General features: G+C 71.8%; 193 protein-coding genes, 3 rRNA genes and 2 pseudogenes (2 of these 198 cut by a window edge). 99 read left to right on the forward strand and 99 right to left on the reverse strand.

Annotated elements, in window-relative coordinates; translation table 11 throughout:
- Together BJY16_RS20005 and BJY16_RS20010 are read right to left on the reverse strand one after the other, a co-directional pair.
- Positions 1-254: the 5' end (the start) of a potassium channel family protein gene (locus BJY16_RS20005; RefSeq protein WP_203759075.1), read on the reverse strand. 1531 nt of this gene lie to the left of the window's left edge; 254 of the gene's 1785 nt are visible here — the first part of the coding sequence; the start codon lies at positions 252-254; its stop codon lies off the left edge, out of view.
- Between the two features lie 9 nt (positions 255-263).
- Complete coding sequence (locus BJY16_RS20010) at positions 264-650, reverse strand: DUF6394 family protein (RefSeq protein ID WP_185041115.1); 387 nt, start codon at positions 648-650, stop codon at positions 264-266.
- A gap of 201 nt (positions 651-851) precedes the next feature.
- On the opposite strand from BJY16_RS20010, the gene BJY16_RS20015 reads away from it, so the two are divergent.
- Entirely contained in the window at positions 852-1877 is a 1026-nt protein-coding gene (locus tag BJY16_RS20015; RefSeq protein WP_185041116.1) for a GGDEF domain-containing protein, read from the forward strand.
- Between the two features lie 23 nt (positions 1878-1900).
- On the opposite strand, the gene BJY16_RS20020 is transcribed toward BJY16_RS20015, so the two are convergent.
- Positions 1901-2857 carry an NAD(P)-dependent alcohol dehydrogenase gene (locus BJY16_RS20020; RefSeq protein ID WP_185041117.1) on the reverse strand — a complete coding sequence of 319 codons (957 nt, stop codon included), beginning with the start codon at positions 2855-2857 and terminating at the stop codon, positions 1901-1903.
- A gap of 119 nt (positions 2858-2976) precedes the next feature.
- On the opposite strand from BJY16_RS20020, the gene BJY16_RS20025 reads away from it, so the two are divergent.
- From BJY16_RS20025 to BJY16_RS20035, 3 genes are all read left to right on the forward strand, one after another.
- Positions 2977-4317 (forward strand): TIGR04013 family B12-binding domain/radical SAM domain-containing protein, encoded by a 1341-nt coding sequence (locus BJY16_RS20025; protein WP_185041118.1) that lies wholly within the window; start codon positions 2977-2979, stop codon positions 4315-4317.
- 134 nt (positions 4318-4451) lie between these two features.
- A complete protein-coding gene (locus BJY16_RS48465; protein WP_185041119.1) occupies positions 4452-5162 on the forward strand; it encodes a MerR family transcriptional regulator in 711 nt (236 codons plus the stop codon).
- Between the two features lie 302 nt (positions 5163-5464).
- Positions 5465-6121 (forward strand): DUF3152 domain-containing protein, encoded by a 657-nt coding sequence (locus BJY16_RS20035; protein ID WP_203759076.1) that lies wholly within the window; start codon positions 5465-5467, stop codon positions 6119-6121.
- A gap of 264 nt (positions 6122-6385) precedes the next feature.
- Here the strand turns inward: BJY16_RS20035 and BJY16_RS20040 are convergent, their stop codons facing one another.
- Entirely contained in the window at positions 6386-8665 is a 2280-nt protein-coding gene (locus tag BJY16_RS20040; protein ID WP_185041121.1) for a DedA family protein, read from the reverse strand.
- Positions 8666-8785: 120 nt separating this feature from the next.
- Between BJY16_RS20040 and BJY16_RS20045 the strand changes: the two genes are divergently transcribed.
- Positions 8786-9529 (forward strand): hypothetical protein, encoded by a 744-nt coding sequence (locus tag BJY16_RS20045; RefSeq protein WP_185041122.1) that lies wholly within the window; start codon positions 8786-8788, stop codon positions 9527-9529.
- 67 nt (positions 9530-9596) lie between these two features.
- Here BJY16_RS20045 and BJY16_RS20050 read toward each other — a convergent pair whose 3' ends face one another.
- Positions 9597-10766: a 4-hydroxybenzoate 3-monooxygenase gene (locus tag BJY16_RS20050; RefSeq protein WP_185041123.1), complete on the reverse strand. Its 1170-nt coding sequence runs from the start codon at positions 10764-10766 to the stop codon at positions 9597-9599.
- Between the two features lie 41 nt (positions 10767-10807).
- Positions 10808-11548: an IclR family transcriptional regulator gene (locus BJY16_RS20055; RefSeq protein ID WP_185041124.1), complete on the reverse strand. Its 741-nt coding sequence runs from the start codon at positions 11546-11548 to the stop codon at positions 10808-10810.
- A gap of 69 nt (positions 11549-11617) precedes the next feature.
- On the opposite strand from BJY16_RS20055, the gene pcaH reads away from it, so the two are divergent.
- Genes pcaH through pcaDC form a run of 4 tightly spaced genes read left to right on the forward strand, consistent with a single transcriptional unit; the run spans position 11618 to position 15247 of the window.
- Positions 11618-12358, forward strand: coding sequence for a protocatechuate 3,4-dioxygenase subunit beta (gene pcaH, locus BJY16_RS20060; RefSeq protein WP_185041125.1), 741 nt, complete (start codon positions 11618-11620; stop codon positions 12356-12358).
- On the forward strand, positions 12355-12921 hold the full coding sequence (gene pcaG, locus BJY16_RS20065) for a protocatechuate 3,4-dioxygenase subunit alpha (RefSeq protein ID WP_185041126.1): 567 nt from the start codon (positions 12355-12357) through the stop codon (positions 12919-12921). Before pcaH ends, pcaG begins: the two co-directional genes overlap by 4 nt.
- Complete coding sequence (locus tag BJY16_RS20070; RefSeq protein ID WP_185041127.1) at positions 12918-14132, forward strand: lyase family protein; 1215 nt, start codon at positions 12918-12920, stop codon at positions 14130-14132. Before pcaG ends, BJY16_RS20070 begins: the two co-directional genes overlap by 4 nt.
- Positions 14126-15247: a bifunctional 3-oxoadipate enol-lactonase/4-carboxymuconolactone decarboxylase PcaDC gene (gene pcaDC, locus BJY16_RS49115; RefSeq protein ID WP_185041128.1), complete on the forward strand. Its 1122-nt coding sequence runs from the start codon at positions 14126-14128 to the stop codon at positions 15245-15247. Before BJY16_RS20070 ends, pcaDC begins: the two co-directional genes overlap by 7 nt.
- 517 nt (positions 15248-15764) lie before the next feature.
- On the opposite strand, the gene BJY16_RS20080 is transcribed toward pcaDC, so the two are convergent.
- Together BJY16_RS20080 and BJY16_RS20085 are read right to left on the reverse strand one after the other, a co-directional pair.
- Entirely contained in the window at positions 15765-16397 is a 633-nt protein-coding gene (locus BJY16_RS20080; RefSeq protein ID WP_185041129.1) for a DUF3159 domain-containing protein, read from the reverse strand.
- Positions 16398-16617: 220 nt separating this feature from the next.
- A complete protein-coding gene (locus BJY16_RS20085; protein WP_185041130.1) occupies positions 16618-17697 on the reverse strand; it encodes a lytic polysaccharide monooxygenase auxiliary activity family 9 protein in 1080 nt (359 codons plus the stop codon).
- A gap of 206 nt (positions 17698-17903) precedes the next feature.
- Here BJY16_RS20085 and BJY16_RS20090 point away from each other — a divergent pair, with 206 nt between their 5' ends.
- A complete protein-coding gene (locus BJY16_RS20090) occupies positions 17904-18464 on the forward strand; it encodes a DUF2087 domain-containing protein (protein WP_185041131.1) in 561 nt (186 codons plus the stop codon).
- 24 nt (positions 18465-18488) lie between these two features.
- Here the strand turns inward: BJY16_RS20090 and BJY16_RS20095 are convergent, their stop codons facing one another.
- The 4 genes from BJY16_RS20095 to BJY16_RS20110 all read right to left on the reverse strand — a co-directional run bounded on the left by BJY16_RS20095 (position 18489) and on the right by BJY16_RS20110 (position 23723).
- Positions 18489-19064: a hypothetical protein gene (locus BJY16_RS20095; protein WP_185041132.1), complete on the reverse strand. Its 576-nt coding sequence runs from the start codon at positions 19062-19064 to the stop codon at positions 18489-18491.
- Positions 19061-21301 (reverse strand): hypothetical protein, encoded by a 2241-nt coding sequence (locus BJY16_RS20100; RefSeq protein ID WP_221502004.1) that lies wholly within the window; start codon positions 21299-21301, stop codon positions 19061-19063. The genes BJY16_RS20095 and BJY16_RS20100 overlap by 4 nt, the downstream gene beginning before the upstream one ends.
- Positions 21302-21478: 177 nt before the next feature.
- Positions 21479-22678: an MFS transporter gene (locus BJY16_RS20105; protein ID WP_185041133.1), complete on the reverse strand. Its 1200-nt coding sequence runs from the start codon at positions 22676-22678 to the stop codon at positions 21479-21481.
- Positions 22679-22790: 112 nt separating this feature from the next.
- Positions 22791-23723, reverse strand: a complete 933-nt coding sequence (locus BJY16_RS20110; RefSeq protein ID WP_185041134.1) for a LysR family transcriptional regulator — start codon at positions 23721-23723, stop codon at positions 22791-22793.
- A 110-nt stretch (positions 23724-23833) separates the two neighbouring features.
- Here BJY16_RS20110 and BJY16_RS20115 point away from each other — a divergent pair, with 110 nt between their 5' ends.
- Genes BJY16_RS20115 through BJY16_RS20135 form a run of 5 tightly spaced genes read left to right on the forward strand, consistent with a single transcriptional unit; the run spans position 23834 to position 28948 of the window.
- Complete coding sequence (locus BJY16_RS20115; RefSeq protein WP_185041135.1) at positions 23834-24964, forward strand: FAD-dependent monooxygenase; 1131 nt, start codon at positions 23834-23836, stop codon at positions 24962-24964.
- 16 nt (positions 24965-24980) lie between these two features.
- Positions 24981-25922 (forward strand): VOC family protein, encoded by a 942-nt coding sequence (locus BJY16_RS20120; RefSeq protein ID WP_185041136.1) that lies wholly within the window; start codon positions 24981-24983, stop codon positions 25920-25922.
- A 2-nt stretch (positions 25923-25924) separates the two neighbouring features.
- The gene (locus BJY16_RS20125) at positions 25925-26842 is read left to right on the forward strand and encodes a fumarylacetoacetate hydrolase family protein (protein ID WP_185041137.1); all 918 of its coding nucleotides are present in this window, start codon (positions 25925-25927) and stop codon (positions 26840-26842) included.
- A 7-nt stretch (positions 26843-26849) separates the two neighbouring features.
- Positions 26850-27986 carry an alpha/beta hydrolase family protein gene (locus BJY16_RS20130; protein ID WP_185041138.1) on the forward strand — a complete coding sequence of 379 codons (1137 nt, stop codon included), beginning with the start codon at positions 26850-26852 and terminating at the stop codon, positions 27984-27986.
- Positions 27983-28948: a cyclase family protein gene (locus BJY16_RS20135; protein WP_185041139.1), complete on the forward strand. Its 966-nt coding sequence runs from the start codon at positions 27983-27985 to the stop codon at positions 28946-28948. Before BJY16_RS20130 ends, BJY16_RS20135 begins: the two co-directional genes overlap by 4 nt.
- Before the next feature lie 6 nt (positions 28949-28954).
- Here the strand turns inward: BJY16_RS20135 and BJY16_RS20140 are convergent, their stop codons facing one another.
- The 3 genes from BJY16_RS20140 to BJY16_RS20150 form a co-directional block, all read right to left on the reverse strand.
- Positions 28955-30781 (reverse strand): caspase, EACC1-associated type, encoded by a 1827-nt coding sequence (locus tag BJY16_RS20140; protein WP_185041140.1) that lies wholly within the window; start codon positions 30779-30781, stop codon positions 28955-28957.
- Position 30782: 1 nt separating this feature from the next.
- A complete protein-coding gene (locus BJY16_RS20145; RefSeq protein ID WP_185041141.1) occupies positions 30783-31163 on the reverse strand; it encodes an effector-associated constant component EACC1 in 381 nt (126 codons plus the stop codon).
- A gap of 84 nt (positions 31164-31247) precedes the next feature.
- The gene (locus BJY16_RS20150; RefSeq protein WP_185041142.1) at positions 31248-31559 is read right to left on the reverse strand and encodes a DUF3817 domain-containing protein; all 312 of its coding nucleotides are present in this window, start codon (positions 31557-31559) and stop codon (positions 31248-31250) included.
- A gap of 119 nt (positions 31560-31678) precedes the next feature.
- Between BJY16_RS20150 and BJY16_RS20155 the strand changes: the two genes are divergently transcribed.
- Both BJY16_RS20155 and BJY16_RS20160 read left to right on the forward strand, forming a co-directional pair.
- The gene (locus BJY16_RS20155; protein WP_185041143.1) at positions 31679-32227 is read left to right on the forward strand and encodes a hemerythrin domain-containing protein; all 549 of its coding nucleotides are present in this window, start codon (positions 31679-31681) and stop codon (positions 32225-32227) included.
- Positions 32228-32335: 108 nt separating this feature from the next.
- Complete coding sequence (locus BJY16_RS20160) at positions 32336-32524, forward strand: hypothetical protein (RefSeq protein WP_239177570.1); 189 nt, start codon at positions 32336-32338, stop codon at positions 32522-32524.
- Here BJY16_RS20160 and BJY16_RS20165 read toward each other — a convergent pair.
- Positions 32490-33278: an SAM-dependent methyltransferase gene (locus tag BJY16_RS20165; protein WP_185041144.1), complete on the reverse strand. Its 789-nt coding sequence runs from the start codon at positions 33276-33278 to the stop codon at positions 32490-32492. The genes BJY16_RS20160 and BJY16_RS20165 overlap by 35 nt on opposite strands.
- Before the next feature lie 65 nt (positions 33279-33343).
- Here BJY16_RS20165 and BJY16_RS20170 point away from each other — a divergent pair, with 65 nt between their 5' ends.
- Together BJY16_RS20170 and BJY16_RS20175 are read left to right on the forward strand one after the other, a co-directional pair.
- Complete coding sequence (locus BJY16_RS20170) at positions 33344-35653, forward strand: PAS domain S-box protein (protein ID WP_307835809.1); 2310 nt, start codon at positions 33344-33346, stop codon at positions 35651-35653.
- Positions 35654-35689: 36 nt separating this feature from the next.
- Positions 35690-37723, forward strand: coding sequence for a glycoside hydrolase family 15 protein (locus BJY16_RS20175; protein ID WP_185041145.1), 2034 nt, complete (start codon positions 35690-35692; stop codon positions 37721-37723).
- Here the strand turns inward: BJY16_RS20175 and BJY16_RS20180 are convergent.
- Both BJY16_RS20180 and BJY16_RS20185 read right to left on the reverse strand, forming a co-directional pair.
- Positions 37687-38310 carry an excalibur calcium-binding domain-containing protein gene (locus tag BJY16_RS20180; RefSeq protein WP_203759078.1) on the reverse strand — a complete coding sequence of 208 codons (624 nt, stop codon included), beginning with the start codon at positions 38308-38310 and terminating at the stop codon, positions 37687-37689. The two genes, BJY16_RS20175 and BJY16_RS20180, sit on opposite strands and share 37 nt — an antisense overlap.
- A gap of 591 nt (positions 38311-38901) precedes the next feature.
- Positions 38902-39429: a hypothetical protein gene (locus BJY16_RS20185; RefSeq protein ID WP_239177572.1), complete on the reverse strand. Its 528-nt coding sequence runs from the start codon at positions 39427-39429 to the stop codon at positions 38902-38904.
- A gap of 105 nt (positions 39430-39534) precedes the next feature.
- On the opposite strand from BJY16_RS20185, the gene BJY16_RS20190 reads away from it, so the two are divergent.
- The 8 genes from BJY16_RS20190 to BJY16_RS20225 all read left to right on the forward strand — a co-directional run bounded on the left by BJY16_RS20190 (position 39535) and on the right by BJY16_RS20225 (position 47844).
- On the forward strand, positions 39535-40317 hold the full coding sequence (locus tag BJY16_RS20190) for an SAM-dependent methyltransferase (RefSeq protein WP_185041146.1): 783 nt from the start codon (positions 39535-39537) through the stop codon (positions 40315-40317).
- A gap of 103 nt (positions 40318-40420) precedes the next feature.
- Positions 40421-41410: a malate dehydrogenase gene (locus tag BJY16_RS20195; RefSeq protein WP_185041147.1), complete on the forward strand. Its 990-nt coding sequence runs from the start codon at positions 40421-40423 to the stop codon at positions 41408-41410.
- A gap of 212 nt (positions 41411-41622) precedes the next feature.
- On the forward strand, positions 41623-42633 hold the full coding sequence (locus BJY16_RS20200) for a sporulation protein (protein ID WP_185041148.1): 1011 nt from the start codon (positions 41623-41625) through the stop codon (positions 42631-42633).
- Positions 42634-42967: 334 nt separating this feature from the next.
- Positions 42968-43984 (forward strand): ABC transporter substrate-binding protein, encoded by a 1017-nt coding sequence (locus tag BJY16_RS20205; protein WP_185041149.1) that lies wholly within the window; start codon positions 42968-42970, stop codon positions 43982-43984.
- On the forward strand, positions 43981-44769 hold the full coding sequence (locus BJY16_RS20210; RefSeq protein ID WP_185041150.1) for an ABC transporter ATP-binding protein: 789 nt from the start codon (positions 43981-43983) through the stop codon (positions 44767-44769). The genes BJY16_RS20205 and BJY16_RS20210 overlap by 4 nt, the downstream gene beginning before the upstream one ends.
- The gene (locus tag BJY16_RS20215) at positions 44762-45592 is read left to right on the forward strand and encodes an ABC transporter permease (protein WP_185041151.1); all 831 of its coding nucleotides are present in this window, start codon (positions 44762-44764) and stop codon (positions 45590-45592) included. Before BJY16_RS20210 ends, BJY16_RS20215 begins: the two co-directional genes overlap by 8 nt.
- 15 nt (positions 45593-45607) lie before the next feature.
- Positions 45608-46504, forward strand: coding sequence for a TauD/TfdA dioxygenase family protein (locus BJY16_RS20220; RefSeq protein WP_185041152.1), 897 nt, complete (start codon positions 45608-45610; stop codon positions 46502-46504).
- Complete coding sequence (locus BJY16_RS20225) at positions 46504-47844, forward strand: LLM class flavin-dependent oxidoreductase (RefSeq protein ID WP_185041153.1); 1341 nt, start codon at positions 46504-46506, stop codon at positions 47842-47844. Before BJY16_RS20220 ends, BJY16_RS20225 begins: the two co-directional genes overlap by 1 nt.
- Before the next feature lie 24 nt (positions 47845-47868).
- On the opposite strand, the gene BJY16_RS20230 is transcribed toward BJY16_RS20225, so the two are convergent.
- Entirely contained in the window at positions 47869-48516 is a 648-nt protein-coding gene (locus BJY16_RS20230; protein ID WP_185041154.1) for a hypothetical protein, read from the reverse strand.
- A 495-nt stretch (positions 48517-49011) separates the two neighbouring features.
- Between BJY16_RS20230 and BJY16_RS20235 the strand changes: the two genes are divergently transcribed.
- The 3 genes from BJY16_RS20235 (at position 49012) to rrf (ending at position 54165) form a co-directional block, all read left to right on the forward strand.
- Positions 49012-50526: ribosomal RNA gene (locus tag BJY16_RS20235) — 16S ribosomal RNA — on the forward strand.
- A gap of 344 nt (positions 50527-50870) precedes the next feature.
- Positions 50871-53944: ribosomal RNA gene (locus BJY16_RS20240) — 23S ribosomal RNA — on the forward strand.
- A 104-nt stretch (positions 53945-54048) separates the two neighbouring features.
- Positions 54049-54165 (forward strand): 5S ribosomal RNA (rrf, locus tag BJY16_RS20245).
- The 16S, 23S and 5S rRNA genes sit together here, the layout of an rRNA operon.
- A 490-nt stretch (positions 54166-54655) precedes the next feature.
- Here rrf and BJY16_RS20250 read toward each other — a convergent pair.
- Positions 54656-55249 (reverse strand): nucleotidyltransferase domain-containing protein, encoded by a 594-nt coding sequence (locus BJY16_RS20250; RefSeq protein ID WP_185041155.1) that lies wholly within the window; start codon positions 55247-55249, stop codon positions 54656-54658.
- A gap of 418 nt (positions 55250-55667) precedes the next feature.
- On the opposite strand from BJY16_RS20250, the gene BJY16_RS20255 reads away from it, so the two are divergent.
- The gene (locus BJY16_RS20255) at positions 55668-56105 is read left to right on the forward strand and encodes a CBS domain-containing protein (protein WP_185041156.1); all 438 of its coding nucleotides are present in this window, start codon (positions 55668-55670) and stop codon (positions 56103-56105) included.
- 1441 nt (positions 56106-57546) lie between these two features.
- On the opposite strand, the gene BJY16_RS20260 is transcribed toward BJY16_RS20255, so the two are convergent.
- The 3 genes from BJY16_RS20260 to BJY16_RS20270 form a co-directional block, all read right to left on the reverse strand.
- Complete coding sequence (locus BJY16_RS20260) at positions 57547-58086, reverse strand: hypothetical protein (RefSeq protein WP_185041157.1); 540 nt, start codon at positions 58084-58086, stop codon at positions 57547-57549.
- Between the two features lie 53 nt (positions 58087-58139).
- Complete coding sequence (locus tag BJY16_RS20265; RefSeq protein WP_185041158.1) at positions 58140-59168, reverse strand: M4 family metallopeptidase; 1029 nt, start codon at positions 59166-59168, stop codon at positions 58140-58142.
- A gap of 337 nt (positions 59169-59505) precedes the next feature.
- Positions 59506-60426, reverse strand: a complete 921-nt coding sequence (locus tag BJY16_RS20270; RefSeq protein ID WP_185041159.1) for a siderophore-interacting protein — start codon at positions 60424-60426, stop codon at positions 59506-59508.
- A 141-nt stretch (positions 60427-60567) separates the two neighbouring features.
- Between BJY16_RS20270 and BJY16_RS20275 the strand changes: the two genes are divergently transcribed.
- Positions 60568-61023 carry a response regulator gene (locus tag BJY16_RS20275; protein ID WP_185041160.1) on the forward strand — a complete coding sequence of 152 codons (456 nt, stop codon included), beginning with the start codon at positions 60568-60570 and terminating at the stop codon, positions 61021-61023.
- A gap of 94 nt (positions 61024-61117) precedes the next feature.
- Here BJY16_RS20275 and BJY16_RS20280 read toward each other — a convergent pair whose 3' ends face one another.
- On the reverse strand, positions 61118-62785 hold the full coding sequence (locus BJY16_RS20280; RefSeq protein WP_185041161.1) for a methyl-accepting chemotaxis protein: 1668 nt from the start codon (positions 62783-62785) through the stop codon (positions 61118-61120).
- A gap of 50 nt (positions 62786-62835) precedes the next feature.
- Positions 62836-63498 carry a hypothetical protein gene (locus BJY16_RS20285; protein WP_185041162.1) on the reverse strand — a complete coding sequence of 221 codons (663 nt, stop codon included), beginning with the start codon at positions 63496-63498 and terminating at the stop codon, positions 62836-62838.
- A 153-nt stretch (positions 63499-63651) separates the two neighbouring features.
- Between BJY16_RS20285 and BJY16_RS20290 the strand changes: the two genes are divergently transcribed.
- A complete protein-coding gene (locus tag BJY16_RS20290) occupies positions 63652-65151 on the forward strand; it encodes a PP2C family protein-serine/threonine phosphatase (RefSeq protein WP_185041163.1) in 1500 nt (499 codons plus the stop codon).
- 9 nt (positions 65152-65160) lie between these two features.
- Here the strand turns inward: BJY16_RS20290 and BJY16_RS20295 are convergent, their stop codons facing one another.
- From BJY16_RS20295 to BJY16_RS20310, 4 genes are all read right to left on the reverse strand, one after another.
- Complete coding sequence (locus tag BJY16_RS20295) at positions 65161-65550, reverse strand: ATP-binding protein (protein WP_185041164.1); 390 nt, start codon at positions 65548-65550, stop codon at positions 65161-65163.
- Positions 65543-65884, reverse strand: a complete 342-nt coding sequence (locus tag BJY16_RS20300; protein ID WP_185041165.1) for an STAS domain-containing protein — start codon at positions 65882-65884, stop codon at positions 65543-65545. The genes BJY16_RS20295 and BJY16_RS20300 overlap by 8 nt, the downstream gene beginning before the upstream one ends.
- 141 nt (positions 65885-66025) lie before the next feature.
- Complete coding sequence (glnII, locus tag BJY16_RS20305; protein ID WP_185041166.1) at positions 66026-67033, reverse strand: glutamine synthetase; 1008 nt, start codon at positions 67031-67033, stop codon at positions 66026-66028.
- 139 nt (positions 67034-67172) lie between these two features.
- Positions 67173-68039 (reverse strand): LysR family transcriptional regulator, encoded by an 867-nt coding sequence (locus BJY16_RS20310; protein WP_239177989.1) that lies wholly within the window; start codon positions 68037-68039, stop codon positions 67173-67175.
- Positions 68040-68138: 99 nt separating this feature from the next.
- Here BJY16_RS20310 and BJY16_RS20315 point away from each other — a divergent pair, with 99 nt between their 5' ends.
- Positions 68139-68816, forward strand: a complete 678-nt coding sequence (locus BJY16_RS20315; RefSeq protein WP_185041168.1) for a type 1 glutamine amidotransferase domain-containing protein — start codon at positions 68139-68141, stop codon at positions 68814-68816.
- 88 nt (positions 68817-68904) lie between these two features.
- Entirely contained in the window at positions 68905-69780 is an 876-nt protein-coding gene (locus tag BJY16_RS48470; RefSeq protein ID WP_185041169.1) for a universal stress protein, read from the forward strand.
- A gap of 4 nt (positions 69781-69784) precedes the next feature.
- On the opposite strand, the gene BJY16_RS20325 is transcribed toward BJY16_RS48470, so the two are convergent.
- On the reverse strand, positions 69785-70915 hold the full coding sequence (locus BJY16_RS20325; protein ID WP_185041170.1) for an FAD-dependent oxidoreductase: 1131 nt from the start codon (positions 70913-70915) through the stop codon (positions 69785-69787).
- Positions 70916-71009: 94 nt separating this feature from the next.
- Between BJY16_RS20325 and BJY16_RS20330 the strand changes: the two genes are divergently transcribed.
- A complete protein-coding gene (locus BJY16_RS20330; RefSeq protein WP_185041171.1) occupies positions 71010-71573 on the forward strand; it encodes a TetR/AcrR family transcriptional regulator in 564 nt (187 codons plus the stop codon).
- Between the two features lie 32 nt (positions 71574-71605).
- Here BJY16_RS20330 and BJY16_RS20335 read toward each other — a convergent pair whose 3' ends face one another.
- From BJY16_RS20335 to rho, 3 genes and pseudogenes are all read right to left on the reverse strand, one after another.
- Positions 71606-72487, reverse strand: coding sequence for a Sco1979 family transcriptional regulator (locus tag BJY16_RS20335; RefSeq protein WP_185041172.1), 882 nt, complete (start codon positions 72485-72487; stop codon positions 71606-71608).
- A gap of 30 nt (positions 72488-72517) precedes the next feature.
- Positions 72518-73315 (reverse strand): SAM-dependent methyltransferase, encoded by a 798-nt coding sequence (locus BJY16_RS20340; protein WP_185041173.1) that lies wholly within the window; start codon positions 73313-73315, stop codon positions 72518-72520.
- An 83-nt stretch (positions 73316-73398) separates the two neighbouring features.
- Positions 73399-74514: pseudogene (rho, locus tag BJY16_RS20345) on the reverse strand (transcription termination factor Rho); the annotation flags it as partial.
- Positions 74515-74735: 221 nt separating this feature from the next.
- Between rho and BJY16_RS20350 the strand changes: the two are divergent.
- A pseudogene (locus tag BJY16_RS20350) lies at positions 74736-74949 on the forward strand (helix-turn-helix domain-containing protein); the annotation flags it as partial.
- A 206-nt stretch (positions 74950-75155) separates the two neighbouring features.
- Here BJY16_RS20350 and BJY16_RS20355 read toward each other — a convergent pair.
- The gene (locus BJY16_RS20355; RefSeq protein ID WP_185041175.1) at positions 75156-76016 is read right to left on the reverse strand and encodes a L,D-transpeptidase; all 861 of its coding nucleotides are present in this window, start codon (positions 76014-76016) and stop codon (positions 75156-75158) included.
- Positions 76017-76099: 83 nt separating this feature from the next.
- On the opposite strand from BJY16_RS20355, the gene BJY16_RS20360 reads away from it, so the two are divergent.
- Together BJY16_RS20360 and BJY16_RS20365 are read left to right on the forward strand one after the other, a co-directional pair.
- On the forward strand, positions 76100-77107 hold the full coding sequence (locus BJY16_RS20360) for an LLM class flavin-dependent oxidoreductase (protein ID WP_185041176.1): 1008 nt from the start codon (positions 76100-76102) through the stop codon (positions 77105-77107).
- A gap of 73 nt (positions 77108-77180) precedes the next feature.
- Entirely contained in the window at positions 77181-77819 is a 639-nt protein-coding gene (locus BJY16_RS20365; RefSeq protein ID WP_185041177.1) for a nucleoside/nucleotide kinase family protein, read from the forward strand.
- On the opposite strand, the gene BJY16_RS20370 is transcribed toward BJY16_RS20365, so the two are convergent.
- Positions 77803-78462 carry a 2'-5' RNA ligase family protein gene (locus BJY16_RS20370; protein WP_185041178.1) on the reverse strand — a complete coding sequence of 220 codons (660 nt, stop codon included), beginning with the start codon at positions 78460-78462 and terminating at the stop codon, positions 77803-77805. The two genes, BJY16_RS20365 and BJY16_RS20370, sit on opposite strands and share 17 nt — an antisense overlap.
- Positions 78459-79142, reverse strand: a complete 684-nt coding sequence (locus BJY16_RS20375) for an HAD family hydrolase (RefSeq protein WP_185041179.1) — start codon at positions 79140-79142, stop codon at positions 78459-78461. The genes BJY16_RS20370 and BJY16_RS20375 overlap by 4 nt, the downstream gene beginning before the upstream one ends.
- A gap of 114 nt (positions 79143-79256) precedes the next feature.
- Here BJY16_RS20375 and BJY16_RS20380 point away from each other — a divergent pair, with 114 nt between their 5' ends.
- A complete protein-coding gene (locus BJY16_RS20380) occupies positions 79257-79985 on the forward strand; it encodes a class I SAM-dependent methyltransferase (RefSeq protein ID WP_185041180.1) in 729 nt (242 codons plus the stop codon).
- Here the strand turns inward: BJY16_RS20380 and BJY16_RS20385 are convergent.
- Genes BJY16_RS20385 through BJY16_RS20395 form a run of 3 tightly spaced genes read right to left on the reverse strand, consistent with a single transcriptional unit; the run spans position 79943 to position 82392 of the window.
- Positions 79943-80848 (reverse strand): PfkB family carbohydrate kinase, encoded by a 906-nt coding sequence (locus BJY16_RS20385; RefSeq protein WP_185041181.1) that lies wholly within the window; start codon positions 80846-80848, stop codon positions 79943-79945. The two genes, BJY16_RS20380 and BJY16_RS20385, sit on opposite strands and share 43 nt — an antisense overlap.
- Positions 80841-81725, reverse strand: coding sequence for a hypothetical protein (locus BJY16_RS20390; RefSeq protein ID WP_185041182.1), 885 nt, complete (start codon positions 81723-81725; stop codon positions 80841-80843). The genes BJY16_RS20385 and BJY16_RS20390 overlap by 8 nt, the downstream gene beginning before the upstream one ends.
- Before the next feature lie 28 nt (positions 81726-81753).
- Positions 81754-82392: a TetR/AcrR family transcriptional regulator gene (locus tag BJY16_RS20395; RefSeq protein ID WP_185041183.1), complete on the reverse strand. Its 639-nt coding sequence runs from the start codon at positions 82390-82392 to the stop codon at positions 81754-81756.
- A gap of 88 nt (positions 82393-82480) precedes the next feature.
- Between BJY16_RS20395 and BJY16_RS20400 the strand changes: the two genes are divergently transcribed.
- Genes BJY16_RS20400 through BJY16_RS20410 form a run of 3 tightly spaced genes read left to right on the forward strand, consistent with a single transcriptional unit; the run spans position 82481 to position 85569 of the window.
- On the forward strand, positions 82481-83629 hold the full coding sequence (locus BJY16_RS20400; protein WP_185041184.1) for an acyl-CoA dehydrogenase family protein: 1149 nt from the start codon (positions 82481-82483) through the stop codon (positions 83627-83629).
- A 19-nt stretch (positions 83630-83648) separates the two neighbouring features.
- Positions 83649-84398 carry a 3-oxoacyl-ACP reductase FabG gene (gene fabG, locus BJY16_RS20405; protein WP_185041185.1) on the forward strand — a complete coding sequence of 250 codons (750 nt, stop codon included), beginning with the start codon at positions 83649-83651 and terminating at the stop codon, positions 84396-84398.
- 13 nt (positions 84399-84411) lie between these two features.
- Entirely contained in the window at positions 84412-85569 is a 1158-nt protein-coding gene (locus BJY16_RS20410; protein ID WP_185041186.1) for an acyl-CoA dehydrogenase family protein, read from the forward strand.
- Between the two features lie 238 nt (positions 85570-85807).
- Here the strand turns inward: BJY16_RS20410 and BJY16_RS20415 are convergent, their stop codons facing one another.
- A complete protein-coding gene (locus tag BJY16_RS20415; RefSeq protein WP_185041187.1) occupies positions 85808-86371 on the reverse strand; it encodes a CG0192-related protein in 564 nt (187 codons plus the stop codon).
- 289 nt (positions 86372-86660) lie between these two features.
- Here BJY16_RS20415 and BJY16_RS20420 point away from each other — a divergent pair, with 289 nt between their 5' ends.
- On the forward strand, positions 86661-87368 hold the full coding sequence (locus tag BJY16_RS20420) for a polysaccharide deacetylase family protein (RefSeq protein WP_239177988.1): 708 nt from the start codon (positions 86661-86663) through the stop codon (positions 87366-87368).
- Positions 87369-87559: 191 nt separating this feature from the next.
- Positions 87560-90850: a S8 family serine peptidase gene (locus BJY16_RS20425; protein ID WP_185041189.1), complete on the forward strand. Its 3291-nt coding sequence runs from the start codon at positions 87560-87562 to the stop codon at positions 90848-90850.
- On the opposite strand, the gene BJY16_RS20430 is transcribed toward BJY16_RS20425, so the two are convergent.
- Positions 90840-92204 carry an FAD-dependent oxidoreductase gene (locus BJY16_RS20430; RefSeq protein WP_185041190.1) on the reverse strand — a complete coding sequence of 455 codons (1365 nt, stop codon included), beginning with the start codon at positions 92202-92204 and terminating at the stop codon, positions 90840-90842. The genes BJY16_RS20425 and BJY16_RS20430 overlap by 11 nt on opposite strands.
- A 124-nt stretch (positions 92205-92328) precedes the next feature.
- Here BJY16_RS20430 and BJY16_RS20435 point away from each other — a divergent pair, with 124 nt between their 5' ends.
- The 6 genes from BJY16_RS20435 (at position 92329) to yicI (ending at position 102058) form a co-directional block, all read left to right on the forward strand.
- Complete coding sequence (locus tag BJY16_RS20435) at positions 92329-95235, forward strand: glycoside hydrolase family 3 protein (RefSeq protein ID WP_185041191.1); 2907 nt, start codon at positions 92329-92331, stop codon at positions 95233-95235.
- Positions 95236-95523: 288 nt separating this feature from the next.
- Positions 95524-96540 carry a LacI family DNA-binding transcriptional regulator gene (locus BJY16_RS20440; RefSeq protein ID WP_185041192.1) on the forward strand — a complete coding sequence of 339 codons (1017 nt, stop codon included), beginning with the start codon at positions 95524-95526 and terminating at the stop codon, positions 96538-96540.
- A gap of 123 nt (positions 96541-96663) precedes the next feature.
- Positions 96664-97971, forward strand: a complete 1308-nt coding sequence (locus tag BJY16_RS20445; RefSeq protein ID WP_185041193.1) for an extracellular solute-binding protein — start codon at positions 96664-96666, stop codon at positions 97969-97971.
- 58 nt (positions 97972-98029) lie between these two features.
- Positions 98030-98911 carry a carbohydrate ABC transporter permease gene (locus BJY16_RS20450; protein ID WP_185041194.1) on the forward strand — a complete coding sequence of 294 codons (882 nt, stop codon included), beginning with the start codon at positions 98030-98032 and terminating at the stop codon, positions 98909-98911.
- Between the two features lie 6 nt (positions 98912-98917).
- Entirely contained in the window at positions 98918-99799 is an 882-nt protein-coding gene (locus BJY16_RS20455) for a carbohydrate ABC transporter permease (RefSeq protein ID WP_185041195.1), read from the forward strand.
- Positions 99800-99808: 9 nt separating this feature from the next.
- Positions 99809-102058, forward strand: a complete 2250-nt coding sequence (gene yicI, locus BJY16_RS20460; RefSeq protein ID WP_185041196.1) for an alpha-xylosidase — start codon at positions 99809-99811, stop codon at positions 102056-102058.
- 38 nt (positions 102059-102096) lie between these two features.
- Here yicI and BJY16_RS20465 read toward each other — a convergent pair whose 3' ends face one another.
- Entirely contained in the window at positions 102097-105192 is a 3096-nt protein-coding gene (locus BJY16_RS20465; protein ID WP_185041197.1) for an NACHT domain-containing protein, read from the reverse strand.
- A 72-nt stretch (positions 105193-105264) separates the two neighbouring features.
- On the reverse strand, positions 105265-108315 hold the full coding sequence (locus BJY16_RS20470) for an NACHT domain-containing protein (RefSeq protein WP_185041198.1): 3051 nt from the start codon (positions 108313-108315) through the stop codon (positions 105265-105267).
- Between the two features lie 104 nt (positions 108316-108419).
- Here BJY16_RS20470 and BJY16_RS20475 point away from each other — a divergent pair, with 104 nt between their 5' ends.
- Positions 108420-109091 (forward strand): enoyl-CoA hydratase-related protein, encoded by a 672-nt coding sequence (locus BJY16_RS20475; RefSeq protein WP_185041199.1) that lies wholly within the window; start codon positions 108420-108422, stop codon positions 109089-109091.
- 7 nt (positions 109092-109098) lie between these two features.
- On the opposite strand, the gene BJY16_RS20480 is transcribed toward BJY16_RS20475, so the two are convergent.
- On the reverse strand, positions 109099-110223 hold the full coding sequence (locus tag BJY16_RS20480; RefSeq protein ID WP_185041200.1) for an FAD-dependent monooxygenase: 1125 nt from the start codon (positions 110221-110223) through the stop codon (positions 109099-109101).
- A 241-nt stretch (positions 110224-110464) separates the two neighbouring features.
- Here BJY16_RS20480 and BJY16_RS20485 point away from each other — a divergent pair, with 241 nt between their 5' ends.
- Both BJY16_RS20485 and BJY16_RS20490 read left to right on the forward strand, forming a co-directional pair.
- Positions 110465-112855 carry a phosphoketolase family protein gene (locus BJY16_RS20485; RefSeq protein ID WP_185041201.1) on the forward strand — a complete coding sequence of 797 codons (2391 nt, stop codon included), beginning with the start codon at positions 110465-110467 and terminating at the stop codon, positions 112853-112855.
- Positions 112856-113044: 189 nt separating this feature from the next.
- Positions 113045-113437, forward strand: coding sequence for a peptidoglycan-binding domain-containing protein (locus BJY16_RS20490; protein WP_239177987.1), 393 nt, complete (start codon positions 113045-113047; stop codon positions 113435-113437).
- 23 nt (positions 113438-113460) lie between these two features.
- On the opposite strand, the gene BJY16_RS20495 is transcribed toward BJY16_RS20490, so the two are convergent.
- The 6 genes from BJY16_RS20495 to BJY16_RS20520 all read right to left on the reverse strand — a co-directional run bounded on the left by BJY16_RS20495 (position 113461) and on the right by BJY16_RS20520 (position 119163).
- Positions 113461-114228, reverse strand: coding sequence for an energy-coupling factor ABC transporter ATP-binding protein (locus tag BJY16_RS20495; RefSeq protein ID WP_373873487.1), 768 nt, complete (start codon positions 114226-114228; stop codon positions 113461-113463).
- Between the two features lie 5 nt (positions 114229-114233).
- The gene (cbiQ, locus tag BJY16_RS20500) at positions 114234-114986 is read right to left on the reverse strand and encodes a cobalt ECF transporter T component CbiQ (RefSeq protein ID WP_185041204.1); all 753 of its coding nucleotides are present in this window, start codon (positions 114984-114986) and stop codon (positions 114234-114236) included.
- Between the two features lies 1 nt (position 114987).
- Positions 114988-115332, reverse strand: a complete 345-nt coding sequence (locus BJY16_RS20505) for a PDGLE domain-containing protein (protein ID WP_185041205.1) — start codon at positions 115330-115332, stop codon at positions 114988-114990.
- Entirely contained in the window at positions 115329-116024 is a 696-nt protein-coding gene (locus BJY16_RS20510; RefSeq protein ID WP_185041206.1) for an energy-coupling factor ABC transporter permease, read from the reverse strand. Before BJY16_RS20510 ends, BJY16_RS20505 begins: the two co-directional genes overlap by 4 nt.
- A 327-nt stretch (positions 116025-116351) precedes the next feature.
- On the reverse strand, positions 116352-117317 hold the full coding sequence (locus BJY16_RS20515; protein ID WP_185041207.1) for an Acg family FMN-binding oxidoreductase: 966 nt from the start codon (positions 117315-117317) through the stop codon (positions 116352-116354).
- A gap of 220 nt (positions 117318-117537) precedes the next feature.
- Entirely contained in the window at positions 117538-119163 is a 1626-nt protein-coding gene (locus BJY16_RS20520) for a GAF domain-containing sensor histidine kinase (protein ID WP_239177990.1), read from the reverse strand.
- 162 nt (positions 119164-119325) lie between these two features.
- On the opposite strand from BJY16_RS20520, the gene BJY16_RS20525 reads away from it, so the two are divergent.
- Together BJY16_RS20525 and BJY16_RS20530 are read left to right on the forward strand one after the other, a co-directional pair.
- The gene (locus BJY16_RS20525; protein WP_185041209.1) at positions 119326-119958 is read left to right on the forward strand and encodes a response regulator; all 633 of its coding nucleotides are present in this window, start codon (positions 119326-119328) and stop codon (positions 119956-119958) included.
- Positions 119959-120056: 98 nt separating this feature from the next.
- The gene (locus BJY16_RS20530) at positions 120057-120410 is read left to right on the forward strand and encodes a hypothetical protein (protein ID WP_185041210.1); all 354 of its coding nucleotides are present in this window, start codon (positions 120057-120059) and stop codon (positions 120408-120410) included.
- On the opposite strand, the gene BJY16_RS20535 is transcribed toward BJY16_RS20530, so the two are convergent.
- Positions 120407-122344 carry a hybrid sensor histidine kinase/response regulator gene (locus BJY16_RS20535; protein WP_185041211.1) on the reverse strand — a complete coding sequence of 646 codons (1938 nt, stop codon included), beginning with the start codon at positions 122342-122344 and terminating at the stop codon, positions 120407-120409. The two genes, BJY16_RS20530 and BJY16_RS20535, sit on opposite strands and share 4 nt — an antisense overlap.
- 213 nt (positions 122345-122557) lie before the next feature.
- On the opposite strand from BJY16_RS20535, the gene BJY16_RS20540 reads away from it, so the two are divergent.
- The gene (locus BJY16_RS20540) at positions 122558-122983 is read left to right on the forward strand and encodes an ATP-binding protein (protein ID WP_185041212.1); all 426 of its coding nucleotides are present in this window, start codon (positions 122558-122560) and stop codon (positions 122981-122983) included.
- Positions 122980-123282 carry an STAS domain-containing protein gene (locus BJY16_RS20545; protein ID WP_185041213.1) on the forward strand — a complete coding sequence of 101 codons (303 nt, stop codon included), beginning with the start codon at positions 122980-122982 and terminating at the stop codon, positions 123280-123282. The genes BJY16_RS20540 and BJY16_RS20545 overlap by 4 nt, the downstream gene beginning before the upstream one ends.
- Positions 123283-123472: 190 nt before the next feature.
- Here BJY16_RS20545 and BJY16_RS20550 read toward each other — a convergent pair whose 3' ends face one another.
- Positions 123473-125077: a methyl-accepting chemotaxis protein gene (locus BJY16_RS20550; RefSeq protein ID WP_185041214.1), complete on the reverse strand. Its 1605-nt coding sequence runs from the start codon at positions 125075-125077 to the stop codon at positions 123473-123475.
- 4 nt (positions 125078-125081) lie between these two features.
- Positions 125082-126266 carry an ATP-binding protein gene (locus tag BJY16_RS20555; RefSeq protein ID WP_185041215.1) on the reverse strand — a complete coding sequence of 395 codons (1185 nt, stop codon included), beginning with the start codon at positions 126264-126266 and terminating at the stop codon, positions 125082-125084.
- 160 nt (positions 126267-126426) lie between these two features.
- On the opposite strand from BJY16_RS20555, the gene BJY16_RS20560 reads away from it, so the two are divergent.
- On the forward strand, positions 126427-127629 hold the full coding sequence (locus tag BJY16_RS20560; protein WP_185041216.1) for a response regulator: 1203 nt from the start codon (positions 126427-126429) through the stop codon (positions 127627-127629).
- Here the strand turns inward: BJY16_RS20560 and BJY16_RS20565 are convergent.
- The 7 genes from BJY16_RS20565 to BJY16_RS20595 all read right to left on the reverse strand — a co-directional run bounded on the left by BJY16_RS20565 (position 127620) and on the right by BJY16_RS20595 (position 135406).
- Positions 127620-128030 (reverse strand): Hpt domain-containing protein, encoded by a 411-nt coding sequence (locus BJY16_RS20565; protein WP_185041217.1) that lies wholly within the window; start codon positions 128028-128030, stop codon positions 127620-127622. The two genes, BJY16_RS20560 and BJY16_RS20565, sit on opposite strands and share 10 nt — an antisense overlap.
- 126 nt (positions 128031-128156) lie before the next feature.
- Positions 128157-129374, reverse strand: a complete 1218-nt coding sequence (locus BJY16_RS20570) for an IS110 family RNA-guided transposase (protein WP_311775284.1) — start codon at positions 129372-129374, stop codon at positions 128157-128159.
- A gap of 333 nt (positions 129375-129707) precedes the next feature.
- The gene (gene rhaI, locus BJY16_RS20575; protein WP_185041218.1) at positions 129708-130862 is read right to left on the reverse strand and encodes an L-rhamnose isomerase; all 1155 of its coding nucleotides are present in this window, start codon (positions 130860-130862) and stop codon (positions 129708-129710) included.
- Positions 130859-131902 (reverse strand): ABC transporter permease, encoded by a 1044-nt coding sequence (locus BJY16_RS20580; protein ID WP_185041219.1) that lies wholly within the window; start codon positions 131900-131902, stop codon positions 130859-130861. The genes rhaI and BJY16_RS20580 overlap by 4 nt, the downstream gene beginning before the upstream one ends.
- Positions 131899-132882, reverse strand: coding sequence for an ABC transporter permease (locus BJY16_RS20585; RefSeq protein WP_239178036.1), 984 nt, complete (start codon positions 132880-132882; stop codon positions 131899-131901). The genes BJY16_RS20580 and BJY16_RS20585 overlap by 4 nt, the downstream gene beginning before the upstream one ends.
- Positions 132879-134378: a sugar ABC transporter ATP-binding protein gene (locus BJY16_RS20590; protein WP_185041220.1), complete on the reverse strand. Its 1500-nt coding sequence runs from the start codon at positions 134376-134378 to the stop codon at positions 132879-132881. Before BJY16_RS20590 ends, BJY16_RS20585 begins: the two co-directional genes overlap by 4 nt.
- Complete coding sequence (locus tag BJY16_RS20595; RefSeq protein WP_185041221.1) at positions 134378-135406, reverse strand: autoinducer 2 ABC transporter substrate-binding protein; 1029 nt, start codon at positions 135404-135406, stop codon at positions 134378-134380. The genes BJY16_RS20590 and BJY16_RS20595 overlap by 1 nt, the downstream gene beginning before the upstream one ends.
- Before the next feature lie 955 nt (positions 135407-136361).
- Here BJY16_RS20595 and BJY16_RS20600 point away from each other — a divergent pair.
- The gene (locus tag BJY16_RS20600) at positions 136362-136781 is read left to right on the forward strand and encodes a phage holin family protein (protein ID WP_185041222.1); all 420 of its coding nucleotides are present in this window, start codon (positions 136362-136364) and stop codon (positions 136779-136781) included.
- Here BJY16_RS20600 and BJY16_RS20605 read toward each other — a convergent pair.
- On the reverse strand, positions 136747-137229 hold the full coding sequence (locus tag BJY16_RS20605; RefSeq protein WP_185041223.1) for a hypothetical protein: 483 nt from the start codon (positions 137227-137229) through the stop codon (positions 136747-136749). The two genes, BJY16_RS20600 and BJY16_RS20605, sit on opposite strands and share 35 nt — an antisense overlap.
- 433 nt (positions 137230-137662) lie before the next feature.
- Between BJY16_RS20605 and BJY16_RS20610 the strand changes: the two genes are divergently transcribed.
- Positions 137663-139108 (forward strand): DUF3618 domain-containing protein, encoded by a 1446-nt coding sequence (locus BJY16_RS20610; protein ID WP_185041224.1) that lies wholly within the window; start codon positions 137663-137665, stop codon positions 139106-139108.
- Positions 139109-139358: 250 nt separating this feature from the next.
- Here the strand turns inward: BJY16_RS20610 and BJY16_RS20615 are convergent, their stop codons facing one another.
- Positions 139359-140126, reverse strand: coding sequence for an inositol monophosphatase family protein (locus tag BJY16_RS20615; RefSeq protein WP_185041225.1), 768 nt, complete (start codon positions 140124-140126; stop codon positions 139359-139361).
- 79 nt (positions 140127-140205) lie between these two features.
- Here BJY16_RS20615 and BJY16_RS20620 point away from each other — a divergent pair, with 79 nt between their 5' ends.
- Positions 140206-142095 carry a serine/threonine-protein kinase gene (locus tag BJY16_RS20620; RefSeq protein WP_239178035.1) on the forward strand — a complete coding sequence of 630 codons (1890 nt, stop codon included), beginning with the start codon at positions 140206-140208 and terminating at the stop codon, positions 142093-142095.
- On the opposite strand, the gene BJY16_RS20625 is transcribed toward BJY16_RS20620, so the two are convergent.
- Positions 142096-142662 (reverse strand): Uma2 family endonuclease, encoded by a 567-nt coding sequence (locus tag BJY16_RS20625; RefSeq protein WP_185041226.1) that lies wholly within the window; start codon positions 142660-142662, stop codon positions 142096-142098.
- Positions 142663-142743: 81 nt separating this feature from the next.
- Positions 142744-144072, reverse strand: a complete 1329-nt coding sequence (locus BJY16_RS20630; protein WP_185041227.1) for an aminotransferase class I/II-fold pyridoxal phosphate-dependent enzyme — start codon at positions 144070-144072, stop codon at positions 142744-142746.
- A 59-nt stretch (positions 144073-144131) separates the two neighbouring features.
- Here BJY16_RS20630 and BJY16_RS20635 point away from each other — a divergent pair, with 59 nt between their 5' ends.
- The 8 genes from BJY16_RS20635 (at position 144132) to BJY16_RS20670 (ending at position 154226) form a co-directional block, all read left to right on the forward strand.
- Entirely contained in the window at positions 144132-145616 is a 1485-nt protein-coding gene (locus tag BJY16_RS20635; protein WP_185041228.1) for a CoA-acylating methylmalonate-semialdehyde dehydrogenase, read from the forward strand.
- Positions 145617-145627: 11 nt separating this feature from the next.
- Positions 145628-146962, forward strand: coding sequence for an aspartate aminotransferase family protein (locus tag BJY16_RS20640; RefSeq protein WP_185041229.1), 1335 nt, complete (start codon positions 145628-145630; stop codon positions 146960-146962).
- Between the two features lie 131 nt (positions 146963-147093).
- Entirely contained in the window at positions 147094-148530 is a 1437-nt protein-coding gene (locus BJY16_RS20645) for an aminobutyraldehyde dehydrogenase (protein WP_203759385.1), read from the forward strand.
- A gap of 44 nt (positions 148531-148574) precedes the next feature.
- Positions 148575-149729 carry an ABC transporter ATP-binding protein gene (locus BJY16_RS20650; RefSeq protein WP_185041231.1) on the forward strand — a complete coding sequence of 385 codons (1155 nt, stop codon included), beginning with the start codon at positions 148575-148577 and terminating at the stop codon, positions 149727-149729.
- A 41-nt stretch (positions 149730-149770) separates the two neighbouring features.
- Positions 149771-150982: a polyamine ABC transporter substrate-binding protein gene (locus BJY16_RS20655; RefSeq protein WP_239178034.1), complete on the forward strand. Its 1212-nt coding sequence runs from the start codon at positions 149771-149773 to the stop codon at positions 150980-150982.
- A 7-nt stretch (positions 150983-150989) separates the two neighbouring features.
- Positions 150990-151853 (forward strand): ABC transporter permease, encoded by an 864-nt coding sequence (locus BJY16_RS20660; protein ID WP_185041233.1) that lies wholly within the window; start codon positions 150990-150992, stop codon positions 151851-151853.
- Positions 151850-152692 carry an ABC transporter permease gene (locus BJY16_RS20665; RefSeq protein WP_185041234.1) on the forward strand — a complete coding sequence of 281 codons (843 nt, stop codon included), beginning with the start codon at positions 151850-151852 and terminating at the stop codon, positions 152690-152692. Before BJY16_RS20660 ends, BJY16_RS20665 begins: the two co-directional genes overlap by 4 nt.
- A gap of 151 nt (positions 152693-152843) precedes the next feature.
- Positions 152844-154226 carry an aspartate aminotransferase family protein gene (locus BJY16_RS20670; RefSeq protein WP_185041235.1) on the forward strand — a complete coding sequence of 461 codons (1383 nt, stop codon included), beginning with the start codon at positions 152844-152846 and terminating at the stop codon, positions 154224-154226.
- A gap of 48 nt (positions 154227-154274) precedes the next feature.
- Here BJY16_RS20670 and BJY16_RS20675 read toward each other — a convergent pair whose 3' ends face one another.
- The 3 genes from BJY16_RS20675 to BJY16_RS20685 all read right to left on the reverse strand — a co-directional run bounded on the left by BJY16_RS20675 (position 154275) and on the right by BJY16_RS20685 (position 157486).
- Positions 154275-154685: a MerR family transcriptional regulator gene (locus BJY16_RS20675; RefSeq protein ID WP_185041236.1), complete on the reverse strand. Its 411-nt coding sequence runs from the start codon at positions 154683-154685 to the stop codon at positions 154275-154277.
- Positions 154686-154781: 96 nt separating this feature from the next.
- The gene (locus BJY16_RS20680) at positions 154782-155504 is read right to left on the reverse strand and encodes an alpha/beta fold hydrolase (RefSeq protein ID WP_239178033.1); all 723 of its coding nucleotides are present in this window, start codon (positions 155502-155504) and stop codon (positions 154782-154784) included.
- A 68-nt stretch (positions 155505-155572) separates the two neighbouring features.
- A complete protein-coding gene (locus BJY16_RS20685; protein ID WP_185041237.1) occupies positions 155573-157486 on the reverse strand; it encodes a glycoside hydrolase family 3 protein in 1914 nt (637 codons plus the stop codon).
- Positions 157487-157658: 172 nt separating this feature from the next.
- Between BJY16_RS20685 and BJY16_RS20690 the strand changes: the two genes are divergently transcribed.
- Both BJY16_RS20690 and BJY16_RS20695 read left to right on the forward strand, forming a co-directional pair.
- Positions 157659-158042, forward strand: coding sequence for a response regulator (locus BJY16_RS20690; protein ID WP_185041238.1), 384 nt, complete (start codon positions 157659-157661; stop codon positions 158040-158042).
- 69 nt (positions 158043-158111) lie between these two features.
- Positions 158112-159722, forward strand: a complete 1611-nt coding sequence (locus tag BJY16_RS20695) for a sensor histidine kinase (protein WP_185041239.1) — start codon at positions 158112-158114, stop codon at positions 159720-159722.
- Positions 159723-160571: 849 nt separating this feature from the next.
- On the opposite strand, the gene BJY16_RS20700 is transcribed toward BJY16_RS20695, so the two are convergent.
- From BJY16_RS20700 to BJY16_RS20725, 6 genes are all read right to left on the reverse strand, one after another.
- On the reverse strand, positions 160572-161804 hold the full coding sequence (locus tag BJY16_RS20700; protein ID WP_185041240.1) for an NAD(P)/FAD-dependent oxidoreductase: 1233 nt from the start codon (positions 161802-161804) through the stop codon (positions 160572-160574).
- A gap of 3 nt (positions 161805-161807) precedes the next feature.
- Positions 161808-162263, reverse strand: a complete 456-nt coding sequence (locus BJY16_RS20705) for an Lrp/AsnC family transcriptional regulator (RefSeq protein WP_185041241.1) — start codon at positions 162261-162263, stop codon at positions 161808-161810.
- A gap of 33 nt (positions 162264-162296) precedes the next feature.
- Positions 162297-163556, reverse strand: coding sequence for a 4-aminobutyrate--2-oxoglutarate transaminase (gabT, locus tag BJY16_RS20710; protein WP_221502008.1), 1260 nt, complete (start codon positions 163554-163556; stop codon positions 162297-162299).
- Positions 163556-164992: a gamma-aminobutyraldehyde dehydrogenase gene (locus BJY16_RS20715; protein WP_185041243.1), complete on the reverse strand. Its 1437-nt coding sequence runs from the start codon at positions 164990-164992 to the stop codon at positions 163556-163558. Before BJY16_RS20715 ends, gabT begins: the two co-directional genes overlap by 1 nt.
- A gap of 91 nt (positions 164993-165083) precedes the next feature.
- Positions 165084-166289 (reverse strand): PP2C family protein-serine/threonine phosphatase, encoded by a 1206-nt coding sequence (locus tag BJY16_RS20720; RefSeq protein ID WP_185041244.1) that lies wholly within the window; start codon positions 166287-166289, stop codon positions 165084-165086.
- Between the two features lie 46 nt (positions 166290-166335).
- The gene (locus BJY16_RS20725; protein WP_239178032.1) at positions 166336-168708 is read right to left on the reverse strand and encodes a glycoside hydrolase family 3 N-terminal domain-containing protein; all 2373 of its coding nucleotides are present in this window, start codon (positions 168706-168708) and stop codon (positions 166336-166338) included.
- A gap of 270 nt (positions 168709-168978) precedes the next feature.
- Here BJY16_RS20725 and BJY16_RS20730 point away from each other — a divergent pair, with 270 nt between their 5' ends.
- From BJY16_RS20730 to BJY16_RS20740, 3 genes are all read left to right on the forward strand, one after another.
- On the forward strand, positions 168979-170304 hold the full coding sequence (locus BJY16_RS20730; protein ID WP_239178031.1) for an extracellular solute-binding protein: 1326 nt from the start codon (positions 168979-168981) through the stop codon (positions 170302-170304).
- 74 nt (positions 170305-170378) lie between these two features.
- A complete protein-coding gene (locus tag BJY16_RS20735) occupies positions 170379-171227 on the forward strand; it encodes a carbohydrate ABC transporter permease (protein ID WP_239178030.1) in 849 nt (282 codons plus the stop codon).
- 1 nt (position 171228) lies between these two features.
- Complete coding sequence (locus BJY16_RS20740; protein WP_185041246.1) at positions 171229-172128, forward strand: carbohydrate ABC transporter permease; 900 nt, start codon at positions 171229-171231, stop codon at positions 172126-172128.
- Here the strand turns inward: BJY16_RS20740 and BJY16_RS20745 are convergent.
- A complete protein-coding gene (locus tag BJY16_RS20745) occupies positions 172093-173052 on the reverse strand; it encodes a LacI family DNA-binding transcriptional regulator (protein WP_311775318.1) in 960 nt (319 codons plus the stop codon). The genes BJY16_RS20740 and BJY16_RS20745 overlap by 36 nt on opposite strands.
- Here BJY16_RS20745 and BJY16_RS20750 point away from each other — a divergent pair.
- Positions 173045-173458, forward strand: a complete 414-nt coding sequence (locus BJY16_RS20750; RefSeq protein ID WP_311775319.1) for an LLM class flavin-dependent oxidoreductase — start codon at positions 173045-173047, stop codon at positions 173456-173458. The genes BJY16_RS20745 and BJY16_RS20750 overlap by 8 nt on opposite strands.
- Before the next feature lie 21 nt (positions 173459-173479).
- Here the strand turns inward: BJY16_RS20750 and BJY16_RS20755 are convergent, their stop codons facing one another.
- Positions 173480-173854 (reverse strand): DUF427 domain-containing protein, encoded by a 375-nt coding sequence (locus BJY16_RS20755; protein ID WP_185041247.1) that lies wholly within the window; start codon positions 173852-173854, stop codon positions 173480-173482.
- A 214-nt stretch (positions 173855-174068) separates the two neighbouring features.
- On the opposite strand from BJY16_RS20755, the gene BJY16_RS20760 reads away from it, so the two are divergent.
- A complete protein-coding gene (locus tag BJY16_RS20760) occupies positions 174069-174530 on the forward strand; it encodes an aminoacyl-tRNA deacylase (protein WP_185041248.1) in 462 nt (153 codons plus the stop codon).
- Between the two features lie 322 nt (positions 174531-174852).
- Here BJY16_RS20760 and BJY16_RS20765 read toward each other — a convergent pair whose 3' ends face one another.
- Complete coding sequence (locus tag BJY16_RS20765; RefSeq protein ID WP_185041249.1) at positions 174853-175716, reverse strand: SDR family oxidoreductase; 864 nt, start codon at positions 175714-175716, stop codon at positions 174853-174855.
- Between the two features lie 93 nt (positions 175717-175809).
- Between BJY16_RS20765 and BJY16_RS20770 the strand changes: the two genes are divergently transcribed.
- The 4 genes from BJY16_RS20770 (at position 175810) to BJY16_RS20785 (ending at position 179425) form a co-directional block, all read left to right on the forward strand.
- The gene (locus BJY16_RS20770; protein WP_185041250.1) at positions 175810-176202 is read left to right on the forward strand and encodes a winged helix-turn-helix transcriptional regulator; all 393 of its coding nucleotides are present in this window, start codon (positions 175810-175812) and stop codon (positions 176200-176202) included.
- Positions 176203-176211: 9 nt separating this feature from the next.
- Positions 176212-176556 (forward strand): UBP-type zinc finger domain-containing protein, encoded by a 345-nt coding sequence (locus BJY16_RS48475; protein WP_185041251.1) that lies wholly within the window; start codon positions 176212-176214, stop codon positions 176554-176556.
- Positions 176557-176732: 176 nt separating this feature from the next.
- Positions 176733-178292: a methyl-accepting chemotaxis protein gene (locus BJY16_RS20780; RefSeq protein ID WP_185041252.1), complete on the forward strand. Its 1560-nt coding sequence runs from the start codon at positions 176733-176735 to the stop codon at positions 178290-178292.
- Between the two features lie 92 nt (positions 178293-178384).
- On the forward strand, positions 178385-179425 hold the full coding sequence (locus BJY16_RS20785) for a GGDEF domain-containing protein (protein ID WP_185041253.1): 1041 nt from the start codon (positions 178385-178387) through the stop codon (positions 179423-179425).
- Between the two features lie 126 nt (positions 179426-179551).
- On the opposite strand, the gene BJY16_RS20790 is transcribed toward BJY16_RS20785, so the two are convergent.
- Genes BJY16_RS20790 through BJY16_RS20805 form a run of 4 tightly spaced genes read right to left on the reverse strand, consistent with a single transcriptional unit; the run spans position 179552 to position 185049 of the window.
- A complete protein-coding gene (locus BJY16_RS20790; RefSeq protein ID WP_185041254.1) occupies positions 179552-180634 on the reverse strand; it encodes a CaiB/BaiF CoA transferase family protein in 1083 nt (360 codons plus the stop codon).
- On the reverse strand, positions 180631-182616 hold the full coding sequence (locus BJY16_RS20795; protein WP_221502878.1) for a 3-hydroxyacyl-CoA dehydrogenase NAD-binding domain-containing protein: 1986 nt from the start codon (positions 182614-182616) through the stop codon (positions 180631-180633). Before BJY16_RS20795 ends, BJY16_RS20790 begins: the two co-directional genes overlap by 4 nt.
- Positions 182617-182657: 41 nt before the next feature.
- Positions 182658-183887, reverse strand: a complete 1230-nt coding sequence (locus tag BJY16_RS20800) for an acetyl-CoA C-acetyltransferase (RefSeq protein WP_185041256.1) — start codon at positions 183885-183887, stop codon at positions 182658-182660.
- Positions 183877-185049 (reverse strand): acyl-CoA dehydrogenase family protein, encoded by a 1173-nt coding sequence (locus BJY16_RS20805; RefSeq protein WP_185041257.1) that lies wholly within the window; start codon positions 185047-185049, stop codon positions 183877-183879. Before BJY16_RS20805 ends, BJY16_RS20800 begins: the two co-directional genes overlap by 11 nt.
- A gap of 346 nt (positions 185050-185395) precedes the next feature.
- On the opposite strand from BJY16_RS20805, the gene BJY16_RS20810 reads away from it, so the two are divergent.
- The gene (locus BJY16_RS20810) at positions 185396-185992 is read left to right on the forward strand and encodes a TetR/AcrR family transcriptional regulator (protein ID WP_239177869.1); all 597 of its coding nucleotides are present in this window, start codon (positions 185396-185398) and stop codon (positions 185990-185992) included.
- 517 nt (positions 185993-186509) lie between these two features.
- On the opposite strand, the gene BJY16_RS20815 is transcribed toward BJY16_RS20810, so the two are convergent.
- The 3 genes from BJY16_RS20815 to BJY16_RS47280 form a co-directional block, all read right to left on the reverse strand.
- The gene (locus BJY16_RS20815) at positions 186510-187994 is read right to left on the reverse strand and encodes an AF_0692 family protein (protein WP_185041258.1); all 1485 of its coding nucleotides are present in this window, start codon (positions 187992-187994) and stop codon (positions 186510-186512) included.
- A 99-nt stretch (positions 187995-188093) separates the two neighbouring features.
- On the reverse strand, positions 188094-188759 hold the full coding sequence (locus tag BJY16_RS20820; protein WP_185041259.1) for a response regulator: 666 nt from the start codon (positions 188757-188759) through the stop codon (positions 188094-188096).
- Between the two features lie 61 nt (positions 188760-188820).
- On the reverse strand, positions 188821-190095 hold the full coding sequence (locus BJY16_RS47280) for a sensor histidine kinase (protein WP_239177868.1): 1275 nt from the start codon (positions 190093-190095) through the stop codon (positions 188821-188823).
- 394 nt (positions 190096-190489) lie between these two features.
- On the opposite strand from BJY16_RS47280, the gene BJY16_RS20830 reads away from it, so the two are divergent.
- Positions 190490-192376 (forward strand): propionyl-CoA synthetase, encoded by a 1887-nt coding sequence (locus BJY16_RS20830; protein WP_185041260.1) that lies wholly within the window; start codon positions 190490-190492, stop codon positions 192374-192376.
- Here the strand turns inward: BJY16_RS20830 and BJY16_RS20835 are convergent.
- Positions 192368-194167, reverse strand: coding sequence for a sulfatase-like hydrolase/transferase (locus tag BJY16_RS20835; protein ID WP_307835976.1), 1800 nt, complete (start codon positions 194165-194167; stop codon positions 192368-192370). The genes BJY16_RS20830 and BJY16_RS20835 overlap by 9 nt on opposite strands.
- A gap of 109 nt (positions 194168-194276) precedes the next feature.
- On the opposite strand from BJY16_RS20835, the gene BJY16_RS20840 reads away from it, so the two are divergent.
- The 3 genes from BJY16_RS20840 to BJY16_RS20850 are packed head-to-tail and all read left to right on the forward strand — an operon-like array spanning position 194277 to position 197529.
- Positions 194277-195551 carry an LLM class flavin-dependent oxidoreductase gene (locus BJY16_RS20840; protein WP_185041262.1) on the forward strand — a complete coding sequence of 425 codons (1275 nt, stop codon included), beginning with the start codon at positions 194277-194279 and terminating at the stop codon, positions 195549-195551.
- A 2-nt stretch (positions 195552-195553) separates the two neighbouring features.
- The gene (locus tag BJY16_RS20845; protein ID WP_185041263.1) at positions 195554-196651 is read left to right on the forward strand and encodes an LLM class flavin-dependent oxidoreductase; all 1098 of its coding nucleotides are present in this window, start codon (positions 195554-195556) and stop codon (positions 196649-196651) included.
- Positions 196651-197529 carry an LLM class flavin-dependent oxidoreductase gene (locus BJY16_RS20850; RefSeq protein WP_221502010.1) on the forward strand — a complete coding sequence of 293 codons (879 nt, stop codon included), beginning with the start codon at positions 196651-196653 and terminating at the stop codon, positions 197527-197529. Before BJY16_RS20845 ends, BJY16_RS20850 begins: the two co-directional genes overlap by 1 nt.
- A gap of 7 nt (positions 197530-197536) precedes the next feature.
- Here BJY16_RS20850 and BJY16_RS20855 read toward each other — a convergent pair whose 3' ends face one another.
- Positions 197537-198478: an NADP-dependent oxidoreductase gene (locus tag BJY16_RS20855; RefSeq protein WP_185041265.1), complete on the reverse strand. Its 942-nt coding sequence runs from the start codon at positions 198476-198478 to the stop codon at positions 197537-197539.
- Between the two features lie 86 nt (positions 198479-198564).
- On the opposite strand from BJY16_RS20855, the gene BJY16_RS20860 reads away from it, so the two are divergent.
- Positions 198565-198924, forward strand: coding sequence for a winged helix-turn-helix transcriptional regulator (locus BJY16_RS20860; RefSeq protein ID WP_185041266.1), 360 nt, complete (start codon positions 198565-198567; stop codon positions 198922-198924).
- Positions 198925-199007: 83 nt separating this feature from the next.
- Here BJY16_RS20860 and BJY16_RS20865 read toward each other — a convergent pair whose 3' ends face one another.
- A complete protein-coding gene (locus BJY16_RS20865; protein WP_185041267.1) occupies positions 199008-200426 on the reverse strand; it encodes a glycoside hydrolase family 43 protein in 1419 nt (472 codons plus the stop codon).
- Positions 200427-200440: 14 nt separating this feature from the next.
- Entirely contained in the window at positions 200441-201379 is a 939-nt protein-coding gene (locus BJY16_RS20870) for an aldo/keto reductase (RefSeq protein ID WP_203759186.1), read from the reverse strand.
- Between the two features lie 78 nt (positions 201380-201457).
- Between BJY16_RS20870 and BJY16_RS20875 the strand changes: the two genes are divergently transcribed.
- The 4 genes from BJY16_RS20875 (at position 201458) to BJY16_RS20890 (ending at position 205101) form a co-directional block, all read left to right on the forward strand.
- Positions 201458-202342: a LysR family transcriptional regulator gene (locus BJY16_RS20875; RefSeq protein ID WP_239177867.1), complete on the forward strand. Its 885-nt coding sequence runs from the start codon at positions 201458-201460 to the stop codon at positions 202340-202342.
- Positions 202343-202459: 117 nt separating this feature from the next.
- Positions 202460-203314, forward strand: a complete 855-nt coding sequence (locus tag BJY16_RS20880; RefSeq protein WP_185041270.1) for an ABC transporter permease — start codon at positions 202460-202462, stop codon at positions 203312-203314.
- A gap of 10 nt (positions 203315-203324) precedes the next feature.
- Positions 203325-204344: a taurine ABC transporter substrate-binding protein gene (locus BJY16_RS20885; RefSeq protein ID WP_185041271.1), complete on the forward strand. Its 1020-nt coding sequence runs from the start codon at positions 203325-203327 to the stop codon at positions 204342-204344.
- Positions 204331-205101: an ABC transporter ATP-binding protein gene (locus BJY16_RS20890; RefSeq protein WP_185041272.1), complete on the forward strand. Its 771-nt coding sequence runs from the start codon at positions 204331-204333 to the stop codon at positions 205099-205101. The genes BJY16_RS20885 and BJY16_RS20890 overlap by 14 nt, the downstream gene beginning before the upstream one ends.
- A gap of 266 nt (positions 205102-205367) precedes the next feature.
- Here BJY16_RS20890 and BJY16_RS20895 read toward each other — a convergent pair whose 3' ends face one another.
- The 4 genes from BJY16_RS20895 to BJY16_RS20910 form a co-directional block, all read right to left on the reverse strand.
- The gene (locus BJY16_RS20895; protein ID WP_185041273.1) at positions 205368-207665 is read right to left on the reverse strand and encodes a putative bifunctional diguanylate cyclase/phosphodiesterase; all 2298 of its coding nucleotides are present in this window, start codon (positions 207663-207665) and stop codon (positions 205368-205370) included.
- A gap of 143 nt (positions 207666-207808) precedes the next feature.
- Positions 207809-209488, reverse strand: coding sequence for a glycoside hydrolase family 13 protein (locus tag BJY16_RS20900; RefSeq protein ID WP_185041274.1), 1680 nt, complete (start codon positions 209486-209488; stop codon positions 207809-207811).
- A gap of 82 nt (positions 209489-209570) precedes the next feature.
- Positions 209571-210650, reverse strand: coding sequence for a LacI family DNA-binding transcriptional regulator (locus BJY16_RS20905; protein ID WP_185041275.1), 1080 nt, complete (start codon positions 210648-210650; stop codon positions 209571-209573).
- 74 nt (positions 210651-210724) lie between these two features.
- Positions 210725-212608 carry a glycoside hydrolase family 15 protein gene (locus BJY16_RS20910; protein ID WP_185041276.1) on the reverse strand — a complete coding sequence of 628 codons (1884 nt, stop codon included), beginning with the start codon at positions 212606-212608 and terminating at the stop codon, positions 210725-210727.
- Positions 212609-212716: 108 nt separating this feature from the next.
- On the opposite strand from BJY16_RS20910, the gene BJY16_RS20915 reads away from it, so the two are divergent.
- Positions 212717-212890 carry a CsbD family protein gene (locus tag BJY16_RS20915; protein WP_185041277.1) on the forward strand — a complete coding sequence of 58 codons (174 nt, stop codon included), beginning with the start codon at positions 212717-212719 and terminating at the stop codon, positions 212888-212890.
- A 45-nt stretch (positions 212891-212935) separates the two neighbouring features.
- On the opposite strand, the gene BJY16_RS20920 is transcribed toward BJY16_RS20915, so the two are convergent.
- Positions 212936-214159, reverse strand: a complete 1224-nt coding sequence (locus BJY16_RS20920) for a sulfite oxidase (RefSeq protein ID WP_185041278.1) — start codon at positions 214157-214159, stop codon at positions 212936-212938.
- 47 nt (positions 214160-214206) lie between these two features.
- On the opposite strand from BJY16_RS20920, the gene BJY16_RS20925 reads away from it, so the two are divergent.
- Positions 214207-215352, forward strand: coding sequence for an LLM class flavin-dependent oxidoreductase (locus BJY16_RS20925; protein ID WP_185041279.1), 1146 nt, complete (start codon positions 214207-214209; stop codon positions 215350-215352).
- Here the strand turns inward: BJY16_RS20925 and BJY16_RS20930 are convergent, their stop codons facing one another.
- The gene (locus BJY16_RS20930) at positions 215353-217356 is read right to left on the reverse strand and encodes an MMPL family transporter (protein ID WP_185041280.1); all 2004 of its coding nucleotides are present in this window, start codon (positions 217354-217356) and stop codon (positions 215353-215355) included. It lies immediately after the preceding gene.
- 128 nt (positions 217357-217484) lie between these two features.
- Here BJY16_RS20930 and BJY16_RS20935 point away from each other — a divergent pair, with 128 nt between their 5' ends.
- Positions 217485-218117 carry a MarR family winged helix-turn-helix transcriptional regulator gene (locus BJY16_RS20935; protein ID WP_373873480.1) on the forward strand — a complete coding sequence of 211 codons (633 nt, stop codon included), beginning with the start codon at positions 217485-217487 and terminating at the stop codon, positions 218115-218117.
- Between the two features lie 309 nt (positions 218118-218426).
- Complete coding sequence (locus BJY16_RS20940) at positions 218427-219281, forward strand: tetratricopeptide repeat protein (protein WP_185041281.1); 855 nt, start codon at positions 218427-218429, stop codon at positions 219279-219281.
- 638 nt (positions 219282-219919) lie between these two features.
- Here the strand turns inward: BJY16_RS20940 and BJY16_RS20945 are convergent.
- Positions 219920-220324, reverse strand: coding sequence for a MarR family winged helix-turn-helix transcriptional regulator (locus BJY16_RS20945; protein ID WP_239177865.1), 405 nt, complete (start codon positions 220322-220324; stop codon positions 219920-219922).
- A 165-nt stretch (positions 220325-220489) separates the two neighbouring features.
- Between BJY16_RS20945 and BJY16_RS20950 the strand changes: the two genes are divergently transcribed.
- A complete protein-coding gene (locus BJY16_RS20950) occupies positions 220490-222196 on the forward strand; it encodes an ABC transporter ATP-binding protein (protein ID WP_185041282.1) in 1707 nt (568 codons plus the stop codon).
- A 34-nt stretch (positions 222197-222230) separates the two neighbouring features.
- Here the strand turns inward: BJY16_RS20950 and BJY16_RS20955 are convergent, their stop codons facing one another.
- Positions 222231-223010 (reverse strand): class I SAM-dependent methyltransferase, encoded by a 780-nt coding sequence (locus BJY16_RS20955; protein WP_185041283.1) that lies wholly within the window; start codon positions 223008-223010, stop codon positions 222231-222233.
- Positions 223007-224113 (reverse strand): citrate synthase 2, encoded by a 1107-nt coding sequence (locus tag BJY16_RS20960; RefSeq protein ID WP_185041284.1) that lies wholly within the window; start codon positions 224111-224113, stop codon positions 223007-223009. The genes BJY16_RS20955 and BJY16_RS20960 overlap by 4 nt, the downstream gene beginning before the upstream one ends.
- Positions 224114-224180: 67 nt before the next feature.
- On the opposite strand from BJY16_RS20960, the gene BJY16_RS20965 reads away from it, so the two are divergent.
- The 3 genes from BJY16_RS20965 (at position 224181) to BJY16_RS20975 (ending at position 227397) form a co-directional block, all read left to right on the forward strand.
- Positions 224181-225371 carry a citrate synthase family protein gene (locus BJY16_RS20965; RefSeq protein ID WP_185041285.1) on the forward strand — a complete coding sequence of 397 codons (1191 nt, stop codon included), beginning with the start codon at positions 224181-224183 and terminating at the stop codon, positions 225369-225371.
- A gap of 102 nt (positions 225372-225473) precedes the next feature.
- The gene (locus BJY16_RS20970; protein WP_185041286.1) at positions 225474-226124 is read left to right on the forward strand and encodes a hypothetical protein; all 651 of its coding nucleotides are present in this window, start codon (positions 225474-225476) and stop codon (positions 226122-226124) included.
- Between the two features lie 10 nt (positions 226125-226134).
- Positions 226135-227397, forward strand: coding sequence for an alpha-amylase family protein (locus BJY16_RS20975; protein ID WP_185041287.1), 1263 nt, complete (start codon positions 226135-226137; stop codon positions 227395-227397).
- A 186-nt stretch (positions 227398-227583) separates the two neighbouring features.
- Here the strand turns inward: BJY16_RS20975 and BJY16_RS20980 are convergent, their stop codons facing one another.
- The 3 genes from BJY16_RS20980 to BJY16_RS20990 all read right to left on the reverse strand — a co-directional run.
- Complete coding sequence (locus tag BJY16_RS20980) at positions 227584-228222, reverse strand: nitroreductase family protein (protein ID WP_185041288.1); 639 nt, start codon at positions 228220-228222, stop codon at positions 227584-227586.
- A 183-nt stretch (positions 228223-228405) separates the two neighbouring features.
- The gene (locus tag BJY16_RS20985; protein WP_185041289.1) at positions 228406-228945 is read right to left on the reverse strand and encodes a hypothetical protein; all 540 of its coding nucleotides are present in this window, start codon (positions 228943-228945) and stop codon (positions 228406-228408) included.
- 157 nt (positions 228946-229102) lie between these two features.
- Positions 229103-229533, reverse strand: the 3' portion of a protein-coding gene (locus BJY16_RS20990) for an alpha/beta fold hydrolase (RefSeq protein ID WP_185041290.1). The gene runs 409 nt beyond the window's last position; only the last 431 of its 840 coding nucleotides appear in the window; its start codon lies beyond the right edge, outside the window; it ends in the stop codon at positions 229103-229105.

Genomic DNA, 229533 nt, shown 5'->3' on the forward strand with positions numbered 1-229533 from the left:
ATGAAGTAGAACGCGTCGAAGAAGCCCATCCGGGCCGGCTGCCCGGCGTCGTCCTGGCCGGGAATCAGCGTCAGGCCCAGCACGCTGACCGCGAAGATCGTGATCAGGACGATCAGCGGTGCCCGCATCCGGCGCAGGATCAGGAAGACCGTCGGCGGACCCTGGACGGCGACGGCGATCCGCGTCCAGCGGCGCGCCTCGCGCGGTCGCTCCTCGTCACGGCCGGGCAGCCACCACCGTTTCGGTCCGGGCACGGCTGCCGCTCAGCGCCGCTGGAAGGAGACGGTCTCGATGACCAGCAGCACGACCGAGACGATGTTGGCCAGCAGGGCGCCGCCGGACAGCGACACCACGGCGGCCATCGACTCGCCGTTCAGCCCGCCCGCCGAGACCTGTGTCGCCCAGGTCCAGGCCAGGGTGGCGGCGATCAACTGCAGGTCGGCCACCAGGCTGGTGGCCAGGTGCACCGCGCCGATCTGCGTGCGGTCGCCGAACTTCAGCACGGTGGCGATCAGGTTCACCACGACGGCGGCGAACAGCTCGTACTCGTTGTGCAGCTTCGGATCGGCGAGGTCACCGATGAAGAAACCGAAGTTCAGCGTCGCCGCGAGCAGCACGAAGAACCCGAAGATCACTTTTTCCAGACTCATCAGCACCCCCGGCCGTCAGTGTGCCGCATTACCCCGACGGGCACCCGTCAAGCTTCGCGCCCGCGCCGAGGTCCGCTTCGGCGAGCGGGGAACGCAGCCCCAGCGCTCTTTCGCCGCACCGGATCGGCAACCGCGGGATGGTGTCCTCATTCGGTGCGGAATCTATGGCGAGCAGACCGGGCAGCGCAGGCGTGGTGCCGCATGAAGAGTGTCCGGCACCTTGTGGATCGGACCCGGGCGAGCGATCCGGCGGTCCTGAGCGGCTGCACGGTCGGCCTGCTGTTCGTCTTCGGCGGCGTCTTCACGTTCTTCACGCTGCTCTTCCCGACGCCGCCGGGCTTCCACCCGGTCGCCGTGATCTCCCTGGCCACCTTCGCGGTGATCTTCGGCCTGGTGGCGCTGACCCTGCCGTGGGCCCGGATCCCGCGGCTGGTCCGCCTCGCGATCGGGCCGGGCGCCATGGCCGTCATCGCGGCGCACAACATCGCGGCGGGGCTCGACGCCTTCCGCTACGGCATGCTGTTCTTCCTGGTCTTCATCTGGCTCGGCCTGTGCGAGCCGCGGGGAACCAGCGTGCTGATGAGCCCGTTCATCCTGGCCGCGTACCTGCTCCCGCTGCTCGGCCACGGCGCGTCCTCGTCGGCACTGTCCTCGACCAGCTATGCCGTCCCGCTCTACCTCGCGGTCGGTGAGGTGCTCGCGTGGCGGAGCGCCGGCCTGCGCCAGGTCCAGGAGCGCCTGCAGCATCTGGCGACCCATGACCCACTGACCGACCTGCCGAACCGGGCCATGTTCGGGCGGGCGCTCGACCGGGCCCGCGTCGACCACAGCACGATCTCCGTGCTGTTTCTGGACCTGGACGGGTTCAAGCAGATCAACGACCGGTTCGGCCACGCGGCCGGGGACGACGTCCTGCTGGGCGTGGCCGGCGTCCTGCGGGGCCTGGCCCGGACCGGGTCGAGTGACCTGCCGTGCCGGCTGGCCGGGGACGAGTTCGTGATGCTCCTGCCGAATACCGAGCTGGCCGACGCCCGGCCGGTCGCGGACCGCGTGGTGGCCCGGCTGGCCGCCCTCACCGGCCCGGACGGCAACCCGCTGCGGGGCAGCGTCGGCGTCGCCGGCGGCCGGGCCACCGAGTCCGAGCAGATCCTGGCGGCCGCGGACCAGGCGATGTACGCGGCCAAGCGCGCCGGAACCGGCCCGGTGACGGTCGCCTGCGCGGCCTGACCGCGGATGCGGCTCGTCGATGGTCAGAAGCTTGCCTGGACGACGACCTTGCCCACGGCGTGCCCCTCACCCACCCGGGCCAGCGCCTCGGGCGTCCGCTCAAGCGGAAACGTGCGGTCGATGTGAATGTCGAGCTCGCCGCCGGCGCAGAGCTCGGCCACCGGGCCGAAGTGCCGCGGGCCCTCCTTGACGGCGAGCACGCCCAGCCGGCGACCGGTGAGCCGGCCGGCGACCGTGCCGGCCGTCAGCACGCGCAGCAGCGTCGACACCGAACCGCCGACGCATCGGTAGCGGCCGCCGGGCGCCAGCGCCCGGCGGTAGGCGAACACCGAGCGGTGGGCGACCAGGTCGAGGATCAGATCGTACGGCCCGGTGCGGGTGAAGTCGGTGTGGCGGTAATCGAGCACCTGGTCGGCGCCGAGCGACCGCATGAAGTCCAGCTTGCCGGCGTTGTCGACGCCGGTGACGTGCGCGCCGAGCCGTTTGGCGAGCGGGATCGCGAATGACCCGGAGCCGCCGCCCGCGCCGTTGATCAGGACTCGGCGCCCAGTCGCGGCTCCGGCGGTGCCCTGCCAGGCGATCGCTCCGGCCTGCGGGATTGCCGACGCCTGCGCGAAGGACAGCGCCGCGGGCTTCGCCGCCAGCGCCGGTTCCGGAACGATCGCGTACTCGGCGAAACCACCCTTGGCCTGCAGGTTGTCGCCGTACACCGGATCGCCGGGGCAAAACTGGGTGACGTCCGGCCCGACGGCCTCGACCCAGCCGGCGATGTCGGAGCCCAGGATGCGGCGTGCCGGAGCGCGCAGCCCGCCGACGCGCGCGTACAGCGGCGTGCCGTGCAGGCACTCCCAGTCGCTCAGATTGATCGACGTTGCCGCGACCTTGACGAGGACCCGGCCGGCGCCGGGGACCGGCACGGGGACTTCCTCGAGCCGGAGCACGGCGGGCGGCCCGTACCGGTCGTACACCATTGCTCGCATCCGCGGACGTCCCACCTCTCGGTTGTTAGCACGCCGGGACAAGCGGCAGCCCGCACGCCGCCTTCGGCCACACCGGACCACGCTCGGGACCGCGACGCCCGGGCTGGCAAAATCGGCGCATGAGTGCTCCTGAGCTGGTCCTCGTGCTGCGGTACCGCAAGGCGGTGACCTACGGCTTCCACGCGCTGCTGGGCGCCTTGGGGGAGCACGAGACCCGCACCCGCTACGAGGTGCGCTTCGGCGAGACCGTGCAGGAGACCGCTCGGCACATTCGCGAGGCGGGCGATGTCCGTACGCTAGTCCTCTGGTCTTTTTATTCTCCTGACGCCGCTGCTCTGGCGGATGAGCTGAAACAGATCAGGGCGCTGGCCGACGGGCCGCGTGTCACGCATCTGGCCGGGGGAGTGCACGCGACGGCCGAGCCGGTGCAGACGCTGGATGCCGGGTGGGACATGGCGGCGATCGGGGAGGGCGAGTCGACGCTGCTCAGCCTGGTCGACGCGAAGGGCGACCCGGCCGGGATCACCGGACTGGCCTATCGGGACGCGACCGGCAAACTGATCAGGACGGGTAAGGCAAAGCAGCGGCCCCTCGACGACTTCCCGGGCTTCGCACTGAAATGGGACCGGTTCAACGCCCTCGAAATCACCCGTGGCTGCATTTACGCCTGTCGATTCTGTCAGACGCCGTTCATGTTCTCGGCGCGGTTCCGGCACCGCAGTCTGGCGAACGTGCGCTGGCACGTCGACCAGATGCGGGCGCGAGGGCTGCGCGACGTCCGATTCATCACGCCGACCGCGCTGAGCTACGGCACCCAGACCGACGAGCCGGACCTGGCCGCGGTCGAGGAACTGCTGGCCAGCTGCCGGGAGGGGATCGGGCCGAACGGGCGGGTGTTCTTCGGATCGTTCCCCAGCGAGATCCGGCCCGAGCACGTCAGCCGGGAGGCGTTGCGGCTGGTCAAGAAGTACTGCGACAACAACAACATCATCGTGGGGGCGCAGTCCGGGTCGGACCGGGTGCTCGACGCGGCCAAGCGCGGCCACGGGGTCGAGGAGGTCAAGCGGGCGGCCCGGCTCGGGATCGAGGAAGGGTTCCGGATCAACGTCGACATGATCTTCGGGATGCCGGGGGAGGGCGAGCAGGACGTGGCCGACTCCTTGAAGCTGGCCCGGGAGCTGGCCGAGCTCGGTGCGCGGATCCACGCGCACACGTTCATGCCGCTGCCCGGGACGCCGTGGCGGGACGCGCCGGCCGGGGACGTCGACCCGGAGACGATCCGCGAGGTGGACCGGTTGTCGCAGCGTGGAGCGCTCTACGGGCACTGGCAGAAGCAGCGGGATCACGCGGCTCGGCTGGCCGCGGCGGCGGAGGCCTATCCGCGGCCCGGCCGGAGCCGGACGCTGCTGCCCACCGTGCCGCCCCGGGCGGCGGCCGATGAGGGCTGCTCGACCTGCTGATCGGCCCGCTGGTCGACGGGCTGGTCGGTCTGCTGGTCGACGGGCTGGTCGGTCTGCTGGTCGGCCCCGTGAATTGACCACTGAGGGAAAAGCGGGCTTGACCCTCGGGCGACCGGAGGGCCGATGCTCGTGGAGTGACGCACATCAGCATCGGCGCGTTCGGCGCCGCCACCGGCCTGTCCATCGCCGCCCTTCGCCACTATGACGAGGTCGGCCTGCTCAAACCCGCCGATGTGGACCCGTCCACCGGCTACCGCCGCTATGCCCCGGCCCAGGTCGACCAGGCCCGGCTGATCTGCGGGCTTCGTGCGCTGGATCTGCCGATCGACCAGATCCGGGCCGTTCTCGGCCGGCCGGCTGACATCAAGGAGGCCCTCGACACCCACCGGGAGCGTCTGGTCGACCAGATCCGGGAGCTGACCCAGCGGGTCCGGGCGGTCGACGAGTTCCTCGAGCGCGGCTCCTCGGTGCCGGCCTTCCAGGACGTGCGCCCGGTGCAGATCAGCATCCGGGTCCGCGACATCGAGGCCGCGGCCGCCTTCTACGCCCGGGCGTTCGACGCCGTGCACCAGCCGGAGATCGCCTCGCTCCGGTTCGGCAGCTATCGCAGCGACCGCTTCTTCCTGATCACCCTGGTCGAGGGTGGATCCGGGTCGGCGCGTCTCGGTCTGCTGGTCGACGCGGTGGACCGGGCACACGCGCAGGCCCTGGCGGCCGGCGCCGAGGAGATCAGCCCGCCCACCGACTACGCGTGGAAACCGCGCACCTCCGCCGTCCGCGACCCGGATGGAAACCTGATCGAGCTCTACCAGGGATGGGGGCCGGCCGATGCGGTGGCGGCATGACATGGGCCACGTCCGCCGTCGTGATGCAACCGTGATCGTCCCGGAAGCGTCAAACGAACGTGAGAGCTACGCGATCAAGGCGTCCTGCCGAGCCGGGCCTCGTCCGTTCCGGCCCCCGGCATCGGCGGGGACGGCGGCGTGCGGCGCCGGTCAAGCAGTGGTCGCCCGGTTGGCCGGCCCTGACCGCCGCCCTGCTGCTGACCGGTTGCGGCACAGCCGTGCTGACCCAGGCGGCACAGGGGCAGGCGCCGCAGGCACGGGCTCCGCAAGCATCGACTCCGCGGGCGACCGGCAAGCCGGCGGTGCCACCCGTCCCGGCGGAGGTGACGTCGGCGCCACCGGCACGGATCAGCTATCCGGCGGCCGGCGACGGGAGATTCGCGGTCGCCTCGGGGGAGACCGCGGCCCCGGCCGGCAAGAAGGGTGCGCTGTTGCGCTACCAGGTCGCCGTGGAGCGCGACATCCACGGTGTCTCCGCTGACGAGTTCGCCGGCACGGTGACCGGGACGCTGCGGGATCCGCGCAGTTGGACCGCGGGCGGTGAGTGGCGGCTCCAGCGGGTGGGGCCGGGGGCGCACGCCGACTTCGTGGTGCGCCTGGTGACTCCGAAGACCCGGGATGCGATCTGCGCCGGGGCGAAGGACGGGTACACGTCCTGTCGTACCGGGGACAAGGTGGTGATCAACGTGGCCCGCTGGGTCAAGGGCGTCCCCGACTACGGCGCTGGCCTGGACACCTATCGGCAATACGTGATCAACCACGAGGTCGGTCACCGGCTCCACCAGGCGCACGAGCTGTGCCCGGCCGAGGGGGACCCGGCTCCGGTCATGCAGCAGCAGACGCTCGGCCTGCACGGCTGCGTCCCCAACGCCTGGCCGTTCCTCAACGGCGACCGGTATCGGGGCCGGATCGGCGCCTACGACGACAAGGTCCCACCCCGCGACAAAGGAAACCTGTAGGAGCGATTTCCAGTACGCCCACGGAGCATCCGTCCGCACCCGTGAGTCCCGCCCGTACCCGTCCGCGCGGCGCCCGGCCGGGCTCGGGTTGTGCCGCGGTTGTGGCCTTGTGCGGCTGGCTCTGAGGGGTGCTTCGAGGGCGCTGAGACAACCGTGAGAGCCAGCCGCGCCCCTCCGGCTGGTTCTCACGGTCCCAGTGGCAGGCGGTGGCGGGAGTTGCGGGGAGGTTCGGGCGGCCGGATGTGGGCGGCTCGGCTTCTGGGGTCAGGCCGGGGCGGGGGCGAGTTCGGGAGTGGGGTTCGCGGCGGCGGGGGCGGTGGGGGTGGGGGCGGGGGTGGTTCGGGAGGACCAGATGGCGGCGTTGAGGGCGGCCCAGGCGGCGCCCAGGAGGACGGCGGCGACGGTTTCGCTCAGGCGGCCCCAGCCCAGGTAGACCCAGCAGCCGGCGCCGGTGACGATGACGACTGAGGCCGAGGTCCAGACGGTGACCTGCCACTTCCAGGGCAGGCCGTGGGAGAGCAGCCAGGCGAGGAGACCGAGGGCTGCGGCGGTCTGCACGGTGGCGGCGGCGGACATGTCGGCCAGGGCGGCGGCTGCGGCGTCCAGCGGCACCGGCCCGTCGAATTCCACGGGCGAGGGGAAGACCAAGTGGTCTGTGGCCCGCCAGCCGGAGTGCGGGATGACGGCGAGTGCGGTCTCCAGGACCACGGCGGGGAGGACTGGGCCGGCCACCTTGAACAGACCGGACCAGAGGCCGTGGCGCTTCCAGGCTTCGAGTCCGCTGCGCAGCCAGGCGCCCAGCCGGTGAACTGCCGCGCGGGAGTTGGTCCCGGTGCGCTGTTCGGTGCGGGTGGGGGTGTCCGGCGCGGGGTGGGAAGTGGTGCGGCCCGGGTTCTGAGGTGCCGGTTGGGGAGTGGTGCCCGCCGGGTGAGGCGTGGGGTGGGAAGCGGCGTGGGCCGGGTTGTGAGGTGCCGGCTGGGGAGTGGTGCCCGCCGGGGTGTGAGGTGCTGGCTGGGGAGTGGTGCCCGCCGGGGTGTGAGGTGCGGGGTGGGAAGCGGCGTGGGCCGGGTTGTGAGGTGCGGGGTGGGGGGTGGTGCTGGCCGGGGTGTGAGGTGCGGGGTGGGGGGTGGTGCTGGCCGGGGTGTGAGGTGCGGGGTGGGGGGTGGTGCGGGTCGGGGCTTGGGGTGTGGGGCGGGGACTGCGGCAGAGGGCGGGTGGGCGGTGGGGCCACCACAGGCGGACGAGAGCCACGGCGACGGCCAGGGTCAAGGGGATTCTGGGGGACAGTGACGTGGCGGTGGAGAGGGCGAAGAGGTAGCCGTCGGAGGTCCACTGGGAGCGGGACCAGGTGGCGAGGGCTTCGTCGGCGGCGGCCAGGCCGCTGAAGCGGACCACCGGGGGGATGACTTCGATCAGGAGCAGGGCGAGGGCGGTGAGCAGGGACAGGCTGACGGCGGCGGTGACGGCGGGGTGCCAGCGGGCGGCGAAACCCTGGATCGGGGACGTGCGGTGCGGTGGGCGTACCGGGAAGGGGTGTCTTCCGAGCCAGCGGCCCGCGAGGATCAGGCCGGCGACGATCAGGGTGAGGGTGGTCAAGGCGCCGGCGGCTCGCCCGGCGCGGGCGGCCAAAACCTGGTAGCTGGCGCCGGCCAGGTAGCTCGCGCCGACCATCCAGACCGCCCAGAGCGTGGCCGATGGGGTGTGCCAGGCGGCGAAGCGGCGGTAGGGCACGCCGTTGCGGCCGGCCAGCCGGGGCATCAGCGTGCGGGCGCCGACCACCCACTGTCCGAGGAAGATCGCCCGGCCGCCGTAGCGGACGAAGAGGCGCTCGGCTCGGGCCCAGTGCTTGGCGAGCTTGCCGGACCGTGGCCGCTCGGCTCCCGCCGACGATGCGCCGGTGGAGGAAGAGGTGCGGGCGGAGGTGGCGCCGCCAAAGTGCGGGGCGCTGGTGTTGGAGGCGGTGGTGCGGTCCGCGCCCGCGGTGCTGGCGGTGGTGCGGTCCGGAGCCGAGATGCTGGCGGTGGTGCGGTCCGGAGCCGCGGTGCTGGCGGTGGTGCGGTCCGGAGCCGAGATGCTGGCGGTGGTGCGGTCCGGAGCCGCGGTGCTGGCGGTGGTGCGGTTGGGGGCCGCGGTGCTGGCGGTGCAGGCGGTGGTGCGGTCGGGCAGTGAGGCTCCAGTGCCGGCGGTGTCGGCGGTGGTGCGGTCGGGCAGTGCGGCTCCGGTGCCGGCGGGGATTGTGGTGGTGGTGCCGGCTGGGGCGGTGGCTTCGGTGGGAGCGGAGTTCGCCGGCGTTCTTCGTGCGGTGCGGGCGGCTTGGTGGTAGCCGAGGGTGCCGCCCAGGACGGCGGCGGCTGTCGCTACCACGAGGGACGGGATCACGTCGACCACGCCGGCGTTGGCCAGCAGGCCCAGGGCGATCAGGCCGGTCGCGGACGGGAGGAGCACGCCGGCGATCAGTGCTGCCTCGCCGGCCACCAGGGCCGCTACCACCGCGTACACCAACACCGGCGGGAGGCCGCCGAGCCAGTCGCCGAGCCATCCCACCGGTGTTCCCCCGTTCGCAGCCGTGCAAGTCGATTGTTGAGACTTGGGCCGGCGCGGGATATCCGTGATGCTCCTTAGGGATCCACGGATTTCTACCGGAGGGGAACCCGCATGCATCCGATGCTGCAACGCCTGGACGAGCTCGCCGCCCACCTGGCCACCCGGGAGGACACCGTCGCGGTGCTCGGGCTGGGGTCGGCCGGCGCTCAGCGGGGCCGCCTCGACGACCACTCCGACCTGGACTTCTTCCTGATCGTCGAGGAGGGGGCGACCGGGCGGTACGCCGAGGCGACGGACTGGCTGGCGGCTCCCTGCCCGGTGGTCTACAGCTTCGCGAACGAGCGGCACGGCCGGAAGGCGCTCTACGCGGACGGCATCTTCGTCGAGTACGCCGTCTTCACCGTCGCCGAGCTGCGCCGGGTCGCGTTCCGCGGGGCCCGGGTGGTGTGGCGCCGCGCCGACGCCCCGCCCGGCCTGACCGAGTCGGACGTCCCGGAGCCGCGTCCGCCCTTCGACACCGTGGAGTTCCACCTCAACGAGGCGCTCACCAACCTGTACGTCGGCCTGCACCGTGAGCTGCGCGGCGAGCACCTGAGCGCGGCCCGGTTCATCCAGGGGCACGCCGTTGACCGGGTGATCGCGCTGCTGCGCCTGAGCGAGGGGGAACCGCCGTACCGTGACCTCTTCGATCCGAGCCGGCGCGTCGAGCGGACCTATCCGCCGCAGCTGCTGCCGCTGGCCGAGATGGTCCCGGGCTATCGCGGCAACGCGGCGGCGGCCCGGGCGATCCTGGACTGGCTCGGGGCGCGCTTTCCGATCCCGGCGCCGCTCGGTGCCCGGATCGAGGAACTGCTCAGCAAGTAGAAAGCGGACGCAGTATCGAGAAGGGGGCTGCGCGGCGGAAACAGGCGAGTGAGCAGGCGCCTCCAGGTCAGTAGTTGATCGGCAGGCCGGCGTAGTTCTCGGCGAGGCCGGTCGCGCCGGCCTCGTTGGACGCCACCCAGCGCAACTGGGAGAGTTGCAGCTCGGCGTCGAACGGGTCGCCGGAGGTGTGCAGCATCGTGGTCATCCACCAGGAGAAGTGGGTGCACCGCCAGACCCGGCGCTGCGCGGCGTCCGAATAGGCGTCGGCGAGCCGCGTGTCGTTCTCCCGGAACCGGGCGACCAGCGCCTTGCCGAGCAGCGCGACGTCGGCGATCGCCAGGTTCAGCCCCTTCGCGCCGGTCGGCGGGACGATGTGCGCGGCGTCGCCGGCCAGGAAGAGGTTGCCGTGCCGCATCGGGGTCTGCACGTAGCTGCGCATCGGCAGCACGCTCTTGTCGGTGATCGGGCCGGGGGTGAGCTTCCAGCCGTTCTGCCCGTGGCCGAGGCGGGTGGCCAGCTCGTCCCAGATCCGGTCGTCGGACCACGATGCCGGGTCGGTGCCGTTGGGCACCTGCAGGTAGAGGCGGCTGACCGTGGCGGAGCGCATCGAGTGCAGGGCGAAGCCGTTCGGATGCCAGGCGTAGATCAGCTCATCGGTGGACGGCGCGACGTCGGCGAGGATGCCGAACCAGGAGTAGGGGTAGACCTTCTCGAACGTCTGGGCGGCCGGAACCGCGGCGCGGGACGGGCCGAAGGAGCCGTCACAGCCGGCGATCACCAAGGCGTCCAGTCGTGCACTCTCGCCGCTTTTATCGGTATAGGTGACGTAAGGAGAGGATGACTCAATGTCGTGGAGAGCAACATCGGCCACCTCGTAGTGGATCTCCTGACCCCCCGCCCGCCGCGCGGCGATCAAATCCTTCTGCACCTCCGTCTGCCCGTAGACCCAGACCGACCGCCCGGTCAGGTTCACGAAGTCCAGGTGCTGCCGCACCCCCGGCCACTGCAGGTAGATGCCCCGGTGCTCGTCCCCCTCGGCGCGCAGCCGCCCGCCCAGCCCCACCGACTCGAGCAGCTCGACGCTGGAGTGCTCCAGGATGCCGGCCCGGATCCGGGCCGCGACGTAGTCCTCCGAGCGGGTCTCCAGGACCACGGAGTCGACGCCGCCCTGGGCGAGCAGATGGGAGAGAAGCAGGCCCGCCGGGCCCGCGCCGATGATGGCGACCTGGGTACGCATGCCCCTCACCCTTCAGCGCCGGACGGCCCCCGGGCAAGGGGCTATTTCCACTGGACGGAAGCCAGCGTACGGGTGATCCCGTGCGCCGCCACCTGCAACGCGGCCACCATCCGGGGCAGTTGGCGGCGCAGATCCGGCACCACGATGCCGAGCGCGGCCACCACGTCGTCCCCGTTGCGCACCGGCACCGCCACCGAGCAGGCGCCCAGGCTCATCTCCTCGCCGGTGGTCGCGTACCCCTCGGCGCGGACCCGGCGCAGCTGGTCGAGCAGCCGGGCCGGCTGGGTGACGGTGTACGCGGTCACCCGGGTCAGCCGCTGCAGCGCCGCCCCCAGCACGTCGTCCGGCGCGTACGCGAGCAGCACCTTCCCCACCCCGGTGGCGTGCAGCGGCAGCCGGGACCCGATCTTGCTGACCACCGGCACCGAGACGTGCCCGGCCAGCCGGTCGATGTAGAGCACCTCCAGTCCGTCCCGGACTGCCAGGTGCACGGTGGCCAGCGTGGCGCCGTACAGGTCGTGCAGGAACGGGCTGGCCGCGGTGCGCAGCTCGCTCTGCACCGGGGCGAGCAGCCCGAGCTGCCAGATCCGGCGGCCGATCACGTACTCGCCGTTCGGCTCGCGGGCCAGGGCGCCCCACCGCTGCAACTCGCCGGCCAGCCGGTGCGCGGTGGCGAGCGGGGTGCCGGAGCGCCGGGCCAGGTCGCTGAGCCGGAGGCTGCGATGGTCCGCGTCGAACGCCCCGAGCAGGTCCAGCGCACGGGCCGTCACGCTCTTCGTCATCGGTGCTCTTTCCGCTCAGTGGAAGTCGAGTATCGCCGTGGAGGGCTCCGACCGCCTAGCGTCCGGGTGGTGAACAGCCAGGCTGACATCGACCAGGAGATCGCGGCGGCGGCCCAGCAACCGGGCGGTCCGCAGCCGAGGATCGACTATCCGCCGTACCGCAGCAGCGTCCTGCGGCACCCCAAGCAGCCCCTCCAGCTGATCGACCCGGAGTCGGTCGAGCTGTGGGCGCCCGCCTTCGGTCACCGGGACGTGGCCGACGACGAGGCCGACCTGACCATCCAGCACGCCGGGACCCCGCTCGGCGAGCGCATCGTGGTGACCGGCCGGGTGCTCGACGGCGACGGCCGGCCGGTGGCGCACCAGTTGGTCGAGGTGTGGCAGGCGAACGCCGCGGGACGGTACCGCCACCAGCGGGACCAGCACCCGGCGCCGCACGACCCGAACTTCACCGGGGTCGGCCGGTGCCTGACCGACGCGGACGGGACGTACCGGTTCCAGACCATCAAGCCGGGCCCCTACCCGTGGCGGAACCACCTGAACGCGTGGCGGCCCGCGCACATCCACTTCTCGCTCTTCGGGACCGATTTCACCCAGCGCCTGGTGACTCAGATGTACTTCCCCGGCGACCCGCTCTTCCGCTACGACCCGATCTACCAGTCGATCACCGACCCGAAGTCCCGGGAGCTGCTGATCGCCCAGTACGACCACGACCTCACCACCCCGGAGTGGAACACCGGATACCGTTGGGACATAGTGCTCACCGGCACCCACCGCACTCCCCTCGACACCGAGGACGACAACTCATGAGCGCCGCGGTCCCCGGCCAGACGGTCGGCCCCTTCTTCCACCTGGGTCTCGAGTTCCCGCAGATGAACGAGCTGGTCCCGCCGGGCAACCCGCGCGCGGTCCGGCTGCACGGCCGGGTCACCGACGGCGCCGGCGACCCGGTGCCGGACGCGGTGATCGAGATCTGGCAGGCCGACCCGCGCGGGCACGTCGTGCGCCAGGCGGGTTCGCTGCGCCGGGACGGCTGGACCTTCACCGGCTGGGGCCGGGCCGCCACCGACCCGGACGGCTACTACCAGTTCACCACGGTGGAGCCGGGAGCGACCGGGCCGGGTCGGGCGCCGTTCGTCGCAGTGACCGTTTTCGCCCGCGGGCTGCTGGACCGGCTGTTCACCCGGGCCTATCTGCCGGACGACGCCGCGGCGCTGGCCGCCGACCCGCTGCTGGCCGCGCTCGGCGAGGAGCGCCGGGCCACCCTGCTCACCCGGCGGGTGGACCAGGGCCTGGTCTTCGACATCCGGCTGCAGGGCGAGGGCGAGACGGTGTTCCTGACCTATCCCCGGCTGCGGGACGCCTGGGCGTGAGCGACCTGCTCTGGCCCGGCGACCACCGGGCCGGTGACCTGTTCACCGACGCGGCCGTGGTGGCGGCCATGGTCCGCGTCGAGTCGGCCTGGCTGGCCGCCCTGGTCGAGCTGGGCGTCGCCGACATCGAGGTGCCCGACCTCGCCCCGCTGGCCGGGCCGGACGATCTCGGGTACCTGGCGGAGGCCGCCGAGTCCGGCGGCAACCCGCTGATCCCGCTGCTGAACCGGCTCAAGTGCCGGCTCCGGGGCCGCAACACCGCCGCCGCGGGCTGGCTGCACAAGGGGCTGACCAGCCAGGACGTCATCGACACGGCGATCGTGCTGTGCCTGCGCGACGCGGTCGCCCGGATCCGCGCGGACCTGCTGGTCCAGGTCGGCGCGCTGTCCCGGCTGGCCGGCGAGCACCGGGAGACCCGAATGGCCGGCCGGACCCTGACCCAGCACGCCGTCCCGATCACCTTCGGGCTGAAGGCGGCCGGCTGGCTGACCGGCGTGCTGGACGCCCGGGACCAGCTCACCGCGGCCGGCACGATGCCGATCCAGATCGGCGGGGCGGCCGGCAGCCTGGCCGCGCCGACCGCGCTCACCGGCGACCCGGGCCGCGCCCGGGACCTCGTCGCGGCCGCCGCCGAGCGGCTCGGCCTGCCCGCCCGGGAGCCGTGGCACACCAGCCGCGCTCCGCTGACCCGGGTCGCCGACGCGTTCGTGACCTGCACCGACGCCTGGGGCAAGATCGCGAACGACGTGCTGGTCGGTTCCCGGCCGGAGGTGCACGAGCTGATCGAGGGCACGGCCGAGGGCAAGGGCGGCTCGTCGGCCATGCCGAACAAGCAGAACCCGGTGCACGCCGTCCTGATCAAGCGGGCCGCGATCGCCGGTCCGCCGCTGGCCGCCCTGGTGCACGCCGGCGCGGCGGCCGCGGTCGACGAGCGGCCGGACGGCGGCTGGCACGTCGAGTGGGCCACCCTGCGCACCCTGGCCCGGCGGACCGTGGTGGCCGGCGCGCAGACCGCCGAGCTGCTCACCGGGCTCCGGGTGGACACCGGCAAGATGCTGGCCACGCTGCACGACGCCCGCCCGGAGATCGACGCCGAGCAGCAGTCGGTGATGCCGGGCGCGTCACCCGACCAGCCCTACCTGGGCGCCACCGACGAGATCATCGACGCGGTGCTGGCCCGGGCCGCCTCGGGGAAAGGAACCTCTTGCTGACCGCGACCGTCCTGATCGACGCCCCGGACCGCCCCCTGCTGCTGCTCGGCTCGTCGGTCGGCACCTCGGCCGAGACCCTGTGGGCCCGGTGCGCGGACCGGCTCTACGGCCGCTACCACGTGGTCGGCTTCGACCTGCCCGGGCACGGCCGCAGCGCCCCGGCCCCCGGCCCGTTCACCATCGCCGACCTGGCCCGCGAGGTGCTCGCGCTCGCCGACGAGCTGCGACCCGCGGAGAGCTTCCGGTACGCCGGCGACTCGATCGGCGGCGCGATCGGCCTGCAACTGCTCCTCGACGCCCCGGAACGGGTCACCGCCGCGGCCCTGCTCTGCACCGGCGCCAAGATCGGCGAGCCGGCCGGGTGGCACGAGCGCGCCGCGCTGGTCCGCGCCCAGGGCACCGCGGCGGTGGTGCCCGGGTCGATCGAGCGCTGGTTCGGCGCCGGCTTCCCGGAGGCCGGCCGCGAGCCGCTGCTCGGCGCGCTGCGCGCCACCGACGACGAGAGCTACGCGCGCTGCTGCGAGGCGCTGGCCGGGTTCGACGTCCGGGACCGGCTCGCCGAGATCGCCACGCCGGTCCTCGCGGTCGCCGGCGGCCAGGACAAACCCACCCCGCCGGAGGGTCTGCGGCTGATCGCCGACACGGTGCTGCACGGCCGCCTGGTGGTCCTCGACGAGGTCGCCCACCTGGCCCCGGCCGAGTCCCCGGAGGTGGTGGCGTTCCTGCTGGACCAGCACTTCGAGGAGGTCCGCTCGGCCGGCATCACGGTCCGCCGCGAGGTGCTCGGCGCCGCCCACGTGGACCGCGCGACCGCCGCGACCACCGCGTTCACCCGCGACTTCCAGGACTTGATCACCCGCTACGCCTGGGGCGAGATCTGGACCCGCCCCGGCCTGGACCGCCGCAGCCGCTCGATGGTCACGCTGACCGCCCTGGTCGCCCTCGGCCACCACGAGGAACTCGCCATGCACGTCCGCGCCGCCCGCACCAACGGCCTGACCGCCGACGAGATCAAAGAAGTGCTCCTGCAGACCGCCGTCTACTGCGGAGTCCCCGCCGCCAACACCGCCTTCCGCATCGCCCAGCGAGTCCTCGCCGACATCCAGGATTTCTGACGCCCAGGGACCGCTGAGACGCGCGAGGCGGTCCGCTGCCTACGGCTCGTCATTTTCCGGTACGACTCGGAGCCCCGTGACAGTCGGCTCGCGAGGCCCGGCCCCCGCACGACCGCTGCGCGTGTCGTGCGGACCCGCCGCCCCGCACGGTAGCCGCGGGCGCCGCGGGGCGTGCGAAGCAGCGACCCGGGCGTTGAAGCGGTGGCCCGGGTCACCGTGACCAGCAGCGGACCCGCATGACACGCGTGGCGGTCCGGAGCGGCGGCGGCCTCGCGAGCCGACTGCCACGGGACGCCGAGTCGTACCGAAAAATGGCGATCCGCAGGGAAAGCGACCGGAACTGGTCAGGCGGGTTGGCGGCGGACCGCGACGGAAGCGGACCGAGCGCGGTCGAGCGGCGTGGCCAGCGGTCAAGCGGGGTGTGGCGGACCGCGACGGAAGCGGACCGAGTGTGGTCAGCGGTCAGCTGGGTTGTGGTGGACCGCGACAGGAGCGGGTCGAGCGGCGTGGTCAGCGGTCAGGCGGGCTGGTCGAGGGGGTGGCGGAGGCCGGGATGGCCGGCCGGCAGGGTGCGCTGGATGACCCACCAGCTGGCCGCGAGGCAGGCGGCGACCAGCGGCCAGCTCAGCACGACGCGGGCGGCGGCCAGCGCGCCCGCCTGGCCGGCGGCGTAGAGCGGCAGGAAGACCGCCACCCGCACGACATATTGCAGGACCCAGACCCAGCTGGCCCGGGAGTACGCCTTGAGCAGTTCCGGGTCGCGGCGCCAGCGGGTGCGCTGGCCGAGCACCGCGCCGACCACCACGCCGAGCAGCGGCCAGCGGATCACGATGCTGAGCGTCCAGGCCAGCACGCTCGCGCCGTTGCTCAGCAGCTGGAGCAGGAAGAAGTCCTCGGCCTTGCCGGTGCGCAGGGCGATCAGCGCGGCCACGCAGACGCCGAGCAGGCCGATCAGGACGGCGCGCGGTTTGTCGCCGCGGCGCAGTCGCCAGCCGACCACGCCGAGGGCGGCGAGCAGCGCGCTGGCGACCCCGGCACCGATGGAGTGGAAGGCGAGCCAGCCGGCCAGGAAGCCGGCAGCCGGCCATGACGCGTCCAGGGCGGCGCGCCGCCCGTTCAGCAATTCCGACAGCGATTCCGGCTGCGCCATCTTCACCCGCCTGGTAGAGGTTAGGCGAGCCTAACCCAGGCGTCGGACGAGAGGTGGGACGGGGAGCGAGGTGGGGCTGCCTCGTTCCCCGTCCATGGTGTTGCAGCACGACGTGAGGTTCACGCGGGGGATTGCTGCTCCTCCATTCCGGATCAAAGGTTCTCTGGGAGCGCTCCCAGTTCATCGCACTGTAGCAACTATTGCGCGCCCCGGGGAGGGTCTAGACGGCCGAACAGGTGACCGTCGGGGTGCTCGGCGTTCCGGTGGCGATGAAGCCGAACGTCGCCGATCCGCCCGCGCCGAGCGCGCCGTTGTAGGTCGCGTTCGACGCCTGGATCTGATTGCCGCTGGTCAGCACGGTCGCGTTCCACGACTGCTGGACGGTCGGCGCGGCGCCGTAGCCGAGCGTCACCGCCCAGCCCTTGATCGCGGCGGAGCCGGCCTTCACGGTCACCGACGCCTGGTAGGCGCCGGACCACTGCGACGACACGGCGACCGTGGCGCTGCAGCCGCCGGACGGAGCGGGTGACGACGGCGTGGGGGAGGACGGTGTCGGAGAGGACGGCGTCGGGGAGGAGGGTGTCGGGGACGACGGGCCCGGGTCCACCACGCCGCCGAAATTCACGTCGCTGCAGAAGTAGTAGGACTGGTCCAGGTGGCTGGCCTGCCAGATGGTGTAGACCAGGGCCCGCCCGGACCGCCCGGGCACGCTCACCGGGATGTCCATCTGCACCCCGTTGCTGAGCTGCTGCGTCCACTGTGCCGCCGGCGTGTTCGGCACCTCCTTGACCAGCTCCAGATCCGACCACTTCAACGCCTGGGTGACCGGGTTGTAGGACGGCTTGGAGACGTACACCCGGATGTAGTCGGCGCCGTGCCGCGCCCCGTCGAACAGGTTCAGCGTGAACGAGTTGGCGATGCTGGTCGCCTTCCAGTCGCCGACCGTGTCCATCGCGGCGTAGCGGCCGTTCTGCGTCTTCCCGGCGCTGCACAGCTGCCCGTCCGGGATGGCGGCCTGGTGGTTGCCGGCCACGCCCTCGCGGAACAGGCCGTTCCAGTTCCACATCGCCTGCGGGTCGGCCTGCCAGGCCTGGTAACACATCGGGTCCTGGGTGGCCATCTCCGGCGCCTGGAACTTGTCACCCCACCGCTGGTAGCAACCGTAGTTGCGGGAGGCGGGACCGACGACGTTGCCGTGCGCCGCGGCCGGCGAGGCCGGTGCGACGAGGACGGCCAGAGCCGCGGTCAGGGCCGCCACCAGGGCGGCGAGCAGGAATTTTTTCGGTACGACGTGAGTCATGCGAACTCAGCACTCCTGAGCTGAGGGCCGTCGGTGGCGACGGCCGGGCTGCGGGGGATGTCGGAGGCTGCCCAGGCCTCCGCGGTGCCCGCGTGGGTGCTCACGTACGGTGCTGTGGCGCCCAGCGTGCCCGGGTGATCGAGAGAAGTCAATCCGTCCGGGGAAATTCGGATGCCCGGCGACCGGCACGTTCGTAGGTTGTGGGGATGTCCGCCGAAGCGGCCCGCGCCGCCGAACTCCTGACCCAGCTGTCCAACCCCGCCCGCCTGCGCGCCTTCGCCGAGCTGGTGCGCCGCGGGAGCGAGGGCTCGTCCCTCGCTGAGATGGCCTTCCACCTGGACATCTCCAAACCGGAGGCGGGTGAGGCGCTGGGCCGGCTGGCCGGGCTGGGGCTGGCCAGCGGCAGTGGTGACGGGTATTACCGGGCCAAGCCGGAGGTGCTGCGCGAGGTGGCCCAGGCGCTCACCAAGACCCTGCCCATCGCCCCGCTGCTGACGGAGTATCCGCAGCTCAAAGGCTATTTCGCGCACGGCCGCCTGGACAGCCTGCCGCCGACCATGAGCGAGCGGTACCAGCAGATCGCCGAGCTGCTGGCCCGGTTCCTGGCGGTCGACGGGGTGCTCACCGAGGACGAGGTGAACCAGCGGCTCGCGGCGGTCACCGACGACGTGGCAGCGGTCCGCCGGATGCTGGTCGACACCGGCTGGCTGGACCGGGACCGGGCCGGCGCGTCGTACGGCGCCGGCCGGGTCTACGTGGCGTCCTGACCACCGGAGCGGGACGGGCCGGCTTCATCGCAGCGGGATCGGCCGGCTGAACCGGATCTCGGCGGGCATGTCCACCGCGCCCTCCCGGCGCGCCACCTGCTGACCGGCCAGCTCCAGGGTGCCGGCGCACTCCCAGGTGCCGGCCCGGAGCGCGGTGAGCGCGCCGTCGGCCACCACGGCGACCAGGCCGCGCAGCTGGAACTCGAGCAGCGCGCGCATCCCGACGGTGGCGACCGGCAGGTCGGCCAGGTGCACCTCGACGGCCGGCCGGTAGTCCACCGACGCGGTGTGCGAGGCCATCTCGACCAGCTCCCGGCCGCCCGGGTTGGCCAGGCTCTTCGCGGCCGCGTCGGTCAGCGCGGTGTACCGGTTCCAGCCCTCGTCGAGCAGGTCGGTCACGCCCATCTCGAGGATCCCGTCGGCCACCTTGCCGACCTCGGCGAGCACGGCGTCCTTGCCGGCCGCCGGCATCCGGCCGAGACCGTCACGGATCTCGCCGGCGGCCGCGCCGCTGCGGACGGCTTTGGTCATCGCGGCGACCGCGTCGCCCGGGCTGTCGAAGAACAGGGCCCGGACCGACGGGCCCCCGGTCTCGGTCATGGTGGCTCCTCGGGAGTGCGGACAGCGGGCGGTGGCCGCCGGACGATCAGCCGGATCAGCCGGCGCGGGGCGGTGTCCGGGTCGGCCAGGGCCACCGGCACCGGTCCGGCCGGCGGCACGGCGAGCACGGCGACCCCGTCCGGCAGCCGGGTGTCGTCGCCGCCCGGCGTGCGGCGCAACCGGTCGGACAGTCGGCGCAGCAGCGCCCGGCCGCCGATCAGGACGACGCCGAAAGCCGCGACCGCGCCGACCCGCCAGGCCACGCCCAGGGCCTTCTGCCACCACGACCGCGGCTCGTCGTCGCCGGCCAGCACGCCGATGCTGGTCCGGCCGTCGGCGGTCGCGGTGCCGGCGTCCCCGGCGTAGCTGACCTGCCAGAGCAGGGTCGCGGTGCCGGGCGGCGCCCGGTCCGGGACCACCACGTCGGTGATCCAGCCCTCGGCGGTGCTGGTGCACGCGGCCAGCACCCCGCCGGGCGCGATGCCGGCGTTGCACCCGGTGATCGCCGGCCCGCCGGCGTAGGACCGGTGGGTGACCCGGACGTGTTCGCCGGGCCGCACCGAAGCCGGCTCGACCGCCGCGCCGAACTGCGGCACCACCGGATCGCCGCCGAGCACCCGGTAGGCGATGGTGCCCTGGCCGGGGCCGGTGGCCGAATCGACGTCCCAGAGCAGCGGCAGGTCGCCCGGGTCGGCGTCGTCCGGGACGGTCAGCGTGGCGGTCCACCGGCCGCCGTTCACGTCGCAGGGCTGGGCTCGGGTCCCGCCGAAGCCGGCCCGGCAGCCGGTGATGGTGGTCGCCGGGGTGACCGCGGTGACGGTGAGGCGTACCGGCCGGCCGGGCCGGGCCGCCTCCGGGCTGGTGCGCGCCACGAACTCCGGGGCCGGTGCGTCGGTGGTCGTGGTCGGGAGCGGGATCGGTGCGTCGGTGGTCGTGGTCGGGAGCGGGGTCGGTGTCTCTCGCGACGGCCGGGGGGTGGGCGGTGACGTGGGTGAGGCGAGCACCTCGAAGGGCAGGTCGCCGTTGTCCGGGGCGGGCTTCCCGGCCTTGTTCACCGCGGCGACGCCCCAGCGCAGCAGGGTCGCGCCGGGCGAGGCGCCCTCCGGCACGTGGGTGCGGATCAGCCACCGTTCCTCGGTGGCCTGGCCCTTGTCGCCGTCGTCGTTCGGGAAGAACGCGAGGCAGCCGACGATGGTGAGATCCGGCTCGGCCGGTTCGATGGTCAGCGTGACCTCCTGACCCGGGTAGCCGCTGCCGGGTTGCGAGGTCACGGTGAAGCGCACCGGGATCGCGACCACCTCGACGGTGAGGGTGCCGCCGTCGTCGCCCGGCTCCTCGTGCGGCCGGGCGCTCCGGTAGGTCAGGGTCCACGGGATCGACAGGACGCTGCCGACCGGCGCGTCCGGTGGGACCATCACCATCGCGGTGTGCGCGGCGCTGCAGGGCGCCTCGCCGTGATAGGTGATGCCGCAGGTGTCGATGTCGACGCCGGTGGTGCCGCTGCGGAAGGTGACGACCAGCGGCAGGCCCGGCTGCGCGGTCGAGGGCGACACGTCGAAGGCCGGAGGTGGGAAGGGCACCCAGACCGTCAGCGAGCTGCGTTTCTGATCGATCGGCTGTCCGTCGGGTCCTTCCAGGGTCACGAACCATGTCACGGTCCGCTCCTCGCCGCGCGGGAGGTCCTCCGGCACCACGACGCGGATCGCCTTCGAGGTGGCCGGCTCCTTGTCGCATCCGCCGGTGACCTTGGCGATGGTGGCCCAGCAGGTGCCGATCCGGGCGTCGCCACCGGAGATCGAGAAGGTGACGTCGAGTGGCTGTCCCGGCGTCACCACCTCGGGATCGGCCGTCACCTCGAGTCGCAGGACGGCGAACGGAACGACGTCGGTCTCCGATTCGTGGTTCTCGTAGAACGCCTCCCAGTGGAGTTCGCCGCGCTCCGGAACCTCGAGCTCGACCGTGAACGGGGCTTTGTCGGGACATTTCTCCTTGTCCTGCCCGTCGAAATAGACGACGCAGCCGGTCAGCTCCCAGGGGTCCGCGGCCTTGCCGCCGTCGGGGTCCGCGACGTCGATGCCGCCGCGGCCGGAGACCGTGACGGTGATCGAGCGGCCGGGCAACGCCTGATCGGGCGTCGCCCGGGCGTCGGAGTGCGGCGCCCGCGGGGCGACCGCGACCGGACCGGCCGGCTCCCGCTGGGTGACCGCGGCCGGCGCGCATCCGAGAAGAACCACCACGCAGGCCAACCAGCGTGTGGCGAAGGCCCTCACCCTCGCCACACTGGGCCTCGCGGCCCGGCCGGTCAGTCATGTCATGGACAGCTCGGCGGCCGGCGGCGTGCTGATGGTGCGCAGCCGGACCCGGCCGCATCGCCGGTCCGCCCGACGGTGCCCGGCCGGACCCGGGCCGCGTCCTCAGTCCGCGGTGACGTTCAGCGCGGCGGCCGAGCGCGGGACGATCCACAGCGTCGCGGCGGCCAGCACCGCGGTCGCCACGCCGAGCACCCCGAGGGCCGGGCGCAGGCCGCCGACGCCGGCGCTCAGCCCGTTGATCAGCACCGGGGAGAGGAACTCGCCGACGAACAGGGTGCCGGTCCACAGGCCGGTGCCCCGGCCGCGCTCGGAGAAGCTGAGACTGTTGGTCGCCCAGGTGAGCAGTGTGGGCAGCAGCAGGCCGGTGCCGGCGCCGGTCAGCACCGCGCCGGCGGTGATCACCGGGACCGCGTCGGTGGCCGCGATGACCAGGAAGCCGAGGGCGGCCAGTCCGAACGCGACCGGCAGCAGCTGGCGCGGGGTGCGGGCGGAGAGCTTGGCGAACGAGCCGGCCGCGACCGCGGTGGCGAGCGACATCAGCGCGCTCAGCGCCCCGATCGTCGCGGTCTCGGTGACCCCGGCCTCGTCCAGCACGAAGGACAGCTCGACGATCAGCGCGTAGAAGACGATGCCACCGGCCAGGGTGACCAGGCACGGGGTGCGCAGCCGCCGCCAGGGCAGCGACGGCAGCTCCGGCTTCGCCCCGGCCGGCCGGTCGGCGGCGACCGGCTGCCAGATCAGCAGCGCCATCGGGACGGCCAGCACCAGCGCCACGGTGTAGAGCCAGAACGGGGCCCGCCAGCCGGACGCGCCGATCGCGCCGCCCAGCCCCAGGAAGACCGTTGCGGAGACCGAGGCGAGCAGCGTCTGCAGGCCGAGGTAGCGGCTGCGCCGCCGGCCCGACCAGTAGTCCGCGATCAGCGTGGTGCAGCAGGTCATGATCGCCGCCTCGCAGAGTCCGACCAGGACCCGGGAGCCGATGATGGCCGGCAGCGAGTCCAGGTGGAGCGGGGCGGTGCCGCTGATCGCGTACCCGATCAGCGCGGCGATCAGAAGTCGCTTGCGGTCCAGCGCGTCCACGACGAACCCGGCGAACGGCGCGGTCAGCCCGATCACCAGGGCCGGCACCGTGAGCACGATCGGGACCAGCACGTCGGCGCCGGCGACCCCGGCGAAGTGGTCGGTCATCTGCGGCAGGACCGGCGCGATCAGCACCGCGCCGAGGACCGACAGGCAGCTGCCGGCGAGTAGCAGGACCAGCTGACCGGCGCCGGCGCGGCGCAGGGTGGCGGCTTCGGGCATGGGGAGCCTTCCGGAGGAGGAGGCGCCAGGGAGTTCGGGTCACATCCGGCGGTGCTGAACTATGGTCAGACTTCGCCCCATCACGGAAGCCCGGATCCGCTGATGACCGGTATCAGCGAGGCTGATGGCGCAGCGTGGCCGCGGCGGTCACGATCAGCTCGCGGAACCAGGTGTGCGCCGGGTCGGTGCGGTACATCGGGTTCCACCAGAACGCCTCGGCCACCGGGACCACGTCGAACGGGCAGTCGAAGATCCGCACCCCGGCGACCGGGCCGAGCAGCCGGGCCAGCCGCTCCTGGATCAGCGCGATCCGCCGGGTGCCGGCGACCAGGAACGGCATCTGCACGAAACCGTCCACCGCGGCGTCCACCCGCGCCTCGATGCCGAGCATCCGCAGCTGCCGGGCGGCCGGGGCGAACGCGGTCGGCCGGTCCACATACATCACCCAGGGCAGCGCGCTCAGGTGCTCCAGGGTCAGCGCGTCGCCGACCTCGGGGTGATCGGCGGACACGATGCAGACCCAGCGGTCCTCGAACAGGTCCAGATAGGGCAGGTCGGTGACGAAGCCGTGCGGCACGATCAGGCCGTCCGCGGCGCGGAGGGTGGCCTCGGCGTGATCCACCGCGTACGGCGAGGTCTGCTCCAGCCGTAACCGGACGCCGGGCGCCAGCCGGGCGATCTCCCGGGCCACCAGCGGTCCCAGGACGGTCGCCGCGTAGTCCGAGATGACCAGGGTGAACTCGCGGTCGAGCCGGGACGGGTCGAACTCCGCGGTGGCGTCGAAGACCCGGCGCACCCCGGCCAGGGCCGGCCCGGTCAGCACCGCGACCCGGGCGGCGAGCGGGGTCAGCTCGTACCGGTTGCCGACCCGGGTGAGCAGCGGATCGCCGAAGTGCCGGCGCAGCCGGGCGAGCGCGCCGCTGACCGCCGGCTGGCTCACCCCGAGGTGCTCCGAGGTGCGGGTCACGTTCCGCTCGCGGAGCAGCGCGTCCAGCGTGACCAGCAGATTGAGATCGAGGTTGGCCAGCACCCGGTCCACCGCCATGCCGCCACTATAAGCCTGGCCGATGGCTGGCATCACCAAGTCGAGCTTCCGTAATAACGCCGGCTCACGCGACAGTGGTCGCAGTCACACGAAACGGGAGGGAAACCGCCGTGCCAGCAGTTCGTAACGTTCTGGTCGTCGGGGGCGGCGCCGCCGGTGCCGCCGCCGCGATCCTGCTCGCCGAGGGTGGCGTCGCGGTCGACCTCATCGACCTGAAACCCGACGTCGCCGCGCTCGGCTCCGGGATCACGCTGCAGGGCAACGCGCTGCGGGTGCTGCGGCGGCTCGGCGTCTGGGACCGGATCCGCACCGAGGGCTACCCGTTCGACACCCTCGGGCTGCGCGCCCCGGACCCGGCCGGCACGCTGATCGCCGAGCTCACCGACATCCGCACCGGCGGCCCGGACCTGCCGGCCACGCTCGGCATGTACCGCCCGACGTTCGCCGGGATCCTGATCAAGCGGGCGGCGGAGGTCGGCGTAGCGGTCCGCTTCGGGACGCAGCCGAGCGCGCTGGCGCAGGACGGCGATGCCGTCACGGTGACCTTCGAGCACGGTCGGACGAGACGGTACGACCTGGTCATCGGCGCCGACGGCCTGCGTTCCTGGACCCGCCGCGCGATCGGCATCGACGGCGAGCCGCAGCCGGTGGGCATGGGCATCTGGCGCACCTTCACCCGCCGTCCGGCATCGATCACCCGGACCGACCTGTTCTACGGCGGTCCCGCCTACCTCGCCGGGTACTGCCCGACCGGGCCGGACAGCATCTACGCCTACCTGGTGGAGCAGGCGCAGGACCGGTTCAGCCTCACCCCCGACGAGGCTCTCACCACGATGCGCGAGCTGTCCCGGGCGTACCACGGGCCGTGGGACGAGATCCGCGAGCAGCTGACCGACCCGAGCCGGGTCAACTACACCGCGTTCGAGAGCCACGTGCTGGACGGGCCGTGGCACCGGGACCGGGTCGTGGTGATCGGCGACGCCGCGCACAGCTGCCCGCCGACCCTGGCCCAGGGCGCCGCCCAGGCCCTGGAGGACGCGTCCGTGCTCGCCGAACTGCTGCTGCGCGACAACGCGGTCACCGACGACCTGTGGACCGAGTTCACCGCGCGCCGCCTGCCGCGCGCCACGGAGGTCGTCGAGGCCTCCCTGCAACTGTGCCGCTGGCTGCTGGCCCACGAGCGCGGCGACGTCCCCGGGCTGATGGCCCGGATCTCGCACCTCGTCGCCGAGCCCGCCTGATCCTCCGGAGAGAGACATGACCGACGAACGACTGATCACCCACCTGCGGCACGTCGACCTGGCGGTGCCGGACTACGACAGGCAGCTCGCGTTCTACACCGAGATGTGGGGCCTGGACGCGGAGACCACCGACGAGGGCATCGCGTTCCTGGCCGCGGCCGGCTCGCCGGAACAGTACTCGGTGCGGCTGCGCAAGGCCGCCGAGAAGCGGCTCGACCTGATCGCCTTCGGCGCCGCGAACCGGGCCGACGTGACCGCGCTGGCCGAGCGGCTCGGCCGGGCCGGGGTCAAGCTGGTCAGCGAGCCGGACACGCTGCCGACCCCGGGCGGCGGGTACGGCTTCCGCTTCTTCGACCTGGACGGCCGTACCGTCGAAGTGTCCTGTGACGTCGAGGTCCGCAAGCACCGGAAACTCGAGGAGGGCGAGTCGGTCCCGGTCAAGCTGTCGCACGTGGTGATCAACTCGCCGAACCCGGAGGCGACCGTCGCCTTCTACAACGACCACCTGAACTTCGCGCTCTCCGACACCCTGATGCACCCGCGGATGGGCTCGATGATGTGGTTCCTGCGCACCAACAAGTGGCACCACAGCCTGGCGATCGCCCGCGGCCCGCACGTGTCGCTGCACCACGCGTCGTTCGAGATGCGCGGCGTCGACGAGTACATGCGCGGCACCGGCCGGCTGCTGCGCGGCGGCGTGGAGAAGGTCTGGGGGCCGGGCCGGCACATGGCCGGGAACAACACCTTCAGCTACTTCCTCGACCCGCACGGCAACACCATCGAGTACACCACCGAGCTGGAGGAACTCGACGAGGACACCTGGCACCCGCACCTGTACGACTTCTCCGACCCGATGGTCAGCGACCAGTGGGGGACGGCGAACCCGATGAACGAGTTCGTCGCCAAGCAGTCGTTCAACGACGTGGACCGCGGCATCTTCGTCGCGCCGCCGGTCTGAGCATGAAGATCGCCACTTATCGCGAGGGATCCGGCATGAGGTCGGGTGTGGTCCGGGGCGAGATGATCTTTCCGTTCCTGGGCGGCGTCGATGTGCTGCACGTGATCCAGAACGGTCCGGCCGGAGTCGCCGAGACCGGCGTCCCGCTGGCCGAGGTGCGCCTGGTGGCGCCCCTGCGGCCCGCTTCGGTACGGGACTTCGTCGCCTTCGAGGAGCACGTCGAGGGGGTCCGGCGCAGCGTCGACGGCTCCGCCGGGGTGCCCGAGGCCTGGTACGACGCGCCGACCTTCTACTTCACCAACCCGCACGCGATCTACGGGCCGGGCGACGACATCCCGTTCCCGGCGGCGTCGGTGGCCCGCGACTTCGAGCTGGAGGTCGCCGCGATCGCCGGCCCCGGCGGGACCGTCTTCGGGTACACGATCTTCAACGACTTCTCGGCGCGGGACCTGCAGAGCCGGGAGATGAAGGTCGGCCTGGGGCCGGCCAAGGGCAAGGACTTCGCGTCGAGCCTCGGGCCGTGGATCGTCACGGCGGACGAGCTGGAGCCGTACCAGAAGGACGGTTTTCTCGATCTCTGGTGCTCGGCGTCGGTGAACGGTGTCGAGGTGGGGCGCGACCTGCTCAGCAACATGGGCTGGACGTTCGAGACGATGCTCGCCTACGCCGCGCGGGACAGCGTGGTGCGGCCCGGCGACGTGCTCGGGTCGGGGACCGTGGGCAACGGTGGCTGCCTGGCCGAGCTGTGGGGCCGCACCGGGTCACTGACGCCGCCCCCGTTGCGGGACGGCGACGAGGTGACGTTGACCGTCGAGGGCATCGGCAGCCTCACCAATCGCATCATCTCCGGACCTGACGGCGGCGCGTTGCCGCCGGTCCGCCGCCGCGACGCGGCGAAAGCCCGCGCAGAAAGGCAGTGAACCCCCGATGTTCGAGTACTTCCCCGGCAACTACGTCTGGAACCTGGGCGTGGTCGCCACCCTGAACAGCGGCGGCCTGATCGACGAGGTCGACCGCGCCTGCCGCCCGATCCGCGAGCTGGGCGCGCGGGGCGCCGACGTCGGGACCAAGGAGTTCATGGCCTCCTGGGCGGCGGTCGCCGAGGATCTGGCCACCCAGGCGGCCGCCGACGAGGCGGCCGGCCACCGGCGCACCGCCGGGCAGAAGTACCTGCGCGCCACCAACTACCTGGCCCAGGCCGAGCGGATGCAGAGCGCCAAGCAGCCGGACCGCAACGTCTTCTACCGCCGCTGCCTGGAGTTGCAGCAGAAGGCGTTCGACCTGATCGACCCGGCGACCACCCGGGTGGCGATCCCGTTCGAGGGGGCGCTGCTCCCGGCGTACTTCAAGAAGGCGGGCGAGCACGCCCCGGTGATCATCATGTTCAACGGGCTGGACTCGACCAAGGAGCACATGTACTCCTCGGGCTTCCCGCAGGAGATGGCCGCCCGCGGCATCTCCACGCTGATGGTGGACACGCCGGGCAGCGGCGAGGCGCTCCGGCTGCTCGGCCTGACCAGCCGGGTCGAGTCCGAGGACTGGGCCCGGGCCTGCGTCGACTACCTGCTGACCCGGGACGACGTGGTGACCGACAAGATCGGCCTGGTCGGCTGGTCGCTGGGCGGCTACTACGCGCCGCGGGCCGCCGCCTTCGAGAAGCGGCTCGCGCTCTGCGTGGCCTGGGGCGCCAACCACGACTGGGGCGCGGTGCAGAAGCGCCGGCTGGAGCGCGAGGGGGAGAACCCGGTCCCGCACTACTGGGACCACGTGCTCTGGGTGTGGGGCGAGACCGACCTGGACACCTTCATCAGACGAGCGGAGGCGGTGAACCTCAACGGCGTGGTCGACAAGATCACCGTGCCGTTCCTGGTCGCGCACGGCGAGAACGACCGGCAGATCCCGCTGAAGTACGCGCACGACTCCTACCAGCAGGCGGTCAACGCGCCGCGCCGGGACCTGCGGATCTTCACGGCCGCCGAGGGCGGGGCCGAGCACATCGGGCTCGACCACTTCGCGCACGTGCAGACCTTCATCGCCGACTGGATCACGGACGTGCTCGGATGATCGACCGGACGGATCCGGAGAGGGCGATCGCCGCGGCCGCGCAACGGTGCTCCAACTGGGGGCGCTGGGGTGCGGAGGACGTACAGGGAACCATGAACTTCCTGACCCCGGCGCACCGCGCGCGGGCGGCGGCCCTGGTCCGCCGCGGGGTCTCCTTCTCGCTGGCGCAGTCCTTCGACGCGAACGGACCGCAGAAGGGCTGGCGGCGGCGCACCAACCCGGTGCACACGATGCTGGACACCGGCACCGACGCGGTCGCCGGCGTGCAGGGCTTCCCGCACGGGATCGGCGGCGCCGACGACGTCATCGCGATGCCGCTGCAGTGCTCGACCCAGTGGGACGGGCTCGGCCACATCTTCGACCACGGCCACGCCTGGAACGGGCGCCCGGCGGACCGGGTGGTGACCAGCCTCGGCGACGGCGTCACCGGCATCCAGACGGTGGCCTCGGTGATCGCCGGGCGCGGCGTGCTGCTCGACGTCGGGCGCGCGCTCGGCACCGACGGCGAGCTGCCCGATGGCTTCGCCATCACCGAGGAGCACCTGCTGGCCACGATCGCCGCTCAGGGCGCGACGTCCGCGGTCGGTCAGGGAGACCTCGTTCTGGTACGGACGGGGCAGCTCTCCCGGGTGCGCCGGGACGGGTGGGGCGACTATGCCGGTGGCGCCGCCCCGGGGTTGTCGTTCACGACCGCGGACTGGCTGCACCGCACCGAGATCGCCGCGATCGCCACCGACACCTGGGGCTTCGAGGTCCGGCCCAACGAGTTCGACGACGCGTTCCAGCCGCTGCACCAGGTGGCGATCCCGCACATCGGCCTCTTCCTGGGCGAGATGTGGGATCCGGACGAGCTGGCCGCGGACTGCGCGGCGGACGGCGTCTACGAGTTCTGGCTGACCGCCGCGCCGCTCCCGATCACCGGCGCGGTCGGCAGCCCGGTCAACCCGATCGCGGTCAAATGACCGTGCTCAGGCGTCGTCGTCGTCGAGGTCCCGGCCCAGCCGGGCCTCGACCGCCTGCGGCTCATAGGTCTCCTCCATGATCCGCAGATAGATCTCGTTCGGGGTGGGCACGTAGCGGAATCGCCGGGCCGGGAACATGCCCTGATAGATCGTCATCGTCCCCCAGTTGCCCAGCTGCCCCAGGGCCGACTGGCGGAACCTGAGGTCGGTGGCCCGCAGCAGTGGGACCGCGGTGACCCGGCGGCGCAGCAGGCCCCGGACCAGCATGATCCGTTTGTTGGTGAGTACCACCCGGGCGAACGGCCAGTTGAGCTGCTGGCGGAGCCCGAGGACGGCGATCGCGATCAGCAGCCACATCAGCACGGTGGCGCGCGGCACACCGTGCACGGCAGGCGGGATGTCGAACGGCACCCAGTCCGGCAGCGGGCGGGCGAGCAGGGCCTCGGTCTCCGCCTTCTTGACGTGGGCGAGCAGGGCGCCGGCGGCCGCCACGCCGGTGAGAGCGATCGCTCGGAACAGGTAGATCTTGTGACGCCGCCACTCGCCGCGGTAGCGCTCGGTCGGGAACAGGTAGCGGGCGACGAGCGTGGTCGGCTCGTCCTCGAGCGGCAGGACGCGGCGCGGACCGAAGACGCCTTGCGGGTCGGCGGCGTTCCGCAGGTCGGCGAACTCCTCGAAGTCGATCTCCGGAGCCTCGTCCCGGCCGTCGCCGCCCGGATCACGTCGCTGCCAGGGCGGCGGCGGGGGATCGTCGAACAGGAAGTCGTCGTCGAACGCCGGGCCCGGCTCCGGCCCGGGCTCCGGCGCCCCGGTCGCCCCGCTCGGCTTCGGGCGAGGTTTCGGCAGCAGGGTGCCGGCCAGCGCGGCCAGCTCCCGGTCGACCCCGTCCACCTGGGCGCGCAGCGCCCGGCGGGCCGCCGCGGCGATCCCCGGGTGCTCATCGGTGACCAGGCGGCCGAGCATGGTCAGCGCGCTGCGCTGGATCTCCGGATCCTCGTCCGCCAGCAGCGCCACGATCCGGGACACCCGCTGCGAGCCCGGCTCGACGCCGACCGGGTTGCGGGCCAGCAGCAGCGCGGTCCCCTCGGCGGCCTTGATGGCCAGCTGTGGGTGCTGGCGGCCGGGCTGATGGCGGACCGTCCGGTAGGCGTACCGGTAGGCGTCCTCGACGCTGATCAGGCCGGTGCTCGCGGTGTCCGCCCGGCCGGTGACGATCCCCTCGACCAGGGCGGAGGTGAAGACCGAGCCGTCGATCGCGTCGCTCTCGATCCGCCGCTGCCGGGCCGACTCGGCCCGCCGGGACGCGGTCAGGATGAACCGGCCGGTCGGCAGGGCGGCCAGCATGTCCGGGTCGGTGTCGATCAGCACGCCGCCGGCCGGGCCCTTGTCGTAGGCGCCGCTGTTGCAGCAGTCCAGGATCACCACCTGGCGGTTGCACTCCGCGTCGTCGGACAGGGTGCGCAGGTACTTGGCCGACACCGAGCTGGACGGCAACAGGTCGAGATCGGTGTCCCGGGTGGCGAAGTACAGCCGGCCGTTGCCGTCCTTCACCCCGTGGCCGGAGAAGTAGATCAGCAGGAAGTCGTCCTGGTCGCCGGCGCTGAACACCTCGTCCAGCGCGCGGCTCACCTCGGCGGAGGTGGCGTCGCGCAGGGTGCTGACGGCGAACCCGCAGATGTCCGGGTCGCCGAGCATCGCCACCATCCGCTCCAGGTCGTGCGCCGGGGCGACCAGATCGATCAGCTCGTCGCTGTCGTACACCCCGTTGGCGATTACCAGCGCGCGCCGGCGCAGCGGCGGCAGCGGCGGGGACGGGACACGGGCGCCGTCCATCTCAGCTCCCGCGATGCCGATCGAGGAAGGCGTCGATGATCTTCTCCTGCTGCGCCGCGGTGGCGTTGTCCAGGATCAGCTCGTCGTCGCCGAGCCGGACCCGGATCGGATTGCGGGCCCGGCGCGCCCACTCGGCGGCCAGCCGGAGCAGGTCCACCAGCACCGGCATCGACGTGGTGGCGACGCCGACCCACTCCGCCACCGCCCCGGCATCCTTGCCGGGCAACTCGGCGGCGACCGGCGCGGCCGGCACGTCGAACGGCCGCAGCTCGCCCCGGAACCGGTCGGCGATGTCGCCGCGCAGCTCGCGGAGCAGGTCCTCGGCGCGGGCCGGGTCGCCGACCGCGGCGAACTGGAACAGCACTGCCGCATCACTGGTCACCCCGATGATCGTAGGGCGGAACCGGGCGGATGCCGATGATGATCAATGGCCGGCCCGGAACGGGTGGGCCGAACGGGCAGTGGGTCAGACGGTGACGGCGGCCGGCTCGGTGGACCGGCGGCGGGCCACCCAGCGCTCGAAGATCAGGGTGGTGAGCGGCGGGACCGACGCGGCCAGGGCGAACCCGGTGCGCCAGAACGACCAGCGCTCGGCGCGGGCGACCCACAGGGTGGCGGCCAGGTAGGCGACGAAGAGCGCGCCGTGCAGCCGGCCGAACAGCCACACCCCCGCGTCCGTGGTGTGCGAGACGTGCTTCAGATACATCCCCACCAGCAGACCGGTCCAGGAGAACGCCTCGGCGACCGCGGTCACCCGGAACACTCGGAACGCTTGCACCCGCCACCCCTTCGTTGTGGATCGAAAGCCGCACGGTATCCGGCCGATGTTGAGTGTTTCCTGGCAGACGGGGTATTTCCCGGCTCGCAACGTCAGCCTGACCAGGACGAGGGGGTCCCGTGCCGGACATCGTGGAGATCATCAAGGAGCAGCACCAGAAGGTCGACGAGCTGCTGGAGAAGGCCGCGTCGTCGGAGAACGACCAGCTGGCGATCCTCCAGGAGGTGGCGCGGATGCTGCTGCCGCACTCCGAGGCGGAGGAGGACTTCGTCTATCCGGCCATCCGCGCCAAGGCCGCCGAGACCGGCGACGAGGTGCGCGACGGGGTCGAGGAGCACCACCAGATCGAGGAGATGCTGCAGAACCTGCTCAACGGCAGCCCGGACGACCCGGGCTGGGACGGCACCCTCGCCGCGATCACCGGCGAGCTGCGGCACCACGTCGAGGAGGAGGAGCAGGACCTGCTGCCGGTCCTCGCCGACAAGCTGAGCGACGCCGAGCGCGAGGAGATGGGCCGCCGGTTCATCGAGGCGACCACCGGCGCGCTGCCCCAGCAGGACCACCCCACCACCCGCGAGGAGCTCTACGAGAAGGCCAAGGAGCAGCACATCCCGGGCCGCTCCAAGATGACCAAGGACGAGCTGGCGAAGGCGGTCAGCGAGGCGTGACGGCCTGCGTCCGGACGCCGATCCGCCGATACTGGTGGGGTGTCTGATCTTCTTCCGGCGCGGATGCGGCCGTGCCGTCGCTGCGGACATCCGACCCGGGTGGATCGGATGGTGCAGGGGTACGGCCGCAACTGCGCCGCCGCGCTCGGGCTGATCGGCGGCACGGTGGACACTGGCCACCGCGGCCCGGACCTGTTCGACCTGATGGAGCTGGAGCCGGAGGACGAGTGCGACGGCGGCGACCGCCCGGCCGACCTGGACCTCAGTCCCGGGCGATCCCGACGCCGGCCAGGGTGAGCAACCGGGCCGGGTCGCGGACCACCGGCTCCGCCGGGTCCGGGCGCCACTCCGGGCCGTAGACCAGCCCCGGCTCGACCAGCTCCCAGCCCTCGAAGAGACCCGCCACCTGCTCCCGGCTGCGCAGCGCCAGCGGTGTCCCGGTGCGGTTGTAGAGGTCGGCGACCCGCTCCACCGCGTGCGGGTCGGTGCCGCTGCTGGTGGCGTGCGAGATCGCCAGCAGGCTGCCCGGCGCGACCGCCGCCCGGTAGCCGCGCAGCGCCGCGGTCAGCCCGGGACTGTCCGGGGTGAAGTGCAGCACCGCGACCATCAGCACGGCGACCGGCCGGGACAGGTCCAGCACCTCCCGCAGCGGGTGCCCGGCCAGCACCGTCTCCGGGTCGCGCAGGTCGCCGCGGACCACCACGGCGTGCGGGTTCCCGGCGAGCAGGTCCTGGGCGTAGAGCACCGCGGTCGGATCGATGTCGACGTAGGCGATCCGGGCGGCCGGGTCGATCTGCTGCGCCACCTCGTGCACGTTGCCCTCGGTCGGGATGCCGGAGCCGAGGTCGAGGAACTGGTCGATGCCGAGGGACAGCGCGTACCGCACCGCGCGGTGCAGGAACGCGCGGTTCGCCCGGGCGATCCGCGGCAGGTCGGGCACCAGCTCGACGGCACGGGTGGCGACCACCCGGTCAGCGGCGAAGTTGTGCCGGCCGCCGAGGAAGGCGTCGTAGACGCGGGCCGCGCTGGGCCGGTTCGGGTCGATTCCCATAATCCACTTTTTACCCACTCAAACCGAAAAATCTGTGATTATCGTAGTTTGGGGGTGGAAGGGACGTGGTGGAGTCAGCTGACGCGCTGCCCGCGCTCTTGATTGACACCGCCCCGGACGCGGTCATCGTCTGCACCGCCGACGGCGCCATCACGATGGCCAACCGCCGGGCCCACGAGATGTTCGGCTACCCGCCCGGCGAGCTGGTCGGCCGACCCGTCGACTCGCTGGTGCCCGCCGAGGTCCGCGACAAACATCCCGGCCACCGCCGCCGCTACCTCTCCGGCGAGCATCCGCCGCTGCGCCGGTTGCCGCTGCGCGGGCTGCGCCGGGACGGTTCGGTCTTCGCCGTGGAGATCTCGCTCTCCGCGGTCCAGGCCGGCGACGGGCGGACGTACGTCACCTCGGTCCTGCGCGACGACACCGCGCAGCGCGAAGCGGCCCGGACCCGCGCCCTCCTCGCGTCCGTGGTCCAGTCGTCGCACGACGCGATCGTCACCACCGACCTCGACGGCCGGGTGCTGTCCTGGAACCACGGCGCCGAGCTGCTCTACGGGTTCAGCGCCGCGGACATGGTCGGCCAGCCGATCGACAAGATCATCCCGGCCGACCGGCAGGCTGACGAGGAGCAGATCCGCACGCTGATCCGGCTCGGCGGCCGGGTGGACCGCTACCGGGCCGCCCGGCTCACCGCGAGCGGCCAGGTGATCTCGGTCAACACGCTGATCTCCCCGCTGGTCGACGAGCGCGGCACGATGTTCGGCACCACCACCACGACCCGGGACATCACCGAGCGCGAGCGCGCCGAGGCCCGGGTCCAGGCGATCCTGGACGCCGCGCCGGACGCGCTGCTCGGCGTCGACGAGACCGGCTCGGTGGTGCTGGTCAACGCGGAGGCCGAGCGGCTGTTCGGGCATCCCCGGCACGACCTGATCCACACCGCGGCGGCCCGGCTGCTGCCGGACGGGCTGCCCCCGGTCTCCGCGGTGCTGCGCACCGGCGGCGGCTACACCCCGCTGGACACCGAGCGCGCCGAGGCCGGCGAGCAGCGCTGGGCCAAGCGACGGGCGATCCGCAGCGACGGCGCCGAACTGCCGGTGGACATCGCGTGCAGCGCGCTGCACACCGAGACCGGGGTGCTCGTGGTGGCCGCGGTCCGGGACATCACCGACCGGCTGGCCGCCGAGGCGGAGCGGCGCCGGCTGCGCGAGGAGACCGGCCGGCAGAAGCTGGAGGCCCGGATGCAGCAGGCGCAGCGCCTGGAGAGCCTGGGGCAGCTGGCCGGCGGCATCGCGCACGACTTCAACAACCTGCTCGCGGTGATCCTCAACTACGCGGCGTTCATCATCGAGGACGCGGCCGGCAGCGCCCCGGCCGCCGACGCCGAGCAGATCGCCCGGGCCGCCCGGCGCGGCAGCGACCTCACCCACCAGCTGCTCGCCTTCGCCCGGCGGGAGGTGATCCGGCCGCGGCCGCTGGACCTGAACACGGTGGTCACCGAGGTCCACCAGATGCTGGAACGGTCCCTCGGCGAGCACATCACCCTGACGGTACGCACCACCGCCGCCCTGCCCGCGGTGATGGCCGACCCCGGCCAGCTGGAGCAGGTGCTGGTCAACCTGGCGGTGAACGCCCGGGACGCGATGCCGACCGGCGGCCGGCTCACCATCGACACCGCCGAGGTCCGGGTCGACGAGGAGCACTCGGCCGCCCGGGCCGGCCTCAGTCCCGGCCGCTACCTGCGCCTGCGGATCTCGGACACCGGCACCGGGATGCCCAAGGAGGTGATCGACAAGGCGTTCGAGCCGTTCTTCACCACCAAGCCGAGCGGGCAGGGCACCGGGCTCGGGCTGGCCACCGTCTACGGCATCGTCACCCAGGCCGGCGGCACCGTGCAGATCTACTCCGAGCCGGGGATCGGCACTACCTTCACCATCCTGCTGCCGGTCACCGACGTGCGGGCGCAGGAGGCGGCCGTCGAGGAGTCGGTGGCCGGGCTGGCCGGGCACGGGGCGACCGTGCTGGTCGCCGAGGACGAGGACGCGCTGCGCGAGGTGACCAGCCGGATCCTGCGGCGCGGCGGGTACACCGTGCTGGCCGCGAACGGGGGCGAGGAGGCGCTGCGGCTGGCCGCCGAGAACCGGGTCGACGTGCTGCTCACCGACGTGATCATGCCGGGCATGCTGGGCAAGGACCTGGCGGACGCGATCACCACCCGGTACCCGCGGACCAGGGTGCTGTTCATGTCCGGTTACGCCCAGCCGGTGCTGACCAACCACGGGACCCTGGCGGCCGACGTGCACCTGCTGGAGAAGCCGTTCACCAGCGCCGAGTTGATGCGCGCTTTGCACGATGAGCTGCAAGCGAAACCGTGACGATTCATCGACGGTTGTCGGGGTAAGGGCGGGCGCATGGCGTACCGGAGAATCGGCCGCGGCCTGGCGGCGGCCCTGCTTGCCCTGCCCCCGCTGGCCGTCGCCGCCGCCGGCCCCGCCGTCGCCGCCGCCGATCCGGCCGCGGCTGACCAGTACCTTCCGGCGGACAAGACCGGCCTGGTGACCTCGGCCGGCACCGCCAGCAAGGTCTGGGCCACCGTGCAGAAGTCCGGTGGCCTCGGCGAGATCTTCTACCCCGACCTGGGGACGCCGAGCGTGCGCGCGCTGAGCTTCGTGGTCGCCGGCCCCTCCTCGGTCGAGACCAGGCTCGCCGACACGCGCAGCCTGAGCTTCACGCAGCGGCTGTCCGGCCGGTCCGGCCCATGGCAGATCCTGCTTCGGTACGCCACCGACCCGAACCGGGCGACGGTCCTCGTCGACGTGGAGTTCCGCGCGCCGAAGGGCTACCAGCTCCAGGTGGTCTACGACCCGGCGCTGGGCAACAGCCGGGGCGGCGACACCGGCAGCGTCGAGGGCGACGCCTTGCTGGCCGTGGACGGCGACGTGGCCAGCGCCCTGGTGGCGTCCCCGGGATTCCGCTCGGCCTCCAGCAGCGCCCCCGGCGACCTGGTGCAGACCGGCCGGCTCAGCGGCCGGCACACGACGCTCGCGCTCGCCTTCGGCCCGTCCACCGGCGCCGCCCTGGCCGACGCGCGGGCCGGTCTGCGGCGCGGCTTCGACCCGATCGCCCGGGACTACGCGTCCGGCTGGCACCGCTACCTGGCCGGCCTGAAGCGGCCGCCGGCGGTCGCCGACCGCACCCTCTGGCAGGTGTCCGCGATGGTCCTGGCGGCCAGCGAGGACAAGACGCACCGGGGCGCCTACGTGGCCGCGCCGGGCTCGCCGTGGGCGTTCGGGCGCGACGACCCGTCCGGGCCGTACCACCTGGTCTGGGCCCGCGACCTCTACCAGATCGGGACCGGGCTGCTGGCCGCCGGCGACCGGGCCGGGGCGGACCGGGCGCTCGACTACCTGTTCACCGTGCAGCAGAAGCCGGACGGGTCGTTCCCGCAGAACTCCCGGCTGGACGGCACCCCGGTCTGGGACGGCCTGCAGCTGGACGAGGTGGGGCTGCCCATCGTGCTCGCCTACCAGCTGGGCCGCACCGACCCGGCGACCTGGGCGCACGTCCGGCGGGCCGCCGACTTCCTGATCGGCTTCGAGCAGGACGGCAACCGGGCGCCGTGGAGCCCGCAGGACCGGTGGGAGAACCAGTCCGGGTACTCGCCGGCCACCATCGCGGCGGAGATCGCCGGGCTGGTCTGCGCCGCGTCGATCGCCGAGGCCAACCGGGACGCCGCGGCGGCCGCGCGCTACCTGGCGGTGGCCGACCGGTGGCGGGCCGCGGTCAAGGACTGGACGGTGACCAGCACCGGGCCGTACTCGGCGAAGCCGTACTTCCTGCGGCTGACCAAGGACGGCGAGCCGGACCGGGGCACCACCTACGACATCGGCGACAGCGGGCCGTCCGGGGTCGACCAGCGGAAGGTGGTCGACCCGGGCTTCCTGGAGCTGGTCCGGCTCGGCGTGCTGCCGGCCGCCGACCCGGTCTTCCGGGACTCGCTGCGGGTGGTCGACGAGCAGCTGGCCGCCGGGCCGTTCTGGCACCGGGCGTCCTTCGACGGGTACGGCGAGAAGGCCGACGGCAGCCAGTGGGACTATCCGCTGCCGGCCGACTCGCTGATCACCCGCGGCCGGGCCTGGCCGCTGCTGAACGGCGAACGCGGCGAGTACCTGCTGGCCGCCGGCTCACCGCGGGCGGCCCGGGCGCAGCTGGCCGTGCTGGCGAGCGCGGCCGGACCCAGCCGGATGCTGCCCGAGCAGGTGTGGGACCAGTTCCCGCCGTACCGCCCGCTGGGCACGCCGAGCACCTCGGCGACGCCGCTGGCCTGGACGCACGCGCAGTACCTGCGGCTCGCCGCGGACCTGGCCGCCGGCCGGGTGGTGGAGCAGCCGGCGGCCGTCGCGGAGCGTTACTCGCAGACCTCGCCGTCTTTGTCCCGGTCCTGATACCAGGCGTACTCGGGGTCGACACCCTCGCGGTACGGCCCGTACCCGTTGGCGTTCGCCTCGGCGCAGGTCCGGAACCGCGGATCGGTGCCCCCGCCACCGGTGTCGCCGCCCTCGTCCCCGGTGTCGTCGTCGGCCGGCTCGTCGTCGTCCGCCTCGCAGGCGACGCCGTCACCGTCCCGGTCCAGCGCCTTGCGGAAGCCGGGCTGGCCCTTGCGGATCTCGTCCAGCCCGGCGGCCGCGACCGCGTCGCAGTTCGCGTAGTAGACCGGCTTCGTGGTGGTCGGCTTCGGGGACGGCTTGGTGGTCCGCGGGGCGGCCGGGGCGGCCTTGGTGGTGGGGCTGGTGCCGGCCGCGCCGGTGGTCGGCGCCGCGGCCACCGGGTCGGTCGCCGGGGCGGTCGAGGCGTTGCCGGCGGCCTGCTGGGCGGCCGCGGTACCGCCCGGCTTGGCCGGCGTGTCCGGGCTGTCCGGGGCGAAGACCGCCACCCCGCACAGGCAGAGCCCGAGGGCGGCGATCACGCCCAGGGTGACCTTGTGCCAGGGCTTCCACTTCGAGGGCGGCTTGCCGACCGGCGGGTAGGGCATGGTCGGCGGATACTGCGGCGTCGTCCCCGGCGGCGCTCCGGGCGGCGTCCCGAAACCCGGCGGCGGTCCGGGCGGCGTGCCGTGACCCGGCGGCGCTCCGGGCGGCGTCCCGAACCCCGGTGGCGGTCCGAAGCCCGGGACCGGGGCGGTCGGCGGCCCGTAACCCCCGGCCGGCTGCGGCGCTCCGTGGCCCGCGGCCGGCTCCGGCGGCGGTCCGAACGGCGGCCCCGGCTCCGACGGGCGCGACCAGGGATCCTGTGGCGGTGGCAGACTCACAGCGAGAGCTTTGTGGCCGAAACCGAACATCGCCACCCGCTGATCGGATCGTCCCTGCCGATCGTGTTGACCCACTACCTGTCCGAACGGGCGAATCCGTCCGCGTAGTCCCGCGGCCCGGCCGGGAGGCCACCCTCCGGGCGGGCGGTGACGGTCCAGCGGCGGTAGGAGACGTCCATGAGGTGGTAGGAGACATCCGGGAGGCGCCAGGAGACGCCCGCGAGGCGGCGGGAGGGGAACAGCGCCAGGTGGCCGCGAGGGCGGAAAGCAAGGCGGCGAGCGGCGGGAGGAGGCGCGGGCCGGCGCGCGGCGGGGCTACCGGGCGTACCGGAAATCCGGGGTCAGCGGCCCGGAGCAGGCCGCAGCCGTGGGCCTGTCGTCCTGCGCGGCCGAGCTGAGCAGCCCGGCGCAGCCGCACACCGCGAGCACCGCCGTCACGATCAGCAACAGCACGGTCAGCACCAGCCCGGGATACTTCTGCGGCGGCGGCCCGAGCGCCCCGCGCAGGAAGGCCAGCAGCGGCGCCCGGTATTCCAGCTCGGCGGTCTTGCCGGGCAGCGCCAGCACGGTGGTCTCCGCGGCGCCCAGCCGGGACGGCAGCAGGTAGGGCACGTGCACGTGGACGTGGTGCTCACCGAGCGCGACCGGGGTGGTCACCCGCCCCCAGGTGGCCGGCACGTCGCGGCCGTCGATCTCCAGGACCGGGGTGAAGAGCCCGAGCAGGAACGCCAGGGGCGCGTAGCGCAGGGTGACCGCGATGGTCGCGCCGCCGTCCCCGCGCGCCGGGTCGAGCGGCGGGAAGCCGGGGGAGAAGGGCCGGTAGGGCGGCGCCAGAATGGCCACGCTGCACCTTTCTGTGAGTCCGCCGATGCAGGATATGCCCGGGCGGCCGATGCGGAAAACTGTCGATGTCCACAATGGAGGTGATCCGGTTAGGATGACCATGTGATGAGCGATCAGGTGGATCCGCACACCGTGTCACCGGCCCGCCGCTGGAACTACTGGCTCGGCGGCAAGGACCACTTCCAGGTCGATCGTGACTCCGGCGACCAGATCGCGGCGGCCTATCCCGCGGTGCGGACCACCGCCCGGGAGGGGCGCGCCTTCCACCGGCGCGCGGTGCGGTTCCTGGCCGAGGAGGCCGGCATCCGCCAGTTCCTCGACATCGGCACCGGCCTGCCCGCGCCGGACAACACGCACGAGGTGGCCCAGGCGGTCGCCCCGGACGCCCGGGTGGTCTATGTCGACAACGATCCGATGGTGCTGGCGCACGCCCGGGCCCTGATGATCGGCGGCGCGACCACGTATGTGGACGCCGACCTGCGCGACCCCGGCCGGATCCTGGCCGCCCCGGAGGTGCGCGAGCTGCTCGACCTGGACCAGCCGATCGCCATCCTGCTGATCTCGGTGCTGCACTTCCTGACCGACGACGACCGGGCCCGCGCCGTGGTCAAGGAGCTGCTGGCCGCCGCGCCGCCGGGCAGCTACCTGGTCGCCACGCACGCGACGATGGATTTCGTCAGCGCCCAGCACGCCGCGGTGTACCGGCAGATGTATCAGGCCGGCCAGGTCGACGCGCTGGCCCGCGACCGGGAGGCGGTCGCCGGTTTCTTCGACGGGCTGGCGCTGGCCGAGCCGGGCCTGGTCGCGGCCTGCGACTGGCGCCCCGAGCAGGCCGATCGGCCGTCCCCGGCCGAGGTGGCGCTCTACGCGGGAGTCGCCCGGAAGTGACGCGTGAGGTCACATCCATCGGCATCCGCGTCATCGTCCCGTAACGCGAGGGATAGAGTCCGGATCGGGTGCCGATATGCCTCAACCTCGGGAGATAGAACTCATGACTAAGACACCGGTCACCGTCACCGTGACGGGCGCAGCCGGCCAGATCGGCTACGCGCTGCTGTTCCGCATCGCCTCCGGTCACCTGCTCGGCGCGGACGTACCGGTCCGGCTGCGCCTGCTGGAGATCCCGGCCGCCACCAAGGCCGCTCAGGGCACCGCGATGGAGCTCGACGACTGCGCGTTCCCGCTGCTCGCCGGCGTCGACGTGTTCGACGACCCGAAGGCCGCCTTCGACGGCGTCAACGTGGCGCTGCTGGTCGGCGCCCGCCCGCGGACCAAGGGCATGGAGCGCGGCGACCTGCTCGAGGCGAACGGTGGCATCTTCGGCCCGCAGGGCGCCGCGATCAACGCGGGCGCCGCCTCCGACGTGCGTGTCCTGGTGGTCGGCAACCCGGCCAACACCAACGCGCTGATCGCCCAGCAGCACGCGCCGGACGTCCCGGCCGACCGGTTCACCGCGATGACCCGGCTCGACCACAACCGCGCGCTGGCACAGCTCGCGGCCAAGCTGCAGGTGCCGGTCGCCGAGCTGCGCAAGGTCACCATCTGGGGCAACCACTCCGCCACGCAGTACCCGGACGTCTTCCACGCCGAGGCCGCCGGCCGCCCGGTCAAGGACCTGGTCGACCAGGCCTGGCTCGCCGACGAGTTCATCCCGCGGGTCGCCAAGCGCGGCGCCGAGATCATCGAGGTCCGCGGCGCGTCCTCGGCCGCCTCGGCCGCGTCCGCCGCGATCGACCACGTGCACACCTGGGTGAACGGGACCGCCGAGGGCGACTGGACCTCGGCCGCGATCGTCTCGGACGGCTCCTACGGCGTGCCGGCCGGCCTGATCTCGTCGTTCCCGGTCACCTCGAAGGGTGGCAAGTGGGAGATCGTCCAGGGCCTGGAGATCAGCGAGTTCTCCCGTGCCCGGATCGACGCCTCGGTCGCCGAGCTCCAGGAGGAGCGGGCCGCCGTGCAGGGCCTCGGTCTCATCAAGTAATCACTTCACGATCAAGGGCGGCTTTCCGTACGCGGTGAGCCGCCCTTCTCGTGCCCGGCGACCGCCTCGTCCGGGTGACCCGACCGGTGCCGGCGGCTCCCCGACCTTGCACGATGGTCGTAGGCTGCCCTGCAAGATCGGCTGTTCTTCACAGCCACCGTTCAGGCGGTCTTGTTAGTTTTCCGAGGACCTTACGAACCACAGGAGAGATCGTGGTCTTCAAGAAGTTGCTGGGCGCCATGGGTGTTGGCGGTCCGAGTGTCGACACCGTGCTGAGCAACCCGAGCACCTATCCGGGAGCTCCGCTGACCGGTCAGGTCAACCTGACCGGCGGCACTCAGGAAGCGGACATCGAGCACATCACGCTGGCCCTGGTCACCCGGATGGAGGTGGAGGGCGGCGGCGGTGACTACTCGACCACCGGTGACTTCTTCCGGGTCACCGTGGCCGGGCGCACCCGTCTGCACCCGGGGCAGCAGCTGTCCATCCCGTTCCGGATCGACATGCCGTGGGAGACCCCGGTGACCACGGCGTACGGGCAGCAGCTGCGCGGCATGGTGATGGGCGTGCGCACCGAGGTGTCCATCGCCCGGGCCCTGGACAAGGGTGACCTCGACCCGGTCTACGTGCACCCGCTGCCGATCCAGCAGAAGATCCTCGACGCCTTCGGCCAGCTGGGCTTCCGCTTCAAGTCCGCCGACCTGGAGTACGGGCAGATCTACGGCGTCCACCAGACCCTCCCGTTCTACCAGGAGATCGAGTACTGGCCCGCCCCGCAGTACGCGCACGCGGTCAACGAGGTCGAGCTGACCTTCGTGACCAGCCCGCACCAGGTCGAGGTGGTGCTGGAGTTCGACAAGCGCGGCGGCATGTTCTCCAGCGGTCACGACACCTACGGGCGCTACACGGTGTCGCACCACGACGCGGACACCACCGACTGGCGGTCCGTGGTCGACGGCTGGGTCCGCCAGGCGGTCGACCGGCACAAGGCCCGCCCGGGTTACGGCGCTCCCGGCCACGGCGCCTACGGCGCGCCGGGCTACCCGCCGCCCCCGCCGCCCGGTTACGGGCACGGCCCCTCGCACCACGGGCACTACCGGCACGGCCACCACGGCAGCGGCCTGGGCGGCGCCGCCCTCGGCGCGGTGGGTGGCCTGGCCGCCGGCTACTTCGTCGGTGAGGCGGTCGAGGAGGTCTTCGAGGACTTCGGTGGCGAGGACTGACCTGCGGTTTCTCTGAGAGGGCGGGAGCGCACGACGCGCTCCCGCCCTTTTTCTCGCTCCGATATCCCACTCACCCTATGGGAAATGTATGTGACCTGGGTCACAAAGGCGCTGACGCGGCGTCGCCGACCGTTTACGTTCCTAGGCATGAGCCGAAGCAAGTGCCTCACCCGGCGCCGCTTCGTCGACTACCTCCGGGTGTGCACCTGCGCCTGTTGAGTGTGTGACGGCGGAGCAGCCGCTGTAGTCGTACGCGAAATGTGCCTTTCTCTTTTCCGCTCTCTTTTCCGGCGGCATTCGACGAATGCCGTCCGATGACCCCTGAGGAGCATTCATGACCACCCGCCGAATCGCGCTGGCCGGACTGCTCAGCGGCGCGCTGCTGACCGTCGCCGGACTTTCCGCATGCGGTGACAGCGGCGCCGCGGCCGCCGACAAACAGGTCAAGGAATTGCGATATCAAGGCAGCGTGGGCGCGGTGACGCTGCCCGAGCTGGCCGCCGACCTGGGCTACCTGAACGACGTGACGCTCAAGTGGATCGGCAACACCACCAGCGGCCCGCAGGACATCCAGGCGGCCACCACCGGCGACACCGACTTCGGCGGCGCGTTCAACGGCGCGATCGTCAAGCTCAAGGCCAACGGCGCGCCGATCAAGGCGGTGATCGGCTACTACGGCGTCGACAAGGACACCTTCAACGGCTACTACGTGCTCGACGGCAGCCCGATCAAGAGCGCTCGCGACCTGATCGGCAAGAAGATCGGCGTGAACACGCTCGGCGCGCACCACGAAGCGGTGATCAAGACCTACCTGACCCGGAACGGGCTGACCGACGACGAGATCAAGCAGGTCGAGCTGGTCGTGGTGCCGCCGGTGAATACCGAGCAGTCGCTGCGGCAGAAGCAGCTCGACGCCGGCACGCTCGGCGGCACGCTGCGCGACAAGGCGCTCGAGCGGGGCGGCATCCACCCGCTCTTCACCGACTTCGAGCTGCTCGGCCAGTTCACCGCGGGCAGCTACATCTTCCGCGAGGACTTCATCAAGAAGAACCCGGACACCGTGAAGACCTTCGTCACCGGCGTCGGCAAGGCCATCGAGTGGGCCCGCACCACGCCGCGGGACCAGGTCGTCGCCAAGTTCCAGGAGATCGTCAAGAAGCGCGGACGCAGCGAGGACACCTCGGCGTTGCAGTACTGGAAGAGCTCCGGCGTGGCCGGCACGGGCGGCGTCATCGCCGAGAAGGAGTTCCAGACCTGGATCGACTGGCTGGACCGGGCCGGCGAGCTGAAGAAGGACGTCAAGGCCACCGACATCTACACCAACGAGTACAACGCGAGCGCCGCGTCATGATCGTCTTCGAGAACGTCGGCAAGGTCTTCGAGGCCCGGGGTACCAAGGTCACCGCTCTCCAGGAGATCAACCTGACCGTGGAGACGGGCGAGTTCCTGGTCATCGTCGGGCCCAGCGGCTGCGGCAAGTCCACCCTCCTCGACCTGCTCGGCGGCCTCGCCGAGCCGTCCACCGGCCGGATCCTGATCGACGGGAAACCGGTCACCGGGCCGGGCCTGGACCGCGGCGTGGTCTTCCAGCAGTACGCGCTGCTCCCGTGGCGTACCGCGCAGGGCAACGTCGAGTTCGGCCTGGAGGCCAAGAACGTGCCCCGCAAGGAGCGTGCCGCCCGGGCCCGGGAGTACCTCGACCTGGTCGGCCTGGCCGGCTTCCACGACCGCTACCCGCACGAGCTCTCCGGCGGCATGAAGCAGCGCGTCGCGATCGCCCGCAGCCTCGCCTTCGACCCGGACGTGCTGCTGATGGACGAGCCGTTCGCGGCGCTCGACGCGCAGACCCGGGACGGGCTGCAGGACGAGCTGCTGCGGATCTGGGAGAAGACCGGCAAGACCGTCGTCTTCATCACGCACGGCATCGAGGAGGCGGTCTATCTCGGACAGCGGGTGGCGGTGATGACCTCCCGGCCCGGCCGGATCAAGCAGGTGGTGGGCATCCCGCGCCTGGAGCAGTCCGACGACGTCCGGTCCGACCCGCAGTTCGCGCACTACCGGCACGAGATCTGGAGCCTGCTGCGCGACGAGGTCAGTAAGGCCCGCACCCTGGAACTGGAGGCCTCCCGTGTCTAGCTCCGCCCTGCTCGAGCCGGCCGTGGCGACCCTCGCGCCGCAGCCGGCGGCCGCCCGCCGCCGCCCCCTCCGATTCGCCGGGACCATCCTGACCAGGTCGATCGCGATCATCGCGCTCGCCGCCGTCTGGGAGGTCCTGCCCCGGCTGGGCGTGGTCGACGCGACCTTCCTGCCGCCGCTCTCCGAGGTCCTGACGGCCTGGTGGGAGCTGGTCAAGTCGGGCGAACTGCTGGAGCACGCCCAGGCCAGCCTGACCCGATCGCTGGCCGGGTTCGGTCTCGCGATCGTCATCGCCATCCCGCTCGGCCTGCTGATCGGCTGGTACCAACCGGTCGCCAACCTGCTCAGCCCGCTCCTGGAGGTCTTCCGGAACACGGCGGCGCTGGCCATCCTCCCGGTCTTCGTGCTGATCCTCGGTCTCGGCGAGACCTCCAAGATCGCGATCATCCTGTACGCGTGCGCCTGGCCGATCCTGCTCAACACGGTGAGCGGCGTCCGTACCGTCGACCCGCTGCTGATCAAGTCGGCCCGCTCGCTCGGACTCGGCCCGCTGCGCCTGTTCCAGAAGGTCATCCTGCCCGCGGCGGTGCCCACCATCTTCACCGGCATCCGGCTCGCCGGGGCGTACTCGATCCTGATTCTGATCGCGGCCGAGATGGTCGGCGCCAAAGCCGGACTCGGCTACCTCATCAATTACGCCCAGTACAACTTCGCGGTCCCCGACATGTACGCCGGAATCATCACCATCTCCGCCATCGGCCTGATCGTCAACCAGCTCCTGATCGTCACCGAGCGCCGCTTCTCGACCTGGCGCACCAACTAGTAATCGGAGGTTCCCATGAGTATCGACATCACGCGGATCGGTGGCCGGATCGGCGCTTCGGTGGCCGGCGTCGACCTCTCCCGTCCCCTGGACGACGTGGTCGCCAAGGAGATCCACGAGGCCCTGGTCGAGCACAAGGTGCTGGTCTTCCGCGGCCAGCACCTGGACGACGAGCAGCACCAGCGGTTCGCCTCGATCTTCGGTGAGCTGACCCTGGCGCACCCGACCGTCCCGTCCGTCGACGGCCAGGCCAACGTGCTGGAGGTGGCCGGCGGCGAGGGCGCCCGGGCGAACGCCTGGCACACCGACGTCACCTTCGTGGTCGCCCCGCCGAAGGCCACCACCCTGCGCAGCCTGGTCATCCCGCCGTACGGCGGCGACACCCTGTTCTCCAACACCGCGGCCGCCTACGCCGACCTGCCGGAGCACCTGCGGCTGCTGGCCGACCGCGCCTGGGCCGAGCACTCCAACGAGTACGACTACGCCGAGCACCCGCAGTTCCGCTCGGCCGAGGTGGAGGAGTACCACAAGGTCTTCGTCTCCACCCGCTACCGCACCGCGCACCCGGTGGTCCGGGTCAACCCGGACTCCGGCCAGCCGAACCTGTTCATCGGCAACTTCGTCACCGGCATCCTCGGCCTGTCCAAGACCGAGTCGCGAGACATCCTGCGCCTGCTCCAGCACTACGTGACCCGCCCGGAGAACACCCTGCGGCACAAGTGGCAGGTCGGCGACATCGTCGTCTGGGACAACCGCAGCACCCAGCACTACGCCGCCGACGACTACGGCGACCTGGCCCGCAAGCTGCACCGGGTCACCGTCGCCGGGGACGTCCCGGTCAGCCTGGACGGCACCAAGAGCTACATCCTCGAGGGCGACGAGGCCACCCACTACACCCCGCAGGTGCAGTGATGACCCGTCTGCTGCACCTCAACGCCTTCGTGATGAGCGTCGGGCATCACGAAGCCGCCTGGCGCCTGCCGGAGAGCGACCCCTACGCCGACCTCGACGTCGAGCACTTCAAGAACATCGCCCGGATCGCCGAGCGCGGCAAGCTGGACTCGCTGTTCCTGGCCGACGGCCCGGTGCTCTGGGACCAGGTCGGGCGGCGCCCCTCCGGCGTCCTGGAGCCGACCCTGCTGCTCACCGCGCTGGCCGGGGCCACCTCCCGGATCGGGCTGATCGCCACCGCCTCGACCACCTACAACGAGCCGTACAACCTGGCCCGCCGGTTCGCCTCGCTGGACATCATCAGCGGCGGCCGGGCCGGCTGGAACATCGTCACCACCGCCGGCCTGGACGCGGCCCGCAACTTCAACCTCGACGAGCTGCCCGCGCACAAGGAGCGCTACGAGCGCGCCGCGGAATTCGTCGACGTCTCCCTCAAGCTCTGGGACTCGTGGGACGACGACGTGGTGCTCGCCGACAAGGAGAGCGGGATCTGGGGGGACGACGCCAAGATCTACCCGCCGGCGCACGAGGGGCGGTTCTACAAGGTCGCCGGGGCGCTGAACGTACCGCGGTCGGCGCAGGGCCACCCGGTCCTGGTCCAGGCCGGCTCCTCGGAGAACGGCCGGGACTTCGCGGCGCGCTACGCCGAGGCGGTGTTCACCGCGCACCAGACCCTCGCCGACGCGCAGGAGTTCTACGACGACCTGAAGCGACGGGCCGTCGAGTACGGCCGCGACCCGGACCACATCAAGATCCTGCCCGGCATCGTGCCGATCATCGGCTCCTCGGAGGAGGCGGCACGGGAGCGGGAAGCCGAACTCAACCGGCTGATCCGGCCCGAGTTCGCGCTCACCCAGCTCGCCGGGCTCCTCGGCATCTCCCCCGAGGAGCTGCGTCTCGACGCGCCGCTTCCGGACTCCCTGCCGGAGGAGGACGAGATCGAGGGTGCCAAGAGCCGCCGCACGCTGGTGGTCAACCTCGGTCGCCGGGAGAACCTGACGGTCCGGGAGATCATCGCCCGGCTCGGCGGCGGCCGCGGCCACCTGACCTTCGCCGGCACGCCGGTGCAGGTCGCGGACGCGATCGAGAAGTGGTTCACCTCCGGGGCGGCCGACGGCTTCAACATCATGCCGCCGGTGCTGCCGTCCGGCCTGACCGACTTCGTCGACCAGGTGGTGCCGATCCTCCAGGACCGCGGTCTCTTCCGGACCGAGTACACCGGACGGACGCTGCGGGAGCACTACGGCCTGCCGCGCCCGGCCAACCGGAACGTGGGCGCGTTGCAGACCGCCGACCAATAGGTCCGCTGAGTTTTCGGTACGCCCTCAGTACCCCTGGTGCGCCGTCGCCTGGTGACCCTGTCGCCGGGCGGCGGCCTCCTCCTCGGTGTGCCGGCGGGCCTCCCGCACCCCGTCCATCAGCTCGTCCCACCGCGGGTCCTCGCGGAACCGGGCCATCCGCACCTGGCTCGCCGAGCGCGCCGACGTGTACTCCCACCAGGCCGCCACCCGCACCGGCCAGAGCCCGACCCGGACCGCGCCGGCCAGGAAGCAGCGGTGCGCGGTGAGCGTGGCCGCCAGCATGGTCGGCGCCAGGTCGATCTTCGGGTCGTCGAGCGCCTTGCCGAGCGCCCGCACGTCCCGGTGCATCTCCGCATAGCCGATCAGGCTGGGCATGGCCGGCACCAGCAGCTCGTCCTCCGGATCGATCACGTCGTCGGCGTACGCCGGGGTGAACACGACATCGTCGACGGTGACGATCAGCGGCAGGGACTGACGCTTGCGCTTCAGGTCGATCTGCACCGCCGGCGCGCCGGTCGGGACGTGCACCCAGTCGGCGTCCAGCACGTCGCGGAAGGCGATCCGCGCGGTGTCCCCGATCGCGGGGATGTGCACGGTGACCAGACCCGGGCCGGCGGTCACCTCGGTGCCCGGCACCTCTCGCAGCATGTCGGCCAGCTCCTGAGTGCGCATGCTGCTGGTTATACGCCCTGCGCGCACGTCCGCGCGGCCCGCCACTTGAGGATTTAGCCGGACATTGTGGTGTGACGGCCGTCTCAGGGCTGCGGATTTGGCGTTGCGGGGGTGGGGGAGTAATGTTTTCCGAGCCGCCAGGGAGACGGGCGAGCGAGACGGGACCCGCGAGGGGCCCGGAGCGGCCGTCCTGACGGAAAACCTACCATCAAGATCGCGCGATCTTCGGTCGTGCGGATTCTCGGTGTCGGTTGAATTCGGGTTGCGAAACGCGGATTTGACGATCTGGGAATGGCGGGTAAAGTAGAGCGAGTGCCCCGGAGGGCGGGCCGCGAAAGCGGAGCGTTTGATGGTGTGCGGTTGTTCTTTGAGAACTCAACAGGGTGCTTGAAAAGCCAGTGCCAATTATGGCAATACCCCGGCCTGTCCTTCGGGATGGGTGGGAGATTCCTTTGGCAACATTTTGTTGCCGGGACTCATGTTTTTCAACAGATTTTGTTGGAGAGTTTGATCCTGGCTCAGGACGAACGCTGGCGGCGTGCTTAACACATGCAAGTCGAGCGGAAAGGCCCTTCGGGGTACTCGAGCGGCGAACGGGTGAGTAACACGTGAGTAACCTGCCCCAGACTTTGGGATAACCCTCGGAAACGGGGGCTAATACCGAATATGACCTGGCACCGCATGGTGTTGGGTGGAAAGTTTTTCGGTTTGGGATGGACTCGCGGCCTATCAGCTTGTTGGTGGGGTAATGGCCTACCAAGGCGACGACGGGTAGCCGGCCTGAGAGGGCGACCGGCCACACTGGGACTGAGACACGGCCCAGACTCCTACGGGAGGCAGCAGTGGGGAATATTGCACAATGGGCGGAAGCCTGATGCAGCGACGCCGCGTGAGGGATGACGGCCTTCGGGTTGTAAACCTCTTTCAGCAGGGACGAAGCGTAAGTGACGGTACCTGCAGAAGAAGCGCCGGCCAACTACGTGCCAGCAGCCGCGGTAAGACGTAGGGCGCGAGCGTTGTCCGGATTTATTGGGCGTAAAGAGCTCGTAGGCGGCTTGTCGCGTCGAATGTGAAAACCCGAGGCTCAACTTCGGGCTTGCATTCGATACGGGCAGGCTAGAGTTCGGTAGGGGAGACTGGAATTCCTGGTGTAGCGGTGAAATGCGCAGATATCAGGAGGAACACCGGTGGCGAAGGCGGGTCTCTGGGCCGATACTGACGCTGAGGAGCGAAAGCGTGGGGAGCGAACAGGATTAGATACCCTGGTAGTCCACGCTGTAAACGTTGGGCGCTAGGTGTGGGGGACCTCTCCGGTTCTCTGCGCCGCAGCTAACGCATTAAGCGCCCCGCCTGGGGAGTACGGCCGCAAGGCTAAAACTCAAAGGAATTGACGGGGGCCCGCACAAGCGGCGGAGCATGCGGATTAATTCGATGCAACGCGAAGAACCTTACCTGGGTTTGACATGTACGGAAATCCTGCAGAGATGTAGGGTCCTTCGGGGCCGTTCACAGGTGGTGCATGGCTGTCGTCAGCTCGTGTCGTGAGATGTTGGGTTAAGTCCCGCAACGAGCGCAACCCTCGTCCCATGTTGCCAGCATTCAGTTGGGGACTCATGGGAGACTGCCGGGGTCAACTCGGAGGAAGGTGGGGATGACGTCAAGTCATCATGCCCCTTATGTCCAGGGCTTCACGCATGCTACAATGGCCGGTACAAAGGGCTGCGAAATCGTAAGGTGGAGCGAATCCCAAAAAGCCGGTCTCAGTTCGGATCGGGGTCTGCAACTCGACCCCGTGAAGTCGGAGTCGCTAGTAATCGCAGATCAGCAACGCTGCGGTGAATACGTTCCCGGGCCTTGTACACACCGCCCGTCACGTCACGAAAGTCGGCAACACCCGAAGCCGGTGGCCTAACCCCTTGTGGGAGGGAGCCGTCGAAGGTGGGGCTGGCGATTGGGACGAAGTCGTAACAAGGTAGCCGTACCGGAAGGTGCGGCTGGATCACCTCCTTTCTAAGGAGCAACTCTCACCGAAAGGTGACAGTGGCCCGCGGTTCGCGAATGACGAACCGGGGTGCTCATAGGCGGAGACACTGGCTAGCTCAAACCGGCAACGGCCGGCTCTCTTAGTACACGCGGTTTTCCGCGAAGGAACAGGAGCTGGTGCGGCTGGTGGAAGCGGTAAGCACCCTGTTGGGTATCTGAAAGAACAACCCTTTGTGGTTGGTCTTCAATGCCAGGCACGGCCTGGCCTTCCATACCGGTTCTCTTTGAGGATGCTGGTGGTTGGCTGAGCAGGTTGTGGGTTGGTCGTTGGTTGAGAATTACACAGTGGACGCGAGCATCTTGTTTTCTGTGGTTAAGTTGTCAAGGGCGAACGGTGGATGCCTTGGCACCAGGAGCCGATGAAGGACGTGGGAGGCCGCGATAGGCCTGGGGGAGCTGTCAACCTAGCTGTGATCCCAGGGTGTCCGAATGGGGAAACCTGGCACGAGTCATGTCGTGTCATCCATGCCTGAATTCATAGGGCATGTGAGGGGAACGCGGGGAAGTGAAACATCTCAGTACCCGTAGGAAGAGAAAACAACCGTGATTCCGTGAGTAGTGGCGAGCGAAAGCGGATCTAGCCTAAACCGGTTACGTGTGATACCTGTCAGGGGTTGCGTAGTCGGGGTCGTGGGACCTACTGGAGAGATCTGACAGTCTCTCAAGGAGTTACAAAGTCTTATGCTAGTCGAATGGTGTGGGAAAGCCAGCCGTAGACGGTGAGAGCCCGGTAGACGAAAGTGTATGACCTCCTTGTGGTGTTCCCGAGTAGCAGCGGACTCCTAGAATCTGCTGTGAATTTGCCAGGACCACCTGGTAAGGCTGAATACTTCCTGGTGACCGATAGCGGACAAGTACCGTGAGGGAATGGTGAAAAGTACCCCGGGAGGGGAGTGAAATAGTACCTGAAACCGTTCGCCTACAATCCGTCAGAGCCTTTCGGGGTGATGGCGTGCCTTTTGAAGAATGAGCCTGCGAGTTAGTGGCATGTGGCGAGGTTAACCCGTGTGGGGTAGCCGTAGCGAAAGCGAGTCTGAATAGGGCGTTTTTAGTCGCATGTTCTAGACCCGAAGCGGGGTGATCTAGCCATGGGCAGGTTGAAGCGTGGGTAAGACTGCGTGGAGGACCGAACCCACCAACGTTGAAAAGTTGGGGGATGACCTGTGGTTAGGGGTGAAAGGCCAATCAAACTCCGTGATAGCTGGTTCTCCCCGAAATGCATTTAGGTGCAGCGTCGCGTGTTTCTTGCCGGAGGTAGAGCACTGGATGGTCTAGGGGGCCCACAAGCTTACTGAAATCAGCCAAACTCCGAATGCCGGTAAGTGAGAGCGCGGCAGTGAGACTGCGGGGGATAAGCTTCGTAGTCGAGAGGGAAACAGCCCAGATCGCCAGCTAAGGCCCCTAAGCGTGTGCTAAGTGGAAAAGGATGTGGGATCGCATGGACAACCAGGAGGTTGGCTTAGAAGCAGCCACCCTTTAAAGAGTGCGTAATAGCTCACTGGTCAAGTGGTTCCGCGCCGACAATGTAGCGGGGCTCAAGCACACCGCCGAAGCTGTGGCATTCACACCTAGTGTGGATGGGTAGGGGAGCGTCGTGCAGCGGGTGAAGCGGCGGAGTGATCCAGCCGTGGACGCTGTACGAGTGAGAATGCAGGCATGAGTAGCGAATGAAGGGTGAGAACCCCTTCCGCCGGATGACCAAGGGTTCCAGGGCCAGGCTAATCCGCCCTGGGTGAGTCGGGGCCTAAGGCGAGGCCGAGAGGCGTAGTCGATGGATAACGGGTTGATATTCCCGTACCCGCAAAGAAACGCCCAAGACGAACCTCGTGGTACTAACTGCCCAAAACTGGTGAGGACTTCGGTCTGAGCCGGCGGCGGCCAGGACCTTCACGGGTAGTAGTTTAGTGATGGGGTGACGCAGGAAGGTAGATGATCCCGGCCGGTGGTTGTGCCGGGGTAAGCGTGTAGGCCGGTGTGTAGGCAAATCCGCACACCATTGAGGCTGAGACGTGATGCCGAGCCGTTCTGGTGAAGTCATTGATCCTATGCTGCCGAGAAAAGCCTCTAGCGATGTTTCGAGCGGCCCGTACCCTAAACCGACACAGGTGGTCAGGTAGAGAATACCGAGGCGACGGGTGAACTGTGGTTAAGGAACTCGGCAAATTGCCCCCGTAACTTAGGGAGAAGGGGGGCCGGACGCGTGAAGCCACTTGCTGGTGGAGCGTGGTATGGCCGCAGAGAGCAGGGGGAAGCGACTGTTTACTAAAAACACAGGTCCATGCCAAGTCGTAAGACGATGTATATGGACTGACGCCTGCCCGGTGCTGGAACGTTAAGGGGACCTGTTAGCTCTTCGGGGCGAAGCGGAGAACTTAAGCGCCAGTAAACGGCGGTGGTAACTATAACCATCCTAAGGTAGCGAAATTCCTTGTCGGGTAAGTTCCGACCTGCACGAATGGCGTAACGACTTCCCCACTGTCTCAACCACAGGCCCGGCGAAATTGCAGTACGAGTAAAGATGCTCGTTACGCGCGGCAGGACGGAAAGACCCCGGGACCTTTACTATAGCTTGACATTGGTATCTGAATTCGATTGTGTAGGATAGGTGGGAGCCGGTGAAGCTCGGACGCCAGTTCGGGTGGAGGCGTTGTTGAAATACCACTCTGTTGGGTTTGGGTATCTAACTTGCGGCCCTGATCGGGTCGAGGGACAGTGTCTGGTGGGTAGTTTAACTGGGGCGGTTGCCTCCTAAAGGGTAACGGAGGCGCCCAAAGGTTCCCTCAGCCTGGTTGGCAATCAGGTGTTGAGTGTAAGTGCACAAGGGAGCTTGACTGTGAGACTGACGGGTCGAGCAGGGACGAAAGTCGGGACTAGTGATCCGGCACTTGCGTGTGGAAGCGGTGTCGCTCAACGGATAAAAGGTACCCCGGGGATAACAGGCTGATCTTCCCCAAGAGTCCATATCGACGGGATGGTTTGGCACCTCGATGTCGGCTCGTCGCATCCTGGGGCTGTAGCAGGTCCCAAGGGTTGGGCTGTTCGCCCATTAAAGCGGTACGCGAGCTGGGTTTAGAACGTCGTGAGACAGTTCGGTCCCTATCCGCCGTGCGCGTTGGATACTTGAGAAGGGCTGTCCCTAGTACGAGAGGACCGGGACGGACGAACCTCTGGTGTGCCAGTTGTTCTGCCAAGGGCACGGCTGGTTGGCTACGTTCGGAAGGGATAACCGCTGAAAGCATCTAAGCGGGAAGCTCGCTTCGAGATGAGGTATCCCACCACCTTGAGTGGGTAAGGCCCCCAAGAGACTATTGGGTTGATAGGCCGGAGATGTAAGCACGGTAACGTGTTGAGTTGACCGGTACTAATAGGCCGAGGGCTTAACCACCCTAAATTTTCTGCTTGCGTCCACTGTGTGATTCACAGCAAACGAACAACCACCCCGGTTGGTGAACAATCACCGGGTTGCTGGTTGGTTCTGCTGATGGCTGTTTCGGTGGTCATAGCGGAGGGGAAACGCCCGGTTACATTCCGAACCCGGTAGCTAAGCCCTCCAGCGCCGATGGTACTGCACTCGGGAGGGTGTGGGAGAGTAGGACGCCGCCGGACTTAACGTCGAGAAACGCCCACCCGGGATTCCGGGTGGGCGTTTCTTTTTTGCTACCCAAAAACAGGCCGTGGGTGGGTGCGGTTGTTCGCGTGGGGGACGGTTCGGGCGGGGAGGGCCATTCAAAGGCCGTCAGGCTTGATACCTCCGAATGGCCCTCCCCGCCCGAACCTTGCCTACTCACCGGGACTGCCGCGGCTCAAGGCAGCAGATCTCCGCGCCTGCCGCGCCGTCAGACTCTGGCGGGTCCCGGCCCCCGGTCTGCCCGGCGCCTATTCAGCGATCCTGCCGCGCCGTCAGAGTCCGGCGGGGTCGCGGTTCCCGCTCTGCCCACCCGCCTGCTCAACGATCCTGCGGCGCCGTCAGAGTCCGGCGGGGGCCAGCTCCCGGTCTGCCCGCCTCGGCTATTCACCGATCCTGCCGCGCGGCCAGGCTTCGGCGGGTTCCGGCTGCCGCTTTGCTCGGCGCCTGCTCGGCGATGCTGTTGCGCCGTCAGCGTCCGGCGGGTCGCTGTTCCCGGTCCGTTTGGGGCGGCTGACTGGCTGATGCTTGCTTTTGGGTGTTGAGGGCGGCTTGGAGGTGGGCTATGTCGGTGGCGTCTTTTGGGCGGCGTTTCAGGGTGGGGATCCAGATCGGGTACATGCGTTTCAGCTCGATCTGGGACTCCGGGGTGATGATGGGGCATGTGATGCCGGCCAGGGAGCCGGGTGGGCCGTCGAGCATGGTTTCGGGCCAGGGTTCGCCGGCTGAGGGGCCGGCGGCTACCACAGGGTGGCCGGCTTCGTTGCGGGCGAGCAGGGTGAGGCTCTGTTCTACGTCGTCCTTCACCAGGTCCATCTGTCGGTCGTGCGGAGGCTCGGGAAGGAGCGTCCAACCGCGGCTGACCAGCTCCTCAGCCAACTGCTGCACCTCGTCGCCCCAGACGAACCAGTCAACGTCCAAGTGCGGCCGGGTCACCTTCCCGAGGTAGAAGTCCATGGCCCAACCGCCCCGAAGCCACACCGGAATCCTGAGCTCCCGCCCGACCTCCACGACCTCCCGGATCGCCTCCAACTGCCGGCCAACTCGAGAATCCACCACCAACATCCCTCCACCCTCGCAACGTCCCAAGAGCCTCGCACCTCCGGGCCTGGGTGCTCGCGGCTTGCGACTCGTGCCTCGTGGCTCGCGGCTCGTGCCTGGCGGCTCGTGGCTCGCGGCTCGCGGCTTGGGCCTCCGGCTTCGGTGCTGACTCCTTGCGGCGTGCCTCGCGGCTCCCGCCTCGTGGGGGCTCGTGGCTCGTGGCTCGCGGCTCGTGGCCCGTGGCCCGTGGCTCGTGGCTTGGGCCTCCGGCATTGGTGTTGACCTTCCGGCAGGCCCCCGCCGCGCGGGTTTTCCGAGGGGGGACAGGGACGGTGCGGTGGTTTGACGTATGTCGAAGGGTCTTGACTTTGGGTGACGGGTTCGGCATGAAGTCAGGAAGGGATCGAAAGGGACACGGGGGCCGACCGATATAGGAGGATCAATGCGGATCAGCGACATCCTTCGCGTCAAGGGCAACAGTGTGGTGACTGTGGAACCGGAAATGTCCGTGGAGGGGCTGGTCAACGCTCTGGCCCAGCATCGGATCGGTGCGGCGGTGGTGTCTCGCGACGGCGCGGCGGTCGAGGGCATCGTGAGTGAACGAGACGTCGTGCGAGCCCTGGCCGCCCGCGGATCGGCGGTGCTGACCGAGCCGGTCAGCAGCATCCAGACGACACAGGTTCGCACCGTCTCACCGGACGCCCGCCTGGAGGACGTGGAACGCCTGATGACCGAACACCGCTTCCGCCACGTCCCGGTCGTCCTCAACGGCCGCCTGGCCGGAGTGGTCAGCATCGGCGACGTAGTCAAGAACCGCATCGACGAACTGGAAACCGAACGCACCACCCTCGCCGACTACATCACCGGCGACCGCACCTGACCCCCCATCCGACGACCGCAGCCGACCCCACCACCCACCAGCTCCGGCCAGTGGAGCGGGCGGCAACGTCCACGCACCTGACCCCCACCGTCACCGACCAGCCGCCGGCAATGAAGCGGAGCAGCGATCGTCCACGCACCTGACCCCCACCGTCACCGACCAGCCGCCGACAATGAAGCGGAGCAGCGATCGTCCACGCACCTGACCCGACCACTCACCAGCCGCAGGCGGTGGAGGGGGCCGTAATCTTCCAGCCCACCTGACCTCACCACTCACCAGCCGCAGGCGATGGAGGGGGCCGTAATCTTCCAGCGCACCTGACCTCACCACTCACCAGCCGAAGGCAGTGGAGAGGGCGGCGATCCTTCGCCGCACCTCCCCGCCGCTCACCGACCGCTGCGCTGACTCCACCGGCGACCGCATCTGAGCACCACCGCCGCACAACAGGTGCCGAAGCAACCCACGTCAGAGGAGGAAGGCCCAGCAAAGACGCCGCCGCCCGGGAGTGGGCGGCGGCGTCGAAGCGGCGATTCGGTCAGTGACGGCGGAAGGCGGGACGCCAGGCGGAGCGGGACGTCTTGGCCCTACGTTTGCGCAGTGCGAACAACGCAGCGGTGGCCGCGCCGGCCAACGCGAGCAAGCCGGCAGTCACCGGTTTCCGATGGGTGGCAACCGCCTGAGCCGGCCTTGAGTCCCGGACGTTGGTCACCGCCTTACGGATCCGGGACGGCGAAGTCCCACTACCGGACGTGGTGTCGAGAAGCTCGGGTGCATTCGTAGTCATCGCTCAACCTCTCCTGAACGGGGGATGCGTGCGCTATGCCGTGCTTATGCCCCTTGCTACCCCTCTCCCAACCGCGTTCCGTGACTGAACTTAGTCGGAGAGTCACCCCTCAGTTGTCCGCGACCTGACAGACGAACCCGCCCCAACATGGAAGCGGCAGGCAGCGAACACCGCATGCGGAAGTGCCGAAAGCGGAACCGCCGGAGCCGAGGGGCTGCGGTTGGTGGTGGCGGTGAGGCCAAGGGTCCCTCGGGAGTGGGCGGCCAGCGAGCCATGAGAACCGCGCGCAGCAATGTGGTCTTGCCGGGGGAGGCCGCCCGGTCAGGATCCGGTCGGCGCGGATACCGGGGCCGACCGGTCGGTGGGCCGACGCAAGACGGCGGGCGCCGGCGGAGCAAGACGGCGGACGCAGGCAGGGCAAGGCGGCGGGCAGGCAGGGCAAGGCGGCGGGCAGGCAGGGCAAGGCGGCGGGCGCCGGCGGAGGAAGACGGCGGTCGCCGGCGGAGCAGGACGGAGGGCGCCGGCGGAGCAGGACGGAGGGCGCCGGCGGAGCAGGACGGAGGGCGCAGGCAGAGCAGGGCGGCGGGCGTCAGTGGACCAAGGCGGTGAGTGTCGGCGGCGCGAGGGATGGGCGTCAGCGGCGCAGGGCGGTGGGTGTCAGCGGACCAGGGTGAGGCCGGGGGTTCGGGGAGCTCTGGAGCGGCGCAGGGCTCGGGCGGCGAGGGTGACGAGCAGGATGGCGGCGGTGTCGCGGAGTGTGGTGAGCGGGGCGGCGTACCAGGGGGTGTCGGGCAGGAGGACCGCCTGCAGCAGGCCGGCCGCGGCGGCGCTCAGGGCGGCAGCGGCGGCGACCCGGGACAGGCGGTGGCGCAGGGAGCGGAAACGGTCGCCGTGGCCCTGCCACCAACCTGGGGCCCAGCGTTCCGTCAGGACCGCGAAGAGCAGCGCGGGCAGGGTGCCGGCGGCAGCCACGGCTAAGGAGAGGAGTGGGCCGGCGCCGTTCAGGGTGGCGGCCACCGCGGTCGTCGTGGCGAGCGCGATGAGGTCGAAGCGGCGGCGGCCGGAAGGCGTCTGGGCCAGCAACCAGAGAGCGGCGATCGGCAGCGCGGAGAGGAAGAGGTATCCGCCGGCCCAGAAGGCGAGCAGGTAGGCGGCCGCGAACGCGGCGGTCCGGATGGCGTGGCGGGCGACCGTCATGAGACGAAGATCGGCGGGGGCGGCTCGTGGTTGAAGCTTCCGGGGAGTTCGGGTCAGGGGATGCCGACCTCGCGGAAGGCGGCGCGGATGGTTTGCGGGGCGTGGCGGCTCACCCGGCCGTCGCGGGACAGGAGGCGGGCCTGTTCGGCGCAGAGGTAGGCGCAGTCGGTGAACTGGGCCTGCGGCCAGAGGTTCCGCAGGGCGGCGTAGAAGATCTTGGCGGCTGGGTAGGAGCCGAGGTCGATGGCGGACAGGTAGAAGGCCCGGTTCATGATGCCGCTGTTGAGGTGCGGGTCGCCGCCCGGGACGTACTCGGACATGTGCGCGGCCTGCGGGTCCTTGCCGAGGACCGGGTTGTCGTACGCGGTCCCGGGGTGAGCCATCGAGCGGATCGCCTCGCCGTACATCGGGGCGGCCATCACCTCCTCGCCGATCAGCCAGTTGTGCTCGCCGGCGTCGACCTTCTGCACGAACTGGTCCACGCAGGCGGCGAAGATGTCGGAGAAGGCCTCGTTCATCGCGCCGGCCTGATCGGTGTAGACCAGCCCGGCGGTGTACTGGGTGACGCCGTGGGTCAGCTCGTGCGCGCACACGTCCACGTCCCGGGTGAAGTCCTGGAAGATCTGGTCGTCGCCGTTCCCGAAGACCATCCGGGTGCCGTCCCAGAACGCGTTGTCGTACCCGTCGCCGTAGTTGACGTCGCCCAGCAGCGTCATCCCGGCGTCGTCGATCGAGTCGCGGCCGAGCACCTCGCGGAAGAACTCGCGGGTGGCGCCCAGGCCGTCGTACGCCGCGTTCACGTTGGCCGCGGCGACCGGGTCGTCACCCTCGCCGCGGACCAGTTCGCCGCCGGTCTCGAACCGGTGGTGATCATCGAAGATCTGCCGGTCACCCTGGCCGGGCCGGGCCGCGGTCAGCGCGTCCATGCTGGTCATCGCCAGCATCCGGCGTTGCTCCCGGACCGCCGCCGAGGCCACCGCGGTGCGCCGCGCGGCGTCCGCGTCCAGGCCGAGCCGGCCGGCATGCCGCGCGATGTGGTCGATGATGTGCGACGGAACGTAGAAGCAGATCGGCCCGGGCATGGTGTCCCCCTCGCTGCGGGCCGGCTGACGCGGCCCCGCGCCGACACTGGCACCGTCCCGACACGGCTTCTGTCGGCTCCTGAGCATTGCGGCGTCAGTTCTTGAGCAGAGGTTACTGCCGGCCGTCAGCCCCGGGAATCACACGATCGCGGCATCGCCCCCACTCGGCGCGCCGCGGTGAAACGGCGGCGGGCAGGCCGGGTAGGGGGTGGAGGCCGGGTGGCGGGCCAGGTGGAGGATGGCGCAGATAGCGCAGGGGTCAGGTGTAGCGGGGCAGAGGCCGGACGGAGGCTGGTGCAGCCCACGGAGGGTGGCTGTGTGGAGAGGGTGGAAGGCGTCAGCACTCGGCCTTGCCGAGGCGCCAGTAGCCCATGAAGGCGACCGCCCGGCGGTCGACGCCGCAGGTGCTGACCAGGTGGCGGCGGAGGGTCTTGATGACCGCGGCCTCGCCGGCCAGCCAGGCGTAGAAGCCGTCGACCGCGTCGGTGCCGTCCGGGACCTCCCAGAGCAGGCCCTCGTCGACGTCCACGTCCTCCAGCTCGGCGCAGGTGGCGCCGGCCGCGTCGCCGAGCAGGTGGGCGGCGGCGGCCTGGACGGCCGGGATCAGCTTGGCGCCGTGTGCCGCGCCGTCGCGGGGCAGCCAGGTGACCCGGACGCCGGGCGGGGCGTCGACGAGCAGCTGGTCGCCGGACTCCGGGACCTCCAGGAGGACCTCGCCGCGCATGCCGGCGGGCAGGCGGGAGAGGATCGAGGCGATCGCCGGGACCGCGGTCTCGTCGCCGACCAGCAGGATCCGGTTGGTGCCGGCCGGCGGGTGGAAGTCGGTGCCGCCGGTCGGGCCGGGGAAGTCCGCGTTCGGCCCGAGCAGGCAGGCGATCGAGCCGGGGCCGGCCGAGACCGCCCAGCGCGACGCCGGGCCGCTGACGCCGTGCAGGACCATGTCGACGTCGACCTCGCGCAGGTGCGGGCGGACCGCGCGAACGGTGTAGGTGCGGATCGGGTTCTGCCGGTCGGCGGGCAGGCCGCGCCACCGGGTGAACCAGTCCTCGCCCATCGGCAGGTGGTCGATGCCGCAGCCGTCCAGCGGCGGGATCAGCTTGCAGCGCTGGTCGAAACCGTTGTCGGCGAACCGGTCCAGGTCGGCGCCGGTGAAGGTGACGCGCAGGAAGCTCGGGCTGAGCCGGGTGACCCGGACCACCTCGACCGGGAAGAACCGGAACGGGACCGCCTCGGTCGAGGGCACAACGGTCTGGCTCACGGAATCCTCCCCGCGGTCGGTTTAGGTAACCCTAACCTAAGCTACCCGGGGTCTCGCAACCCGACCGCAACGGCGGGTTCTCTGCAGGACACCGCGCTCCGGACGATCTCAGGGGTCCCATCGCGCAGAAGGAGCCCGGAGATGCCGCAGACCTCGACCACGGCCTTGACGTTCAGCGACGCCGGAGCGGGTCTGTCCTGGCCGCTGGACGACTGGTCGGCCGCCCTGGAGCCGCCGACCGTGCTGATCGCCGACGACGACGAGGACGTGCGGGACCTGGTCGCCACCAAGCTGCGGGCGGCCGGCTACCGGACGCTGACCGCCGCCGACGGGCGCACCGCGATGGCGCTCGCCGTCGGCGAGCGGCCCCAGCTGGTGCTGCTCGACGTGCACATGCCCGGGCTGGACGGGCTGGGCTTCTGCTACGAGCTGCACTCGTCGCCGCAGACCGCGGACATCCCGGTGATCTTCATCAGCGGTCGGGCCGAGCCGGCCGACGTGGACCTCGGGCGGATGGTGGGCGCCGAGGACTACCTGGCCAAGCCGATCGACCCGGCCGAGCTGCTGCGCCGGGTGGAACGCCTGCTGGGTCACTGACCCGGCGAGCGGCGCCGGGTCTCCGGCTGGTCCTCATGGGTGTCTCGAGGCACGAGAGACACCCATGAGGACCAGCCGGCACCGGGACCCGCGCTCACACGCGGAAGCGGGAGACCACCTCGCGGAGTTCGCCGGCGACCCGGGTCAGCTCGCCCATCGACGCGTCCGCCTCGCTGAGCGCGGACGTGGTGGCGTGCGCGGCGCCGGCCACCGCGTTGATGTTGCCGGCGATGGTGGTGCTGCCGGTGGCCGCCTCGCCGATGCTGCGGCTCATCTCGTTGGTGGTGGCGGTCTGCTGCTCGACCGCCGACGCGATGGTCACCTGGTAGTCGTTGATCTCCGAGATGATCCGGGAGATCTCCTGGATGGCGGTCACCGCGTTCTCGGTGTCGGCCTGGATCGCCTGGACCCGCTGGGCGATGTCCTCAGTGGCCTTCGCGGTCTCCTGGGCCAGGTCCTTGACCTCGGTGGCGACCACCGCGAATCCCTTGCCGGCCTCGCCGGCCCGGGCCGCCTCGATGGTCGCGTTCAGGGCCAGCAGGTTGGTCTGCTCGGCGATGCTGGTGATCGTCTTGACCACGTCGCCGATCTCCGCGGACGACTCGCCGAGCTTGGCCACCGTGTTGTTGGTGACCTGGGCGACGTTGACCGCGCCGGCCGCCACCTGGGCGGCGCTGGAGGCGTTCTGCGAGATCTCCCGGATCGACGCGCCCATCTCGTCGCTGCCGGCCGCCACCGACTGCACGCTGGCGGACACCTCGTTGGCCGTGCCGGCCACCATCCCGGCCTGCTCGGCGGCCTCCCGCGCCTCGGCGTCCAGCCGGCGGGTGATGGTGCTCAGCCGCTCGGTGACCGTGCCGAGCGTGCCGGCGTCGTGGGTGAGTTGCCGGACCGTGGTCTGCAGGCCCTCCCGGGCCCGGTTCACCGCCTCGGCCATCCGGCCCAGCTCGTCGCGGGAGCGGACCTCGGCCGGCACGGTCAGATCGCCGTCGGCGACCGCGCCGAGCGCCGAGGAGACGGTTGCCAGCTGCCGTTTGATCAGCCGCATCACGCCGAACCCGACGAACGCCGCGACCGCGAACCCGATCACCAGCCCGACCAGGGTGATCAGCCTAGACCGCTGGTAGGCCTGGTTGCTGGTGGCGGTCATCGCGTCGGCGTCCGACTCCTCGGCCTGCTGCAGCTCGTCCATCGCGCCGTTCATGGCGTCCTCGGCGCTGGTGAAAGCGCCCATGATCTGGTCCGGTGCGGGCATCTGGAAGCCGGCCGGCGGCGCCTTGCGGAAGATCAGCACGTCGCGCAGCGCCCGGTAGCGCTGCATCGCCTCGGCGAAGGTGTCCAGCCGGGTCAGCCGGTCCCGCGCCCCGGAGTCGATGGCGATCTCGCGGTAGGCGGCGGTCGCCGCGTCGATCTGCGTGTCGGCCGCGCTGGTGCCGCTCAGCCCGGCCTGGGTCAGCTGGTCGTCGTGCTGGCCCTGCCCGGAGGAGACCAGCAGCATGCCGCGGAACAGGTTGGTGATGCCGCCACGCAGGTTGGCCAGCTGTTCCATGCTGTCGACGTGGTGGTCCTTCATCGCCTGCAGGTCGTCGCGGAGCTGCCCCATCCGGCTCAGCGAGACCACCGTCACGAGCAGGGCCACCACCGCCACGCAGGCCGCGGTGATGGTGCTCTTGATCAGCAGGCTGCGGTCGCCGAGAACCCGTTCCAGCAGCCCACGGGGCACCGCGGCGGTCCGCCCGGCGTCAGTGGTGTCCGGCTGCATCGGGTCCTCCCTGGTGGTCGGACCAACTCTAGAATTCTTTTCACGTCCTTTTAGCGGTATTGCCCAAGACGTCCGGCGAGCGCCCGCCGGCTCCGCCAGGCGGGCCGGACCACCCGGTAGGCCAGGACGCCGCCGACGCTCAGGACATAGAGCCCCCACCAGTACGCGTGGGCGACCGCCGAGCCGGTGAAGTCGCCGCCCGCCCACAGCTGGTGCGGCAGCGCGAGCGTGACGCCGAAGCAGGCGTAGAGGTCGAGGGCGTGCCGGCGGACGGTGCGCAGCGCGGCCACCGCCACGGTGGCCAGCACCGCGGCGCCGCCGGCCGCGAAGAGCATCCCCGGCCCGGCCGGCCAGCCGCGCTCGGCCAGCACCAGGACCAGGTGCGCGGCGAGCAGCGCGAGCGACCGGGTCGCCGCCCAGTGCCGCCAGGCCAGCACCTGGCCGGCGCCGAACGCCCGGACCACCACCGGGATCCGGGCCAGCAGCAGGGTCTGCACCAGCAGCAGGTCGGCCGACCAGAGCCCGGCGAGCCGGCCGGCCGCACCGACCGTCGTCCAGCCGCCGGCCGCGCCCTGCTGCACCCCGCCGTTGCCCACCCAGAACGCGGTGACCACCAGCAGGCTCAGCCCGACCAGGAGACCGCCGGGCTCGGCGGCCCGGCGCGGGACCGGGGCGCGGCCGGCCGGCCGGGTGGTGGTCGGGGCGGACGTCATGGCCCGGATGATGCGGGACCGGGGTGAGTCCGGGGTTAGCTCCGGCTGTGAGTTGGCTGAGGTCGCTGCTCACCGCGTACCGGAAACCGGGTTTGGTCCTCCCGGGTGTCGCCGGTGACGCGGGAGTGATGGCTGGGCCGGTAGGCTGCGGAGATGGCCGACGAGGACGTGGTCCGGGAGCTGCTCGCCGCGGTGCCCGCCGGCTGCACCTGGCTGGTGCCGATCACCGATGACGACGGCGTGACCATCGACTTCCGGGTGGCGGCCACCAGCGATCAGATCCGCGACATCCACGACCGCGGCACGCAGCGCGTCGGCGGGCGGCTCAGCGAGCTCTACCCGTCCATGGTGGACGGACCGCTGTGGCGGCTCTACCTCGAGGTGCTGGCGACCGGGACGTCGGCCACCATGGACGAGTTCCGCTACGAGGAGTCCCGGCCCGGCGTGGTGGCCGAGTCGCGCTTCGAGATCACCGTGCACCGGGTGCTGGGCGGCCTGTTGGTCTGGTGGACCCGGGTGGACGAGCACCGTCGCCGGCTGGAGAGCACCGAGCTGCTCGGCAGCCTCGGCTGGACCGAGCACGAGCTGGCCACCGGCCGCTCCGAGTGGTCCCCGGGGATGTACCGGATCTTCGAACGGGACCCGGCCGAGGGCCCCATGCCGCGCACCGCGCAGGCCGCCGCGATGCTGCCCGAGGACCGCGGGATCGCCGAGGCCTCCTGGCAGACCATGGACATGGGGAGCACCTCGGACGTGACCGTCCGGTTCCGGATCGGCGACGGGATCAAACACCTGCGGATCCTCTCCGACCTGGCCCGGGACGCCGGCGGGCGGCCGGTGAAGATCTACGCGGTGGTGCAGGACGTGACCGCCCGGGTGGCCACCCGCACCGAGATCGAGCGGCTCAGCGATCAGGTCCGGGATCGGGAGCTGAGCGCGCTGGCCGAGCACCGGGTGGCCCGCCAGTTGCAGCAGATGATCCAGCCGGTGCCGGACGGCTCGTTCGAGCTGGACGGTCTGGAGGCGATGGTCAGCTACCTGCCGGCGGAGAGCGCGGTGCAGGTGGGCGGCGACTGGTACCACGCGCAGACCCTGCCGGACGGCCGGGTGGCGCTGGCCGTCGGCGACGTGGCCGGGCACGGCATGGAGGCCGCCAGCGGCATGGCCCACCTGCGGTTCGCCCTGGTCGCCTGGCTGTCGGTGGGCATCCGCGACCCCGGGCTGCTGCTCCGACACCTGAACCGGCTCTGCGCCCAGCTGGGTATCACCGGCACCGCGGTGGTCGGCGTCTACGACCCGGGCACCCGGCTGCTGCCCTGGGCGCGGGCCGGGCACATGGCCCCGCTGATCGGCCGGCGGGGGTACACCATCGACCTGGAGCGGCCGCCCGGTCTGCTGCTCGGTGCCGAGACCGAGACCGACTTCCCGGTCGCCAGCACCCGGCTGGAGCCCGGCGACCTGGTCCTCTTCTACACCGACGGGCTGGTGGAGCGGCGCGGCGACGTGACCGGCCGGACCGCCGAGGTGCGCGAGCACCTGAGCGCGGTGTCGGCGGCGCCGGGCGAGGACCCGCTGCCCGAGATCCATCGGCTGCTGCACGCGCCGAGCCCGGACGACGACACGTGCACGCTGGCGGTGCGGGTCAGAGAATAGAAGTGCGGGTCAGAGATGGAGGCAGATCCGCACCAGGGTGCCGCCCGGCACGTCGGTGGTGTAGACCGAGTCGCAGACCCGCTCGACGATGGCCAGGCCGCGCCCGCGGATCGCCTCGGCCGCCGGCATCGGCCGGCCGAACGGGCGTGGGCCGCCGCCGTCGACCACGTCGCAGATCAGCTGGCCGTCCTCGGCCCAGACCCGGATGTGCCCGCCGCCGCCGGTGTGCTGCAGGGTGTTGGTGGTCAGCTCGCTGACCGCCAGGGTGAGCAGGTCGATGCGGGCCGGTGGCAGGCCCAGCTCGCGGGCCCGCTCGGTGACGAACGTGCGGACCCGGCGCAGGTCGTCGGGCTCGGTGTACGACATGCCGTCGGTGTCGGTGGGCTGCTGGTCAGGCATGGCGGCCCTTCTCGGCGCTCTCCTCGGCCGGGGCGCGCAGCAGCGCGTCCAGCCCGGTCAGCTCGAGGACCGCGGCGACCGTGCCGGTGGCGCCGGTCAGGTAGAGCCCGCCGTCCCGGGCGCGGGCCGCGTGATGGGCGGTGACCAGCGCGTGCACCCCGGTGGAATCGAGGAAGCCGACGTCGCTGACATCGACGAACACCACCGCAGAGTGGCTGACCGCGTCGAGCAGCACGGCGGTGAGCCGGTCGCGGGCGGTGAGATCACAGTCGCCGGCCAGGAGCACGGTGATCCGGCCCGGCTGAGCGGCCGTTCTCGCCTCGAAGCTCGCCATCGACCGCCGTACCTTTCCCTGCCGGGGAACGCCTGCCCGGCCCATCATGTCACCCGGCGGCCCGGAACGCGCCCACCGGATCGGTGAAGCGCGACGCGCGGGCACCGCTTGGCCGGCGCCCGCGCGTCGTGTCGCTGCTCGTCAGCCCTGAGCGAGAGCCTCGCAGCAGGTGTCGATCAGCAGGCGGGTGACCACGTACGGGTCCACGTTCGCGTTCGGGCGGCGGTCCTCGATGTAACCCTTGCCGTCCTTCTCCACCTGCCACGGGATGCGCACCGAGGCGCCGCGGTCGGAGACGCCGTAGCTGTACTCGGTCCACGGGGCGGTCTCATGCAGGCCGGTCAGGCGCTGCTCGATGCCGGCGCCGTAGCCGTCCACGTGCTCCTGGCGCCGCTTGCCGAGCGCCTCCGCCGCGGTGATGATCGCGTCGTAGTTGTCGCGCATCGCGTTGGTGGAGAAGTTGGTGTGCGCGCCGGCGCCGTTCCAGTCGCCCTTGACCGGCTTCGGGTCCAGGGTGGCGGAGATGCCGTAGTCCTCGGCGATGCGGTAGAGCAGCCAGCGGGCCACCCACAGCTCGTCGGCCACCTGCGGGGCGGCGACCGGGCCGATCTGGAACTCCCACTGACCCGGCATCACCTCGGCGTTGATGCCGGACAGGTGCAGGCCGGCCTCGAGGCAGGCGTCCATGTGCTTCTCGACGATCTCCCGGCCGAAGACCTCGTCCGCGCCGACGCCGCAGTAGTAGCCACCCTGCGGGGCCGGGTAGCCGCCACCGGCCGGGAAGCCGAGCGGGCGGCCGTCCTGGAAGAAGGTGTACTCCTGCTCGATGCCGAAGATCGCCTCCTGGTCGGCGTACTTCTCGGCGGACGCGCGCAGGGCGGCGCGGGTGTTGGTGGGGTGCGGGGTGCCGTCGATCAGCTCGACCTCGCACAGCACGATGATGTTGTTGCCGCCGCGGATCGGGTCCGGACAGGTGAAGACCGGGCGGAGCACACAGTCCGACTTGTCACCGGGCGCCTGGTTGGTGCTGGAACCGTCGAAACCCCACAGGGGCGGCTGCTCGCCGTCGGCCAGGATCTTGGTCTTCGACCGGAGCTTCGCGGTGGGCTGGGTTCCGTCGGTCCACAGGTACTCGGCCTTGACAGCCATGAACTCTCCTCAAGTCAAAAACGGCGCCATGCTGGCAGTGCCGGACAACCCTGGCGCGGCGCGAGGACCCTAACGGCCGAAGATCAAATCCATGTTTCCGATCCCGAACAGCGGACGAGTGATCCCGGTTACCTCCAGGTCACCAGTGCCTGCCTTCGCGGAGCAGCGCGGCGCGGGCCATCGCGATGTGCGGGGCGTCCCGGGTGGCCGCGCGGGTGGCCAGGTAGAGCGTGTTGATCGGTGGGTCGGCGGTGGTCAGCACCTCGGTCAGGGCGCCGGTGGCGAGGTCGTCGGCGACCAGGTAGCGCGGCAGCACGGTGACCCCGATGCCGGCGATCGCGGCGGCGCGCAACGCGCGCAGGTCGGGGACGACGAGCACGGCCCGCCTGGGTGGCGGCTGGCCCAGGACGTGCCGCCACCAGCGGCGCACGATCGGCAGTTCCTCGGCGTACGCGAGCAGCGGCGCCCGGCGCAGATCCGGGACCGGAACCACCTCCGGAGCGGCCACCAGCGCGAACTCCTCGTCGCAGAGCGGCTCCGCGTGCAGGCCGGCCCGGCGCGGCCGGACCGCGCTGACCACCAGGTCGAGGCGGCCCTGGCCGAGCTCGGCGAGCAGGTCGTCGGCCAGCCCGAGCCGGACCCGGACCGCGACCCCGGCGGCGATCGTGCCGGCCAGCGCGGGCAGCACCCGGGCGCTGGTCAGCTCGGCCGGCCCGCCCAGGTGCAGGGTCCGGCCGCCGGGCTCAGCCGGCTCGCCCAGCCCGACGGCCACCCCGGCCAGCGCGTCCATCGGCCCGTCCAGCCGCCGGGCCAGGTCGTCGGCAGCCGCGGTCGGGGTGACGCCGCGCGGCCCGCGGACGAACAGCGGGTGGCCCAGCTCGGTCTCCAGCGCGCGCAGCTGGGCGGTGACCGTCGGCTGGGCCACGCCGAGCAGCTCGGCGGCCCGGGTCAGGGTGCCGGCCCGGTGGACGGCCAGGAACGTGTGCAGCAGGTCGAGGCTCACCATGCCATCAATTCTCTGATGGCTGACTGCCGCTGAGCCTCTTGGACCCTGATCGCCCTGCCCGGGCATGGTTGGCGCGTTCCCCTCGGAGAAAGGACTGACATGGCGAAGATCCTGATCGGCCTCACCAGCCACGGCGACCTGGGCGGGCTGCGGCCCACCGGCTACTACCTGCCGGAGGCGGCCCACCCGTGGAAGGTGTTCACCGCGGCCGGGCACGAGGTCGAGTTCGCGAGCGTGGCCGGCGGCGAGCCGCCGGTCGACGGCGTGGACCTGACCGACCCGGTGCAGAAGGAGTTCACCGAGGACGCCGGGGTGCGGGAGCGGGTGCGGCACACGCCGCGGTTCGCCGACCTCGACCCGGCCGGCTACGACGCGGTGCTGTTCGCCGGCGGGCACGGCGCGATGTGGGACTTCCCGGGCGACGCCGGACTGATCCGGCTCGGCCGGGAGATCTACGAGCGGGGCGGCGTGGTGGCCGCGGTCTGCCACGGGCCGGCCGCGCTGATCGGGCTGACTCTCGCCGACGGCACCCCGCTGGTGGCCGGCAAGCGGGTCGCCGGGTTCACCGACAGCGAGGAGGCCGCGGCCGGGCTGACCAAGGTGGTGCCGTTCCTGCTCGCGCGCCGGCTGACCGAGCTGGGCGCGCGGCACTCCGGCGCGGCCGACTGGCAGCCGCACGTGGTCACCGACGGGCGCTTGGTGACCGGGCAGAACCCGGCCTCGTCGACCGGCGTGGCGGAGCAAGTGCTGAAGGTCCTGTCCACAGAGAACCGGTAGGCCCATAATGTGACGGGCCCCACAGCCTTGCCCGCGGCGGGCCGGGCGACGACGATCGGGGGAAGCAGCGCGGGAGGAGGCGGGCGCGGTGCACACCCAGAGGATCGTGGTCGGCTACGACGGCTCGGCGGAGGCGCGGAAAGCGGCCCGCTGGGCACTGGACGAGGCCGAGCGGAGCGACGTGCCGGTCGAGCTGGTCTACGCGTACGAGTGGCCGACCTACGTGCCGGCCGCCGCGATGATGCCGGCCGCCGCGGTCTACCCGGACGTGGACACCGACCTGGCGGTCGCCGAGATGCTCGGCCGGGCGGTGGACACCGCGATGAGCAGCCACCCCGGCGTCCGGGTGTGGGCCCGGGTGGAGCACTCCACCGCCGCGGTCGCCCTGCTCCAGCGGGCCGCCGACGCGTCCCTGGTGGTGCTCGGCGGCCGCCGGCCCACCGGGATGCGCGCCTGGCTCGGCTCGACCAGCGGCTCGGTCAGCGCGCACGCCCGCTGCCCGGTGGTGGTGGTCCGCGGCGAGCCGCGGGCGACCGACCCGGTGGTGGCCGGGGTGGACGAGTCGGAGGCGGCCGGGCTGGTGCTCGGTTTCGCCTTCGAGCAGGCCGCGGTGCGCGGGGTGCCGGTCCGCGCGGTGCACGGCTGGTCGCCGCCGGACGGGCGGGATCTCCTCTGCGAGACGAACCTGCGGGCGATCGGCGAGGAGCGCGGCCGGCTGGAGGCGCTGGTCGGCTGCTGGCGGCGGCGGTACCCGGGGATCCCGGTGAGCGCCGAGGTGATGGTCGGCTCGCCGGGGGAGGTGCTGGCCCAGGCCGCGGCCGGGGCGCAGCTGGTGGTGGCCGGCGCCCGGACCCGCCGGGCGCTGCGCGCCGTGCTCCGCCCGTCGGTCGGCCGGCACCTGCTGCACCGGGCGCGGTGCAGCGTCGCGCTGGTCAGCCGGACCCGGGCGGCGATCCGGTTCTGAGCGCTCAGCTGTCCCGGGCGGCCAGATACTCGGCGGCGTTCCGCTTCCACCGCTCGGCCTCCTCGGCGAAGTCCGGGACGTCGGCCGGGTCGAAGGCGCCCTCGAAGAACTCCTTGATCGCCGCGTTCGCGCCGGCCGCCACCGGGCCGGAGCGGGCCAGCATCCGCCGCTCGTAGCGCAGCACGGCCTCGTCCGGTGCCGGGCCGGCGGCGATCTCCCGGGCCAGCTCGGCGCCGTCCAGCAGGGCCAGGTTCACCCCCTCGCCGCCGAACGGGGCCATCAGGTGCGCGGCGTCGCCGAGCAGGGTCAGGCCCGGCCGGTGCGGCCAGGTCAGCGGCGCCGGCAGCGCGAAGATCGGCCGGTGCACCAGGTCGCCCTCGCTGTCCGTGATCACCCGGCGCAGCTCGGGGGCGAAGCAGGCGAACCGCTCCAGCAGCTCGGCGCGCCCGCCGCGCCAGTCCGCCGCGACCGTGAGGCCGAGGTAGCCGCGCACGTGGCCGCCGCTGTTGCGCTGCAGGATGATGCTCCGCCCGTCGCCGTTGGCCCACATGTGCCCGGCGCCGACCAGCGCGGCGATCGCCGGGTGCCGGTCGTCCACGTCGTCGAACCGGACCTCGACGAAGGTGACCCCGGTGTACTCCGGGGTGGCCGCGGTCAGCAGCGGCCGGACCCGGGACCAGGCGCCGTCCGCGCCGATCACCAGGCCGGCGGTGACCGACGAACCGTCCGCGAAGCGGATCCGGCCACCGTCGCGGACCTCGGTGACCTTGTGCCCCCAGCGGACCGTGCCCGGCCACAGCGAGGCGGCCAGCATCTCGCGCAGCTGGCGGCGGTCGATCTCCGGGGCGGCGGTCTCGTCGTCGTCGACGACGTGCTCCATGACCAGCGCGCCGGACGGGTCGAGCATCCGCTTGGACTGGGACTCCGGCCGGGCCAGGGCGGCGAACTCGGTGGTCAGCCCGGCGTCGGCCAGCGCGATCTGGCCGGTGTCGGCGTGGATGTCCAGGGTGCCGCCCTGATCGCGGGCGGTGACCGAGGCGTCCGCGTCGTAGACGGTGACGTCGATGCCGTGCAGTTGCAGGACCCGGGCGCAGGCGAGACCGCCGGGGCCGGCTCCGATGATGGCGATTTCCATGGTTATCACCCTTCGTGGGACAACTACCGAACGACCGTTCGTTAGATTCGACCGTAGGCTGCCGAACGAACGTTCGTCAAGTAGGGTGAGGGGCATGACAGCGACGCGACGGGCGGGCAGCGAGACCCGCGCCGAGATCCTCCGGGTGGCCCTGGAGCTGTTCACCGAGCGCGGCTTCGAGGGCACCTCGATCCGCGACCTGTCCGAGGCGCTGGGCATGACCAAGTCGTCGCTCTACTACCACTTCGAGGGCAAGGAGGCGATCATCCAGGCGCTGCTGGCCAGCCGGCGGGCCGAGGTCGACGAGCTGCTGGAGTGGATCGACGGCCAGGAGCCGGGGCCGGAGCTGCTGCGCCGCGCGGCGCTGCGCTGGGTCGACTCGACGGGGCGGGAGCGGATCCTCGGCATGCGGTTCGCGCACGCCAACGGGCCGACGATGGCCCGGCTGGCGGCCCAGGGCGGCACCCGCGGCTGGTTCGACGAGGCGATCACCAGGATCCTCGGGCCGGACGCGCCGATGCCATCCCGGTTGCGCGCCCGGATGGCTTTCGACACGGTCAGCGCGGCGCTCTTCGCCGCGCAGGGGCAGCCGGCCAGCGAGGCGGACGTGCTGGCCGCGGCCCGCGCCGCGACCATCGCGCTGACCGCGCCGGACTGAGGCCCGCTTCCCGCTGACGGTCCGCGGCTGGCTCAGATCCGGCCGGCGTCCAGCTCGCTGAGGATGTGGGTGAGCAGTTTCGGGGTCTCGGCCGGCGGCTCGGCCTCGATGAACAGGCGGCCGATCGCCGCGGCGTAGTGGTCCACCTCTTCCCGCTTGTCCAGGTAGAGCGCGCTGGTCAGGTGCTCGATGTAGACCACGTCGGGCAGCTCCTCGTGCGGGAACCGCAGGATGCTGAACGCGCCGCCGGCCGCGGCGTGCCCGCCGGACTGGAACGGCATGATCTGCAGCCGCACGCTCGGTGACTCGCACACCTCGATCAGCGTGGCGATCTGCTCGCGCAGCACCTCCCGGCCGCCGATCGGGCGGCGCAGCACCGCCTCGTCCAGCACCGCCCAGAGCCGCGGCGCGTCCGGGCGGTCCAGCAGTTTCTTGCGCTCCATCCGCAGGCCGGCCCGCAGGTCGATCTCCTCCGGGCGGGCGCTGCCGTGACCCAGCCGGATCACCGCCCGGGCGTACGCGTCGGTCTGCAGCAGCCCCGGGACGAACTGCACCTCGTACGTCCGGATCAGCTCGGCCGCCTGCTCCAGGTCCAGATAGTTCTGGAACCAGGTGTCCAGCACGTCGCCGTACGCCTGCCACCAACTCGGCGCGTTCGCCTCCCGGGCCAGCGCGACCAGCCGGTCGTGCTCGGCCTGGTCCACCACGCCGTAGAGCTTGAGCAGGTCGACGATGTCGCGCTCCTTGAAGCCGACCCGCCCCAGCTCCATCCGGCTGATCTTGGACTCGGAGGCGCGGATGACATAGCCGGCCTGCTCGCGGCTCAGCCCACGGGACAGCCGCAGGGCACGCAGATGGGCGCCGACCTGGAGCCGGCGCACCGTCGAGCCGCCACCGTCGTGTTCCTCCGCCAAGGACGCACCTCCTAGCCAGGAGCCTAGGCCCTAAGGCTTCCTACCGACCGCGCAGTACTGACTGATCTCCTCGGCGTCCGCGTCCGCCGGGTCCGGCCGCCACCGGGTCACCGAGGTCACCCCGGGCTCGACCAGCTCCAGGCCGTCGAAGAGCGCGGCGATCCGCTCCGGGCTGCGCAGGTGGTATTTCGGCTCGGCGGACAGGTTCCAGATCCGGGCGGCCTCGCGGACGTCCGGGTCGGTGTCGCTGCCGTCGTACATCGCGAAGTAGCTGCCGGACGGGAAGCGGGCCAGCAGCGTGTCGATGATCTGCTTGGCCTCGGCGTCGTCCTCGAGGTGCCCGAGAATGCCCATCAGCATCAGCGCCACCGGCTGGTCGAGGTCCAGCGTCTCCCGCGCCCGCTTAAGGATCTGCTCCGGATCGCGCAGGTCCGCGTCGACGTACGCGGTGGCCCCCTGCTCGGTGCTGGTCAGCAGCGCCCGCGCGTGCGCCAGGACCAGCGGGTCATGGTCGACGTAGACGATCCGGGCGGCCGGGTTGGTGGCCTGCGCGACCTCGTGCGTGTTGTCCGCGGTCGGCAGCCCGGTGCCGATGTCCAGGAACTGGGTGATCCCCGCCTCGCCGGCCAGGTAGCGCACCGCGCGCACCAGGTAGCGCCGGGAGAGCCGGGCGTGCGTGCCGAAGTGCGGCAGCGACGCGGTGATCTGATCGCCGACCGCGCGGTCGACCTCGAAGTTGTCCTTGCCGCCGAGCAGGTAGTTCCAGATCCGGGCGGTCTGCGGGACGCTCGTGTCGAGTTTCGGCACATCGGTCGGGTCGTCGCTCACGCGCACATCCTCGTGGCAGGGCGGACCCGGTGTCCTTTGTGGATCCGCGGCGGTCGTTTCGGATCAGCATACTCACCGACTGGTCACGTGTGGACGGTCTGTGCCACCCGGCGGAGGAACTCCGTGTTGGACCCGGTGGTGCGCAGCTGGGTGAGCAGCTGCCGCATGCCGTCCCGGCGGTCCTGGCCGGTCAGCGCCTTGCGGACCTGGGCGACGACGGCCAGCTCGGCCGGGGCGAGCAGCAGCTCGTCGTGCCGGGTGCCGGTGCCGGCCAGGTCGATGGCCGGGAAGATCCGGGCCTCGGCGAGCGACCGGTCCAGCTTCAGCTCGGCGTTCCCGGTGCTCTTGTACTCCTCGAAGATCAGGTTGTCGAGCGCCGACCCGTTCTCCACCAGGGCGGTCGCGATGATCGTCAGCGAGCCGCCGTTCTCGATCTTGCGGGCCGCGCCGAGCAGGCGTTTCGGCGGCTGCAGCGCGGTGCTGTCCAGGCCACCGGAGAGGGTGCGGCCGCGGCCGGGCGGCGCCGTCAGGTTGTACGCCCGCCCCAGCCGGGTGATCGAGTCGAGCAGCACCACCACGTCCTCACCCAGCTCGGCCAGGCGTTTCGCCCGCTCGATCGCCAGCTCGGCGACCGCAGTGTGCTCCTGCGGCGGCCGGTCGAAGGTGGCCGCCACGATCTCCGCCTTGACCGTGCGGCGCATGTCGGTGACCTCTTCGGGCCGCTCGTCGACGAGCACCATCATCAGGTGGCACTCCGGGTGGTTCACCGCGATCGCGTTGGCCATCTGCTGCAGGATCGTGGTCTTGCCGGCTTTCGGCGGGGCGACGATCAGCGCCCGCTGCCCCTTGCCGATCGGCATCAGCAGGTCGATGACCCGGGTGGTGAGCAGGTCCCGCTCGGTCTCCAGGCGCAGCCGCTCCTGCGGGTAGAGCGCGGTCGTCCGGTAGAACTCCGGCCGTGGCCCGCTCGGCCGCCCGTTGACCGCGGTGACCTGCAGCTGCGCCGGCTTGCCGGGCCGGCCGGACCGGGCGAAGCCGGTCACCCGGTCGCCGCGGCGCAGGCCCAGCCGGCGGGTCTCGGCGAGGGTGACCGGCAGGTCGGCGCGGCCCGGCAGGTAGCCGTCGGCGCGCAGCCAGGCCCGGTCGTCGACGATGTCGAGGATGGCGTCGACCGCGAGCGTCTCCTCGGTCGATGGTGGGTTGTGGGTACGGGTAACCGTCATGGGGAACACTCCAAGTCGAGCCGCGAGCGGGCTCGGGGGAAGCGAAACGACGGCACAGGCGGCGCGTCGTCAGGTGAGAAAGAGTCCCGGGCGGGGAATGCCACCGGCATCCGGGATGCGCCCACCGTAGCACCGTTCGCGGATTCGGCCCAGTAGGGCAGGATGGGGGTCACAGCTTCCGGGGGAGGGGAACGGGCATGCCACTGTTGCGCCGGGTCATCGGATCGGTGCTGCGCCGGGTGCGCCAGCATCAGGGCCGCACGCTGAAGGAGGTGGCGGCCGCCGCCGGCGTCTCGCTGCCCTACCTGTCCGAGGTCGAGCGCGGCACCAAGGAGGCGTCCTCGGAGATCCTGGCCGCGATCTGCCGGGCCCTGGGCCTGCCGATGACCGACCTGCTCGACCTGGTCCGCCAGGAGATGATCCGCCAGCCGGTGCACCCGGTGCGCCCGGCCGGTCGCTACACCGTGGCGCCGGCCGTCCAGGCCCAGCGCGCCCAGGCCCAGCGCGGCCCGACCTGTTCGATCAGCGGCCGCCGCCCGGCCGGTGTGCGCGCCGGCGGTCGTCCCCGGGTGGCTTTCGCCGCCCGGCTCCACGTGACCTGCTGAGTGCCCCGCTGATCAGGCCAGGACGGTGATGGCGGTGCCGGCCGGGATCTCCTCGATCAGCTTCTGCTGGGCCGGCCCCGGCATCCGGACGCAGCCGTTCGACACGCTGTGGCCGAAGACGCTGTCCTTGTACCAGGCGTGGATGCCGGTGTGCGCCAGCTGGAAGGCGGACGCCATCTTGTCCGGCTCCTCCGGGATCGAGCCCAGCACCAGCGCCCGCAGCCCGAGGTAGATGTCGCCCTTCATCGGGGTCGTGCCCATCACGTAGGTGCGGCCCAGCGGGGTCGGCGTCTGCTTCGCGCCGGTCGCCACGGTCCACCGCTTCTGCTCCTCGCCGTCGCGCAGCCAGCGCAGCGTGTGCCGGGAGACCTCGACGATCAGGTGGTCGCGCAGCGTCTCGACGGCGTAGTCGCCGGGCGGCACCCAGCCGATCCGCCGGTTCACCGACGGGACCAGCACGGCCACCCAGCCCCGGTCGCGGGCGACGATCGGGACCACGGTGCGCAGGCCGCTGATCTCCGGCGGCAGGTAGGCGCGCGGCTTGCCGCCCGGCGCGTCGTAGAGCGCCACCTTCGTCGCCGGGTGCAGGCCCTCGGTCGGGGCGACCGTGGAGTGCTGGTCGGGGTCGGCGGGCAGCTTCTCCGGCCCGTCCGCGTACGTGATCACCGGCAGGCCGGCCGGCGGCGTCACCACGCGCGGAGGTTCCGGTGCGGCCGAGGGCGAGGCCGGTGCCGCGGACGAGGAGGGGGCCACCCACTGGCCCGCGCTCGGCGAAGGGTCTCGGTCGTGGGCGAGGCCGACGGCGGCGCCGGCGGCCAGCACCGCGGCGGCGGCCGTCGCGATCAGGTACACACGGGTCCGGGGGCTGGACATCGGGACAGCGTAACGACCACCCGGCGAAGGTGAAGGATCTTGTGAGCAACGAGTGGTTCACATCTCCGGGATAGGGTGCAGGCATGCTGCGTAGGCTGGGCTTTCTCACCATCGGCCTGTTCGACGAGGCGGATCCGCGCCGCGGGCACGAGGCCACCCTGGAGATCATCGAGCTGGGCGAGCGGCTCGGCTTCGACAGCGCCTGGCTGCGCCACCGGCACCTGCAGTTCGGCATCTCCTCGCCGATCGCCGTGCTGGCCGCCGCCACCCAGCGCACCAGCCGGATCGAGCTGGGCACCGCGGTCACCCCGCTCGGCTGGGAGAACCCGCTGCGCCTCGCCGAGGACCTGGCCACCGTCGACCTGCTCTCCGGCGGCCGGCTCAACCCCGGCATCAGCGTCGGGCCGCCGATGCACTTCGACCGCGTCAAGGACGCGATCTATCCGGACACGGCCGACGCGGAGGACTTCAGCTACGCCCGGGTCGAGAGACTGCTCGCTTGCGTACGAGGTGAGCCGGTCACCGACTTCCGCGGAACGGTCGGCTTCGAGCAGTTCTCCGATCGCGTGCAGCCCCACTCGCCGGGGCTGTCGTCCCGCCTCTGGTACGGCGGTGGCAGCCTGCGCTCGGCGGCCTGGGCCGGTGAGCACGGGATGAACTTCCTGACCAGCAGCGTGGTCAAGGCGGAGGAGTCGGAGGACTTCGACGCCGTCCAGCTCTCGCACATCCGCGCGTTCCGGGCCGCCCACCCGGACGGCGAGCGCGCCCGGGTCTCCCAGGGCCTGGTGGTGATCCCCACCGACTCGGCCACCGCGGCGCAGCGGAAGAAGTATGCGCAGTACGCCGAGCAGCGCTCACCGCGTACCAGAACTCCGCAGGGACCAGCGCGGATGATGTTCGCGCCGGACGTGGTCGGCACCGCCGCGGAGATCGCGGAAAGGCTTGCGGAGCAAGCGGCCTTCCGAGAGATCGACGAGGTGGCGTTCGCGCTGCCGTTCACCTTCGAGCACGAGGACTACGTGCAGATCCTCACCGACATGGCGGAGCGGCTGGGTCCGGCCCTCGGATGGAAACCGGCTGCGGATCGCTGACGCCGGGGCCGGATCAGCGCGCCGGGCGTTAGGCTGTGGCTGACCGTTTTCGCCGCTCAGAGGCGGGTTCCGGATGGCTGAAGTGGTTCGTGACCGGGAAAGCCTGCTCGCGCGGATCATCCCGCTCGGCGGCGACCGGCGACTGATCGGGATCGCCGGGCCGCCCGGCGCCGGCAAGAGCACACTGGCCGGCTGGCTGGAGGCGCGGGTCGCCGAGCGGTGCGGCGCCGAGCCGCAGCGGGTCGCCCAGGTCCCGATGGACGGCTTCCACCTGCGCACCGCGGTGCTCGCCGAGCGGGGCCTGCGCGACCGCAAGGGCGCGCCGGAGACCTTCGACCGGGACGGGTTCGCCGACCTGCTGTGCCGGGCGCGGACCGCGACCGGCGAGATCACCGCCCCGGCCTACAGCCGGGAGCTGCACGAGCCGGTGCCGGACGCGCACCGGATCCCGGCCTCGGTCCGGCTGATCATCAGCGAGGGGAACTACCTGCTCCTGCCGGACGACGGCTGGGCCCGGGCCGGCGAGTGCCTGGACGAGATCTGGTACCTCGACGTGAGCTGGGCGGTGACCCGGCAGCGCCTGATCGACCGGCAGATCGCCGGCGGCCGCACCCCGGAGGCGGCCGCGGCCTGGGTCGACGGCAACGACAAGCGCAACACCGAGCTGGTCGCCGCGGCGGCCGGCCGGGCCACGGTCATCCTGCGGCCCTGAGCGGCAGCGTGCCGACCCGGTCCCACTTCCACCGCCGGTCGTCCCGGTTGAGCCGGACCAGGTGCAGCTCACGGGCGGTCAGCGAGACCCGGCGGTCGGGGAGCGCGCGCAGCGCCCGGACGATCGGGGCGGTCGGCACGGCCGCGCTGAGGTAACCGATCGAGACGTGCGGCCAGAAATGGTCGTCGGCGCCGGAGATCGCGCCGACGACCGAGGCGGTGACCCGGCGCAGCAGCAGCCGGTGCCGCTGGATGGCCGGCCACGGCGTGACCCGGAGCACCACCGCCTCCGGGTTCGGGTCGACCGGGCCGAAGGTGAGCGGCAGCGGGGCGAGCGGGAGGTCGCGGGCCGCGTCCAGGACCCGGGCGGCCTGCTCCGGAGTGACCTCGTCGGTGAAGCCCACCTGCTGCAGGCTGACGTGCAGGTTCGCCGCCGGGTCCAGCCACCGGGCGGGCAGGGCCGCGAGGTGGTCGGTGGCCAGGGCCGCCAGGGCAGTTTCGGCGGTCAGATCGAGATACCACCAGTACGACGTACGGCCGGGGCGCCAGCCGTTGCGCCACTCCCAGTGCGGCCGGGTGAGCGGGGCCGCGGCGAACTGCTGCCAGCGGAGCCGGGTCTCGGTCTCCTGGTCCCGCGTCGTCACAGCAGCTCCCGGACCGCGTCGTAGACGCCGGCCGGCGCGCACTCGGCGTCGGCGCGGACCGCGCGGCTCAACCCGCTGCCGCGCTCCAGGTCGGCGGTGCGGGTGCGCAGCCGGACCACCGGGATGCCGGCGCGCCGGGCGGTCAGCACGTCGGTGGTCCGGTCGCCGACCAGCACGGCGGGTGCGGCAGCGCCGAGCAGCGGGCGGAGGCCCGCCGGGTCGGGCTTGCGCGGAATGCGTGTGCCGTCGCAAATGACCACCCGCTCAGCCGGTGCGAGTTCACCCAGTCCACACCGGTCGATCTTCGCGCGCTGCGCCGCGTCGTCGCCGTTGGAGACGATGGCCAGGGCGTGCCCGTCGCCGCGCAGCCGGCGGGCGGCCGCGACCACCCGTGGGTCCACGGTCACTCGCGCGACCGCCTCGGCGTGGTATTCCGCGGCGAGTCCGTCCAGGTCAGCACCGGCCGGCAGGGGCGCGCCGAGCACCGCCGCCAGCACTTCGACCAGGTCGGCGAACTGCTGATCGGAGTAGAGCAGCGTGGTCCGCCGCCAGATCGCCAGCGCACGGGCGACGTCGCAGCCGGGCAGGAGGGTGGCCAGCACGGTGCGCCGGGCCGCCCGGGTGGCGGCGGCGGTGCGCAGCAGGGTGTCGTCGAGATCGAAGATGACGAGCCCGCCCATAGGGGAAAGGATAGGTCTGCCTCGCGGTGCCCACCGGGTTCCGGCGTTCCCGTCCCGCGAGGGGATGGTGGTCGGGGTTCGTTCGCGATCACCTCGGTGCTGCGGGAGGCTCCGATGGCGCGGATCGACTTCGACGGGCCGGTGGCGGCGGTGTACCAGTCCGGCCGGGGTGCCCCGGAGGGCGGGCTGGACGGCTGGCGGGCGGCCCTCGGCCACTACCTGCCGGTGCGCGGGCCGGTGCTCGACCTCGGGGCCGGGACCGGGCTCTACGCGCAATTGCTGCGGAGCTGGTTCGGGGTGCGGATCGTCGCGGTCGAACCGGCGCTGGCCATGCTCCGGCAGGCCCCACCGGAGGCGGCCCGGGTGGTGGGCCGAGCCGAGCGGATCCCCCTCGCCGCCGGCAGCTGCGGCGCCGCCTGGCTGTCCACGATGATCCACCACGTCGCCGACCTGCCGGCCGCCGCCCGCGAACTGCGCCGGGTCCTGCCACCGGGCGCCCCGGTGCTGATCCGCAGCACCTTCCCCGGCGACCAGTCCCGGATCGCCCTCTACCGCTTCTTCCCCACGGCCGGCGCGGTGCTGGACACCTTTCCGTCGGTGGCCCAGGTCGAGGCGGCCTTCACCGCGGCCGGCTTCGCACTCCACGAACGACGCCGGATCCGGCAGGTCAACGCGGCAACCCTCGCCGAGTTCCACGAGAAGGTCCGCCACCGCGCCAACACCACCCTGCTCGCCATCCCGGACAGCGAGTTCACCGCGGGTCTGGCGCTCCTGCGCGCGGCCGCTGCGACCGAGACTGATCAGCCGGCCGTCTCGGAGCTGACCCTGCTGGCGCTGCGCTGATCCATCCAGGAGCGGGTGCCGAAGGAGGCGCAGCTGCGGGTGGCGACCGCGGCGGCCTCGTCCAGGGCCTCGGCGAACGTGGCGTCGGTGAGTGGCCGGCGGCGGGCGACCGCGAGGGTGAGGGCGCCGTGCAGCACGTCGCCGGCGCCGAGCGTGTCGACCACCGTGGCCGGCGGCACGGGCTGCTCGGCGAAATCGGAGCCGGTCCAGCGGAGCAGCGGGTCGGCGCCACGGCTGATGGCGATCCAGCGGACGCCGGCATCGGTCAGGAAGCGGGCGATGTCGCGGTCCGAGGTGAGGCCGGGCGGCCGGAAGTCGGCCGAGCAGACCACCACGTCCAGCAGCGGGAGCAGCCTCGGGGTGACCGGTTTCCAGCTACCCGCGTCGATCAGGGTGGGTATGCCCTGGCGGCGCGCTTCGGTCAGGACCGCGACGGCCAGCTCCGGATAGTGCCCGTCGACCTGAACGGCGCCGACATCTCGCAGAACGGGCGGCAGATCGGGTGGGACCACGGAGCGGGTGGCGCCGTTGGTGGAGACGACGGCGCGGTTGCCGGTCCCGGCGCTGACCACGATGCTCGACACGGACGGCGGGCCCGGGTCATCGGCGGTCAAGTCGACCAGGCGGACGCCCAGGGAGGACAGGTCGGCGTGGATGCCGGCCGCCAGCGGATGCCGCCCGACCGCGGTGAGCAGCGTCGCCGCCCCGCCGAGATGGGCGACGGTCGCGGCCGCGTTGGTGGCCGGGCCACCCGCCGCGACGGTCTGGGCGAGTGCGGTGACCTTCTCGTTGTCCGCCGGGTATTTCTCCACCAGCTGGAGGATGTCCAGGGTGCACAGGCCGGCCAGCAGGACCTCAGTCATCCAGGCAGATCTCCTCGAGATGCGGGGCGTGGTCGGTGTAGACGCCGGTGGAGAGCACCGCGATGAAGTTCTTGTCCCGCGGCACGCTGCCGGCCAGCTGCCGCCAGTGCTGCGAGAGGTACCACCCGGTCGCCGTGGTGCCGACCGGGCCCAGGCCGGCGACCAGCAGCCAGCGGCGCTCCGGGAACTCCTCCGGGTTCGGAGCGTAGCGGAGGATGATGCCGTACTGCTTGCGCTTGGTGGAGCGGTACTCCGAGCCGTTGCGCAGCCGGATGAACTCCGAGCCGACCTCGTCCTCGATGATGGTGAACAGCGGGTCGGCGTGCTCGTTGGCGTACAGATGCGTGCAGTCGTTGCTGGACAGGCCGAAGCTGACGAAGCTGCGCGCGCAGTCGTCGATGATCGACGTGTCCACCGTGATGATCAGCGGGCAGGTGCGGCGCGCCTCGAACGCGGTGGAGACGTAGAGCAGCGACTGGATGTCGTTGGCCGCCACCACCCGCGGGATGTCGATCCGGTGCACCGTCACCTCCTTGAACCGGGAGTGCGGCCGCTGGAAGAGCATCTGCTGGTTGTGGTGGCCCAGGGTGGCCCGGACGTCGTCGTGCATGACGAAGTCGGGGTAGCACATCAGGGTCTCCTTGCGGACCAGCTCGGCGCCGAAGAAGTGCACCCGGGCCCGGTCGGCCAGCCGGTTCTGCAGGGTGATGAACATGTCCAGGATGGTGGCGAAGATGAACGAGGTGGCCACCCCGACCAGCATGTCCTGGATCGGGTCCCGGGCGTGGAAGGCGGCGACGAAGAGCGCGGCGGACAGGGCGAGTCCGGCCAGGTCGAGCCAGAGCCGCTGGCTGTTCAGGATGCGCCGGATCCCCATCGTCCTTCACGATGCAGGAAAACGGTGATCAATGCACCGGCGGCGGTCCCGAACGGGCGAGCCGGGCGGCAAGTCCGTCCACAAAGGTGACCAGCGCGAACTCGAAGCTGTCCCGGTCCACCGCGTCGGCGTGCTCGCGGAGCCGGTGCGCGTCGCCGAGTGCCGGGTACCGCTCCAGGTAGACCTGCACGTCGTCGACGAAGCCACGCGAGAACGACCCCATCGCGGCGCCGACCACCAGGTATTTCGTCGAGGCGCCGATCATCGTGGCGTCCCGGGCCGGCCAGCCGGCGGCGACCAGACCGCCGTGCACCGCGTCGGCGCGGCGCAGCGAGGCGTCCCGCTGGCCGGGGCCGTGCGCCAGGAACGGGACGATGTTCGGGTGCGCGGCGAGCGCGGCGCGGTAGGACCGGGCCCAGCCGAGCAGCCCCTCCCGCCAGCCCTCGGCGAACGCGCTGACGTCGACCTGCTCCATGATCTCGCTGGCCACGTCGTCGAGCAGTTGCTCCTTGGTCGGGTAGTGGAAGTAGAGCGCGGGGGCGCTGACGCTCAGCGCGGTGGCCAGCTTGCGCATGCTGAAGCCGTCCAGCCCGTCCCGGTCGATGATCTCCAGAGCGGCGGCCCGGATGCCCGTCTTGCTGAGCAGGGGAGTGGTCGGCCGCGGCATGGAGGCATCTCCTGACTGTTGTTTCGCCTAACACCGTTAAGTTAACATGGCACGGGAAACCTGACAGCGTTCAATTTAGGAGCGGGCCGTGGACCTCACCCTCTCGGCGGAACAGCACCAGCTGCGCGACCTCGCCCGGGACTGGGTGGAGCGCGAGGTCGTGCCGCACGCCACCGAGTGGGACCGCGCCGAGCAGGTCGACCCGAAGATCGTCGGAAAACTGGCCGAGCTGGGCTTCCTCGGCCTCGGGATCGCCGAGGAGTTCGGCGGCTCGGGCGGCGACTTCCTGGACTACGCCCTGGTCATGGAGGAGCTGGGCCGCGGCGACACCTCGGTGCGCGGCATCGTCTCGGTCACCCTCGGCCTGGTCGCCAAGACCATCCAGGCCTACGGCACCGACGAGCAGAAGAGGCACTGGCTGCCCCGGTTCTGCTCGGGCGAGACGATCGGCTGCTTCGGCCTGACCGAGCCGGGCACCGGCTCCGACGCCGGCAACCTGACCACCCGCGCCGTCCGGGACGGTGACGACTGGCTGATCAGCGGGGAGAAGATCTTCATCACCAACGGGACGTGGGCCGGCCTGGCGCTGGTCTTCGCCCGCACCGGCGGCCCCGGCCCGCGTGGCGTCACCGCGTTCCTGGTCCCCACCGACCGGCCCGGCTTCGGCCGCCGCGAGATCAAGGGCAAGCTCGGGCTGCGCGGGCAGGCCACCGCCGAGCTGTCGCTCGACTCGGTGCGCGTCGCCGACGCCGAGCGGCTCGGTCCGGAGGGCGCCGGCTTCAAGATCGCGATGTCCGCGCTGGACAAGGGCCGGATCGCGGTGGCTTCCGGTTGTGTGGGCCTGGCGCGAGGTTGTCTGGAGGCCTCCCTGGCGTACGCCGGGGAGCGCACCCAGTTCGGCAAGCCGATCGCCACCTACCAGCTCGTCCAGGAGATGCTCGCGGACATGGCGGTGGAGACCGACGCCGCCCGGCTGCTCGTCTGGCGCGCCGCCGACCTGGTCGACCGCGGCCAGCCGTTCGGCACCGCCGCGTCGATGGCCAAACTGTTCGCCAGCGAGGCCGCGGTGAAGGCCGCGAACCAGGCGATCCAGGTCTTCGGCGGGTATGGGTATGTCGACGAGTTCCCGGTCGGCAAGTTCATGCGCGACGCCCGCGTCCAGACCCTCTACGAGGGCACCAGCCAGATCCAGAAATTGCTCATCGGCCGAGCGCTGACCGGGATCAGCGCCTTCTAGGAACAAGGGAGTTCTCTCTATGAGCCGGGTTGCCATCGTCACCGGGGCCGCGCGCGGCATCGGCGCGGCCACCGCGTTGCAGTTCGCGTCCGAGGGCGCGGCCGTCGCCGTGCTCGACCTGAACGAGGCCGACTGCGCCGACGTGGTCGGCCGGATCCAGGCGGCCGGCGGCACCGCGATCGCGCTGGCCTGCGACGTCGCCGACGAGGCCCAGGTCGACTCGGTGATCGACAAGGTCGCCGCCGAGCTGGGCAGCGTCGACGTGCTGGTCAACAACGCCGGCGTCACGCGGGACAACCTGCTGCACAAGATGCCCGCGTCGGACTGGGACATGGTGATGAACGTGCACCTGCGCGGCGCGTTCCTGTGCAGCCGGGCGGCCCAGCGGCACATGGTCCCGCAGCGCTCCGGCAAGATCGTCAACACCTCGAGCGTGTCCGCGCTGGGCAACCGCGGGCAGGCGAACTACGCCGCGGCCAAGGCCGGCATCCAGGGCCTGACCCGGACCCTGGCGATGGAGCTGGGCCCGTTCGGGATCAACGTCAACGCGGTCGCGCCCGGCTTCATCGTCACCGAGATGACCGACGCCACCGCGGCTCGGATCGGCGTCTCCGCTGCCGATATGCAGGCCAAGGCGGCTGAGATCACCCCGCTGCGGCGGGTCGGCCACCCGGAGGACATCGCCAAGGTGGTCGCGTTCCTGGCCAGCGACGCCGCCTCGTTCGTCACCGGCCAGACCCTGTACGTCGACGGCGGACGCCGCCTGTAAAGAAAGAGTTCTCATGCGTCGCACAGTTTTCAACGAGGACCACGAAGCCTTCCGGGCGACCCTGCGGGACTTCCTGCAGTCCGAGGTCGTGCCGCACTACGACGACTGGCTGCACGAGGGCGAGGTGCCCCGCGAGTTTTACAAGAAGCTCGCCGAGCTCGGCCTGTTCGGCATCGAGGTGCCGGAGGAGTACGGCGGCGCCGGGATCGACTCGTTCAAGTTCGCCGCGGTGCAGTACGAGGAGACCGCCCGGGCCGGCGTCTCGTTCGGCGGCTCCGGCGTGCACGTCGCGCTCTGCCTGCCCTACCTGCTGAACCTCGCCACGCCGGAGCAGAAGCAGCGCTGGCTGCCGCCGTTCGTCAGCGGCGACATGATGTTCGCGATCGCGATGACCGAGCCGGGCACCGGGTCCGACCTGGCCGGGATGAGCACCACCGCCAAGCTGTCCGAGGACGGCCGGCACTACGTCCTGAACGGGGCGAAGACCTTCATCACCGGCGGCGTCCTGGCCGACCGGGTGATCGTCTGCGCCCGCACGTCGCCGCCGAAGCCGGACGACCGGCGGTTCGGCATCTCGCTGCTCGTGGTGGACACCAAGCTGCCCGGCTACTCGGTGGGCCGCAAGCTGGACAAGCTCGGGCTGAAGACGTCGGACACCGCGGAGCTGGCGTTCCAGGACGTGCTGGTGCCGGTGGAGGATCTGCTCGGCGAGGAGAACAAGGGGTTCTCGTACCTCGGGCAGAACCTGCCGCAGGAGCGGCTCGGGATCGCGTTCGGGGCTTATGCCCAGGCCGCGGCGGCGGTGGAGTTCGCGAAGCGGTACACCCAGGAGCGGAAGGTGTTCGGGCAGACGGTCGCCTCGTTCCAGAACACCAAGTTCGAGCTGGCGGCTTGCCAGGCTGAGGTGGACGCGGCCCAGGCGGTGGCGGATCGGGCTCTGGAGGCGCTGGACGCCGGGGAGTTGACGGCGGCCGAGGCGGCTTCGGCGAAGCTGTTCTGCACCGAGGTGGCGCATCGGGTGATCGACCGGTGCCTGCAGTTGCACGGTGGGTACGGGTTCATCAACGAGTACCCGATCGCTCGCCTTTACGCCGACAACCGGGTGAACCGGATCTATGGCGGGACGTCCGAGGTGATGAAGATGATCATCGCTAAGGACATGGGGTTGTAGGGGCGGTTGCGCTAGGTGGGGGTTCCGGGCGGGGGCCCTCTTCGAAGCCCGTCAGGCTTGATGTCTTCGAAGAGGGCCCCCGCCCGGAACCTGTTTGGTTACCGGGGGTGCCGCGCTGTCTGGTTGGGGTTGGGCTTGAGGTCGTGGGTGGGGGCGGTTCGCTTCACATCGCTGACCGTGGGTTGAGTTTTTGGTACGGCCGTAGCGCGTGGTCAGGGTGCGCGGTCAGGGTGTTTGGTCAGGGGGTTAGGCGGGCTAGCACCAGCGGGGTGTCTACTCCGGACCAGTGGGCGGTCAGGGTGGCTTCGCCTGGGGTGGCAGGGGTGTCCGGGATGCGGATGATCTCCAGGGTGCCGTGGGCTTCGGGGGTGCCGGTGCCTTGGAGGAGCAGGGACGGTGGGCGGATCGTCACCTGGCCGTCGCTGTGGATCTCCTCCTGGGCCTGGGTGCCGGCGGTCTTGATCACGTTGGTCAGGACGGTGGTGAAGATCGGGTCGCCGCAGGCGTCGTAGACCCAGCGCTTGCCCAGGACGCTGTGGGTGGTGGTGCCGACCAGGAAGTCGTCGGCGCCGTCGAGCGGGGCGTCTCGGTAGGTCAGCGGGGTGTGCAGGACGGGGCCGTCGCCGGCTCGGACCAGCATGATCTCGATGCCTACGGCGCCGGCCGGGTCGTCGAAACGGCCGGCGGAGACTCGGGTCACCTCGGGGGCCGGTGGGCCGGGGTACCAGGGCTGGGTGGGCAGCCAGGTGCTGAGCAACTCCAGTTTTGACGGGCGGATCTCCGCCTTGTGCAGCAACGCCATGCCGCCCACCCTAAGGTCAGCGCACCCGTGACCGGGTTGCCTGTCATGAGGAACAGCACATTTGCACGTCCAAGTGAACATGGCACGGGTTCCTCAGCGTCTCAGGTCTGAGGACTCACCTACCGCGAGGACGCAGAGCATGGCGACGAGCAGGTTGTTTCGGGCAGTGGCCACCGGTGCGCTGGTGTCCCTGATAGCCGGCTGCAGTGCCGGCGGCCATTCCCCGGCGGGCCCGGCAACCCCACCCGCGACCAGCGCTTCCGCTCCGAGCCCGGATCCGTCCGGGGCCGTGCCGGCGACCCAGGCCGGCACGCCGGAGGCGGTCACCGCCGCGCTGGCCGCGCTTCCGGAGAGTCTGCGGCGCCGCATCCCGCAGTTTCCGCCGCCGCCCGCGCCGACCAAGCTCACCCTGCCGAGAGACGGGAAGGCCGGGATCTTCAAGCGGATCCCCACCACCGAGAAGATCGCCTTCATCACCATCGACGACGGCTGGCAGAAAGATCCGCTGGCGGCCAAGCTCTTCCAGGCGGCGAACGTGCCGATCACGCTCTTCCTGGAGGTCAACGCGGTCGACCCGGACCCGGAGTACTTCAAGCCGCTGCAGGCTGCCGGGGCCACCATCCAGAACCACACGATCAGCCATCCCACGATGACCTACCTGGGGTATGACGGGCAGAAACGTCAGATCTGCGAGGGTGCCGACCGCCTGGCGAAGTACTACGGCGAGCGGCCCACGCTGTTCCGCCCGCCGGGCGGCGCCTACAACTCCACCACTTTGCGGGCCGCCCACGACTGCGGGATGAAGGCGGTCTTCAACTGGACCGAGACCACCGACCACGGCAAGGTCTTCTACCAGCAGGACCCGCACGTGGTGCAGCCCGGCGACATCATCCTGATGCACTTCCGGCCGCGCTTCGTCGACGACTTCCTGGCCGTCCTCAAGGCCATCCACAAGGCCGGCCTGACTCCGGCCCGGTTGGAGGACTACGTCCCCTGAGGACTCCGTCTCCTGGCCGGCGTCCGGTATGGGCGGCCTGACCAGGGGTGGGTGTGTGCAGCCGTCCACTTTGGTCACGGGAAGGTCACGAACGTCATCGAGCGTAGTGACTTCCATGCGGATCGATCGGAGGATCCCGGGAGGAGCGCCGGAACATCCCTTCCGGGGCCCATCTCCCGGAGGACCCACACGTGAGACAACCATTCCGCTGGGGCCGTCGAACCTTCACCTCCGTCCTGGCGATCGGTCTGGCCGCCGGCGTGACGACGGTGAGCGGTTCGTTGCCGGCCGCGGCCGCACCGGCGCCCGTGGCCGAGGAGAACCCATCCGCCACCGAGGACGTCACCCCCAAGGAGTCGCCGGCCGAGACGCTCGGCTCGCACGACGCCGGACTGCTCGCCGAGGCCCTCGCCGAGCACCGCCCGAGCGTCACCCTGATCATCGCCACCGACCAGGGCCGGGCCGCCGACGTCGCGACCCGGGTGAAGGGCCTGGGCGGCACCGTCGCCCGGCGGTTCGACCAGGTGGGTTACGTGCTCGCCGCGGTGCCCACCGGCAAGGTGCTGACCACCGCGAAGCTGCCCGGCGTGGCCGGCGTCGACCTGGACGAGACGGTCCAGGTGCCGAAACCGGACCTGACCGCCGACCCGAACGCGGCCGGGCAGGGCAGCCCGCCCAGCGGGCCGGGCGCCGGCACTCCGGCCGACAACCCGTACCTGCCGGTCGGCGAGACCGGGTCGGTGGACTTCAAGCGGCAGCACCCGAGCTACGACGGGCGCGGCGTGACCATCGGCGTGATGGACTCCGGCGTCGACCTGGCCCACCCGGCGCTGCAGCGGACCACCACCGGCGAGCGGAAGATCGTCGACTGGGTCACCGCGACCGACCCGCTGGTGGAGAACGACGCGACCTGGCGGGCGATGCTCACCGAGGTGACCGGGCCGAGCTTCAGCTACCAGGGCGCGACCTGGACGGCGCCGGCCGGCACCTGGCGGATCAACCGCTTCAGTGAGGCGATCACCAAGGCGTCCGAGCCGGCCGGCGACGTGAACCGGGACGGCGACACCACCGACGTGTGGGGTGTCCTCTACGACCCGGTCAGCCACGACATCCGGGTCGACGTGAACCAGAACTTCGACTTCACCGACGACGCCGTGATGCGGCCGTACAAGGAGAAGTTCGACGTCAACTGGTTCGGTACCGACAACCCGGCGACGCCGGTCGCCGAGCGGATGCCGTTCGTGGTCGAGTACCGCGAGGACGTCGACCTCACCCCGGCCGGGCTGCCCGGCCAGGTCGCCGACTTCGTCAACATCGGCATCCCGGAAGGCCTGCACGCCAGCCACGTGGCCGGCATCGCGGCCGGCAACGACCTGCTCGGCAACCGGGTCCTGGACGGCCAGGCGCCGGGCGCCAAGATCGTCTCGTCGCGGGCCTGCTCGTGGGGCGGCGGCTGCACCGCGGCCGCGTTGACCACCGGCATGGTCGACCTGGTGGTCAACCGGCACGTCGACGTGGTGAACCTGTCGATCGGCGGCCTGCCCGCGCTGAACGACGGCTCCAGCGCGCAGGCGCAGCTCTACCAGCAGCTGATCACCAAGTACGGCGTGCAGCTGTTCATCTCGGCCGGCAACTCCGGCTCCGGTGTCAACACCGTCGGTGACCCGTCGGTGTCCACCGACGCGGTCAGCGTCGCGGCCAGCGTGAGCCGGGAGACCTGGCTGGCGAACTACGGTTCGGTGACCCGCAAGCCGCTGCAGCTGTTCCCGTTCTCGTCGCGCGGCCCGCGCGAGGACGGCGGCTTCAAGCCGAACATCTCGGCGCCCGGCTCGGCCATCTCGGCCACCCCGACCTGGGAGCCGGTGGCCGGCCTGGACACCGTCGGCTACACGCTGCCGATCGGCTACTCGATGCAGAACGGCACGTCGATGGCCGCCCCGCAGGCCACCGGCGGCGCGGCGCTGCTGCTCTCGGCGGCCAAGCAGCGCAAGATCACCGTCAGTCCGGCTCAGCTCCGCCGGGCGCTGTACTCGACCGCCGACCCGATCCCCGGCGAGCAGGCCTACGAGCAGGGGTACGGCCAGATGGACGTGCCGGCCTCGTGGAAGCTGCTCACCCGGATCTCCGACGTGCGCACCTACACCGCGTCGGCGCCGGTCTGCACCCCGCTCGCGCAGTACCTGCCCACCCCGGGCAGCGGCACCGGCATCTACAACCGGTGCGCGGCCGCGGACGGTGGCTTCACCGCCGGGCAGACCAAGGTCGTCTCGCTCGCCCTGACCCGGACGAGCGGCCCGAACCGGACCGTGCTGCACCGGATCTCGGCGTTCGGTGACCGCGGCGCGTTCCTGACCACGCCGGTGGTCGGGCTGCCGCTGAACAAGACCGTCACGATCCCGGTCCGGGTGACCGCCGGCCACGGGGTGACCAGCGCGCTGTTCAAGATCGACGACCCGGCCACCCCGGCGGTCGACTTCGAGGTGCTCAACACCGTGGTCACCGGCGTGGCGGCGAAGTCCCCGTCGTACGCGAACACCTTCTCCGGCTCGGTCGACCGCAACTCCACCACGTCGTTCTTCGTCACGGTGCCGCCGGAGGCCACCTCGCTGCAGGTCGACCTGGGCGGGCTCGCGGCCGGCTCGCAGACCCGGTGGATCGCGATCAACCCGTACGGCGTGCCGGTCGAGCCGACCTCCAGCCCGTACTGCTACACGAACTACTCCGACCCGGCGACCTGCAAGCCGGAGGAGCGGTCGTACGACAACCCGCTGCCCGGCGTCTGGGAGCTGGAGGTCGAGTCCCGGCGCACCTCGCCGCTGCTCAGCAACCCGTTCGCGCTGACCGCCAAGGTGCAGGGCGTCACGGTCGAGCCGGCCACCGTCACCCTGCCGTCCGTGCAGGTCGGCACGGCCACCCCGGCGACCTGGACGGTCGCCAACCGGTTCGGCCCGATCACCATCACCCCGCAGGGTGGCCCGCTGGGCAGTTCGCTGACCCAGCGGCCGACCATCGAGCAGGGCGGCGTGCAGGACTACACGGTGGTGGTGCCGGAGGGCGCCGCCCGGCTCGAGGTGGCCATCGGCAACCCCGCCGACCCGGCCGCCGACCTGGACCTGTTCGTCTACGACCAGAACGGCGTGGAGAAGGGCCGGTCCGCGGACGGCGACTCGGAGGAGGCGGTTTCGATCGCCTCGCCGGCTCCCGGCACCTACACCGTGGAGATCCAGGGTTACTCGGTGCCGGCCGGCTCGACCGCGTACGACTACCGGGACACCTACTACAGCCCGGCGCTCGGCACGGTCAGCGCGCCGAACACCCCGGTGGCGCTGGCGGTCGGGGCGAGCGCCTCGATCACCGGCTCGGTCACCGTGGCCGCGGTCCCGCCGGCCGGGCGGCACCTGTCCGGTCAGGTGAGCTTCGTGACCGACCAGGGCGCGGTCGTCGGCCGCGGCTCGGTGACCATCGGGACGGTCACCGGATAACGGGCCTGGTCACCACTTCCTCCGCCTTGCGCGCCGCGATCAGGATCGGATCCCAGACCGGCGCGTAAGGCGGGGCATAACCCAGGTCCAGCCCGGTCATCTCGCTGACCGTCATCCCGTTCCACACCGCCACCGCGAACGCGTCGATCCGCTTGGCCGCCTCGGTCCTGCCGACGATCTGGGCGCCGAGCAGCACCCCGGTGTCGCGCTCGGCGATCACCTTGACCGTCATCGGGACCGCGCCGGGGAAGTACCCGGCCCGGTTGGTCGACTCGACGGTGGCGGTCACCGTCGCGAACCCGGCCTGCGCCGCCTCCCGCGAGCTCAGGCCGGTGCGGGCCACCTCCAGGTCGCAGAGCTTGGTGACCGCGGTGCCGATCACGCCGGGGAAGGTGGCGTACCCGCCGCCGATGTTGATCCCGGCGACCCGGCCCTGCTTGTTGGCGTGCGTGCCGAGCGGGACGTGCACCGCGCGCCGGCTGATCCGGTGGTGCACCTCGGTGCAGTCGCCGGCCGCCCACACCCCGTCGGCCGCCCGCTGCCGCAGGTCGGTGCGGATGCCGCCGGTCGTCCCGAGCGGCAGCCCGGCCGCCTCGGCCAGCGCCGTGTTGGGCCGCACGCCGAGGCCGATCACCACGACCCCGGCCGGGATCGCCCCGGCGTCGGTGGCCACCGCGGCGATCCGGCCGTTCGCCGTCTCCAGACCCTCCACCGTGACGCCGGTGCGCAGCTCGATGCCGAGGTTGCGGATCGACGCGGCGACCAGCGCGCCCATGTCCTCGTCGACGGTGCCCATCGGCTGCGCGGCCCTCTCCACCAGGGTGACCCGGAGTCCGCGATTGATCATCGCCTCGGCCATCTCGACGCCGATGTAGCCGCCGCCGATCACCACCGCGTCCGCCGGTTTCTCCCGGTCCAGCCACTCGCGCAGGGCGCTGCCGTCCTCCAGGGTCTGCACGCCGAACACGCCGCCGGCGTCGGTCGCCGCCCAGGACGGGCGGACCGGGCTAGCGCCGGTCGCGTAGACCAGGTGGTCGAAGCCCTCGTGCCGGGTCCGCCCGGCGTCCCGGTCGCGCACGGTCACCGTGCGGGCGTCCAGGTCGATGCCGGTCACCTCGTGCCGGGTGCGCACCTCGATCCCGGCGGTGCGGAACGCCGCCGGGGTCCGCGCGATCAGCGCGTCCGGGCCGTCGACCAGGCCGCCGATCCAGTACGGGATGCCGCACGCCGAATAGGACACGAACCGGCCCATCTCGAAGGCCAGGATCTCCAAGTCGTCCGGGCCGCGTCGGCGCCGGGCCTGAGCCGCTGCCGACATGCCCGCCGCGTCGCCGCCGATCACGATCAGTCGCACCCGCCCATTGTGCCCGGTTCCGTGCCCCGGTTTCCGGCCGATTTCCGTTTGGTTATTGCTTCCCGCATCGGCCGGAATCTATGGTGAGCCGCAATCGTCGAAGCGCTTCGATTGGGAGAACACCATGCGGAGAAGACGCGGTCTGGCCCTGCTGGCGGCCGCCCTGCTCACCGTTCCGCTGACCGCCACCCCGGCGCACGCCGCCGAGACCTTGCCGTTCCGCGACCCGAGCCTGCCGCTGCCGGCCCGGATCGACGACCTGGTCGGCCGGCTCACGGTCACCGAGAAGCTCTCGCTGCTGCACCAGTACCAGCCGGCCATCCCGCGTCTCGGGCTCGCCGCCGTCAAGTCCGGCACCGAGGCCCTGCACGGCGTGGCCTGGTCCAACGACTACGCCGCCGGCGGCGCCAAGGTCGACGCGACGGCCACCGTCTTCCCCCAGGCGGTCGGCCTGGCCAGCACCTGGGACCCGGCGCTGATCCAGCGGGTCGGCACGGCGGTCGGCGACGAGGCCCGCGGGCTGCACGCGCGGAACCCGACGGTGTGGGGCCTGAACCTGTGGGCGCCGGTGGTCAACCCGCTGCGCGACCCGCGCTGGGGGCGCAACGAGGAGGGCTACTCCGAGGACCCGTTGCTGTCCGGGACCATCGCCACCGCCTACGGCCGGGGGCTGCAGGGCGACGACCCGGCACACCTGCGGACCGCTCCGACGCTCAAGCACTACGCGGCCTACAACAACGAGACCAAGCGTGACCAGACCTCCTCGAACGTGCCGCAGCGGGTGCTCAACGAGTACGACCGCAAGCCGTTCGAGATCGCCCTGCGGGCCGGCGCGGCGACCGGCGTGATGTCCTCCTACAACCTGATCAACGGCCGGCCGGCCACCGTCGACCCGGACCTGGCCGGCCTGGTGCGCGGCTGGAGCGATCAGCGGCTCTACAACGTCACCGACGCCTGGGCGCCGACCAACCTGACCGGCTCGCAGGGGTACTTCGCCACCCAGGCCGAGGCGGACGCGGCGGTGGTGCGGGCCGGGCTGGACAGCTTCACGGTCAACGACACCAACGGCGAGCCGACCGTCACCGCGCTGCAGCAGGCGCTCGACCAGGGGCTGCTCACCCAGGAGCAGGTGGACACCGCGGTCGGGAACGCGCTGAGCATCCGGTTCCGGCTCGGCGAGTTCGACCCGGACGGCGGGCCGTACGCGAAGATCCCGGCCTCGGTGGTGGACAGCCCGCCGCATCGGCAGCTGGCCCGGGAGACGGCGGCCGACGCGATGGTGCTGCTGAAGAACTCCGCCGGCCTGCTGCCGATCAAGGCGGGCGGCTCGGTCGCGGTGGTCGGCCCGCTCGCCGACACGCTCTACACCGACTGGTACGGCGGTCAGCTCCCGTACGAGGTCACCGCGCTCGACGGCATCACCGAGCGGGCCTCCTCGACGGTGACCGCGGCCGGCGCCGACCGGATCGCGCTGAAGGACGTCACCACCGGCCGGTACGTGACCGCTCTCGACCCGGACGCGGTCACCGCCACCGCCACCTCGGCCGACGCCGCCGCCCAGTTCGACGCGGTGGACTGGGGCGACGGGGTGTCCACCCTGCGCAACGCCGCGAACGGGAAGTACCTGGCCTACAACTGGGGACCGTTCGTCACCCACGACACCGCGCCGACCGGCTGGTTCGTCCAGCAGCAGGTCAAGGTGGAGGATCAGGGCGACGGCACGGTGGTGCTGCACTACGCCGGCTACGAGACGCAGGAGAGCTGGTTCGGGGCGAACACCTACGTGACCGTGGGCACCGACGGCAAGCTCGGTCTCGGCTCGGCGACCGCGGCCGGCGCCGCCCACTTCACCAAGGAGGTGCTGGTCGACGGCGTGACCACAGCCGCCGCGGCGGCCGCGAAGCAGCAGACCGCGGTCGTGGTGGTCGGCACCAACCCGTTCGTCGCCGGGCGCGAGGCGCACGACCGCACCGGGCTGAGCCTGGGCGCACGGCAGGAGGCGCTGATCAAGGCGGTCCGGGCGGCCAACCCGCGGACCGTGGTGGTGCTGCAGAGCAGCTATCCGATCGCGCTGGCGGCGCAGGACGTGCCGGGCGTCGTGTGGACCACGCACGCCGGCGCGGAGACCGGGCACGCGCTCGCCGACGTCCTCTACGGCGACGTCAACCCGGCCGGCAAGCTGACCCAGACCTGGCCGCGGTCGACCGCCGACCTGCCGGCCGGCCTCAACCAGTACGACATCGTCAAGACCGAGCAGACCTACCAGTACGCGACCACGACGCCGCTCTACCCGTTCGGGCACGGCCTGTCCTACACGTCGTTCCGATACTCCGGGCTCAAGGCCGGCGGCGGCAAGGTCAGCGTGACCGTGACCAACACCGGCAAGCGGGCCGGCGACGAGGTGGTCCAGCTCTACACCCACCAGCGGACCTCGCGCGACACCACCGCGATCAAGCAGCTGCGGGACTTCCGCAAGGTGCGCCTGGCGGCCGGCCGGAGCACGACCGTGACGTTCTCGCTGACGCCGCGCGACCTGGCCCGCTGGGACCAGACCCGGCAACGCTGGGTGACCGAGGCCTCGGTCTACGACATCCTGGTCGGCTCGTCGTCCGGCGACATCCGGCAGCGGGCGTCGCTGCCGGTGCGCGGCGAGACCGTCCCGGCCCGCGATCTGTCCACGGTGACCAGGGCGGAGACCTTCGACGACTACTCCGGCGTCCAGTTGCTCGACGAGAGCAAGGTGAGCGGGACGGTGGTCGGGGCGGTGACAGCCGGTGACTGGATCGTGTTCCGGGACGCGGCGCTCCGCGCGGGCAAGACCTTGACGGTACGGGCGGCCGGCGCCGGATCGGTGCAGGTCCGGGTGGGGTCCCCGACCGGACGGCTGCTCGGGACGGCGACCGTCGGTGACACCGGGAGCGTCTACGCGTACACCGAGGTGTCCGCGCCGCTGGCGGCCGTGAGCGGCCGGCGGGACGTCTGTCTGGTGCTCAGCCCCGGGTTGCGGGTGGCGTCCTTCCGGATCCGATGAGACTCGCGGCGGGAATCGGATGGGAGCGGATTCCCGCCGCGACCGGCGTGTGGCGTCCGGGTGTCCTGCGCACCCGGGCGCCGCACGCCACCCCTGTCACCGGGAACGCGCGCCATCGCCGCGAGACCACGATGCCGCCGACCGGAATGCGCGGCATCGCTCGGACATCAGCACCTGACCGGCTGCGGGACGGGTGGTCGGCGTGCCCGGGGCGTGCTCACGCAGGTGGTTAGGATCGGCGAGGGGAGCGCGGTCTTGGCGAGGGACCGGGGTACTTGGGGAGGCACTGTGCCGACGATCAACGACGTCGCCCGGGCGGCCGGGGTGTCGCCCAGCACGGTGTCGTACGTGTTGAGCGGCCGCCGCCCGATCTCCGCGGAGACCCGGGCCCGGGTCCAGGCCGCCATCGCCGAGCTCGGCTTCCACCCGCACGCCGGGGCCCGCGCCCTGGCCAGCAGCAAGACCAACGTGCTCGCCCTGGTGGCGCCGCTGCGGGTGGACGTCAACGTGCCGGTCATCATGCAGTTCGCCACCGCCGTGGTGACCGCGGCCCGCACCCACAACCACGACGTGCTGCTGCTGACCAAGGACGAGGGCACCGCCGGGCTGGAGCGGGTGGCGCACAGCACCATGGTCGACGCGCTGATCCTGATGGACATCGAGCGCGACGACGTGCGCCTGCCGGCCATCCGCCGGCTCAAGCAGCCGTCGGTGCTGATCGGCCTGCCCGCCGACCACGCCGGCATCGCCTGCGTCGACCTGGACTTCGAGGCCGCGGCCGGGCTCGCGCTGCGGCACCTGGCCGGCCACGGGCACCGGCGGATCGGGCTGGTCGGCCCGTCCCCGGCGGTCTACCGGCGGCAGACCACCTACGCCGACCGGTTCCTGGCCGGCTTCCTGCGCGCCTCGGCCGACCTGGAGCTGCGCACCGCGACCCACCCGACCGAGCCGGGCGTGGACGGTGTCCGGGCCGCGCTGGCCGACCTGGACACCGAGCTGCCCGGGTTGACCGCCCTGGTGGTGCACAACGAGGAGGCGCTGCGGCCGCTCCTCGACCTGCTGCACGCCGCGGGCCGGCGGGTGCCCGAGGACGTCGCCATCGTGGCGATCTGCCCGCGGGACGTGGCGACCAGCATGCCGGTCAACCTGACCTCGATCGACATCCCGGCGCACGAGGTCGGGACGATCGCCGTGGAGACGGCGATGCGGCTACTGGACCACCGCCGGGTCGACTACACCCGGCTGCTGGAGCCGAGCCTGATCGAGCGGGACAGCTGCCGCGAAATCCCGTCGTCACACCGTTGACATCTCCGTCGCTCGTTCCCTAGCGTCTGCGGCAAGGCCGTTGTCGAAGCGCTTCGACAAATCGCTGCGCTTCGTCGAAGCGCTTCGACAGTTCCCTTCCGCTTCCCCCTGGGAGGACCTCAGATGACACTTTCCCGACGTGGGCTGCTCGCCGGCGCCCTCGCGATGAGCGCTTCGATCGCCCTGGCCGCGTGTGGTGGCGGTGACTCGTCCGACGAGGGCGCCGACGCCAAGACCCTGACCCTCTGGCACTACGAGGGGCCGACCAGCGCGATGGGCGTCGCCTGGAACAAGGCGATCGAGATCTTCAAGAGCAAGCATCCGGGCGTCCAGGTGAAGTTCGAGGAGAAGAGCTTCGAGCAGATCCAGCAGAACGCCCAGATGATCCTGAACTCGGACAGCGCGCCGGACATCCTGGAGTACAACAAGGGCAACGCCACCGCCGGCCTGCTCTCCAAGCAGGGGCTGCTCACCGACCTGTCCGACGAGGTCACCAAACGCGGCTGGGACAAGAAACTGAGCGGCAGCCTGCAGACCACGGCGAAGTACGACGAAGACGGCATCATGGGCAACGGCAAGTTCTTCGGCGTGCCCAACTACGGCGAATACGTCATGGTCTATTACAACAAGGCGCTGTTCGACAAGTACAAGATCGCCGTGCCGACCTCGCTCGCCGAGTTCACCGCCGCGATGGACACCTTCGTCACGAACAAGGTCACCCCGCTCGCCGTCGGCGGCGCGGAGTACCCGGCCCAGCAGATCTTCTACGAGCTGGCGCTCGCCAAGGCCGACCGGGCCTTCGTCGACGACTACCAGCTCTACAAGAACAAGGTCGACTTCACCGGCCCGGTGCTCAGCTATGGCGCCACCACCTTCGCCGACTGGGTGCGGAAGGGCTACCTCAACAAGGACTCGGCCGGGATCAAGGCCGAGGACATGGGCGTCTCCTGGGAGCAGGGCAAGTTCCCGATCCTGATCTCCGGCAGCTGGTGGTACGGCCGGTTCGTCAGCGAGGTCAAGAACTTCGACTGGGGCACCTTCCTGTTCCCCGGCAACACCCTGCACCCCGGCTCCAGCGGCAACCTGTGGGTGGTCCCGGAGAAGAGCAAGGCCAAGAGCCTGGCGTACGACTTCATCGACATCACCATGTCGCCCGAGGTGCAGAACCTGCTCGGCAACAGCGGCGGCATCCCGGTCGCGGCCGACCCGGCGGCGATCACCGACGCCCGGAACAAGGAGCTGATCGAGAACTTCACCAAGCTCACCACCGGCGACGGCCTGGCGTTCTATCCGGACTGGCCGGCGCCCGGCTACTACGACGTGCTGGTCGCCGGCACCCAGGGCCTGATCAACGGCTCGAAGACCCCGCAGGCGTTCCTCGACGAGATCGCCAAGCCGTACCAGGAGAACCTGGCCGACCTCGGTAAGTGATCCATGTCGGGGGCGGCCTTCGTCAGGGGCCGCCCACGACGGAGAAAGGTTCCAGGTCGTGAAGAATCGCGGATACGCCGTCTTCCTCATCCCCGGCATCGTCGCCTCGACCGCGGTGATCATCGTCCCGCTGGTGATGACCATCTACATCAGCTTCACCAAGTGGACCGGGATCGGCAGTCCCCGCTGGGTCGGCTTCGACAACTACACCCGGCTCTTCCAGGACGCCACCTTCTGGGCCTCGTTCGGGCACATCATCCTGCTGATCCTCGCGATGGCGGTGGTGCCCACCTTCGTCGGCCTGGTCCTGGCCGCGCTGCTGTTCGACTACGTCGCCAAGCGGTTCTCCGACCGGTGGGCCTCGGCGCTGCGCTCCGGCTACTACCTGCCGCAGGTGCTGCCGGTCGCGGTCACCGGCATCATCTGGGGCTGGATCCTGCACCCGAGTTACGGCGCGCTGAACCGGATCCTGGAGTCGGCCGGGCTCGGCTCGCTGACCCGCAACTGGCTCGGCGACCCGAGGTACGCGCTGTACAGCGTGATGGCCGTGATGATCTGGTTCCAGCTCGGCTACCCGATCGTCATGTTCATGTCCGGCCTGCAGCGCATCGACCCGGAGCTCTACGAGGCGGCCGACCTGGACGGCGCGTCCTGGTGGCAGCGGTTCCGGAAGATCACCATCGCGATGATCCGGCCCGAGCTGTACGTCGTGCTGGTGACCACCACCATCGCCTCGCTCAAGATCTTCGGGCAGATCTTCGTGCTGACCCGGGGCGGCCCGAGCAACGCGACGCTGGTGCCGTCCTACTTCGCCTACAAGAACTTCTTCGAGAAGGCCCAGGTCGGGTACGGCTCGGCGATCTCCACGGTGCTGACCGTGCTGATCGTCGTGCTGGCCTTCGTCTTCCTGCGCCTGCAGAACCGTGCCGAGCGGAGCTGAGCGCCGATGACTGTCACCGCCACTCGCGCGCCGGAGTCCCGTACCGAGGAGAAACCGACGCTCCGGGAGCGGCGGCCGGGCCGCTTCCTCGTCCTGGCCGGCCTGCTCGTCCTGCTCCTGCTGATGGTCGCGCCGCTGCTCGTGATCGCGGTCAACGCGGTCAAGAGCCCGGCCGAGTACGCCTCGAACGGACCGCTGTCGCTGCCCGGTCACCTCTACTGGGACGGCATCGTCGACTTCTGGAACCGGGTCGATTTCGGGCTCAAGCTCGGGAACAGCTTCATCACCAGCCTGGTGGTGGCGGTGCTGGCGGTGATCCTGTCGGTGTTCAACGCCTACGCGCTGGGCATCGGCCGGGTCAGGGGCCGGATCTGGTTCCTGGTCTTCTTCCTGGTCGCCAACCTGCTGCCACAGGAGGTGCTGGTCTACCCGCTGTACTACCTGTCCAAGCAGCTCGGCCTCTACGACAGCCTGTTCTCGATCATCATCATCTTCACCGTCGTCCAGAGCGCCTTCGGCACCTACCTGCTCACCTCGGTCTACGCCGAGTTCCCCAAGGAACTGCTGGAAGCGGCCGCGATCGACGGCGCGGGCAGATGGCGGGCGCTCTGGCGGGTGGTGGTCCCGGTCAGCCGGCCGACCCTCGCGGTGCTGTTCACCTTCTTCTTCATCTGGACCTGGAACGAGTTCTTCCTGCCGCTGATCTTCCTGATCTCCAACGACAACCAGACCGTCCCGGTGGCCCTCGGCGTGCTCCAGGGCGACCGGATGATGGACGCCACGACCACCAGCGCCTCGGCGCTGATCGGCATCATCCCGGCGATGGTCTTCTTCCTGATCTTCCAGCGGACCCTCACGCGCGGCATCGCCGCCGGCGCCATCAAGTAAAGGATCTTCATGAAGTTCACCGACGGCTATTGGCGTAAGCGTGACGGCCTCACTGTTCTGCACCCCGCGCACCACCTGGACAGTGCCCCGGGGCCGGAGTCGCTGACCGTCTATGCCGCCACCAGGCGGATCCAGGATCGCGGCGACACCCTGGACGCTCCGCTGATCACGGTCACCCTCACCGCGCCGATGAACGACGTCATCCGGGTCACCGTCGAGCACTTCCAGGGTGTCACCCATCGCGGGCCGGACTTCGCCCTGGAGGAGAGCACTGCCGACATCTCGGTCAGCGAGACCTCCTTCACCTCCGGCGCGCTGACCGCCCGGATCAACAACGGCGACAACTGGGCGCTGGACTTCCTCGCCGACGGCAAGCGGATCACCGGCAGCGGCTGGAAGGGGATGGGCATCGTCTCCTCGCCCGGCGGCGCCTACGTGCACGAACAGCTCGATCTGGGCGTCGGCGAGGTGGTCTACGGGCTCGGCGAGCGCTTCGGACCGCTGATCAAGAACGGCCAGAGCATCGACATCTGGAACGAGGACGGCGGCACCAGCTCGGAGCAGTCCTACAAGAACGTCCCGTTCTACTTCACCAACGCCGGCTACGGCGTCCTCGTCGACCACCCCGGCAAGGTCTCCTTCGAGGTGGCCTCCGAGATGGTCACCCGCACCCAGTTCAGCGTGGCCGGGCAATCGATGTCTTACCTGGTCATCCACGGTCCGACCCCGGCCGACGTGATCCGCAAGTACACCGCGCTGACCGGGCGGCCGGCGCTGCCCCCGGCCTGGTCCTTCGGGCTCTGGCTGACCACCTCGTTCACCACCTCCTACGACGAGGAGACGGTGAACAAGTTCGTCGACGGGATGGCCGACCGGGACCTGCCGCTGAGCGTGTTCCACTTCGACACGTTCTGGATGCGCGAGTTCAACTGGTGCGACTTCGAGTGGGACACCCGGATCTTCCCGGACCCGCCGGGCATGCTGAAGCGCCTGGCCGGCAAGGGGCTCAAGGTCTGCCTCTGGATCAACCCCTACATCGCGCAGCGCTCGCCGCTGTTCGCCGAAGGAAAGGCACAAGGCTTTCTGGTACGCACCGTCGAGGGCGACGTCTGGCAGTGGGACCGCTGGCAGGCCGGCATGGCCCTGGTCGACTTCACCAACCCGGACGCCCGGGAGTGGTACGCGGCCAAGCTGCGGGCCCTGGTCGAGATGGGCGTGGACGCGTTCAAGTCGGACTTCGGCGAGCGGATCCCGGTCGACGGCGTCGTCTGGCACGACGGGTCCGACCCGGAGCGGATGCACAACTACTACACGCAGCTCTACAACCAGGTCGTCTTCGACGTGCTGCGGGAGGCGAAGGGCGAGGGCGAGGCGGTGCTGTTCGCCCGCTCGGCCACCGTCGGCGGCCAGCAGTTCCCGGTGCACTGGGGCGGGGACAACACCGGCACGTTCGAGTCGATGGCGGAGAGTCTGCGCGGCGGGCTGTCGCTGATGTCGTCCGGGTTCGGTTTCTGGAGCCACGACATCGGCGGCTTCGAGGGGCTGCCCGACCCGGCGGTGTTCAAGCGGTGGGTGGCGTTCGGGCTGCTCTCCTCGCACAGCCGGTTGCACGGGTCGAAGTCGTACCGGGTGCCGTGGAACTTCGACGAGGAATCGGTCGACGTGCTGCGCTTCTTCACCCACCTCAAGTACCGGCTGATGCCGTACCTGTTCGGGGTGGCCCGGGAGGCGCACCTGACCGGCCTGCCGGTGATGCGGCCGATGGTGCTCGGCTTCCCGGACGACCCGGCGGCGACCTACCTGGACCGGCAGTACCTGCTCGGCGGGGACCTGCTGGTGGCGCCGGTGTTCAGCGCGGCGGGGGAGGTGTCCTGCTACGTCCCGGCCGGCCGGTGGACCCGCTACCTGACCGGCGAGGTGGTCGAGGGGCCCGGCTGGGTCCGCGAGACGCACGACTTCTTCAGCGTGCCGCTGCTGGTCCGGCCGGGCGCGGTGATCCCGGTCGGCGCCCGCCAGGACCGCCCGGACTACGACTACCGCGACGGCGTGACGCTGCGCCTGTTCTCGCCGGCCGAGGGCCGCACGGCCGTGGTGGTGCCCGGCCCGGCCGGCGCCGACACGGTCTTCACGGTGGTCCGCGAGGGCGCCGAGATCCGCGTGGGCCGCAGCGGCGAGGCCCTGCCGTGGCGGGTCCAGCTCGGTACGGCGATCACCGACCTGGCCGCGGATCAGGACAGCTGCACCCTGACCCTGGGCTAGCGCACCGGTGACCGGCGGGACCCACCAGGCCCCGCCGGTCACTCCGGCCCGCCGCTGATCCGCTCGGTCACCTCGGCGACCAGCGCCTGGTTACCCACCTTCGCGAGGGTCTGCTCCGCGGCGGGGGTGAGGCGGGTGCGCACGAACGACCTGGGCGACGTGAAGATCCGCAGCAGCACGTCGGCGATGAGCGTGGGCGATGCCTGGTCGTCCGCGCGGAGGCGGGCCAGGACCAGCGAGCCGTACCGGATGTAGTCGTCGTCCGTCCAGGTCGGGAAGTCGGCGGCGGCGATGTCGGCACATCTGCGGTAGGCCGCCGGGGTGGGCCGCGTCCACAGATCGAGCAGGGCGTGCATGGCGGACGGCGCGGCGTCGTCCCACCAGCGCACGAAGGTGTTGACCGCGACGCCCAGCCGGCTGGACAGCGGCTCCAGCGCGTGCTGGACCACGTCGTCGCCGACGTCGCAGAGCAGGTTCTTCTCGCGCCGCAGCTGGTCCGGGTGCACGTTGTGATAGGTCGCGGCGTACCCGGACCGCTCCGGGCTGCCCGGCGGCACCGCGAACGTCCAGTTCGGATCGACGCGTGGTGGCGCGGCCGGCCCGGCCGCGAGGCGGAGCCGGATCTCCCTGTGCTCACCCGTCCAGCAGCGTTCCAGGTCGATCGCGGCCACCAGGCTGCTCCAGCCCTCGGCGCTCAACTGGGAGCGCCAGAGCAGGGCCTGCGCCTGCCAGACGTCGACCGGGTCCGGCTGGTCCGGATACAACCGGGTGCCCGGCACCTCCTCCGCGAGGCAGAGCAACAGCAGCAACAGGTTCGCGGCGTACGCCGCGTAGCGGGCCGGCTCACCGGGGGACCGCGGCCGGTAGTCGCCGAACCGGGGCGTCGGCGGCACCTGATTGACATCCCGGAAGAGCCTGGTCAGCATGGCGCCGAGCAGGCCACGCTCGGCGGCGTCCGCTGCCGAGACCATCGTCTCCAGGAATTCCAGGATCGGGCCGCGCAGGCTGAGCGGCTGGAACGAGAGCAGGGCGCGCAGCAGGTCGTCGTCGGCCGGCGACGCGCCGAACGCCATGGTGGACGCCGCCTCCCGGGCCGCCATGTCGCGCAGCACCTGCCAGGTCAGGCCGGCGACGAAGAACTCGCCGAAGGTGGCGTGCAGGAACTCGTAGGTCTCCAGGCGGGCGTCGTCCCGGGCGGCCCGGGCCCGGTGGATGAAGAAGAAGCGGCCCAGAGTCAGCTCCGCGTCGCCCAGCGGCGAGCGCAGGTCGGTGGCGATCCGCGTCCGGGACGGACCGAGCAGGGCGGTCAGGTCCGCCTCCAGATCAGTCTCGGTCACCCACAGCGTGGCGCGGTTGAACATCGCGAACGCCACCACGGACAGCCGGCGCAACTCGCCGGCCACTGCCGCCCGCAACTCGGCATCCGGCAGGCCGGGGCGGTGCTTGACGATCTCGCGGACCGCGAAGGTGTGCAGCAGCTGCTCGTAGAGCTGATCGGCGCGGAGGTCGGCGCCGAGGCGCTGCAGCGCGTTGCCGTCCGCGTCGTAGAGCGCGAGCATGAGCAGCAGCAACGGCTGCGCGGCCAGCTCCCGGTGAGCGAGCACGGTGTCCGCCGCGAGGGGCCGGAGCCGCCGTGCCGTGAAGTTCGCCGCGTTGCCGCGGTTCCAGATTTGGAGCCAGGCGGCGATCCGCTCGTCGTCGAACGGCTCCAGCCGCAGCGCGACCGTCTCCTCCGGGGCGCGGGCCCGATCGGCGACCGCGATCCTGCTGGTCACCAGCACCGCGACCGGCCGGCCCTGGTCGGCCTCACGCTGCTGGAAGCGGGCCACCCGGATCAGGTAGTCGGTCTGGCTGACGCCGACCGCCTGGAGCAGCTCGTCGAAGCCGTCGAGCAGGATCACCGGCATCGCGTCGCCGGCCGAGCGGGCCAGGGCCGGCCACTCCACCCGGTCCCCGATGGCCTCCCGGACGGCGCGTTCGATCTGGTCCTGCACGCTGTCGGCGGCGGGCACGTCCCGCAGGATGACCCGGACCGGCAGGAAGTCGGCGGCCGGCAGCCGGGCGGCCAGGATCCGGGTGAGCACCGACTTGCCGGAGCCCGGCTGGCCGAGCACCAGCAGCGGAGCGCGGACCGCCTGCGGTGCGGTCAGGTGGCCGATCAGGAACTCCTGCAGGTCGTCGCGGACCGGGAAGTCGGCCCACCAGGACTCTTCGCTGATCTGGGCGGCGGAGGCGACCGGAGCCGCCCGGAACCGGGGCGGGACGTAGCCCTCACCGAGCTCCGGCACCCGGATGCCGTCCGGCACGTCGCCGGACTCGACGATCTGCCGGTCCAGCTCGGCGCGGTAGGCCAGGGCCAGGCTCGCCCGGCGCTGGTCCGGCGCCCGGCCGGTGGAGATCGCCTCGAGGGTCTCCTGCAGCCCGGCCAACGCGGTGCGGGTGGCCCGGTGCTCGCGCTGGCTCGCCCAGCACGCCACCTCGGGGAAGTCGGCGACCAACCGGCGGAACAGCTCCTCGTACCGCTCGACGGCCCGGGCGGGCACCGCGTCCATGGCCAGGGCGAAGCGGTCCCGCTCGGCGGCGGTCAGCCGCTCCCAGACCGCCAGCCCGGTGATGAACCGGCCGACCGACTCGGCCAGGGCCCGGTAGTAACCGTCCAGGGCGCGCAGGTAGGACTCCGGGGCGTGCTGCGGCGACGGCAGGATCGCCGCGGCGGCGTCGATCCGGCGCGCCACGGTCAGCACGTGATCGGCCGGGTTCACCTCGTCGAAGGTCCCGCTCAGGGCGCCCTGCTCGGCCTTCGTCAGCTGGAGCTCGCCGAACCGGAAGGGCAGCGGGCGCTCCGCCATCGCCTCGAAGAACGCGGCGACCACGAGGACCGTGTGCGCCGCCTCCAGCCGCTCGGTGCGGCTGTGCCGGGACAGGCCGGCGCGCCGCTCGGCGAAATCCCGCACCAGCTCGTGGCTGAGCCGGACCAGTTCCGCCTTGGCGTCGAAGAGCCCGAGCAGCGCGGGCACGGCCGGGGTGGCGGCCAGCAGCACGCCACCGACGACCTTGTCGAGGGCGGCGACGACCTTGCTGTCCTGGCCGCCGAGCAGCCGGACCGCGTCCGAGTAGCCGAGGGAGCGAGCCATGCGTCCATGATGGCCGGACCCGGTGGGCCGGCGCGCCCTTCGGACGAAGGGTTGACCCGGCCGGACGAGCGGTCACTCCAGCCGGCGGATGTCCTCCTCGGTGAGACTGAGTTCCCGCCGGGCCCACTCGCTGAGCGTCTGCTGAGCCCCGGCGTCCGCCATGGCCGGGGCCTCGACCAGCTGCTGGAAGATCTTCCCGGCGGCCTCCGGCGAGACGGTCCGCCCGGCCCGGAGCCGGTCCAGGAGAGCGGACAGGACGTAGCGGTAGGTGGTGCCGGACCAGGGCAGTCCGGCGGTCAGCAGGTCCGCCACGCGCTGGGCGGTGCCGGCCGACGGGTTCGCCCAGAAGTCGACGAGCAGGTGGGCTGCCGAGGCCATCTCCGCGCGTCCGACCCGCACGAAGGAGTTGACCAGGGAGGCGGGCACCTTGTTCAACGGCTGCACGGCGTGGTGCACCATGTCGTCCAGCACGCTGCACTGGAAGTAGGCCTTCTGCCGGATCTGGTCGAGGCTCAGGTCCGGCATCAGCAGCGCGTCGCCGTGCTCCTCGAAGATCCACTCCGGTTCGAAGGTGACCTCGGTGAAGCCGTGCAGGGACAGCCGCAGGTCGCGACGTCCGTCCACCTCGACCCGGCTCAGGCCGATCGCCGCCACCAGGCTGGTCCAGCCGTCGACGGTGAGCAGCGCCCGCCACAGCAGGGTCTGCGAGTGCCAGTCGTCGACCGGGTCCGGCGGCGCCGGATAGAGCTCGCTGCCGAGCACGAGGCGGTCGCAGCAGAGGGCGAGCAGGAGGAGGTTCGCGGCGTAGGTCGCGTAGCGGGCCGGCTCGCTCGGCGACTGCGGGCGGTAGTCGGCGTAGCGGATCCCGGGCGGCGTGTGGTTGACCGCGCGGTAGAGGCGCACCAGCAGCTCCCGCAGGGACTGCCGCCGGTCGGCGTCGGCCGTGCCGGCCATCTGGTCCAGGAAGTCCAGGATCGGGCCGCGGGCGCTCAGCGGCTGGAACGACAGCAGCGCGCGCATCAGGTCGTCCTCGGCGGGACCCGCGTTGAACGACATGGACGACGCCGCGTCCCGGGCCGCCAGGTCGGTGAGCACCTGCCAGGTGAGCCGGGCGACCAGGTACTCGCCGAAGGTGGCGTGCAGGAACTCGTACGTCGGGAAGGCGGTCTCGTCCGGCAGGGCCCGCGCCCGGTGGATGAAGAAGAAGCGGCCGAGTGTCAGCTCGGCCTCCGGCAGCGCGGCGCGCATCCCGGCGGCGGCGCCCGGACCGGCCGGGCCGCAGATCTGCAGGGCCGCCAGATCGCGGTCCAGGTCCGCCTCGGTGACCCACTGGACGGAGCGGTTGAACATCGCGAACGCGACCACCGACAGGCGCCGCAACTCGTTCTCGACCGCGGCGCGCACCTCGCGGTCCGGCAGGCCCGGCCGGTGCTTGCCGATCTCGCGGAGCGCGAAGCTGCGCAGCAACTGCTCGTAGAGCTCGGTGGCGCGCAGGTCGGACCCGGCCCGCTGGAGCGCGTTCCGGTCGGCGTCGTAGAGCGCCAGCATGAGCAGCAGCAGCGGCTGCCCGGTCAGATCGCGGTGCTGCAGCACGACCTCCGGGGCGAGCGGCCGGAGCCCGGCGGCGGCGAAGTTGGCGGCGTTCACCCGGTTCCAGATGTCCAGCCAGAGGGCCACCCGCTCGTCGTCGAACGGCTCCAGGCGCAGGGCTGTCGTCTCCTCGGGCGTGCGGGCCCGGTCGGCCACCGCGGTCCGGCTGGTGACGATCACCGCGACCGGGCGGCCCTGGTCCGCCTCGCGACGCTGGAACCTGGCCACCCGCACCAGGTAGTCGGTCTGGCTCACCCCGACCGCCTGGAGCAGCTCGTCGAAGCCGTCGAGCAGGATCACCGGCATCGCGTCGCCGGCCGATCGGGCCAGGCCCGGCCACTCGACCCGCTCGCCGGTCGCCTGCCGGACGGCGTACTCGATCTGGTCCTGGATCTCGTCGAGGGCCGGGGTGTCCCGCAGGACGACCCGGATCGGCAGGAAGTCGGCGGCCGGCAGCCGGGCGGCCAGGATCCGGGTGAGCACCGACTTGCCGGAGCCCGGCTGGCCGAGCACCAGCAGCGGAGCGCGGACCGCCTGCGGCGCGGTGAGGTGACCGATCAGGAACTCCTGCAGGTCGTCCCGGGCCGGGAGGCGCGACCACCAGGACTCCTCGCTCACCTGGGCGGCGGAGGGAACCTGGCACACCCGGAACCGGGGCGGGACGTAGCCCTCGCCCAGCTCCGGCACCCGGATGCCGTCCGGCACGTCGCCGGACTCGACGATCTGCCGGTCCAGCTCGGCGCGGTAGGCCAGGGCCAGGCTCGCCCGGCGCTGGTCCGGCGCCCGGCCGGTGGAGATCGCCTCGAGGGTCTCCTGCAGCCCGGCCAGGGCGGTGCGGGTGGCCCGGTGCTCGCGCTGGCTCGCCCAGCACGCCACCTCGGGGAAGTCCGCGACCAGCTGCCGGAACAGCTCGTCGTAGCGGGTGACCGCCCGGTCCGGCAGAGCGCGCAGCGCCTCGGAGAACCGGTCCCGCTCACCGGCCCCGAGGCGGTCCCAGACGGCGAGGCCGGCGACGAAGCGCTGGGTCACGGTCGCGGCCGCTTCGTAGTAGTCGCGCAGGAAGATCCGGAACACCTCGGCAGACTGATGGGGAAGCGGCGGGACCATGGTGTTGCCGACCAGGTGGGCGAAGATCCGCGCGTCATCCGCGACCGCGCCCGGCGGATTGCCGGCGCCGGTGACGGCCAGCTGCTCCGCCTTGGTGATCTCCAGATCCCGGAACTCGATCGGCAGGTCGCTGTCCGCCATCGCCTCGAAGAAGGCGGCGACCACGATCACCAGGTGGGCCGCTTCCAGCCGCTCGGTGCGGCTGTAGCGGGACAGGCCGCTGCGCCGGTCGGCGAAGCCGCGGACCAGGTCGTGGCTGAGGCGGACCAGCTCCGCTTTGGCGTCGAAGAGGCCGAGCAGTGCCGGGACCGCCGGGGTCGCGGCCAGCAGCACCCCGCCGGTGATCTTCTCGATCGCGGCGACGACCTTGCTGTCCTGGCCACCGAGCAGCCGGACCGCGTCCGAGTAACTGAGGGAGCGAGCCATGCCGTCCATCATGGTCGGTGGTCACCACGCGGTTGACCCGCCCCGGGCGGGTGGGTCAAGATAGCGAAGTTACCTGCGGGTAACATCAGCGACAAGGAGGCCGCATGCCCACGCTCGACCGCCAGGACGACGTCTTCGTCCTCGACCTCGGGGACACCGAGAACCGGTTCCACCCCGACTGGCTGATCGCCGTCGGCGCCGCCCTCGACGAGGTGGAGAAGGCCGACGGGCCGAAGGCCCTGGTCACCACCGCGACCGGGAAGTTCTTCTCGAACGGTCTCGATCTCGAGTGGCTGGGCGCGAACGGCGACAAGTTCCGGGAGTACGCGACCTCGGTGCACGCCCTGTTCGCCCGGGTGCTCGCGCTGCCGCTGCCGACCGTCGCGGCGCTGCAGGGGCACACCTTCGCGGCCGGCGCGATGCTGTCGCTGGCGCACGACTTCCGGGTGATGCGCGCCGACCGCGGCTTCTGGTGCCTGCCCGAGGTGGCGATCAGCATCCCGTTCACTCCGGCCATGTCGGCGCTGATCCAGAGCCGGCTGACGCCGCAGGCCGCGCACGAGGCGATGACCACCGGCCGGCGGTACGGCGGCGAGGACGCCCGGACGGCCGGGATCGTCGACCACGCGGCCCCGGAGGACGCGGTGCTGCCCACCGCCGTCAAGATCGCCGCGACGCTGGCCGGGAACGCCGGCGACACGCTCGGCACGATCAAGGCCCGGATGTACGCCCCGGCCCTGACCCTGCTGCGCGACGGGACGAACCCGCTGGGCTGAGCCCGACTCAGGCCGGCTGGGACACCAGGGCGGCGACCTCGGCGTGCAGGCCGGGGACGTCGCCCCGGACGCCGTCCAGCAGCCACTGGCACATCTGCAGGGACGCGCCGACCACCGTCCGCACCCGCGCCAGGCGGCGGGCGGTGAACTCCGTCCACAGCGCGTCGTCCACCACCGGCGCGGTCAGCAGCAGGTCGCCGAGCACCGCGGCGTCCTCCAGCGACATCGCCGCGCCCTGCGCCAGGGTGGGCGGGGCGGCGTGCGCCGCGTCGCCGATCACCACCACCCGGCCCCGGTTCCACGGCCCGTCCAGCAGGTGGGTCTGGAACCGGGTGAAGTGGATCCGGGCCGGATCGTCGAACTCGATCTCGTCCCACGGGCCGTGCAGCGGCGCGGCCAGCGAGCGGACCACGGCCAGCGACTCCGCCGGGCTCAGCGGGCCGCGATGCTGGGGCGTCTCGGCCAGGTAGACGTACATCGACTCGGGGCCGGTCGGGCAGTACCCGGCGATGTGCAGCGGACCGCCCAGGATCAGCTCGGTCCGGTGCACGGACGCCGGCCGGGCGGTCACCACCCGCCAGATGTCGATCCCGACGTCCCGGGTGACCAGATCGATGCCGATCTCCCGGCGCACCGCGGAACGCACCCCGTCGGCGCCGATCACCACGTCGTAGCGGGCCGTCCGGTGGTCGGTGAGGGTCACCTCGACGCCGTCGCCGTCCGGCCGGATCGCGGTGAAGCTGGTGCCGAACCGGACCCGGGCGCCCACCCGCGCCGCCCGCTCCAGCAGCAACTGGGCGAGAACCGGACGGTACGTGCCGAAGGTGGCCGGCAGGTCGGCGCCGCCCGTACGGAAATCCGTCATCTCGGCCAGCAGCGTGCCGTACGCGTCGGGCGCCCTGATCCCGAGCGAGTCGAAGCCGTGCCCGCGCGGCCGCAGCCGGTCCCAGACGCCCAGCTCGCGCAGCACGCGCAGCGCGTTGCCCTGCAGCGTGATGCCGGATCCGGTGGCGCCGGCCTCGGGCAGCGCGTCGATCAGGTCGACCGCGACCCCGCCGGTCGCGAGCCGGATGGCGGCCGCCGCCCCGGCGATGCCGGCGCCGACGACGAGGACCTTGCGGACTGCGGGCACGAGCGGCTCCTCACGCGCGGGCGGAAAACGCTCTCACTGTCCACCGCGTCCATGGTGGACGGAAGAGAGACGTGGCTCACTCCTGTCCCAGTGGCCTCGTTCGCCCGCCGTTCGCCAAGGGTGAGGCGTGCTGACCGGAACCGCGGGTAACGTCCCGTTCGGAAGGGCCGAACGACCCTGCCGGGCGAGGTCCCGGCGGAGAAAAGTGAAGATCGACGAAGCCTTCGGGGAAGGAAAGATCGTGACCGCTGTGCTCGACCAGCTCGCCCATCTTGAGGACACCGAGGTCGCCGCGCTCGACGCGTGGTGGCGGGCGAACAACTACCTCACTGTCGGACAGATCTACCTGCAGGCCAACCCGCTGCTGCGCGAGCCGCTGAAAGCCGAGCACATCAAGCCGCGGCTGCTCGGCCACTGGGGGACCAGCCCCGGCCTGTCGTTCGTCTACGCGCACGTCTCCCGGCTGATCAAGAAGACCGGGCAGCAGGCCATCTACCTGGCCGGTCCGGGCCACGGCGGCCCGGCGCTGGTGGCCGCGGGTTACCTGGAGGGCACCTACTCCGAGATCTACCCGAAGGTCGGCCAGGACGAGGCCGGCCTGCTCCGGCTGTTCCGCCAGTTCTCCAGCCCGGGCGGCATCCCCAGCCATGTCTCGGTGACCACCCCCGGGTCCATCCACGAGGGCGGTGAGCTGGGCTACGTGCTGGTGCACGCGTTCGGCTCGGTGATGGACAACCCGGACCTGCTGACCATCGCGGTGGTCGGCGACGGCGAGGCGGAGACCGGCCCCCTGGAGGGCTCCTGGAAGGGCGTCTCCTTCATCAACCCGGAGCACGACGGCGCGGTGCTGCCGATCCTGCACCTGAACGGCGCCAAGATCGCCGGCCCGACCGTGCTGGCCCGCAAGGATCCGGAAGAGGTCCGCAAGCTCCTCGAGGGCCACGGCTACGAGATCATCGAGGTGGGCGGCGACGACCTGCCCGGCATGCACCACCGCTTCGCCGAGGCGCTGGCCGCGGCCTGGGGCAAGATCAAGAGCATCCAGACCGCGGCGCGTGAGGGCGGCTGGGACGGTTCCCGGCCGCGCTGGCCGCTGATCATCCTGCGTACGCCCAAGGGCTGGACCGGCCCGCAGGAGGTCGACGGGATCACCGTCGGCGGGACGTGGCGGGCCCACCAGGTGCCGCTCTCCGGCGTCCGAAACAACGCCGACCACCTGCGGCTGCTGGAGGAGTGGCTGAAGTCGTACCGGCCGGACGAGCTGTTCGACGCGAACGGCGCCCCCACCCCGCTGGTCCGCGAGCTGGCCCCGGACGGCGACCTGCGGATGAGCGCCAGCCCGCACGCCAACGGCGGCCGGCTCACCCGGGACCTGGACCTGCCCGACTTCCGCGACTACGCGGTCGAGGTGAAGACCCCGGCGTCGGGCCGGGCCGAGTCCACCCGCCGGCTGGGCGAGCTGATGCGCGACATCTACTCGCGCAACCCGGACCGGTTCCGGCTGTTCTGCCCGGACGAGACGAACTCGAACCGGCTCGGCGCGGTCTTCGAGGTCTCCGACCGGGCGTTCATGGAGTCGGTCACCCCGGACGACGTGAAGCTCAGCCGCGGCGGCCGGGTGATGGAGGTGCTCTCCGAGCACAACTGCCACGGCTGGCTGGAGGGCTACACGCTCACCGGGCGGCACGGCATGTTCGCCACCTACGAGGCGTTCGCCATGGTCAGCGCGTCGCAGACGATCCAGCACGGCAAGTGGCTGCAGGAGGCGTCGCACCTGCCCTGGCGGGCCAAGGTGCCGAGCCTGAACATCCTGCTCACCTCGACCGCCTGGCGCAACGACCACAACGGCTTCTCGCACCAGGGTCCCGGCCTGATCCAGAACGTGCTGACCCAGCGCGGCGACGTGGCCCGGGTCTACCTGCCGCCGGACGCGAACACCCTGCTCTCGGTCGCCGACCACTGCTTCCGGTCCCGGTCGTACATCAACCTGATCGTGATCGACAAGCAGCCGCAGCTGCAGTGGCTGGACATGGACCAGGCGATCGACCACTGCACCAAGGGCGCCGGCATCTGGGAGTGGGCCGGCACCGACGACGGCAACAGCGACCCGGACATCGTGCTGGCCTGCGCCGGCGACGTGGTCACCATGGAGACGGTGGCCGCCGCGCGGATCCTGATGGAGAAGCTGCCGCAGCTCAAGGTGCGCGTGGTCAACGTGGTCGACCTGATGACCCTGCCGCGGCCCAAGGACCACCCGCACGGCATGAGCGAGACCATGTTCCGTGAGCTGTTCACCGACCACGTGGACGTGGTGTTCTCGTTCCACGGCTATCCGGGCGCCATCCACCAGCTGGTGCACGGCCGGCCGGACGCCGACCGGTTCCGGGTGCGCGGCTTCATCGAGCAGGGCACCACCACCACGCCGTTCGACATGACGGTGCGGAACAAGGCGTCCCGCTACCACCTGGTGATGGACGCGATCAACAACGCCGGGCGGCTGCCGAGCGGCGCGACCGAGCTCAAGGCCTGGTGCGAGGCGCAGCTCGCCAAGCACGAGACCTATGTGGTCGAGCACCTGGAGGACATGCCCGAGGTGCGGGATTGGTCACTCGGCGACTGGGCGCAGAGTTGATCTAGACAGGTTTGGGGGTCTCTCCGCCTAAGAAAGTGGGGGCGGAGAGATACTTCACCCTTTCTTTCGACGCCGGATGAAGCGAAGGTGAAGGGCATACGCCTACTCGACGATGAGGAAGGGGACCCCCGGATGGCCGGTACGCTCAGCCCTTGGCCGACGACCCGACAGGGTTCGACGCAACATCCCGTGCCCACGCTGCAGTACCTGTTGCAGGCCCACGGCCACACGGTCACGGTGGACGGCGTCTTCGGCGCCCAGACCGGTGACGCGGTGCGCGCCTACCAGCGGGCGAAGGGCCTTCCCGACAACGGCGTTGTCGGCGCGGAGACCTGGCAGGCTCTGATCGTGGACGTCCGGCCCGGTGCCCGGGGCAACGCGGTGCGCGGCGTGCAGCACGAGTTCCACCAGCGGCGGGGGTCCGGCGCCGACCCGGACGGGGTCTACGGCCCGGTCACCGAGTCGGCGGTGCGCGCCTTCCAGTCCGACGCCGGCCTCATCGTCGACGGTGTCGTCGGCCGGGAGACCTGGCAGGCGCTGGTCGCCGGCGCCGACGGCGGATCGCTCCAGCAGGCCGCCTGACGTCCTGGAAAAGAGCGCCGGACTCAGCCCCGGCGCGACGCGGCCGCCGCCACCGGGTCGAAGCCGAACGGCAGCTCGAGGCGGTGGCCGCGCATCAACTCCCGGTCGGCCAGCAGCGCGGTGGTCTCGCCGTCCGCCGCGATCCGGCCGCCGTCCAGGATCACCGAGCGCGGGCACAGCTCCAGCGCGTAGGGCAGGTCGTGGGTGACCATCAGCAGCGTCACCGGCAGCGACTGGAGGATCTCGGCCAGCTCGCGGCGGCTCGCCGGGTCCAGGTTCGACGACGGCTCGTCGAGCACCAGGATCTCCGGGCGCATGGCCAGCACGGTCGCCACCGCCACCCGCCGCCGCTGCCCGAACGACAGGTGATGCGGCACCTGGTCGCGGTGCTCGGTCATACCGACCGCCCGCAGCGCCTCGTCGACCCGCGCGTCCAGCTCGGCGCCGCGCAACCCCAGGTTCGCCGGCCCGAACGCGACGTCCTCGGCCACCGTCGGCATGAACAGCTGGTCGTCCGGGTCCTGGAAGACGATGCCGACCCGGCGGCGGATCTCGCCGATCGCGGCCCGGTCACCCGGCCGGACCGGCAGCCCGGCCACCTGGACCGTGCCGCCACCGCCGTGCAGGATGCCGTTGAGGTGCAGGACCAGGGTGGTCTTGCCGGCGCCGTTCGGCCCGAGCAGGGCGACCCGCTCGCCCGGGGCCAGGGTGAGGTCGACGCCGCGGAGCGCGGCCCGGCCGTCCGGGTAGGCGTAATGCAGCCCGGTCACCTGCAGGGCGGGAGTCGTCACGTCGCTCATGCTAGAGCCGCGATCCCGATCGACAGCAGCGGCAGGGTGGCGGCGGCCGCCCACTCGCCGGCCGGCGCGCGGCGATCGTTCATCGACGGCATCCGGCCCGCGTAGCCACGGGAGACCATCGCCAGATAGACGCGCTCGCCCCGTTCGTACGATCGCAGGAACAGTGACCCCAGGCCGACCGCGAACGCGCGCGCCTGCCAGAGGAACCGCGGATCGTAGCCGCGGCTCAGCCGCGCGATCCGCATCCGCCGCGCGTCCTCGGCGAGCACGTCGAGATAGCGCAGCATGAACGTGGCGATCTGGGTGAACACCGGCGGCACCCGCAGCCGGTCCAGCCCGTGCAGCAGGTCACGCATCGTGGTGGTGGCCGCGAGCAGCAGCGACGCCAGCACGCCGAGGGTGCCCTTGGCGACGATGTTCCACGCGCCGTGCAGCCCGTCGACCGACAGGGACATGCCGAGCCAGTCGACCCGCTCACCGTGCCCGAAGAACGGCAGGGTGACCGCGAGCAGCACGAACGGCAGCTCGATGGTGGCCCGCTTGAGCAGCCAGAGGGCCGGGACACGGGCCACCGCCGCGAGCACCACCACCAGGGCGAGATAGCCGGCGAAGGCGGCGAGACGCTGCGGCGGGGTCAGCACCACCACGATCGTGAACAGCAGCACCGCCACGATCTTGACCTCGGGCGCCAGCCGGTGGATCCGGCTGCCCCGGGCCAGGTAGAGCGGATGGGCGTGCCCCGCCCCCACGTCAGGCGGCCTTCCGCTCGCGGCGCCGGACCAGCCAGAACCCGCCGGCGCCGAGACCGAAGGTGAGCAGCACGCCGGCCACCCCGGCCAGGCCGGTCGACAGGTACGGGTTGTCGATGCCCTTGATCTGGTAGTCGGCGAGCGGGCTGTCCGCGAACTGGTGCTCCTGCTCCCGCTGCGCCATGCAGTGACCGCCGGTGATCTCCCCGGCCGCGTCGAACGTGCAGCCCTCCCGGGCCGTCGCGTCCAGGCCGTCCGGGCTGCCCGAGGCGAAGTTGCTCACCACGCCGGCCAGCAGCAGCGCGACCAGCAGACCGCCGGCCAGGAACCATCCGAGCCGCTTCACGCGACAGCCTCCACTTCGGCGACGACCGGCTTCCGGAACGTGCGGAGCGCGTAGACCATGTCCGGCCGCACCCGGGCCACGGTGATCACGGTGACCGCGGTGATCAGGCCCTCGCCGACGCCGATCAGCACGTGCGCGCCGGCCATCGTGCTGGAGATCCACGGGAGGGAGAGCTCGGTCGTGCCACCCAGCGCGTACTCCAGGACGAAGCCCTGCGAGGCGGCCACCACCGAGACGATCGAGGCGATGAAAGCCGTCGTGCCGAGCCCGCCCGGGGTCCGCGGCAGCAGCCGGAGCAGGGCGACGACCAGCAGGTAGCCGGCGGCCGTACCGATGATCGCCATGTTCGTGATGTTCAGCCCGATGGCGGTCAGGCCGCCGTCGGCGAACAGGCACTGCACCACCAGGACGGTCGACACGCAGAGCGCGCCGACCCAGGGGCCGACCAGGATCGCCGCCAGGGTCCCGCCGAGCAGGTGGCCGGAGATGCCGGGCAGCACCGGGAAGTTGAGCATCTGGACGGCGAAGATGAACGCGGCGACCAGCCCGGCCATCGGGGCCAGCCGGTCGTCCAGGTCGCGCTGCGCCCGCCAGACGCAGACGGCCAGCACGGCCACGGCGACGACCACGAAGACCGCGGACACCGGCCCGTTCACAATCCCGTTCGCGATGTGCATCGCTTGCGCATCCATGTTTCCCCCTCGCGAAGCGCTCCTCGCAAGGCGTCAGCATATTGGCTACGAGTGGCTGTTGCACATCCTTGGCAACTAGAGAGTGATCTTCGTGATCATTTTCAGTGTCCCGGCACGGCCGCCATTCTTCAAGATCAAGTTCAAAGGCATGCTGACTCGGGTCCGCGCTGATCACCGATCGTCGCTCCCGCCAGGGACCCTTCCGGTCCGAGCTGGCCGCTGGCGCGTCCAGAACGCTCAGCCCGCAAGGGCGACGTCCGCGGGTGGTGACGACGTGCCAACTTCAAATCCCCACCCGTCGGAGCGGGCCCGCGCTGCGGGCCGGGGTCACGTGGCCGGGATCCCGATGACGTCGTCCACCGGGCGGCGGGGGGCCTGGCGGCCGGGGTGGCCGTAGCCGATCCGGAGCGCGATCTGCGGGAACCCGGTCCGCCCCAGGGCGCGGCGCAGCTGGTCGCGGGCGGCCGGGACCTCGATCGGCTGGGAGATCATCGAGCTGGCCAGGCCGGCGTCGGTGACGGTGAGCAGGACCCGTTGCAGGGCCTGGCCGGCCTGGATCTGGTCGAGCCGCCGGTCGCCGGCCGTGCCGAGGATGCCGACCAGCGGTTCCGGCTCGTAGTCCCGGCCCGGGGCCCGCCGCCGGCTGGTGAACGCCCGCTGCGGGATCAGGTCCTGGTGTTCGCCGACGACCGCGCCGGCGTAGGCCGGCATGCCGTCCGGCGCGTCCTCGGTGTCCGTCCAGGTGATCAGTTCGGCCTGGTAACGCTCGTCGCGGCGGAGCACCCGGTCGGCGCTGTGCGCGATCTCCGAGAACCCGGTCAGCGCGGTCATCCCGACCAGCAGGTCGAGCCAGGTGTTCTCGGCGCGGGCCGCTTCGATCAGCCGGACCCGGGCGTCGGCCGGCACCGGGTCGGGCCAGAACGGCTCCCGGTTGCTGTGCCGGTGCTCGATCGCGGTGTAGAGGTCCCGTTCCAGGTAGGTGGGCGGGCGGTGCCGGCCGGGGGAGAGCCGGGCGATCAGGTCGGGCTGCTCCAGGTCGGGCAGCAGGGTGACCTCGGCCGGGGTGCCGGCCCAGGCCAGCGCCAGCCGGGCGTTCATGGTGGCGGCGCCACAGGCCAGGCGCAGGGCCCAGCCGCTCTGGTCGGCGACGCTGAGCTGGCGGGCCGGGTCGGCCATCACCTCGATGACACCGTCGCGGAGCCGGAAGGTCCACGGCTGGGTGTTGTGCATCGAGGGCGCCTGGATCCCGGCCGCTGCCGCGCGCCGCAGGTCTGACTCGTCGTAGCCGTTCACATGTTCCAAGGTGCCCCGCGCACGGGACCTCGGGCAGGGCCGAAAGTCCCGGGCTGGTCCTCAGGGGTGCCTCACGCCCTGCGAGACACCCGTGCGGACCAGCCCGGGCCGCAACCGCGTCCGTGGCGCGGACCGCAGCGCACCGCGCGGTTGTGGGCTGGTCGTCAGGGGTGCCTCGACGACGTCGAGGCACCCCTGACGACCAGCAGGGGACCGTGAGCTACGCCGGGTCGGAGGTGAGCGGCACGTGCCAGGTCAGCAGGGTGCCGGAGCCGTCCGGGGCCGGACCGACCTCGAAGGTGCCGCCGAGGTCGGCGGCGCGCTCGCCCATGTTCACCACGCCGCCCCGGGCCAGCGCCGGGTCGATGCCCACGCCGTCGTCGCGGACCTGCAGGAACAGTTCTCCATCGGCGACCCGGACGGACACCCGGGCGCTGCCCGCGCGGGCGTGCCGGGCCACGTTGGACAGCGCCTCGCGCAGCACGGCGAGCAGCTCCGGCACGACGTCGTCGGGCACCGCGCTGTCCACCGGCCCGGACGTCTCCAGCTCGGGCCGGAACCCGAGGGCCGGCTCGGCCGCGGCGACCGCCTCGCGCAGCTCACCGCGCAGCGACGGCCCGACCGGCGCGCGCAGCTCGAAGATCGACCGGCGGATGTCCCGGATGGTGGCGTCCAGGTCGTCGACCGCGTCGTTGATCCGTTTCGCCACCTCGGGGCGGCCCGCCGCGGCGACCGCGCCCTGCAGGTGCATGCCGGTGGCGAAGAGCCGCTGGATGACCACGTCGTGCAGGTCCCGGGCGATCCGCTCGCGGTCCTCCAGCACGGCCAGCAGCTCCCGCTCCTCCTGGGCGCGGGCCCGCTCCAGGGCCAGCGCGGCCTGGCCGGCGAAGGTGGAGAGCAGCACCGCGTCGTCGGTGCCGAGCGCGGCCTGGGCGGCCGACTGGGAGACGATCAGCACGCCGCGCTCGACGCCGGTCAGCGGCGCGGCGAGCGCCGGGCCGGCCGGGACCGGGCCGGGCCACTCGGCGGCCGTCCGCAGGTCGTCGAGCAGCCGGTGCCGCTCGGCGCCGAAGTCCTGGACGACCGCGCTGTCCGCGGCCAGCACCTTGCCGGTCAGCCCGGCCTGCTCCGGCTCGGCCACCTCGATCCGGTACCGCGCGTGCTCCTCCTCGTGCAGCAGCACCAGGACCAGCTCGGCCCCGGCCACCTCGCGGGCCCGCCGGGCGATCAGCCGCAGCGCCTCGGTGCGGTGCACGGTGCCGAGCAGCACGCCGGTGATCTCGGCGGCCGCGGCCAGCCAGCGCTCCCGCCGCTGGGCCAGCTCGTAGAGCCGGGCGTTGTCGATCGCCACGCCGGCCGCGGCGGCGAGCGCCACCACGATCTCCTCGTCGTCCTCGCTGAACTCGGCGGCGCCCTGCTTCTCGGCCAGGTAGAGGTTGCCGAAGACGTGGTCGCGGGTGCGCACCGGGACGCCGAGGAAGCTGTGCATCGGCGGGTGGTGGGGCGGGAAGCCGTAGGAGTGCGGGTGCTTGCGGATGTCCGGCAGCCGGACCGGTTTCGGCTCGGTGATCAGCAGGCCGAGCACGCCGCGGCCGTGCGGCAGGTCGCCGATCCGCGCGTGCACCGCCGGGTCGATGCCGTGCGTGATGAAGTCGGACAGGCTCCGGTTGTCCGGGGCGAGCACGCCGAGCGCGCCGTAGCGGGCGCCGCCCAGGGCACACGCCGCCTCGACGATGCGCTGCAGGGTGCTGCGCAGGTCGAGGTCGGTGCCGATGCCGACCACCGCGTCGAGCAGGGCGCGCAACCGCTCCCGGCTGGTCACCACGTCGCCGACGCGGTCGAGCATCTCCTGGAGCAGCTCGTCGAGACGGACCCGGGACAGTGGGCTCAGGCCCAGCGAGGGGGTAGATGCTTCGGCCACGGCCCTGAGATTATCCGGTGGGCGTCCCGGGTGGCTCGGGACCTTCGACCCTGTGTGGCCGGGACCGGGGAGGGAAAAATGGGAGCCATGATCCGAGTCTTTCTCCTCGACGACCACGAGGTCGTCCGCCGTGGCCTGGTCGACCTGCTCCAGTCGGGCGGCGACATCGAGGTGGTCGGCGAGTCCGGCTCCGCGCGGGAGGCGGCGGCTCGGATTCCGGCGCTGCGGCCGGACGTGGCGGTGCTGGACGCCCGGCTGCCCGACGGCAACGGCATCGACGTGTGCCGCGACGTGCGCGCGGTGGACTCGTCGATCAAGGGCCTGATCCTCACGTCCTACGAGGACGACGAGGCGCTGTTCGCCGCGATCATGGCGGGCGCCTCGGGCTATGTGCTGAAGCAGATCCGCGGCACCGACCTGGTCGACGCGGTCCGCCGGGTGGCCGGCGGCCAGTCGCTGCTCGACCCGGCGGTCACCCAGCGGGTCCTGGAGCGCATCCGCAACGGCGTCGAGCAGCCCCGCGAGCTGGCCGGGCTGACCGACCAGGAGCGCCGGATCCTGGAGTTCGTGGCCGAGGGCCTGACCAACCGGGAGATCGCCAGCCGGATGTTCCTCGCCGAGAAGACGGTGAAGAACTACGTCTCCAGCCTGCTCGCCAAGCTGGGCCTGGAGCGCCGCACCCAGGCCGCCGTGCTCGCCACCAAGCTGCTGGGCCACTGAGCTCGGTGGCCTCGCTCCGCGCGGCGGGTGAACTGCGCGGTGGCTGCGGCTGAACCGCCGCGCAGCGGAAGGTGGCTGTCCGTCGATAGCATGCCGCCATGAAGCGGTGCGGGTGGTTCCTGCTCGGTGGTGGGCTCGGGGTGCTGGTCGGCGCGGAGCTGGAGGGGCCGATGCTGGTGCCCGGGCTGGTCACCGCCGGGGTGGGGCTGGTCCTGCTGGTGTTCGCCGCCCGGTCGGGCGGGGCGGAGCTGGTCGGTGACGCGATGGCGGCGCCCGCGGCGGCCCGGGAGGACCGGCCGTCGCTGGCCCATCTCGGCTCCCGGGTGGAGACGATCCTCGGGATGGCCGAGCAGCAGGCCGCCGACACGATCGCCGAGGCCGAGAAGGAGGCCGGCCGGATCGTGGCGCGGGCCCGCGCCGAGGCCGACCGCGCGCGACCCCAGGGCCTCTAGGTCCCGCGGGGCAGCCGGACGGTGGCGACCGTGCCGCCCGCCTCGCCGGCGGTCAGCGTGATCGTGCCGCGGTGCAGCTCGACGATGGCCCGGCTCAGGGCCAGGCCGAGCCCCGCCCCCGGGATGCCGCTGTGCCGGGCGTTGGTGGCCCGGTAGAGCCGGGCGAACAGCCGGCTCCGCTCGCCGTCCGGGATGCCCATGCCGGTGTCGGTGACGGTCAGCACCGCGGTGTCCTCGTCGGCGGTCAGCGTGACGGTGACCGTGCCGCCCGGCGGGCTGTACTTCACCGCGTTGCCGATCAGGTTCTCCGCCACCTGCCGCAACCGGGCCTGGTCGCCCCGGATCTCCAGCCGGTCCGGCAGGTCGGTGTGCACCCGCGGGTGCGGATCCCCGGCCTCGGCCAGGACGGTGTCCACCGCCGCGCGCAGCAGCCCGGACAGGTCCACCGTGCCGAGGGTCAGCCCGGCGTGCCCGGACTCCAGTGCGGACAGGTCGAGCAGCCGTTCGACCAGCGAGCGGAGCCGGGCGTTGTTCCGTTCGATCACCGCCAGCAGGTCGCGGACCTCGCCGATGGTGGTGTCGTCGCCGGACTCGGCGATCAGGTCGGTGTAGGTGGCGATCGAGGTGAGCGGGGTGCGCAGCTCGTGCCCGACCAGCGCGATGTACTCGCCGATGCTGGCCGCCAGCTGGTTGGCCAGCTCGTCCGAGCGGCGCCGCTCCAGGTACGCCCCGAGCAGCCCGGCGATGCCGGTGAGCAGCACCGCGAGGGCCGGCTCCGGGTCCTGCCGCTCCGGGGTGAAGAAGGTGACCACCCCGACCACCTGCTCCGCGCTGAGCACCGGGACCGCGCCGGCCGCCCGGTACCCGGTGCCGGCCGCCACCTGGGGCAGCATCGGCGAGTCCGGGGCCTGCAGGTCCGGCACCCAGACCAGTTCGCCGCGTTCCCAGCACAGCCCGGCCAGGCCCTGCCCGCGTTCGATGGCGGACGGCAGCGGCGCGCCGCCGGCGCCCGGCTCGGCGTGCGTGACGGTCGGCCGCAGCCGGCCGGACACCTCGTCGACCAGCCACAACCGCAGGTACGGCCAGCCCAGGCAGTGCGACACGCTGCGCAGCACGGCGGCTCCGGCGTGCTTGACGTCGGGCGCGTGGACCAGCGCCTGGAGCACCTCGGCCTTGCACCGCTCGTACTGGACCTGGTGGTGGTCGGCGGTCACGTCGTGGATCGCGGCGACCGCGCCGAGCACCGTCCCGGACTCGTCCCGGACCGGCCGGGCGTTGATCGAGAACCAGCGCAGCCGGTGCTGCCGGTCGCAGGCCCGCAGGTCGGCGTGGCGCACCACGTCGCCGCGCAGCGCCCGGTCCAGGGCCAGCTCGCCGGGGCGCAGCGGGGTGCCGTCGTGGTGGCGCAGCTGGAACCGGTCCGGCCAGTCCCGGATCGGCACGGTGGCGCACTCGTCGCCGAAGAACTCGCGGACCGCCCGGTTCACGAAGACCGTGCGGCCGTGCCGGTCGCAGGCCACCGCCCCGGTGTCCAGGCTCTGCATCAGCTCGGCCAGGAACGGGCCCTCCGGCGGCAGCGGCAGGCACTGGCGCAGCGTCTCGGTCAGGTCCCGGACGCTGAACGGCTTGGGCACCACGGCGGCCGCGCCGGCCTCGGCGAGCAGGTCGTCGCCGGGCGGCAGGTACCCGGTGATCAGCACCACCGGCACCTCGGCGGTGGCCTTCTCCGCGCGCAGCGCCCGGCACATCCGGATCCCGTCCAGGTGCGGCATGTCGACGTCGGCGACGATCAGGTCGAACCGGTCGGCGAGCGCGGCGGCCAGCCCGGCCCGGCCGTCCCCGGCGACCGTGACCCGGTGGCCGAGCCGCCGGACGATCTCGGCGAGCACCGCCTGATGCTCCGGGTTGTCCTCGACGACCAGCACCGCTGCCACCACCGTACTGTAGGCCGACATACGCTCCGTAAACGGCGAAAAGCGACAATATGTGCGCTCAGGTTTCGCGACTGCCGCAGGGCGGGTACTGTCCGCCCGCACACGGGGACGGGGAGAGCAGCGCATGACTGACTGCACCGAGCGGCGTCCCGCCGCGCCGGGCGACGGCCGCCACCGCGCGGGCCGGAAGGGGATGCCGGCGGACGGCGCCCGATGAGTGTCCTGACCGCTTATCTCGACGTCCCGCTGAGCCACGGCGCGCCCGGCGCGGCCCGCCGGGCGGTGGTCGCGGTGCTGACCGGCTGGGGCTTCCCGGACCCGGACTGGCTGGACTCGGCCGCCGTGGTGGTCAGCGAGCTGGTCACCAACGCGGTCCGGCACGGCGGCGGCTGCGTCGCCCTGCAGGTCGAGTCGCACGACGGGCGGGTGGTGGTCTCGGTCGCCGACGGCTCCTCGGTGGTGCCCCGCCGCCGCGACCCGGACGACGTGGGCGGGCGCGGCATCGCGTTGATCGAGGCGCTCGCCGAGGACTGGACGGTGCACAACCACGAGGGCGGCAAGCAGGTGCGGGTGACCCTGCTGCCGTGTCCCGGGCACCAGCCGGTCAGCTCCGGCTCCAGCCGTGGCGGCGACTCGTGAGGATCGTCCGGTACGACGGCCCCGGCCTGGTCCGGCTGGCCTTCCACGGCGAGCTCGACCTAGCCACCGTCGGCCTGGTGGACCACGGGGTGACCGCGGCGCTGGCCGGCGCGCCCGGGCGGCTGGTGCTGGACGTGTCGGCGCTGACCTTCTGCGACTCGTCCGGCATCGACGCGCTGCTCACCGCCCGGTCGGCGGCGGAGGCCCGGGGCGTGGCCTGTCAGGTGACCGGCCCCCGCGGCATCGTGCGCCGGTCGATGGCGGCGACCGGGGTGCTCGACCTGCTGACCGCGGGGTGAGCTCCGGCCGTACCGAACCTCGCTCCTAGCGCCTGTTTCGGAGGCCGACCGGGGCTGCGGCGTGGCCAGGAGCGCGCCTGGCAGCGTCCCCGGATCACCCACATACAACCCCGGTATGCGGGCGATCCGGGGCCGTTGCCAGCCACACTCCTGACCTCGCCTCGCACTCGGCCGGCCTCCGAAACAGGCGCTAGATCTGGAACCGCTGCACCGCGGACCGCAACTGGTCGGCGAGCGCCCCCACGTCCTGCGCGGTCCGGGCGGCCTGGCCGGCCGCGGCCCGGCTGGCCGCGGTGCTGTGCGCGACGCTGGCGATGTTGCCGGCGATGTCGGTGGCCCCGGCCGCCGCCTCGCTCACCCCGCGATTCATCTCGGCGGTCGTGGCGCTCTGCTGCTCGACCGCCGAGGCGATCGTGGTCTGGTAGTCGCTGATCTGCTCGATGATCCGGCTGATCTCGTCGATCGCGGTCACCGCCTCGCCGGTGTCGCTCTGGATCGCGGCGATCTGCTGGGAGATCTGCTCGGTGGCCCGGGCGGTCTCCTGGGCCAGGTCCTTCACCTCGCTGGCGACCACGGCGAACCCCTTGCCGGACTCGCCGGCCCGGGCCGCCTCGATGGTCGCGTTCAGGGCGAGCAGGTTCGTCTGCTGGGCGATCGTGGTGATCACGTTGATCACGTCGCCGATCTGCGCGGACGAGTCGCCGAGCCGGTTGATCGTGGCGCTGGTGGCCCGGGCCGCGGCGACCGCGTCCGAGGCGACCTGGGCGGCGTCGCCGGCGTTCCGGGAGATCTCGCTGATCGCCGAACCCATCTCGTCGGTGCCGGCGGCGACCGTGTGCACGTTGCCGGAGACCCCGGAGGCGCTCGCCGCGGCCAGCCCGGCCTGCTGATCGGCCTCGGACACCGCGCTGTCGATCTCGGCGCTCACCCGGCGCATCGTCTCGGACGCGTCCTGCAGCTTGCCGCCGCTCTCCACGATCTCCAGCACGGTGCCGCGCACCCCGGCCACCGCCTCGTCGACGGCCCGGCCCATCACCGCGATCTCGTCCCGGCCGCTGGTGTCGGCCCGGACCGTGAGGTCGCCGCGGGCCATCGCCTGCAGGTTCTGCACCAGCCGGCCGATCGGCCGGGTCACGCTGCGGGTGACCAGCACGGTGAGCAGCACCGCGGCCGCCACCGCGAGCAGGAAGACCACGATCATCGTGTTCCGGGCGGCGGCCGCCTGGTCCTTGGTGGTGGCGGTGGCGTCGGCGGCCCGCTGGGAGACCGAGGCGACCAGCTTGTCGGTGCCCTCGACGATCACGAAGTACAGCTCGTAGCCGGGACCCAGGATGACCTTGTCGCCGCCCTTGAGGTCGCCCTTGCCGTAGAGCGCGGCGGCCTGCGAGTCGGCTTCGAAGTACTGGTCCCAGGTGGTCGACAGGCCGTCGAAGATCTTCCGCTCGTCGGCCGACATGGCCCCGGTGTCGGTGGCCTTGAGCAACTCGACCAGCTTCTGCTTGTCGGCCAGGAAGCCGGCCCGGTTCTCGCTCGCCGGGTCGACCGCCTGCCGGCCGCCGAGCCGGTAGGCGTCCCAGACGTAGGCCAACTGCCAGCCGGAGATGTCCGCGTCGTAGTACTTCTGCTCGTCGACCTGGTGCAGCAGCCGCTGCAGGGCCTGCACCCGGTCGGCGGTGTCGGACTGCCGGTTCAGGCCGACGGCGCCGACCCCGACCGCGACCCCGAGCAGCACCAGGACGATGGCGAAGGCCACCGCGAGCCGGCCGGCCAGGCGCAATCGACGCAACATTGCCATGTGCTCAGCAGACCACGCTCAACCTCGCGGTGGTGCCGGTTCCGGAACCGTCCGACATCACGGTCAGGCGGCCCTCGTGCGCGTTCATGATCCGTTGGGCGATGCTGAGGCCCAGGCCGACCCCGGGCACCGCCTGCTCCCGGGCGAACCGGCCGCGGTAGAACCGCTCGGCCACGTGCGGCAGTTCGTCGGCCGGGATGCCGGCGCCCTCGTCGATCACGTCCAGGCCGGTCTCGTCGACCCGGACCCGGACCACCGACCCGGCCGGGCTGAACAGGACCGCGTTGCGCACCAGGTGCTCGGCGGCCTGGCTGAGCCGGGTGAGGTCGCCCGGCACCCGGGTCGCCCCCGCGGGCGGCTCCAGCACCAGCGTGACCTCGCGCTGCCCGGCCTGCGAGCGGCACGCCGCGAGCGCCGTCCCGGCCACCGTGACCAGGTCGGTCTGCGCCCGCAGCAGCGGCAGCGGGGTGCCCGGCGGCCGGGTGCCGGCCAGCAGGTGGTCGACCATCCGGACCAGGCGCTCGCCGTTGCGCTGGATCGGATCGATCATCTTCCGGTACGGCTCCAGCTCCTCGTTGTCCACCAGCAGCTCCAGGTATCCCTGGATGGTGGTGACCGGGGTGCGCAGCTCGTGCGAGACGGTCGCGACGAAGTCCTCCTCCCGGCTGATCGCCCGGGACAGCTCGTCGCCGACCTCGGCCAGCAGCTGCCGGTTCCGGATCGCCGACAGGTGCCCGGCGGCCTGCCCGGCCATCGTGCGCAGCAGGTCGACCTGCTTGTCCCCGGTCTCCCGGGGCTTGTCGTCGAGCACGCAGACGGTGCCCAGCACGTGCCCGTCCTCGTCGATCAGCGGGACCCCGGCGTAATACCGGATGTGCGGCGCGCCGACCACGTTCTCCCAGGCCGAGTAGACCGGGTGGGACAGCGCGTCGCGGACGATCAGCGGCATCCGGCTGTCCACCACGTGCCCGCAGAACGAGCTGCTCAGCGGGCCGCCGCTGCCCGGCATCCCGGTGCTGCCGGCGAACCACTGCCGGTCCGCGGCGACCAGCGTCACGGTGGCCATCGGAGTCTCGAAGATCGAGCTGGCCAGCCGGGTCAGCTCGTCCAGGACGACCGGGCGGGGCGCGTCGAGCAGGTGGTAGCTGTGGACCGCGGCAATCCGGGTCTCATCGCCGACAGCGCTCATCTGAATCCGTTCCTCGAAAGCCGGTGGGCACGTGAGGGACATGTCGGCGTCCGGCCGGGCCGGATGAGGGGTCGGGGCCGCCCAATTGTGTGATCGCCGAACGCTTATCGCCCGCGGCGCGGGGTCGATAGGTGACGGCACATCACGAAGGAGGACCCGCATGCGCACCGAGCTGTACAAGTCGGCCGGAGCCGACGACAAGAAACCCCTGGTGCTGGTCGTCGACGACGAGGAGACGGTGCTCGAGACGCTCACCCTGCAGCTCGGCCGGGAGAACCGGGTGCTGACCGCCTCGGACGGGGAGCAGGCGCTCGCCCTGCTGGCCGAGCACGGCCCGGCCGCCGCGGTGGTCAGCGACATGCGGATGCCCGGGATGAACGGCATCGAGCTGCTGCGCCGGGTGCAGATGGAGTACCCGGACACCACCCGGGTGCTGCACACCGGGTACGGCGACATGGCCACCGCGGTCGCCGCGATCAACTCCGGCGGCGTCTACCGCTACCTGCCGAAGCCGGCCGAGACCGACGCGCTGCGCGGGGCGATCCGCGAGTCGGTGGCCAAGCACAGCCAGGCGATGGCCGAGCGGGAGCTGCTCGACCGGACCCTGCGGACCAGCGTGCAGGCGCTGTTCGGGGTGCTCGAGCTGTCCAACCCGCCGGCCTACCAGCGGGCCGGCCGGATCAGCACGCTGGTCGGCGAGCTGTGCGGCCTGCTCCAGCTGGCCGGCCTCTGGGAGATCGAGGTGGCCGCGATGGCCTCGCAGCTCGGCGCGGTCACCGTGCCCGCCTCGACGCTCGCCAAGGTGGAGCGCGGGATGCCGCTGACCGCGGACGAGCAGGCGTCGGTCGACGCCATGCCGCGGATCGCGCTGCGGCTGCTCGGCGACATCCCGATGATGCAGGACGTGCTCGCCATCGTCCGCGGGCTGACCGGTGCGCCGGCCGGGCCGGAGGGACGGTCCGCGCTGGTCGAGGACGGGATCGCGGTGCTCCGCACGGCGATCGCCTTCGAGGCGTTGCAGTTCCGCGGCCTCAACGACGTCAACGCGATCACCGCGATCGAGGAGCGGGAGGACCACTACCCGCACGTGGTGGCGGCGCTGCGCCGGCTCAAGGGGGTGCGCGCGGTCAAGGACACCGTGCGCAGCGTCCGGGTCCGCGAGCTGGAGGTCGGGATGCGCCTGATCGAGGACGTGGTGGCGACCAACGGCCTGGTCCTGATCGGCAAGGACACCGTGATCACCGAGCTGATGCTGGACCGGCTGACCAACTTCGCCCGCGCGGTCGAACTGGTCGAGGAAGTGCTCGCTTCGGTGCCCTACAAGGCGAGCATCAAGCCGACCGCCTTCGCCGGTCACCGCTGATCGGCTCCGGCCCTCTCGCCAGCGGTCGCCTCGTACTCGTCGGCCAGCGCCGTCACCGCCCGTAACGCCCCGGCGGCCTCGGTCCGGATCCGTCCGGCCGTGCCCGCCGGGTCGGCGACCTTCCCGGCGCGCGCCTGGTCCTCCACCGCCGCGCAGAGGGCGGCCAGGGCGCTCGCGCCGATGTTCCCGGCCGACCCCTTCAACGCGTGCGCCTGATCCCGCAGGACTCCCAGGTCGGCACCGCCTTCCAGAGTGGCGGCGACCTGGTCGACCGCGGCCGGCGTGCGGGCCGCGAAGTTCCGCAACAACCGCAGCACGAGGGCCAGCTCGGCGGGGGTCGGGTCCGGGTCGGTGATCGCCTCGATCCGCGCCCGCACGGTGGCCAGCCGCTCCTCGTCCATGCGCTCATCCTGCGCCGGAGGATCGGTTCTCCGGCCGGGAATCACGAGAAGCGCAAGATCAACTTCAAGATATTCAGATACGCGCGTCCGCTTCGGTGCGGATCGCATGCTCCCGGCACCCCTCTGTCAAGGGGTTGGTGTGAGGGGTGTTTTAGGGTGGTGGTTGGCGGGTCCGGGTTGTGACTTTTCCGAAGTGTCGATCTTGGGGTTTGGGTCGGCCGCGCTGGAGTTCAGAGTCGCCCCCGTGTGTCCTCCCGGACCCGTCGCTGTCTGTTGTGCCGTGTGGTCGTCTTTGATCATTTGGCGGTAGACGGTGTCGGACAGGCGTCGTTTCAACGCTCGCATGGCTTCCATCGCGGTTTTGCCTTCGGCGCGTTTGCGCTGGTAGTAGGCGCGGCCGGGGGTGTCGAAGCGGAGCTGGGTGATGGCCATGATGTGCAGGACCCGGTTGATGCGCCGGTTCCCGGCCCGGTTGAGCCGGTGATGATGGTTGTCGCCGGAGGACACGTCGATGGGGGCGGTGCCGTTCCAGGTGGCGAAGTGCCCGCGGGTCGGGAAGCGGCTGATGTCGCCGATGTCGCCGAGCAGGCGGGCGGCGCCGGAGGGGCCGATGCCGTTGAGGCTGGTCAGCTGGGTGCCGGTGGCGGCCAGCACGGTCTTCAGCTGCCGGTTGGCTGCTTTGATCTTGGTGTCCAGGGTGGTGAGCTCGTCGGCCAGGTCGCCGGCCAGCTGATAGCGGGTGGCGGTGACGATGTCGCCGGCCGGGACGCTGACGCGTTCGAGCAGGGTGCGGGCCTGGTCGGTGGTCAGGTTCTTCTTCGCGCCGCCGGGGATCAGTTCGAGCAGTAGCTGGTGCAGCCGGTTGATGGTCTCGGTGCGGGTGGCGCCGAGCTGGTCGCGGCGGTCGGCCAGCAGCCGCAGCGCGACGGTGGCGCCGTCGGCGTGAACGCGGCGCAGGCCCGGGGTGCGCAGGGCGGTCACCGCGATGTGGTGCGCGTCGTGACCGTCGGTTTTACGGCCGTGCCCGGTGTCAAAGTTGCGGGCTTTCGCGGCGAGTTTCGCCGGGACGTCCAGCACGGTTTCGCCGTCGGCGACCAGCCGCTGGGCCAGGTGCCGGCCGATGCCGTTACAGCCCTCGACCGCCCACACCCGGCCGGCGTGACGGCGGCCGGCGGCGAGCATCTGCTGGTAGCCACCGGTGTCGGTGCCGTACCTGCCACGGGCCAGCACCTGTTCACGCTCGTTGATGATCTCGATCGTCGCGGACCGCTTGTGCGGATCGACTCCAATGATCAGCTGACCCATGTACCCGTTGACCTTCCCGTCGTCGCGGCAGAACCACACCAGCGGGAGGGCAACGCTACTTACAGCTGGGCAAACCCCTCTTCAGCCACTCCGCGCCACGGTGACCGGCAGGGTCCAAGCCGGGAGAGAGCCACACCCCGCCATATGAGTGGGCAGCGCGGGCCTGAGCACCCTACCGATCACCTCGACCAAGCCTGGCCGGGCCGCGGTCGTACACCAAATTCTCTTTAAGTAGCGCGGGCCGCGGGCGTCGATCTGGCCGCTGGCGCGTCCAGGGCGATCGCCGCCCGCTTCACGGTCCGCGATTGGTCACCGAAAACCACAAGACCCGGGCCAGGCACCTCACCCGGCGTGCGTCTCACTCAGCCCGCGTCACGCGCCCCAGCCTGCCTGGGTTCCGCCGACGCGCTCGGCGGCGACGCTCGACGCGTACCCCGAAGCTTTGAAGGCCTTGACCGGGTCGCGCGGCAGCCCCCTGGCCTCGCGCCGGTCGGCGAGGGCGGCTCGCACGTCGGTCTCGTAGGCGGCCATCAGGATCTCGTTGGCGGCCAGGACGTCGCCCTCGCGCTGGGCGGTGGCGAGCGCCTCCTGGTCGATCAGCAGCGCCTTGGCCAGGGCCTGTTCGACGTTGAGGACCGAGCGGATCTGGGCGGGGATCTTCTCCTCGATGTTGTGGCACTGGTCGAGCATGAAGTTGACCCCGGACGACGGCAGGTGCGCGCCCGCCGCCACGATCTCCGACATGATCCGGAAGAGCTGGAACGGGTCGGCCGCCCCGACGATCAGGTCGTCGTCGGCGTAGAAGCGCGAGTTGAAGTCGAACGCGCCGAGCCGCCCCTGCCGCAGCAGCTGCATCACGATGAACTCGATGTTGGTGCCCGGCGCGTGGTGCCCGGTGTCCAGCACCACCGTCGCCTTCTCGCCCAGCGCCAGGCAGTGCAGCAGCGAGGTGCCCCAGTCCGGGATGTCCATGCTGTAGAAGTACGGCTCGAAGAACTTGTATTCGAGCAGGATCCGCTGGTCGTCGCCGAGCGCGTGGTAGATCCGGCGCAGCGACTCGGCGAGCCGGTCCTGCCGCCCGCGCAGCGAGTCCTGCCCGGGATAGTTCAGGCCGTCCGGCAGCCAGATCTTCAGGTCGGTCGAGCCGGTCTCCCGCATGATCTCGATGCACCGCAGGTGGTGCCGGACCGCGTGATCGCGGACCGCCGGATCGGGGTGGCAGAGCGAGCCGAGCTTGTAGTCGTCCTCCTGGAACAGGTTCGAGTTGATCGCGCCCAGCCGCACGCCCAGCTTCGACGCGTGCTCGCGCAGGTCGGACCAGTCGTCGACGGCGTCCCACGGGATGTGCAGGGAGACCCGCGGGGCGAGGCCGGTGAGCCGGTGCACCTGCGCCGCGTCGGCGATCTTCTCGTACGGGTTGCGCGGCACTCCGGGCTGGGTGAACACCTTGAACCGGGTGCCCGAGTTCCCGTACGCCCAGCTGGGCACCTCGACGCCGAAACCGTCCAGTCCGTCGAGAGCGGTCATGATGTGCCTCCGTATCGGCGGTTGGTGAGCCCGTTGAGCAGCGCCGCGAAGATCAGCACGGCGCCCAGGGCGAGGAGCTGGTACTGCGAGCCCTCGTTGCCGACGAAGGCGAGCAGGATGCCGGCGTTGAGCCAGACGATGAGCAGGGTGGCGAGCACGACGCCGGCCACCCGGCCGATGCCGCCGGTGATCGCCACGCCGCCCAGGACGGCGATGGTGATCGCGGGCAGTGCCATGCCGTTGCCGGAGACGCCGGCGTCCGGGCGGGCCGAGGCGAACTGGCCGACGGTGACCACCGCGACCAGACCGGAGAGCAGGCCGGCGTAGACGTACGCCTTGAACCGGGTGTCCCGGACCGGCAGCCCCGCCCAGCGTCCGGCCACGTCGTTGGTGCCGATCGCGTAGAGCCGCCGCCCGTACGTGGTCCGGGCCAGCAGCACCCAGACCGCCACCACGGTGGGCAGCAGGAAGGTGAAGATGCCGAGCGGCACGTCCGGCACGTACTGCCCGAACAGCGGCAGCTCGACCGACTCGCTGATCGAGAAGAGCTGCTGGATCGGCTTGGTGCTGATCGGCTGCTGGTCGTTGATCACGATGGCCAGGGACTTGTACGCGTAGTAGGTGGCCAGCGTGGCGATCAGCGCCGGGAAGCCGATGAACGAGACCAGGAACCCGTTGAGCGCGCCGCACAGCGCCCCGAACAGGGCGGTCAGGATGATCGCGGCCCACAGCGGCCAACCCCACTCGCCGTACGCGAAGCCGAAGACCATGCCGGCGAGCGAGACGATCGCGCCGACCGAGAGGTCGATGCCGCCCCGCCCGGAGAGGATCACCAGCAGTTCGGCGAGGCCGAGCATCGCGAGCGGGACCGCGTTGATCAGCGCGGCCGACATGTAGTCGAAGTCGTACGGCGCGGTCAGATAGCCGCCGGCGTCCTGCACGAAGAACGTCACGACGACCGCGACGATCAGCACCGCGAGCAGCGCGATCCGCTGGGTGAGCAGGATGCGCAGGAGTCGCGCGCCAAGACTCTCGGTCATCGGTTCCTCCGAGCGCGGGCGCGGGCGCGCAGCAGGTCGGCGCCGACCGCCACGATGATGAAGATGCCGACGAACAGGTCGGACAGCTGCGAGCGCCAGCCCAGCTGGGTCACCCCGGAGGCGACCGACTGCACCAGCAGCGCGCCGAGGAAGGTGCCGAGCACCGACCCGCGACCGCCCATGATCGAGGTGCCGCCGATCACCACGGCCGCGATCACCGCGAGCTCCTTGCCGGAGCCGACCGACTGGTCCAGCGTCGAGGTGCCCTGCGCGATGACGAAACACGAGGCCAGCCCGACCAGCAGGCCGGTGACCAGGTACGCCAGCAGCACCCGCCGCCGCACCCGTACCCCGGCCAGCCGCGCCGCCTGGGCGTCCCCGCCGATCGCGAAGAAGTGCCGGCCACCGGCGGTGTGCCGCAGGTACCACCAGGCGGCCACGGTGAGTAGCGCGGTGATCAGGAACGCGTGCGGGACGCCGAGCGTGCGCCCGGCCGTGCCGCGCCCGAAGAACGCCAGGGTCCCCGGGATCCCGTTCACCGTCCCGGACCCGAAGATCCGCAGGCCGAGGAAGAGGAACAGGTTCGCGGTGCCGAACGTGATGATGATCGCGTGCACCCGGCCGTAGGCGATCAGCACGCCGTTGACCAGCCCGAGCACCCCGCCGGCCGCGACCGCGAGCAGCACCGCGACGCCGAGCCCGACCTCCGCCTCGACCAGCGCCTTCGCGGTCAGCACCGAACACACCATGATCGCCCCGCCGACCGAGACGTCGATGCCGCCCGTGATGATCACGATGGTCATCCCGACGCCGACCAGGGCGACCGGCGCGGTGGCCACCAGCAGCGGCTGGATCGAACCGGCGGTCAGGAAGGCCGGGGTGCTGACCGCGAGCGCCGCCCAGAGCACCGCGATCACCCCGAGCAGCACCACCTCCTGGCTGGTCACCGGGGGTGGCAGCACCCGCGCCTTGCCGTTCACCCGGCACCGCCCGCGGCCGCGGCCAGCAGGTCCACCTGGCTGGCGTCCGGGCCGAACGACGCGGTCGTCGTCCCGCCCCGGACCACCTGGATCCGGTCGGCGATGCGCAGCGCCTCGGGCAGGTCCGAGGTGACCACCAGCACCGCCGTGCCACTCTCGGCCAGCTCGGTGATGATCCGGTGGATCTCCTCCTTGGCGCCGACGTCGACACCCTGGGTCGGCTCCGCCAGGATCAGCACCTCCGGCCGTTCCACCAGTTGCCGGGCCAGGACCACCTTCTGCGCGTTGCCGCCGGACATCGCGCTGATCGGCTGGCGCTCGCTGGGCGTCTTCACCGACAGCCGGCGGATCAGGTCGACCGCGACGGTCCGCTCCCGGGCCCGGTCCAGGAAGACGCCGAAGCGGGAGAGCAGCGTCAGGTGGCCGGCCGAGATGTTGAAGGCGATCGACTGGAAGCCGAACATGCCCTCCGCCTTGCGGTTGGCCGGCAGCAGCGCGACGCCCCTCCGCTGCGCGTCCCGGGGGGAGCGGGGATCGACCGTCTCGCCGCGGATCCGCAGCTCGCCGGAGGTGGCCCGGTCGATGCCGTAGACGCAGGCGGCGATCTCCGAGACGCCCGAGCCGACCAGACCGTAGAGGGCGACGATCTCGCCCTTCCGCACCGCGACGTCGACGTCGTGGAACCTCCCGGCCCGCCCGAACCGGCGCAGCTCCAGGACCGGCGGGCCGTCCGGGACCGCGCGGTGCGGGCGCTCGTCGGACAGGATGCCGCCGACCATCAGCTCGGCGATCCGGCGCACCGACAGGTCGGCGATCGGGTACGTGCCGATGGTCTGGCCGTCGCGCATCACGGTCACCTCGTCGGCGATCCGGAACAGCTCGTCCAGGCGGTGCGAGATGTAGATGACCGCCACGCCGTCCGCGGTGAGCCGCCGGACCAGGTCGAAGAGCACCTCGATCTCGGCGTCGGTGAGGATCGCCGACGGCTCGTCGAGGATCAGCACGCTCGCCTCCGCGGCCAGCGCCTTGGCGATCGACACCTGCTGCTGCTCGGCCACCGAGAGGGTGTTGACCGTGGCGGTGGCGTAGCGGGCCGGGAGGCCGAGCCGCGCCAGCAGCTCGACCACCCGCCGGTTCTGCTCCGCCCAGTCGACCCGGCCGCTCTTCTTGAGTTCGCGGCCGAGGAAGATGTTCTCCGCGACCGTCAGCTCGCCGAAGAGCTGCGGCTCCTGGTAGACCGTGGCGATGCCGAGCGCGATCGCGTCGGTGGTGCTCGTGATCCGGGCCGGCTCGCCGTCGAACTCGATCGTTCCGGCGTCCGCGGTCTCCGCCCCGGACACGATCTTGATCATCGTCGACTTGCCGGCGCCGTTCTCCCCGACCAGGGCGTGCACCCGCCCCGCCCGTACCGTGAAATCGGCCTGCTGGATCGCGCGGACCGCACCGAACCGCTTCGCGATCCCGGCCAGGCGAAGCCTGGGCTGCTCCTCGATCATCAGTAGTTGAACTGGTCGACGTTCTCGGAGGTGATCGCCAGCGCCGGGCCGAGCAGCAGCATCTTGCTCGCCGAGTCGTAGGCGACCGCGGGCAGCTTGTCGCTGACGTTGTTGCTGGCCTGGAACGGCTTGCCGGCGGCGATCTGCGCGCCGGCCCAGGCGGTCAGGTAGCCGAGGTTCTGCACGTCCCAGAGGATCGCCGCGGACGACGACTTGTCCTGCAGATACGGCTTCATCGACTGCGGGGTGCCGAGGCCGACGGTGAAGACCTTGCCGATCTTGCCGGCGTCCTTGACCGCCTGCGCGACGCCGGGGGCGCTGGAGGTGCACTCGCCGACCAGGCCGGTCAGGTCCGGGTGCGCGTTCATCAGGTCGGTCGCCATCTGGGTGGCCTTCGCCTGGTCCTCACCGGCGTAGACCACGTCGACGATGGTGGCGTCCGGATACTTCGTCTTGGTGTAGTCCTGCTGGACCTTGATCCACGAGTTCAGGTTCTCGGCGGTCTGGCCGCAGGAGACGATCGCGTACTTGCCCTTGCCGCCCATGGGCTTGAGCAGGGCGTCGGTCAGGCCCTGGCCGATGCCCTCGGCGGTGGCCTGGTTGACGAAGACCTCGCGGACGCTGTTCGGGGCGTCGGTGTCGGCGGTCGCCACGTGGATTCCGGCGTCCTTGGCCTGCTGCAGCAGCGGGGCCATGCTGTCCGGGTCGTTCGGGGCGACGATCAGCGTGTCGACCTTCTGCTGGATGTAGGAGCGGACGATGTCGGCCTGGGCGGCGGCGTCGGCCTGGGTCGGGCCCTGGTAGAGCCACTCGACGTTGCCGAGCGCGGTGGCGGCCGCCTTGCCGCCGGCGTTCATCGCCTCGAAGTAGGGGACGCCCTGCAGCTTCGGCACGAAGGCCACCTTGTAGGTCTTCGTACCGCTGGTGCTGCCGGCGGCGGTGTCGTTGTCGTTCTTCTTGGTGCAGCCGGAGAGGGCCACGGCCGCGGTGGTGGTGAGCGCGATAGCAAGGGCCAGTCGGGAACGCATGGATGCCTCCAACGACTTGAAACGTTCTATCTGGAATGTGGCCCACGTTACGGTCGTGTCATGGGCGGGTCAAGAGCCGCGTTCAGACGGTGCCCATGGCGCCATGACACGTTTCAACCGCGCCCGGCGCCGGGTCCGCCGCTCCCTTCCGCTTCACCCCTTTCCGGTACGACCTCAGCCCCGCCCCGCGCCTGCCTCCCCAGCCGCTCTCCTCCGGACCTCGCCGCCCGGCGGTCCGGGCTCGCGGCGGCTTCCGCTCTCCTGCCCGTTCACTCCTCGGCCTCCTCATCCGCACCTCGCCGCCCGGCGGTCCGGGCTCGCGGCCGCTTCCGCTCTCCTGCCCGTTCACCCATCGGCGTCCCCATCCGCTCTCATCGGCACCTCTCCGCCCGGTGGCCCAGGCTCGCGGCGGCTTCCCCGTCCGCCTCCTCCGCCGGCCTCACTTGGACCGAGGGCGCTTCCCGCTGGCGATGAAGGCGGACACGTCGGAGAAGCCGCACCTCACCAGCCGCCCTGCCCTGTGGCACTGCGCACCGCGCTGCTGCGCGCGGTTGCGGTGTGCGGCGTTGTTCCGTGCGGCCGTTCGCGTCGGCCTGAGTGCCACGCCCAACAGCTCGGCGGCGAGCATCGCCCAGGCCGGCGCCTGACGTTGTCCGCGCGTAAGCCGTGCTGTTTGGTCTTGCGTTGTGCGCGCGTTGAGCTGTGCTGCCTCTCTTGCGTTGCGCGCGTTGAGCCGTGCTGCCCGCCTCGCGTCGTCCGCTTCGGCTCAGGGTGCGGCCGTCTCGACTCGGGCCCGCGCTTCCCTGTGCCCGGTGTGCGCCCGCCCACCGCTCGGTGGCTGCCTTCCTGCGGCCTCGCTGTCGTGGCGCGGGGGTTGGGCTGCGGAAAGAGGTGGTTAGGTGGGATTGGTACGGGTACGTGAAGTGCTCGAAAGCTGCGCAGGACGGAGGGGACGATGGCGCACACGGACGCGCGGAGCGAACAAGCGTCGACCGCGGAACTGGTCAGCCGGCTCAGCGAGCAGGTGTCGACGCTGGTCCGGGACGAGCTGACGCTCGCCCGCATCGAGATGATGGAGAAGGGCAAACGGGCCGGAAAGGGCGCCGGGATGCTGGGCGCCGCGGGGGTCATCGCGATGTACGGTCTCGGTGCCCTGTTCGTCACCATCGGGGCGGCGTTGTCGCTGGTCATGCCGGTCTGGCTGGCCGCCCTGATCGTCACGGCGGCGCTGCTGCTGACCGCCGGGGTGACCGCGCTGGCCGGCCGGCAGGAAGTGCAGCGGGCGGTGCCGCCGACGCCGGAGGCCGCCCTGGAGAGCGGTCGCGAGGACGTCGACGCGTTCATGACCGCGGCCCGCCACGGGAGGAACCGGTGACCGACGACGCCACCAGCGCCGGCCCGTCCGCTTCAGGCCGAGAGCCGGCCCGCACCCCGGACGGAACCACCCGGACCAGCGCCTCAGGCCCTGGTCCGGCCGCGTCCGGCAAGGCCCCGGGCAGCGGCCCGTCCAGCAAGTCCCCGGGCAGCGGTGGCCCGGCCGGCAAGGCCCCGGTCAGCACCAGCCGCGGCAGCACCTCCCCGGGCGCCAACCGCACCGGCAAACCCTCCGCCGGCACCGCTCCGAAGAACACCCCTGCCCCGAGACCGACCCCGCCCCAGGCCACCACGCCCAAGCCGGGGCCGCCCCAGGCCACCACGCCCAAGCCGGGGCCGCCCCAGGCCACCGCCCCGAAGCCGGGCCCGCCCCAGGCCGCCGCCCCGAAGCCGGGCCCGCCCCAGGCTGCCGCCCCGAAGCCCGGACCGCCGCATTCCGCCGGGCCCACGACGACCTCGTCCAGCGGCGCGGCCGCCCACTCCGACGCCGTGCATGCTGACGCTGGGTCTGCCAAGCCCAGGTCCGGTCCGCAGGCGGTCACGCCCAAGCCTGGTCCGCCGCAGACCGGGGGCTCCGGCGTTGCCGAGGCGGCCGCACCGAAGATCAGTCCGGCACCGGTCGCCATCCCTCCGACGGCTCCTGAGCCCGGGACGTCCACCGCACCTGGATCGGAGCGTTCCGGTTCCAGCGCGACCGGCAAGCCCGGCCCGCCGAAGGCAGGAACGCCCGCACCTCACCCGCCGACTTCGGCGACGTCCGCTGAAGCGGCACCGTCAACCGCCGCGGGTAAGCCGGAACCGTCGCCCGCGAGCGCGGAGACGCAAGCTTCGCGTGCCGGTGGGAATTACCAACCTTCGCATGCGGCAGGGAAGCATGAACCCTTGCATGCGGCCGGGAATCACGAACCGTCGCACGCAGCCGGCAAGCATGCGGCCGGCAAGCCGTCGCCGGTGGCCGGCAAAGCCGCGCCCGCGAACGCTCCTGCCAAACCGGCGCCGCACCCGGCTCGGAAGCCCGCACCCTCGGATGCGGCCGGGCACCTCAGGTCGTCGAAGGCCGACACTCCAGCAGCGGACGCGATGAAGCCGCCCGCTCCCGCAGCGGCCGCCACGTCCGGCGCGTCGGCGGCGGCACAGGGCGCGCCGAAGGCGAATACCGGAGCCACATCTCCCAAGGGAGAGCCGCCCGGCCCGGTCAAGGCCCCTGCCGCCGCGGAGAAACCGCAGTCATCGGAAGGCACCCCGGGCCTGTTCGAACCGCCCCCGGTCGGCGCGAATCCGCGCCCCGTCCCCAAGGTGGGACCGCCGAAGGCGGAGGCACTGAGCCCGATGGAGGCCGCGTACCCGATGAAGGCGGAAAGGCAGAGCCCGGCGGACGCATCGAGTCCGGCGAAAGCGGAGACGCAGAGCCGTCCCGGAGTGTCGACCGCGGAGACGCCCCGTTCTGCGGAAGGCCCGGCGAAGGCGGGAGTGCCTTCCGGCAGCGAGAAAGCCATGACCACACCGGCCGCCGGCGGTCCGAAGAAGCCTGAGACGTCGAAGGGGAGTTCGTCCATGTCTGTTCAGTCGAAGCCGGGGAGCGCTGGTTCGGGGGAGAAGCATCCGCGGGACCCCGAGGAACTGCGGGAGGAGATCGAACGCACCCGTGCCGAGATGGGGGAGACCGTGGAGGCGCTGGTCGCCAAGGTCGACATCCCGGGCCGGCTCAAGGACTCCGCCGCCGAGAAGACCGCGCAGCTCAAGGAGTCCGCCGCGGACCTCAAGGACACCGCCGCCCAGAAGGCCACGGACCTCAAGGACACGGCCACCGACAAGGCCGCCGCGCTGAAGGAGACGGCCGCGACGCTGAAGGAGACCGCTGCGGACAAGGCTGCCGGGTTGAAGGAGACGGCAGCGGACAAGGCCGCCGGGCTCAAGGAGACGGCAGCGGACAAGGCCGCGGCTCTGAAGGACGTGGCCGCGGAGAAGGCCGCCGGCTTGACGTCGGACGACGGCGGTCAGTCCACGGACTCGGCAGGCGCGCGGTCGGACGGACAACTGGCGGCGATGCGGGAACAGGTCGCCGAGAAGGCGGCTCAGCTCCGGGAGTCCGCGGTGGGCGTGGGCACCCAGGCCAAGGAGGCGATGACGTCGGGCGGCGCCGGACACATCACCGAGGCCACGGCCCAGGCCGGAACCCGGATGGCGACCTCCGCCGCGGACGCCGCCACCGCGGTGCTCGGCTCGGCGCGACGCAGCGTCTCGGCACGCCCCAAGGAGTACGGCCTGATCGCCGCGGCCCTGGGCGCTGCCGCGATCGGCGTGGCCATCCTCCGCCGCAAGCGCTGACCCGGCGGATCCGTCTGCCGCCGGCACCACGACCAGGACCCGCCAGTGCACCAGGCCGGTCCTGGTCGTTCGCCGTCTCCCCGGCCCGGAGCCGGCGGGTTGGGCAGCGCCGATCGGGCCAGAGGGTTCGGGCGGTGCTGCGCCCCGTACCGGCGGGGTCTGGTGGTGGGGATCGAGTCGGTGCGGCCGCGGCGGCGCTGCTTGCCGGCGTACCCCAAGAAGCCCCTGCGGCGAAGGGTGGCCAGCAGAGTCAGGCCGCGCGGATCAGGGTGAGCAGAGCGGCGTGGGTGTCCGCGTCCGCGGCGGCGAGCAGGCCGGACCCGGACGGCCACGGCTCGCCGTCGGTGCCGGTGACCACGCATCCGGCCGCTTCGCAGACCGCGATGCCGGCGGCGAAGTGCACGCTGTCGCGGACATCGCCGTACGTCAGATAGGCCGCCCGCCGCCCGTCCGCGACCCAGAGCAGGGCCAGCGTGGTCGACATCACCCGGGGCCGGAAACGGTCCCGGAAGCCGGGGGCGGCGATCACCCGGGCCGGCTCGACCGGGAACGGCGGGTCGAGGTTGATGTCGACCAGCGCCGAGCCGGGGGAGGGGAGCAGCGGCGCGTCGGTGCCGTCCGGACGGCGGACCCGCGCGGTGGTGCCGTCGGTCCAGTACGTCTCGCCGGTGAACGGGTCGGCGGACGCGGCCGCGGTGACCCGGTCGCCGTCCCGCAGCGCCACGTTGGCCGCGACCAGCGGGGTGCGTACCGCGTAGTTCAGCGTGCCGCACAGCGGATCGACCAGCCACCGTCGCCGGGCGTCGGCCGGGCCGGAGGCGCCGGTCTCCTCGCCGGTGATCGCGTCGCTCGGGCAGGCGGCCCGGAGCACCTGATGAATGGCCTGCTCAGCGGCGAGGTCGGCGGCCGTGGCGAAGTCTCCGCCGCCCTTGTCGACCCGGTCCAGGGTGCGCCCGTAGTGGTCCCGGATGACGTCCGCGGCGGCCAGCGCGGCCGCGATGGCGGTCTCATGATCCATGGATCGGACCGTAGTGCAGGCGTGCGAGGATGGTCCGGCGCCGACCCCCTCCGGCGCAGGACGGCAGGCTCGGTCAGCGATGAATTCCCCGGCGGGCTCCCCGCGCCCGGCACCGGACGCCGAGGCCGAAGCCGCGGTCGTCGCGAAGCCGGCAGATGACGTCGAGTCCGCTGATGCCGAAGCGTCGGCCGAGGCGGAACAGCCGGCGGCGGCCCCAGACCCGGCGGAGGCCGAGGTGGCCGAGCCCGCCCCGGCGGCCGAGGCCGCTGACGACGGGACCGCCAAGGAGACCGCCGGCCAGGGGACAGTGGCGAAGACCGCGATAAAGAGCGCCACTCGGGGTATATCGAGGGACATGCCCGGCGCCCCCACCCTGCTCGCCGGCCGCTACCGGCTCGGCGACGAGCTGGGCCGCGGCGGGATGGGTCAGGTCTGGCTCGCGCACGACGAGATCCTCGAGCGCGAGGTCGCGATCAAGCAGATCGACCTGCCCGAGGAGCTGGCCGGCGGCGACGCCGCGGCCCGCCGGACGCTGCGCGAGGCCCGCGCCGCCGCCCGGCTCAGCCACCCCAACGTGGTGCAGGTCTACGACGTCCTGTCGCTGGACGACCGCACCTGGATCGTCATGGAGTACGTCCCGTCCCGCTCACTGCGCCAGGTGATCGCCGACGACGGCCCGCTGGACGTCTACCGGACCGCCCGGATCGGCCTGGACCTGCTCGCCGCGCTGACCGCCGCGCACCGCGCCGGCGTCCAGCACCGGGACGTGAAACCGGCGAACGTGCTGCTCGCCGACGACGGCCGGGTGCTGCTCACCGACTTCGGTATCGCCGCGCTCGACGACGACAGCCTGACCAGCAAGTCGGACGTGCTGCTCGGCTCGCCGCTCTACATGGCCCCGGAGCGCGCCCGGTTCGGGATCAGCGGCCCGCCCGCCGACCTGTGGGGGCTGGGCGCGACCCTGTACGCCGCGCTGGAGGGCCATTCGCCGTTCGAGCGCTCGTCGACGATGGCGACCCTGCAGGCGCTGGCCACCGAGGAGCCGGCGCCGGCCGAGCACGCCGGACCGCTCGCCCCGCTGCTGACCGGCCTGCTGCGCAAGGACCCGGCGGAGCGGATGGTCGCCGAGGACGCCGATCGTCTGCTGCGCGAGGCGGTCGCCGAGTCGGACGGGGCCGGTTCCGCGCCGGTGGTCGCGGTGATCCCGAAGCCCCGGACGCCCGCCGACGACGTGGCGGCGCCGGCCGTACCGGAAACGCCTCGCCGGAACCGCAAGCTGATCGCGCTCGCCGCGGCCGTCGTGGTCCTGATCGCCGGTCTGGCGATCTTCTGGGCGACGCGTCCGTCGCCGGAGACGACGGCGGAGAACCCGCCCGCGACCACCCGGCCGGCCGAGGCGACGGCCGCGACCACGGCGCCGAGCACCACGACCAGCGCTCAGCCGAGTGCGCAGCCGAGTGCCTCGCCGAGCGTCACGCCGAGCACTCCGCCGAGCCAGACCCCGGGAGGCGGTCGGCCGGCGCTGCCCGCCGGGTGGCAGGTCTGGGACGATGCGACAGGCTTTTCGGTGTACGTGCCGAAGGGCTGGACGTCGTCGAAGAAGCCGGGTGCCACCATGCGGTATTTCCGGGACGGTCAAGGGCACGTCCTCGGCATCGACCAGACCGACAAACCGAAGTCCAATCCGGTGGCGGACTGGCGGGAACAGCGCGATGTGCGGCGCCGGGGCGGCGATTTCCCGGGCTATCGAGAGATCAGGATCGAGCCGGTCGACTATTTCCAGAAAGCGGCGGACTGGGAGTTCACCTTCACCAAGGGTGGCGCCCAGCACGTGAACAACCGGGGAGTGGTGACGTCAGCGCACCAGGCTTACGGTTTCTGGTTCCAGACCCCGGCCGCCGACTGGGACAAGTACCGCAAGGAAGTCCTGGACGTGGTCTTCGCCAGTTTTGTCCCCGCCAAGGACTGATCAGAAGTCGAGCAGTTCCTCAGTGCTGATGGCGATGGGGAACGGCACGTCCGAGGTCAGCGTCTCGCCCTGTTTCGCGCGAGCGTGTTCGACATACTCCCCGTCCTTCAGCCGGTGCAGGCTGAGCGTCACCGATTCGTAGTCGGCGAAGTCAGGCTCCACCAGCAGGAACCACGGGATTCTCGCGACCGCGTAAAGCGGCATCTTCAAGGTGCGGTCGAGCGCGGCGTTGCCGGGAGAGGTAATTTCGCACGTCAGGACAACGTCAGGCGCCTCGCTGAAGATGGCGACGCGTGGGCCGCCCGTCACGATCAGGTCGGGGATCACGAATCGATCTCTGCCGAGGCGAAGGTTGACGGCGAGCCGCGTCCTCAGTCGGGCGGCCCGTGCCGCCGGCTCGAGAATCGCCCAGAGTCTTGCCGAAATATCCTGGTGCGGATGGCTTGCCGAGGGGGTCACCAGGAGACTCCCGTCGAGTAATTCGATTCGCATGTGCGTCTCGCCGAGCGCAAGCCAGTCGGCCTCGGTCCAGGGCCCCTCGTGGTCATCAAGCATCCCCATGCTCATAGGAGGAGTTTCGCATGTGGTCATGCGGGAATCCTCCCACGACTAGTTGTCGCGGAGCAAGACGTCGCCCGTCAGGGTGGGTCAGCGGGGAATGGCGGGGGACAGGGTCTGGGCGGCCCGGGCCAGGTGGGCGGCGACCTCGGCGTGGCCGGCGGTGACCAGGCCGACCGTGACCCGCAGGTGCGGGGTGCCCGGGCCGACCGTGAAGGCGGTCCCGGCCGCCGCGCCGATGCCCGCGCTGGCCAGGCTCAGCAGCGCGGCCTGCTCGTCGGCGACCGGCAGCCAGATGTTGATCCCCTCGCCGTCCGGCAGATCGATGCCCGCCGACCGCAGGCCGTCGCTGATCAGCCGGCGGCGGCGCGCGTACTCGTCCCGGGCGGCCCGCACCGCGGCCACCGACGCCGGGTCGGTGAGCAGCGCCAGGAGCAGGCGCTGCAGCAGCCGGCTGGTCCAGCCCTGGCCGAGCAGCCGGCGCTCCAGGATCGGGTCGAGCACGGTGGCCGGCCCGCTCACCGCGGCCAGCCGCAGGTCCGGCCCGTGTGACTTGGAGAAGCTGCGCACGTGGACGGTCTGCCGCTCCAGGTGGGAGCCGAGCGAGCAGAGCGGCCCGGAGGCGAGGTCACCGGCGGAGTCGTCCTCCACGACGTACACCGAAGGGTGATCGGCGAGGACAGCGGCCAGCGCGGCGGCCCGCGACGGTGACCACGACGCGCCTGTCGGGTTGAGCGCGCGCGGCTGGAGGAAGACCGCGGCGGGCCGGCGCGCCAGCGCGGCGGCCAGCTGCGAAGGGATCATGCCGGACGCGTCGGTGCCCACCCCGATGACCGGTACGCCGAGCGCCTCGAGCAGGTCGAGCAGCGGCGGGAAGCACGGGTTCTCCACCACCGCCAGGTCGCCGAGCCGCAGCAGCGCCGACGCCACCTGGTCGATCGCGTCCATCGCCCCGTCGAAGACGGCGAGCCGCTCCGCCGGGTACGGCCACCGCTCCCGCAGCAGCGCGGCCAGCTCCGGGAGCACCGGCTCGTCGAGGTAGCTGGTCGGCGTGGGGGAGAGCCCGTGCAGCGCCGGGATCGGCGGCAGCAGCGCCGGGTCGGGCACCCCGGTGGACAGGTCGAGCCGGAAGCCGCTGGTCCGCCGCAGCGCCGCCCGGTAGCGCCCGGGCCCGCCCGCGCCGGGTGTCGCGACGACCGTGCCCCGGCGTCCGTCCGTCCGGATGGTGCCGGCCCGGCGCAGCAGCTGCCACGCTGCGTTGACTGTGCTGGGCGACAGGCGAAGCTCGGTGGCGACCTTGCGGACCGGCGGCAGCTTGGCGCCCGCCTCGATGACGCCCTCACCGACCGCCCGGCTGACCGCCTCGGCCAGACCGCGGGCGCTGGGGTCGCTGAGCCGTGCCGAGATCGCTTCGAACATTTTTGTGACAGTACATTTTCTGCATTGTTCGGTCCAGGGTCGTCACATAATCTCGGCGCATGATTCACATTGCGCACTGGATCGGCGGCGCGGAGCGTGCCGGCACGTCCGGCCGGGTCGGCCCGGTCTTCAACCCGGCCACCGGCGAGCAGACCGCCGAGGTCGACCTGGCGTCCGCCGCCGAGGTCGCCGAGGCCGTCGCGGTGGCCACCGAGGCGGCGAAGGGGTGGCGCGCGGCGTCCCTGTCCCAGCGCTCGGCCGTCCTCTTCAAGTTCCGCGAGCTGCTCGCCGGGCGGACCGGCGAGCTGGCCGCGATCATCACGGCCGAGCACGGCAAGGTGCTCGCCGACGCGGCCGGCGAGGTCGCCCGCGGCCTGGAGAACGTGGAGTTCGCCACCGGCATCCCGCACCTGATGAAGGGCTCGTTCTCCGAGCAGGCGGCGACCGGCGTGGACGTCTACTCGATCCGCCAGCCGCTCGGCGTGGTCGCCGGCATCACCCCGTTCAACTTCCCGGCGATGGTGCCGCTCTGGATGTGCGCCACCGCGATCGCCGCGGGCAACGCGTTCGTGCTCAAGCCGAGCGAGAAGGACCCGTCCGCGGCGCTCTGGCTGGCCCGGCTGTGGGCCGAGGCCGGGCTGCCGGAGGGTGTCTTCACCGTGCTGAACGGGGACAAGGAGGCGGTCGACGCGCTGCTGACGCACCCGGGCGTCGCCGCGATCAGCTTCGTCGGCTCGACCCCGATCGCCAAGTACATCTACGAGACCGGCACCGCGCGGGGCAAGCGGGTGCAGGCGCTCGGCGGCGCGAAGAACCACATGATCGTGCTGCCGGACGCCGAGCTGGACGCGGCCGCCGACGCGGCGATCAGCGCCGGGTACGGGGCGGCGGGGGAGCGCTGCATGGCGATCTCGGTCGTCGTGGCCGTGGGTGACATCGCGGACCCGCTGGTCGAGGCGATCGCGGCCCGCCTGCCGAAGATCAGAATCGGCAACGGCGCGGACGCCGGCACCGACATGGGCCCGCTGATCAGCGCCCAGCACCGGGACAAGGTGGCCGGGTACATCGAGGCCGGCGCCGCGCAGGGTGCCAAGGTGATCGCGGACGGTCGTGACATCGCGGAGAAGCCCGGGTTCTTCCTCGGGGCCACGCTGCTCGACAACGTCACGCCGGAGATGACGGTCTACACCGACGAGATCTTCGGCCCGGTCCTCTCGGTGGTCCGGGTGGACACCTACGCCGAGGCGGTCCAGCTGGTCAACGACAACGAGTACGGCAACGGCGTAGCCATCTTCACCCGGGACGGCGGCGCCGCCCGGCAGTTCCAGTTCGACGTCGAGGCCGGCATGGTCGGCGTCAACGTGCCGATCCCGGTCCCGGTCGCCTACTACTCGTTCGGCGGCTGGAAGGCGTCGCTGTTCGGCGACAGCCACATGTACGGCCCGGACGGCATCCACTTCTTCACCCGGGGCAAGGTGGTCACCTCCCGCTGGCCGGATCCCGGAACCTCGGCGATCGACCTCGGTTTCCCGCAGACTCGGTGAGGATCTCAGTTATGTCTGAAGCTCAGGTGCGCGCGGACGACCGTGCCCACGTCTTCCACTCCTGGTCCGCCCAGGGCTTGATCAACCCGATGCCGGTGGAGAAGGCTCAGGGCAGCCACTTCTGGGACTACGAAGGCCGGAAATATCTGGACTTCTCCTCCCAGCTGGTCAACATCAACATCGGCCACCAGCATCCGCGCCTGGTCGCGGCGATCCAGGAGCAGGCGGCGAAGCTCTGCACCATCCAGCCGGCCTTCGCCAACGACAAGCGTGGCGAGGCGGCCCGGATGATCGCCGAGGTCGCCCCCGGCCCGCTGAACAAGGTGTTCTTCACCAACGGCGGCGCCGAGGCGAACGAGAACGCGATCCGGATGGCCCGGCTGCACACCGGGCGGCACAAGGTGCTCTCCACCTACCGCAGCTACCACGGCTCGACGGCCACCGCGATCACCGCGACCGGCGACCCGCGGCGCTGGCCGAACGAGCCGGTCGCCGTGGGAGTCGTCCACTTCTGGGGGCCGTATCCGTACCGATCGCCGTTCTACGCGAGCAATGAGGCCGAGGAATCCGAGCGGGCGCTGCGGCACCTGCGCGACACGATCGTCTTCGAGGGCCCCGGCACGATCGCGGCGATCCTCATCGAGACCGTCGTCGGCACCAACGGCATCCTCGTCCCGCCGCCCGGCTACCTGGCCGGCGTCCGGGCGATCTGCGACGAGTTCGGCATCGTGTTCATCGCCGACGAGGTGATGGCCGGCTTCGGCCGGTGCGGCGAGTGGTTCGCGATCGACAAGTGGGGGGTCACCCCCGACCTGATCACCTTCGCCAAGGGCGTGAACTCCGGCTACCTCCCGCTCGGTGGCGTGATCATCTCCGACGAGATCGCCGAGACGTTCCGCGAGCGGCCGTTCCCGGGCGGCCTGACCTATTCCGGTCACCCTCTCGCGTGCGCCTCCGCGGTCGCCTCGATGCAGATCTTCAAGGAGGAGGGGATCATCGAGCACGCCCGGATGCTGGGCGAGGACGTGATCGGCCCCGGGCTGGAGCAGATCAAGCAGCGGCACCCGAGCGTCGGCGACGTCCGTGGCCTGGGCGTCTTCTGGGCGGTCGAGCTGGTCCGCGACGACCGGAAGACGCCGCTGGTGCCGTTCAACGCGGCCGGCGCGGCGGCCGGGCCGATGACCGAGGTGGCCGCGGCCTGCAAGGAGCGGGGCCTCTGGCCGTTCACCCATTTCAACCGGGTGCACGTGGTGCCGCCCTGCACGACCAGCGTCGAGGAGGTCCGCGAGGGTCTCACGATCTTGGACGAGGCTTTGACGGTTGCCGACGGTTTCTACACATCCTGAGCGTCGTAGCTTCTGAATTCTGTTTCCACCTTGGAAATTACTTCGGATTCCCTTGTCACGTCCGTGAGGGATGTGACAAGGTTCCCCCACTTCTGGTGAGCACCACCACACGATCGGAAGGCGCCTCCCCCGTGAGCACCGATATTCCCGTGCTGCGCAACTTCGTCAACGGGTCCTTCGCGGACACCGAGGAGGGGCGGACCTCCCCGGTCGTCGACCCGAGCACCGGCGAGACCTACGCCCACGCGCCGGTCTCCTCGGCGCGCGACGTCGCGGCCGCGGTCGACGCCGCGACCGCCGGCTTCGAGGTCTGGCGGGACACCACCCCGGCCGAGCGGCAGCGGGCGCTGCTGCGCATCGCCGACGCCGTGGAGGCGCGGGCCGAGGAGCTGATCGAGGCCGAGTGCCGCAACACCGGCAAGCCGATCGAGGCCACCCGGGCCGAGGAGATGGGCCCGGTCCTGGACGAGCTCCGGTTCTTCGCCGGCGCGGCCCGGATGCTGGAGGGTAAGGCCGCCGGCGAATACCTGCGGGACCACACCTCTTATGTACGCCGAGAGCCGATCGGCGTCTGCGCCCAGATCACCCCGTGGAACTATCCCCTGGTGATGGCGATCTGGAAGCTCGCCCCGGCGATCGCGGCCGGCAACTCGGTGGTGCTCAAACCGTCCGACACCACCCCGGTCAGCACCCTGCTGCTGGCCGGCATCGCCGCCGAGTTCCTGCCGGCCGGCGTGCTCAACGTGGTCTGCGGCGACCGGGACACCGGCCGCGCGCTGGTCTCCCACCCGGTCCCGCAGATGGTCTCGATCACCGGCTCCACCCGGGCCGGGACGGAGGTCGCCGCGGCGGCCGCGCCCGACCTCAAGAAGGTGCACCTGGAGCTGGGCGGCAAGGCCCCGGTCGTGGTCTTCGACGACGTCGACATCGCGGCCACCGCGGAGGCGATCGCCGGCGCCGGTTTCTTCAACGCCGGTCAGGACTGCACCGCGGCCACCCGGGTGCTGGTGCACGAGCGGATCGCCGCCGACTTCACCGCCGCGCTGGCCGCCGCCGCGAAGAACACCCGGGTCGGCGCCCCGTCCGACCCGGACGCGTTCTTCGGCCCGGTCAACAACCTGCACCAGCTGGAGCGGGTGGCCGGCTTCCTGGACCGCACCCCGGCGCACGCCGAGGTGGTGGCCGGCGGCAACCGGATCGGCGAGCGCGGCTTCTTCTTCGAGCCGACCGTGGTCGCCGGCCTGCGGCAGCGCGACGAGATGATCCAGGACGAGGTGTTCGGACCGGTCATCACGGTGCAGCCGTTCACCGATGAGGCGGAGGCGGTCCGCTTCGCCAACGACGTCCGGTACGGCCTGAGCGCCAGCGTCTGGACCCAGAACCACGGCCGGGCGATGCGGGTCTCCCGCCGCCTGGACTTCGGCGCGGTCTGGATCAACACGCACCTGCCGTTCGTCTCGGAGATGCCGCACGGCGGTTACGGCCACTCCGGTTACGGCAAGGACCTTTCCATGTACGGCTTCGAGGAGTACACCCGGATCAAACACGTGATGAGTTTTCACGGCTGATCCGGCCCCGCAGAGTTCCGCACCCCCGCCTCCGAGGTGAACAAATGACCACGTCTCCCCCGCATCAGGCAGTGACGGCGCCGTCCGCCACCGGTGAGCGGACCGGGCATCCGGCGATCGAGTTCGTCGGCGTGCGCAAGGAATACCTGTCGCACGGTGAGGCGGTGCCCGCCGTCAAGAGCCTCGACCTGGCGATCGGCCAGGGGGAGTTCTTCTCGCTGCTCGGCCCGTCCGGCTGTGGCAAGACCACCACGATGCGGATGATCGCCGGCTTCGAGGAGCCGACCACCGGCCAGGTGTTCCTGGACGGCAAGGACGTCACCGGCGTCGCCGCCAACAAGCGCGACGTCAACATGGTGTTCCAGTCGTACGCGTTGTTCCCGCACCTCAACGTGCTGCAGAACGTCTCGTTCGGGCTGGAGCGCAAGAAGGTCGGGAAATCCGAGATCAAGCGCCGGGTCGGCGAGATCCTGGAGATCGTCTCGCTGACCGGCATGGAGAAGCGGCACCCCAAGGAGATGTCCGGTGGCCAGCAGCAGCGCGTCGCGCTGGCCCGGGCCCTGGTCAACCACCCCCGGGCGCTGCTGCTCGACGAGCCGCTCGGCGCGCTCGACCTGAAGCTCCGGCAGCAGATGCAGATCGAGCTCAAGCGGATCCAGCGCGAGGTCGGCATCACCTTCGTCTACGTCACCCACGACCAGGGTGAGGCGCTGACCATGTCGGACCGGATCGCGGTGATGAACGACGGGCTGATCGAGCAGCTCGGCACGCCGCGGGAGATCTACGAGAAGCCGGCCACCCGGTTCGTGGCCGGCTTCATCGGCACCTCGAACCTGCTGTCCGGGCAGGTGAGCCGGGTGGAGGACGGATGCGCCGTGCTCGACCTGGGCTCGGAGGGCCGGATCGTGGTGCCGGTCCCCGGCTCGGTGCAGGCCGGCCAGCCGATCGAGGTGTCGGTCCGGCCGGAGAAGATCGATCTGCACCGCGGCACGCCGCAGGCCACCGGGAGCGTGCTGGCGGGCACCGTCACCGAGGTCGTCTACCACGGGACGTCGACCAACTACACGGTCGCGACCTCGGCCGGAACAGATTTCGTGGTGTTCGACCAGAACGCGCACGACGCCGAGGACGTCGCCTCGCGTGGCGAGCGCGTCTTCCTCACCTGGGCCCCGCAGCACTCGTACCCGATCGGAGTCTGATGTTCCCGACCAACCAGCCGGACCCCTCCCTCCTCCGTGGCATGACGCAGCGGCGGCTCGGCCGCCGTGACGCGCTGCGTCTCGGTGGAGTGTCGGCGCTTGGTGCTTTCCTGGCGGCCTGTGGTGTCCAGGGCAAGGGCGGCACGACGCAGGCCAGCGTCGCACCCGACGCGGTGGCGAAGTTCTGGACCGGCAAGGCCAAGAACGGCAAGGTCGACTTCGCCAACTGGCCGCTCTACATGGACCCGAAGAAGCCGGAGCTCAAGAAGTTCACCGAGAAGACCGGCATCCAGGTCAACTACCAGGAGGTCATCCAGGAGATGGGTCCTTGGTTCGCCAAGGTGCAGCCCCAGCTCTCGGCCGGCCAGTCGATCGGCTTCGACCTCATGGTGATCACCAACTCGCTGCAGTTCGGGCAGTTCCGTAACAGCGGCTTCCTGGCCCCGCTGGACCACTCCAAGCTGCCGAACTTCGCCAAGAACGCCGCCCCGAAGTACACCCAGGAGGCGTTCGACCCGGGCAACGTGTTCAGCATCCCGTGGGCGTCCGGCATCACCGGCATCGCCTACGACCCGAAGAAGACCGGCCGGGAGATCACCAAGCTCGCCGACCTGTGGGACCCGGCGTTCAAGGGCAAGGTCGGCATGTTCTCCGACACCCAGGAGCTGGCCAACTTCGGCCTGCTCGCGGCCGGCCTCAAGCCGGGCGACTCGGGCGAGGACGACTGGAAGAAGGCCGCCGCCAAGCTCAAGGAGCAGAAGGACGCGGGCATGGTCCGCAACTACTACGACCAGAGCTACGTCGACGCGCTCGGCAAGGGCGAGGTCTGGCTGACCCAGGCGTGGTCCGGCGACATCTTCCAGAAGAACGTGTCGGACGGGACGAACTTCAAGTTCATCATCCCGGAGGAGGGCGGCACGATCTGGACGGACAACTTCACCATCCCGGTCACCGCCGCCAACCCGGTCGACGCCATCATGCTGATGGACTTCTTCTACGAGGTCGAGAACGCCGCGACGCTGGCCGAGTACATCAACTACGTCTGCCCGGTGCCGGCCGCGCAGGCGCAGATCAAGAAGGACGCGGCGGCCGCCTCCGGCGAGGACAAGACCCTCCTCACCCAGGTCGCCGACAGCCCGCTGGTCTTCCCGGGCGACGCCGACTACGCCAAGCTGCACTACTACGTGGACTTCGACACGGCGGAAGAGCAGCAGAACTTCGCCAGCATCTTCGAACCGATCACCTTGAGCTGAGCCGCCGATGAACCGGGTAAAACGTACGCTCGCGCCCTACCTGCTGGTGCTTCCCGGCGGGTTGTGGCTGCTGCTGTTCTTCGTGGTGCCGATGGTCACCATGTTCTCGCTGTCCCTGCAGCAGGGCGACATCGTCAACGGGTACGTCTTCACGGGTCACTGGCAGACCTACGTCGACGCGATCTCGAACTACCAGACCCAGTTGATCCGCTCGCTGGTGTACGGGCTCATCACGACGGTCGCCCTGGTCGTGATGAGCTTCCCGGTCGCCTACTGGATCGCCTTCTACGGCGGCAAGCGCAAGTCGACCTACCTGTTCCTGATCCTGCTGCCGTTCTTCGTGTCGTTCGTGCTGCGGACGATCTCCTGGCGGCAGATCCTCACCGACGACGGGATGCTGCTGCACCCGCTGAAGGAGGCCGGGCTGCTCTCGCCCGGGTTCCACATCCTCGGCACCTCGTACGCGGTGATCTTCGGCTTGATCTACAACTTCCTGCCGTTCATGGTGCTGCCGATCTACGTGGCCCTGGAGCGGATCGACCCGCGCGTGGTCGAGGCCGCCCGGGACCTGTACGCCAAGCCGCTCACCGTGTTCCGCAAGGTGGTCTTCCCGCTCGCCCTGCCCGGCGTCTTCGCCGGCGTGCTGATGACGTTCGTCCCGGCCAGTTCGGACTACGTCAACTCGGGCGTGCTGGGCAGCTCGTCGACCACCATGATCGGCCAGGTGGTGCAGGCGCAGGCGCTGGCCAACTCGAACTACCCGATGGCCTCGGCCCTCTCCTTCTTCCTGATGGCGGTCCTGCTGACCGGCGTCTTCATCTATGCCCGGGTCCTCGGCACCGAGGACGTCATGAATGCGGCGGCCCGATGACGACTCAGACCTTGGAACGGCCCACCTCGGCTCCGGCAGCCCAGCGGAGGCGACGGCTCACCGGCGAGCGGGCGATGTTCCTCTACACCTGGCTGATCATCGCCTGGCTCGTGGTGCCGATCCTGATCATGATCGTGTTCGGATTCAACGACCCGAAGGGCCGGTACAACCAGACCTGGCAGGGCTTCACGCTCAAGTGGTACAAGGATGTCTTCGCGATCAGCGATCTCACCTCGGCGCTGGTCATCTCGCTGGGGATCGCCGTGGTCAGCTCGCTGCTGGCCGGCGCGCTGGGCACCGGCATCGGGTACGCGCTGGGCCGCTACCGGTTCCGCGGCGCGGACGGGCTGAACCTGGTCATGTTCGCCACCATGTCCTCACCCGAGCTGATCATGGGCATCTCGCTGCTCACCCTGTTCGTCTCGGCGGGCATCGGGCTGGGCGCGGTGACCATCACGATCGCGCACGTGATGTTCTCCATCTCGTTCGTCTCCACCGTGGTCCGGGCCCGGGTGATCACCCTGGACCGGTCGATCGAGGAGGCCGCCGCCGACCTGGGCGCCGGCCCGTGGACGACGTTCTGGAAGGTGACCTTCCCGATCATCCTGCCGGCCGTCTTCTCCGGCGTGATGCTGGCCTTCGCCCTCTCCATCGACGACTTCGTGGTCACCAACTTCACCGCGGGCACCACGGTGACCTTCCCGCTGTGGATCTGGGGCGCCACCCGGGTCGGCCTGCCCCCGCAGGTCAACGTGATGGGCACGCTGATCTTCGCGGCCGGCATCCTGATCGCGGTGGTGACCAACCTGCGCTCCCGGAGCAAGGCGAAGCGGAGCTGACCGGGTTTCGTCGCGGCGCCGGCCCCAAAAGGGGCCGGCGCTTTAGTTTTTCTCGGAAACTGCGCGGAAATAGTTGTGTCGGGGGTTGTGCGCAACGGAATCCGTAGGCAGGATCGAGAGCAACAGCAGGAACTAGTGGTGTGGAGAAATCGTGACCGACCGACAGCCCGATGATGTGGACGCACTCTCCGCGACCGCCCGTGACCACCTGTGGATGCACTTCACCCGGCTCTCCGCGTACCAGGACGCCCCGGTACCGGTGATCACCCGCGGCGACGGTTGCTACGTGTGGGACTCCACCGGCCGTCGTTACCTGGACGGGCTCTCCGCCCTCTTCGTGGTGCAGACCGGCCACGGCCGGCAGGAGCTCGCCGACGCCGCCGCCAAGCAGGCGAGCGAGCTGGCGTATTTCCCGATCTGGTCGTACGCGCACCCCAAGGCGATCGAACTGGCCGGCCGGCTGGCCGCGATGGCCCCCGGCGACCTGAACCGGGTCTTCTTCACCACCGGCGGCTCGGAGGCGGTCGAGTCGGCGTGGAAGCTGGCCCGTTCCTACTTCAAGCGGGTCGGCAAGCCGCTGAAGACCAAGGTGATCTCCCGGGCCGTCGCCTACCACGGCAGCTCGATGGGCGCCCTGTCGATCACCGGCATCCCGCCGTTCAAGCAGGAGTTCGAGCCGCTGATCCCGAGCACCATGCGGGTGCCGAACACGAACTACTACCGCCGTCCGGACGAGAACATGACGCCGGAGCAGTTCGGCGTCTGGGCCGCCGACCGGATCGCCGAGATGATCGAGTTCGAGGGCCCGGACACGGTCGCCGCGGTCTACCTGGAGCCGGTGCAGAACGCCGGCGGCTGCTTCCCGCCGCCGCCCGGCTACTTCCAGCGGGTCCGGGAGATCTGCGACCGGTACGACGTGCTGCTCGTCTCGGACGAGGTGATCTGCGCGTTCGGCCGGCTCGGCGAGTTCTTCGGCGCCGACAAGTACGGCTACCAGCCCGACATCATCACCGTCGCCAAGGGCCTGACCTCGGGCTACGTCCCGCTCGGCGCGATGATCGCCTCGGAGCGCCTGGCCGAGCCGTTCCTCACCGGGCCGAACTGGTTCGCCCACGGCATCACCTACGGCGGCCACCCGGTCGGCTCCGCGGTCGCCCTGGCGAACATCGACATCATGGAGCGCGAGGGCCTCAACCAGCACGTCCAGAAGAACAGCCCGCTCTTCCGGTCGTACCTGGAGAAGCTGCTCGACCTGCCGATCGTCGGCGACGTCCGGGGCGACGGCTACTTCTTCGGCATCGAGATGGTCAAGGACAAGGCGACCAAGGAGACCTTCGACGCCGACGAGTCCGAGCGCCTGCTGCGCGGCTACCTCTCCAGCGCCCTCTTCGAGGCCGGCCTCTACTGCCGCGCCGACGACCGGGGCGACCCGGTGATCCAGCTCGCGCCGCCGCTCACCGCGACCGAGACGCAGTTCGCGGAGATCGAGCAGATCCTCCGCTCGGTGCTCACCGAAGCCTGGAACCGTCTCTGATCGCTCCCCGGAATGCCCGCCTTTCCCGGAAAGGCGGGCATTTCCGCATTACGAGGGAACGCCGGTCCAGAACGTCGCCGCGGTGCCTTTCTCCACTTCCGCCGCGTAGGCCCGGACCTTGTAATCGATCACGTCACGGAATTTCTCCAGCCGCCGGATCTCCTCGGTCACCCGCTCCCGATGCTCCTGCAGCAGGGCCAGCCGCTCGTGCTCGTTCCCGGCGCCGGCCCGCACCAGCTCGGCGAACCGCCGGATCTCGCTGAGCGGCATCCCGGTCCGCCGCAGATTCGTGCAGATCTCCAGCCAGCCCTCGTCCTCGACCCGGTAGACCCGCCGCCCGGCGGTGTCCCGCTCCACCGGCCTGGTCAGCAGCCCCTCCCGCTCGTAGAACCGCAGAGTGTCCACACTCAACCCGGTCCGCCGCGCGATCTCCCCGATGCTCAGCCCGATGTCGGTCATCCGAAAACCCTCATTCACAGTCCGATTCCGGTACGCCCGGAGCGGTCCCGCCGCGGCTCAGGGCGCCATGTCGCACGCCCAGGGTCCCGCCGCGGCTCACGACTCGTCCAGGTGGCCGCCGGCCTTGCTCAGCGCCTCCGGGTCGACGGCGATCCCGGTGCCCCGGGTGATCGCGGCGCAGGTCAGCCGGACCGCGTGGGCGACCAGGTCGGGCGCCTCCTGCGGGATCCGGTGCCCGGCGTGGTCGGCGACGATCAGCGGCGCGCCCGCCCCGCGGGCCAGGATCCGCTGGCTGGCCAGCCACAACTCCTCGACGCCGCGGGGCAGCCCGGCGGTCGACGGGTGGTGCGGGGTGCGGGTCAGCACCACCGTCGGCACCGGCGCCGGCGCTGCGGTGATCACCTCCAGCTGGCCGACGATCAGGTCCAGCTCGGAGGCGCCCGGCCCGTCCCCGTCCACCGGGTCCTCGGCGCCGTCGAAGAGCCGCAGCTGCGGCAGCGAGCCGTCGACGTGCACCAGGCCGGCCACCCGGCCGGGATGCCGGTCGGCGAAGACCCGGGCGATCAGGCTGCCCAGCGAGTGCGCGACCAGCACCACCGGGCCGGTGACCGCGCGCTGGTCGAGCAGCGCGGCCAGCTCGTCGGCGAGCACGCTGTAGGGCAGCGGGGGATGGGGCGCCGGCCGCGGCGGGGCGTCGCCGGTGCCGGGCCGGTCGTAGGTGATCGTGGGCAGGTCGCCGAGCCGGTCGAGTACCGGCTGCCAGTGCCGCCCGGGTTCACCGAGGGCGGCGATGAACACGATGGGTGGTTGAGCTGTCACCCGTTCGAGGGTATCGACGAACGGCGTGATCCGCCCGGCTCGGCGCCGGGCGGATCAGTCGACACTGGTCAGTGGCGGGTGCGCAGGCCGTATCCGTACGGATAAAGCGGTTTATAGGTCTTGTCGCCGATGTTGATCGGCACCTGGTCGGCCGAGCGCGGCCAGGTCACCGGCAGCTTCCCGGTGAACGCCCGGCGGCCGAACAGCACGTCGGCCACCCCGGCGCCCTCGCTGCCCGGCAGCCAGGACGCGACCAGCGCGTCGATCTCGGGCAGCTGGTCGGTGATCAGCTGCGGACGGCCGGAGACGATCAGCACGACGCACTCGGCGGCCGCCGCGCAGACCCTGTCGATCACCGCCCGGTCACCCGGCTGCAGGCTGAGCGACTTGGGCTCGTGCTGCGGCTCGGTGCACCAGGAGCAGACCGGGCCGCCGACGTCGCCGAAGCCCTCCGCGTACGGTGTCTCGCCGACCACCACCACACCGACGTCGTCCTTGCCGATCGGCGCCGACGCGTCCTTGCTGTACGTCACGGTGGCCCGCGGCGCGACCTGCCGGATGCCCTCGAGGATCGTGGTGCCGGGGATCGCGTCACCGGAGCGGCCCTGCCAGTCGATGGTCCAGCCGCCGGCCTGGTTGCCGATGTCGTCCGCGTTGCGCCCGGCCACGTAGAGCTTGGCGTTCCGCCTCAGCGGCAGCACGTCCCCGCGGTTCTTGAGCAGCACCTGCGAGGCGGCCACCGCCTGCCGGGCCAGGGCCCGGTGCGCGGCGCTGCCGACCTGGCCGAGGTCCGCGGTGCTGGCGTACGGATGCTCGAAGAGCCCGATCTGGAACTTGACCCGCAGGATCCGGCGGACCGCGTCGTCGATCCGGCTCATCGGCACCCGCCCGGCCGTCACCTCGGCGGTGAGCAGCTCCTCGAAACGGGCCGCGGTGTTCGGCTCCATGAACATGTCGGTGCCGGCGTTGACCCCGTCCCGGACCTGCTTGGCGGTCGGCCGCGGCTCGCCGGCCGGCACGGTCGCGTCGGGCAGCTGGTGGATGCCCTCCCAGTCGCTGATCACGAACCCGGCGAAGCCGAACCGGCCCTTGAGGGTGCCGGTGATCAGCTCCCGGCTGGCGTGCATCTTGGTGGGGTTGCCGACGCCGTCCTCGGTCCAGTCGACGCTGGAGAACGACGGCATCACCGTGTAGACCCCGTGCAGATCCCGGTAGGGCGCCAGGTCGATCCGCTCGAAGTCGGCCCGGCTGGTGACCGTGACGCCCTGGTCGATGGTGAAGTCGCCGCTGCCGGTGCCGTACTCGGTGTCGCCGTCCCCGGCGTAGTGCTTGACCGTGGGCAGCACGCCGCCGCGCTGCAGCCCGTCGACCGCGGTGCGCATCCGGACCACCAGGCCCGGGTCCTCGCCGAAGCTCTCGTAGGCGCGGCCCCACCGCTCGTCCCGGCTGACGCAGACGCACGGCGCGAAGTCCCACGGGATGCCGGTCGCCCGCACCTCCGCCGCGGTGGCCCGGTACACCCGCTCGACCAGGCGCGGGTCGCGGGTGGCGCCGAGGCCGACGTTGTGCGGGAAGATGGTGGCGCCGTAGACGTTGCCGTGCCCGTGCACCGCGTCCACCCCGTAGATCATCGGGATGCCGAGCGGGGTGGCCAGCGCCGCCCGCTGGAACTCGTTGACCATCGCGACCCAGGCCTGCGGGGTGTTCGGGGTGGGCACCGAGCCGCCCCCGGAGAGCACCGACCCGAGCCGCCACTGGGTGATCAGCGACGGGTCGGCGGCGACCGCGCCGCGCTCGGCCTGGGTCATCTGGCCGATCTTGTCGGCCAGCGTCATCCGGCCCAGCAGGTCGGTGACGCGTTTCTCCACCGGTTGCCGGGCGTCTCGATACAGTGGCGTGGTGGCCGCCGTGGCGGCGGCGCCCGGCAGCAGCGCGACGACGAGCGCGCTGATGGTGACGCCGGCGAGGGTCCGTCTGGTCATGTCGCCCCCTTCGGGTATCGGTCCCTCTCGATCCTCGGTATCGTCACGCGTTGTTTCCAGGTGCTTGTTTCCGCTGGGTCGCGGCAACCGACATTGGTTTCCAATGGGTCGCCGCAACCGACATTGCTGGAAAAGCTCCCGCTGCGCTCATTGCCGGGCGCATGCTGACGGAATGGCCGTGTTGCTGATCGCCGAGGACGACGAGGACATCGCCGCCGTCCTGACCCGGGTGTGCAGACGAGCCGGTGTCACCGTGCTCCGCGCCCCGGACGGGCAGGCCGCCTTCGAGATGCTCGAGGAGCAGCACCCGGACGCGCTCCTCACCGACCTCGGCATGCCGCGGATGGACGGCTGGGAGCTGATTCGCAAGGTGCGCGCCCACCCGGAGATGAGCGACATGCCGGTGGCCATCCTGAGCGGGCAGATCACCCCCGGTGACCCGCGGGCCGCCGAGCTGGCCTGCGCGGTGCTGCTCAAGCCCTGCCCGAACGACCGGTTGGTCACCGCGATCCAGGAGCTGCTCAGTCACGAACACGACCAGACCTGTACCGGATAAAAGGCACATACAGCGGTATAAAGGGCGTGTGGTCGCAACGGCGCGGGCACACGCGAGAAGTGGGCCGACATGGTGATGCTGGGGGCTGCGGTCACATCGGACAGCGAAGCGTTCCTCGGCGTCCTGCTGCAGAGCCTGTCGGTCGGGGTGGTCGCCTGCGACGCCAGCGGCCGGCTCGTCTTCGTCAACCGGGCGATGCGCGAGGTCCGCGGCCTGCCGCTGGACGGGCCGGTGCCGGAGAACTACGCCGAGGTGTCCGAGGCGGTGATGACCACGCCCGACATGCGCCCGCTGCGCTGGGAGGAGACCCCGGTGATGCGGGCGCTGCGCGGCGAGCGGGTGATCGCCGAGGACATCTGCGTCCGGCTGCCCGGCCACCCGGTCCGCTGCTTCGCCTGCACCGCCCAGCCCATCTTCGACGCCGACAACCAGCTGCTCGGCGCGGTCTCGGTGGCGCACGAGGTGACCGCGCTGCGCCGCGCCGAACGGTTCCGGGCCTGCCATCTCGCCGTCGAACACGTGCTGAAACAGGCCGGCACGGTGCAGGCGGCCGCCCCCGAAGTGCTCCGCGCGGTCGCGGTCACGCTCGGCTGGCCGTGCGCCGAACTGTTCCTCATCGACGAGTCGGCCGGCGGCGGGCTGCGCTCGGTCGGGCACTGGGACACCGGCGGCGACGCCCCGGACGGATTCTTCGGGCACGTGCCGCGGCACGGCGAAGGGATCACCGGGCGGGTCTGGGCGACCGGGCGGGCCATCTGGGTGCCGGACATCGGCGCCGACCTGAACCTGCAGACCCCGCACGAGCGGGACCGGGTGCAGATCTGCATCCAACGCGGCATCCGGACCGTGCTGGCCGTCCCGGTCCAGGACGGGAACACCCTGCTCGGCGTGCTGACCTGCTACGCGGGGGCGGAGGAACGGCACGAGGACCTGCTCACCGTGCTGATGGACGGGGTGGCCGCGCAGATCGGCGTGTTCGTGGCGCTGCGCCGGGCCGAAGAACTGGCCCGCCAGCTCGCCCGGGCCCAGAACGACTTCGTCGACCTGGTCGGGCACGAGATGCGCACCCCGCTCACCTCGATCACCGCGAACGCCACCATCCTCGCCGAGGACGCCGCCGGCCTCGACCACGACGGCCGCCGGATGGCCCGGACCATCGCCCGCAACGCGGCCGTGCTGCAACGCATCGCCGAGGCGCTGCTCGACCTGGCCGGCCTGGACAGCGGCCACCTCGCCCTGGAGAAACGCCGCGTCGACCTGGCCGCCCTGGTCACCGACGCGATCTCGGCGGCCCGCTCGGTGATCACCACCGACCTGCCGGACACGCTGCCGCTCCCCGCCGACCCGGACCGGCTCCGCCAGGTCCTCGACGACCTGCTGGCCAACGCGGTCAAATACAGCCCGCCCGGCGCCCCCATCCGGGTCACCCTGCACAGCACCGACGGCTGGGCCGAACTGCGCATCGCCGACACCGGCATCGGCACCCCGGAATCCGAACGCGACCGCGTCTTCGACCGCTTCTTCCGCGGCAGCAACGTCCGCCACCAGGGCACCCACGGCAGCGGCCTGGGCTTGAGCCTGGCCCGGGCCATCATCCGCTTGCACGGCGGCACCATCCGCCTGGCCGCCAACGACCCGACCGGCACGGTGGTCTGTGTGCGGCTCCCACTCCACACCTGATCCACCATCTGCCGCGCACCGTCCGCCCGCCGCTCACCCTCCGCAGTCTCGCCGTTCGCGCTCGCCGCACCGCAGCCCCGCCTGTGCGTGGTCCCGCTGCCTAGCGGTCTCACGCCGTAGCCCTGCCGCCCGGCAGTTTCACCGCCACGGTCTCGCGGTCCGGTGTCCCGCCCGGGCGCGGTTCCGCCGCACCGCAGTGCCACCGCCCACGGTCTCGCCGCTCCGTGATCCCGCCGCCGAGCCTCACCGCCAGCCCACCTCAGCCGTCAGCCCGCCCTCCCTCAGGGGGAGCCGCCCGCTGGACAGTCTGCCGCAAATCCGCAGGACGAAGCGGATCGCCTGTGGACAAAGCCGGAATGTGGACGACCGACCCGAGCCGTGCTTCGCCATCCGATTGGCCTGCGGCATCGCCAGCCACACTTCTGACCTCCGCCGCGCACTCGCATCATCGGCAGAGGCCCGAGGAACAGCGCGGTCACCGGTGGCCCCGACACCGAGCCCAGCGTGATCCGGCTGGTCCTCAGGGGTGTCTCGCGAAGCTTGAGACACCCCTGAGGACCAGCCGGGAGCGGAGGGCGCGGCAGGACCGCAACCAGCGGCGGGTCTCGCGGCGGGGTGCGGGCGGGCGATCACCTGCGGACGGGACACTCGGGCGTACCGGAAAGCCAATCAGCGATCGAGAGACGGGGCGCTCCGGCGTACCAAAAGCGGATCAGCGGTCGAGAGGCGGGCGTGCCGGAAGCGGGTCAGCGGTCGAGAGGCGGGCGTGCCGGAAGCGGGTCAGCGGTCGAGAGGCGGGCGTGCCGGAAGCGGGTCAGCGGTCGAGAGGCGGGGCGTGCCGGAAGCGGGTCAGCGGTCGAGAGCGTCCAGCAACGCCGCCCCCTGCAGGCCGCCGTTGATGCCGAGCCAGCGGAGCGGTTCCGGTTCCCAGCGGCGGGAGCGGTGGCCGACCCAGGGGAGCCGGGTCAGGTCCGACTCGCGGCCCAGGATCAGGTCGGTGAGGGTACGGCCGGCCAGGTTGGTCGCGGCCACGCCGTCGCCGACGTAGCCGCCGGCCCAGGCCACGCCGTCGCGCAGGCCGACGCTGGGCATCCAGTCGCGCGGGATGCCGAGCGGGCCGCCCCAGCGGGCGGCGACCGCGACCTCGATGCCGAACAGTTCCTGGACGGTGTGCCGGAGCTTGCCGAAGACGGCGGGGACCCGGTCGTATTCGGGGCGGACCCGGGAGCCGAAGTGGTACGGCGCGCCGCGGCCGCCGAACGCCAGCCGATCGTCAGCGGTCCGCTGCCCGTAAATGATCATCCGGCGTTCGTCGGTGAAGGTCTCCCGGCGGCGCAGCCCGATCCGGTCCCAGACGGCGGCCGGCAGCGGCTCGGTGGCGATCATCAGCGAGTAGACCGGGGCCAGGTCGCGGCGGTGGCCGGGCAGTTCCGCGGTGTACCCCTCCAAGGCGCGGACCACGGTGCCGGCCCGGACCGTGCCCCGGTCGGTGATCACCTCGCCGGCCGTCACGGACAACGCACGGGTGCCCTCGTGGATGGTGACGCCGAGTTCTTCGACCGCGGAAGCCAGGCCGCGGACCAGCTTGCCGGGGTGCAGTGCGGCGCAGTGCTCGCTGTAGACGCCGCCGAGCACGCCGGTGGCGTCGCAGATCGCCCGGGTCCGCGCGGCGTCGAGCCGGTCGGCGGGCGCCCGGCGCAGCTGGCCGGGGGTGCGGATCAGCGAGATGACACCGCCCTTGGCGTAGTCGCAGTCGATGCCGGCCCGCCCCACCTCGTCGACCGCGCCGGCCAGCGCGGCGTGCATCGCCTTGGCCGCGTCGGCGCCGAACCGCCGGGTCAGCGCGGCCTCGGAGACCGGGAACAGGCCGGAGGCCCAGCCGCCGTTGCGGCCGGACGCGCCGAACCCGCAGAACTCCGCCTCCAGGACGACGATCCGCAGGTCCGGCCGGGCCCGGGCGAGGTAGAACGCGGTCCACAGCCCGGTGTAGCCGCCGCCCACGATCGCCACGTCGGCGTCCCGGTCGCCGGGCAGGGCGGTGCGCCGCTCGATCGGGCCGAGCGAGTCGAGCCAGAAGCTCATCGGTTATCGGGTTCCCCAGGCATAGGTCTGTTTGGCGAGTTTGAGGTACATGAACGTGTCCACCGCGGCGACCCCCTGGATCGGCCGGACCTTCTCGTTGAGCAGGTCCAGCAGGTGCTCGTCGTCGGTGCAGACCAGCTCGACCAGCAGGTCGTAGCGGCCGGCGCAGATCACCACGTAGTCCACCTCGGGGATCGACGCCAGCTCGTCGGCGATCTCCCGGAGGTCGCCGGTGACCCGCAGACCGACCATCGCCTGCCGGGCGAAACCCAGGGTGAGCGGGTCGGTCACGGCGACGATCTGCATCAGGCCGTTGTCCAGGAGCCGCTGTACGCGCTGGCGCACCGCGGCCTCGGACAGCCCGATCGTCTTGGCGAGCGTGGCGTAGGACATCCGCCCGTCCCGCTGCAGGTGATCGATGATCTGCTTGTTGATCTCATCCAGCCCCGTCTCACTCACGGCGCGATTCTTCCCTGTGAGCGTGCTCTTGGGCTAGTTCCGCAGAGCTTCACGCAGAATGTCCAGCCCACGGTGGAGGTCCTGGTCGGAGATCACCAGGGGCGGGAGGAAACGCAGCACGTTCCCGTAGGTGCCGCAGGTCAGCGTGAGCAGGCCGCGGTCGTGGCAGGCTCGCGAGACGGCGGCCGTCCGGGCCGGATCCGGCTCCAGGGTCCCCGGCTCGGTGATCTCCATGGCGATCATCGCGCCCCGCCCGCGCACTTCCGCCATGTCCGAGAAATCAGACAGAGCGGTTTTCAGTACGTCCTCGATGCGTCGCGCCGCGCCGGCCAGATCCAGCTCGCGCATGGTCTCGATGGCGGCGAGCGCGGCGGCACACGCGACCGGGTTCCCGCCGTAGGTCCCGCCGAGGCCACCGGCATGCACGGCGTCCATGAGAGAAGCCCGCCCGACCACCCCGGCGATCGGCAGCCCGCCGCCCATCCCCTTGGCCGTGGTGATCAGGTCCGGCTCCAGGCCCTCGTGCTCGGAGGCGAACCACTGCCCGGTCCGGCAGAAACCGGTCTGGATCTCGTCGGCGATGAACACCGCGCCGGCCTCGGCCGCCCAGGCGGCAAGCGCGGGCAGGAAACCGGGCGCCGGTACGACGAAGCCGCCCTCACCCTGGATCGGCTCGATCAGCACGGCCGCCACGTTGCCCGCGCCGACCTGCTTCTCGATCACGTCGATCGCCCGGCGGGCCGCCTCGGCGCCGTCCAGCCCGCCGTCGCGCAGCGGATAGGACATCGGCGCCCGGTAGACCTCCGGCGCGAACGGGCCGAACCGGTGCTTGTACGGCATGTTCTTCGCGGTCAGCGCCATGGTCAGGTTGGTCCGGCCGTGGTACGCGTGGTCGAACACCACGACCGCCTGCCGCCCGGTGGCGTGCCGGGCGATCTTGACGGCGTTCTCCACCGCCTCGGCGCCGGAGTTGAACAGCGCGGCCCGCTTCTCGAAGGAGCCCGGGGTCAGCTCGATCAACTGCTCGCAGACCGCGACGTACGACTCGTACGGCGCGACCATGAAGCAGGTGTGGGTGAACCGCTCGACCTGGGCCCGGACCGCCTCGACCACCCTCGGCGCGGCGTTGCCGACGTTGGTGACCGCGATGCCGGAGGCGAAGTCGATCCATTCCCGGCCGTCCACGTCGGTCAGCGTGCCGCCGCCGGCGTGGTCGACGTACGCGGCGATGGTGGACCCGACGCCCCGGGCGACCGCGGCCAGTCTCCGCTTGTGCAGCTGCTCCGAGTTCATCACGCCCCCACGTTGTGCATGACGTGCTTGATGCGGGTGTAGTCCTCCAGGCCGTACACCGAAAGGTCCTTGCCGTGGCCGGAGTGCTTGAAGCCGCCGTGCGGCATCTCCGCGACCAGCGGGATGTGGCAGTTGACCCAGACGCAGCCGAAGTCGAGCCGCTGGGTCATCCGCATCGCCCGCCCGTGGTCCCGGGTCCACACGCTGGAGGCCAGCGCGTAGTCCACCCCGTTGGCGAAGCGGACCGCCTCGTCCTCGTCGGCGAACTGCTGCACGGTGATGACCGGGCCGAACACCTCGTTCTGGATGATCTCGTCGTCCTGGCGCAGGCCGGCCACCACGGTGGGCGACCAGAAGAAGCCGCGGTCGCCGACCCGGGCGCCGCCGGCCTCGATCGAGGCGTGGTCGGGCAGCCGGTCGATGAAGCCGCTCACCCGGCTCAGCTGGCCGGCGTTGTTGACCGGGCCGTAGAGCACGTCCTCGTCGTCGGGGGCGCCGGTCTTCAAGCCGCGGGCCTGCTCGGCGAGGGCGGCCACGAAGTCCTGGTACACCGCCGGGGCGACCAGCACCCGGGTGGCCGCGGTGCAGTCCTGCCCGGCGTTGAAGTACCCGGCGACCGCGATGTCCGCGGCGGCCGCCGCGATGTCGGCGTCCTCGAAGACCACGACCGGGGCCTTGCCGCCCAGCTCCAGGTGGGTGCGCTTGAGGTCGGCGGCGGCCGAGCCGGCCACCTCCATGCCGGCCCGCACCGAGCCGGTGATCGACACCATCTGCGGGGTCTTGTGCTCGACCAGGGCGCGGCCGGTGTCCCGGTCGCCGAGCAGCACGTTGAAGACACCGGCCGGGAAGAACTCGGCGGCGATCTCGGCCAGCATGACGCTGGTGACCGGGGTGGTGTCGGACGGCTTGAGCACCACGGTGTTGCCCGCGGCCAGGGCCGGCGCGATCTTCCAGACCGCCATCATCAGCGGGTAGTTCCACGGGGTGACCTGGGCGCAGACGCCGACCGGCTCGCGCCGCACGTAGCTCTCGAAGCCGTTCATGTACTGCCCCGCGGAGCGGCCCTCGAGCAGCCGGGCGGCGCCGGCGAAGAACCGGATCTGGTCGACCGCCGGCGGCAGCTCCTCGCTGGCGGTCAGGCCGAGCGGCTTCCCGGTGTTCTGCGACTCGGCGGCGACCAGCTCGTCGGCCCGGGCCTCGACCGCGTCGGCGAACTTGAGCAGCGCCTTCTGCCGGTCGCTGGGAGTGGTGTTCCGCCACTCCTCGAAGGCCGTGGACGCGGCGGCCATGGCCCGGTCGACGTCCTCCTTGCCGGAGATCGGGGCGGACGCGAAGACCTCGCCGGTGCTCGGGTCGATCAGATCCGCATACCGCCCGTCGGCGGGCGCGACCGCGGCGCCGGCGATGAGATTGTGCAGAACCTTCTTGGCGGTCATCCGGCCTCCAACTTCGGGATCAGTGCATGCCGCCCCATCTTTTCCGCTGAATCCGTGGTGAACAAGGGGGTGCAGGCATTTTTCCGTGTTCTCAGGTACGGCGTCGCACGGCGAGCACGGCGACGTCGTCCCCCGGCTGCTCGGTGTCCGCGATGCCCAGCACCGTGGTGCACACCGTCTCCGCATTGTCCGCCCGGACCAGGCCGGTGAGCCGCCCCAATCCGGTATCGATCACCTGGTCCCGGCGCTCCACCAGGCCGTCGGTGTAGCAGAGCAGCAGGGCGCCGGGCGGGAACTCCAGGGTGGTGCTGCGCCGGCGCCGGGTGCGCGGGCCGATGCCGAGCGGCGGGTCGACCATGATCTCGGCCAGCGCGGCGCCCTCGCCGGGACAGGCCACCACCGGGGGCAGGTGCCCGGCCGAGGAGAGCACGATCCGCTCCCGGTCCGGGCTGATCATCGCGTACAGCGCGGTGGTCAGGCTGCCCGCCTCGAAGTGGTGCACCTTGCGGTTCAGCAGGGTGAGCGCCTCGGCCGGGTCGTCGCAGATCAGCGCGTAGGAGCGGAGCGCGCTGCGGATCCGGCCCATCACCACGGCGGAGGCCAGGCCGTGACCGGAGACGTCGCCGATCACCACGCCCAGGTGGCCGGAGGGGAGGGTGAAGACGTCGTACCAGTCGCCACCGATGCCGAACGCGTGCCCGGGCACGTAGCGGGCGGCCAGCTCGACGCCGGGGATCTCGGGCAACCGGGCCGGCAGCAGGCTGCGCTGCAGGGCCAGGGCGGCGGCCTGGTCCAGCTTGTGCGACCGGATCCGGCCGGCCACCCCGGCCCGGTCGGCGACCAGCTCCAGCAACCGGATGTCGTCGGCCCCGAACCGGCGCGGCGTCAGCGTGCCGACGTGCAGCACCCCGATCAGGTCGGTGCCGGCCAGGATCGGCACGCCGAGCAGCGACCGGATCCCCTTGTGCAGCAGGATCGGGTTGACCACGTCGCCCGCGGTGACGTCGGCGATCCGGACCGGCCGGCGGCCGGCCGCCACCCGGCCGGCGAAACCGCGCCCGACGGCGACCCGGAACCCGGCCCGGACCTCCTCCTCCAGACCCTTGGCCGCGGTGGCGACCAGCTGCTGGGCGTGCTCGTCCAGCAGCAGGATCGCCGCGGTGTCCACGTCCAGCAGGTCCCGGACCCGGTCCAGCAACTCGTCGAGCAGATCGGAGGCATCGAGGCGCGACAGGGCCGCATCGGTGACCGCCTCGAACCGCCGTAGCCGCTCGTCGTCGTTGATGCGTCGGGGCACGGTTTCAGCCTAGTGTCAGCTCGCCGGAGCGGACGGTAACCAGCGGTTACGACTCGATCGGCCGGACCTCCACCGGGGTGACCAGCCGGCGGTCGGCGCCGGCCGGGCGGACCGGGCCGGTCAGCGTGACGGTCGCCTGGCAGGACAGGTCGCCGGCCGAGGTGCCGACGAGCACCCGCAAGTCACCGGGCTCCACCACGCGCTGGAGGTCGCGGCCGGCGAACGCGGTGCGGTCGGTGTGCACGTGGAAGGTGACCTCGGCGCCCGCCCCGGCGGCCAGCTCGACGCGCTGGAAACCGGACAGCTGGCGGACCGGACGGGTGACCTGGGCGACCGGGTCGGACAGGTAGAGCTGGACCACCTCGGCGCCGTCCCGCCCGCCGGTGTTGCGGACCCGCACGGTGACGCTGAACTCGCCGTCGGTCGGCACGGTGTCCGCGCTGACCTTCAGCTCGTCGACCGCGAAGGTGGTGTACGAGCTGCCGTAGCCGAACGGGTAGAGCGGCGTCGGGTCGAGGTTGCTCACCCCGCTGTGCGTGGCGCCCAGGATCGGCTGCAGGTAGGTGCCCGGCTGCCCGCCCGGGGTCCGCGGGATCTGCACCGGCAGCTTGCCGGTCGGCTGGATCCGGCCGCTGAGCACGCCGGCGATCGCCTGCCCGCCGGCCTGGCCGGGCATGAACGCCTGGACCAGGCCGGCCACCCGGCCGGCCAGGTCGCCCAGCGCGTACGGCCGGCCGGAGACCACCACCACGACCAGCGGCGTGCCGGTGGCCAGCAGCGCCTCCAGCAGCTCCGCCTGCACGCCGGGCAGCCGCAGGTCGTCGGCGTCACAGCCCTCGCCCGAGGTGCCCTTGCCGAACAAGCCGGCCAGGTCGCCGACGAAGGCCACCGCCAGTTCGGCGCCGCGGGCCGCCTCGACCGCCTCGGCGAAACCGCTGCGGTCGTCGCCGGTCACCTCGCAGCCGCGGGCGTAGCCGATCTCGCCGTCCGGGAACTCGGCGCGCAGGCCGTCCAGCGCGGTCGGGATGTCCAGGCCCAGGCCGAGCTGCGGGTACCGGGGGAGCACGTGGTTCGGGAAGGCGTAGCAGCCGAGGAAGGTGCGGGCGTCGTCGGCGCACGGGCCGATCGCGGCGATCCGGCGCGGCCCGGCGACCGGCAGCGCGCTGCCCGCGTCGAGCAGCACGACCGAGCGCTCGGCCAGCTCGGCGGCGAGCGCCCGGTTGCCCGGCCCGTTCAGGTCGGTGACCGGCGCGGCCAGCACCGACTCCTCCGGGGTCCAGCCCGGGTCGAGCAGGCCCAGCTGGGCCTTCTGGGTGAGCAGGCGGCGGGCGGCGCGGTCGACCAGCTCCTCCGGCACCTCGCCGCGGCGGACCTTGGCGACCAGCTCGGCGCCGTACCCGATGGTGTCCGGCAGCTCGACGTCGATCCCGGCGGCCAGCGCCTGCGCGCCGGCGTCGGCGTTGCCGGTGGCGACGCCGTGCATGGTGGCCAGGAATGGGATCGCCCAGTAGTCGGAGACCACGGTGCCGGTGAAACCCCACTCGTCCCGGAGCACCTCGGTGAGCAACCACCGGTCGGCGCCGGCCGGCACCCCGTCGACGTCGGAATAGGAATTCATGACCGAGCCCGCGCCGCCGATCTGCACGGCAGTCTCGAACGGGGGCAGGATCAGGTCGATCAGCTCGCGCCGGCCCATCGGCACCGGGCCGTGGTTGCGGGCGCCACGGGAGGCGGAGTAGCCGGCGAAATGCTTGAGCGTGGCGATCACCCCGGAGCTCTGCAGGCCCCGGACATAGGCGGAGCCGACCATCGCGACCAGATAGGGGTCCTCGCCGATGGTCTCCTCGACCCGGCCCCACCGGTAGTCGCGGACCACGTCGAGCACCGGGGACAGGCCCTGGTGCACGCCGAGCGCGGCCATGTCCCGGCCGATCGCCGCGGACATCCGCTCGATCAGCTCCGGGTCGAAGGTGGCGCCCCAGGCGAGCGCGGCCGGGTAGACGGTGGCGCCGAACGCGGTGAACCCGGTCAGGCACTCCTCGTGCACGATCGCGGGGATGCCGAGCCGGGCGGCCATCACCACGCGCTGCTGGCGGATCAGCTCGGCGGCGCCCTCGGCGGGGGAGAGCGGGATGCTGCCGTACACCCGGGTCAGGTGGCCGAGGCCGTGCTCGGCCGCGTCCGTCAGCGACACCGAGCCGCCGGCCGCGAAGACGTCCTGCATCGGGGCGACGTTGTGCTGCTCCTCTGGGTCGTAGCCGTCCTCCTGCGCGGTGTCGCCCATGTCGTTGCCGACCCAGCGGCTACCCAGCTGCGCGACCTTCTCCTCGAGGGTCATCTCGGCGAGCAGCGCCTCGACGCGGTCGGCGACGGGGAGCGCCGGGTCGCGCCACGGCTGGGTCACCTGTTCTGTGGTCAACGTTTCCTCCGAAGGGTTCCCGAAAGTTTCGGGTGCCGTGACAAGCACGGCGGCGTAACGAATGTGCCTGCCGAGGGTGCCTACTCTGGCGCTCAGGGCACGGTTCGGGCAAGGGCCTTGACACTCGTCACAGCGAAACCCTACGTTAACGAAACCTCGCGTTAATTTGCGGCTGTCACTCGAAAGTTCCGGAACTAAGTGACCGCCGTCGCCATCGCTTTATCACCCCTCCGCGGCTCGCCGCGGCTTGCTTCGACTACGGAGAACAGCGTGAAGCGCAGGAACTTTCTGAGTCTCACCGCGGGTGCTGCCGCGGCCACCGGTCTCGCCGCGTGCGGCAGCTCCGGCCCGTCCGACACCAGCAGCGGCAGCGGCTCCGGCGGCGCCGACGCCGCCAGCTACTGGTTCCTCAGCGGCCCGCCCGGAGAGCCGATCCGGCAGGGCGCGGTGGACCGCTTCAACAAGACCGGCAACGGCACCATCAAGGTCACCACGTTCCAGAACGACACCTACAAGGACAAGCTGAAGACCGCGCTCGGCGCGGGCCAGGCCCCGAGCATCATCTGGGGCTGGGGCGGCGGCGGCCTGAAGAGCTACGTCGAGGCCGGCCAGGTCGACGACCTGACCGATTGGTTCGCGCAGAACTCCGCGGTCAAGGACCGGCTGTTCAAGGCGTCCTTCGGCCCGGCCACCATCGACGGCAAGATCTACGCGATGCCGGCCGAGACCGTGCAGCCGATCGTCATGCTGTACAACAAGGAGGCCTTCGAGAAGGCCGGCGTGTCGGCCCCGCCGCAGACCTGGGCCGAGCTGATGGAGCAGGTCCCGAAGTTCAACGCCAAGGGCATCGCGCCGTTCTCGCTGGCCGGCCAGTCGCGCTGGACCAACATGATGTGGCTCGAGCTCCTCTTCGACCGGATCGGCGGCCCCGAGGTCTTCGGCAACGCCTACAACGGCCAGAAGGACGCCTGGAGCAACCCGGCCGCGATCGACGCGCTCACCAAGGTCCAGGACCTGGTCAAGGCGAACGGCTTCATCAAGGGCTTCGCGTCGGTCACCGCCGACTCCAACGCCGACCAGGCGCTGCTCTACCGCGGCAAGGCGGCCATGGAGCTGCACGGCTCCTGGTCGTACGGCATCATCAAGGCCGAGGGTGGCTCGTTCATCAAGGACGGCAAGCTGGGCTACGCCAGCTTCCCGGCGGTCGACGGTGGCAAGGGCGACCCGACCAACGCCTACGGCAACGCCGGTCAGTACCTCTCGATCTACTCGAAGGCGTCGGACAAGCAGAAGGAGACCGCGAAGGCGTTCTTCAAGACCATGCTCGACGACGCCGAGCAGCAGGGCTGGATCGAGTCCGGCGGTGTCCCGATCGTCCAGGGCTCGAACGCGAAGCTGGCGAACTCCCCGGACAAGGACTTCCTCAACTTCATCTACGACGTGTCCAGCAAGGCGAACAACTTCGGTCAGTCCTGGGACCAGGCGCTGAGCCCGACGGCCGCGGAGACGCTGCTGGAGAACATCGCCAAGCTGTTCCAGCTGAAGGTCACTCCGCAGGAGTTCGCCACCAACATGAACGCGGTTATCGGCAAATGACGATCGCACCGCCTGTAGTGCGGACCGCTCCCTCCACCGCCGCGCGCGGTGGGGGGAGCGGTTCCGTCTCCTGGATGGCCTGGCCGGCCCTGATCGCCTTCACGATCTTCGGTGTCATCCCGCTCTTCGGCGTGCTCTACCTGAGCTTCTCGTCGTGGAACGGGCTCAGCGAGACCATCCCGATGAGCGGGCTGGAGAGCTGGAAGTCGGTGCTGTCCGACCCCGGCCTGCCGCACGCCCTCTGGGTGACCTTCCTGATCATGGCGCTCTCCTGGCTCGCGCAGACGCCGATCTCGATCCTGCTCGGGGTCTTCATCGCCAAGCATGCGCGGTACCGCAGCGTGCTCGCGGTGCTCTTCTTCGTCCCGCTGCTGCTCAGCCAGGTGGCCATCTCGATCACCTACAAGATGCTGCTGGACCCGAACTTCGGTCTCGGCGCCGGTCTCGGCCTGGAGTTCCTGCAGCAGGACTGGCTGGGCGACAGCACGCTCGCGGTCGGCGTGGTCATCTTCGTGGTGTCCTGGCAGTGGATCCCGTTCCACTCGCTGATCTACCAGGGCGGCGTCCGGCAGATCCCGGCCTCGATGTACGAGGCGGCCGAGATCGACGGCGCCGGCCGCGTCCGCAAGTTCTTCAGCATCACGCTGCCGCAGCTGAAGTACACGATCATCACATCGTCGACGCTGATGGTGGTCGGCTCACTGACCTTCTTCGACCTGATCTGGGTGCTCACCGCCGGTGGTCCCGGCGACGCCACCCGGGCGCTCGCGGTCGACATGTACCAGCGCGGCTTCAAGGCCACCCTGATGGGCCCGGCCAGCGTCATCGCCGTCATCCTGGTGCTGCTCGGCCTGGGCCTGGCCCTGCTGCTGCGCCGCCTCGGTGGCCGGGATGCGACCGAGAGCCAGCTGGAAGGAGCCTGAGATGACGACGACCCTCGACCATCGGAAGTCCGGCAAGGCGGCCCACGTGGCGCCACCGCCCACCAGCCGGCGGCCCAAGTTGCTGCAGTACAACTGGTTCGGTGGCCTGGCCGGCTGGCTCTGGCTCGGCGTGGTGATCATCCCGATCTACTGGATCGTGATCACCAGCTTCAAGCTGCAGGCCGACTACTACTCCACCAACCCGCTGGTCCCGCCGGCCAACCCGTCGCTGGAGAACTACCGGTTCGTGCTGGAGCACGACTTCGTCCGGTACTTCTTCAACAGCGTGATCGTCACGGTCGGCGCGGTGGCCCCGGCCATCGTGGCGTCGTTCATGGCGGCCTACGCGATCGTCCGGGGCAGCTCGGTGAGCCGGTTCCTGCGGACGGTCAACGGGGTGTTCCTGATGGGTCTCGCCATCCCGCTGCAGGCGGTGATCATCCCGGTCTACCTGATCATCATCAAGCTCCAGATGTACGACACGCTGGGCGCGATCATCCTGCCGTCGATCGCGTTCGCGATCCCGCTCTCGGTGCTGGTGCTCTCGAACTTCATCCGGGACATCCCGAAGGAGCTGTTCGAGTCCATGCGCATCGACGGCGCCACCGAGTGGGGCACGCTCTGGCGGCTGGCGCTGCCGCTGACCCGCCCGGCGCTGGTGACCGTCACGATCTACCAGGGTCTGCAGGTGTGGAACGGCTTCCTCCTGCCGCTGATCCTGACCCAGAACCCGGACAAGCGCGTCCTGCCGCTGGCGCTCACCGCGTTCCAGGGCCAGTACAACATCAACATCCCGGCGGTGCTGGCTTCCGTCGTGCTGACCACGCTGCCGATCCTGGTCCTCTACGTGGTCGGCCGCCGTCAGCTACTCAGTGGTCTGACCGCGGGTTTCGGCAAGTGACTTCGTGCTCTCCCGCACGATCAGCTTGGTGACCAGCTCCACCCGGGGGGTCTCGATGGTCTCGCCGCGCGACAGTCGCAGGACTGTCCGCGCGGCGAGCGCCCCCATCTCCGCCAGCGGCTGACGGATCGTGGTCAGCGGCGGCGAGGACCAGCAGGCGTCCGGCAGGTCGTCGAAACCGATCACGCTCAGGTCGTCCGGCACGCGCAGGCCGCGGCGGCGGGCCGCCTCGTAGACGCCGAGCGCCATCTGGTCGCTGGAGGCGAAGATCGCGGTCGGCCGGTCCGGCCGGTCCAGCAGCCGCCCACCGGCCTGGTAGCCCGACTCGTTGCGGAAGTCGCCCTGCTCCATCAGGCCCGGGTCGACCGGCACGCCGGCCGCCTCCATCGCCGCCCGGAAACCGTCCAGACGGGCGCGGCTGCACAGCAGATCCTTCGGCCCGGCGATGAACCCGATCCGCCGGTGACCGAGGCTGATCAGGTGATCGGTGGCCGTGCGGCCGCCCGACCAGTTGGTCGCGCCGATGGTCGGCACGTCGGTCGCGGCGCCACCGGCCGGATCGATGATCACCACTGGGACGCGCAGCCGGTGCAGCTCGGTGTGCACCGGCTCGGCCACGTCGGAGGTCACGAAGACCACGCCGTCGGAGGCGCGGGCCCGCAGATTCTGCAGCCACTGGCGGGTGGCGGTGGTCCGCCGGTGCACCTGGGAGACCACGGTGCCGACCCCGGCCGCGTGGGTCACGTCCTCCACGCCGCGCACCAGTTCCAGCGCCCACGGGCTGTCCAGGTCGTTGAAGACCAGGTCGATCAGCCGAGCCCGGCCGGAGTGCCGAGAGTTGCGGGGCCGGTAGTCGTGCTCGCGGAGCAGCCGCTCGATCAGCTCACGGGTCTGCGGGGAGACGTCGGAGCGTCCGTTGAGCACCCGGGAGACGGTCGGCACCGAGACGCCCGCGGCGTCAGCGATGGCCGCGATGGTGGTGCTCGGCGCCGACGAGGCCCAGCGGGCCCGGGCCGAGCGGGCGGTGCGCGGGCAGATCGCCTTCTACGCGTCCACCCCGTCCTACCGCCCGGTGCTCGACGTGCACGGCTGGGGTGACCTGGCCGACCGGCTCAACGTCCTGTCCCGGCGCCAGGACTGGGCGGCGATGGCCGCCGAGATCACCGACGACGTGCTGGACGCCTTCGCGGTGGCCGGCGACCCGGCGACGGTCGCGGCCGGGCTCACCGCCCGGTTCGGCACGACGATCGACCGGATCTCGCTCTACACGCCGTACGACGCGGACCGCTACCAGCTGGCAGCGGTCCGCAGCGCCCTGCGCGCCGGCTGACTCCCCGGCGTCCCTTTCTCCTCAGCCGATCGTGATCGCGTCCACCCGGTCCGGGTAGAACGCGACGTGCTCCTTGATCTCGGCAACCGCGTCGTACGGCGCCTGGTACTCCCAGATCGCGTCCACGGACCGGTCGCCGCCGACCGTGATCGAGTAGTAGCTGGCCTCGCCCTTGTACGGACAGTAGGTCCGCGTCCCGGTGCGCTCCAGCAGCGACCGGTCGACGTCGGCGAGCGGCACGTACTGCACCGCCGGGTACGTCGCCTCGCGCAGGCTCAACGCCCTCGTGGTGTCCGCCACCACCTGGCCGGCGACGGTCACCACCACCCGCTCGCCGGTCGGCGTGACGGTGATCGGATGGTCCGGTCCGGGCTCTTTCCTTGGCCGGTCTGTCATCGGGTTCCCTTCCTGCCTTGGACCGTTTCCAAACTACTAGCGCCTGTTTCGGAGGCCGGCCGAGTGCGAGGCGAGGTCAGGAGGGTGGCTGGCAACGGCCCCGGATCGCCCGCATACCGGGGTTGTATGGGGGCGATCCGGGGACGCTGCCAGGCGCGCTCCTGGCCACGCCGCAGCCCCGGTCGGCCTCCGAAACAGGCGCTAGGGTGATCGGGTGACCAGCGCCGCCATCGCAGCCGTGACCGAGTCCGGGATCAGCCACGAGATCGTCCGGCACGGCCCGGTCAGCAGCGTCGCCGAGGCCGCCGCCAGCCAGGGCGTCGAGCTGCGCGACCTGGTGAAAACGCTGGTGGTCCGCCGCGGCCCGGACGACTACCTGTTCGTCCTGGTCCCCGGCGACCGCTCGATCTCCTGGCCGAAACTGCGTGCCCTGCTCGGCGTCAACCGGCTGTCGATGCCGGACGCCGGCACCGCCAAGGCGGCGACCGGCTACGAACGCGGCACCATCACCCCGTTCGGCGCGACGACGGCCTGGCCGGTGATCGCCGACGAGCGCACCGCGGGCCGCACGATCAGCCTGGGCGCGGGGGAGCGGGGTGTCGCCCTCCGGGTCCCCGCCGACGCGGCGGTGGCCGCGCTGAACGGCACCTTCGCCGACGTCACCGAGCCTGCCTGACCAGTCGTTTCGCGCCGGTCCGCGCGGCGGCGGGTTGTCCACAGCGGACTTCTGTCCACAGGCGGCCCGGCGACTCGCCGCGCTCTCGCCCACACTGATCAGCGGGGGTCCCCCTGGGAGGGCGGGCACTGAGCGGGTGGGCGTTGAGCGGCCAGCGTTGAGCGGACCGGCGTTGAGCAGGCCGCGTTGAGCGAGCGCTGAGCGGACCGGCGTTGAGCGTGCGAGCGTTGAGCGGGGCGGGCGTTGAGCGAGCGCTGAACAGCCAGCCACCGAGCCGGCAAGCACCGAACCCCCGCCCGCCGGCCCCCACCCACCCCGAGGATCAGCCCTTCAGCGCGTCCGCCACCGCCACGGCGAGCGGCGTCGTCGGCCGCCCGATCAGGTCCCGCAGGTCGCTGCCCGGGTTGTCCAGCGCCCCGTGCTCCCGCACGTGCACGTCGGTGTCGGCCAGCACCGCCGCGAACCCTTCCGGCACCCCCGCCCCGCTGAGGATCTCGACGAGCTTCTCGGCCGGCACGTCGGTGTAGCCGATCTCCACCCCGGCCTGCCGGCTCACCTCGGCGGCCAGCTCGGCCATCGTGAACGGCGAGTCCCCGCCCAGCTCGTACACCGTCTTGGGGTTCCCGGTGGTGAGCACCGCGGCCGCCGCCTCGGCGTAGTCGGCCCGGGTAGCGCCGGCGATCCGCCCGTCACCGGCGCTGCCCAGGTAGGCGCCGGTCGCCCGTACCGTCGGGATCTGCGCGGTGTAGTTCTCGATGTACCAGCCGTTGCGCAGGAACGAGTAAGCCAGCCCGGACGCGGCGAGCGCCTCCTCGGTCGCCTTGTGGTCGGCGGCCAGCACGATCGGCGTGGTGTCGGCGCGCAGCACGCTGGTGTAGGCCACGAAGCCGACCCCGGCCGCCTTGGCCGCCTGGATCGCGGCGACGTGCTGCGCGACCCGGTTGCCGACCGCGTTGGTGGAGACCAGCAGGACCCGGTCGACGCCGGTGAAGGCGGCGGTCAGGGTTTCCGGCCGGTCGAAGTCGGCCTCGCGCACCTGCACGCCGCGGGCGAGCAGCCCGGCCGCCTTCTCCGGGGTGCGCACCGCGGCGACGATCGAGCCGGGCTCGACGCCCCGGCGGAGCAGCGCGTCGATGGCGAGACGGCCGAGGTGCCCGGTGGCGCCGGTGACAGCGATGGTGGTCATGGCGAACTCCTACGAGATTCGGTGGGAAGTGCTGCGTTGAAGAATGCACTAACTTTTCGAAAGTGCCAACTGCAGGAGGGTACGATGTGATCCATGACTGATCCCGCCGACGACCTGATCCCCAGCGTCTTCGCTCGGGACTGCGCCTCCCGGCACGTGATGGCCGACGTCACCGGCAAGTGGGGCGGTCTCGCCCTGGCCGCGCTGCACGACGGCAGCTACCGGTTCAACGCGCTGCGCCGCCGGGTCGACGGCGTCAGCGAGAAGATGCTGGCCCAGACCCTGCAGGCGCTGGAGCGCGACGGCCTGGTGGTGCGCGAGGTGCAGGCCACCATCCCGCCGCGGGTGGAGTACAGCTTGACCCCGCTCGGCATCCGGGTGGCCGGCAAGCTGAAGGAGCTGATCGAGCTGCTCGAGGGTGAGATCGGTCAGGTCCGGGCCGCGCAGGCCGCCTACGATCGCGATCACGCCGCCGGGGTGCGATAGGTTTCACCCGTGAGCGCCTCGATTCAGCCCGATGTCCCGCCGTCCGGCACCGGTTGTGTGGAGTGCCTGGAGGCCGGCGGCTGGTGGGTCCACCTGCGACGGTGTGCGCAGTGCGGGCACATCGGCTGCTGTGACACCTCCCCGTCGCAGCACGCCACCGCCCATTTCCGCGCGTCCGGCCACCCGGTGATCCAGTCCTTCGAGCCGGGCGAGGACTGGTTCTGGGATTACCAGAGCGAGCAGGTGCTGGACGGTCCCGAGCTGGCCGCCCCGACCAGCCGCCCGGCGGAGCAGCCGACGCCGGGCCCGGCCGGCGCGGTCCCCGCCGACTGGCGCTTCAAGATCAACAGATAGGACCCGCTTTTCCGGTACGAGCATCCGCGCTCGCCCGTCCCCGAGGGGGGCAAACATCGGACATCTGGGGCGGCAACCGGAAAGTAACCCGGTAACCGCCCGAAGGCCCCGCGTCTCTCTCAGTTGACGAAGGTCACCGCCGAATTGGTGGTCAGTCAGCTAACCGTGGGGGGAAGATGCTCGGCCTGGAAAACATCGGCACAGCCAAGCGGCTGGGTATCATCGTCGCCACCGGCGCCGTCGCGCTCGGCGGTATGGGCGCGATCGCTCTGATCGGTCAGGAGCGGGTGGCCGAGCAGGGCCTGCGCACCAGTGAGTTGCAGTGTGGCCTGGCGGCTCTCAACCACCTGAACAACCGGCAGAGCGAGTTGAAGGTCGACGCCTTCCGGTCAGCACTGGGTGACGACGTCAACGGGGATGCCAAGGACGACGTGCAGTCGTCGGTCGACGCGTCCCAGGCGGTGCACGACTGCAACTTGCCGACGGCGGTCATCGAGCAGTTCGCCAGTTACAGCGGCGACTTCGAGGCCTTCAACACCTTCATCACGAAGTTCGTCGCCGAGGGCGTCGCGGACCCGAAGTCGGTGCGCGGCCGGACCGGCGAGATCTCCGAGATGAACAACAAGACCGACGACGAGCTGGACGAGATCACCGAGGCGGTGACCGCCCGGGTCGAAGCCCAGCAGGCGCTGACCGCCCGGACGGTCGAGCAGACCCGCTGGATCGCCATTGTCGTGGTGATCGTCGGCCTCGTCCTGCTGATCGGCATGGCGGTCCCGATGGTCCGCTCCATCCTGGGGCCGATCCGCCGGATCGGTGAGGTCATCGACGCGCTGGACAAGGGCGACCTGACCGTGCGCAGCGGCATCACCAGCCGCGACGAGCTGGGCACCATGGCGCAGAGCCTGGACCGCACCCTGGACAAGCTGCGCGAGTCGATGGTCACCATCGCCAAGGACTCGGACGCCCTGGCCACCGCGTCCACCGAGCTGGCCGCCGTGTCCGGCGAGATCGCCTCCGCGGTCGACAACACCGACCGGCAGAGCAGCTCGGCCGCCACCGAGGCGGACGAGATCTCCCGCAACGTGCAGAGCGTCGCGGCCGGGTCCGAGGAGATGGGTCTGTCGATCCGGGAGATCTCCCGCAACGCGGCGGACGCCGCGCAGGTCGCCTCGATCGCGGTCTCCGAGGCCGCGATGGCCACCGAGACCATCCGCAAGCTCGGCGAGTCGTCCGCCGAGATCGGCAACGTGATCAAGCTGATCACCAGCATCGCCGAGCAGACCAACCTGCTCGCCCTGAACGCCACCATCGAGGCGGCCCGGGCCGGCGACGCCGGCAAGGGTTTCGCGGTGGTCGCCAGCGAGGTCAAGGACCTGGCCCAGGAGACCGCCCGGGCCACCGAGGACATCGGCGCCCGGGTCACCGCGATCCAGCAGGACACCAGCGGCGCGGTCGAGGTGATCAACCGGATCTCCGAGGTGATCGCGCAGATCAACGACTTCCAGACCACGATCGCCTCGGCGGTGGAGGAGCAGACCGCCACCACCGGCGAGATGAGCCGCAGCATCGGTGAGGTGGCGGCCGGTTCCAGCCGGATCGCCGCGAACATCAACGACGTCTCGTCGGCCAGCCAGGCCACGGTCAGCGGCGTCAACCAGACCCGCGAGGCGAGCGAGGAGGTCTCCCGGACCGCCGAGGAGCTGCGCGCGCTGGTCGCCGGATTCCGGTTCTGAGGTCGTACCGAAAAAGATCTGTGAAAGGGCCGGTCGCCGAGCGCGACCGGCCCTTCTCTCATGTCCGGGCCCGGCCTGCCGATGAAGGTTCCATGCGTGTGGCGTCGGATGGGTCCCTCCTGACACGTCGCCGGACGGTCGAGGCCTCCGCCCTGGTCAGCCGGGGACTCGGCTGGCTCGCCACGGTCGGCTACCTGGTGCAGGTCACCGCGGCCGGTCCGGTGCCGGCGCCGCTGGAACACAGCCTGTACGTCGGGATCGTCGCGATGGCGATCGCCAACCTGCTCGCTCTCGCCGGCTGGCGCCGGCCCGGTGGACGCTGGTACAGCGTGTACAGCGCCGGTCAGGTCGCGCTGGACAGCGTGGTGGTCGCCGGCCTGGTCGCCTTCTCCGAGGGCTACACCGGTCAGGTGACCTGGCCGATCATGGCGGTTCCGGTGGTGGTCGCCGCGATCCGGCACCGGCTCGGTGGCGCGCTGCTGGTCTGGGCCTTCACCTCGGCGTGGTTCGGCCTGGTCGTGGGCTTCGGCTCCGGCTCGGCGCAGCCCCGGGACGCGATCTTCGCCACCCTGATCAACCTGCTGGTCGCGCTGGTCACCGGCACCCAGTCGACCGCGTTCGCGCGCCAGCTGGCCACCCTGAACCAGGTCCGCCGGGAACTGCAGCACCAGGCTACCCACGACTCGCTGACCGGCCTGCCGAACCGGGCCCAGCTCGCCGAGCGTGCCGCCCGCTCCGATGGCGACGGGCTCGCCGTGCTGCTCCTCGACCTGAACGGGTTCAAGCAGGTCAACGACACCTACGGGCACGCGGCCGGCGACGAGCTGCTGCATCAGGTCGCGCTGCGGCTGAGCGCCGTCATCGGCTCCGGCGACCTGGTCGGCCGGCTCGGCGGTGACGAGTTCCTGGTGCTGCTGCCGGACGCCGGCCCGGAGCGGGCGGCGCAGGTCGCGGACCGGATCCGTGAGCTGATCCGCCGGCCGGTCCGGATCGGTGACGGCCGCGAGGTGACCGTGGGGGTCAGCGTCGGCCAGGCGGTCCGCCCGGTGGGCGGGACGGCCGGCCTCGACACGCTGACCGCCGAGGCGGACGCCGCGATGTACCGCGAGAAACACACCCGGCGAGCGGCATGATTCACCATCTGATGATCCGCGACATCGGCGCGACCAATCGTCCGCGCGCGCGTTGATCCCACGTCGCGCCACGAACGCCGCCCAGCCGGGTCGGTCCGGCAAACGGTCCGGCTGGGCGGCCCCCGCTCAGGACCAGGTGGCCAGGACGTCCGCCACGGTCGCGGTCCGGCTCGGTTGCGGCACGTCTGCCGGGGTACGCCCGAAGCGGGGCGCCGGCGCCGGTTGCATCTGCCCGCCCACCTCGACGAACGCCGCCCGGGCCCGGTTGTGCGGATGCCCGGGCGCCTCGGCCGGGCTGAGCACCGGGCTCACGCAGGCGTCCAGCCCGTCGAAGACCTCGGCCCACTCGTCCCGCCCCCGGCTGAGGAACCGCTCGGTGAAGATCCGCCGCAGCTCCGGCCAGGCCCGCCGGTCGAACTGGGCCGGCAGGTCCGGGTCGTCGTCCAGCCCGAGCCCCTTGAGCAGCGCCGCGTAGAACTGCGGTTCGAGCGCGCCGACCGCGACGTAACCACCGTCGGCGGTCCGGTACGTGTCGTAGAACGGCGCCCCGCCGTCGAGCAGGTTCTCGCCCCGCCCGCCGGGCCACTGCCCGGCCCCGATCATCCCGTGCAGGAACGTGGTGAGCAGCGCCGACCCGTCGACCATCGCGGCGTCGACCACCTGGCCACGGCCGGACCGCTCGCGTTCCACCAGCGCGGCCAGGACGCCGACGGCGAGCAGCATGCCGCCGCCGGCGAAGTCGGCGAGCAGGTTGATCGGCGCGTGCGGCGGCTGACCGGCCCGGCCGAGCGGCTCCAGGGCGCCGGCGACCGCCAGGTAGTCGATGTCGTGCCCGGCCGCCGCGGCCAGCGGGCCGTCCTGACCCCAGCCGGTCATCCGGCCGTAGACCAGCCGCGGGTTCAGCTCCGCGCACCGCTCCGGGCCGAACCCGAGGCGCTCGGCGACCCCCGGGCGATAGCCCTCGACCAGCACGTCCGCCTTCGCGACCAGCCGGAGCAGGTCGGCCCGGCCGGCGTCACTCTTGAGGTCGAGGGTGACCGTGCGGCGGCCGCGCTGCAGCGGACCGGCCTGCGGAACGAGCGGTCCGGTCCCGCCGGGCCGGTCCACCAGCACCACGTCCGCGCCCAGGTCGGCGAGGACCATGCAGCCGAACGGGCCGGGCGCCAGCCCGGCCAGCTCGACGACCCGGATCCCGGCGAGAGCGGTCATGCCGGGGCGAACCTTTCCCCGTAGCGCGCCGCCAGCTCGGTGGCCCGGCCCTTGAAGTCGGGGTGCTGCTCCACGTAGCGGAGCACCCCGCCGGTCCAGGCCGGGAACCCGATCCCGAGGATCGAGCCGATGTTGCCGTCCGCGTCGGTGCGCAGCACACCCTCGGCCCGGCAGCGCAACGCGTCCAGCGCCTCGCTGAACAGCAGCCGCTCCTGCAGGTCGGCGAACGGGACCGCACGGCCCTCGTCGGTGGCCAGCTCCGCCAGACCCGCCCAGAGCCGGCCACGGCGGCCGTTCTCGTACGCGTAGAAACCGCGACCGGACGACCTGCCCGGCCGGTCGTGGGTCTCCAGCATCGCGGCGACCAGCGCGTGCGCCTTGTCGTAGCCGGCGTTCACGCCGGCCGCCAGGTACGCCTTGTGGATCTTCGCCATCAGCGTCAGGGTGACCTCGTCGGCCAGCGCGAGCGGCCCGGTCGGGTAGCCGGCCTGCAGCGCGGCCTGCTCCACCGACGCGGCCGGCACGCCCTCGGCGACCATGGTGACCGCCTCGTTGATGAACTGGCCGATCACCCGGCTGGTGAAGAAGCCCCGGCCGTCGTTGACCACGATCGGCGTCTTGCCGATCGTGCGGCCCAGGTCGAAGGCGCGGGCGATCGCCGCGTCGCCGGTCTGCTCGCCGACCACGATCTCCAGCAGCGGCATCTTGCCGACCGGGGAGAAGAAGTGCATGCCGATGAAGTCGGCCGGCCGGCTGACCCCCTGGGCCAGGCCGGTGATCGGCAGTGTGGAGGTGTTCGAGGCGAGCAGCGCGCCGGGCGCCAGCACCGGCTCCACCTCGGCGAAGACCTGATGCTTGAGCTTCGGGTCCTCGAAGACCGCCTCGATCACCACGTCGCAGCCGCGCAGGTCCTCGACGTCGGCGGTCGGCTTGATCCGGGCCAGCACCGCCGGATCGCCCTCCTGCGTGGCGCGCGCCGCGGCCTCCGGGGTGACGTCCTTGACCACGACCTCCAGGCCGGCCCGGGCGCACGCGTACGCGATCCCGGCGCCCATCATCCCGGCGCCCAGCACCGCGACCCTGGTGGCGGCCGGCACCTCGACCGCGGGCCGGGCCGCGCCGCCGTTAACCGCCTTCATGTCGAAGAAGAACGCGCCGATCATGTTCTTCGCGATCCGCCCGGTGAGCAGCGTGATCAGCTTCCGGCTCTCGATCTGGAACGCGGTCTCGATGTCGACCTGGGCGCCCTCGACCGCGGTCTCCAGGATCGCCTCCGGAGCCGGCATCCGGTTGCCCTTGAGCTGCTTGCGCAGGGTGGCCGGGAAGGCGGGCAGCTGCACGGCGAGCTTCGGGGTGGACGGCGAGCCGCCGGGGATCTTGTAGCCGGGCCGGTCCCACGGCTGGGCCGCGTCCGGGTTGGCGGCGATCCACGCCTTCGCGTGCGTGATCAGCTCCTCCGGGGAGCCGACCACCTCGTCGATCATCCCGGCCTCCAGGGCGGCGGCCGGCTTCAGCCGCTTGCCGGTGAGCAGCCAGGTCATCAGCGCCGGGGCGATGCCGAGCATCCGGACCGTCCGGACCACCCCGCCCGCGCCGGGCAGCAGGCCCAGCGTCACCTCGGGGAAGCCGAGCCGGGTGCCCGGGGCGTCCAGCGCGATCCGGTGGTGGCAGGCGAGCGCGATCTCGAAGCCGCCGCCGAGCGCGGCGCCGTTGATCGCGGCGACCACCGGGCGGCCGTACGTCTCCAGCCGCCGCAGGTCCCGCTTGATCGTGCCGAGCAGCTCGAACAGCGCGGGCGCGTCCTCCGGCCGGGCCTGGCTCATCATCGGCAGGTCGCCGCCGGCGAAGAAGGTGTTCTTCGCGCTGGTCACGATGACGCCGGTGACCTGCTCCTTCTCCGCCTCCAGCCGGTCCACGGCGGCGGTCATCGCGGCCACATAGGCGGCATTCATCGTGTTGGCCGATTGGTCCGGGTCATTCATCGTCAGCGTGACGATGCCGGCGTCGTCCTTCTCGTACGAGATCACTTGGCGAACTCCGTAACGCGCTCGATGACGGTCGCGACGCCCATGCCGCCGCCGATGCAGAGGGTGACCACGGCCCGGTGCAGGTCGCGCCGCTCCAATTCGTCGACCACGGTGCCGACCAGCATCGCGCCGGTCGCGCCCAGGGGGTGGCCGAGGGCGATCGCGCCGCCGTTGACGTTCACCTTCTCCGGGTCGAGGTCCAGGTCCCGGATGTACTTCAGCACCACCGCGGCGAAGGCCTCGTTGATCTCGAAGAGGTCGATGTCCCTCGTGGTGAGGCCGGCGATCGACAGGGCCTTCTCGGTCGCGGGCGTCGGCCCGGTCAGCATCAGGGTGGGGTCGGCGCCGCTCACGGCCGCCCCGGCGATCCGCGCGCGGGGGGTGAGCCCGAGATCTCGGCCGGTCTGCTCCGAGCCGATCGCGACCAGCGCCGCCCCGTCCACGATCCCGGACGAGTTGCCCGCGTGGTGGACGTGCTCGATCGCCTCCAGCCAGTGGTACTTCTGCAGCGCCACCGCGTCGAACCCGGCCTGCTCGCCGATCCCGGCGAAGGACGGGCGCAGCTTGCCCAGCCCGGCGCGGGTGGTGTCCGGCCGCGGGTGCTCGTCGACGGTCAGCACGTCCAGGCCGTTCGGGTCGCGGACCGGGACGATCGAGCGGCTGAACGCGCCGCCGGCGATCGCCTTGGCGGCCCGCTCCTGGGACTGGATCGCGTAGCCGTCCACGTCGTCGCGGGTGAAGCCCTCCAGGGTGGCGATCAGGTCGGCACTGATCCCCTGCGGGACGAAGCTGGTGGCCAGCGCGGTCTCCGGGTCGAGGAACCAGGCGCCGCCGTCCGAGCCCATCGGGTTGCGCGACATCGACTCGACGCCGCCGGCCAGAATCAGGTGCTCCCAGCCGGACCGGATCCGGGACGCCGCCTGGTTGACCGCCTCCAGGCCGGACGCGCAGAACCGGTTGAGCTGCACCCCGCCGGTGGTGTCCGGCAGGCCGGCCAGCAGCGCGGCCGCCCGGGCCAGGTCGCCGCCCTGCTCGCCGATCGGGGTGACGATGCCCAGCACCACGTCCTCGATCCGCTTCGGGTCGAGACCGGGATTCCTTGTCCGTACGGCGTCGATCAGGCCGGTCACCAGGGTGATCGGCTTCGTCCCGTGCAGGGAGCCGTTGTCCTTGCCGCGCCCTCGGGGCGTGCGGACCGCGTCGTAGATGTAGGCCTCAGAGGGCACGGGCGATCAGCTCCTTCATGATCTCGTTGGTGCCGCCGTAGATCTTCTGGACCCGGGCGTCGGCGTACATCCGGGCGATCGGGTACTCGGTGGTGTAGCCGTACCCGCCGAAGATCTGCAGGCAGCGGTCGACGACCTCGCACTGGCCCTCGGTCAGGTAGAGCTTGGCCATCGCGGCGGTCGCCACGTCCAGTTCACCCCGATGATGCCGGGCGATGCAGTCGTCCAGGAAAACTCGTGACGCGCGCGTGCGGGTGGCGCACTCGGCGAGCACCATGCGGGTGTTCTGGTGACCGACCAGCGGCTTCCCGAAAGCCTTTCGCTCCTTCGCGTACGCGGTGGCCAGCTCGACCGCGCGCTGCATGGCGGCCACCGCGCCCACCCCGATCACCAGCCGTTCCTGCGGCAGCTGCTGCATCAGCTGGTAGAAGCCGGTGTTCTCGGCCTCCGCCCCGCCCAGGATGTTGCCGGCCGGCACCCGGAACTCGTCGAAGAACAGCTCCGCGGTGTCGTTCGCGTGCAGCCCGATCTTCTCCAAGTTGCGCCCGCGCCGGAAGCCCGGCGCGTCGTCGTCCAGCTCGCAGATCAGCAGCGAGATGCCGTGCGCCTTGGCGGACTGATCGGTCTTCACCGCCAGGACCAATAAGTCCGCCAAATACCCGTTGGTGATGAAGGTCTTGGAACCGCTCACCAGGAAGTCCTCGCCGGTCCGGACCGCACGGGTCCGGATCGCCTGGACGTCGGAGCCGCCGTCCGGCTCGGTCATCGCGATCGCGCCGATCATCTCGCCGCTGCACAGCCGGGGCAGCCAACGCTGCTTCTGCTCCTCGGTCCCGTAGGCGGCGAGGTAGCCGGTGACGATCCCGCTGTGCACGGCCAGGCCGAGGCTGCCCTCGCCGGCCTGGGCCTGCTCGTGCAGCAGCACCGCCTCGTGGGTGAAGTCACCGCCCCCGCCGCCGTACTCCTCCGGCACCGACAGGCCGAGCAGGCCCAGCTCGCCGGCTCGCAGGTAGTGCTCGCGGTCGGGGTGGCCCTGCTGCTCGAGGCGGGCGGCGTGCGGCACCACCTCCTTGAGGAAGAAGGTCCGGGCCATCTCGGCCAGGTCGTCGTGTTCCGGCTTGCGCCACGGCTCGGCGTAGCCCTCCAGTCCAGGCGTCGGCATCGATACACCCTCGATCACTATTGACGCTGTGTCAACAAGGGTGTGATGAATTGGCGGCATCCATCTGACGAGACGATCGAAACATAGACGAAACGCCCATCTCGCCAGCCGATGAATCGACGTGCCGTAAGGTCACCGCTGTGCCATCACCAGCCAGCCCACCTATCGGGCCCGCTCAGCGCCCGCGGCCTCTCGCCACGGTCGCCCTCCGCCGGCCGCTGGTGCTCCTGTTACCACCGAGGCCACGGTGAACAGGGAGGATAGCGGCACGGTCGCGATCAGCGAAGCGGCCCCCGCGGCCCCTGCCACGTCTGCTGCCGCCGCGCCGGGAGCGGTGCGTGCGCCGGTGATCCGTCGGCGGCGGCTGGAGCCGGACGCCCGGCGCGAGCAGATCATGTCGGTCGCGGTGCGGCTGTTCGGCGAGCGCCCCTACGCGGAGGTCTCCACCACCGACGTGGCCCGCGGCGCCGGCGTGGCCCGCGGCCTGGTCAACCACTACTTCGGGACGAAGAAGGAGCTCTATCTGGAGGTGGTCCGCGTCATGCTGACCGTCCCCGAGGTGGCCCTGGAACGCCTGCCGACCGGCGGCCCCGCCGAGCGGGTGGACGCGATCGTCACCTGGTTCCTGGACGTGGTCTCCCGGCACAGCACGTCCTGGCTGGCCGCGATCACCGCCGGCGGCATGGCCGGTGACTCCGACGTCGACCAGGTCATCGCCGAAGCCATCGACGTAGCCGCCGACAGCGTCCTGGCCGCCGTAGGCGTGCCCGACCGCTCCGACGAGGCCCTCCGCGGCATGGCCCGCGCCTACGTCGGCATGTGCACCTACACCGCCCGGGAATGGCTCCAGCGCGACGCCCTCACCCGGGCCCAGGTCCACACCTTGCTCACCACCACCCTCCTCGCCATGGTCGAGAAGGTCTTCCCGCACCCCGCCGCCTGACCTCACCCCGCCCGCGCGACTTCTCCGCCTCTTCGGCGCCCTCGCCTTCGGCCTCCCCGGCCTTCCCGCCTGCTGGACCGATCCGCCTCCTCGGCGCCCTCGCCTCCCGCCTTTTCGCCTCCCGTCTCTCGGCTTGACCTCACCCCGCCCGCGCGACTTCTCCGCCTCTTCGGCGCCCTCGCCTTCGGCCTCCCCGGCCTTCCCGCCTGCTGGACCGATCCGCCTCCTCGGCGCCCTCGCCTCCCGCCTTTTCGCCTCCTCGGCGCCTCCGCCGACTCGCCCCTGCCTTCCTGGCTCGCTGTTCGTTGGCCAGGTCGCGGCCGGTCGTTTGGGCACGGTTTTCCACAGTGGAAGCTTGTCCACAGGCCAACCGCCCTGCCGAAGCGAATTCCGCCACACTGTCCGAGGCGGCTCCCCCTAGGGAGGGCGGGCCGAGGAAACGGGCCGGGAGAGTGGACCGGGCGAGCATGCCGAAAGGGCGGCCTGACCCGCGCTGATCCAGGGGGCCGGGGCGGGTTCAGCCCGCGACCGGAGCCGTGATCACCCCGGGACGGGCATCACCCGGCTCGAGGTGCAACCCATCGGCCCGGAGCCGCCGGGCGAGCCGCCGCCCGGAGAGCACCATCAGCACGGCCAGGGTGATCAGGAACAGGCGGTCCGGCCACGAGTCCGCATTGGCGATCGTGCCGAAGATCGTGTGGCCGACGGTGGCGCCGATCGCGGCGGCGAGCAGGTGGAGCCGGGTCCAGGACGGGTGGGCGGACCAGCGCCGCAGGGTCACCGTGGTGGCCGCGGCGAGCAGGGCGGCGGCCGCCATCGGCAGCAGGGACCAGGCGCCGTGGGTGAAGAACGGCTGGTCGGCGCCGGCGAAGGGGAAGATCAGCGCGAGGAAGCCGAGGGCCGCGGCGCCGGCCGCGAGCCCGGTCAGCTCGGGGGAGGGAAGAGCACGCGGCGGAGCCGCCGGAGGCAGGTGCTTCCCGCGTACGGCAAAAGCCGCCGCCGTGACCAGCAGCGCGACCGTGACGATCAGCGCGGCCGCAACCGGGGGCAGAATGTAACCGGGGTCCTCGGACGGCGGGATGCTGACCCGCAGCAGCAGCGCCCCGAGCACCGCCACCGCACCGGTGGTGATCAGCCCGCCGCGCCGCAGGTAGGGCCGCTCGCCGTGCCCGGCGAAGAGCAGCTCGACCACGATGATCGGGATGGTGACGCTGAAGACGGGGTGGTAGACCAGGTTCAGTTCGGCGTAGGCGGTGTTCAGCCCGAACAGCCGCGGAGCCCAGCCGGCCGCGTCGTAGAGGTGCGGGCTGGTCAGGCCCTGCAGCACCAACCCTTCCTCGACGAGGCCGTAGGTGACGCCGAGCAGCAGCAGGCTGGGCAAGCCGCCGCCGAACCGCCGGACCACCTCGCGAATCAGCAGCGCCCCGGCGCCGTAGAGCGGCACGAAGAACAGGAACGCCCAGGCCAGGCGGAGCGGCAGCAGACCCAGCGACAGTTCGGCGACCACCGGGGCGAGCAGCACCAGCGTCCACGCGCCCCGGCGGTTGCGCGGCCGGGGGTCGGCCGGGGCCGGCGCGTCGAAGGCGGACCGGACGGTCCGCAGGTTCGTGGTGACCGCCAGCGCCGCCAGCAGCAGCACCTGCACCGCCTCGACGACCCGCAGCCAAGCGGGGTATTCCGCGCTGACCAGCAGCCAGCCGAGTCCGCCCAGGCCGAGGACGGCGACGATCCGGACCCGGCGCAGCGCCTTCGCGGTGCCGGCCCGGAGCTGCCGGACGATCCGGAGGTAGAGCAGGGCGACCAGGAAGACGGTGACCGGCCGGGACCACAGGGTCCGGGCCAGTGCGTCCGGGTCGGCGTCCGGGTGGTGCTGCCGCTGGTAGGCCAGGACGGCGTCGTGGCCGGCCAGGGTGAGGACGGCGAAGAGCAGGCTGAGGGCGAGGTTCGCGAGGACCAGGGTGACTACGGCTCTGGTCGCCGCGGTGCGGGTCGTCGGGTTCATACCTGAGACGCTAGGAATTCCGGCGGCGCCGGACCTCCGGCCGAGGACGGGTCTTGCGTCTACGACTTGAGGATGAGGCGGGCTGTCCCCGGGGGCGGCTCAGGAGGAGGGCCGGGGGCGGACCACGCCGAGGTCGTAGGCCAGCACGACCGCCTGCACCCGGTCCCGGACGTCGAGTTTGCGCAGGATGGCGGAGACGTGCGTCTTCACGGTGGCCTCGGTGACGGTCATCCGGGTGGCGATCTCGGCGTTCGACGCGCCGCGGGCGAGCAGCTCCAGCACCTCGCGTTCCCGGCCGGTGAGCCGGTCCAGGCGGGTGTCCGCGCCGGGCGGGTTCAGGTCGGCGGCGACGAACCGGTCGAGCAGCCGCCGGGTCGCGGTCGGGGCCAGCAGCGCCTCGCCGCGCGCCACCACCCGGATCGCCTCGACCAGGTCGCCGGGGCGGACGTCCTTGAGCAGGAAGCCGCTGGCCCCAGCGCGCAGCGCGGCGTAGAGCGACTCGTCCAGGTCGTAGGTGGTCAGCATGATCACCCGCGGCGCGTCCGGGCCGGTGGTCAGCCGCGCGGTCGCGGCCAGCCCGTCCATCCCGGGCATCCGGACGTCCATCAGCACCACGTCCGGCCGGGTCTGCGCGGCCAGCCGGAGCGCCTGCTCGCCGTCCCCGGCCTCGCCGACCACTTCGAGGTCCTCGCGCGCCTCGATGATCATCCGGAAGCCGACCCGGACCAGCGCCTGGTCGTCGACGATCAGCACCCGCACGCTCATCCGGCCACCGGCCAGGGGAGAAGCGATCCGGCCACCGGCCAGGAGAGAGGCGCTCGCACGGTCATCCGGCCACCTGCCAGGGCAGCCGTGCCCGGACCAGGAAGCCGCCGCCCGGCGCCGGCCCGGCGGTCAGCTCCCCGCCGAGGACGGCGACGCGTTCGCGCATCCCGGTGAGCCCGTTCCCGGGCACGGCGCCGGGCCGGCCGTGTCCGTGGTCGCGCACTTCGAGGTCCAGCTCCGTGCCGGCGACCCGGATCAGCACCTCGGCCGTCGCCGCCCCGGAGTGCCGCAACGTGTTGGTCAGCGCCTCCTGCACGATCCGGTAGGCGGACAGCTGCACCCCGGCGGGCGGCTCGGCGTCGCCCTCGCGGCGCAGGGTGACGGTGAGCCCGGAGCCGTTCATCGTCACCACGAGCCTCTCCACATCGGCCAGTGTCGGCTGCGGCGGAGCGTCGTGCCGCCCGGCCGGGTCCGCCTCCCGGCCCTGTCCGCTGAGCAAGGCAGTCTGTCGCAAAAGGTCCGTGTCCGGGTCCCGGTCGCCGGGCGAGGCGATCCCCCTGGCGAGGTCCGCTTCCCGGTCGCGGTCGCCGGGTGGGGTGGTCCGTCCGGCGAGGTCCGCTTCCCGGTCGCGGTGGTCTGCCGGTTCGCCGTCCCGCACGGTACGCAGGAAGGTGCGCAACTCCGCCAGCGCGTCCCGCCCGGCTGCCTCGGTCCGCCGGATCGCCTCGCGGGCCTGCCCGGGATCGTGGTCGAAGATGTCGTCCGCGGCCGCCGCCTGCACCACCATCACCGACACCGTGTGGGACAGCACGTCGTGCAGCTCCCGGGCGATCCGGCCGCGCTCCTCCAGCACCGCCTGCCGCCGCTCCGCCTCCCGCCGGGCGCCGCGGGCCCGGCCGAGCGCACCCCAGCTCCAGGCGAGCAGCGAAGCGCCGAACCACAGCCCGGCCGGCACCCACCGCTGCTGCGCCACGGCCGGCCCGCACACCGCCAGCACGGTCCCGCCGAGCGCCCAGAGACTCTCGCCGGCCGGCCGCGCCCAGGCGTAGGTGCACAGCACCACGAAGACCAACCCCGGCCCGAGCGACGGCACCACCAGCTGCAACGCGGCCGCGGCCAGCAGCACCACCGCGGTCACCCGCCGCGGCGCCCGGTCCAGCCACCAGAGCGCGAGCACCTGTCCGGCCGCCAGCCCGACGGCCAGCACCCGCCCGGCGACCGGCGGCAGTGCGGCCGTGGTCGCCAGCCACAGCGCGGGGGAGACCAGCGCCGCCGCCAGCAGGAGCAGCGCCCGCCGCCACTTCGGCACCAGCCGTGCCTCGTAGCCGTCCCCCATGCCCGGAACCCTAGTCCCGCCACCGCTGCGCCCGCCGCCCCGCGAGCATCGAGGCGTGCCCGGCGAGGTCGAAGCACCTCTGGGCGCCAGCTGGCTCGGCCAGACCGGTCCGCTGAGCGCCAGCCAGCCCCGGACAGGCCGGTCCGCTGAGGGCCAGCAGCCAGGACCGGCCGGTCCGCTGGGTGCCTGGCCGACTCGGGCTGGCCGCTGGCTCCGAGCGGGCGGAGGGCCGGAGGCCTGAAGGTGGTGCGGTGGGCGTACCGAAAGATCGTCCGCAGCGGCGCGGAACGGTAGGCAGGTGCCTAGCCTCCTAGGATGGCCTAGCGGGTGTGCCGGAACTTCCGGGGAGTGAACGAGGGTGGACAACCGGACACCGCGACGGCAGCGTCAGATCATGGCTGACTACCGGCAGACCTACCAGCGCAGCATCAGCGACCCCGACGGGTTCTGGCGGGAGGCCGCCGCCGCGATCGACTGGCACGTGGCGCCGACCCGGATCCTCGACGACAGCGAGGCGCCGATCTTCCGGTGGTTTCCCGACGCCGAGCTGAACACCTGCCACAACGCGCTGGACCGGCACGTCGACGCGGGGCACGGCGAGCGGACCGCGCTGGTCTACGACAGCCCGGTGACCGGCGTGACCAGGAGCTACTCCTATCGGCAGCTGCGCGACCAGGTGGCGGTCTTCGCCGGGGCGCTGCGGCGGCTCGGGGTGGACCGCGGCGACCGCGTGGTGATCTACATGGCGATGGTGCCGGAGACGGTGATCGCGATGCTGGCCTGTGCCCGGCTGGGCGCCGTGCACTCGGTGGTCTTCGGAGGGTTCGGGGCGCGCGAGCTGGCCGCCCGGATCGACGACGCCCGTCCGAAAGTGATCGTCGCGACGTCGTGCGGGGTGGAGGCCGGCCGGGTGGTGCCCTACCAGCCGATGCTGGAGGCCGCGCTGGGCCAGGCCGCGCACCGGCCGGACCGCTGCGTCATCCTGCAGCGCCCGGAGCAGCCGGTGGTGCTCGCCGAGCGCGATCTGACCTGGGCGGAAGCGGTCACCGACGCGGCGCCGGCGGAGTGTGTGCCGGTGCGGGCCACCGATCCGCTGTACATTTTGTACACCTCGGGGACGACCGGCCGGCCGAAGGGCGTGGTCCGGGACAACGGCGGGCACGCGGTCGCGCTGCGCTGGTCGATGGAGCACATCTTCGGGGTGCGGCCGGGGCAGGTGTTCTGGGCGGCGTCCGACGTCGGCTGGGTGGTCGGCCACTCGTACATCGTCTACGCGCCGCTGCTCACCGGCGCCACCACGATCCTCTACGAGGGCAAGCCGGTCGGCACCCCGGACGCCGGCGCCTTCTGGCGGGTGGCCGCGCAACACCGGGTGACCAGCATGTTCACTGCGCCGACCGCGTTGCGCGCGATCCGCAAGGAGGACCCCGAGGGCAAGTTCCGATTCGCGTACGACCTGATCGCCCTGCGCCACCTCTTCCTCGCCGGCGAGCGCCTGGATCCGCAGACCTACCGCTGGGCCGGGGACCTGCTCGGCGTCCCGGTGATCGACAACTGGTGGCAGACCGAGACGGGCTGGCCGATCGCGGCGAGCCCCCGGGGCATCGAGGAGCTGCCGACGAAGCCGGGTTCGCCGTCGCTGCCGATGCCGGGTTACCGGGTGCGGGTCGTCGACGAGTCCGGAAACGATCTGCCGGCCGGCGCCGAGGGGGCGATCGTGATCGGTCTGCCGCTGCCACCGGGCTGCCTGCCGACGTTGTGGCAGGACGACGAGCGGTACGTCCGCTCCTACCTGACCACGTTCCAGGGCAACTACCTCACCGGCGACGGTGGCCGCTTCGACGAGGACGGCTACCTGTACGTCCTGGGCCGCACCGACGACGTGATCAACGTGGCCGGCCACCGCCTCTCCACCGGCGCCATGGAGGAGGTCCTGGCCGGGCATCCGGCGGTCGCCGAGTGCGCGGTGATCGGCGTCCACGACGCTCTGAAGGGCCAGTCGCCCCGGGCTTTCGTGGTGCTCAAGGCCGGCGCCGACCCGGACGGCGTGGCCGAGGAGCTGATCGCCCGGGTCCGTGCCCAGATCGGCCCGGTCGCCGCCCTGCGCCGGGTGGACGTGGTCCCGGCCCTGCCGAAGACCCGCTCCGGCAAGATCCTGCGCGGCACCATGCGGGGCATCGCGGACACCGGCGACGCCCCGGTCCCGTCCACCATCGAGGACCCGGCGGTGCTGGAGGCCCTGCGTCCGGTGCTGCGTCCGGGGAGCGGCCGGTCAGTGTGACCCTTCACTCATCGCGCCGACGAACCGGTCGCGGAAGGTGTTCATCGGCCAGACCGGCGCGTCGGTGGCCGGCTTGATGCCGTCGGTCCAGTTCCAGCCGGCGATCCGGTCGAGCACCTTCGGGTCCTTGGCGACGATCGTGATCGGCACGTCGTGGCTGGCGTTGTCGCCGGTCACCACCGGGGACGGCTGGTGGTCGCCGAGGAAGACCATGACCAGGTTGTCGTTGCCGTAGGTGGTGATCCAGTCGACCAGCGTGGTGAGCGTGTACTGGATCGACTTGCCGTACTCCTGGCGGACCTTGGACGCGGCGGTCCAGATCTCCGCCTTGGTCGGCTGGTTGGCCACGATGCCGTTGTAGATCGAGCCGTCGCCGACCTGGTCCCAGTCCAGGAACTCGGGGATCGGCGCCCACGGGGTGTGGCTGGAGACCAGCGGCATCTCGACGAAGAGCGGCTTGCGGCCGGCCTTGGCGTACTCGACGTCGGAGAACTTCTTCAGCGTGTACTGGTCGGGCATCGGCGCCCAGCTGAACTTGGGGCCGGCGTAGCCGAGGTTGCGGGAGTCCCAGATCCGGTTGAAGCCGTAGAAGTTGCCCTCCGGCCAGGCCCGGGTGGCGCCCGGCATGACGCTGACCGTGTCCCAGCCGGCCGACCGGAACAGGCTGGGCAGGGTGAGCCGGCTGCTGGCGGTCAGGTTGCGGTACCGGCCCTGGTTGTTGATCCACAGGCCGGACATCGTGGTGGAGTGGGCCAGCCAGCTGCCGCCGCCGAAGGTGGGCGAGGTGAGCCAGCCGCTGCGGGCACTGAAACCGGCCGCCTTGAGTTTGGCGTTGCCGGCCTGCAGGACCGGGTCGACGCCGGGTGCCAGGTTGGCCGCCTCGACCGCGTTGCGGCCGTAGCTCTCGACGAAGGTGAGCATGACGTCCTTGCCGGTCAGCCCGGTGAGCAGCTGGTCCGGCGGGACGTTCTGGAAGGCGTCGACCTTGACCTCGCGGGCGAACGCGGCCTCGTTCTTCAGGCCGGCCCGGGCCTGGCCGGCCCGGTCCCAGGCGTAGCTGACCGTGGTCCGGGCGGCGAGCGGCACGTTCGGCATCAGGGTCGGGATGCCGAGGGCGAGGGAGAGGGCCCAGGCGGTGGCGATGCCCCCGGCGGTGAACGCGGATCTGCGCCGGTCCTGGCCGAGCAGCGCGGTGACCCGCAGGGTGGCCCAGGCGGTGACGCCGAGCACCACGGCGACCAGCAGGACGATGGCGGCGATCGCGCCGTACGCGCCGGCCGGGCCGTAGGACTCGTGCACGAAGTCGTAGGCGTCGTCGAAGAGCACCCAGTCCAGGACCGGGTCGAACGGCCGGTTCAGCACCTGGAAGAAGCCCATGTCCAGGCACTTCTCCAGGACCACCAGGCCGAGCACGGTGCCGCCGAACGCGGCCAGGATCCGCCGGGGGCGGCCGGGGAGCACGATCAGCACGGCGATGCCGAGCGCCGCCTCGATCGGGATCCGGGTGAAGCTGCCCAGGGTGAGGCGCTTGAGCACGTTCGGGTAGAGCAGGGCGGCGAAGACGATCAGGCAGGCCAGCACGGTGAGGCCGCGGCTGATCCAGGTCCGCTGGAGGAAGGCCCGCACCCGTCCGGGCTGCTTCGGTCCGGGCTCCTCGGCGACCTCCGAGGACGACTCGGTGATCTCCGCGGACTCCTCGGCGACCTCCGAGGACGACTCGGTGATCTCCGCGGACTCCTCGGTGATCTCCTCGTCGGAGTGCTGCTCGTCGGCCAGTTCAGTCTCTTGCACGTCTGAGGGAACGCACGCCCGGCCCGGATGGTTCAACATCACCTGCCCGGATCCCTTGCCAATCTCCTACGCAACCGATAGGAAAAAGAGGCAGGAGGGGAGGCCGCCGGTGCCCAAGCAGATCATCCTCGCCGCCCACTTCCCGGGGGTGAACAACACCACGGTGTGGAGTGACCCGGCCGCGGGGAGTCAGATCGCGTTCGAGTCGTTCGAGCACCTGGCCCGCACCGCCGAGCGCGGGCGCTTCGACTTCTTCTTCCTGGCCGAGGGGCTACGACTGCGCGAGCAGCGCGGCCGGATCCACGACCTGGACGTGGTCGGCCGGCCGGACACGCTGACCGTGCTCGCCGCGCTGGCCGCGGTGACCGAGCGCCTCGGCCTGGCCGGCACGCTGAACGCCACCTTCCACGAGCCGTACGAGCTGGCCCGCCAGCTCGCCACCCTGGACCACCTCTCCGGCGGCCGGGCCGGGTGGAACGTGGTCACCTCGCACGGCGCGTTCTTCGGGGAGAACTTCCGGCGCGGCGGCTTCCTGGACCACGCCGACCGCTACCGGCGGGCCGGCGAGTTCATCGAGGCGGCCCGCACGCTGTGGGACTCGGACGCCGGCGACTTCGAGGTGAGCAGCTCGCAGTTCGGCATCCGGGGCCGGTTCGGGGCGCCGCGCAGCCCGCAGGGCCGCCCGGTGATCATCCAGGCCGGCGACTCGTCCGAGGGCCGCGAGCTGGCCGCCCGGTACGCCGACGCGATCTTCTCCCGGCACCACCGGCTCGACGACGCGCAGCGGTTCTACCGCGACGTGAAGGACCGGCTGGTCCGGTACGGCCGGGCCGAGCACGACCTGAAGATCATCCCGGGGGTGTCCTACGTCCTGGGCGACACCGACGCGGACGCCCAGGAGCGGGCGCACCACATCCGGCGGCAGCAGGTCAGCCCGCAGACCGCGATCCTGCTGCTGGAGCAGCTGTGGAACCGGGATCTGTCCGGCTACGACCCGGACGGGCCGCTCCCCGAGGTGGACCCGCTGCTCGACGAGGACGACACGATCATCAAGGGCCGGGCCGGGATGTACCCGGACCGGCTGCGCACCGCGGCCGAGTGGCGGGCGCTGGCCGAGGCGAAGAAGCTGTCGATCCGGGACCTGATCATCGAGGTGACCGGCCGGCAGAACTTCATCGGCACCCCGGCGCGGGTCGCCGCCGAGCTCGACGCGTACGTGCAGGGCGACGCCTGCGACGGCTTCATCCTGGTGCCGCACCTGACCCCGACCGGACTCGACGACTTCGTCGACCGGGTCGTGCCCCTGCTGCAGGAGCGCGGGGTGTTCCGCACCGACTACGAGACCACGACACTGCGGGGCCACCTCGGCCTCGGTGGGGACTGACCATGGGCGTACCTCTCTCGGTTCTTGATCTGGCGCCGCTGGTGGCCGGCGGTGACGTCGGCGACGCGCTGCGGCGCACGCTGGACCTGGCCCGGCGGGCCGAGCAGTTCGGCTACCACCGGTACTGGGTGGCCGAGCACCACTTCACGCCGGGCGTGGCGTCGGCTCAGCCGGCCCTGCTGCTCGGTCAGATCGCCGCGGTCACCGACCACATCCGGCTCGGGTCCGGCGCGGTGCAGACCGGCCACCAGACCGCGCTCTCCATCGTGGAGCAGTTCGGCCTGCTGGACGCGCTCTACCCGGGTCGCTTCGACCTGGGCCTGGGCCGTTCCGGACAGGCCAAGAGCGAGGCGTTGCGCCAGCAGCAGGCGGCGCAGCCGGCCGAGGCGCGTGAGGTCGGCGGCCTGCTGATCCCGAAGCACTTCTCCTGGGCGCCGATCTTCGCCTCCGACCGCAGCGCCCTGATCGGCCGCCTGCTGCAGCAGCCCGGCGCCGAGTCGCTGCCGCTCGGCGAGATCCTCGACCAGATCCAGGCGCTGCTGGCCGGGCCGTACTCGGACGGCAAGGGCAACGAGGTGACCGCGGTCCCCGGGGCCGGCGCCGACCTGCAGCTCTGGCTGCTGGGCAGCAGCGGCGGGGAGAGTGCGCGCACGGCCGGGGCACGGGGCCTGCCGTTCGTGGCGAACTACCACGTGGCGCCGGCCAAGGTGCTGGAGGCGGTGCAGGCGTACCGGTCGGCCGGCGGCAGGCACCTGATGGTCTCGGCCGACGTGATCGTCGCCGAGGACGACGCGACCGCGCGGCGGCTGGCGCTGCCCTACGCGCTCTGGGTCCGCAGCATCCGGACCGGGCGCGGCGCGGTACCGTTCCCGACCATCGAGCAGGCGCTCTCGCACGAGTGGACGGACGCCGACCGGGCGCTGGTCGCCGACCGGGTGGACACCCAGTTCGCCGGGTCGCCGGCCACCGTCGCCGAGCGGCTGCGCACGCTGCGCGAGGTGACCGGCGCGGACGAGCTGCTGATCACCACGATCACCCATCGGCACAGCGACCGGGTCCGGTCGTTCGAGCTGCTGGCCAAGGAATGGGCGGTCCTCTGATGCTCCTGGCGATCGCCCTGGACGGCGCCTCGTTCGCCGCCGCCGACTGGGTCGGCGCGGTGCGCCAGGCCGACGAGGCCCGGATCGACCTGGTCACCTTCGACGACGACTTCGGCCGGCACGGCCCGGACGCAGTGCTGACCGCGGCCCGGGTGGCACCGCTGACCCGGCACGTCGGGCTGGTCCCGGTCGCCACCACCACGCACACCGAGCCGTTCCACCTGTCCACCGCGCTGGCCACCCTCGACCACGTCAGCCACGGCCGGGCCGGCTGGCAGGTCCGGGTCTCCGCCGACCCGGCCGAGGCGGCGCTGCTCGGCCGCCGGGCGCCGCTGGCCCGCGACGAGCTGTTCGCCGAGGCCGCCGACGCGATCGAGGTGGTCCGCCGGCTGTGGGACAGCTGGCAGCACGACGCGATCATCAAGGACGTGGCGACCGGCCGGTTCGTCGACCGGGACCGGCTGCACTACGCCGACTTCGCCGGGCGGTACTTCGCGGTCAAGGGCCCGTCGATCGTGCCGCGCCCGCCGCAGGGCAACCCGGTGGTGGCGGTGGCGCGGGGGGAGGCCCCGGACGACGCGGCCGACGTCGTGTTTGTCCCGGACGGCGAGGCCGGACCGCGGCCCGGCCGCAAGGTCTTCGCGGACTTGCCGGTCCGCGAGGGCGGCAATCGGGACGCGATGGTCCGGATCCTGGCCGCCGCGGAGCGCGGGGCGGACGGCGTGCGGCTGCGCGGCGACCCGCTCACGGTGATCCGTGACCTGGTCCCCGAGCTGCGCTGGCGCGGCCTGTTCCGCCCGTCCCGGGCCGCCACCCTGCGCGACCGCCTCGGTCTGCCGCCCGCCGTCAACCGCTACGAGACGCCGATCCCGGCGTGACGACCGGTCAGATCTCCAGGACCAGCTTGCCCCGGGTCCGGCCGGTGGCCAGCCGCCGGTGCGCCTCCCCGGCCTCGGCCAGGGGCAGCACCCCGGCCACCTCGACGTGCACCCGCCCGGCGTCGATCAGCGCGGCGATCTCGGCCAGCGCCGGCCCGTCCGGCTCGACCAGGAAGCCGATGGCCCGCACCCCGGCCTGCCCGGCCGCTTGGGACACCGCCGGCGAGACCCCGGACGGCACCGCGATCAGCAGCCCGCCGGGGGCCAGCGCGGCCACCGAGCGCACCCCGGTGTCCTCGTCGCCGACCAGGTCGAGGACCACGTCGACGTCCTTGGCCACCTCCTCGAACCGGGTGGTGGTGTAGTCGACCAGCTCGTCCGCGCCGAGCGAGCGCAGCCATTCGTGCTTGTCCGCGCGGGCGGTCCCGATCACGTGTGCCCCGAGGTGCTTGGCGAACTGCACGGCGAAGTGCCCGACCCCGCCGGCCGCCGCGTGCACCAGGACCCGCTGACCGGGACTGATCGTGGTGGCCGCGGTCAGCGCCTGCCACGCGGTGAGCGCCGCGAGGGGCACCGCCGCGGCAGCGGTGTGCCCGATGCCGGCCGGTTTGCGGGCGAAGTGCCGGGACGGCGCGGTCACGTACTCGGCGTAGCCGCCGGCCTGCCGGGGGAACCACGGCATCCCGTAGACCTCGTCGCCGACGGCGAGGGTGTGCACGCCGAAGCCGACCTTCTCCACCACCCCGGACACGTCCCAGCCGAGGATGAACGGCGGCGCCCCGAGCACCCCGGCCATCCCGCCGCCTTCCCGGGTCTTGTGGTCCACCGGGTTGACGCCGGCGGCCACCACGCGGACCCGCACCTCGGTGGGCAGCGGCTCGGGGATCGGCACCTCGGCCACCCGGAGCACCTCGGGGCCGCCGAACTCCTGCTGTGTCACTGCTCGCATGTTGTTCTGCACGCCGCGAAAGCTATCCCCGAGGCGGTAGTTACCCGCAAGGGCGGCTACTATCTTTCGGTAACCAAGGAGGTCGGATGACTGCGGTGTGCGCCACCGGCGAGCACGACAAGCACGATGTCTACGCGGAGCTGTGCCCGTGCCGGGGTCTGCTCGACCTGATCGCGAACAAGTGGACCACCCTGGCGGTCGGCGCGCTGGAGGCCGGGCCGCTGCGCTTCGGCGCCCTGCAGCGGCACATGGAGGGGATCAGCCCGAAGGTGCTGACCCAGACCCTGCGCCGCCTGGAGGACGCCGGCCTGCTCACCCGCACGGTCTACCCGGCGGTCCCGCTGCACGTGGAGTATGAGCTGACCCCGGTCGGCCGCAGCCTGACCGTCCCGCTGCGCGGCCTGCGCGAGTGGGCCGAGCGGCACCTCCACGAGCTGACCATCTAAAAGCGATTCTTTCGGTACGAGGTGAGCGTCCGCCTGCCGGCGCGGCCGGCCCGGCGAGCCGAGGAGAACCGTGGGTGCGCCGGTCACCGGTCGCTGCGGTAGGTGAAGGACACCAGGCGGGTCTCCGCCGGGCCGAGCGTGCCGATGCCCAGCAGGCGGCCGGTGAAGCCGCCGGCCACCTCGGTGGACAGGTAGCGGCCGTCCAGGCGGGCCAGCTCGACGTCGCCGGCGGACAGCACGATCTCGTCGGGGCCGGCGGCCGAGCCCGGGTTGTCGGCGCCGGCCGGGGCCACCGCGGCGAGGCCGAGCGGCCCGGCCGGCCCGGTGCCGACCACCTGCTCCAGGTCCCCGACCCGGGCGATCGCGGTGGCCACGCCGTCCGCGACGTGCAGCGCGTACCAGTGCCGGTGGTCCAGGCGCAGCACCAGCCGGCCCGGGCCGTCGAACTCCGCGGTGGCGCTCCACGCCTGGTCCCGGACGCGTACGCAGAGCAGGCCGGCGGACCGCAACCGCGCGCCGCCGTCCGGATGCGGCGCGGCGATCGCGGCCGGGTCGGCGCCCGGCGCCACCCACCGCTCGTCGAAGACCCCGTCGGTGACCGTGAACGAGTGGTCGACCGGCCCGCCCGGCCGGGACACCGTGGTCAGCGCCGGCCAGCCGTCCGTCCAGTCGACCCTGGCCAGGAAGGTCTCCCGCCCGAGCACGTGGAAGTGCGGCGTCGTCCCGCGCGGCCGTACCCCCAGGTGCACCGCCCACCAGCGGCCGTCGGCGGCCTGGACCAGGTCGGCGTGCCCGGTGTTCTGCACCGGGTGCCCGGTGCTGCGGTGGCTCAGGATCGGGTTGCCGGGGCAGGCGGTGAACGGCCCCTCGGGCGCCGGCCCGCGCGCGATGGTGACCGCGTGCCCGCGCTCGGTGCCGCCCTCGGCCAGCATCAGGTACCAGAGTCCGTCGATCCGGTAGAGGTGCGGGCCTTCGGGGTGGACCAGCCCGGAACCCGGCCACACCGGGTAGTGGTCGCTGAGTTCGGTGCCGGTCGCCGGCAGGATCCGCACCTGGGTGATGCCGGCCGGGGCGGCCATCCCGTAACTGGCGTAGGTCAGGTAGCAGTTGCCGGCCTCGTCCCAGGCCAGGTCCGGGTCGATGCCGATCGCGCCGGACACGTGGACCGGGTCGCTCCACGGGCCGGCCGGGTCGGCGGCGTGCACGATGAGCTGCCCGGACATCATCCGGCTGGTGTTCGTGGTGACCATCCAGAAGCGGCCGCCGTGGTATCGCAGGGTGGGCGCGAAGATGCCCCGGGACGGGCTCAGCTCGTCCGGGTCGAGCTGCCCGGGACGGGTCAGGATGTGCCCGATCTGTCGCCACGACGCCAGGTCCCGGCTGTGGAAGAGCGGGACGCCCGGGACGTACTCGAAGGACGAGGTCGCCAGGTAGTAGTCGGCCCCGACCCGGCACACGGTCGGGTCGGGGTGGAAGCCGGCGATGATCGGATCGAAGGACATGACCCCGATCTTGGCTATGCCGAGCGGGATGTTCCATAGGCGGCGAACGAGCGGCGGTCGCCCTGCCACGCCAGCCCGTCCAGAAAGGCCAGGTCGTCGGGGGTGAGGACGAGGTCGGCGGCGGCCGCGTTCTCGACGATCCGGGACGGGTTGCGGGTTCCCGGGATCGGGAGCACGTCGTCGCCGCGGGCGAGCAGCCAGGCCAGGGCGAGCTGGCCGGTGCTCACCCCGTACGCCGCCGCCTTGGACCGCACCGCGTCGACGACCGCGAGGTTGGCGGCGAGCGTCTCCCCGGCGAACCTGGGGTCGCCGGCCCGGAAGTCGCCGGGCCCGAAGGGCTCGGGCGGCAGCGCGCCGGTCAGCAACCCGCGGCCGAGTGGGCTGTAGGCGACGATCCCGGCCCCGCCCGCGCGCGCCGCCGGGATGATGTCGCCCTCCGGCTCCCGCCAGGCGAGCGACCACTCCAGCTGGACCGCGGCGATCGGGTGCACCGCGCGGGCCGCGGCGAACTGGGCCGGGCTCACCTCGGAGAGCCCGAGCTGCCGCACCTTGCCGGCGGTGACCAGCGCGGCCATCGCGCCGACGGTGTCCTCGATCGGCACGGTCGGGTCGGCCCGGTGCAGGTAGTAGAGGTCGATCACGTCGACGCCGAGCCGCCGCAGCGAGGCGTCGCAGTAGTCGCGGACCCGGTCCGGGTGCGCGTCCAGGCGCACCCCCTCCGGCCCGCGCACGATGCCGAACTTGGTGGCCAGCACGGCGTCGTCGCGGCGTCCGGCGACGGCCCGGCCGACCAGTTCCTCGTTGTGGCCGCCGCCGTAGCTCATGGCGGTGTCCAGCAGTCGCACCCCGTGGTCCAGCGCCGCCCGTATGGTGAGGATCGACTGGTCGTCGTCGGCCGGGCCGTACGCCTGGGAGAAACCCATGCAGCCGAGCCCGATGCGTGTGGAGAACATGGCTTCAGCCTGCTCCCGGGGCATTGATATGTCCAAGACACGTTCCCGATGGCATTCATCGTGCGGCACGATGAACGGGTGGAGCTTCGACAACTCAGCTACGTGGAGGCGGTCGCCCGGTACGGCGGGTTCACCCGTGCCGCCGAGCGGCTGCACGTCGCCCAGTCGGCCGTCTCCGCACAGATCCGGGCGTTGGAGGCGGAGCTGGGCGTGACCCTGTTCGCCCGGACCACGCGGCGGGTGGCGCTGACCCCGGCCGGGGAGATGTTCGTGGCCCGGGCCCGCCGGGTGCTGGCCGAGCTGGACGGCGCCCGGCTGGAGATGGGTGAGATCACCGCGGTGGTGACCGGGCGGGTCACGGTCGGCGCGACCGCGGTGCTCGGGCCGTACGACCTGCCGAAGGCGCTGGCCCGGTTCCACGACCGGTTCCCCGGGATCGCGTTGCGGCTGCGGTCGGGGCTGATCACCGGGCTGCTCGGCGCGCTCGACGGCGGCGAGGTGGACCTGGTGATCGGCCCGGTGCACGCCGACCTGCCGGCCCGGTTCGAGGCGCTGCCCCTCGCGGACGAGCAGCTGGTGCTGGTGCTGCCGGTCGGGCATCCGCTGAGCGGGACCGGGCGGCTCACCCTCGGCGAGTTCCGCGACGAGGCGTTCGTCTGCCTGCCGGAGGGCAGCGGGCTGCGCTGGATCCTCGACGACGCGGCCCGGACCGCCGGGTTCGCGCCCCGGGTGCAGTTCGAGACGCACAGCCCGCAGAGCATCCGTGACCTGGTCGCGGCCGGGCTCGGGGTGGCGCTGCTGGCCCGGTCGGTGGCGGAGAGCCCGGACGGGCCGGCGATCACCGTGCGGCAGCTGCACGCGCCGCCGGCGCACCCGCCGATCGGCATGATCCATCACCGGGACCGGCCGCTCACCCCGGCCGTGCAGGCCTGCCGGCACGTGATGACCTCCGACCTGTCCTGACGCCGTTCACCGGGTTGTTCCAGGGAGCGGGACACCGGGCGCCCCCGTATTGCCATTAACCCCATCTGCACGATAGGAATACCAGGCATTCCGCGTACCCCCTGCCTGGAGTTCTCCGTGACCACCTTGCTTGCCCCGGCCTCCGCGCCGGAGAGCGCCGCCAAGCCGGCGCCGGCGCTCGCGCCCGGCGGCGGACTGCGCCGCCGGATCGCCCTGAGGCTGCTGGCGCTGCTCGCGCTGGGCGTTCTCTGGGAGCTCACGGCGCGGGCGCTGAACAACCCGGCCTTCATCCCGTCGCCCGGCGCGGTCTGGCGGCAGCTGATCCTCACCTCGACCACCCACGACGGCGTCCGCGGCTACAGCGGCCACCTGCTGATCGAGCACCTCGGGGTGAGCCTGCGCCGGATCGTGATCGGCTCGGCCATCGGCGTGGCCGGCGGCCTGGTCCTGGGCGTGCTGCTCGGCACGATCTCCTGGCTGCGGGTGATCGCCGAGCCGGTGGTCACCTTCGTCCGGGCGCTGCCCCCGCTGGCCTACTTCAGCCTGTTCATCATCTGGTTCGGCATCGACGAGACCCCGAAGCTGTGGCTGCTCTCGATCGCCGCGCTGCCGCCGGTCGCGGTGGCCACCGCCGCCGCCGTGCACGGCGCGCCGTCCGGCCTGGTCGAGGCGGCCCGCGCGCTCGGCGCCGGCCGCTGGCAGACGATCCGCGACGTGGTGCTGCCCAGCGCGCTGCCGGAGATCTTCACCGGGGTCCGGCTCGCGGTCGGCGTCGCCTACTCGTCGGTGGTGGCCGCCGAGACGATCAACGGGGTGCCCGGGATCGGCGGCATGATCCGCGACGCGCAGCGCTACTCGCAGACCGACGTGGTCGTGCTCGGACTGTTCGCCATCGGCCTCTCCGGCCTGCTCATCGACGCCCTGCTGCGGATCGCTTCGGACAAGCTGATCCCGTGGCGCGGCATTAGCTGAAAGAGTTGTTGTGAAAAAGCTGATCGCTGTCCTTTCCGTCCTCTTCCTCGCGGCCTGCGGCAACGGCGCCGCCGCCGGCGGGGGTGACGCCTCGAAGAAATCGATCCGGATCGCCTACCAGGCGTTCCCCAGCGGCGACCTGATCGTCAAGAACCAGGGGCTGCTGGAGAAGGCGCTGCCCGACTACAAGATCACCTGGACCAAGTTCGACTCCGGCGCGTCGATCAACACGGCGTTCGTCGCGAAGAGCCTGGACATCGCGGCGATCGGCTCCAGCCCGGTGGCGCGCGGGCTGTCCGCGCCGCTCAACATCCCCTACCAGGTCGCCTTCGTGCTCGACGTGGCCGGGGACAACGAGGCGCTGGTCGCCCGCAACGGCAGCGGGGTCACCGACATCGCCGGGCTCAAGGGCAAGAAGGTGGCCACGCCGTTCGCCTCGACCGCGCACTACAGCCTGCTCGCGGCGCTGGCCGGGGCCGGCGTCAAGGAGTCCGAGGTGAACATCGTCGACCTGGAGCCGCAGGACATCCAGGCGGCGTGGACCCGGGGGGACCTGGACGCGGCGTACACCTGGCTGCCCTCGCTCGACGAGCTGAAGAAGACCGGCAAGGTGCTGATCAGCAGCCGGCAGCTGGCCACCGCCGGCAAGCCCACCCTGGACCTGGGCGTGGTGGACACCGCGTTCGCGCAGGCGCACCCGGAGGCGGTCGACGCCTGGCGCAAGGCCGAGTCGCAGGCCCTGGACCTGATCGCGAACGACCCGGCGGCCGCGGCCAAGGCGGTCGGCGCCGAGCTCAACCTCTCCGCCGACGACGCGCTCAACCAGCTCAAGCAGGGCGTCTTCCTGAAGCCGGCGGACATCAGCTCGCCGGAGTGGCTGGGCACCGAGGGCAACGTCGGCAAGCTCGCCGACAACCTGGTCAGCGCGGCCGAGTTCCTCAAGTCGCAGCAGAAGATCGACGCGGTGCCGGCGCTCGCCGACGTGCAGAAGGCGATCTACGTGAAGGGCCTGCCCGGTGTCCTCGGCTGAGACCCCGGCGGACGCGGTCGTCCTGGACGCGGTGACGCACTCCTACGGGGACGTCACCGCGGTCGGGCCGGTCGATCTGACCGTGCCGGCCGGCGAGTTCCTGGTCCTGGTCGGCGCGTCCGGCTGCGGCAAGAGCACGCTGCTGCGCCTGATCGCCGGCTTCGAGCAGCCCACCTCGGGCACGGTGCGGACCGCCGGGTCCGCGCCGCTGCCCGGGCGCGGGGCCGGCCTGGTCTTCCAGCAGCCCCGGCTGTTCCCGTGGAAGACCGTCGGCGGCAACATCGAGCTGGCCCTGCGCTACGCCGGCCAGCCGGTCTCCCCGGCCCGGGTCGACGAGTTGCTCGCCCGGGTCGGCCTGCACGACGTGGCCAAGCGCCGCACCTGGCAGATCTCCGGCGGTCAGCAGCAACGGGTGGCGATCGCCCGCGCCCTCGCCGTGGACAACCCGCTGCTGCTGCTCGACGAGCCGTTCGCCGCGCTGGACGCGCTCACCCGGGAACGCCTGCAGGCCGACCTGCGCCAGGTCAGCGCCGCCTCCGGCCGCACCTGCGTGTTCGTCACGCACAGCGTCGACGAGGCGATCTTCCTGGGCAGCCGGGTCGTGGTGCTCACCCCGCGCCCCGGCACCATCGCCCTGGACCTGCCGATCGACCTGCCCCGCACCGGCGTCCCGGCCGACGAACTGCGCGGCTCCGCCGAGTTCGCCGCCCTGCGCGCCGAGGTCGGCCACGCCATCCGGGACCGCGTCCCCACCTGACCGCCGCCCACCCCCGGTCCGCTTCCCGCGTTCCGGGTACGCCGGTACGCCCGTCCCGTCCGTGCCCGCCCGCGCCCGTCCGCGCCCGTCCGCGAGGCGGTCCCGGTGCGAGGTGGCCGCGCGCTCCCGGTCCCGGCTGGTCCTCACGGGTGTCTCGCCGACGGCGAGACACCCGTGAGGACCAGCCGAGGTTCGGTGGCGCGTCGCGGTCTCGCGCCGGGACCACCTCGCGTGAGGGTCTCGGGGATGGCGCTGGTGGCAGCCGGTCAGTCGATCACGACCGGCGCCTCCAGGGCCGCGTCGATCAGGGCGGCCGGGCCGGGCTTGGCGAAGAAGTAGCCCTGCGCGTACCGGTAGCCGAGGGCTTCGAGGCGGGACGCCTGCGCCTGGGTCTCGACGCCCTCGGCCACCGCGCGCAGCCCGAGGGTGGCCGCGATGGTGCTCAGCGAGGTGGCGATCGCCTCCTGCTCGGCGGTGCCGTTCAGCTCGTCGATGAACGACTTGTCCACCTTGAGGGTGGTGACCGGGCAGGTGCGCAGCAGGGTCAGCGACGACTGGCCGGTGCCGAAGTCGTCCAGGGCCACCCCGACGCCGAGGTCGCGCAGGTCGTGGACGGTGTTCAGGGCCGCGCCGCCGCCGAAGACCGCGGTCTCGGTGATCTCCAGGGTGATCTTGTCCGGGTCCAGCCGGTACCGGGCGATGGTCGAGGCGACCTGGTCCGGCAGGTCCGGATCGAGCAGCTGCCGGGCCGAGACGTTGATGTTGACCCGGGGCGCGCCGGCGCCGTGCCGGTGCTGCCAGCGGGCCGCGTCCGCGCAGGCCGTCTCGATCACCCAGAGGCCGAGGTCGAGGATCAGCCCGGTCTGCTCGGCGACCGGGATGAACTCGGCCGGCGACACCGGCGGCCCGTCCGGCGGGTGCCAGCGGACCAGCGCCTCGACGCCGGTGATCCGGCCGCCGGGCAGTTCCACGATCGGCTGGTAGACCAGCCGGAACTCGCCCATGTCCAGGCCCCGGCGCAGCGCCGCGGCCAGGTCGGCGTCGTGCTGCGCGGTGCTGTCCATCTCGGCGGTGTGCTCGGTGTACCGGTTCGCGCCGGCCCGCTTGGCCGCCTTGAGCGCCAGTTCGGCGCGGCGCAGCAGGTCGGGCAGTGCCTCGTCGCGCCCGGCGGCCACCCCGACGGTGGCGGTGACCAGCAGGTCGTGGCCGTCCACCCGCAGCGGCGTCCGGAACGCCCGGACCAGCTGCTCGCCCAGGTGCTCCTGGTCGCCGTCGATCAGCACGCCGAACTCGTCGCCGAGCAGCCGGGCCACCACCGCGTCCGGGAACGTCTCGGTGATCCGGGCCGCGGCGGCACGCAGCAGCGCGTCGCCGCGCTCGTCGCCGAGCCGGTCGTTGAGGGTGCCGAAACCGTCCAGGTCGCCGACCGCGACCACCGCCGGGGCGGTGCGCTGCTGCAGGGTGGCGGCGAACGACCGGCGGTTCGGCAGGCCGGTCAGGTCGTCGTGGTTGGCCTGCTCCTCCAACTGGTCCAGCAGGTCGGTGTTGTCGGAGAGCGCGGCGATCTGCCGGATCACCACCAGGGTGATCAGCACGATCGAGCCGCCGGCCAGGCCGGGCGGCAGGAAGCCCAGGTGCAGGGTGACGGTGATCAGCATGCCGACGGTGATCGCGACGGCGGCGTACGGGACCACGCTGATCCGCCGCCACCGGCGCGCCCAGCGCAGGTTGACTCCTCGCGGCGGCTGCCCGCCGTGGCGGATCTGGGAACGCGCGGCCAGGGCGAACATCAGTCCGACCGGGGACAGCGCCATGGCGGTGACGCTCAGGTGCGGGTGGTCCTTGACCGCCGGGTAGATCATCCAGGAGGCCGGGGCGAGCAGCCCGATCGGAGCCAGGTACCACAGGGCCGGCCCGTGCAGCGGTCCGGCGCCGGTGATCCCGACCCGGATCACCGCGACCACCGCGGTGATCGCGGTGACCAGAACGATCATCGTCATTCCGGCGGCCAGCCCGGGCAGCGGGGCGCCGGGCGGCGGGGGCCCGGGCGGCGGCCCACCGGGACCGCTGGGCACCGGCACCGGGAACGACCAGAGGAAGTGGGTGATCACCAGCATGGCGGCCACCCCGACCACCGCGACGTCCAGATACATCGCCAGGCTGGCGCGCCACGACCGGGGCGGGTGCGGCAGGCGCAGCAACGCGTAGCCGGCCCCGGCCACCGCGCCCAGATAGCAGGCGGCGCTGAAGCCGCTCATCGAGGTGGGGTGACCGGCCAGGGCGGTCTGCGTGCCGTGGCTGAGGCCACCCACGGTGAGCACCGCGGCGGCTGCGGCCAGTCGCTGCCAGAACAGCCGGGCCACTCCCTCGCTGGCCGCGGCGGCGGCCAGGGCGGCCAGCACGGCGGTGGCGGCCGACCCGATCCCGGCCGGCCAGAGCAGCCAGGCGGGCGGCGCGTCACCGAGCAGGCCGGCGACCCCGAGCAGGACGCTCAGCACCGCCCAGACGACCGCCAGGATGAGGATGCGCCCGGCCGTGCGGGCCGATCCGTCCACTGGTCGCATGCTCCACCGCCTTCAGGTCACCGTGCCTGATCGGTGGATGTGGACGGGATCTGAGAAAAAGTGCGGGCGTGACACGTCCCCCGGTCCGTGTCACGCCCGCAGCACCCGCCCACCCGCACCGTCCGCGGGTGGGTGGGACGGTTCTAGCTCGGGATGGACCACCAGACGGTGGTGTCCGGCGGCAGCACGACCTCGTCCGGGCCGCCCTCCACCGGGCCGCTGGCCAGCAGCAGCTCGCCCGGCCGGCCGACGCTGACCGGCTGGTCGCTCATGTTGACCGTGCAGCGGAAGACCGGCGCGCCCTCGACCTGCCGGTCGAAGGCCAGGATCCCGGCCGGGGCGGTCACCCAGCTCAGGTTCCCGGTGGGCTGCAGCGCCGGGTGGGTGCGCCGCACGGCGAGCGCCTTGCGGTACAGCTCCAGCGTCGAGTCCGGCACGTCGGCCTGCGCGGCCACGCTCAGCTTCGCCCACGACGCGGGCTGCGGGAGCCAGCTGCCGCCGCCCTCCGGGCCGAAGCCGTACGGCGCCTCGTCGCCGCTCCACGGGATCGGCACCCGGCAGCCGTCGCGGTAGCCGTCCTGACCGGTCGCCCGGTGGAACGCCGGGTCCTGGCGCACCTCCGGCGGCAGGTCCAGCACCTCCGGCAGGCCGAGCTCCTCGCCCTGGTAGAGGTAGGCGGAACCGGGCAGCGCCAGCATCAGCGCGCTGGCCGCCCGGGCCCGGCGCAGCCCGGCCACCTCGTCGACGGCGACCGCCTTGCGGCCGGCCACCTCACCCTCGGCGGTCTGCATCAGCCGGGTGGTGTGCCGGACCACGTCGTGGTTGGAGAGCGTCCAGGTGGTCGGCGCGCCGACCGCGCTCATCGCGGCGAGCGAGTCGTCGATCATCTGACGCTGCTCGTGCACGTTCCAGGCGGTGCCCAGGTAGCTGAAGTTGAACGCCTGGTGCAGCTCGTCGTCGCGGACGTAGTGCGAGACCCGGGCCAGGTTCGGCGCCCACGCCTCGGCGACCGCGATCCGCTCGCCCGGGTACTCGTCGAGGATCTGCCGCCAGGAGCGGTAGATCTCGTGCACGCCGTCCCGGTCGAAGCACGGGCTCTCGCCGACGCCGAGCAGGTGCCACTCGGCGTCCGCCCCGACGTCCGGCAGGCCCTCCTCCTTGACCAGGCCGTGCGCCACGTCCACCCGGAAGCCGTCGACGCCCAGGTCGAGCCAGAACCGCAGGATGGTCTTGAACTCGTCACGGACCGCCGGGTGCTCCCAGTTGAAGTCCGGCTGCTCCGGGGCGAACAGGTGCAGGTACCACTCGCCGTCCTCGACCCGGGTCCAGGCCGGGCCGCCGAAGATCGACGGCCAGTCGTTCGGCGGCAGCTCGCCGTTCTCGCCCTTGCCGGGGCGGAAGTGGTAGCGCTCGCGGAACAGCGAGCCGGGGCCCTCGGCGATCGCCTTCTGGAACCACTCGTGCTGGTCGGACGAGTGGTTGGGGACCAGGTCGACGATCACCCGCAGGCCGAGCGCGTGCGCTCCGGTGATCAGCTCGGAGGCGTCGGCGACGGTGCCGAAGATCGGGTCGACGGTCCGGTAGTCGGAGACGTCGTAACCCGCGTCCGCCTGCGGCGACGCGTAGAACGGGGAGAGCCAGACCGCGTCCACGCCCAGGTCCTTGAGGTACGGCAGGCGGCTGCTGATGCCGGGCAGGTCACCGATGCCGTCGCCGTTCGAGTCGGCGAAGCTGCGCGGGTAGATCTGGTAGATGACCGCGTTGCGCCACCAGGAAGCCGGCGGCGCCTCGACGGTGGGCGGTGCGACCAATTGATCTGTCATGGCGAGGAACGGTAGCAGGCAACTAACACGTGTTACATAGTCTGACGGCTGCTTTCTTTCAGCAAGTTCTTGCAGAGCGGTCTTATGCCGGATTTGTAGCGGAATCCCGGACGATCAGCGAGGTGCCGAGCATCTGGTGCGGGTGCTGGTCCTCGCCCCGGATCGCGGAGATCAGGAAGTCGGCGGCGATCCGGCCCTTGGTCACGATCGGCTGCCGCACGGTGGTCAGCCGGGGACGGAACCAGGCCGACTCGGCGAGGTCGTCGAAACCGGTCACCGAGACCTCGTCCGGCACGGCCACCCCCAGGTCCTGCAGGGCGTCCACGGCGCCGTAGGCCAGGACGTCGGAGAGGGCGAGGATGGCGCTCGGCGGCTCGCCGGACATCAGCTCCCGGGTCGCCTTGTAGCCGTCGGCGCGGGTCACCGGCACCTCGGCCACCCGCACGTCGTCGAGGGTCAGCCCCACCTCGGCGAGCGCGTCGGTGATCCCGGCCAGCCGCCGGGCGAGCGGTCCCCGATGCCCCGGGTCCGCCGCCGGCCGCGGCCCGATGGACAGCACCGCGAGCCGCCGATGACCGAGCTCCAGCAGGTAGCGGGCCACGTCCCGGGCGCCGCCGCGGTCATCCACCTCGACGTGCGGCGCGCCCTCGTGCCGGTCCGAGTCGATCAGCACGAACGGGATGCCGCGCCGATCCAATTCGGCCACCTCGCCCCGGTCGATCTCCAGCCCGCAGACGATGAAGCCGTCCACCGCGGCGTACGGGATCGCCTTGAGCACCGAGTCCTGCAGCGGCGGGGTGAGCAGCAGCGTGTAGCCCTCCCGGTCGCACACCTGCCCGGCGCCCATCAGGAACCGCGAGTAGTACGGGTTCTCCAGGATCTGCGCCAGCCCCTGCGGCAGCAGCACCCCGATCGAGTTGGTGGTCCCGGCCTGCAGCATCCGGCCCAGCGTGTTCGGCGTGTAGCCGAGCTCCTCGGCGACCGCGAGGATCCGCTCCCTGGTCGCGGTGGAGATCCGCTGCGGGTTGTTGAACGCGAAGGAGACCGCCGAGCGGGACACCCCGGCGGCCGCCGCGACGTCGGTGGAGGTGGGCTTGCCGGGCTTGGTCTTGAAAGTTCTTGCAGGAGCCTTCGAGGCGCTGCTCGGCTTCCTCGGCGGCATGCACGCTCCCTGGGGTCGGCGCCCACCATAACCCAGGCCGGTACGCACCCCCGGTGACCGGGGGTGCGGCGCGCTCAGGCGCCGGGCGACGGTGGCAGCACGGTGTGCCGCCGGGCCGCGGCTCGCGGATAGCGGTCCAGCTGCCGGTCCAGGGTGACCGCGGCGTCGATCAGCGACAGGTGGGTGAACGCCTGCGGGAAGTTGCCCAGCTGCTCGCCGGTCAGCCCGATCTCCTCCGAGTAGAGGCCGAGGTGGTTGGCGTAGGTCAGCATCTTCTCGAAGGTCACCCGCGCCTTGTCCAGCTCGCCGGCGCCGGCCAGCGCGGTCACGTACGCGAACGTGCACAGCGAGAAGGTGCCCTCCGAGCCGCGCAGGCCGTCCGGCGACGCGGCCGGGTCGTACCGGTAGACCAGGCTGTCGGTGACCAGCTCGCTCTCCATGGCCCGCAGGGTGGAGAGCCACCGCGGGTCGTGCGGCGTGACGAACCCGACGGTCGGCATCCGCAGCAGCGACGAGTCCAGCACGTTGGTGTCGTAGTGCTGGCGGAACGCCTGCCGGGCCGGGCTCCAGCCACGCTCCATGATCTCGGTGTAGATCGCGTCGCGCTGCCGGCGCCACTCGTCCAGCGGGGCCGGGCGGCCGTGCTCGGCGGCGATCCGCAGTCCGCGGTCCAGGGCCACCCAGCACATCAGCCGGCCGTAGGTGAAGTCCTGCCGCCCGCCTCGGGTCTCCCAGATGCCCTCCTCCGGCTGCGCCCAGTTGGCCGCCACCCAGTCGAGCATGTGCCGGATCGCCTGCCAGCCCTCGTGCCCGGGGACGATCCCGTGGCGCTGGCCGACGTAGATGCTGTCCATCGCCTCGCCGTAGATGTCCAGCTGCAGTTGCCCGGCGGCGCCGTTGCCGATCCGCACCGGGCTCGAGCCGCGGTAGCCGGACCAGTGCGGCAGCGTCTCCTCGATCAGGTCGCTCGACCCGTCCACCCGGTACATGATCTGCAGCGGGCCGGTCGGATCCTTCTCGGCCTGCTCGAACACCCGGTCGCGCAGCCAGCGGCCGAGCGCCGCCGCCTCGTCGCTGAAGCCCAGCGACAGCAGCGAGTACACCGAGAACGAGGCGTCGCGCACCCAGGTGTAGCGGTAGTCCCAGTTGCGCTCGCCGCCGACCTGCTCGGGCAGCGCCGCGGTGGGCGCCGCGACCAGCCCGCCGGTCGGCGCGTAGGTCATCAGCTTGATCGTGATCGCCGCCCGGTGGACCATCTCGCGCCAGCGCCCCTGGTAGGTGCAGCCGCTCAGCCAGGACTCCCAGAAGTCCACCGTCTCGTCGAGCAGCCGCAGCGCCTCGGTCAGCGGGAACTGGGTCAGCGGGGCGGCCGGCCCAATCTCCAGCACCAGCCCGCGCCGCTGGCCGGCCCGCAGCTGCAGCTCGGCCCGCACGTCGCCGTCGCTGTCCACCCAGGACCGGCCGGGCTCCTCGAACGGCTCGCGGATCAGGCGTACGGTAAGCGCCTCCTTGTCGGTCTCGAAGAGCACCGCCTGGTCGGTCGCGCGGGTCCGGAACGGGTCCCGGCCGTAACCGAAGCGCGGCGCGATGTGCACCGCGAAGGTCATCTCGCCGCGCACGCAGCGCACCAGCCGGACCAGCCGGTGCCGGTCGGTCGCCGTGGTGCTGTCCGAGATCGGCATGAAGTCGACGATCTCGCCGACCCCGGTGTCGGTCATGAACCGGGTGACCAGCACCGCGCTGTCCGGCAGGTAGAGCTGCTTGGCGGTGAACGCCTCGGTGGCCGGTCGGGTGATCAGATGACCGCCGCGCCCGGCGTCCAGCAGCGCCCCGAAGACGCTGGGCGAGTCGAAGCGCGGCGCGCAGAACCAGTCGACGGTGCCGTCGGTGGCGACCAGCGCAGCGGTCTGCAGGTCACCGATCAGCCCGTGTTCGGCGATGGGTGGGAAGTCCGGCATGGGGTCAGCATCCGGTGTGACGACCGATCCGGCCTCATGCGTTACGGATGAAGTCATCCCGGGTATCAGCGAGGTCGAGAAGGACCACGATCCCCGCGGAGGTGTGCGATGGCTTTCGATGACAAGGTCGACAACAAGGCCGAGGAAGTCGGCGGCAAGGTCAAGGAAGGCGTCGGCAAGGCCACCGATGACGAGCAGCTCGAGGCCGAGGGCAAGGCGGACCAGACCAGCGCCAACGTCAAGCAGGCCGGCGAGAAGATCAAGGACATCTTCAAGTCCTGATCGGATGCGTGGAGCCGGGCCGGGGCGATGCGCCCCGGCCCGTTCTCATGCGGCGGTGACCGGCACCCGGACCACGGCGTCGAACAGGTAGCCCAGGGTGTTGTACCGGGCCACCTCGGGCTGGGTGGCGCCGTGCACGTCGGTGGCCCGGGCCAGCAGCTCGTGGGCGCCCGCGGCCGGCCGCCAGTCCAGCGCCCACTGCTGCCAGGCGCCGTCCCGGGACGGCCCGGTGAACCGGGCGCGCCGCCACGTCGCCCCGCCGTCGGTGCTCACCTCGACCGTGCGGATCCGCCCGCCGGCCGACCAGGACCGGCCGGTCAGCGTCACCCGGCGCCCGGCAGCGACCGTGGCCCCCGGGTCCAGCTCGAACGCGCTCTTGATCACCTGGCGGTCGAACGGCTGCCCCTCGGCCGGGAAGTCCGGCCCGAACAGCCGGTACCACTGGGTGTTCCACGGCGAGAAGAGCGGCTCGGCGGAGACCTCGATCCGCCCGACCCACTTGATGTTGGCGATGCCGATCCAGTGCGGGACGATCACCCGGACCGGGTGGCCGTGGTCGGCGGGCAGCGGCTCGCCGTTCATCTCGTAGGCCAGCAGCACGTCGTCGAAGGCCTTGGCGATCGGGAACGGGCGGCGCACCGGGCCCAGGTCGACGCCGCCGGTCACGTAGTTCGGATCCAGGCCGCTGGGCTGCACGTCGACCGCGTCCCGGCGGACCCCGGCGCGGCGCAGCACGGTCGACAGCCGGACGCCACGCCAGCGGGCGACACCCACGCCGCCCAGGCCCCAGGCCGTACCGGAAACGGTCTGGCCCTGCTGCGAGCTGAAGTAGCCGCGGCCGTTGCCGGCGCACTCGACGGTGACCACCCGGGTCTCGGCCGGCAGGCGGCGCAGATCCCGGAGGCTGAAGTGCGCGGCGTCGCCGCGCAGACCGGAGCCGGACACCTCGAGGCTCCAGGACGCGGCGTCGATGACCGGCGTGCTGGTGTGGTTGCGCACGAAGAACCGGTCGATCGGGACCACGTAGCCCTGGTCCCTCAGCGCCGACCACCGGGTCTCCGCGTTGGTGCCGAGGACCCGGAACAGCTCCGGCGGCAGCGGCTTGACGATCGGCGCGCCGGCCGCCGCGGCCGGGGCGGACGGCAGGCCCGCGGCGCCCGCACCGACCGCCGCGGCCAGGGCGAACAGGTCGCGGCGGGAGAATCCCCGGGCCCGGCCGGCCAGGAGATCGCGCAGCCGGGTCGCGTCGTATGCAGCCTCATCGATCATGGCAGGGATCCTATCGAGCCGATGGGAGTGGTGGGTAGGCTCCGCGCATGGACTTCCACTGGTTTCTGCCTACCAACGGCGACAGCCGGGACATCGTCGGCGGCGGGCACGGCACGCCGTCCGGGTCGGCCGGCGGGGTGCGCCCGCTGACCATCGGCTACCTCGGTCAGATCGCGCGCAGCGCGGAGCAGCTCGGCTTCGTCGGCGCGCTCACCCCGACCGGCGCCTGGTGCGAGGACGCGTGGCTGACCACGGCGATGCTCACCGAGGTCACCGAGCGGCTGAAGTTCCTGGTCGCGTTCCGGCCCGGGCTGATCTCGCCGACCCTGGCGGCGCAGATGTCGTCGACCTTCCAGCGGCTCTCCGGCGGGCGGCTGCTGCTCAACGTGGTGACCGGTGGCGAGTCCGGCGAGCAGCGCCAGTTCGGCGACTTCCTGGACAAGGACGCGCGCTACGCGCGGACCGCGGAATTCCTCACGGTGGTCCGTGGGTTGCTGCGCGGCGAGACCGTTTCGTACGCCGGGGAGCACCTGCGGGTCGAGAACGCCAAGCTCGCCCGGGTCCCGGAGGTCCCGCCGACGATCTACTTCGGTGGCTCCTCCCCGGCGGCCGGCCCGGTCGCCGCCGAGCACGCCGACGTCTACCTGACCTGGGGCGAGCCGCCCGCCCAGGTGGCCGAGAAACTGGCCTGGATCCGCACCCTGAAGCCGGACATGACGTTCGGCATCCGGCTGCACGTGATCACCCGGGACACCGCGGAACAGGCCTGGGCGGAGGCGTCCCGGCTGCTGCGCAACGTCTCCGAGCAGGACATCGCGGCGGTCCAGGCCGGCCTGCGGCAGAGCGAGTCGGAGGGCCAGCGCCGGATGCTCGACCTGCACGGCGGCAGCCGGGACGGCCTGGTCGTCTCGCCGAACCTGTGGGCCGGCGTCGGCCTGGTCCGCGGCGGCGCCGGCACCGCCCTGGTCGGCAGCCACACCGAGGTCGCCGACCGGATCGAGGAGTACGCCTCGCTGGGCATCTCCGAGTTCATCCTCTCCGGGTACCCGCACCTGGAGGAGGCGTACTGGTTCGGCGAGGGGGTGCTGCCCGAGCTGCGCCGCCGGGGCCTGTGGCGGCACCCGGCGGGGGAGAAGGGGACCGCGCCGACCGCGATCCCCTTCGCCGGTGTGCCTCTGGAGAAAGCGAGCTGATCAGCTCCGCTCGGCCGCGACCGGCTCCCGATCCGGGGCCACGGCGCCACCCGGCGCCGTGACCTGCGGCCGGCCCGGCCACCAGAACCGGTCACCGAGGATGGTGGCCAGGGCCGGCACCAGCACCGTGCGGACCAGCAGGGTGTCCAGCAGCACGCCGATCATCACGATCACGCCGATCTGGGTCAGCGTGATCACCGGCAGCACGCCGAGCACCGCGAAGACCGCGGCCAGCAGGATGCCGGCGCTGGTGATCACCGCTCCGGTCACCGCGACGGCGTGCACCATGCCGTCCCGGGTGCCGCGCTTGCCGGCCTCCTCCCGGGCCCGGGTGACCAGGAAGATGTTGTAGTCCACGCCGAGCGCCACCAGGAACAGGAACGAGAAGAGCGGCACCTGGTTGTCCAGCGCGTGGTCGAACAGGAACGACCCGGCGCCGAGCGCGGCCAGGAAGCTGATGATCACCGTGCCGATCAGCAGCAGCGGGGCGACCAGCGACCGGAGCAGCACCACCAGCACCAGCAACACCACCAGCAGGATCACCGGGACGATCACCCGCAGGTCGTGCCGGGTGGCGTCGCGGGTGTCCAGGCTGGTCGCCACGCTGCCGCCGACCAGCGCCTCGCCGTCCAGCCCGGCGCGCAGCGCGCGGATCGCGTCGTAGGACTCGTCGGTGTCCGGCACGGCGTCCAGGATCACCTGGATGCTCGCCTGGTCGGTGGTCTGCTCGGCGATCCGGGCCTGCGCCACCCCCTCCGTCCCGGAGACCGTGGCCAGCACCGCCTCGGCCCGCTCCGGGCTGGTCAGCACCACGGTCGGGCTGGCCGCGCCGGCCGGGAAGTACTTCGACAGGGTCTCCAGGCCGGCCACCGACTCCGACTTCACCCGAAACTGCTCGGTCTGCGACAGGCCGAGCCGGGTGCCGAGCGCGCCGGCCGACAGCACCCCCAGGATGATCATCGACGCGATGGTGACCGCGACCGGCTTGCGGGAGACCGCCCGGCCGACCCGGGCCCAGACGCCCTTCTCCGCCTCCACGCCGGCCTGGCCGACCCGCGGGACGAACGGCCAGAACAGCCCGCGCCCGCAGACCACCAGCGCGGCCGGCAGCACCAGCAGCGCGAACAGCGCGGCGACCGCGATCCCGGCGGCGGCCGTGACGCCCAGCGACACGTTGCTCTCCAGGCTGGCCAGCAGCAGGGTGAGCAGGCTCAGGATGACCGTGCCGGCGCTGGCCGCGATGGCCGGGCCGGCGCCGCGCAGCGCCCGCCGCATCGCCTCGAACCGGTCCTCGTGCCCGTGCAACTCCTCCCGGTAGCGGGAGATCAGCAGCAGCGCGTAGTCGGTGCCGGCGCCGAAGACCAGCACGGTCACGATGCCGGTGGTCGAGCCGCTCACCGGCAGGCTGGTGTGCTGCGAGATCAGCGCGATGATCCCGGTGCTGAGCCGGTCGGCGAGCCCGACCACGGCGAGCGGGACCAGCCAGAGCAGCGGACTGCGGTAGGTGACCAGCAGCAGCACCGCGACCACCACCACGGTGACCAGCAGCAGTCGCGTGTTCGCCCCGGTGAAGCTGTCGGCCAGGTCGGCGGTGAACCCGGCGCCGCCGGTGACCTGCGCGGTCACCCCGGCCGGCAGCCCGTCCCGGACCTCGGCCCGCAGGTCGGCGACCTGCTTGATCGCCTCGTCCGACGACAGGCCGGCCGGCAGCGGCACCGAGACGATCGCGGCCTTCCGGTCCTGGCTGAGGATCGGCCGGCCGAGCGGGGTGACGGTGGCGAGGTCGGCGTCGGTGAGCGCCCGGCCATCCTTGGCCACCACGATCAGGGCCGCGTTGGTGCGGCCGGAAGGCAGCTGTTTCTGCAGCTGGGCCACCCGGGTCGACTCGGCCGAGGAGGGCAGAGACGCGGTCGGTTCGTTGGTGACCCGGGTCGACCCGGAGAGGCCGATCACCAGGCCACCCAGCACCAGGGCCAGGAGCAGCGACGCCCATGCGCGTCTCATGAATCCTCCAAGCTAAAGAATCTCGACGATCGAGATTCTCCATCCTCGCGGCAGGATCTGCAACACTTACCCTCGTGGAGGAAACGAAAGCCCTGGTAAGAGAAGCGGCATCACCCTCGGAGTCGGCCTTGACCTCGGCGTCGGCCGCGGCCGCGGCCGCGGATCCGCCTTCGGCCTCGGCTTCGGACCCGGCCTCGGCTCCGGCCCCGGTGGCGGCTTCGGCTTCGGGGCCCGCTTCGGTCTCGGTCCCGGCTTCGGGGCCGGCTTCGGTCTCGGTCCCGGCCTCCGGGGAGGCGGCGGAGCGGCAGCGGCTGCGCTCGCGGCTCGTCGATCTGCTCAACGCGTATGCCAGCGAGGCCAACCACATCGGGCACGCCTTCGCCGGGCGCAACCATCTGCACGGGCCCGACCTGCACGCGCTGCTCGCGGTGATGCACGCCGAGCGGGCCGGCGCGCCGCTCACCCCGGGCCGGCTGGGCGAGACGATGGGGCTCTCCTCCGGGGCCACCACCGCGATGATCGACCGCCTGGAACGGGCCGGGCACCTGCGCCGCTGCCGGGAGAGCACCGACCGCCGGGTGGTCCACCTGCGCTACGGCGACACCGGGATGGCCCTGGCGATGGCGTTCTTCACCCCGCTCGCGCCGCGCACCGACGCGGTGATGGCCCGCTTCGAGGTGGCCGAGCTGCAGGTGGTGGAACGGTTCGTGCAGGGCATGGTGGAGTCGCTGACCAGCTACCGCGACGAGCTCCGCGACTGACCCGGGCCTGACACTCGCGGTCTGCCCGGGATCGGCCCGGCCGGTCGCGGTCGTCCCGGGATCGGCCCCGGCCGGTCGCGGTCTGCTCGGGGCCGGTGCGGCTGGTTGCGGTCTGGTCGGGGCCGGTGCGGCTGGTTGCGGTCTGGTCGGGGCCGGTGCGGCTGGTTGCGGTCTGGTCGGGGCCGGTGCGGCTGGTCGCGGTCTGGTCGGGGCCGGCGCGGCCGGTCGCGGTCTGGTCGGGATCGACGCAACCGGGAAGCAACGTCCGAATCGCCAAAGTCGGGGCTACCGGGGCCGATCAGCAGCCTCGTGCGAACCGAGCCCCTCCTTTCCCAGGCCGACGACCTGCTCGCCCGTGGTCGTGCGGAGAACGCCGCCCACCTGCTCGCGCCGATCGTCGGCCGGCAGCCGGAGAACGTCGAGGCGTGGCACCGGATGGCCCGGGCGCACCTGGACATGGGCGACCTGAACGGGGCGCTGCGGTCGGCCACCGCGGCCTGGCAGCTCGACCCGCGCGGGCCGGAGACGCTGTTCTGGCTCAGCCGGGCCGCCACCGAGCTGGGCCGGCACCGCGAGGCGATCGACGCCGCGGCCGCCGCCTGCCGGGAGGATCCGGGCAACCCGCGGCTGCACAACCGGCTCGCCCACGCGCAGCTCGCGGCCGGCCGGGTCGGCGACGCCGTCGACGGCCTGAAGATCGCCATCGAGCTGGCCGGCTACGACGCCGACCTGCACGTCACCCTGGGCCGCGCGATGTTCGCCGCCGGCCGCCCGCTGAGCGCTCGCGAGTCGATCAACCGGGCGCTCAGCCTGGAGCCCGGGCACCAGGGCGCGCACCGGACCCTGGCCCTCTTCGAGATCGCCATGGAGTCCGTGGTGGACGCGTCGTCGCTGGCCCAGGCCGCCGACGAGTTCGCCGAATCGATGCGCGTCGGCCCGCACGGCCGCGTCGACGAACGCGCCATCCTGGCCCGAGACGCCTGCGCCTACGCCGCCCGCGTCACCGTCACCTGGTGCCTCATCTTCCTGCTCGCCCTCGGCGTCCTCAGCGCCACCTCGCTGGTCGCCGTCCCCGCCGGCCTCTACCTGGCCCTGCTCGCCCTGGGCGCCTCCGCCGCCTGCGCCGCCGTCCTGTTCCGCCCCGCCCTCGGCCGCCGCTTCTAACCGCCCCACCAGCCCCCTGAGCGACGCGGCCGCTTCTAACCTTTTCGCCGCGCCTCTACCGCTTCGGAATTACTGGGGCGGTTTATGCCGCTCCGTTTCGGCTCGGCCGCTGCTGACTGTTTCGGCAGACGCTCCCGGTCCGCCGTTGACGACCATCTCCGCTGCCGCGATGCCGCTCTCACCCTCGCGGATCATTTATCCGGTACGACTCGCAGTTCTGTGGCTGTCGGCCCGCGAGGTCCGCGCCACTCACGACCGCGGCGCGTGTCGTGCGGGCCCGCCGGCGCATCGCGATGCCCCGCCCGCTCACGACCGCGACGCGACTCAGGGTTCGTGCGGTCACCTGTGATCCCGGGTCGGTCCCGCGCCGTCTTCTGATCTGCTCGCCCACGGCGGACCCGGCGGCATGCGCCGCGGTCGCGCCAGGACGGCCATCGCGGGACGGCTGCCACGAGGGCTGTGGGGTGTGCCCGAAGCGGACCCGCATGACACGCGCTGCGGTCGTGTGGGGGACGGGCGTCGCGGGCCGACTGGCACGGGACGGCGAGTCGTACCGGATAAATGATCCGGAACGGGGAAGCGGCGTCGCGGCAGCGAGGATGGTCGTCAGAAGCGGCGGCTGGCGCTGGCGGGTGGGGTCAGGCGAGTTTGCGCAGGATGCGGGCCAGCTCGGTGCGGTCGTCGGCGGACAGCATGCTGAACAGGCGTTCGCTGGCGGCGGCCCGGGCCGTGCGGACGCCCTCGCCGGTGGACCGGCCCTGCTCGGTGAGGGCGACCAGCGTGGCGCGCCGGTCGGCCGGGTCCGGGCGGCGCTCGGCCAGGCCGCGCTGCTGCAGGTCGTCGACCACCTCGGTGGCTGAGCGCGGGGCGATCCGGAGGTGCTCGGCGAGCGTGCTGAGGCGCATCTCGCCGTGTCCGAGCAGCACGTTCAGCGCGCGGAACTGGGACGGGGCGATGCCCCACGGCTCCATCTCGCGCCGGGCCTGCTCGCGCAACCGCCGGCTGACCGCCCAGAACGCCTCGTGCAACGACTCTTCCTCCACGGGAACAAACTATCAGCGATTACCGTTGCTCCCTCATGTTGAGGTAACCTCAGCTTGTTCACGGAGGCGTACCGGGAAGGGTCGTTGAATTTGGCTGGAGGACAAGGCCGGGGCGCGGCACGGACCGTGACCCCCGCGGAGAGGGCGCAGGCCCGCTCCGTTTCGATGCGCCGCATCGGCGCGCTCTTCATCGGTCACCGCAAGCAGCTCGCGCTGGTGGTGGCGATCATCGTGGTGTCGTCCGTGCTGGGCATGGCGACGCCGTTCCTGCTCCGCGAGATCATCGACGTCGCCCTGCCGCAGAGCGACCTGCGCCTGCTCGGCTGGCTGGTGGCCGGCATGATCGTGGTCGCCGCGATCACCTCGGTGCTCGGCGTGGTGCAGACCTGGATCTCGACCACCGTCGGCCAGCGGGTGATGCACCGGCTGCGCGTCGACGTCTTCCGGCACCTGCAGCGGCAGTCGGTCGGCTTCTTCACCCGGACCCGCACCGGCGAGGTGCAGTCCCGGATCACCAACGACATCGGCGGCATGCAGACCGTGGTCACCTCGACCGCGACCAGCATCGCGGCCAACCTCACCACGGTGGTCGCCACGGTCGTCGCGATGGTCGCGCTGACCTGGCAGCTCACCCTGATCTCGCTGCTCGTGCTGCCGCCCGCGATCTACCTGACCCGGCGGGTCGCCCGGATGCGGCAGAAGATCACCGCCGAGCGGCAGCGCGAGCTGGCCGAGCTCAACGTGATCATCGAGGAGGGGCTGTCGATCAACGGGATCCAGCTCAGCAAGACGATGGGCGCGGGCGCGGCGCAGGTCGACCGGTTCACCGCCTCGTCGACCCGGCTGATCGACCTGGAGTTGCGTTCCGAGCTGGCCGGGCGCTGGCGGATGGCTGCGATGAGCGTGATCTTCGCGGTGATCCCGGCGACCATCTACCTGGCCGCCGGGCTGCCGTTCGCGGCCGGTGGGATGAGCATCGGCACGCTGGTCGCCTTCACCGCGCTGCAGGGCAACCTGTTCCGCCCGCTGATGAGCCTGCTCGACGTGAGCGTGACGCTGACCAGCTCGCTCGCGCTGTTCGCCCGGATCTTCGAATACCTCGACCTGCCGGTCGAGATCTCCTCGCCGGCCCATCCGGTCCGTCTGGGCACGGTCCGCGGCCACTTGCGGTTCGAGGAGGTCAGTTTCCGGTACGACGACCGCTCGCCGGCTGCGCTCGACGGCGTGAACCTCGACGTGCCGGCCGGCAGTTCCCTCGCGTTGGTGGGGGAGACGGGCTCCGGCAAGAGCACGATCGCCGGCCTGATCGCGCGACTGCACGACCCCACGTCGGGGCGCGTGACGATCGACGGCGTCCCGTTGACCTCGCTCTCCTTGACCGACTTGTCGGACATCGTGGGCGTGGTGAGTCAGGAGACCTACCTGCTGCACACCACGATCCGGGAGAACCTGCGCTACGCGAAGCCGACCGCCACCGACGAGGAGATCGTCGCGGCCGCCACCGCCGCGCAGATCCACCCCTTGATCGCGTCGCTGCCGGACGGCTACGACACCATGGTCGGTTCCCGCGGGCACCGCTTCTCCGGCGGTGAGAAACAGCGCATCGCGATCGCCCGCACGCTGCTGCGCGACCCGCGGATCCTGGTCCTGGACGAGGCGACCAGCGCGCTGGACACCGAGACCGAGCGAGCGGTGCAGCAGGCCTTCGACGAGCTGGCCCGGGGCCGCACCACGGTGACCATCGCGCACCGGTTGTCCACGGTCCGCGATGCCGACCAGATCGTGGTCATCGACCACGGCCGGATCCTGGAGTCGGGCACCCACGCGACGCTCCTGTCCGAGGGCGGCCGTTACGCCACCCTCGCGACCTGAGCGGCGACCGCTTCCGGCCCGCCCCGGCCCGCAGCTAGGCCGCCCTCCCTTCGCGGTGGGCGACCACCGCCCACACCCGGTGCGGGATGAGCAGCGGGTCGGTGGGGAAGTCGTCGGTCAACGTCTGCCGGAGGGCGGCCGAGAAGCGCTCGACCCCGGCGGGCGGGAGGCTGGCGGCGACGCCGGCGCTGGCCCGGATCCGGCCGGCCCAGTCCTCGTGGGTGTAGGGCACGTCGACGTCGTAGGAGAACGTCTCCACCCCGGTGAAACCGGCCGTGCGCAGATCGGTGAGCCAGCGGGGGTGCAGGCCGGTGCCGCCGGCCAGGGACCAGGCCGGGTTGTGGGCCAGGATCAGGCGCTCGGTGGCCTCCACCACGCTGCCCGGCAACGGCAGCCAGTCGAAGTGCGCGATCACGATCCGGCCGCCCGGGCGGAGCAGGCGACCGGCCTCCGCGGCGGCCTCGGCGGCGCGGAACCAGTGCCAGCACTGGCCGGCGCTGACCACGTCGAAGGCGGCGTCCGGCAGGCCGGTCCGCTCGGCGGCGCCGACCACGTAGGTCACCTCGACGCCGGCCGCCCGGTCCAGCAGGCGAGCCTGCTCCAGCAGCGGCGCGGCCGGGTCCAGGCCGGTCACCGCCGCGCCGCGCAGCGCGAAGAGGCGGGCCAGGCTGCCGGTTCCGGTGCCGAGGTCGAGCACGGCCTGCCCGGGCGTGCCGATGCCGAAGCCGGCGAGGCGGTCCAGCAGGCTCGGCGGGAACCCGGCCCGGTGCCGGGCGTAGTCGGCCGCCGTCCGGCCGAAGTCGACAGTGCTCATCGGTTGCGCTCCACCGCGGCTGCCCAGCCGGGCAGGTCGGCGGCCTCGCGGGCGCCCGGGCCGACATAGTCCGCGGACGGGCGGATGATCTTCCCGAGGCGTTTCTGCTCCAGCACGTGCGCGCTCCACCCGGCGGTCCGCGCGCAGGTGAACAGCGAGGTGAACAGCTCGGCCGGGACGCCGGCGAAGTCCAGCACCACGGCGGCCCAGAACTCCACGTTCGTCTCCAGCACCCGGTCCGGCTTGCGCTCGCGCAGCTCGGCCAGGGCGGCCAGCTCCAGCTCGCGGGCCACCTCGAAGCGTGGCGCGCCCAGCTCGAACGCCGCGTCGCGCAGGATCCGGGCGCGTGGGTCCTCGGCCCGGTAGACCGCGTGCCCGAAACCCATCAGCCGCTGCCCGGCGTCCAGCACGCTCCGCACGTAGGCGCGGGCGTCCCCGGCCCGCTCCACCGCCTCGATCATGCCGAGCACCCGGGCCGGCGCGCCGCCGTGCAGCGGGCCGGAGAGCGCCGCGACCGCCGCGGACAGGCAGGCCGGGACATCCGCGCCGGTGCTGGCGACGACCCGGGCGGTGAACGTGGACGCGTTCATGCCGTGCTCGGCGGCACAGATCCAATACCGGTCGAGGGCCGCGACGTGCCGCGGATCCGGCTCGCCCTGCCAGCGGATCATGAACTGCTCGGTGGCGTGCCGGCCCGCCTCGACCAGCCGCTGCGGGACCGGGGTGGCGGCGCCGCGGGCGGCCTGGGCGACGAACGAGAGCACCATCGCCGAGGTCCGGGCCAGGTCGTCCCGGGCCTGGGCGTCGTCGATGTCGATCAGCTGGCGCAGGCCCCAGCGCGGGGCGAGCAGCGCCACCGCGGCCTGCGCGTCGGCCCGGACGTCGCCGGAGCGGACCGGGACGGGGAGCGGCTCGGCGGGCGGCAGCGGGTGGTCGAAGCCGCCGTCGGCGAGCAGCCCCCAGACGTCGGCGAAGGAGACCTGGCCGGCCAGGGAGCGGATGTCGACACCGCGGTAGCGGAGCGAGCCGCCGTCGCGGTCGGGTTCGGCGATCTCGGTGTCGAACGCGACGACACCGGCGAGTCCTGGGTTGACAGTCAACATGACTCCACGATTCGACTTGATCGCATGGCGGTCAATGTTGATCCAGTCAACATGAGATGATGTGCACATGGTCGATCAGCTGCTCACCACGGACCAGGTCGCCGAGCGGCTCGGGGTCAAACCGGCGACGGTCTACGCCTATGTGAGCCGCGGCCTGCTGCCCAGCCGGCGCAACGCGGCCGGCAAGGGCAGCCTGTTCGACAAGGCCGACGTGGACGCGATGATCGCCGGCCGCAAACGGGTCACGCCGAGCATCCAGACCGGGATCACCCTGATCCGCGACGGCGGGTTGTTCTACCGCGGGCGGGACGCCACCGAGCTGGCCCGGACCAGCACTTTCGAGGCCGTCGCCGGCCTGCTGTGGACGGGCGAGCCGGGCGCCGGGCCGTTCCCGCGCAACCCCGCCCAGGTGGCCCTGGCCCGCCGGATCGGCGCCGAGCTGCCCCCGGCCGCCCGCCTCGTCGACCGCCTCCGGGTCACCGTCGCGGCGATCGCCGCCGCCGACCCGCTCCGCTTCGACACCACCCCGGCCGCGGTCCTCACCACCGGCCGCACCCTGATCGCCACGATGGTCGACGCGCTCCCACGCCGCTCCCCGGAGCCGGACCCGGGCCCCGGGGACGGCGGGCCGGCGGCGATCGTCGAGTTGCTGTGGCCGCGGCTGACGGCGCAGCCGATCGACGAGGCGGGCCGGCGGATCCTGGAGGCGGCGCTGATCCTGCTCGCCGACCACGACATCGCCGCGTCCACGCTGGCCGCACGGGTGGCGGCGTCGACCCGGGCGCATCCGTACGCGGTGGTCAGCGCCGGGCTCGCCGCGCTCGACGGGCCGCTGCACGGTGCGGCCAGCGAGCAGGTGCACCCGCTGCTGGCCGACGCGCTGACCGGCGCCGACCCGATCGGGATCATCTCCGAGCGGCTGCGCACCAGCGGCGGGCTGCCCGGGTTCGGGCATCCGCTCTACCCGTCCGGGGATCCCCGGGCCGCCACGCTGTTCGACCTGCTCGGCGACCACCCGGTGAGGGACGCCGCCGCGCGTCTGGCGGCCGCCGTCCGTACCCGGTCGGGCATCCTGCCCAACATCGACCTCGCGCTGGCCGCCCTCACCCTCCGCCACCGCATGCCGGCGGATGCCGGCGAGGCGATCTTCGCCGTCGCCCGCACCGCCGGCTGGCTCGCCCACGCCCTCGAGGAGTATGCGAACCGCCCGGCCCGCTTCCGCCCCACCGGGCAGTACTCGGGCCGCCCGCCCGCCTGACCGGAGGGTCCGCCTGGTGGCCGGCGTCAGTGATCATGGAGACTCGGGGTCCGGGACAGCCCGGCGACCTGGGCGAACACCGAAAGACACGGGGGATCACCGATGGACGAGACGACCACTGGCCGGGACCGGGACGCGGGCCCGGCCGGCGCCGGGATCGGCCTGCTCGGCCTGGCCGTCGCTGGCGCCGGCTTCTGGCTCGCCCTGCGTGCCGGCACCGACCCGACCCGGGTGCTCTCGGTGGCCGGTTTCGCCGCCGGAGCCCTGGCCACCACCGCCGCCGTCCTCGGCGCGCTGCTCGCGCTGACCGGCCGCCGAGGCGTCGCGAGCACCGCCGTCGCCGGCGTCCTGAGCGTCTGCGGACTGCTCGCGGTCACCGTCGCCGGGCTGATCACCGCGACCGACCGGCCGGCGGCCACCACCCCGGACGGCCCGCAGATCAGCGCGCAGACCAGCGGTCAGGGCGGCGACCCCGGCACCGTGGCCATCCAGGTCGTGGTGCCCGGCCTGGAGCCCGGCCAGCCGCTGGACGTCGAGGTCACCGGCGGCTCGGCGGACGGCAGCCCGTTCCTGCTCGGCCGCTCGCTGACCCCGGCCGGCGCGGACGGCACGGCCCGGGCGGTGCTCGCGGTCATCGCGGAGAACCCGCAGGTGACGGTTCAGGTGACCACCCCGGGCCGGATCTGCAGCCAGGACCTCCCGTTCAACGAGCTGAACGCCGCCATTCCAGCGATCCGGTGCCGCACCGCCTAACATCATGGCGATGACCGACTGGGTGGAGCACGTGATCTGGTGGCATGCCCACCCGCTGACGTTCACCGGCGCCGAGCGCACCGCGCTCCCGCCCGGCGCCGCGCCGGTGCCCCGGCTGCGCCGTTTCGAGCCGTGGCTGGACTACCTGGTCGAGCTCGGCTGCAACGGCCTGGCCCTGGGCCCGGTCTTCGCCTCGGCCAGCCACGGCTACGACACGGTCGACCACTACCGGGTCGATCCTCGGCTGGGCACCGAGGACGACCTGCGCCGGCTGCTCGACGAGTGTCACCGGCGCGGGGTCCGGGTGCTGTTCGACGGCGTGTTCAACCACGTCGGCCGGGACTTCGCGGCGTTCCGGGACGTGCTCGCGCACGGCCGGGACTCGGCCTACGCCAGCTGGTTCCGGCTCAGCTTCCGCGACGACGGGAGCTTCGACTACGCCGACTTCGAGGGGCACCGGCACCTGGTCGCGCTGAACCACGACGAGCCGGCCGTGGCCGACTACGTCGCCGGGGTGATGCGGCACTGGCTGGACTTCGGCGCCGACGGCTGGCGGCTGGACGCGGCGTACGCCGTCCCGCCGCCCTTCTGGCGGGACACGGTCACCCGGGCCCGCGCCGCGCACCCGGGCGCCTGGTTCGCCGGTGAGGTCATCCACGGCGACTACGAGTCGTGGCTGCACGACGGCGCCCTCGACGCGGTCACCCAGTACGAGCTCTGGAAAGCGATCTGGAGCAGCCTCAACGACCGCAACTTCTACGAACTGGCCTGGGCCCTGGACCGGCACACCAAGCTGTCCAAGCCGCCGCTCACCTTCGTCGGCAACCACGACGTCACCCGCCTGGCCAGCGTCCTCACCGACCCGCGGCACCTGCCGCTGGCCCTGGTCGTGCTCTTCACCGTCGGCGGCGTGCCGAGTGTCTACGCCGGCGACGAGCAGGCCTTCACCGGCGTCAAACGGGACCGGGAGTTCGGCGACGACGAGGTCCGCCCGCCGTTCCCGGACACGCCGGCCGGCCTGGTCCCCTACGGCCGGCCCACCTTCCACCTGCACCAGCAGCTGATCAGCCTGCGCCGCCGGCACCCGTGGCTGCACCGCGCCACGATCACCCCGGTGCACCTGAGCAACGAGCAGTTCAGTTACGAGGCGGTGTCCGCCGACGGCGAGCACCGGCTGACCGTCACGCTCGACGCGTCAGCCCGCGAGGATCTCGGCGGCTCTGGCCGCGCGATCGCCTCCGGCCCGGGTTGGTCGATCCGCGAGCCCGGCTGAGGACCCGGCGATCCGGCTGGTCGGCAGGGCCGCTCCGGTGTGGTGCCGCCCGGCCCGGCCACTCGCCAGTCCCCGCCCGCCCAGGGGGGCCGCCCCGAAGACAGTGTGACGCGGAATCGGGATCTCGCGCGGCTGGGCTGTGGACAGCGCGCCGATGTGGACAACCGCCGCCCGATCCGGCCGGGGTCAGCGTTGCTCGAACTTCTCGAAGTACACGACCTCGTCCAGCGGCCGGCGCTTCGGCTGCGCCCAGCGGCCCTTCGCCGGGTAGCCGAGCGGCACGATCGCCATGGTCAGCGCGTCGTCCGGCAGCCCGAGCAGCTTGCGGACGTCCTCCTCGTGCCCGATGTGCAGGGTGGTCAGCGTGGACCCGATGCCGTAGGCCCGGGCGGCCAGCATCAGCTGCTGCACCGCGCCGTAGATCGACGAGCCGAGCCGCGGGTTCTTCGACGTCGCCGCGCCGAGGATGACCGGGACGATCCAGACCGGCGCCTCCTCGATGTGGTTGGCGAGGTGGTCGGCGGCCAGGAAGCTGCGGCTGCTCATCGGCCCGTCCGCGGCGTTCAGGATCTCCTCGCGGCGGGAGCCGTAGTGCCGCTCCCAGCCCTCCCGGTACCACCCGGCGATCTGCTTCTTCACCGACGGATCGCGCACCACGATCCACGCCCAGAACTGCCCGTTCCCGGCGGACGGCCCGCGGATCGCGGCGTCCAGGATCGCCCGCACGATGTCGTCGTCGATCGGCTCGGTGGACAGGTAGCGACGGGCCGGGGTGGAGTGCAGCGCCTCCAGCAGGGGCAGGTCGTGCGGCGCGGGAGTGGTCATGCCCGCAGCCTAGTGAGCCGCCCCGGCCGCCGCCCGCGAACCCTCCGGCCCGCGCGAGGCCGCTCCGGCATCAGACCGACATTTCCCGGTACGCCGTGAGCCCCGCCGCGACCCGCCCCGCGAACGGCCGCCGTAAGCCCCGCCGTGACCCGCGCCCGGCGAACGGCCGCCGTGAGCCGCCGCTCAGCGGGTCGCCCAGGCCAGCACCGCCCCGTCCGGCGCGCCGATCAGCACCTGGGCACCCGTCCCGACCCCCGCCCCGGCCGGATGCTCGAACGGCACGAGCCAGCTCCGGGTCACCCCGGCGTGCAGGGTCCGCGCCCCCGGCGTGCCGCCCCCGTCGACCGGCCCCTTCTCCGTCGCCCCGTCCGCGTAGCGCAGCCGGACCAGCCCCGGCCCGAACTCCCAGCTCCCACGGAGCACCCGCACGGTCACCTCGACCACGTACGCCGGGTCGCCCGCGCCACCCGCCGTCGCCGCCACGTCCCGCACGGTCACCCGGGCCGCGAGCTCCGTCGTACGGATGTCCTGTCCCGATCCGAGCGGCCGTGCCGCCCCGGCCGCGACCGTGGGCGAAGCGCTGCTGGGCGATCCACTTCCGGATCCGGCCGCCGCCGGCCCGGCGGGCGACGACGGCGCGGGGGAGCTCTTCACCGGCGGCGGTGGCGAGCCTCCGCAGCCGGCCAAGGTCACCGCGAGCAGTCCACTGATCACAACGCGCATGCGTCCATCCAACCTGGACAGCCCGGTTCCGCAACACCACCCGCGGGTGATCCGGGGAGCACACCCCACTTGACCAGCGTCTGCCGGACGCCGATGTCGACATGCCGACTGGCGGGGGCCGGGCGGCGCCCCCTTATCCGCCGCCCGGCCCCGGCTCTCAGACGGCCACCTCGGCGAGCATCGGCCGGACCATCCCGGCGAACTCGTCCGGCCGCTCGATCTGCGGCATGTGGCCGGTGTTCGGGAACATGTGCGACCGGGCGTGCGGGAAGGCCGTGCGGGCCGCCGCCATGTGGTGGCAGGGCAGGATCATGTCCCGGTCGCCCCAGAGGATCATGGTCGGCTTCTCCAGCGCGGTCAGCGACTCCAGCAGCGAGGTCCGCCAGGCCGGCGCGACCCCGCGGAAACCGCCCAGCGCCTTGGCGATCTCCAGGTAGACCGGCGCGAAGTCCGGCTGCTTGGCGATCTTGATGGCCATCGCCACCCGTTCCGGCGTGACCAGCGCCCGGTCCCGGAACAGGGTCCGTTCCACCCGCGGCGCGGACATCTTGTTGATGTTGCGCAGCATGGTCCGGCCCAGCCCGGGCA

The sequence above is a fragment of the Actinoplanes octamycinicus genome (genome assembly GCF_014205225.1).
In the GTDB taxonomy this organism is placed as follows: Bacteria; Actinomycetota; Actinomycetes; order Mycobacteriales; family Micromonosporaceae; genus Actinoplanes; species Actinoplanes octamycinicus.

Bases quoted from the DNA above. Each gene is read 5' to 3' on its own strand.
- BJY16_RS20625 (WP_185041226.1), bottom strand. From the start codon at position 142,662: ATGAGCATGGGGATGCTTGATGACCACGAGGGGCCCTGGACCGAGGCC.
- BJY16_RS20280 (WP_185041161.1), bottom strand. From the start codon at position 62,785: ATGCAGCCGGACACCACTGACGCCGGGCGGACCGCCGCGGTGCCCCGT.
- BJY16_RS20160 (WP_239177570.1), top strand. From the start codon at position 32,336: ATGGTGCAGGGGTACGGCCGCAACTGCGCCGCCGCGCTCGGGCTGATC.
- BJY16_RS20695 (WP_185041239.1), top strand. From the start codon at position 158,112: ATGGTGATGCTGGGGGCTGCGGTCACATCGGACAGCGAAGCGTTCCTC.
- glnII (WP_185041166.1), bottom strand. From the start codon at position 67,033: ATGGCTGTCAAGGCCGAGTACCTGTGGACCGACGGAACCCAGCCCACC.
- BJY16_RS20220 (WP_185041152.1), top strand. From the start codon at position 45,608: ATGAGTATCGACATCACGCGGATCGGTGGCCGGATCGGCGCTTCGGTG.
- BJY16_RS20865 (WP_185041267.1), bottom strand. From the start codon at position 200,426: ATGTCCTTCGATCCGATCATCGCCGGCTTCCACCCCGACCCGACCGTG.
- BJY16_RS20755 (WP_185041247.1), bottom strand. From the start codon at position 173,854: ATGACAGACCGGCCAAGGAAAGAGCCCGGACCGGACCATCCGATCACC.
- BJY16_RS20795 (WP_221502878.1), bottom strand. From the start codon at position 182,616: ATGAATGACCCGGACCAATCGGCCAACACGATGAATGCCGCCTATGTG.
- BJY16_RS20025 (WP_185041118.1), top strand. From the start codon at position 2,977: ATGAGTGCTCCTGAGCTGGTCCTCGTGCTGCGGTACCGCAAGGCGGTG.
- BJY16_RS20900 (WP_185041274.1), bottom strand. From the start codon at position 209,488: ATGACAGATCAATTGGTCGCACCGCCCACCGTCGAGGCGCCGCCGGCT.
- BJY16_RS20390 (WP_185041182.1), bottom strand. From the start codon at position 81,725: ATGGGGATCCGGCGCATCCTGAACAGCCAGCGGCTCTGGCTCGACCTG.
- BJY16_RS20895 (WP_185041273.1), bottom strand. From the start codon at position 207,665: ATGCGACCAGTGGACGGATCGGCCCGCACGGCCGGGCGCATCCTCATC.
- BJY16_RS20020 (WP_185041117.1), bottom strand. From the start codon at position 2,857: ATGCGAGCAATGGTGTACGACCGGTACGGGCCGCCCGCCGTGCTCCGG.
- BJY16_RS20105 (WP_185041133.1), bottom strand. From the start codon at position 22,678: ATGCCCGAAGCCGCCACCCTGCGCCGCGCCGGCGCCGGTCAGCTGGTC.
- BJY16_RS20600 (WP_185041222.1), top strand. From the start codon at position 136,362: ATGGCGCACACGGACGCGCGGAGCGAACAAGCGTCGACCGCGGAACTG.
- BJY16_RS20470 (WP_185041198.1), bottom strand. From the start codon at position 108,315: ATGGCTCGCTCCCTCAGTTACTCGGACGCGGTCCGGCTGCTCGGTGGC.
- BJY16_RS20855 (WP_185041265.1), bottom strand. From the start codon at position 198,478: ATGCGAGCAGTGACACAGCAGGAGTTCGGCGGCCCCGAGGTGCTCCGG.
- BJY16_RS20120 (WP_185041136.1), top strand. From the start codon at position 24,981: ATGACCGACGAACGACTGATCACCCACCTGCGGCACGTCGACCTGGCG.
- BJY16_RS20310 (WP_239177989.1), bottom strand. From the start codon at position 68,039: ATGGTGAGCCTCGACCTGCTGCACACGTTCCTGGCCGTCCACCGGGCC.
- BJY16_RS20740 (WP_185041246.1), top strand. From the start codon at position 171,229: ATGACGACGACCCTCGACCATCGGAAGTCCGGCAAGGCGGCCCACGTG.
- BJY16_RS20850 (WP_221502010.1), top strand. From the start codon at position 196,651: ATGCTCCTGGCGATCGCCCTGGACGGCGCCTCGTTCGCCGCCGCCGAC.
- BJY16_RS20565 (WP_185041217.1), bottom strand. From the start codon at position 128,030: ATGGACGAGGAGCGGCTGGCCACCGTGCGGGCGCGGATCGAGGCGATC.
- BJY16_RS20010 (WP_185041115.1), bottom strand. From the start codon at position 650: ATGAGTCTGGAAAAAGTGATCTTCGGGTTCTTCGTGCTGCTCGCGGCG.
- BJY16_RS20090 (WP_185041131.1), top strand. From the start codon at position 17,904: ATGTCCGCCGAAGCGGCCCGCGCCGCCGAACTCCTGACCCAGCTGTCC.
- BJY16_RS20435 (WP_185041191.1), top strand. From the start codon at position 92,329: ATGCGGAGAAGACGCGGTCTGGCCCTGCTGGCGGCCGCCCTGCTCACC.
- BJY16_RS20980 (WP_185041288.1), bottom strand. From the start codon at position 228,222: ATGACCACTCCCGCGCCGCACGACCTGCCCCTGCTGGAGGCGCTGCAC.
- BJY16_RS20375 (WP_185041179.1), bottom strand. From the start codon at position 79,142: ATGGGCGGGCTCGTCATCTTCGATCTCGACGACACCCTGCTGCGCACC.
- yicI (WP_185041196.1), top strand. From the start codon at position 99,809: ATGAAGTTCACCGACGGCTATTGGCGTAAGCGTGACGGCCTCACTGTT.
- BJY16_RS20590 (WP_185041220.1), bottom strand. From the start codon at position 134,378: ATGATCGAGGAGCAGCCCAGGCTTCGCCTGGCCGGGATCGCGAAGCGG.
- BJY16_RS20950 (WP_185041282.1), top strand. From the start codon at position 220,490: ATGCGCCGCATCGGCGCGCTCTTCATCGGTCACCGCAAGCAGCTCGCG.
- BJY16_RS20175 (WP_185041145.1), top strand. From the start codon at position 35,690: ATGGCGTACCGGAGAATCGGCCGCGGCCTGGCGGCGGCCCTGCTTGCC.
- BJY16_RS20665 (WP_185041234.1), top strand. From the start codon at position 151,850: ATGACGACTCAGACCTTGGAACGGCCCACCTCGGCTCCGGCAGCCCAG.
- BJY16_RS20380 (WP_185041180.1), top strand. From the start codon at position 79,257: ATGGCGCGGATCGACTTCGACGGGCCGGTGGCGGCGGTGTACCAGTCC.
- BJY16_RS20180 (WP_203759078.1), bottom strand. From the start codon at position 38,310: ATGCCCTACCCGCCGGTCGGCAAGCCGCCCTCGAAGTGGAAGCCCTGG.
- BJY16_RS20135 (WP_185041139.1), top strand. From the start codon at position 27,983: ATGATCGACCGGACGGATCCGGAGAGGGCGATCGCCGCGGCCGCGCAA.
- BJY16_RS20465 (WP_185041197.1), bottom strand. From the start codon at position 105,192: ATGGCTCGCTCCCTCGGCTACTCGGACGCGGTCCGGCTGCTCGGCGGC.
- BJY16_RS20230 (WP_185041154.1), bottom strand. From the start codon at position 48,516: ATGCGCACTCAGGAGCTGGCCGACATGCTGCGAGAGGTGCCGGGCACC.
- BJY16_RS20315 (WP_185041168.1), top strand. From the start codon at position 68,139: ATGGCGAAGATCCTGATCGGCCTCACCAGCCACGGCGACCTGGGCGGG.
- BJY16_RS20140 (WP_185041140.1), bottom strand. From the start codon at position 30,781: ATGGACGGCGCCCGTGTCCCGTCCCCGCCGCTGCCGCCGCTGCGCCGG.
- BJY16_RS47280 (WP_239177868.1), bottom strand. From the start codon at position 190,095: ATGGGGGACGGCTACGAGGCACGGCTGGTGCCGAAGTGGCGGCGGGCG.
- BJY16_RS20595 (WP_185041221.1), bottom strand. From the start codon at position 135,406: ATGCGTTCCCGACTGGCCCTTGCTATCGCGCTCACCACCACCGCGGCC.
- BJY16_RS20045 (WP_185041122.1), top strand. From the start codon at position 8,786: ATGCTGCAACGCCTGGACGAGCTCGCCGCCCACCTGGCCACCCGGGAG.
- BJY16_RS20415 (WP_185041187.1), bottom strand. From the start codon at position 86,371: ATGGCGTTGCTGCACAAGGCGGAGATCCGCCCGTCAAAACTGGAGTTG.
- BJY16_RS20055 (WP_185041124.1), bottom strand. From the start codon at position 11,548: ATGACGAAGAGCGTGACGGCCCGTGCGCTGGACCTGCTCGGGGCGTTC.
- BJY16_RS20715 (WP_185041243.1), bottom strand. From the start codon at position 164,992: ATGACCGCCAAGAAGGTTCTGCACAATCTCATCGCCGGCGCCGCGGTC.
- BJY16_RS20385 (WP_185041181.1), bottom strand. From the start codon at position 80,848: ATGACTGAGGTCCTGCTGGCCGGCCTGTGCACCCTGGACATCCTCCAG.
- BJY16_RS20700 (WP_185041240.1), bottom strand. From the start codon at position 161,804: ATGAGCTTCTGGCTCGACTCGCTCGGCCCGATCGAGCGGCGCACCGCC.
- BJY16_RS20130 (WP_185041138.1), top strand. From the start codon at position 26,850: ATGTTCGAGTACTTCCCCGGCAACTACGTCTGGAACCTGGGCGTGGTC.
- BJY16_RS20475 (WP_185041199.1), top strand. From the start codon at position 108,420: ATGCCCACGCTCGACCGCCAGGACGACGTCTTCGTCCTCGACCTCGGG.
- BJY16_RS20655 (WP_239178034.1), top strand. From the start codon at position 149,771: ATGACGCAGCGGCGGCTCGGCCGCCGTGACGCGCTGCGTCTCGGTGGA.
- BJY16_RS20820 (WP_185041259.1), bottom strand. From the start codon at position 188,759: ATGAGCGTGCGGGTGCTGATCGTCGACGACCAGGCGCTGGTCCGGGTC.
- BJY16_RS20785 (WP_185041253.1), top strand. From the start codon at position 178,385: ATGCGTGTGGCGTCGGATGGGTCCCTCCTGACACGTCGCCGGACGGTC.
- BJY16_RS20905 (WP_185041275.1), bottom strand. From the start codon at position 210,650: ATGCCGCCGAGGAAGCCGAGCAGCGCCTCGAAGGCTCCTGCAAGAACT.
- BJY16_RS20985 (WP_185041289.1), bottom strand. From the start codon at position 228,945: ATGCGCGTTGTGATCAGTGGACTGCTCGCGGTGACCTTGGCCGGCTGC.
- BJY16_RS20640 (WP_185041229.1), top strand. From the start codon at position 145,628: ATGTCTGAAGCTCAGGTGCGCGCGGACGACCGTGCCCACGTCTTCCAC.
- BJY16_RS20685 (WP_185041237.1), bottom strand. From the start codon at position 157,486: ATGACCAGACGGACCCTCGCCGGCGTCACCATCAGCGCGCTCGTCGTC.
- BJY16_RS20650 (WP_185041231.1), top strand. From the start codon at position 148,575: ATGACCACGTCTCCCCCGCATCAGGCAGTGACGGCGCCGTCCGCCACC.
- BJY16_RS20125 (WP_185041137.1), top strand. From the start codon at position 25,925: ATGAAGATCGCCACTTATCGCGAGGGATCCGGCATGAGGTCGGGTGTG.
- BJY16_RS20050 (WP_185041123.1), bottom strand. From the start codon at position 10,766: ATGCGTACCCAGGTCGCCATCATCGGCGCGGGCCCGGCGGGCCTGCTT.
- BJY16_RS20295 (WP_185041164.1), bottom strand. From the start codon at position 65,550: ATGCCTGACCAGCAGCCCACCGACACCGACGGCATGTCGTACACCGAG.
- BJY16_RS20965 (WP_185041285.1), top strand. From the start codon at position 224,181: ATGGTCGATCAGCTGCTCACCACGGACCAGGTCGCCGAGCGGCTCGGG.
- BJY16_RS20250 (WP_185041155.1), bottom strand. From the start codon at position 55,249: ATGTTGGTGGTGGATTCTCGAGTTGGCCGGCAGTTGGAGGCGATCCGG.
- BJY16_RS20580 (WP_185041219.1), bottom strand. From the start codon at position 131,902: ATGACCGAGAGTCTTGGCGCGCGACTCCTGCGCATCCTGCTCACCCAG.
- BJY16_RS20360 (WP_185041176.1), top strand. From the start codon at position 76,100: ATGCTGCGTAGGCTGGGCTTTCTCACCATCGGCCTGTTCGACGAGGCG.
- BJY16_RS20110 (WP_185041134.1), bottom strand. From the start codon at position 23,723: ATGGCGGTGGACCGGGTGCTGGCCAACCTCGATCTCAATCTGCTGGTC.
- BJY16_RS20735 (WP_239178030.1), top strand. From the start codon at position 170,379: ATGGCCTGGCCGGCCCTGATCGCCTTCACGATCTTCGGTGTCATCCCG.
- BJY16_RS20410 (WP_185041186.1), top strand. From the start codon at position 84,412: ATGCGTCGCACAGTTTTCAACGAGGACCACGAAGCCTTCCGGGCGACC.
- BJY16_RS20955 (WP_185041283.1), bottom strand. From the start codon at position 223,010: ATGAGCACTGTCGACTTCGGCCGGACGGCGGCCGACTACGCCCGGCAC.
- BJY16_RS20355 (WP_185041175.1), bottom strand. From the start codon at position 76,016: ATGTCCAGCCCCCGGACCCGTGTGTACCTGATCGCGACGGCCGCCGCC.
- BJY16_RS20765 (WP_185041249.1), bottom strand. From the start codon at position 175,716: ATGACCACCATCGCTGTCACCGGCGCCACCGGGCACCTCGGCCGTCTC.
- BJY16_RS20970 (WP_185041286.1), top strand. From the start codon at position 225,474: ATGGACGAGACGACCACTGGCCGGGACCGGGACGCGGGCCCGGCCGGC.
- BJY16_RS20960 (WP_185041284.1), bottom strand. From the start codon at position 224,113: ATGTTGACTGTCAACCCAGGACTCGCCGGTGTCGTCGCGTTCGACACC.
- BJY16_RS20925 (WP_185041279.1), top strand. From the start codon at position 214,207: ATGGACTTCCACTGGTTTCTGCCTACCAACGGCGACAGCCGGGACATC.
- BJY16_RS20870 (WP_203759186.1), bottom strand. From the start codon at position 201,379: ATGTTCTCCACACGCATCGGGCTCGGCTGCATGGGTTTCTCCCAGGCG.
- BJY16_RS20165 (WP_185041144.1), bottom strand. From the start codon at position 33,278: ATGGGAATCGACCCGAACCGGCCCAGCGCGGCCCGCGTCTACGACGCC.
- BJY16_RS20915 (WP_185041277.1), top strand. From the start codon at position 212,717: ATGGCTTTCGATGACAAGGTCGACAACAAGGCCGAGGAAGTCGGCGGC.
- BJY16_RS20330 (WP_185041171.1), top strand. From the start codon at position 71,010: ATGACAGCGACGCGACGGGCGGGCAGCGAGACCCGCGCCGAGATCCTC.
- BJY16_RS20190 (WP_185041146.1), top strand. From the start codon at position 39,535: ATGAGCGATCAGGTGGATCCGCACACCGTGTCACCGGCCCGCCGCTGG.
- BJY16_RS20520 (WP_239177990.1), bottom strand. From the start codon at position 119,163: ATGCTCGACCGCGTCGGCGACGTGGTGACCAGCCGGGAGCGGTTGCGC.
- BJY16_RS20525 (WP_185041209.1), top strand. From the start codon at position 119,326: ATGATCCGAGTCTTTCTCCTCGACGACCACGAGGTCGTCCGCCGTGGC.
- BJY16_RS20635 (WP_185041228.1), top strand. From the start codon at position 144,132: ATGATTCACATTGCGCACTGGATCGGCGGCGCGGAGCGTGCCGGCACG.
- pcaG (WP_185041126.1), top strand. From the start codon at position 12,355: ATGAGCGCCGCGGTCCCCGGCCAGACGGTCGGCCCCTTCTTCCACCTG.
- BJY16_RS20095 (WP_185041132.1), bottom strand. From the start codon at position 19,064: ATGACCGAGACCGGGGGCCCGTCGGTCCGGGCCCTGTTCTTCGACAGC.
- BJY16_RS20510 (WP_185041206.1), bottom strand. From the start codon at position 116,024: ATGGATGCGCAAGCGATGCACATCGCGAACGGGATTGTGAACGGGCCG.
- BJY16_RS20015 (WP_185041116.1), top strand. From the start codon at position 852: ATGAAGAGTGTCCGGCACCTTGTGGATCGGACCCGGGCGAGCGATCCG.
- BJY16_RS20975 (WP_185041287.1), top strand. From the start codon at position 226,135: ATGACCGACTGGGTGGAGCACGTGATCTGGTGGCATGCCCACCCGCTG.
- BJY16_RS20920 (WP_185041278.1), bottom strand. From the start codon at position 214,159: ATGATCGATGAGGCTGCATACGACGCGACCCGGCTGCGCGATCTCCTG.
- BJY16_RS20210 (WP_185041150.1), top strand. From the start codon at position 43,981: ATGATCGTCTTCGAGAACGTCGGCAAGGTCTTCGAGGCCCGGGGTACC.
- BJY16_RS20275 (WP_185041160.1), top strand. From the start codon at position 60,568: ATGCCGCAGACCTCGACCACGGCCTTGACGTTCAGCGACGCCGGAGCG.
- fabG (WP_185041185.1), top strand. From the start codon at position 83,649: ATGAGCCGGGTTGCCATCGTCACCGGGGCCGCGCGCGGCATCGGCGCG.
- BJY16_RS20195 (WP_185041147.1), top strand. From the start codon at position 40,421: ATGACTAAGACACCGGTCACCGTCACCGTGACGGGCGCAGCCGGCCAG.
- BJY16_RS20225 (WP_185041153.1), top strand. From the start codon at position 46,504: ATGACCCGTCTGCTGCACCTCAACGCCTTCGTGATGAGCGTCGGGCAT.
- gabT (WP_221502008.1), bottom strand. From the start codon at position 163,556: ATGAACTCGGAGCAGCTGCACAAGCGGAGACTGGCCGCGGTCGCCCGG.
- rhaI (WP_185041218.1), bottom strand. From the start codon at position 130,862: ATGACCGCTCTCGACGGACTGGACGGTTTCGGCGTCGAGGTGCCCAGC.
- BJY16_RS20365 (WP_185041177.1), top strand. From the start codon at position 77,181: ATGGCTGAAGTGGTTCGTGACCGGGAAAGCCTGCTCGCGCGGATCATC.
- BJY16_RS20540 (WP_185041212.1), top strand. From the start codon at position 122,558: ATGAGTGTCCTGACCGCTTATCTCGACGTCCCGCTGAGCCACGGCGCG.
- BJY16_RS20285 (WP_185041162.1), bottom strand. From the start codon at position 63,498: ATGACGTCCGCCCCGACCACCACCCGGCCGGCCGGCCGCGCCCCGGTC.
- BJY16_RS20550 (WP_185041214.1), bottom strand. From the start codon at position 125,077: ATGGCAATGTTGCGTCGATTGCGCCTGGCCGGCCGGCTCGCGGTGGCC.
- BJY16_RS20395 (WP_185041183.1), bottom strand. From the start codon at position 82,392: ATGCCGCGGCCGACCACTCCCCTGCTCAGCAAGACGGGCATCCGGGCC.
- BJY16_RS20205 (WP_185041149.1), top strand. From the start codon at position 42,968: ATGACCACCCGCCGAATCGCGCTGGCCGGACTGCTCAGCGGCGCGCTG.
- BJY16_RS20300 (WP_185041165.1), bottom strand. From the start codon at position 65,884: ATGGCGAGCTTCGAGGCGAGAACGGCCGCTCAGCCGGGCCGGATCACC.
- BJY16_RS20790 (WP_185041254.1), bottom strand. From the start codon at position 180,634: ATGACCGCTCTCGCCGGGATCCGGGTCGTCGAGCTGGCCGGGCTGGCG.
- BJY16_RS20555 (WP_185041215.1), bottom strand. From the start codon at position 126,266: ATGAGCGCTGTCGGCGATGAGACCCGGATTGCCGCGGTCCACAGCTAC.
- BJY16_RS20830 (WP_185041260.1), top strand. From the start codon at position 190,490: ATGGCTGACTACCGGCAGACCTACCAGCGCAGCATCAGCGACCCCGAC.
- BJY16_RS20805 (WP_185041257.1), bottom strand. From the start codon at position 185,049: ATGCCGACGCCTGGACTGGAGGGCTACGCCGAGCCGTGGCGCAAGCCG.
- BJY16_RS20260 (WP_185041157.1), bottom strand. From the start codon at position 58,086: ATGACGGTCGCCCGCCACGCCATCCGGACCGCCGCGTTCGCGGCCGCC.
- BJY16_RS20770 (WP_185041250.1), top strand. From the start codon at position 175,810: ATGACTGATCCCGCCGACGACCTGATCCCCAGCGTCTTCGCTCGGGAC.
- BJY16_RS20815 (WP_185041258.1), bottom strand. From the start codon at position 187,994: ATGAACCCGACGACCCGCACCGCGGCGACCAGAGCCGTAGTCACCCTG.
- BJY16_RS20265 (WP_185041158.1), bottom strand. From the start codon at position 59,168: ATGCCCGGGCCGATCTGCTTCTACGTTCCGTCGCACATCATCGACCAC.
- BJY16_RS20445 (WP_185041193.1), top strand. From the start codon at position 96,664: ATGACACTTTCCCGACGTGGGCTGCTCGCCGGCGCCCTCGCGATGAGC.
- BJY16_RS20780 (WP_185041252.1), top strand. From the start codon at position 176,733: ATGCTCGGCCTGGAAAACATCGGCACAGCCAAGCGGCTGGGTATCATC.
- BJY16_RS20615 (WP_185041225.1), bottom strand. From the start codon at position 140,126: ATGGATCATGAGACCGCCATCGCGGCCGCGCTGGCCGCCGCGGACGTC.
- BJY16_RS20455 (WP_185041195.1), top strand. From the start codon at position 98,918: ATGACTGTCACCGCCACTCGCGCGCCGGAGTCCCGTACCGAGGAGAAA.
- BJY16_RS20255 (WP_185041156.1), top strand. From the start codon at position 55,668: ATGCGGATCAGCGACATCCTTCGCGTCAAGGGCAACAGTGTGGTGACT.
- BJY16_RS20910 (WP_185041276.1), bottom strand. From the start codon at position 212,608: ATGCCGGACTTCCCACCCATCGCCGAACACGGGCTGATCGGTGACCTG.
- BJY16_RS20860 (WP_185041266.1), top strand. From the start codon at position 198,565: ATGACTGCGGTGTGCGCCACCGGCGAGCACGACAAGCACGATGTCTAC.
- BJY16_RS20085 (WP_185041130.1), bottom strand. From the start codon at position 17,697: ATGACTCACGTCGTACCGAAAAAATTCCTGCTCGCCGCCCTGGTGGCG.
- BJY16_RS20690 (WP_185041238.1), top strand. From the start codon at position 157,659: ATGGCCGTGTTGCTGATCGCCGAGGACGACGAGGACATCGCCGCCGTC.
- BJY16_RS20845 (WP_185041263.1), top strand. From the start codon at position 195,554: ATGGGCGTACCTCTCTCGGTTCTTGATCTGGCGCCGCTGGTGGCCGGC.
- BJY16_RS20660 (WP_185041233.1), top strand. From the start codon at position 150,990: ATGAACCGGGTAAAACGTACGCTCGCGCCCTACCTGCTGGTGCTTCCC.
- BJY16_RS20630 (WP_185041227.1), bottom strand. From the start codon at position 144,072: ATGTTCGAAGCGATCTCGGCACGGCTCAGCGACCCCAGCGCCCGCGGT.
- BJY16_RS20930 (WP_185041280.1), bottom strand. From the start codon at position 217,356: ATGAGACGCGCATGGGCGTCGCTGCTCCTGGCCCTGGTGCTGGGTGGC.
- BJY16_RS20080 (WP_185041129.1), bottom strand. From the start codon at position 16,397: ATGGCGCAGCCGGAATCGCTGTCGGAATTGCTGAACGGGCGGCGCGCC.
- BJY16_RS20290 (WP_185041163.1), top strand. From the start codon at position 63,652: ATGGCCGACGAGGACGTGGTCCGGGAGCTGCTCGCCGCGGTGCCCGCC.
- BJY16_RS20675 (WP_185041236.1), bottom strand. From the start codon at position 154,685: ATGACCGACATCGGGCTGAGCATCGGGGAGATCGCGCGGCGGACCGGG.
- BJY16_RS20620 (WP_239178035.1), top strand. From the start codon at position 140,206: ATGAATTCCCCGGCGGGCTCCCCGCGCCCGGCACCGGACGCCGAGGCC.
- BJY16_RS20325 (WP_185041170.1), bottom strand. From the start codon at position 70,915: ATGGAAATCGCCATCATCGGAGCCGGCCCCGGCGGTCTCGCCTGCGCC.
- BJY16_RS20530 (WP_185041210.1), top strand. From the start codon at position 120,057: ATGAAGCGGTGCGGGTGGTTCCTGCTCGGTGGTGGGCTCGGGGTGCTG.
- BJY16_RS20560 (WP_185041216.1), top strand. From the start codon at position 126,427: ATGCGCACCGAGCTGTACAAGTCGGCCGGAGCCGACGACAAGAAACCC.